The organism is Terrimonas ferruginea DSM 30193, from assembly GCF_000425585.1.
GTDB lineage: Bacteria > Bacteroidota > Bacteroidia > Chitinophagales > Chitinophagaceae > Terrimonas > Terrimonas ferruginea.
In genome coordinates, this window is record NZ_AUDS01000010.1 from 1 (window position 1) to 230,686 (window position 230,686).

The 230,686-nt window shown below is 49.1% G+C and carries 190 protein-coding genes (1 of these 190 cut by a window edge); 118 read left to right on the plus strand and 72 right to left on the minus strand.

The genetic code is table 11. The features are described from left to right. Positions 1 to 1,127 (minus strand): DUF6443 domain-containing protein (locus tag H608_RS21055; RefSeq protein ID WP_245565712.1); only part of this gene is annotated, 1,127 nt, incomplete at its 3' end. A 213-nt stretch (positions 1,128 to 1,340) separates the two neighbouring features. Continuing rightward, positions 1,341 to 3,506 (minus strand): S46 family peptidase, encoded by a 2,166-nt coding sequence (locus H608_RS0103060; RefSeq protein ID WP_028786383.1) that lies wholly within the window; start codon positions 3,504 to 3,506, stop codon positions 1,341 to 1,343. A gap of 106 nt (positions 3,507 to 3,612) precedes the next feature. Between H608_RS0103060 and H608_RS21060 the strand changes: the two genes are divergently transcribed. Continuing rightward, complete coding sequence (locus H608_RS21060) at positions 3,613 to 5,835, plus strand: FUSC family membrane protein (RefSeq protein WP_038006992.1); 2,223 nt, start codon at positions 3,613 to 3,615, stop codon at positions 5,833 to 5,835. Positions 5,836 to 5,990: 155 nt separating this feature from the next. Here the strand turns inward: H608_RS21060 and obgE are convergent, their stop codons facing one another. Then, entirely contained in the window at positions 5,991 to 6,992 is a 1,002-nt protein-coding gene (obgE, locus tag H608_RS0103070; RefSeq protein ID WP_028786384.1) for a GTPase ObgE, read from the minus strand. A 392-nt stretch (positions 6,993 to 7,384) separates the two neighbouring features. Between obgE and H608_RS23990 the strand changes: the two genes are divergently transcribed. Beyond that, a complete protein-coding gene (locus tag H608_RS23990; RefSeq protein ID WP_028786386.1) occupies positions 7,385 to 7,555 on the plus strand; it encodes a DUF1328 family protein in 171 nt (56 codons plus the stop codon). Positions 7,556 to 7,817: 262 nt separating this feature from the next. Here the strand turns inward: H608_RS23990 and H608_RS0103085 are convergent, their stop codons facing one another. The 4 genes from H608_RS0103085 to H608_RS0103100 all read right to left on the minus strand — a co-directional run bounded on the left by H608_RS0103085 (position 7,818) and on the right by H608_RS0103100 (position 10,354). Continuing rightward, the gene (locus tag H608_RS0103085) at positions 7,818 to 8,162 is read right to left on the minus strand and encodes a four-helix bundle copper-binding protein (protein WP_155990028.1); all 345 of its coding nucleotides are present in this window, start codon (positions 8,160 to 8,162) and stop codon (positions 7,818 to 7,820) included. Further along, on the minus strand, positions 8,143 to 8,496 hold the full coding sequence (locus H608_RS0103090) for a hypothetical protein (protein WP_028786388.1): 354 nt from the start codon (positions 8,494 to 8,496) through the stop codon (positions 8,143 to 8,145). Before H608_RS0103090 ends, H608_RS0103085 begins: the two co-directional genes overlap by 20 nt. 68 nt (positions 8,497 to 8,564) lie before the next feature. Further along, entirely contained in the window at positions 8,565 to 9,035 is a 471-nt protein-coding gene (locus tag H608_RS0103095) for a PA2169 family four-helix-bundle protein (RefSeq protein WP_342664837.1), read from the minus strand. A gap of 251 nt (positions 9,036 to 9,286) precedes the next feature. After that, complete coding sequence (locus tag H608_RS0103100; RefSeq protein ID WP_028786390.1) at positions 9,287 to 10,354, minus strand: DNA topoisomerase IB; 1,068 nt, start codon at positions 10,352 to 10,354, stop codon at positions 9,287 to 9,289. Between the two features lie 169 nt (positions 10,355 to 10,523). Between H608_RS0103100 and H608_RS0103105 the strand changes: the two genes are divergently transcribed. Together H608_RS0103105 and H608_RS0103110 are read left to right on the plus strand one after the other, a co-directional pair. Beyond that, positions 10,524 to 10,979, plus strand: coding sequence for a hypothetical protein (locus H608_RS0103105; RefSeq protein WP_028786391.1), 456 nt, complete (start codon positions 10,524 to 10,526; stop codon positions 10,977 to 10,979). Between the two features lie 13 nt (positions 10,980 to 10,992). Beyond that, positions 10,993 to 11,385 carry a hypothetical protein gene (locus H608_RS0103110; protein WP_028786392.1) on the plus strand — a complete coding sequence of 131 codons (393 nt, stop codon included), beginning with the start codon at positions 10,993 to 10,995 and terminating at the stop codon, positions 11,383 to 11,385. On the opposite strand, the gene H608_RS0103115 is transcribed toward H608_RS0103110, so the two are convergent. Next, on the minus strand, positions 11,386 to 12,588 hold the full coding sequence (locus H608_RS0103115; RefSeq protein ID WP_028786393.1) for an NAD(P)/FAD-dependent oxidoreductase: 1,203 nt from the start codon (positions 12,586 to 12,588) through the stop codon (positions 11,386 to 11,388). A gap of 122 nt (positions 12,589 to 12,710) precedes the next feature. On the opposite strand from H608_RS0103115, the gene H608_RS0103120 reads away from it, so the two are divergent. Both H608_RS0103120 and H608_RS0103125 read left to right on the plus strand, forming a co-directional pair. Then, positions 12,711 to 12,887 carry a hypothetical protein gene (locus H608_RS0103120; RefSeq protein ID WP_155990029.1) on the plus strand — a complete coding sequence of 59 codons (177 nt, stop codon included), beginning with the start codon at positions 12,711 to 12,713 and terminating at the stop codon, positions 12,885 to 12,887. Between the two features lie 71 nt (positions 12,888 to 12,958). Then, on the plus strand, positions 12,959 to 14,362 hold the full coding sequence (locus H608_RS0103125) for a sensor histidine kinase (protein WP_028786395.1): 1,404 nt from the start codon (positions 12,959 to 12,961) through the stop codon (positions 14,360 to 14,362). 32 nt (positions 14,363 to 14,394) lie between these two features. Here H608_RS0103125 and H608_RS0103130 read toward each other — a convergent pair whose 3' ends face one another. Further along, the gene (locus H608_RS0103130; protein ID WP_028786396.1) at positions 14,395 to 14,775 is read right to left on the minus strand and encodes a response regulator; all 381 of its coding nucleotides are present in this window, start codon (positions 14,773 to 14,775) and stop codon (positions 14,395 to 14,397) included. A 202-nt stretch (positions 14,776 to 14,977) separates the two neighbouring features. On the opposite strand from H608_RS0103130, the gene H608_RS0103135 reads away from it, so the two are divergent. Further along, on the plus strand, positions 14,978 to 16,426 hold the full coding sequence (locus tag H608_RS0103135) for a sigma-54-dependent transcriptional regulator (protein ID WP_028786397.1): 1,449 nt from the start codon (positions 14,978 to 14,980) through the stop codon (positions 16,424 to 16,426). A gap of 179 nt (positions 16,427 to 16,605) precedes the next feature. On the opposite strand, the gene H608_RS0103140 is transcribed toward H608_RS0103135, so the two are convergent. From H608_RS0103140 to H608_RS0103155, 4 genes are all read right to left on the minus strand, one after another. Beyond that, positions 16,606 to 17,850, minus strand: coding sequence for a T9SS type A sorting domain-containing protein (locus tag H608_RS0103140; RefSeq protein ID WP_028786398.1), 1,245 nt, complete (start codon positions 17,848 to 17,850; stop codon positions 16,606 to 16,608). 138 nt (positions 17,851 to 17,988) lie between these two features. Continuing rightward, positions 17,989 to 19,671, minus strand: coding sequence for a T9SS type A sorting domain-containing protein (locus tag H608_RS0103145; protein ID WP_028786399.1), 1,683 nt, complete (start codon positions 19,669 to 19,671; stop codon positions 17,989 to 17,991). A gap of 299 nt (positions 19,672 to 19,970) precedes the next feature. Beyond that, positions 19,971 to 22,079: a T9SS type A sorting domain-containing protein gene (locus tag H608_RS0103150; protein WP_028786400.1), complete on the minus strand. Its 2,109-nt coding sequence runs from the start codon at positions 22,077 to 22,079 to the stop codon at positions 19,971 to 19,973. Positions 22,080 to 22,318: 239 nt separating this feature from the next. Then, positions 22,319 to 22,936, minus strand: coding sequence for an acyltransferase (locus tag H608_RS0103155; protein WP_245565713.1), 618 nt, complete (start codon positions 22,934 to 22,936; stop codon positions 22,319 to 22,321). A gap of 152 nt (positions 22,937 to 23,088) precedes the next feature. On the opposite strand from H608_RS0103155, the gene H608_RS21065 reads away from it, so the two are divergent. Continuing rightward, positions 23,089 to 24,210: a glycerate kinase gene (locus tag H608_RS21065; RefSeq protein ID WP_051267982.1), complete on the plus strand. Its 1,122-nt coding sequence runs from the start codon at positions 23,089 to 23,091 to the stop codon at positions 24,208 to 24,210. On the opposite strand, the gene paaI is transcribed toward H608_RS21065, so the two are convergent. The 6 genes from paaI to paaA form a co-directional block, all read right to left on the minus strand. Beyond that, the gene (gene paaI / locus H608_RS0103165; protein ID WP_028786402.1) at positions 24,191 to 24,637 is read right to left on the minus strand and encodes a hydroxyphenylacetyl-CoA thioesterase PaaI; all 447 of its coding nucleotides are present in this window, start codon (positions 24,635 to 24,637) and stop codon (positions 24,191 to 24,193) included. The genes H608_RS21065 and paaI overlap by 20 nt on opposite strands. Positions 24,638 to 24,639: 2 nt before the next feature. Further along, complete coding sequence (locus tag H608_RS0103170) at positions 24,640 to 25,410, minus strand: enoyl-CoA hydratase-related protein (protein ID WP_038006997.1); 771 nt, start codon at positions 25,408 to 25,410, stop codon at positions 24,640 to 24,642. A gap of 154 nt (positions 25,411 to 25,564) precedes the next feature. Then, the gene (gene paaD / locus H608_RS0103175) at positions 25,565 to 26,056 is read right to left on the minus strand and encodes a 1,2-phenylacetyl-CoA epoxidase subunit PaaD (RefSeq protein ID WP_028786404.1); all 492 of its coding nucleotides are present in this window, start codon (positions 26,054 to 26,056) and stop codon (positions 25,565 to 25,567) included. A gap of 13 nt (positions 26,057 to 26,069) precedes the next feature. Continuing rightward, complete coding sequence (gene paaC, locus H608_RS0103180; RefSeq protein ID WP_028786405.1) at positions 26,070 to 26,807, minus strand: 1,2-phenylacetyl-CoA epoxidase subunit PaaC; 738 nt, start codon at positions 26,805 to 26,807, stop codon at positions 26,070 to 26,072. Positions 26,808 to 26,835: 28 nt separating this feature from the next. Next, positions 26,836 to 27,204: a 1,2-phenylacetyl-CoA epoxidase subunit PaaB gene (paaB, locus tag H608_RS0103185; protein WP_081658778.1), complete on the minus strand. Its 369-nt coding sequence runs from the start codon at positions 27,202 to 27,204 to the stop codon at positions 26,836 to 26,838. Between the two features lie 15 nt (positions 27,205 to 27,219). Next, complete coding sequence (gene paaA / locus H608_RS0103190) at positions 27,220 to 28,167, minus strand: 1,2-phenylacetyl-CoA epoxidase subunit PaaA (protein ID WP_028786407.1); 948 nt, start codon at positions 28,165 to 28,167, stop codon at positions 27,220 to 27,222. Between the two features lie 180 nt (positions 28,168 to 28,347). Between paaA and H608_RS0103195 the strand changes: the two genes are divergently transcribed. The 14 genes from H608_RS0103195 (at position 28,348) to bglX (H608_RS0103260) (ending at position 50,832) form a co-directional block, all read left to right on the plus strand. Next, the gene (locus H608_RS0103195) at positions 28,348 to 28,968 is read left to right on the plus strand and encodes an RNA polymerase sigma-70 factor (RefSeq protein WP_245565714.1); all 621 of its coding nucleotides are present in this window, start codon (positions 28,348 to 28,350) and stop codon (positions 28,966 to 28,968) included. A gap of 60 nt (positions 28,969 to 29,028) precedes the next feature. After that, the gene (locus H608_RS23370; RefSeq protein ID WP_028786409.1) at positions 29,029 to 30,123 is read left to right on the plus strand and encodes a FecR family protein; all 1,095 of its coding nucleotides are present in this window, start codon (positions 29,029 to 29,031) and stop codon (positions 30,121 to 30,123) included. A 161-nt stretch (positions 30,124 to 30,284) separates the two neighbouring features. Next, positions 30,285 to 33,542 (plus strand): TonB-dependent receptor, encoded by a 3,258-nt coding sequence (locus tag H608_RS0103205; RefSeq protein ID WP_028786410.1) that lies wholly within the window; start codon positions 30,285 to 30,287, stop codon positions 33,540 to 33,542. A gap of 20 nt (positions 33,543 to 33,562) precedes the next feature. After that, positions 33,563 to 35,086 carry a RagB/SusD family nutrient uptake outer membrane protein gene (locus H608_RS0103210; RefSeq protein ID WP_028786411.1) on the plus strand — a complete coding sequence of 508 codons (1,524 nt, stop codon included), beginning with the start codon at positions 33,563 to 33,565 and terminating at the stop codon, positions 35,084 to 35,086. 12 nt (positions 35,087 to 35,098) lie between these two features. After that, complete coding sequence (locus H608_RS0103215; RefSeq protein WP_038007001.1) at positions 35,099 to 35,998, plus strand: LamG-like jellyroll fold domain-containing protein; 900 nt, start codon at positions 35,099 to 35,101, stop codon at positions 35,996 to 35,998. Positions 35,999 to 36,066: 68 nt separating this feature from the next. Beyond that, complete coding sequence (locus H608_RS0103220; protein WP_028786413.1) at positions 36,067 to 37,737, plus strand: glucoamylase family protein; 1,671 nt, start codon at positions 36,067 to 36,069, stop codon at positions 37,735 to 37,737. A gap of 14 nt (positions 37,738 to 37,751) precedes the next feature. Next, complete coding sequence (locus H608_RS0103225; RefSeq protein WP_028786414.1) at positions 37,752 to 39,107, plus strand: glucoamylase family protein; 1,356 nt, start codon at positions 37,752 to 37,754, stop codon at positions 39,105 to 39,107. An 8-nt stretch (positions 39,108 to 39,115) separates the two neighbouring features. Next, entirely contained in the window at positions 39,116 to 41,260 is a 2,145-nt protein-coding gene (locus tag H608_RS0103230) for a glucoamylase family protein (protein WP_028786415.1), read from the plus strand. Positions 41,261 to 41,266: 6 nt separating this feature from the next. Continuing rightward, positions 41,267 to 43,033 (plus strand): family 43 glycosylhydrolase, encoded by a 1,767-nt coding sequence (locus H608_RS0103235; protein WP_081658779.1) that lies wholly within the window; start codon positions 41,267 to 41,269, stop codon positions 43,031 to 43,033. A 14-nt stretch (positions 43,034 to 43,047) separates the two neighbouring features. Beyond that, complete coding sequence (locus H608_RS0103240; protein ID WP_028786417.1) at positions 43,048 to 43,734, plus strand: GDSL-type esterase/lipase family protein; 687 nt, start codon at positions 43,048 to 43,050, stop codon at positions 43,732 to 43,734. Positions 43,735 to 43,768: 34 nt separating this feature from the next. After that, positions 43,769 to 46,045, plus strand: coding sequence for a beta-glucosidase BglX (gene bglX / locus H608_RS0103245; protein WP_028786418.1), 2,277 nt, complete (start codon positions 43,769 to 43,771; stop codon positions 46,043 to 46,045). Continuing rightward, on the plus strand, positions 46,045 to 46,830 hold the full coding sequence (locus tag H608_RS0103250; RefSeq protein ID WP_038007008.1) for a carboxylesterase family protein: 786 nt from the start codon (positions 46,045 to 46,047) through the stop codon (positions 46,828 to 46,830). Before bglX (H608_RS0103245) ends, H608_RS0103250 begins: the two co-directional genes overlap by 1 nt. 303 nt (positions 46,831 to 47,133) lie before the next feature. Beyond that, the gene (locus tag H608_RS0103255; RefSeq protein ID WP_028786420.1) at positions 47,134 to 48,603 is read left to right on the plus strand and encodes a glycoside hydrolase family 30 protein; all 1,470 of its coding nucleotides are present in this window, start codon (positions 47,134 to 47,136) and stop codon (positions 48,601 to 48,603) included. 9 nt (positions 48,604 to 48,612) lie between these two features. Next, positions 48,613 to 50,832, plus strand: coding sequence for a beta-glucosidase BglX (gene bglX, locus H608_RS0103260; RefSeq protein ID WP_028786421.1), 2,220 nt, complete (start codon positions 48,613 to 48,615; stop codon positions 50,830 to 50,832). Positions 50,833 to 51,055: 223 nt separating this feature from the next. On the opposite strand, the gene H608_RS0103265 is transcribed toward bglX (H608_RS0103260), so the two are convergent. The 11 genes from H608_RS0103265 to H608_RS23375 all read right to left on the minus strand — a co-directional run bounded on the left by H608_RS0103265 (position 51,056) and on the right by H608_RS23375 (position 60,547). Continuing rightward, positions 51,056 to 51,646, minus strand: coding sequence for a hypothetical protein (locus H608_RS0103265; protein ID WP_028786422.1), 591 nt, complete (start codon positions 51,644 to 51,646; stop codon positions 51,056 to 51,058). A 37-nt stretch (positions 51,647 to 51,683) separates the two neighbouring features. Next, the gene (locus H608_RS0103270; RefSeq protein ID WP_028786423.1) at positions 51,684 to 52,709 is read right to left on the minus strand and encodes a beta-ketoacyl synthase chain length factor; all 1,026 of its coding nucleotides are present in this window, start codon (positions 52,707 to 52,709) and stop codon (positions 51,684 to 51,686) included. A 76-nt stretch (positions 52,710 to 52,785) separates the two neighbouring features. Beyond that, positions 52,786 to 53,976 carry a beta-ketoacyl-[acyl-carrier-protein] synthase family protein gene (locus H608_RS0103275; RefSeq protein WP_028786424.1) on the minus strand — a complete coding sequence of 397 codons (1,191 nt, stop codon included), beginning with the start codon at positions 53,974 to 53,976 and terminating at the stop codon, positions 52,786 to 52,788. A gap of 8 nt (positions 53,977 to 53,984) precedes the next feature. Next, on the minus strand, positions 53,985 to 54,275 hold the full coding sequence (locus H608_RS0103280) for a phosphopantetheine-binding protein (RefSeq protein WP_342664838.1): 291 nt from the start codon (positions 54,273 to 54,275) through the stop codon (positions 53,985 to 53,987). Positions 54,276 to 54,283: 8 nt separating this feature from the next. Continuing rightward, positions 54,284 to 55,573 carry an ABC transporter permease gene (locus tag H608_RS0103285; RefSeq protein WP_028786426.1) on the minus strand — a complete coding sequence of 430 codons (1,290 nt, stop codon included), beginning with the start codon at positions 55,571 to 55,573 and terminating at the stop codon, positions 54,284 to 54,286. Positions 55,574 to 55,671: 98 nt separating this feature from the next. Then, positions 55,672 to 56,412: an ABC transporter ATP-binding protein gene (locus H608_RS0103290; protein ID WP_028786427.1), complete on the minus strand. Its 741-nt coding sequence runs from the start codon at positions 56,410 to 56,412 to the stop codon at positions 55,672 to 55,674. Positions 56,413 to 56,426: 14 nt separating this feature from the next. Continuing rightward, complete coding sequence (gene darH, locus H608_RS0103295; protein WP_028786428.1) at positions 56,427 to 57,446, minus strand: BtrH-related acyltransferase DarH; 1,020 nt, start codon at positions 57,444 to 57,446, stop codon at positions 56,427 to 56,429. 24 nt (positions 57,447 to 57,470) lie between these two features. Continuing rightward, positions 57,471 to 57,869 carry a flexirubin biosynthesis protein DarG gene (gene DarG, locus H608_RS0103300; RefSeq protein ID WP_028786429.1) on the minus strand — a complete coding sequence of 133 codons (399 nt, stop codon included), beginning with the start codon at positions 57,867 to 57,869 and terminating at the stop codon, positions 57,471 to 57,473. Positions 57,870 to 57,894: 25 nt separating this feature from the next. Further along, entirely contained in the window at positions 57,895 to 59,040 is a 1,146-nt protein-coding gene (gene darB, locus H608_RS0103305; protein WP_211227021.1) for a dialkylresorcinol biosynthesis protein DarB, read from the minus strand. Positions 59,041 to 59,044: 4 nt separating this feature from the next. Next, positions 59,045 to 59,950, minus strand: a complete 906-nt coding sequence (locus tag H608_RS0103310) for a hypothetical protein (protein ID WP_028786431.1) — start codon at positions 59,948 to 59,950, stop codon at positions 59,045 to 59,047. Between the two features lie 12 nt (positions 59,951 to 59,962). Beyond that, positions 59,963 to 60,547, minus strand: coding sequence for a hypothetical protein (locus H608_RS23375; protein ID WP_051267985.1), 585 nt, complete (start codon positions 60,545 to 60,547; stop codon positions 59,963 to 59,965). 87 nt (positions 60,548 to 60,634) lie between these two features. Between H608_RS23375 and H608_RS21080 the strand changes: the two genes are divergently transcribed. The 26 genes from H608_RS21080 (at position 60,635) to H608_RS0103445 (ending at position 86,999) form a co-directional block, all read left to right on the plus strand. Next, entirely contained in the window at positions 60,635 to 61,159 is a 525-nt protein-coding gene (locus H608_RS21080; RefSeq protein ID WP_038007013.1) for a hypothetical protein, read from the plus strand. 96 nt (positions 61,160 to 61,255) lie between these two features. Next, positions 61,256 to 62,470: a DUF2062 domain-containing protein gene (locus H608_RS21085; RefSeq protein ID WP_081658780.1), complete on the plus strand. Its 1,215-nt coding sequence runs from the start codon at positions 61,256 to 61,258 to the stop codon at positions 62,468 to 62,470. A gap of 8 nt (positions 62,471 to 62,478) precedes the next feature. Further along, entirely contained in the window at positions 62,479 to 66,336 is a 3,858-nt protein-coding gene (locus H608_RS0103330) for a trifunctional MMPL family transporter/lysophospholipid acyltransferase/class I SAM-dependent methyltransferase (protein ID WP_028786433.1), read from the plus strand. Beyond that, complete coding sequence (locus tag H608_RS0103335) at positions 66,323 to 67,825, plus strand: phytoene desaturase family protein (RefSeq protein ID WP_028786434.1); 1,503 nt, start codon at positions 66,323 to 66,325, stop codon at positions 67,823 to 67,825. Before H608_RS0103330 ends, H608_RS0103335 begins: the two co-directional genes overlap by 14 nt. Further along, entirely contained in the window at positions 67,818 to 69,497 is a 1,680-nt protein-coding gene (locus H608_RS0103340) for a C45 family autoproteolytic acyltransferase/hydrolase (protein WP_051267990.1), read from the plus strand. The genes H608_RS0103335 and H608_RS0103340 overlap by 8 nt, the downstream gene beginning before the upstream one ends. Then, entirely contained in the window at positions 69,494 to 69,871 is a 378-nt protein-coding gene (acpS, locus tag H608_RS0103345; RefSeq protein ID WP_028786436.1) for a holo-ACP synthase, read from the plus strand. The genes H608_RS0103340 and acpS overlap by 4 nt, the downstream gene beginning before the upstream one ends. A 152-nt stretch (positions 69,872 to 70,023) precedes the next feature. Continuing rightward, positions 70,024 to 71,307, plus strand: coding sequence for a flexirubin biosynthesis putative acyl-CoA ligase FlxY (gene flxY / locus H608_RS0103350; RefSeq protein WP_038007015.1), 1,284 nt, complete (start codon positions 70,024 to 70,026; stop codon positions 71,305 to 71,307). Between the two features lie 124 nt (positions 71,308 to 71,431). After that, complete coding sequence (gene flxA, locus H608_RS0103355) at positions 71,432 to 72,982, plus strand: flexirubin biosynthesis tyrosine ammonia-lyase FlxA (RefSeq protein ID WP_028786438.1); 1,551 nt, start codon at positions 71,432 to 71,434, stop codon at positions 72,980 to 72,982. A gap of 96 nt (positions 72,983 to 73,078) precedes the next feature. Further along, entirely contained in the window at positions 73,079 to 73,807 is a 729-nt protein-coding gene (gene flxB / locus H608_RS0103360; RefSeq protein ID WP_028786439.1) for a flexirubin biosynthesis SDR family reductase FlxB, read from the plus strand. Positions 73,808 to 73,888: 81 nt separating this feature from the next. Continuing rightward, the gene (locus H608_RS0103365) at positions 73,889 to 75,106 is read left to right on the plus strand and encodes a beta-ketoacyl-[acyl-carrier-protein] synthase family protein (RefSeq protein ID WP_028786440.1); all 1,218 of its coding nucleotides are present in this window, start codon (positions 73,889 to 73,891) and stop codon (positions 75,104 to 75,106) included. A gap of 12 nt (positions 75,107 to 75,118) precedes the next feature. Next, complete coding sequence (locus tag H608_RS0103370; protein ID WP_028786441.1) at positions 75,119 to 75,379, plus strand: phosphopantetheine-binding protein; 261 nt, start codon at positions 75,119 to 75,121, stop codon at positions 75,377 to 75,379. Beyond that, positions 75,379 to 76,260 carry a lysophospholipid acyltransferase family protein gene (locus H608_RS0103375; RefSeq protein ID WP_028786442.1) on the plus strand — a complete coding sequence of 294 codons (882 nt, stop codon included), beginning with the start codon at positions 75,379 to 75,381 and terminating at the stop codon, positions 76,258 to 76,260. The genes H608_RS0103370 and H608_RS0103375 overlap by 1 nt, the downstream gene beginning before the upstream one ends. A 105-nt stretch (positions 76,261 to 76,365) precedes the next feature. Further along, positions 76,366 to 76,779, plus strand: a complete 414-nt coding sequence (locus H608_RS0103380) for a hotdog family protein (protein ID WP_028786443.1) — start codon at positions 76,366 to 76,368, stop codon at positions 76,777 to 76,779. A 15-nt stretch (positions 76,780 to 76,794) separates the two neighbouring features. Further along, positions 76,795 to 77,439 (plus strand): hypothetical protein, encoded by a 645-nt coding sequence (locus tag H608_RS0103385; RefSeq protein WP_028786444.1) that lies wholly within the window; start codon positions 76,795 to 76,797, stop codon positions 77,437 to 77,439. Positions 77,440 to 77,444: 5 nt separating this feature from the next. Beyond that, positions 77,445 to 77,879, plus strand: a complete 435-nt coding sequence (locus tag H608_RS0103390; protein ID WP_028786445.1) for an acyl-CoA thioesterase — start codon at positions 77,445 to 77,447, stop codon at positions 77,877 to 77,879. A gap of 25 nt (positions 77,880 to 77,904) precedes the next feature. Next, positions 77,905 to 79,041, plus strand: coding sequence for a beta-ketoacyl-[acyl-carrier-protein] synthase family protein (locus tag H608_RS0103395; RefSeq protein ID WP_028786446.1), 1,137 nt, complete (start codon positions 77,905 to 77,907; stop codon positions 79,039 to 79,041). A 27-nt stretch (positions 79,042 to 79,068) separates the two neighbouring features. Then, a complete protein-coding gene (locus H608_RS0103400; RefSeq protein WP_028786447.1) occupies positions 79,069 to 80,145 on the plus strand; it encodes an SAM-dependent methyltransferase in 1,077 nt (358 codons plus the stop codon). A 113-nt stretch (positions 80,146 to 80,258) separates the two neighbouring features. Continuing rightward, positions 80,259 to 81,503 carry an NAD(P)/FAD-dependent oxidoreductase gene (locus H608_RS0103405; protein ID WP_028786448.1) on the plus strand — a complete coding sequence of 415 codons (1,245 nt, stop codon included), beginning with the start codon at positions 80,259 to 80,261 and terminating at the stop codon, positions 81,501 to 81,503. A 54-nt stretch (positions 81,504 to 81,557) separates the two neighbouring features. Next, complete coding sequence (locus H608_RS21090; RefSeq protein ID WP_051267992.1) at positions 81,558 to 82,163, plus strand: beta-ketoacyl-[acyl-carrier-protein] synthase family protein; 606 nt, start codon at positions 81,558 to 81,560, stop codon at positions 82,161 to 82,163. Next, entirely contained in the window at positions 82,138 to 82,410 is a 273-nt protein-coding gene (locus H608_RS0103415) for a phosphopantetheine-binding protein (protein ID WP_028786449.1), read from the plus strand. The genes H608_RS21090 and H608_RS0103415 overlap by 26 nt, the downstream gene beginning before the upstream one ends. Further along, positions 82,410 to 83,609: a beta-ketoacyl-[acyl-carrier-protein] synthase family protein gene (locus H608_RS0103420; protein ID WP_028786450.1), complete on the plus strand. Its 1,200-nt coding sequence runs from the start codon at positions 82,410 to 82,412 to the stop codon at positions 83,607 to 83,609. Before H608_RS0103415 ends, H608_RS0103420 begins: the two co-directional genes overlap by 1 nt. Positions 83,610 to 83,619: 10 nt before the next feature. Beyond that, the gene (locus H608_RS0103425) at positions 83,620 to 84,639 is read left to right on the plus strand and encodes a beta-ketoacyl synthase N-terminal-like domain-containing protein (RefSeq protein ID WP_028786451.1); all 1,020 of its coding nucleotides are present in this window, start codon (positions 83,620 to 83,622) and stop codon (positions 84,637 to 84,639) included. Continuing rightward, positions 84,633 to 85,409: a polysaccharide deacetylase family protein gene (locus H608_RS0103430; RefSeq protein WP_051267994.1), complete on the plus strand. Its 777-nt coding sequence runs from the start codon at positions 84,633 to 84,635 to the stop codon at positions 85,407 to 85,409. The genes H608_RS0103425 and H608_RS0103430 overlap by 7 nt, the downstream gene beginning before the upstream one ends. After that, on the plus strand, positions 85,402 to 86,037 hold the full coding sequence (gene lolA2, locus H608_RS0103435) for a flexirubin biosynthesis/transport protein LolA2 (RefSeq protein WP_028786453.1): 636 nt from the start codon (positions 85,402 to 85,404) through the stop codon (positions 86,035 to 86,037). Before H608_RS0103430 ends, lolA2 begins: the two co-directional genes overlap by 8 nt. Next, positions 86,015 to 86,644: a flexirubin biosynthesis protein LolB2 gene (gene lolB2 / locus H608_RS0103440; RefSeq protein ID WP_028786454.1), complete on the plus strand. Its 630-nt coding sequence runs from the start codon at positions 86,015 to 86,017 to the stop codon at positions 86,642 to 86,644. The genes lolA2 and lolB2 overlap by 23 nt, the downstream gene beginning before the upstream one ends. Beyond that, entirely contained in the window at positions 86,631 to 86,999 is a 369-nt protein-coding gene (locus tag H608_RS0103445; RefSeq protein WP_028786455.1) for an ApeI family dehydratase, read from the plus strand. The genes lolB2 and H608_RS0103445 overlap by 14 nt, the downstream gene beginning before the upstream one ends. Here the strand turns inward: H608_RS0103445 and H608_RS0103450 are convergent. Then, complete coding sequence (locus tag H608_RS0103450) at positions 86,996 to 87,994, minus strand: NAD-dependent epimerase/dehydratase family protein (RefSeq protein ID WP_028786456.1); 999 nt, start codon at positions 87,992 to 87,994, stop codon at positions 86,996 to 86,998. The two genes, H608_RS0103445 and H608_RS0103450, sit on opposite strands and share 4 nt — an antisense overlap. Positions 87,995 to 88,005: 11 nt before the next feature. After that, positions 88,006 to 88,608, minus strand: a complete 603-nt coding sequence (locus H608_RS0103455; RefSeq protein WP_028786457.1) for an HD domain-containing protein — start codon at positions 88,606 to 88,608, stop codon at positions 88,006 to 88,008. A 269-nt stretch (positions 88,609 to 88,877) separates the two neighbouring features. Between H608_RS0103455 and H608_RS0103460 the strand changes: the two genes are divergently transcribed. Then, on the plus strand, positions 88,878 to 89,792 hold the full coding sequence (locus H608_RS0103460) for a pirin family protein (protein ID WP_028786458.1): 915 nt from the start codon (positions 88,878 to 88,880) through the stop codon (positions 89,790 to 89,792). A gap of 29 nt (positions 89,793 to 89,821) precedes the next feature. After that, positions 89,822 to 90,847 (plus strand): LLM class flavin-dependent oxidoreductase, encoded by a 1,026-nt coding sequence (locus H608_RS0103465; protein ID WP_028786459.1) that lies wholly within the window; start codon positions 89,822 to 89,824, stop codon positions 90,845 to 90,847. A 36-nt stretch (positions 90,848 to 90,883) separates the two neighbouring features. Here the strand turns inward: H608_RS0103465 and paaE are convergent, their stop codons facing one another. After that, positions 90,884 to 91,954: a 1,2-phenylacetyl-CoA epoxidase subunit PaaE gene (gene paaE, locus H608_RS0103470; RefSeq protein WP_028786460.1), complete on the minus strand. Its 1,071-nt coding sequence runs from the start codon at positions 91,952 to 91,954 to the stop codon at positions 90,884 to 90,886. A 5-nt stretch (positions 91,955 to 91,959) separates the two neighbouring features. Then, positions 91,960 to 92,553 carry a TetR/AcrR family transcriptional regulator gene (locus H608_RS0103475; RefSeq protein WP_028786461.1) on the minus strand — a complete coding sequence of 198 codons (594 nt, stop codon included), beginning with the start codon at positions 92,551 to 92,553 and terminating at the stop codon, positions 91,960 to 91,962. A 167-nt stretch (positions 92,554 to 92,720) separates the two neighbouring features. On the opposite strand from H608_RS0103475, the gene H608_RS0103480 reads away from it, so the two are divergent. Continuing rightward, positions 92,721 to 93,644: a PfkB family carbohydrate kinase gene (locus tag H608_RS0103480; RefSeq protein WP_028786462.1), complete on the plus strand. Its 924-nt coding sequence runs from the start codon at positions 92,721 to 92,723 to the stop codon at positions 93,642 to 93,644. Between the two features lie 712 nt (positions 93,645 to 94,356). Here H608_RS0103480 and H608_RS0103485 read toward each other — a convergent pair. Further along, the gene (locus tag H608_RS0103485) at positions 94,357 to 96,060 is read right to left on the minus strand and encodes a lamin tail domain-containing protein (protein WP_028786463.1); all 1,704 of its coding nucleotides are present in this window, start codon (positions 96,058 to 96,060) and stop codon (positions 94,357 to 94,359) included. Positions 96,061 to 96,362: 302 nt separating this feature from the next. Between H608_RS0103485 and H608_RS0103495 the strand changes: the two genes are divergently transcribed. Further along, positions 96,363 to 97,352 (plus strand): aspartate-semialdehyde dehydrogenase, encoded by a 990-nt coding sequence (locus H608_RS0103495; protein WP_028786464.1) that lies wholly within the window; start codon positions 96,363 to 96,365, stop codon positions 97,350 to 97,352. A gap of 120 nt (positions 97,353 to 97,472) precedes the next feature. Here the strand turns inward: H608_RS0103495 and H608_RS0103500 are convergent, their stop codons facing one another. Both H608_RS0103500 and ligA read right to left on the minus strand, forming a co-directional pair. Next, a complete protein-coding gene (locus H608_RS0103500) occupies positions 97,473 to 98,138 on the minus strand; it encodes a DUF2461 domain-containing protein (protein WP_028786465.1) in 666 nt (221 codons plus the stop codon). A 132-nt stretch (positions 98,139 to 98,270) separates the two neighbouring features. Continuing rightward, complete coding sequence (gene ligA / locus H608_RS0103505) at positions 98,271 to 100,364, minus strand: NAD-dependent DNA ligase LigA (RefSeq protein ID WP_028786466.1); 2,094 nt, start codon at positions 100,362 to 100,364, stop codon at positions 98,271 to 98,273. 151 nt (positions 100,365 to 100,515) lie between these two features. Here ligA and H608_RS21095 point away from each other — a divergent pair, with 151 nt between their 5' ends. The 8 genes from H608_RS21095 to H608_RS0103545 all read left to right on the plus strand — a co-directional run bounded on the left by H608_RS21095 (position 100,516) and on the right by H608_RS0103545 (position 112,545). Then, positions 100,516 to 103,443, plus strand: coding sequence for an alpha-amylase family glycosyl hydrolase (locus tag H608_RS21095; protein ID WP_038007021.1), 2,928 nt, complete (start codon positions 100,516 to 100,518; stop codon positions 103,441 to 103,443). A 63-nt stretch (positions 103,444 to 103,506) separates the two neighbouring features. Next, a complete protein-coding gene (locus H608_RS0103515) occupies positions 103,507 to 104,238 on the plus strand; it encodes an NUDIX hydrolase (protein WP_051267997.1) in 732 nt (243 codons plus the stop codon). A 158-nt stretch (positions 104,239 to 104,396) separates the two neighbouring features. Continuing rightward, on the plus strand, positions 104,397 to 107,474 hold the full coding sequence (locus H608_RS0103520; RefSeq protein WP_028786468.1) for a SusC/RagA family TonB-linked outer membrane protein: 3,078 nt from the start codon (positions 104,397 to 104,399) through the stop codon (positions 107,472 to 107,474). Positions 107,475 to 107,493: 19 nt separating this feature from the next. After that, positions 107,494 to 108,891, plus strand: coding sequence for a RagB/SusD family nutrient uptake outer membrane protein (locus tag H608_RS0103525; RefSeq protein ID WP_028786469.1), 1,398 nt, complete (start codon positions 107,494 to 107,496; stop codon positions 108,889 to 108,891). Positions 108,892 to 108,911: 20 nt separating this feature from the next. Then, positions 108,912 to 109,421, plus strand: a complete 510-nt coding sequence (locus H608_RS0103530; RefSeq protein ID WP_028786470.1) for a DUF5004 domain-containing protein — start codon at positions 108,912 to 108,914, stop codon at positions 109,419 to 109,421. 12 nt (positions 109,422 to 109,433) lie between these two features. Then, on the plus strand, positions 109,434 to 110,240 hold the full coding sequence (locus H608_RS0103535; RefSeq protein ID WP_028786471.1) for a hypothetical protein: 807 nt from the start codon (positions 109,434 to 109,436) through the stop codon (positions 110,238 to 110,240). A 31-nt stretch (positions 110,241 to 110,271) separates the two neighbouring features. After that, positions 110,272 to 111,744 carry a SusE domain-containing protein gene (locus H608_RS23380; RefSeq protein ID WP_051268001.1) on the plus strand — a complete coding sequence of 491 codons (1,473 nt, stop codon included), beginning with the start codon at positions 110,272 to 110,274 and terminating at the stop codon, positions 111,742 to 111,744. A 93-nt stretch (positions 111,745 to 111,837) separates the two neighbouring features. Next, the gene (locus H608_RS0103545; RefSeq protein ID WP_028786472.1) at positions 111,838 to 112,545 is read left to right on the plus strand and encodes a hypothetical protein; all 708 of its coding nucleotides are present in this window, start codon (positions 111,838 to 111,840) and stop codon (positions 112,543 to 112,545) included. On the opposite strand, the gene H608_RS0103550 is transcribed toward H608_RS0103545, so the two are convergent. Next, positions 112,542 to 113,513 carry a M23 family metallopeptidase gene (locus H608_RS0103550; protein WP_028786473.1) on the minus strand — a complete coding sequence of 324 codons (972 nt, stop codon included), beginning with the start codon at positions 113,511 to 113,513 and terminating at the stop codon, positions 112,542 to 112,544. The two genes, H608_RS0103545 and H608_RS0103550, sit on opposite strands and share 4 nt — an antisense overlap. Before the next feature lie 151 nt (positions 113,514 to 113,664). Here H608_RS0103550 and alaS point away from each other — a divergent pair, with 151 nt between their 5' ends. Further along, a complete protein-coding gene (gene alaS, locus H608_RS0103555) occupies positions 113,665 to 116,310 on the plus strand; it encodes an alanine--tRNA ligase (protein ID WP_211227023.1) in 2,646 nt (881 codons plus the stop codon). On the opposite strand, the gene H608_RS24800 is transcribed toward alaS, so the two are convergent. Next, the gene (locus H608_RS24800; RefSeq protein WP_281169157.1) at positions 116,311 to 116,445 is read right to left on the minus strand and encodes a hypothetical protein; all 135 of its coding nucleotides are present in this window, start codon (positions 116,443 to 116,445) and stop codon (positions 116,311 to 116,313) included. Positions 116,446 to 116,548: 103 nt separating this feature from the next. Between H608_RS24800 and H608_RS21105 the strand changes: the two genes are divergently transcribed. The 9 genes from H608_RS21105 (at position 116,549) to recO (ending at position 129,827) form a co-directional block, all read left to right on the plus strand. After that, the gene (locus H608_RS21105; protein WP_038007024.1) at positions 116,549 to 117,064 is read left to right on the plus strand and encodes a GNAT family N-acetyltransferase; all 516 of its coding nucleotides are present in this window, start codon (positions 116,549 to 116,551) and stop codon (positions 117,062 to 117,064) included. 70 nt (positions 117,065 to 117,134) lie between these two features. Next, a complete protein-coding gene (locus H608_RS0103570; protein WP_028786475.1) occupies positions 117,135 to 118,127 on the plus strand; it encodes a PDZ domain-containing protein in 993 nt (330 codons plus the stop codon). A gap of 100 nt (positions 118,128 to 118,227) precedes the next feature. Then, positions 118,228 to 119,676 (plus strand): Asp-tRNA(Asn)/Glu-tRNA(Gln) amidotransferase subunit GatB, encoded by a 1,449-nt coding sequence (gene gatB, locus H608_RS0103575; protein ID WP_028786476.1) that lies wholly within the window; start codon positions 118,228 to 118,230, stop codon positions 119,674 to 119,676. 24 nt (positions 119,677 to 119,700) lie between these two features. Beyond that, positions 119,701 to 120,879 carry a TlpA disulfide reductase family protein gene (locus H608_RS0103580; RefSeq protein WP_051268002.1) on the plus strand — a complete coding sequence of 393 codons (1,179 nt, stop codon included), beginning with the start codon at positions 119,701 to 119,703 and terminating at the stop codon, positions 120,877 to 120,879. Between the two features lie 33 nt (positions 120,880 to 120,912). Beyond that, a complete protein-coding gene (locus H608_RS0103585; RefSeq protein WP_028786478.1) occupies positions 120,913 to 123,381 on the plus strand; it encodes an efflux RND transporter permease subunit in 2,469 nt (822 codons plus the stop codon). A 201-nt stretch (positions 123,382 to 123,582) separates the two neighbouring features. Next, on the plus strand, positions 123,583 to 126,639 hold the full coding sequence (locus H608_RS21110) for a SusC/RagA family TonB-linked outer membrane protein (protein WP_051268003.1): 3,057 nt from the start codon (positions 123,583 to 123,585) through the stop codon (positions 126,637 to 126,639). Between the two features lie 45 nt (positions 126,640 to 126,684). Continuing rightward, complete coding sequence (locus tag H608_RS0103595; protein WP_051268004.1) at positions 126,685 to 128,061, plus strand: RagB/SusD family nutrient uptake outer membrane protein; 1,377 nt, start codon at positions 126,685 to 126,687, stop codon at positions 128,059 to 128,061. A gap of 40 nt (positions 128,062 to 128,101) precedes the next feature. Then, entirely contained in the window at positions 128,102 to 128,968 is an 867-nt protein-coding gene (locus tag H608_RS0103600) for a hypothetical protein (RefSeq protein ID WP_028786480.1), read from the plus strand. Between the two features lie 85 nt (positions 128,969 to 129,053). Continuing rightward, positions 129,054 to 129,827 carry a DNA repair protein RecO gene (recO, locus tag H608_RS0103605; RefSeq protein ID WP_245565716.1) on the plus strand — a complete coding sequence of 258 codons (774 nt, stop codon included), beginning with the start codon at positions 129,054 to 129,056 and terminating at the stop codon, positions 129,825 to 129,827. Here the strand turns inward: recO and H608_RS0103610 are convergent, their stop codons facing one another. The 3 genes from H608_RS0103610 to H608_RS0103620 form a co-directional block, all read right to left on the minus strand. Next, positions 129,828 to 130,187 carry a c-type cytochrome gene (locus H608_RS0103610; RefSeq protein ID WP_028786482.1) on the minus strand — a complete coding sequence of 120 codons (360 nt, stop codon included), beginning with the start codon at positions 130,185 to 130,187 and terminating at the stop codon, positions 129,828 to 129,830. 268 nt (positions 130,188 to 130,455) lie between these two features. After that, positions 130,456 to 132,390, minus strand: a complete 1,935-nt coding sequence (locus H608_RS0103615; RefSeq protein WP_081658781.1) for a cytochrome-c peroxidase — start codon at positions 132,388 to 132,390, stop codon at positions 130,456 to 130,458. Positions 132,391 to 132,397: 7 nt separating this feature from the next. Further along, a complete protein-coding gene (locus H608_RS0103620) occupies positions 132,398 to 133,549 on the minus strand; it encodes an amidohydrolase family protein (RefSeq protein WP_028786484.1) in 1,152 nt (383 codons plus the stop codon). An 81-nt stretch (positions 133,550 to 133,630) separates the two neighbouring features. Here H608_RS0103620 and prfA point away from each other — a divergent pair, with 81 nt between their 5' ends. Together prfA and H608_RS23385 are read left to right on the plus strand one after the other, a co-directional pair. Next, positions 133,631 to 134,698, plus strand: coding sequence for a peptide chain release factor 1 (prfA, locus tag H608_RS0103625; RefSeq protein ID WP_028786485.1), 1,068 nt, complete (start codon positions 133,631 to 133,633; stop codon positions 134,696 to 134,698). 108 nt (positions 134,699 to 134,806) lie between these two features. Then, on the plus strand, positions 134,807 to 135,439 hold the full coding sequence (locus H608_RS23385) for a hypothetical protein (protein WP_028786486.1): 633 nt from the start codon (positions 134,807 to 134,809) through the stop codon (positions 135,437 to 135,439). A 547-nt stretch (positions 135,440 to 135,986) separates the two neighbouring features. On the opposite strand, the gene H608_RS21120 is transcribed toward H608_RS23385, so the two are convergent. Together H608_RS21120 and gcvH are read right to left on the minus strand one after the other, a co-directional pair. Further along, positions 135,987 to 136,364, minus strand: coding sequence for a VanZ family protein (locus H608_RS21120; protein ID WP_162142835.1), 378 nt, complete (start codon positions 136,362 to 136,364; stop codon positions 135,987 to 135,989). A gap of 98 nt (positions 136,365 to 136,462) precedes the next feature. Continuing rightward, on the minus strand, positions 136,463 to 136,840 hold the full coding sequence (gcvH, locus tag H608_RS0103640; protein WP_028786488.1) for a glycine cleavage system protein GcvH: 378 nt from the start codon (positions 136,838 to 136,840) through the stop codon (positions 136,463 to 136,465). 181 nt (positions 136,841 to 137,021) lie between these two features. Here gcvH and H608_RS0103650 point away from each other — a divergent pair, with 181 nt between their 5' ends. Then, the gene (locus H608_RS0103650) at positions 137,022 to 139,484 is read left to right on the plus strand and encodes an outer membrane beta-barrel family protein (RefSeq protein ID WP_028786489.1); all 2,463 of its coding nucleotides are present in this window, start codon (positions 137,022 to 137,024) and stop codon (positions 139,482 to 139,484) included. Between the two features lie 203 nt (positions 139,485 to 139,687). Here H608_RS0103650 and H608_RS0103655 read toward each other — a convergent pair whose 3' ends face one another. Together H608_RS0103655 and H608_RS0103660 are read right to left on the minus strand one after the other, a co-directional pair. Further along, positions 139,688 to 140,392, minus strand: a complete 705-nt coding sequence (locus tag H608_RS0103655) for a peptidylprolyl isomerase (RefSeq protein ID WP_028786490.1) — start codon at positions 140,390 to 140,392, stop codon at positions 139,688 to 139,690. 233 nt (positions 140,393 to 140,625) lie between these two features. Next, positions 140,626 to 140,970: a hypothetical protein gene (locus tag H608_RS0103660; protein ID WP_028786491.1), complete on the minus strand. Its 345-nt coding sequence runs from the start codon at positions 140,968 to 140,970 to the stop codon at positions 140,626 to 140,628. Between the two features lie 82 nt (positions 140,971 to 141,052). Here H608_RS0103660 and serS point away from each other — a divergent pair, with 82 nt between their 5' ends. The 5 genes from serS (at position 141,053) to H608_RS0103685 (ending at position 145,992) form a co-directional block, all read left to right on the plus strand. Then, complete coding sequence (serS, locus tag H608_RS0103665) at positions 141,053 to 142,324, plus strand: serine--tRNA ligase (protein ID WP_028786492.1); 1,272 nt, start codon at positions 141,053 to 141,055, stop codon at positions 142,322 to 142,324. A 150-nt stretch (positions 142,325 to 142,474) separates the two neighbouring features. Then, positions 142,475 to 142,819 (plus strand): hypothetical protein, encoded by a 345-nt coding sequence (locus H608_RS21125; RefSeq protein WP_155990032.1) that lies wholly within the window; start codon positions 142,475 to 142,477, stop codon positions 142,817 to 142,819. A 74-nt stretch (positions 142,820 to 142,893) separates the two neighbouring features. Continuing rightward, complete coding sequence (locus tag H608_RS0103675) at positions 142,894 to 143,205, plus strand: hypothetical protein (protein ID WP_028786494.1); 312 nt, start codon at positions 142,894 to 142,896, stop codon at positions 143,203 to 143,205. A 108-nt stretch (positions 143,206 to 143,313) separates the two neighbouring features. Beyond that, complete coding sequence (locus tag H608_RS0103680; RefSeq protein ID WP_028786495.1) at positions 143,314 to 144,765, plus strand: DUF1800 domain-containing protein; 1,452 nt, start codon at positions 143,314 to 143,316, stop codon at positions 144,763 to 144,765. Positions 144,766 to 144,792: 27 nt separating this feature from the next. After that, entirely contained in the window at positions 144,793 to 145,992 is a 1,200-nt protein-coding gene (locus H608_RS0103685; RefSeq protein WP_028786496.1) for a DUF1501 domain-containing protein, read from the plus strand. 468 nt (positions 145,993 to 146,460) lie between these two features. On the opposite strand, the gene H608_RS0103690 is transcribed toward H608_RS0103685, so the two are convergent. The 5 genes from H608_RS0103690 to H608_RS0103710 all read right to left on the minus strand — a co-directional run bounded on the left by H608_RS0103690 (position 146,461) and on the right by H608_RS0103710 (position 153,521). Beyond that, entirely contained in the window at positions 146,461 to 146,964 is a 504-nt protein-coding gene (locus tag H608_RS0103690) for a hypothetical protein (RefSeq protein ID WP_155990033.1), read from the minus strand. 21 nt (positions 146,965 to 146,985) lie between these two features. Next, a complete protein-coding gene (locus H608_RS0103695; protein ID WP_155990034.1) occupies positions 146,986 to 147,429 on the minus strand; it encodes a hypothetical protein in 444 nt (147 codons plus the stop codon). Positions 147,430 to 147,662: 233 nt separating this feature from the next. Continuing rightward, positions 147,663 to 149,711: an OPT family oligopeptide transporter gene (locus tag H608_RS0103700; RefSeq protein ID WP_028786499.1), complete on the minus strand. Its 2,049-nt coding sequence runs from the start codon at positions 149,709 to 149,711 to the stop codon at positions 147,663 to 147,665. Between the two features lie 155 nt (positions 149,712 to 149,866). Continuing rightward, the gene (locus H608_RS0103705) at positions 149,867 to 151,507 is read right to left on the minus strand and encodes a peptide MFS transporter (protein WP_028786500.1); all 1,641 of its coding nucleotides are present in this window, start codon (positions 151,505 to 151,507) and stop codon (positions 149,867 to 149,869) included. A gap of 106 nt (positions 151,508 to 151,613) precedes the next feature. Then, positions 151,614 to 153,521 (minus strand): peptide MFS transporter, encoded by a 1,908-nt coding sequence (locus H608_RS0103710; protein ID WP_028786501.1) that lies wholly within the window; start codon positions 153,519 to 153,521, stop codon positions 151,614 to 151,616. A gap of 148 nt (positions 153,522 to 153,669) precedes the next feature. Between H608_RS0103710 and purD the strand changes: the two genes are divergently transcribed. The 8 genes from purD to H608_RS0103750 all read left to right on the plus strand — a co-directional run bounded on the left by purD (position 153,670) and on the right by H608_RS0103750 (position 163,343). Then, entirely contained in the window at positions 153,670 to 154,980 is a 1,311-nt protein-coding gene (gene purD / locus H608_RS21130) for a phosphoribosylamine--glycine ligase (protein WP_051268007.1), read from the plus strand. 33 nt (positions 154,981 to 155,013) lie between these two features. Continuing rightward, positions 155,014 to 156,123, plus strand: coding sequence for a tryptophan 2,3-dioxygenase family protein (locus tag H608_RS0103720; RefSeq protein WP_038007031.1), 1,110 nt, complete (start codon positions 155,014 to 155,016; stop codon positions 156,121 to 156,123). 369 nt (positions 156,124 to 156,492) lie between these two features. After that, entirely contained in the window at positions 156,493 to 157,518 is a 1,026-nt protein-coding gene (locus tag H608_RS0103725; protein WP_028786503.1) for a rod shape-determining protein, read from the plus strand. Between the two features lie 87 nt (positions 157,519 to 157,605). After that, positions 157,606 to 158,481 carry a rod shape-determining protein MreC gene (gene mreC / locus H608_RS0103730; RefSeq protein ID WP_028786504.1) on the plus strand — a complete coding sequence of 292 codons (876 nt, stop codon included), beginning with the start codon at positions 157,606 to 157,608 and terminating at the stop codon, positions 158,479 to 158,481. After that, positions 158,478 to 159,014, plus strand: a complete 537-nt coding sequence (locus tag H608_RS0103735) for a hypothetical protein (RefSeq protein ID WP_028786505.1) — start codon at positions 158,478 to 158,480, stop codon at positions 159,012 to 159,014. The genes mreC and H608_RS0103735 overlap by 4 nt, the downstream gene beginning before the upstream one ends. A 127-nt stretch (positions 159,015 to 159,141) precedes the next feature. Continuing rightward, positions 159,142 to 161,247, plus strand: coding sequence for a penicillin-binding protein 2 (gene mrdA, locus H608_RS21135; protein ID WP_051268008.1), 2,106 nt, complete (start codon positions 159,142 to 159,144; stop codon positions 161,245 to 161,247). Then, positions 161,244 to 162,584 (plus strand): rod shape-determining protein RodA, encoded by a 1,341-nt coding sequence (gene rodA / locus H608_RS0103745; RefSeq protein ID WP_028786506.1) that lies wholly within the window; start codon positions 161,244 to 161,246, stop codon positions 162,582 to 162,584. The genes mrdA and rodA overlap by 4 nt, the downstream gene beginning before the upstream one ends. Before the next feature lie 18 nt (positions 162,585 to 162,602). Further along, a complete protein-coding gene (locus tag H608_RS0103750; RefSeq protein ID WP_028786507.1) occupies positions 162,603 to 163,343 on the plus strand; it encodes an MBL fold metallo-hydrolase in 741 nt (246 codons plus the stop codon). Positions 163,344 to 163,523: 180 nt separating this feature from the next. Here H608_RS0103750 and H608_RS21140 read toward each other — a convergent pair whose 3' ends face one another. From H608_RS21140 to H608_RS0103785, 7 genes are all read right to left on the minus strand, one after another. Beyond that, entirely contained in the window at positions 163,524 to 163,952 is a 429-nt protein-coding gene (locus tag H608_RS21140) for a hypothetical protein (RefSeq protein ID WP_155990035.1), read from the minus strand. A gap of 5 nt (positions 163,953 to 163,957) precedes the next feature. Continuing rightward, positions 163,958 to 164,674, minus strand: coding sequence for a hypothetical protein (locus H608_RS0103760; RefSeq protein WP_028786508.1), 717 nt, complete (start codon positions 164,672 to 164,674; stop codon positions 163,958 to 163,960). A gap of 37 nt (positions 164,675 to 164,711) precedes the next feature. Next, a complete protein-coding gene (locus H608_RS0103765) occupies positions 164,712 to 165,266 on the minus strand; it encodes an RNA polymerase sigma factor (RefSeq protein ID WP_028786509.1) in 555 nt (184 codons plus the stop codon). 233 nt (positions 165,267 to 165,499) lie between these two features. Continuing rightward, complete coding sequence (locus H608_RS0103770) at positions 165,500 to 166,459, minus strand: transketolase family protein (RefSeq protein WP_028786510.1); 960 nt, start codon at positions 166,457 to 166,459, stop codon at positions 165,500 to 165,502. 49 nt (positions 166,460 to 166,508) lie between these two features. Then, the gene (gene galE / locus H608_RS0103775; protein ID WP_028786511.1) at positions 166,509 to 167,564 is read right to left on the minus strand and encodes a UDP-glucose 4-epimerase GalE; all 1,056 of its coding nucleotides are present in this window, start codon (positions 167,562 to 167,564) and stop codon (positions 166,509 to 166,511) included. A gap of 63 nt (positions 167,565 to 167,627) precedes the next feature. Next, positions 167,628 to 168,824: an inorganic phosphate transporter gene (locus tag H608_RS0103780; RefSeq protein ID WP_028786512.1), complete on the minus strand. Its 1,197-nt coding sequence runs from the start codon at positions 168,822 to 168,824 to the stop codon at positions 167,628 to 167,630. Positions 168,825 to 168,873: 49 nt separating this feature from the next. Further along, a complete protein-coding gene (locus H608_RS0103785) occupies positions 168,874 to 169,521 on the minus strand; it encodes a DUF47 domain-containing protein (protein WP_028786513.1) in 648 nt (215 codons plus the stop codon). A 291-nt stretch (positions 169,522 to 169,812) separates the two neighbouring features. Between H608_RS0103785 and H608_RS0103790 the strand changes: the two genes are divergently transcribed. After that, the gene (locus H608_RS0103790) at positions 169,813 to 172,566 is read left to right on the plus strand and encodes an outer membrane beta-barrel protein (protein WP_028786514.1); all 2,754 of its coding nucleotides are present in this window, start codon (positions 169,813 to 169,815) and stop codon (positions 172,564 to 172,566) included. 49 nt (positions 172,567 to 172,615) lie between these two features. Beyond that, entirely contained in the window at positions 172,616 to 173,983 is a 1,368-nt protein-coding gene (locus tag H608_RS0103795) for a hypothetical protein (RefSeq protein ID WP_028786515.1), read from the plus strand. An 83-nt stretch (positions 173,984 to 174,066) separates the two neighbouring features. Here the strand turns inward: H608_RS0103795 and H608_RS0103800 are convergent, their stop codons facing one another. The 3 genes from H608_RS0103800 to H608_RS0103810 all read right to left on the minus strand — a co-directional run bounded on the left by H608_RS0103800 (position 174,067) and on the right by H608_RS0103810 (position 177,625). Then, positions 174,067 to 175,254 carry a hypothetical protein gene (locus H608_RS0103800; protein WP_028786516.1) on the minus strand — a complete coding sequence of 396 codons (1,188 nt, stop codon included), beginning with the start codon at positions 175,252 to 175,254 and terminating at the stop codon, positions 174,067 to 174,069. A gap of 387 nt (positions 175,255 to 175,641) precedes the next feature. Further along, positions 175,642 to 176,643, minus strand: coding sequence for a glycosyltransferase family protein (locus H608_RS0103805; protein WP_028786517.1), 1,002 nt, complete (start codon positions 176,641 to 176,643; stop codon positions 175,642 to 175,644). 130 nt (positions 176,644 to 176,773) lie between these two features. Next, positions 176,774 to 177,625, minus strand: coding sequence for a UDP-2,3-diacylglucosamine diphosphatase (locus tag H608_RS0103810; protein WP_028786518.1), 852 nt, complete (start codon positions 177,623 to 177,625; stop codon positions 176,774 to 176,776). A 154-nt stretch (positions 177,626 to 177,779) separates the two neighbouring features. Here H608_RS0103810 and H608_RS21145 point away from each other — a divergent pair, with 154 nt between their 5' ends. Next, positions 177,780 to 178,859 (plus strand): alkaline phosphatase family protein, encoded by a 1,080-nt coding sequence (locus tag H608_RS21145; RefSeq protein WP_051268010.1) that lies wholly within the window; start codon positions 177,780 to 177,782, stop codon positions 178,857 to 178,859. A 174-nt stretch (positions 178,860 to 179,033) separates the two neighbouring features. Here H608_RS21145 and H608_RS0103820 read toward each other — a convergent pair whose 3' ends face one another. Both H608_RS0103820 and H608_RS0103825 read right to left on the minus strand, forming a co-directional pair. After that, positions 179,034 to 180,083 (minus strand): sensor histidine kinase, encoded by a 1,050-nt coding sequence (locus tag H608_RS0103820; protein ID WP_028786519.1) that lies wholly within the window; start codon positions 180,081 to 180,083, stop codon positions 179,034 to 179,036. Between the two features lie 30 nt (positions 180,084 to 180,113). Then, positions 180,114 to 180,791, minus strand: coding sequence for a response regulator transcription factor (locus H608_RS0103825; RefSeq protein WP_028786520.1), 678 nt, complete (start codon positions 180,789 to 180,791; stop codon positions 180,114 to 180,116). Between the two features lie 249 nt (positions 180,792 to 181,040). On the opposite strand from H608_RS0103825, the gene H608_RS0103830 reads away from it, so the two are divergent. The 17 genes from H608_RS0103830 (at position 181,041) to H608_RS21165 (ending at position 203,315) form a co-directional block, all read left to right on the plus strand. Beyond that, complete coding sequence (locus H608_RS0103830) at positions 181,041 to 183,245, plus strand: hypothetical protein (protein ID WP_028786521.1); 2,205 nt, start codon at positions 181,041 to 181,043, stop codon at positions 183,243 to 183,245. A gap of 170 nt (positions 183,246 to 183,415) precedes the next feature. Then, entirely contained in the window at positions 183,416 to 185,203 is a 1,788-nt protein-coding gene (locus H608_RS21150) for an ABC transporter ATP-binding protein (protein ID WP_038007035.1), read from the plus strand. Between the two features lie 116 nt (positions 185,204 to 185,319). Next, positions 185,320 to 186,408, plus strand: coding sequence for a F0F1 ATP synthase subunit A (gene atpB, locus H608_RS0103840; RefSeq protein WP_028786522.1), 1,089 nt, complete (start codon positions 185,320 to 185,322; stop codon positions 186,406 to 186,408). 38 nt (positions 186,409 to 186,446) lie between these two features. Further along, entirely contained in the window at positions 186,447 to 186,695 is a 249-nt protein-coding gene (gene atpE / locus H608_RS0103845) for an ATP synthase F0 subunit C (protein ID WP_028786523.1), read from the plus strand. A gap of 103 nt (positions 186,696 to 186,798) precedes the next feature. Then, positions 186,799 to 187,293: a F0F1 ATP synthase subunit B gene (gene atpF, locus H608_RS0103850; RefSeq protein ID WP_028786524.1), complete on the plus strand. Its 495-nt coding sequence runs from the start codon at positions 186,799 to 186,801 to the stop codon at positions 187,291 to 187,293. A gap of 80 nt (positions 187,294 to 187,373) precedes the next feature. Continuing rightward, positions 187,374 to 187,937: an ATP synthase F1 subunit delta gene (gene atpH, locus H608_RS0103855; RefSeq protein WP_028786525.1), complete on the plus strand. Its 564-nt coding sequence runs from the start codon at positions 187,374 to 187,376 to the stop codon at positions 187,935 to 187,937. Between the two features lie 118 nt (positions 187,938 to 188,055). After that, the gene (locus H608_RS23390) at positions 188,056 to 191,094 is read left to right on the plus strand and encodes a M43 family zinc metalloprotease (RefSeq protein ID WP_162142836.1); all 3,039 of its coding nucleotides are present in this window, start codon (positions 188,056 to 188,058) and stop codon (positions 191,092 to 191,094) included. A 144-nt stretch (positions 191,095 to 191,238) separates the two neighbouring features. Continuing rightward, entirely contained in the window at positions 191,239 to 192,816 is a 1,578-nt protein-coding gene (gene atpA, locus H608_RS0103865; RefSeq protein ID WP_028786526.1) for a F0F1 ATP synthase subunit alpha, read from the plus strand. 254 nt (positions 192,817 to 193,070) lie between these two features. After that, positions 193,071 to 193,781, plus strand: coding sequence for a LytR/AlgR family response regulator transcription factor (locus H608_RS0103870; protein ID WP_028786527.1), 711 nt, complete (start codon positions 193,071 to 193,073; stop codon positions 193,779 to 193,781). A gap of 8 nt (positions 193,782 to 193,789) precedes the next feature. Further along, entirely contained in the window at positions 193,790 to 195,958 is a 2,169-nt protein-coding gene (locus H608_RS0103875) for an ATP-binding protein (RefSeq protein ID WP_028786528.1), read from the plus strand. Between the two features lie 2 nt (positions 195,959 to 195,960). Further along, entirely contained in the window at positions 195,961 to 196,374 is a 414-nt protein-coding gene (locus H608_RS0103880) for a hypothetical protein (RefSeq protein WP_038007039.1), read from the plus strand. A 54-nt stretch (positions 196,375 to 196,428) separates the two neighbouring features. Continuing rightward, the gene (locus H608_RS0103885; protein ID WP_028786530.1) at positions 196,429 to 197,331 is read left to right on the plus strand and encodes an OmpA family protein; all 903 of its coding nucleotides are present in this window, start codon (positions 196,429 to 196,431) and stop codon (positions 197,329 to 197,331) included. Between the two features lie 400 nt (positions 197,332 to 197,731). After that, positions 197,732 to 198,535 (plus strand): DUF937 domain-containing protein, encoded by an 804-nt coding sequence (locus H608_RS0103890; RefSeq protein WP_028786531.1) that lies wholly within the window; start codon positions 197,732 to 197,734, stop codon positions 198,533 to 198,535. Between the two features lie 320 nt (positions 198,536 to 198,855). Further along, on the plus strand, positions 198,856 to 201,105 hold the full coding sequence (locus H608_RS0103895) for a TonB-dependent receptor (protein WP_028786532.1): 2,250 nt from the start codon (positions 198,856 to 198,858) through the stop codon (positions 201,103 to 201,105). Positions 201,106 to 201,124: 19 nt separating this feature from the next. Next, entirely contained in the window at positions 201,125 to 201,766 is a 642-nt protein-coding gene (locus tag H608_RS0103900; RefSeq protein WP_028786533.1) for a hypothetical protein, read from the plus strand. Between the two features lie 429 nt (positions 201,767 to 202,195). Beyond that, the gene (locus H608_RS23395; RefSeq protein WP_155990036.1) at positions 202,196 to 202,669 is read left to right on the plus strand and encodes a cupin domain-containing protein; all 474 of its coding nucleotides are present in this window, start codon (positions 202,196 to 202,198) and stop codon (positions 202,667 to 202,669) included. A gap of 46 nt (positions 202,670 to 202,715) precedes the next feature. Continuing rightward, positions 202,716 to 203,315, plus strand: a complete 600-nt coding sequence (locus H608_RS21165; RefSeq protein ID WP_162142837.1) for a YceI family protein — start codon at positions 202,716 to 202,718, stop codon at positions 203,313 to 203,315. Positions 203,316 to 203,524: 209 nt separating this feature from the next. Here H608_RS21165 and H608_RS0103915 read toward each other — a convergent pair whose 3' ends face one another. Together H608_RS0103915 and pdxA are read right to left on the minus strand one after the other, a co-directional pair. Beyond that, a complete protein-coding gene (locus tag H608_RS0103915; protein WP_028786534.1) occupies positions 203,525 to 203,926 on the minus strand; it encodes a hypothetical protein in 402 nt (133 codons plus the stop codon). Positions 203,927 to 204,084: 158 nt separating this feature from the next. After that, positions 204,085 to 205,164 carry a 4-hydroxythreonine-4-phosphate dehydrogenase PdxA gene (pdxA, locus tag H608_RS0103920; RefSeq protein ID WP_028786535.1) on the minus strand — a complete coding sequence of 360 codons (1,080 nt, stop codon included), beginning with the start codon at positions 205,162 to 205,164 and terminating at the stop codon, positions 204,085 to 204,087. 259 nt (positions 205,165 to 205,423) lie between these two features. On the opposite strand from pdxA, the gene H608_RS0103925 reads away from it, so the two are divergent. From H608_RS0103925 to H608_RS0103950, 6 genes are all read left to right on the plus strand, one after another. Beyond that, positions 205,424 to 207,979, plus strand: a complete 2,556-nt coding sequence (locus H608_RS0103925) for a GEVED domain-containing protein (RefSeq protein WP_028786536.1) — start codon at positions 205,424 to 205,426, stop codon at positions 207,977 to 207,979. A 56-nt stretch (positions 207,980 to 208,035) separates the two neighbouring features. Continuing rightward, positions 208,036 to 210,795 (plus strand): M14 family metallopeptidase, encoded by a 2,760-nt coding sequence (locus H608_RS23400; RefSeq protein WP_081658782.1) that lies wholly within the window; start codon positions 208,036 to 208,038, stop codon positions 210,793 to 210,795. 78 nt (positions 210,796 to 210,873) lie between these two features. After that, a complete protein-coding gene (gene rsmA / locus H608_RS21175) occupies positions 210,874 to 211,668 on the plus strand; it encodes a 16S rRNA (adenine(1518)-N(6)/adenine(1519)-N(6))-dimethyltransferase RsmA (protein WP_051268015.1) in 795 nt (264 codons plus the stop codon). Further along, the gene (locus H608_RS0103940) at positions 211,665 to 212,612 is read left to right on the plus strand and encodes an NAD(P)-dependent oxidoreductase (protein WP_028786537.1); all 948 of its coding nucleotides are present in this window, start codon (positions 211,665 to 211,667) and stop codon (positions 212,610 to 212,612) included. The genes rsmA and H608_RS0103940 overlap by 4 nt, the downstream gene beginning before the upstream one ends. Before the next feature lie 240 nt (positions 212,613 to 212,852). Continuing rightward, complete coding sequence (gene greA / locus H608_RS0103945) at positions 212,853 to 213,326, plus strand: transcription elongation factor GreA (RefSeq protein ID WP_028786538.1); 474 nt, start codon at positions 212,853 to 212,855, stop codon at positions 213,324 to 213,326. A gap of 93 nt (positions 213,327 to 213,419) precedes the next feature. Further along, a complete protein-coding gene (locus tag H608_RS0103950) occupies positions 213,420 to 213,818 on the plus strand; it encodes an HIT family protein (protein ID WP_028786539.1) in 399 nt (132 codons plus the stop codon). Here the strand turns inward: H608_RS0103950 and ruvC are convergent. Then, complete coding sequence (ruvC, locus tag H608_RS0103955) at positions 213,813 to 214,388, minus strand: crossover junction endodeoxyribonuclease RuvC (RefSeq protein ID WP_245565717.1); 576 nt, start codon at positions 214,386 to 214,388, stop codon at positions 213,813 to 213,815. The two genes, H608_RS0103950 and ruvC, sit on opposite strands and share 6 nt — an antisense overlap. A gap of 136 nt (positions 214,389 to 214,524) precedes the next feature. Between ruvC and H608_RS0103960 the strand changes: the two genes are divergently transcribed. Then, the gene (locus H608_RS0103960) at positions 214,525 to 215,541 is read left to right on the plus strand and encodes a lysylphosphatidylglycerol synthase transmembrane domain-containing protein (RefSeq protein WP_051268017.1); all 1,017 of its coding nucleotides are present in this window, start codon (positions 214,525 to 214,527) and stop codon (positions 215,539 to 215,541) included. Beyond that, a complete protein-coding gene (locus H608_RS0103965) occupies positions 215,528 to 216,352 on the plus strand; it encodes a DUF3108 domain-containing protein (RefSeq protein WP_028786542.1) in 825 nt (274 codons plus the stop codon). Before H608_RS0103960 ends, H608_RS0103965 begins: the two co-directional genes overlap by 14 nt. Positions 216,353 to 216,477: 125 nt before the next feature. Here the strand turns inward: H608_RS0103965 and H608_RS0103970 are convergent, their stop codons facing one another. From H608_RS0103970 to H608_RS0103990, 5 genes are all read right to left on the minus strand, one after another. Beyond that, positions 216,478 to 217,338 (minus strand): MBL fold metallo-hydrolase, encoded by an 861-nt coding sequence (locus H608_RS0103970; protein ID WP_028786543.1) that lies wholly within the window; start codon positions 217,336 to 217,338, stop codon positions 216,478 to 216,480. Positions 217,339 to 217,348: 10 nt separating this feature from the next. Further along, positions 217,349 to 218,650 carry an MFS transporter gene (locus tag H608_RS0103975; RefSeq protein WP_028786544.1) on the minus strand — a complete coding sequence of 434 codons (1,302 nt, stop codon included), beginning with the start codon at positions 218,648 to 218,650 and terminating at the stop codon, positions 217,349 to 217,351. A gap of 35 nt (positions 218,651 to 218,685) precedes the next feature. Next, the gene (locus tag H608_RS0103980; RefSeq protein WP_028786545.1) at positions 218,686 to 219,510 is read right to left on the minus strand and encodes an undecaprenyl-diphosphate phosphatase; all 825 of its coding nucleotides are present in this window, start codon (positions 219,508 to 219,510) and stop codon (positions 218,686 to 218,688) included. A 108-nt stretch (positions 219,511 to 219,618) separates the two neighbouring features. Further along, complete coding sequence (locus tag H608_RS0103985; RefSeq protein ID WP_028786546.1) at positions 219,619 to 219,861, minus strand: DUF3098 domain-containing protein; 243 nt, start codon at positions 219,859 to 219,861, stop codon at positions 219,619 to 219,621. Positions 219,862 to 219,909: 48 nt separating this feature from the next. Next, entirely contained in the window at positions 219,910 to 220,782 is an 873-nt protein-coding gene (locus H608_RS0103990) for a cell division protein FtsX (RefSeq protein ID WP_028786547.1), read from the minus strand. A gap of 224 nt (positions 220,783 to 221,006) precedes the next feature. Here H608_RS0103990 and leuS point away from each other — a divergent pair, with 224 nt between their 5' ends. The 3 genes from leuS to H608_RS0104005 all read left to right on the plus strand — a co-directional run bounded on the left by leuS (position 221,007) and on the right by H608_RS0104005 (position 228,267). Next, the gene (gene leuS / locus H608_RS0103995; RefSeq protein ID WP_028786548.1) at positions 221,007 to 223,805 is read left to right on the plus strand and encodes a leucine--tRNA ligase; all 2,799 of its coding nucleotides are present in this window, start codon (positions 221,007 to 221,009) and stop codon (positions 223,803 to 223,805) included. 282 nt (positions 223,806 to 224,087) lie between these two features. After that, positions 224,088 to 227,234 (plus strand): S41 family peptidase, encoded by a 3,147-nt coding sequence (locus tag H608_RS0104000; RefSeq protein ID WP_028786549.1) that lies wholly within the window; start codon positions 224,088 to 224,090, stop codon positions 227,232 to 227,234. 190 nt (positions 227,235 to 227,424) lie between these two features. After that, the gene (locus H608_RS0104005) at positions 227,425 to 228,267 is read left to right on the plus strand and encodes an endonuclease/exonuclease/phosphatase family protein (protein WP_028786550.1); all 843 of its coding nucleotides are present in this window, start codon (positions 227,425 to 227,427) and stop codon (positions 228,265 to 228,267) included. Here H608_RS0104005 and H608_RS0104010 read toward each other — a convergent pair. Beyond that, the gene (locus tag H608_RS0104010; RefSeq protein WP_028786551.1) at positions 228,253 to 229,311 is read right to left on the minus strand and encodes a hypothetical protein; all 1,059 of its coding nucleotides are present in this window, start codon (positions 229,309 to 229,311) and stop codon (positions 228,253 to 228,255) included. The two genes, H608_RS0104005 and H608_RS0104010, sit on opposite strands and share 15 nt — an antisense overlap. 171 nt (positions 229,312 to 229,482) lie before the next feature. Here H608_RS0104010 and H608_RS0104015 point away from each other — a divergent pair, with 171 nt between their 5' ends. Continuing rightward, positions 229,483 to 230,686: the beginning of a choice-of-anchor J domain-containing protein gene (locus H608_RS0104015; RefSeq protein ID WP_162142838.1), read on the plus strand. Its footprint extends 3,470 nt past the window's final position; 1,204 of the gene's 4,674 nt are visible here — the first part of the coding sequence; the start codon lies at positions 229,483 to 229,485; its stop codon lies beyond the right edge, outside the window.

The window sequence follows — 230,686 nt, forward strand, 5'->3', positions numbered from 1 at the left end:
AAATAATCATACAGCGTCACCAGCCATTGGTTACTGCTTCTCAGGTTGCCGTCCTGCGTCATCACCAATCGATCCTTATTATCGTACACCATGTATACCGGTTTGGCGCCAGGTACCTGCTTGGCGATCATTCTGCCGCGCTCATCATACGCGTAGCGGAAAGCTTGTTCGTTTAAAATCGTTGTTGTTAACGACCAACTGCTACCAGCCAGTGTTTCCACACCAACCGGCTGGATCACACCAGTCAAACGATTATGCTTATCATAAATATAATAAGTACAGAGCCAGCCGGTATGCCCGCTGCCGGTGCCGTTGTCAGCCGTAGCGGTTAACTGCACTTTTTTGAGTGCCACCAGTCCATCTTTATCCTTGTATTCAATCACCTGTTTACCGTGTTCATCGGTCGTGATTGTTTTATAGAGTTCTCCTTCGGGATACGTACCCGGTGTGGTATAATCAGCAAAATCACCGCTCACTGCACCAAGGTTCCAGATACGTACTGCATCCGTAGTTGTATTATGCACATAAGCAGTTTGCACACCTCGCGACGCGCCCACCCAACTATTACCTGCGGACATACCCTTCAGTGGGCGACTCAGCGGTGAGGCTTCAAATTCTGTTTTACCGTAATAATAAGTCTCACCCTGCCCCGCGATCGGATTCAGCGCCGCGTTGCTGCTGCTATAAAAAGCATTTTGTTGTTCAAAGGGGTTACGCTTAAACAGACCATCGGTTACGCTTGCATTGCCATTGGTGGTACTAGCAGGAGCCGGTAGAAACTGGTATTGCTCGCGGCCGAGTTCATCGTACACCACCGTGCTGGTTAAGTCAGTGGCTGTTCCGCCCGTGATCAGGGATCCTTGTTTGATCACCGTCTGCACCGGCCTTCCCACGCCATCCATGTATTGCGTGGCCATGCGTACATCCGTTAATGGCCGTGCAATAAGGTTGTCGGGGTTGGTCTCCGGCCCTGTCGCATCCCAGGTGCGCACCCAGTTGATCTTCGAACCCGCCGGATAGACCGAAGGGGCCTGGGCAAAAGCAGACGATCCCATGAATAATAGTGTAAGGGAAATGTTTACTGCACGATACGGCAGTAAACGCAGCAACAGGTGACGCTTCGGCATACGATGGTGGTTGGTTGGGACTACATGATCAATGATGGGTTCGACCACTGATCATCTTTACTCTTCGATGCGAAAATCGGACTTCTTCATAACATAATCCAGGGAATTCAAAATTATAAGTGCATTAAAGAGTTAATGGCAAATAATTTTCATTTACACAATAAAAAGCGCCGGGACAATGCCCGGCGCCTGCAAAAAACAGCTTTGCTGAAATTATTTTACGAGCTTCAGCTCTTTAATGATATTGTCGGCACCGCCCAATTTATCAATGCACCACAGCACATAGCGGATGTCTACATTGATAGTACGGTTGAGGTCTTTATCGAAAGCCAGTTTGTGGCTGAGCGCTTCGTAGTTGCCGTCGAAAGCCAGGCCGATCAGCTCGCCATTGCCGTTGATTACCGGAGAGCCTGAGTTGCCACCGGTAATATCATTGGAAGTAATGAAGCCGATCACCAGGTCTTTGCGGACAGGATCGATGTACTGACCGAAGTCGCGGTTTTTGAGAAGTTCGATCTGACGCGCAGGAAGATCAAATTCATAATCACCGGCTACATATTTCTCCAATAAACCTTTGGAAGTGGTTACGAAGTCGTAAGAAACGGCATCGCGGGGTTTGTAAGGTTTAACGGCGCCATAGCTAACACGCATGGTGAAAGTGGCATCGGGGTACATCATTTTCGCTTTAGCCGGATCCATTTCCATGATACCTTTCAGATACAGGCGGCCGTATTCAGCATTTTTGGCATTGAACTGCTGGAACATCGGCGCGTATTTGGTAGCATAGTTGGTGTAGAAAGTGCTTGCATGGTAAAATGCGGGATCGCCTTGCAGTACGGTAGCGTCGGGCTTTGCAATGAAAGCATTCCACTTGGCATCGTCGAAGATGATCGTATTCTTGAAAATATTCTCCGCATATTTTTTCCAGGTAGCATCGTCGGCCAGATCGCCGTAGGCATTTTTGATGGTGCTGAAAAATCCTACAGGCTGCTGGTCTTTATCAACATCTTCATAGAACATGCGTGTGACAGCCGCAACGATTTTTTCATCGGAAGGTCTGTTTTCCTCTTTGATAAATTCTTTACGCGCTGCGTCTGCCGCGTCGAGTGCTTTGCGCAGGTCGGCTTCCTTGCTGCCGGTTTGCACCAGCAGTTTCTCTACCTGGATCAGCGAAGAGGCAAAAGCGATCAGTGGTGAACCGAAAACGCCTTCGTTGATGTAAACACGGTGCTTGGCATATTTGCGCCATGCATCGTAAGCATCGCTCCATTCGGCAAAAATACCCTGGTATTCAGGCTTGCCATCAGCCCATTTGATGAATTTTTCTTCTGCTTTCTTTTTCTGACCATAGATGTCATACTTCAGCAGTTGCTTGGTTTCGCCATCGAAAAATTTCCAGTAGTTGGCGATGCCTGCGTAAGAAGAAGCGAGCTGCAGTTTAACAGCCGGGTCTTTTTTCATTTCCTCAAACATGTATTTGAGGCGTACGTCGCGCAGTTTTACCAATGTCGGGTTATTGATATCGGTAGCGAGTTTGATACCGTAAGAGCTTTCATAACGGTTGGTGCCGCCGGGGTATCCCCAGATCATGGCGAAATCATTTTCCTTTACACCTTTCAGTGATACGGGCAGGTACCATTTTGGTTTCAGGGGTTTGTTGTCGGCCGCGAATTTAGCAGGCTGACCGCTTGCATCGGCGTATACACGGAAAACGGAGAAGTCGCCGGTGTGACGGGGCCATTCCCAGTTGTCGGAGTCGCCACCGAATTTACCTACGCTTTCAGGAGGTGTGCCTACAAGACGCACATCGCTGTAACGCTGGTATACGAATGCCAGGAACTGGTTGCCTTTGAAAAGCGGGCTCACGCGCGTTTCGATGCTTTTGGTGGGGTCGCTGAGGCGCTTGTTGATAGCGGCCAGTACGGCAGACTGCTTTTGCAGACGCTCGGCACCGCTGAGTCCCTTCAGTGAGTCGAGCACTTCCTTAGAAACATCGTCGATGCGGAGAAGGAATTGTACAGACAGGGCTGTTTTTAATTCTTCCGCCTTGCTGCGGGCATAGAAGCCATCGCGGAGATAGTTGTGATCAACGGTGCTGGCGGTAGCGATAGCATCGTAACCACAGTGGTGGTTGGTGAAGATCAGGCCTTCGGCACTTACGATCTCGCCGGTACAGCCGCCGCCGAAAATGATGATCGCATCTTTCAGCGAAGACTTGTTGATGCTGTATAACTGTTCATTGGTAAGCTTGAGTCCTTTTTTCACCATGTCATTGTAGACCTGCTGGCCCAGCAACATGGGAAGCCACATGCCTTCGTCGGCAGCAGCGCGGAAAAAAAGAACCAACGATAAGACAATCGTTATGCAAAATTTTTTCATCTGCGTATATTTAGTTAAGAATTGAAGGGGCAAACCTACTAAAAAAGAACTGATGCCGATACGGTAAAACCACCTCCAGGCAAATCGATTCGTACTTTTGTGACCAATGGATTATTTTAAGGAATACCGGAGTTTTGTCAGCAGCTACTATTTTGCGGAGGGACTTCGTATTACAGCTGGTGTTACGCTGCCGGCGGTGATCCTTAGCTATTTCAACCTGCTCGACGTGGGGTTGGTGGCGTCATTAGGCGCCATTTGCGTAAGCGCGTCCGACATTCCGGGTCCCATCCTTCACCGCCGCAACGGCATGCAGGCCTGCGTCATTCTCATCTTTTTTGTGGCCCTGCTGACGGGATTTGTGTCGGCGCAACCGGTGGCTTTGGCGGTTTTTATCGCTATTTCCTGCTTTATATTCAGCATGATCGGCGTATATGGAGGCCGCGTAAATGCCGTGGGACTGGCGGCCTTGCTGGTCATGGTCCTCAGTATTCACCAGGTGCATACCGGCTGGGACGTGGTGCGCAATGCGCTGTATGTTTCCGCCGGCGGGCTCTGGTATATGTTGCTCAGCCTCGCTTTGTACAGTTTCCGGCCATACCGGCTGGTGCAGCAGGCTTTGGGCGAAAGTATCATGGCCATTGCTGAATATCTCCGCACGCGTGCCCTGTTCTATAATAAGGATGTAAACTACGATAAGGTATACCGGCAGGTAATGGAAGAACAGGTGAGTGTGCAGCAAAAACAACTGCTGCTCCGCGATTTGCTGTTCAAAAGCCGGCATATTGTAAAAGAATCAACGGTAACCGGGCGTACGCTGCTGATGATCTTTACCGATACGGTGGATCTTTTTGAAAAAACAACGACCTCTTTTTATGCTTACGAAACGCTTCACCGCGAGTTCGACAACACGGATATTCTTCAGCATTACCAGGAAACGATCATGAAGATTGCGGACGAGCTGGACGAAATCGGGCTCTCCGTGCAGTGGGGACGCCAATCGCCGGAGCCGGTAAGTCTGCAAAAAAACATACAGGCATTGCAGGAATATTTCAATGAATTCAGGAATACCCACCGCACTCCCGGCAACCTGGAAGCATTGATCAGCTTGCGAAAGATCCTGCAGTCGCTGGAAGATATTTCCGTGCGACTCTATACGTTGCATCACTATACCGGCTACGACCGCAAACGCGCGGGAGAATATAAGCTGAGCGATGACTATGAGCAATTCGTAACACCTACCGACCTTGACTGGCGGTTGTTAAAAGACAACCTCACGCTTCGGTCCAATACGTTCCGTCATGCACTGCGGGTAAGCATCGCCACTACTGCAGGATATATCCTGTCGCACCTGCTGGCATTCGGACACAGTTACTGGATACTGCTTACCATCATCGTTATCTTGAAACCTGCCTACAGCCTGAGCCGCGAGCGCAACTACCAGCGTTTTCTCGGAACAGTATTGGGCGCGTTGATAGGATTATTAATCATCTGGACGGTCGAAGGCCGCACAGTGTTGTTTATATTGATGTTGGTCCTGATGACGGGTGCGTATAGCTTTATGCGTACGCGTTACCTGGTGAGTGTGGTGTTGATGACGCCTTATATTCTCATCATGTTTCACCTGCTCGATTCCGGAGAATTTACCCAAATCCTGCGCGACCGGCTGATCGATACAGGTATTGGTTCCGTGATTGCTTTCCTGGCCACCTTCCTGCTGGTGCCGGCCTGGGAAAAGGAGCAGATGAAAGGGTATATGACCGAAGCGCTGACCGAAAGCATTGCCTACTACCGGAATGTGTCTGCCGCTTTTACGGGAGTAACGGTGACCGAAACGGCCTATAAGCTCAGCCGCAAAAATGCCTTTGTGGCACTGGCGAACCTGTCCGGTGCTTTTTCGCGGATGCTGCTCGAGCCGCGGAGCAAACAAACCAACAGCCGCATTGTGCATCAGTTTGTGGTGATGAGTTATATGCTGAACTCGCACATTGCCACGCTTTCTTATTTTGCCAAACCCCTTGGCGCCAAATACCGCTCCGATGAATTTGTGCCGGTGGTGGAAGATACCATCGAAGAACTCGAAGCCATCCGGGCATTGGTCAACGGTCCTGCGGCCGACGTGCAGGACGACGATAATCCCGAAGCTGTATTGCAACAGCAAATGGCTGAGCTCATGGATAAGCGCCGTACGGAATTGCAGCAGGGCTTAATGGAAACCGAAACACGTGTGCGTTTGTCGGAGTTGAAACCCATCGTGGATCAGTTTCTTTTTATATCACGTATTGCAGGGGATATGAAGAAGGTGGTGCTGGAGAGCAATGCAAAAGAGTGAATCGTCAATGGTGAATCGTCAATAAACAATCCCGGCCATAGGCCGGGATTGTTTTCAATAAGTCAATAGTGAACTGGAATTTTTTCCGTTAAAAATGCAAAGAATCTTTAACCTATCACTTATTACTTAATACTTACTACTTATTACCGGCTGTTTTACTCCCTCGTTGTGTTCAGCTCCTTCCACAGGAGGTCTTTTAATTCTGTCAATCCTTTTTGGGCTACGGCTGAAATGAAGAGATGCGGGTATTCCTTTGGTAATTCGTTGCTGATGGCGTCCATCAATTCCTGGTCCAGCAGATCGCTCTTGCTGATGGCAATGATGAACTGCTTATGCATGAGATCTGAATTGTATTGTTCCAGCTCATTGACCAATATATCGAATTCGCGGCGGTGGTTATCGCTGTCGGCGGGAATAAGAAACAGCAATATAGGGTTGCGTTCGATATGGCGCAGGAAGCGGTGTCCCAATCCTTTTCCTTCGGCGGCTCCTTCAATGATGCCGGGTAAGTCGGCAATACAGAAACTTTTTCCGTCGCGGTACTCTACGATGCCGAGGTTGGGAGTGATGGTGGTAAATGCGTAATCCGCGATTTTGGGTTTGGCGGCAGTGATTACGGAGAGCAGGGTTGATTTGCCGGCGTTGGGGAAGCCAACGAGACCTACATCGGCCAATACTTTCAGTTCCAGCACTTTCCAGGCTTCTTCGCCGGGCAGTCCGGGTTGTGCATGTTCAGGTGCCTGGTTGGTGGGAGTGGCAAAATGGGAGTTACCGAGACCGCCCTTGCCACCGGGCATCCAGATCACTTCCTGGCCATCCTCCAGGATTTCTATCTCCTGTTTACCGGTTTCTTCGTCGCGGGCGACGGTGCCGAGGGGCACTTCGAGGATAATATCTTTTCCGAAGCGGCCGGTTTTATTGTTGCCGCTTCCGGACTCGCCGTTTTCGGCCAATACGTTTTTGAAATAGCGGAGGTGAAGGAGTGTCCAGAGGTTACGGTTGCCACGCAGGATGATATGTCCGCCGCGACCGCCGTCGCCACCGTCGGGGCCACCGAGGGCGGTGAATTTGTTACGCATAAAGTGACGGCTGCCGGCGCCACCGTGGCCGCTACGGCAAAAAATCCTGATCTGATCTACAAAGTTGCTCTTTTCCAAAATATATCAATTGTGCTGCAAATATACCGCACTCCGGAGAACCGGCTTGCGCTGGTGACAAAGTGAGGATTTTTAAATGGGGTAAAATGGAAAAAAAATCCACATCCGGACCCGAATTGCGGTCAAATACGGCGAAAAAGGGCGCGGCATGGAATTTTCAATAGAATAAATCTAATCACACGTAGTTATGAAAGCTGAGCAAACCATACAGGAAACAAGCCGCCCCCACCTTACCGTTGTAAAAGGTCCTTTAATGCAGCCCGAAGGGAAGCCGGAAGGATCACAACAGAGAGATCAGGGCAAAGTAGCTCCTAAAATGCTCATGCCGGAACAACCCAGCGGGTATATCCGGTGCAAGAAACACGATTGTTTATAACCTTAAATTATTTGTTATGTTACGCTGGACTGTCACCTTTCTGATCATTGCGATCATTGCTGCAGTATTTGGATTTGGCGGTATCGCTGCAGGTGCCGCGCAGATTGCCAAAATACTCTTCTTTATCTTCCTGGTTCTTTTTCTGTTGTCTCTCATTTTCGGCCGTTCGGCCAAAAGCGGGATTTAAAACTTTTTCTAAGGTCAGGAATGGTTAAGAAAAGACCGGACATCTCAGGGTGGCCGGTCTTCTTTTTTCAATACGTGAATGGTGAATGGTGAATAGTCAATGGTGAATAGTCAATGGTGAATGGTCAATAGTCAATGGTGGATAGTCAATGAATTTACTATACGCATAAAAAAATCCGCATCAGCGGATTATAAAGTCAAAATTCAAAAGTGCATCTATCAAAAAGCTATACTTTTTTGACTTTTGAATTTTTAATTTTGACTTAATTCAGCGAGAACCTTGTCAATTCGCGGAGGCTGTCCCCACACACTTCACATACATCAGCACAAAGCCCGAGATCTTCATCATCTGTATACTTACCGCACTCCTGTGCGCACTGACGGCAGTGGATCATACAATCCCATACCATATTGCCCATGTCTTCCATATCACACTCAGCCACCAGCTTTGAAACCAGTGCAAAGCAGGAGCGGGCACAGGCTGTGCATTCGCTGATCAGGTCGTAACGGGGGTGCTTGCTTGTTTCTTCTGCATGTACGCAGGTTTCACAAAGCAACCAGGTCTTCATACAAATCTTGATGAAGAGTTCAGTCTTTTGCTGCGTCATTGTGTACAGGTTTTTTGGTAACAGCTTCTACCTCCTTCATGAATTTATCTACGTTGGCGTCTGCATAGGGGCCATAGGCGTCAACAAGTGTTCCTTTACGGCCGTCGTTTGTTTCGATGGCGTAGAGGATGGAGTTATCGCTTGGATCGCTGGCACCTTCGAACCGGTAAAAGTTGGTGATGTTAACATCTGTGGGACCGTATGTTTTTTGATCGGTTGCAGATACGAGTCCTTCTTCAGAGGCGTTGAAGTTTTCTGTGAAACCATCCACTACCAGCTTGTTAACGCAGGAGGTGAGGGTTTTCATTTCCTCGGTGGTTGAATTTTTTTCCATAACAAGAAGATTTAAGCTGGTTGTTTTAAAAAGATCCGGGTATTTACGGATACCCGGACCGGTATTTTTTAGGCAGGCTGACTATCACGCATCGCTTTGATCTGATCGTGAGATTTTTTCAAACTGGTTTTCTGATCCATGATTACCTGGCGGAGTTCCGCTGGTAATTCTGCATCGCTGGCGAGTGCAGAATCATAAGCTTTTTGCGCGGCATCCTCGCCGAATTCGCAGGAGGCCAGGATTGCTTTACGGTCACTGCCGGAGAAAGTTGCTTTTACATCCATCCATGCGCGGTAAATTTTGCCGCTTACGGTGGTACCGTCTGCAGGTTCTGCACCGGCGCCCGCTACATGTTTGGTCAACTCGTTTACATACTTACGGCTTTCGGAAGCCATGGCGCTGAACAAAGCGCGCAGATCGGCATCTTTTGAATCGGTTTCTTTCTCAGCTCTTTCATATCCCTCAATTCTGTCGTTATTGATACGGATGAGATCATTGAGTGCTTCTGTTGTTTTTTCATTGATAAGCATAACATTCATTTTTTGTGGTTTAAAAATCACTCCCGTAAACACCGGGAGCAATAATTTCTACACCTGGACCTATTTACCGGAATATTCACGGCCCGGCATTCTGTTGAAAAGATATAGTGCAGTGTTTTTCAATGCACCATACTCTTAGTAAGAAAAAAACCATACCAAGAAACGGGATGGTTGAAAGGCGGGCGGTAATTTTTTTGAGCGAGAAGAATGAGCAGTCACTTAAAAGCTGACAGCCATACTAAAGCGAGGAACTAACAGCAGCATTGCAAAATCTGCAACAGCAATTTTTCCTGCCGGCCCAGCCCGGATGGTGCTTTTAATTTCCCCGATTCCAGGCAGCCTGAAAGTTTTCCCTCTTCGTACATCCGCACAAGCCCGGGGTGCACGTAATATTTTTTACAAACGCTCCGCGTATTGCCCAGTTTTTTACTCACTGTGTCAAAAACTTCCACCAATACTTTTTTTCTGCCCGTCACATGCTGGTCTTCAGGCTGGGAAAGCAGACAGGACAAGGCATGCAAGGAGCCGGCCCAGGTCCGGAAATCCTTGGCGCTGAAATCATTTCCGGTGGCTTCGCGGATGTATGCATTGATCATCCCTGAATCCACACTTCTGCGGCGGCCCTGCTCGTCATAATATTGAAATAATTCTTTTCCCGGAATATCACGGCATTGTTTCACCAGCCGGGCGAGGCGTGGATGACGCAGGGTTATTTCCTGCAACACGCCTTTTTTTCCTTTGAAACAAAAACGAATCGTGTCTTTTTTTACTTCCACGTGTTTGTCTTTGAGCGTGGTGAGTCCGTAGGAACCGTAACGTTTTTCGTAGTCGCTGTTACCGACACGTATATAAGTATGCTGCATCAGTTCAATCACGGTGGCCATCACGTGTGCGGCGCTAAGGGAGGGTTCGGCCATGTCGCGCCTGATGGCGCGGCGGAGTTTGGGGAGTGCTTTACCGAATTCGAGGAGGCGATGGAACTTGGTTTCATTTCTCAGGGCATTCCATCCTTCGTGATAGCGGTATTGTTTGCGTCCGTTGAGGTCGTTGCCGGTAGCCTGGATATGTCCGCGTGCGTGCGGGCAAATCCATACCTGCGACCAGGAGGGCGGAATGGCCAGCCGGCGGATCCGGTCGAGTTGCGCTTCGTTTGTAATATGTTTCCCACGATAGGTGTATCTGTAGCCTTTCCCTTTTTTCTGACGTACGATACCTTGCTGGTCAGCCGAAACATATAGTAAATGTGCCATGCGTGCGGCCTTGCGGTAATCGCGGTCGATCGCGCGGTGTTCGTGGTGTGTCAAAATCTTCTGCGCCATTTATTCCGTTTATGTGTATATATAAGAAAGGAGTGCCAGAAATTTCACGTGTATACACCGGCACGTTTGTGGAAAAACTTACGCAGTGAGGAAACGCAATGGCCTTCATTTTCCGTGTGATATTACTTGGTCCCACATTTGTTTTTATAAATACCATAAACCACCCCATATGACCGACGCTAATTTGCAGTTCATCCGCGAGAAAATCTATTCCGTTCGTACTGCCCTGATGTACAGCCTGAGCGAAGAACAGATCCGGTTGCCCAATAGTGTGGTGCAGGCGGAGAAAGTAGACGACAGTGGCGACCTGTGGTTCGAATGTCAACGACCATCGGTTTTTCCGGGACATTACAGCGAGGCTTTTCCGGCCAGACTGGTTTTTTACCGGAAAGGCAGCTCTTTTCATCTCGAAGTAAGCGGAAAGGCATACGTGGACAACCAGGAAGAAGATTATGGTCCGCTGCGTATAAGAATGCATATAACCAATGCATCCTATACGTTGTCGAGAAGCCACAACCGTAAATCAGGCATACAGGATTTGTTTCGCCGTATGGGACAATGGATCGGGAGGCAGCGTCAGCGCCGCGTAATTGTGGCAGGCCTGCAGCCAATTGAGCACTCTTAAAAAAAAGACCGTCATGAGCACAACCTTGAATTACATCAAAAGAAAAGTTACCAGCATACGTTTCGCCATCCTGCGTTGCCGTAATGAGCAAACCAATAAATCATGGCAGATCAAAGTGGATCCTGCAGGCAATGAAAACCTGGAATGCGTGTTGGACACGGATGTGGCACTGGAGGACGTGCTGGATCAGAACGTCAATATCGTTCAAAAGGACAAGGATAATTATCTCTATATCACAGGCCGTGTTGTACCCAAAGAGAGCGGCGACCGCCGTACGTTTTCTATTTCCATCCTTAAAGCCTGCTGGTTTATCCGCAAAAGCCGCGGACACGTATCCTGGCTACAGGAAAAATATGTGTATGAAAATTTTCTTTCCGAAGACATAGAAATGGAAATGGCTTCCTGATCAGCGGTCAAAGGAAAAAATAGCTTCGTCTTTATTTTTTACCCCGGTCAATTTATCACGGATCATATCGGCAGCAAGTACGCTGAACGTGATCCCGTTTCCCCCAAAGCCTAAGGCAAAAGAAGTGTGTGGCCGCTGGCGTACACTGCCGATATAAGGCAACCCATCCTTCGTACTTGCAAAGTTCCCCACCCATTTAAAATCTGTTTTGAGGTTGAGATCCGGAAACAGGGAAGCGAATGAAGCTTCCAATGCTTTCACTTTCGTATTGAGCGCCCGGTCGCGGCGTGCAGGATTGGTAAAAGGACTGTCTTTTCCTCCTACGATAATGCGGTTGTCGGTAGTAGTTCGCATATACAGGTAGGGCGTCGCCGTTTCCCATATCAGCGCATTGCGATGCCAGAAGTCAGCAGTACGGAAAGGTTCACTGGCCAAGGCAAATGTGGAATGTAGTTGCTGCACCGTAAACGGAAGATATTGTTCCGATTCATAGCCACATGCAATCACCAGGTGTCGGGCTTTGACGCGGAAATTTTCACTGGTTTTCAGTTCTACGCCACGTGTTTCGTGACGAATATGTGTGATGGCGGTATTGTCATACACACGGCCCCCCATGGTGATGAATTTTTTAAAAATGGCGTGGGTGATACGGTAGGCATCGGCTTCCGCACCTTCGCGCGATAAAAGCCCGGCAGGTTTATCAAAGCCGAACAACCGCTTAACATCGGAAGAATCGAGCCATTGGAGCTCAATGCCTGCTTGTTGCCGCAGGGAAAATTCTTTTTCCAGATCCTTTACATGCGATTGGAACGACGCATACTGAAGACTGGGGCGGTAACGAAACACGCCCGGCTCTTCCAATTGGCCGCATATTTCTTTAAGCCGGTGAATGGCATCGCGGCAAAGAAGGTAGCTGCGTGTGGCGTTTTTTTCTCCAACCATTCCACATAGTTTGTGCAATGGGGTATCGATTTCATACTGTAGCAAAGCCGTACTGGCGGCCGTACTTCCGGTAGCGGTATGTCTTCTGTCGAACACGACCGTTGTTAATCCTGCCTGCTGCAGTTGCCAGGCTACCAAAGCGCCGCTTATTCCGCCGCCCATAATAGCCACGTCTGCACGGATGTCTTTGTCCAAGGAGGGATAACTGCGGATAATACCATGACGCAGCAGCCAGTAAGGCGAAGGAGAGCGAAGATTCATATTGGTGGAACTTGATGAAAGATGCGGTCTAAGGTGTTCTAAAATAATGCCATCTGTACGTATATGCTAATAAGTGACGCATGGCATCATTTTTTCATAAACAAGAGCAAAGAATGATAACCATGAAAAAAGCACTCTATATATCCTCTTTATTGTTCCTGGCCGCCTGGGTGGCCTGCTGTTTTGTATTCAAATGGGGAATGCCGGGTTATATTTTCCTCCTGGTGTCGGCATTGCTGGCTGTGCAGGGGGTGTTGTTATGCCCAAAGACAGTGATCAACAAGGAATCCATTTCATAAAAATAAAGCTACCGGGGATGTGGGAGGTTGGTTATCTTTGAGCAACCACCACCGCAAACTCTAAAACCTACATGCCACTTTCAAGAATTAAAATCAGATGGGGCTACCTGATTGCATTTGTATTGATGCTGGTATCCTATTATTTGATCTTTTTCATCATTCAAAAATTGGCGGGCGAAACCGGTAAAATGAGTGAGTCGTTCGGCCTGGTCCGGAACCTCGATCTCATCAAATCGGAACTCATCGATGCTGAAACGGGCGTACGTGGGTATATGCTTACGAAAGAAGAACCCTTTCTCGAACCATGGAAGGCCAGTTCAAAACGCGTGATGCCGATCTATGATAGTCTGGAGCGTGTGGCGGAAAGATCGGGAAGAGACTACATCCCCCAACTTTTATTACTCAAAAACCTGCTCGACCGGCGGCTGCACTCGCTTGACCGGGCGCTGCAAAATTTCCGTGAAAACGGGCAGGTGCTTACGCCCCAGATTTTAGCTGCACGCGAGAGTAATAAAATCCAGACTGATAGTATCCGTTTACTGATCGCACAGATGCAGGGGCATGAAATTCATCTGATGTCGGAACAGGAGACAAAATTGAAAGGATTCTTTGGAAGTACCTGGCTGATCACTACCACTTCGCTGGCGATTGCCATTATCACGATCATTTCCTCCATACTCATTTATAACCGGGAAAGCAAAGCGCGTCTCAAGGCCGTAAGGGATTCGAGGGATTACAGTCTGCAGCTCGAACAACGGATCAATGAACTTAACCGTGTAAATAAAGAACTGGAGGAGTTGAAAAGCGTGGAGAAATTTACGGCAACCGGACGTATTGCGCGTACGATCGCGCATGAGGTGCGGAACCCGCTTACTAATATCTCGCTGGCCTCCGAGCAACTGAAAGAACTTACCGGAACCGAATCGGAAGCGATGCTGCTGCACGATATGATCAGCCGTAACGCCACGCGCATTAATCAACTGGTGTCAGACCTGCTCAACTCTACGCGTTTCGCACAACTGGAATACTCATCAGTACCCGTAACGGAAATACTGGAAGAAACGCTCGAGATGGCCGCCGACCGCATTGAGCTGAGCCAGGTGAGCGTGGAAAGGAATTTCGAAAGTAACTGTGATGTATGGGTAGACCGTGAAAAGATAAAACTGGCTTTTTTGAATATCATCCTGAATGCGCTGGAGGCAATGGAAAAGGGAAAAGGCGTACTTCAAATCTCTACCCGCGGGCAATATAACCGGTGCATGGTGGAGATCCGCGACAATGGGGTGGGGATGGATGAGGAAACACTGATGAAACTGTACGAGCCTTACTTTACCGGCAAACCCAAAGGCAATGGCCTCGGTCTCACCAATACGCAGAATATCATCCTTAACCACAAGGGGAGCATTCATGTCAGAAGTACCGTAGGTAATGGTACTACCTTCACAATCACACTTTTACAGGAGGCGCAAAGCTAAAAAACGGGGAAAAAAATCCTCAGAATGAGGAGTCAGGACAGGATCTTGTCCACGATTTGCAAAATAATTTCGCGGGTAAAAGGTTTACCGATAAAAAAATCGGCGCCATTGTGATAAGCTTTTTCACGATCGGCCGCCGTATCATGTGCGGTGACCATGATCACCCGTGAAGAGGGGTGCTGTTTTTTGATCTGCTGGATGTATTCGATTCCCATACCATCGGAAAGATGGTTGTCTAAAAAGATAACTGATGGAGAATCACGTTTCTGCAGGCGGTCGCGCGCCTCTGTAAGGCTGGTGACGTACTCTGCATCCACTTCACGGTGACGCAAAATACCTTTCAGCAGGTAACAGATGTCAACTTCATCATCAATGATCAGCGCCGTAGGTTTATGTCGGGTTGTCTCTCCCATTAGTATTGATCCATCTTCGGGGCTCACAGTATCATCTTCACACATAAAAAAATTATTACTCTTCCTATCTGTCAATTTTAACGCCAAATATAAATTTGCGTTTTAAAGTTTTATAACCGATTAACTCCGGCATGATTTGAGCATAATAGGCAACATACCCGGTAAAAAAACGTAACTTTCACTACTCAACAACATTAGTCCCATGAGCAAAAAAATCCTCATTATTGACGACGATATGGACCTGTGCCTGCTGCTCAGCCGCTTCCTTACTAAAAATGGTTTTGAGACCGAAATGTCTCATTCGGGCTCGAAGGGGATAGCCAAATTCCAGGAGGGCAGATTTGATGTGGTGATATGCGACTACCGCCTGGGTGACATGGAAGGTATTGATGTGCTCAAGGCCTTGCGCAAAGAAAACCCGGCCGTGAAAGTGCTGATGATTACGGGTTACTCCGATATCAAAACTGCGGTGGAAGTGATCAAGATCGGCGCTTTCGATTATATCGTGAAGCCCCTGATCCCCGACGAAGTATTGAGTGTATTGAGCAAAGCAATTCAACAACCCGCATCTTCCGTGCTGCCGGCAACCGATGCCGAAGCAGAAAAATCACGTGCTTCAGGTGGCCGCGCCAAACAACCGGTGTACGCCAACGACGAATTCATGATCGGAAATTCACCCGCTACCAAAGCGCTGTATGACCAGATCAATATTGTAGCCGCTACCAATTACAGCATCATCCTTTATGGAGAAAGCGGTACCGGTAAGGAAGTAATTGCTAAAACGATTCATAATCTCAGCAACCGCCGCAGTAAGCCCTTTGTGGCACTGGACTGCGGTACATTGTCGAAGGAGCTGGCAGGAAGCGAACTTTTCGGACACGTGAAAGGAGCTTTCACCGGCGCCCTGCAGGATAAAGAAGGTCATTTTCAGTTGGCCGATGGCGGTACTTTATTCCTCGATGAGGTGGCCAACCTCTCACTCGATGTACAGGCAACCCTGCTGCGTGTGATCCAGGAACGGAAGTACAAACGCGTGGGTGGTAACAAAGAAACCAATGTGGATGTACGCATCATCGTAGCTTCCAACGAAAACCTGCAGGATGCTTACCGCAAAGGCAAATTCCGCGAAGACCTTTATCACCGTTTCAACGAATTTTCCATTAATCTGCCACCATTGCGTGCGCGGAAAGAAGATATTTTGTCTTTTGCCAATTTCTTCCTGGAAAAAACCAACGACGAGTTGCAGAAGGAAGTGGCCGGTTTCGAAGAAAATGTATTACAGGCCTTCATGCAATATGGCTGGCCGGGCAACCTGCGTGAGTTCCGTAACGTGGTCCGCCGCGCAGTACTGCTGACCGAGCCGGGCAAACTCATCAAGATTGATACATTACCCTGGGAGATCACCAACGCCGGCGCACTGCCCGCGATGAGTACACCGCTCAACAGCGCCACCACTGCCAACGAAGTCAAACCCGCTGTGAAAGCGCAGCCAGGTAAGGAACTCGATCTGAAAGATGCGGCCGGCAGAGCGGAATATGAAACGATCATGGCCGTGCTTCAACAGGTAAACTTCAACAAGAAAAAAGCCGCGGAGATGCTCAACATCGACCGGAAGACTTTATACAATAAGATTAAGAATTTTCAAGACTAAGAAAAAACCCGGCTGAAGGCCGGGTTTTTTAATGTGTAAATGTGTAAATATGTAAATGTGGAAATGGCAATAAGTTATTGACCGACCGACAGTCATGATACTTATCAGTCGGAAACTTCAGGTATCACATCATTTACACATTTACACATGGCCCCTTCCGAAGGAAGGGCATATTCTTCCTATTGCACCAGCAGCTTATCCGTAAACACCGCTTTACGCTGGTTATCGGTCACCTTTACCAGGTACACACCTGAAGTAGTAACTGTGGGCATTTTTATAGCGGATACCTGTCCTTTGCTTGTTACGCTCACCTGCTGGCGGCTTACTTCCTTACCATAACCATCCAGGATTTGCACCATATAATTGCCAGGCTTCGCCTCGTTGAATTGTAAAGTAAACTGGCGTGTGGTAACCGGGTTGGGGAACACTTCCGCAAAGCCTTTGCCGGTACCGGTACTGGCGATCACGTCGGGTATGCCGATATCTTTTTTGCCCGATTTCAGCAGGTTGCTGTTGGCCAGATCGGAGGTGCGCCAGGGAACATCAGTTGTTTTTACCGGTGTAACGCCCAGCGTTTTTACATCCATCTCAAACATACCACTGTTATCGGTAGCGCTGGTCAGCAACACAGTGTTGCGTTCGGTGACGGCTGCACCATTCATGGAAAATCCGGCAGGCAATCCTGTTACGGCACCGAGATGGGTGGCTACACGCGTTTCCAGGTCTATTTTAAATACATTGTTACGGGCAGAAAACAGGTACAGGTGTCCATCGTCGTCGGCTACTATATCGCCACCGTAGCTGGTGCAGGAATTGAAGATGGAGACACCTTTGTTTTCCTGTGCGTCAGTGAGCGAACCCAGCGATGTAACCTGGATAGCTCCTTTTTTGCCTGCGGCGAAACGGAATACCTGTTTGCCGTCATTGGTAATGGCATAGCCGTTTCCGTCGTCACCGATCACCATGCGCGTGATGATATCGCTCTGGTCGGAAGCTTTTTGCCGGGCACCGGTGAGTGGCAGGTCTACAACGGACACCTGCATGGTGCCGAGGTCGATGTAGCGGAGCTGGTCCAGCAGCATGGGCGTATACCAGAGCCGGTTATTTTTTTTATCATAAGCCAGTGCTGCCACACCTGTACCGAAAGGAGCATTGGCCAGGCGGCCGTAAATGGCATCCTGTTGTGCAGCGAGTGCCTTCTTACCGGAAGCATCATAAAGCTGTGCATTCATGTCGGCACCATTCAGCAACACATCGCTGAAGGTGTTCGAGGAAAGATCGATGCGACGAAGCACGCTCCAGTTATAACCTTCTTTGGTCAGGTCTGTGATGGCATAGGCAAAACGATCGGCTTGTGCCTGGGCTGCAACACCCAACAAAAAACTACCGGCAAGAAAAGAAGAACGGAGTAGATTTTTTTTCATGAGCTGAATTTTGGTTTGGGAATTATTCGGGCTATTAAGTTACGACAATTCACGGGCGAACTTTTCTTTTTTCGCCGCAGGCAGTAAAAAAACCCGCCGTAGTGGCGGGTTTTTTTATATAAACAGTTGGTTCGATGCTTACTGGATTACGGTGAACTTCACAGCGCTGTTTTGGTCGGCTGTAGTCAGTTGCAATACGTAGTTACCTGGTTTCAGGCGATCGAGTTGGTTAACCGGAACACTGTTAGCACCAGTGTATACGCGAACTTTTTGTTGCAGTACCACTTTACCGGTCAGGTCAATTACGCGGATATCAGCTTCGCCGTTACGTTCGGCCTGGAAGCGGATGCTGCCACGACCGCTGGTAACAGGGCTTGGGTGCAGTACTACACCGGAGATATCCTGGTTGCCTTTGCGGATGGTTACCACTTGGGAATATTTGAAACGATCATCGTTGTCTACTGCTTTGAGACGGTAGTGGAATACGTTGCCGCTTACAGCAGACAGGTCGTCTGTATATTGGTAGCGTGTGCCACCTGCATTTACGGTTGCGATAGCCGTGAAATTCACACCGTCGGTGCTTCTTTCCACTTCGAAATGGCGGAGGTTTACTTCAGCAGCTGTTTCCCAGTTGAGTTGGGTAGCCTGGTTGTTGTAGGTGCCGGTGAAGCTCAGCAGGTCAACAGGCAGGGTTGTGTTCTGAGGGTAAACGTTGCTGCCGAGATCGGTATAACCGCTGAAAGCAGATACCAGTGCACATTGTACAGTGCCGGTGCCTGTGTTAACGGTAGACTGGTTGATATAATAGAGGCCAGATCCTGTAGAGATGTACAGGGAACCAAGCAGATCGAAAGCAACACCATTCACAGAGCCGTTGAATACGTTACCGTTGTTATCGCGGAGATCCCACTTCTTGGTGAGTACGGTATTGCTGCCGTTGGGCTGACCAACATAAATCTGGGTTACGCCACCGGATGCGCTGTTGGCCAGGGCATACATGGTGCCGTTGCCGGAGAAACAGATATCACCGTTGAAGAATGAACTTACCGTACCGCCAACCAGCGTAACGCTGTTGTCTACTACAGTAATGGAAGTGTTGTTGGTGCCGTTGGTCTGGAAGCTGGCGAGGTAAAGACGGGTGTCATCACCAGCGAGGATCCATCCTTTGCCGGTAGCGTCGATAGCGAGGCGTACGAAGCCAAGTGTGTTGTTGCTTGATCCGTTCAGGTCGGCAGAAGCGATTGCGCGGTTACCCGAACCATCAGGATTAGCTGCGTAGACCGTTACAAAACCGTTATTGCCATCGTAGGTGCTGGGCAGGTAGTAGTGGTGTCCACTTGGAGCAATACCGAGTGCGGCAGTAGTTACGCTGGGGGTAAAGATATTGCCCGGGCCAGAGTTCAGGGTGCCGTTGGTTACGCGCAGGGCGGCAACACGGTCGCCGTTTGAAGTGCTTGCCGACATATTACCGATTGTAACGGTAGTAGTAGCCGTGTTGGAACCACGTGTAAGACGGAAAGTGTAAGTACCGAGTGCGGCGGCAGAGAAAGTAGCAGTAACATCACCGGCAGCATTTCCTGATTGGGAGTAGCTGCCGAAGGTTACACCGGTAGCAGGCGTAACGGTCCATACATAATTACCGCTACCACTGTTGCCCCAGCCACCGGATTGGCGATCGAGATTAACAGATACGGTGTAAGGTGCCACAGGGCGTACCAGGTTGCTGACATTTGCTGATACGCTTTGGGCGTTTGCCTGACCGGCGATAGCCAAAACGGCCAGCAGGAACAGACTTTTGCCAAGAGAGTAGAAATTTTTCATGCTCGTAATAGGTTTTATACAGTAAACAATGCGCGAAATAGCTCGCTGTTTTCGGGTAACAAACTGACGGGGGGAGGGATTCAGCAGGATTGTTGGAGCGAGGTGTTAAAACGGTATAAGCTTGGACGAGCGGTTTTTGAGGAGGATCGGGGATTTATTGGGTTGGCGAAGATATCAATTCGAAAGGTGTACGCCTAATAAAGTGGAAAACTAATGACGGGTTTTTTCACCCTGTTATTTTAGAAAAAAAAGCCCCTCCGCGAAAGGCCTAGAGGGGCCAGGTTATAAAACCCTGAGCATTATTTTTTCAGGATCTTCTGAGTTATTTTTCCATCTTCTGTAATTATTTCCATCAGGTGCAGGCCTGCTTTCAGGTTATCGAGGTCTTTGATTACTACAATGTTATTGCCTGGTTGCACAGGTACATTGCGAAGTACTTCCTGCTGACCGGTTACGCTCAGGATTCTCACCGTTACCGTTGTTTCACGTGTGCTGCTCAGTTGCAGTTTGATGTCGTTGATGAACGGGTTGGGATATACCGTGTAGCTTTTCAGCGCAGCGCTGCCGCTTACACGTACTGCTACGATTTTGCTGAAAGTTGATTTGGCATCGATGTCGATAATACGCAGTTGGTAGTATACGATTGTTGCGTTGGCCGGCAGTGCATCACTGTACTGGTAGTTCTTCACTTCGTTGGTGGTGCCGGAGCCGTTTACAATACCCACTTTGCTGAAGTTAATACCATCTGTGCTGCGTTCGATCTCAAAACGGTCGTTTTTCAATTCGCCTGCAGTTGTCCATTTCAGGTCGGCGAGGTTGCCATTGCGCGTCACATCAAAGCTGGTAAGTTTAACCGCGAGGGTGATACCGGGAGGGCCCATTTCAGCGGTGCCATCGTCTACATACTGAACAACTCCTACAGAACCCTGGATACGAGCCGTGTTGGATACATAGTTGATCGCTGTTGCGTTGGATGGAGTGCGGCACTGGAAGGTCATCGAGTAACTATCGCCTGCATTCAGCGTACCACCTGCTGTTGCAGTAGCACCCGCACCGATGTTTACTTTAATGTGACGTTTAACGGTAGTACCATTTCCTGCATAAACGGCTATATCGTCGCCGGCAGCATCCGAAGCATTACCGGTGAATGCGCCTGCAGAGTTGGTCAGGATTTTCATCGTTCCGGGCTCATAAGTAAGGCCGAAAGGAATGGTATCTGTAATGAAACAGTTGTTGACCGGTGATCCGCCGCTGTTGGTACCTGACAAAGTGTAGGTCAGCAGCTCGTTCGGATTCAGCAGGTTGAAAGGAGCAATGCTGCTGGTAACCGTTTTATCCAATGTGATGGTCGGAGCCAGCGCACGCGAAGAGAAGGCAAAAATCGATGGGAAGTAAGAGTCGGCTTCGGTGAAGAATTCAAATTGTACCGTAGACGATCCTGAAGGAATATAAGCGCTCGCATCGATCTGGTCGATGTCAATAGACATCTGGTTTGCAAAGTAGGGATTGCGTGAATCAGATGGCCGGACCGCTCCTTTGTAGGAAATAGTGCCGTTGAAAGGGTTGTTGGCAGGATTCAGCGCGTCGCTGAACTTGGTGCCGTTGATCTTGATGTAGTCACCCGTCAGGTCGCCATCACCTTCCCATACCAGTGTGGCCATGCGGGCTTCAGAGCCTACGCCTGTTGGAATGCTCAGCCCCGAGAGGCTGATAGTAGAAGTAACGGGGTCTCCGCCGGAATATACTTGCTGATAACCATCGTATACGCGCACGCTTTTGTAAGGAAGCGTATTGTTGGTGTATACTACGAGAAGCGACCAGCCACCATAAGCGCCGCTGCCGGAGTAGTCGCCTGTACTTACAGGAAGATCTGCCGCCCAGTATTCTCCGTTAGGATCGCCGGTCAGTGCCAAAGGCGCCCACGCCTGGTATTGAACATAGCTTCCCCGGTCAACGATATCCACCTGAGTGGCGGTGATCGTATTGTAGCCACCGGTGCCTTTACGAAACTTGATCTGGCGGTTAGCCGCCGTAGTCATATTGTAGTCGGCGTCATTGGCACGACCACCCCAATATACACGCGCAAACAACACTGTACTGCCTGCAGGCAGTGTAAGTTTTGCCATCGAAGAGTTGCGGGTAGAAGACACGTTGTCAACGTCTACATTACGCATATTCACTCCGTTGCCAGTGGTATTGCTGTTCATGTCGGAATGAAAAGAAGTGCCGCTGTTGTTGTAGCGCGCCAGCACGGTGTTGCCGATCATTTCAAAATCACCCTGGATGGTGTTGGAATAAATGTTTTGGTAAGCTCTCTCCTGTGCGTTGGCTTGTTGGAAGCCAAACAGGGCAGCAGTTAGTAGAAGGGACTGCAACAGCCCTTTAAGGTTACGGGTAGAAGTTTTCATGCTCTCAGGTTTTATAACAAAAAATAGAAATAGCGAAACCGGATGGTTCAGGGGGACTTGGAGAGGCTATTTACAGGATGTGAATTCTGAGAGGTTTTGTAGAGGACTGGTACGTTAAATTGGTATAAAGTGTATACCGTGTATTCTTCGGAGAGGATTTGAATCTTGGAAGGCAAATGTATACACCCGGCGGCAGCTTCGCAAGTGTTTGGCAAATATTTTTTTAAAATAACGTCTAACTATTTCTTTTTCCAGCGCTTATAAATTTGTTCGGGCGGCATCGCGGATATCTTTTGCGGTTTGGGAAGCGGCGCACAAACCTGCAACGATTCAAAACAATCGGCCGGCAGCTGCTGATATAAGGCGGTGCCTTCTTTTTTCCAGCGGATCATTTCGTTGCTTACTTTTTTGATGATTTTTCCGGGGTTGCCGGCAATAAGGCTTCTCCGGGGAAATTGTTCTCCGGCTTTCAGCAAACTCAATGCACCCACGATGCATTCATCACCCAGCACCACATCATCCATGATCACCGCATTCATACCCACCAGGCATTGGCGGCCGACGGTAGCGCCGTGCACCACCGCGCCATGCCCGATATGTGCCCCTTTTTTCAGCAATACAGTAGTGCCGGGAAACATATGAATGGTGCAGTTCTCCTGTACATTGCAGCCATCTTCGATAATGATTGTCCCCCAGTCGCCGCGGATGGCCGCGCCGGGACCGATGTAACATTTTTTTCCAATGATCACATTTCCCGTAACCACCGCCTGCGGATGAACGAAAGAAGAAGGATGGACGACAGGGATTGCGCCTTTGAAGGAGTAGATCATGGTGTAAAGGTAAAAGGTGTAGGGCATAAGGTGTAAGGTAAAAGGCGTAAGGCTTAAGGTTCAGGATGTGAGGTTTTAAGTAGTAAGCAGGTAGGGTTCGCGCCATTTCACCTGACCCTTTTAATTATGCATAAGCCCTATACCTTACACCCCAAGCCTTCTGCCTTACCTTTGACGGTATGAAAGTCGTTCTCGCTCCGGATAAATTCAAAGGAAGTCTGACCAGTTTTGAAGTTTGTAAAGCATTGGAAGCGGCAGTGGTGCGCTTGTGGCCGGATGCGGAAGTACGGCAACTACCCATGGCCGATGGCGGCGACGGCTTTGCCGCCGTTTTAAAATATTATAAAGGAACATCATCCGTCAGTGTGAACTGCGTTGATGCATTAGGGAAAGCCATAACCGCGGGTTACGAATGGAGCGCGACGGAACAACTGGCCATTATAGAAATGGCAGTGGCCAGCGGCCTCGCCATGCTGGATGCCAAACAACTAAAACCGCTGGAAGCTTCTACCTACGGTACGGGACTTCTGCTGCGCGATGCCATCGGCCGCGGCGCAAAAAAAATCATTTTAGGACTTGGCGGAAGCGCCACTACCGATGGCGGTACCGGCATCCTGAAAGCGCTCGGCTTTACATTACTCGATGCAAACGATCAGGAACTGCCCCTGGGCGGAGGGAGCCTCGCGGCACTTAAAAAAATAATTGCCCCGGATACATTACCCGATATCCGCATCCAGATCGCCTGCGATGTAAACAACGTGCTTTACGGTCCACAGGGCGCAGCCTTTGTTTATGCTCCGCAAAAAGGAGCCGATGCTGCACAGGTGCAGCAACTGGACAATGGCCTGCGGCAATTGGCCGCTGTATTGGAAGAAACCACGGGCCGCCAATCCGCCAACGTACCGGGAACAGGTGCGGCCGGCGGCATTGCTATTTCCCTGTTATCTTATTTTGATGTGCAACTGATACCCGGCATCGAATTGATCAGCGAAGCAGCCGGATTGGAAAACGCGATGCAGCACGCCAACCTCGCCATTACCGGCGAAGGAAAAATCGATGCCCAAACGCTGCAAGGGAAAGTGATTGCAAAAATTGTTTCGCAGGCAGCGGCGGCGGGTGTGCCCGTGCTAGCCTGTTGCGGTGTGCTCGATGAAGAAGCATGGTCAGGCAACACACTCAGCAGCCTTGTGGGTATCATTACCCTGACAGATGCCGAAACGGACAGTGCTTACGCCATGAAACATGCCGCTGAATTATTGACCATACGAACAGAGGCCTGGTTCAATGCGCATCTTCGCTGATCAGCGATTTATTGGTGCGGAAACAAGTGCCTTTAAATAACGCAACCGTATGGCCATGCTGATTGGTAACCGTAATATGATAAAGACCTGTGGAACGGCCATTGTGCAGTTCAGTTGCTTCAGCAATCAGTTGGTCGCCCACGTGTACAGGTTTGGTGAAATTGATCGAGGTATCGAGCGCTACTGATAATACATTGCGGTTATTGCAGGCAAAGGCAAAAGCGCTGTCGGCGAGTGAAAAAGCTACGCCGCCATGTACGATGCCGAACCCATTGATCATTTCCTCGCGGACTTTCATGGTTATTTTGCTGTAACCTGTTTTTACCTCCAGCACTTCGATTCCCAGCCAGCGTGAGAAAAGATCGTCCCGCATCATTTTTTCTACAACGCGTTGCGCGAGTTCATCCGTATGTTTAACCGTATTCATGCTTATTTACCGATGAATTGAGGTTTGCGTTTTTCGATAAATGCGGCTACCCCTTCTTTAAAATCTTCCGTAGCAGCGGCCCACTGCTGCAATTTGTCTTCGTTCTGCAGTTGTTCATACATCGTATGGGTAAATCCCCATTGTAGTCCTTTTTTGGTATAAGCCAGACCGGTGGTCGGCATATTGGAAAGTGTTTCTGCTATTTGCCAGGATGCGGCCGCAAATTGCTCATCGGGGAATACCCGGTAAAGCATGCCCCAACGCTCGGCGGTTGTTGCATCTATTTTATCGCCCAGCATCATGATCGCCGAAGCCTTTTGCCACCCGATGAGACGCGGCAGGAAGAAGGTTCCGCCTGAATCGGGGATGAGGCCGATTTTGGAGAAGGCCTGGATGAACGAGGCCGATTCCGCCGCCACAGCAATATCACAGCAGAGCGCTATGTTGGCACCTGCGCCGGCAGCTACACCATTGATGGCGGACACAACCGGTTTTTTCAGTTCTCGAATTTTTATGACGATCGGGTTGTAATGTTCGCTCAGGATACGGTTCATGCCCGGCCCGTTCGGGTCGGTCACTTCCGCCAGGTCTTGTCCTGCACTAAAGGCTTTTCCATTGCCGGTAATGTAAACGCAACGGATACTGTCATCCTTGCACTGATCGAGATAGTCCTGCAGCAATAAAGCCATTTCCCGGTCAAAGCTGTTCAGTTTGTCGGGTCTGTTGAGCGTGATGCGCGCAATGTGGTTGATCTGTTCGAATAAAATGGACATGCTGATTTGGTAATTTGATGATTTGAAAATTTGAGAATGTTTCCGGACAGGCTGGAAAAACCTCAATTCATATGATATTTTAAAGACGATTGATGATTTAAAGAGTCTGATTGCTCCCGCACATTTCCAAATCTTCAAATTGTCTAATTATCCCTCAGTGACATTTAAAATAATCAAAAGGCTCCTTACAGTCCTGGCATTGGTACAATGCTTTGCAGGCGGTGCTGCCAAATTCGCTGAGCAGTTTGGTGTGCCATGATCCGCATTGCGGGCAAGGTACGGCATCGGCGGTGGCAAACAAACCCGGGGTGCAGGTGTGGCGCTGCGGCTGCGGCGGCGCAATGCCATAGGCTTTTAATTTTTCCTTACCCGTTTCCGTCATCCAGTCGGTGGTCCAGGCAGGCGATAATACCTGTGTAACGGCTATTTTCCCATATCCACGGCCTTCCAATTCGAGGCGGATGCCCGATGCGATCACATCCATGGCCGGGCAACCGGAATAAGTAGGCGTGATGATCACTTCCACATCCTCGCCATCGATCTGCACATCGCGCACGATGCCCAGGTCGGTAATGGACAATACCGGGATTTCAGGATCGGTGATGGCTGAAAGAAGGGACCATATCGTTTTTTTATCCGGGACCAATCTTGTTGTTTATTTACCAGGTAGCGTTGGGAAAGGTGCGCGGTAAATATTGCATCTCCTGCAATAATGTTTCAAGATATGCTGTATGTGCGCCGTTTTTACCATCACTGTTGCCATCAACAGCAGCCGGTAGGGTTAATTCCGCTTCGCGGAAAACTTCGGCTACCTGTGCATGCCATGGCTGTTGCAATGTTTTCGGATCGATGGCGGGGGCCGCCAGTTCAAATGCTGCGGGTACAAATAATTCCGCTGTCAGCGGCCACATGCTTTGCAGTGCGGTGTTTATCTTTTCGTGACTAAGTTGCGTGCCGTCTCCGAGACGTACCACCCATTCGGCCGACCATCGTTGATGGTACGTGACTTCTTTCAAAGCTTTAGCCGCGATAGCGGCCAGTTGTGTATCGCTGCTGTGCTGCAGTGAAGTATACAGCAGGTGTTGCCAGGAGCTGAACAGGAACTGGCGCATGATGGTGTAAGCCCAGTCGCCGCGCGGTTGTTCTGCCAGCAGCACGTTGCGGAAACCTGCGGCATCGCGGTGGTAAGCCAGTGTATCTTCCGTCGTGTCGCCGCCTTTGAGCGATGCGGTATACTGATAGAAATTGCGGGCCTGGCCAATGAGGTCAAGGGAAATATTGGTAATGGCGATATCCTGCTCCAGCACGGGGCCATGGCCGCACCATTCGCTGTTGCGGTGACCGAGGATCAGGGCGTTATCACCCAGGTAGCAGGTATAGTCGATAAGCTGTGACATGTGTGGATATTATACCATGCGGAAGTGGTCACATATGATTGACTTCGTCCGGCAGTTGATAAAATGTAGGATGACGATAGATCTTGTCGGCAGCAGGTTCATAAAGGCTGTCCGCTTCATCGGGGCTGCTGGCGTGAATATACCGGCTTTCGACCACCCAGATGCTTACTCCTTCGAGGCGGCGCGTGTATACGTCGCGGGCATTTTCGATGGCCATGCGCGCATCGGCCGCATGCAGGCTGCCCACATGTTTATGATCGAGTCCTTGTTTGCTCCGGATGAAAATTTCCCAGAGCGGCCAGTCAGTGGCAGCCGCTGTTGACGTCGGAGTGGAATCGCCTCCGGTGTTGTCGCCCGGAATATCTCCGTAAAAAAATCTGCGGGGGAATGTATTCATGTGTCAGTTCAAAGGTCAGGCAGCACTTGCCTGTTTTTTTGATTGTTGTTTTGCGGCATGGGCTGCTGCTGCTTCACGCACCCAGGTGCCTTCTTCCCAAGCCTGGCGGCGGGCTTCGAGTCGCTCTTTGTTGCAGGGACCATTGCCTTTTACCACTGCCCAGAATTCGTTCCAGTCTATTTCACCGAAATCATAGTGGCCGCTTTCTTCATTCCATTTAAGATCCGGGTCGGGTAGTGTCATGCCCAGCACTTTTACCTGCTCCACGCACATGTCTACAAATTGCTGGCGCAGTTCATCGTTTGTTTTGCGTTTGATCTTCCATTTCATGCTTTGGTCGCTGTTGGTGCTCTCCGTATCGCGGGGGCCAAACATCATCAGCGACGGCCACCACCAGCGGTTGATGGCGTCCTGGCACATAGCGCGCTGCTCTTCGGTACCGTTGCTCAGCGTAAGCAGGATGTCGAAACCCTGGCGCTGGTGAAAGCTTTCTTCCTTGCATATCCGCACCATGGCGCGGGCATATGGACCGTATGAGGTACGGCAAAGCATCACCTGGTTGAGAATGGCGGCGCCATCCACGAGCCAGCCGATGGCACCGATATCGGCCCATGTAACGGTTGGATAATTGAAAATGGAGGAATACTTGGCTTTGCCGGTGTGCAGATCATCGATCATCTGCTCGCGGGAAGTACCCAGCGTTTCTGCGGCGGAATACAGGTATAGTCCATGACCGGCCTCATCCTGCACTTTGGCAAGCAGGATGGCCTTGCGTTTCAAGGAAGGGGCCCGGGTAATCCACGCACCTTCCGGCAGCATACCCACAATTTCGCTGTGAGCATGCTGGCTGATCTGGCGGACCAGCGTTTTCCGGTAAGCATCGGGCATCCAGTTTAAGGGCTCGATCTTCACCTCCCTGTCTACCGTGTCCTGGAAAATTTTTTCCATGTCCTGAACTGGCATAAGCAAAATGTTGTTAAGCAAATTTACAAAACTAACGGGTGTAAGTGGTAAAGCGGGAAAAGTTTATCTTGCACCCGGGTTGAAGCCTTGACATAAACCGGCGCTGCCGGTTGATAAATCCTTGCTGCAACCTGTTGTTTTTTTATAACTTAGTGTATCGGACACACGTCCGAAAATCGATTGCCTGCGCAGAACACCCATATAACTCCCGGGCTTAACGCATTACAGAGCCGCATTGCTGCCGACGACGAAGCTGCCTTTACCCAGTTGTATCTGCATTTCGCCGGCCGCCTCAACCAGTTTGCTTTCTCGCTGGTCCGTTCTCACGAAATAGCCGAAGAGCTGGTGGAAGATGTTTTTGTTAAGCTCTGGGCCAACCGCCGCCAGGCCGCAGAAATCAGCAATCTTACCGTATACTTATATGTAGCGGTAAAAAATACCGCCCTCAACGCACTTTCCCGGAAAGCCCGCGAACTGGTGTCCGCGCCTTTCGATCACCTCAACATTGCCGTGGAAGGGTTTGCCGCCGATCCCTACGAGTTGATGATTACAGCGGAAATGATGCACAAAATGCAGGCGGCCATCGATGCATTGCCTCCGCGCTGCAAAATGATCTTCAAACTCATCCGCGAAGACGGCCTCCGTTACAAGGAAGTAGCGGAAATCCTGAATATAAGCGTCAACACCATCGACGCGCAAATGGCTATTGCCGTTAGAAAAATCTGCCAGTCGCTGCAAATCGACAAGCCGGATAGTGCCCACCGGACCGCCACACCGGAAAAAAAGTCAAAAAAAATTTAACAGTCCTTTAGTAGATCATCGGCAAATCGCTGTCCTTATCAGGATAACGACGCTTGCTGCATGGATTTACAAGACCGAAAATGGCAACTACTTGCCCGTTCACTTAACAAAGAAGCCTCTTCCTCCGAACAGGAAGAGCTTGCTATGTTGCTGAACGTAGATCCTTCCCTCCAGCAGCAATTTGAAATTCTTAACCGTTTATGGCGCGACCGATCAGCCGCGAACACCGATAACCAGGACGTGCGTCAGGCGGTGCAGAAAATTTTCCATCGTGCGGAAATGGCTGTCGGTCCTGCTGCGCCTGCTTCCTCCCGCCGCCGGCTCTTATTTTTCACCTCTGCCATCATCATTCTTTTAGCGGTCTCCGTAGTTGTTTTCTGGCCCGCTCCCGTAAAAACAGCCACTGCTTCCAAAACCTTGGAAAAAAATGCAGACCTGGAGTCGATGGTCGTGCGCAACGGCAGCCGCTCCCGGTTTTTGTTATCCGACGGAACCATCGTATGGCTCAACGGCGGTTCAAAGCTGGTTTGTGACAACGACTTTAATGGCGCCACACGCGAGGTACATCTTGATGGCGAAGCTTATTTCCAGGTAACCAAAAAAACGGATCAGCCTTTCATCGTGCATACGGGCGGAGTGGACATACAGGTTTTGGGAACCGTATTCAATGTGAAAGCCTATCCTGACGACCGCACTATTGAAACCACGCTTTTCCAGGGATCGGTGCGTGTAGTGCGCCCGGCAGGCCATGGCGATACCAGCATCCTGCTGCGCCCCAATGAGAAACTCATTTTGCAACGCAATAATAAAGGTACCGGCGAAAAACAACAGAACGACTTGACAAAAGGGCTGCCATATCCCCTGTATGAAATACAGACAATCGACACCACCAAAGCAGCGAATGACCGGTTTGAAACGGCCTGGGTATATAGCAGGTTGGAATTTCGCGGGGATAGTTTTGAAGAACTCGGCCGCAAGCTCGAGCGCTGGTACAATGTGCGGATCACTTTTACAGATTCCACGGTGAAACGACTCCGCTTCAACGGCACCTTCAAACAGGAATCGGTAGAACAGGCCTTCACGGCACTCAGCACCGCCAATCCCTTCATCTTTAAAATAAATAAAAATGAAATATTTATTGGTTCACCTGAATAACCTGGCACCGGTATAAAAAAAGTAACGGAGAATGTTGGCGCATTCCCCGTTAAGGCTAAACGTACAAAATGCATGCACGATTGTTTAACCCTAATTCTAAAATTATGAAATGTTTCTTAACGACCCGGAAATGGTCGTTACCACCAAAAGTTCTGCTTGTTATGAAATTAACAACTGCTTTTATGCTTGCACTGGCCTTGAATGTGTCTGCCCGTGGTTTCGGACAGGACAAGATCAGCCTGAGCGTAAAGAAAACGGAGATCAGTTCTATTCTCCGCACAATCGAAAAACAAACTTCTTACCGCTTCCTGTACAATGATATGCTGCAGGACATCCGGGACAAAGTAACTATCCGCGTGACGGATGCCGACCTCAATGATGTGCTGCAAACACTGCTGGAGCGCACGCGGTTGTCGTATCAGTTGATGGATAACAATCTTGTGGTGATCCGCGAAGATGCCGGTAAGAAAGCACCGGATGTGATCATCAGAGGTGTGGTGACCGGCGAAGGCAATATGCCCCTGCCCGGTGCATCCGTTCAGATCAAAGGAACTTCTATCGGTACTACTACCGGCAACGATGGTACATTCACCCTGAATGCGCCTGATGCCAACGTAACACTGGTTATTTCTTCGATCGGCTACGAACCACGTGAGATCGCTGCCGGCGGTAAAACCGAACTCAGCATCAACCTTACTCCAGCCAGCAATGAAATGGAGAAAGTAGTGGTGGTGGGTTACGGTTCACAACGCAAGCGCGACCTGACAGGTTCTATTTCTTCTGTTTCGGGTAACGATATCGCCAAGATGCCCGCCAACAACCCTGTTTCTTCTTTGCAAGGTAAAGTGGCCGGTCTCACCGTGGTGAACTCCGGAGCTGCAGGTGCTGCGCCAACAGTCCGCATCCGTGGTAACAACAGTACCAACAGCGGCGATCCGCTGTATGTGGTGGACGGTATCTTTCAAACCAATATCGACTACCTTAACCCGAGCGACATCGAAAGCATCGAGATCCTGAAAGATCCTTCCTCACTCGCCATCTTCGGTTTGCAGGCAGGCAATGGTGTAATCATCGTTACCACCAAACGCGCCAAGAAAGGACAAACCCGCGTGAATTTCCAGAGCCAGGTGGGTGTGCAGGTGGTACATAAAAAAGTGGATCTCGTGGATGCCAATGGATTTAAAAATCTCTATTCACAGCAATTGTCCAACACCGGTGCGGCACCGTTTGATTTTTCCAATTATACGGCTAACACAGATTGGCAGGATGTGGTGCTGCGCAACGCGATCATGAACAACAACAGCATCAGTATTTCCAACACGGGAGAAAAAACCAGCACTTACCTCAACGTGGGTTACAACACGCAGGAAGGTGTGCTCCGTAATGACAAATACCAGAAGCTGATGATCCGTTTGAATGAAGAGATCCGCGTAACCAACGGCATCCGTATTGGTGCAGACGTTACCGGTTTCTTTTTCAAGAAAAACAACCCGGGTGCCGACGTGCTGAATGCATTGTGGGCCGCTCCGATCGTTGGTGGTAAAGTAGACGATGGATTGTATTACAGCATGCCATCGTTCCAGCGCGCGCAGGTGTCTAACCCGCAGGCCAGACTCGACCGCTTCGACAGAACCGCGATCAACGATGGTTTCCGCGCTACCGGTAGCGTATTTGCAGAGATCAAATTCCTCAAAGCGTTTACCTGGAAATCTACTTTCTATACAGACCTTGGCTTTAACCAATCACGTTCTTACACGCCGTTGCCTTATACCTTTATCAACCTGGGTGAAGGGGCGATTCCTACCGACACCACGTTCGACGTTTCACAAAGAACAGGTGTAACGCAATCACAAGCGCAGTACCGCAACTTCCAGCAGGATCATACACTTACCTTCGACAAAGTGATCAACCAGGATCACCGCCTGAATGTAGTGGCTGGTTTCACTACATTGTTCCGCGGCGCAGTTGATATCAGCGGTAACCGTACCGATACCACGCTGAACATTCCTAATGATCCTGATTTCTGGTACCTCAATATTGCCAACCGTTCCAATCCCGGTAACTATGGCGGTGGTGGCAGCGAGCAGGCCTTTATGTCTTACTTCGGCCGTGTCAGCTATTCTTTCCGCGACAAGTACCTGCTGAATGCAACCTACCGTCGTGAGGGCAATTCCAACTATTCGCCAAGCGGCCGCTGGAATAATTTTGCGAGCATAGGTCTTGGTTGGGTAGTAACCGATGAAGATTTCTTCAAAGTGAAAAACATCGACTTCCTGAAACTCCGTGCAGCTTATGGTACGGTAGGTAATGGCCTGGGTATCTCTCCCAACGTATTCCGCCCCATCCTGAATAATGCCAATGCCGGCGTATTTGGTCCGAACGTTTATCCCGCTGTTGTGCCTGATTATGTTGCGGACCCAGACCTGAAAGCGGAGACAACACGCGGTATCGATGTGGGAATGGAACTGCGTACCTTGTCCAACAAACTGAGCCTGGATGTTAACTTCTATAACCGCAAAACGGTGGACATTCTTTCATTCATCACCCTTCCGTCAACCAGCCTTCGTTTTTTCACCAACCTTGGTACTATTACCAACCAGGGTATAGAAGTGTCGGCCAGCTATAACAACCGCATCGGCAAAGACCTCACTTACCGCATCGGAGGCAACCTAAGCTACAACGACAACAATGTGGAATCTATCGGTGACGGTATTACTTTCCAGTTGTTGGGTAATGGTGGTGTAAACCGTACGGCTACCGGTTATTCTATCGGTTATTTCTACGGTTACCGCCAGATCGGTATCTATCAGTCAACTGCTGAGCTGGACAAAGCTCCTCACTTCAGCAATTCACTGCCCGGCGATATTGCTTATGCCGATACCAATGGCGATGGTGTGCTGGATGACAAAGACCGTACATTCCTCGGAACACCGTTCCCCCGCTGGAACTTTGGTGGCAACATCAGCCTCGGATACAAAAACTTTGATTTCATGATTGAACTGCAGGGTGTAGGCGGCAACAAGATCTATACACAGCGCCGTACTGCCACCTTTGCAACACTGAACTATGAAACCAATCGGCTGGATGCATGGACAGGTGCTGGTACAACCAACATTGAACCGATCCTTGACAACACGCGCTCCAACAACTTCCTGTTCAGCAGCTACTACCTGGAGAAAGGTGATTACCTGCGTATCCGCACCCTGCAGCTTGGATATACATTCGGACAGAACGCATTCCGCAAGATCGGTGCGCAATCGCTGCGTTTGTTCATCAGCGGACAAAACATTGCCACATTCGCGTATGCTACCGGTTACTCTCCTGAAGTGCCGCTCAGCAGCCCGATTGCCGGCGGTGCAGACAACGGAGCTTATCCGGTTCCGGCCGTTTATACATTTGGTTTGAACCTGATCTTCTAATTAGTTAAACGATTCGAGATATGAAAAAGATAACAATAAAAAGCAGTGTGGGGCTGGTGCTGCTCTCGCTGTTGCTCGCCGGCATACTGCCTTCGTGCCGCAAAGATTTCCTCGACCGGAATCCGCAGGGTCAATATGATTCCGGTACCTATCCTTATCCTTCCGGCTCCGGTCCTTTTGACCAGTACATATTCGGAGCTTACGCTGCGTTGCGTAAAGGGGGTGTTGCCGCCTTCGCGTTTGTGGGCGAGACCAGCATCCGCAGTGACGACGCCGACAAAGGCAGTACCTCTGCGGACGGGCCTACACAGATAGAGATGGATAATTTTCCCGTAACACCGACCAACGGCCTGGTGAATGAATCATGGAAAGATTATTATGACGCTGTCGCCCGTTGCAACGATGTGTTGAAGCAGGTATCGGAAGATACACGTCCTTCTTCTGCACCATTTAAAGAGCAGGCACGTGCCGAAGCCCGCTTTATCCGTGGCTATTGCTACTTCATGATGGTGCGCTTGTGGGGTGGTGTACCAAAGATCGATACGGTCTATGCAACGCCTCCGAACCTGGCACGTGCTACTCCGGCAGAGATTTATACACTCATTGAAAGCGATCTGCAATTCGCTGCGGCCAACCTGCCACAACGCTGGGATAATAAATTCATCGGTCGTGTAACAAGCGGAGCCGCCTGGGGATTGCTGGCGAAAGTGTATCTCACACAACAGAAGTGGGGTCCTGCCATGGGCGCTGCACAAACAGTGATCACTTCCGGCGTTTATAACCTCAATACACCTTACCGCGATATCTTCAGTGAAATAGGGGAGAACTCTTCTGAATCATTGTTCGAGATCCAGGCTTATGCCGACGCCTCCAACCCCGATGGTACAGCTTTTGGTGTACAATATACCAATGTGCAGGGTGTTCGTGGTACCGGACAGTGGGATCTTGGCTGGGGCTTCAACGTTCCTTCCACTTACCTGGAAGCAGCTTTCGAAGCCGGTGATCCCCGCAAAGAGCGGACTATTCTCTATGCCGGCGAGACCACTTATTATAATGAAACATTGCCTGCCGCACTTCCTAACCCGCGCTACAACGAAAAGGTATATACCAATCCTGCTGTACGCGGTACGGTTAACAACCGTTTCGGCTGGTGGATGAACGTGCGGATGCTGCGTTATGCAGACGTCTTGCTCATGTATGCAGAAGCGGCCAACGAACTCGGCGGCGCTGCCAACACAACAGAAGCGTTGGCTAAACTCGAAATGGTGCGAGCAAGGGCACGCGCCGGCAACAATGCCATCCTGCCTCCCGTTACCACCACCGTTCAGGCTACATTGCGTACAGCAATCCGCCAGGAACGCCGTGTGGAACTGGCCATGGAGCATGACCGTTTCTTCGATCTCGTACGCTGGGGCATTGCCGCAAGCACTTTGCAGTCTTCCGGTCGTCCCAACTTTAACGCTGCCCGCGATCAGGTACTGCCTATCCCGCAGGAACAGATCGATATTTCAGGTGGCAGACTTATTCAAAACCCGAATTATTAAAAAAGCATAATCATGAAAAAGATAACTAGAACCTGGCCTGCGTGGGTGATGGCATTTCTGGGATGCGTGCTGGTAGCCACATCCTGTAAGAAAACCAATCAGAATGATCTGCCTGGTACATCTCCTAATGACTTCGGCGACAAGATCGACGGATACGATAGTTCCGAACAGATCTATACCAGCAACCTTGTTGCTTACTGGAGCTTCGACGATACCAAGGCAGAAAAGAAATCCGGTATCGCGCCCACGTCTTCAGTAAACGACTCTTATGTGACGGGTGGCGTACGCGGTAAAGCTCTCAATCTCGCCAACGGTTACCTCTACTACGGAACACAGATTCCCGCTTTCAATGCCGACCTCAAAAGCTGGACCGTCAGCGAATGGGTGCAGGTGTTGAACAACGGATCTACGCCTACCATGGTATTCCAGGTAACACGTCCCGGCAAACTGTTCGGCAATATCAACTCCATGATCGAAACGGGACAAAACCCCGCTACGGAGCTGAACAAAATGGTGATCAAAGCCATCTTTGCCGATCTCAACAACGGTACACAGGACAACCTGAATGCTCCATGGCTGGCTGGTTTCAAATCACCGAAGACAGGTCCCAACAAGTGGATACACATCGTAACCACTTATGACTATACGGCAAACAACCTGCAGATCTGGGCCGACGGTGAAATGATCGGTACGACCGATTACCAGAACCGTGGTACCAATTATTTCAAAAGCTGGCAGCCAAACGCCCTGATCATCGGCGGATGGTACAACAACATTCCCGGTATGGCAGCAACTGCCGATACCTGGACCGTTCCTATGAATGGTAAAGTAGACGAGATCCGCGTTTACAATACCATACTGGGCGCAGCACACATCAAAGCACTCTATAAACTGGGTGTAGCCGGTAAATAATTCCCAAGAATAGTTGGAAGAAGCCTGGACGAGCTTCCGGGCTTCTTCCATTTTTTTAAAAGGTACTCATGAACTTATTTTCCCGCACTTCTCAATGGTTCGTTTGTCTCGCAGTATTACTGCTGATGAATACCAATTGCAAAAAATCCGATGGTGGTAGTGAACCACAAAGTCTCACTCTTTCGTTTACGGTGAATGGCTCTTATAATGGCACGTTGTCTTATAACGGGCTCAACAACAATCCAACGATCCGGTTTACTTTTTCTTCACCGATCGACCAGGCGACTATTCCGGCAGGTATCACGTTGAAACAGGGAGGATCTTCCGTCAACTATACCCAGCAACTGGAAAACAACAACACAATACTGCAAATAAAACCGGCCGCTCCGCTGAGTGGCTTTTCATCATATAACCTTACCGTTACCGAACAATTGCGCAGCCGCAACGGCGGACGCCTGTTGAATCCGGTGACCATCAATCTCAGCACCGGCATCGATTCTTCCCGCAAGTTTCCACAGATCAGTGATGAGGAGTTAATGACCAAAGTGCAGCAGCAAACATTCAGATATTTCTGGGACTTCGCACATCCCACCAGCTTTCTCGCGCGCGAACGGAGCAACGGCAACAACAATGTTGTTACGTCAGGAGGTTCAGGTTTTGGTGTGATGGCGATCGTAACGGGCGTGGAAAGAGGATTTGTTACACGCACCGCCGCTGTAACACGGCTCCGCACCATGGTCGGTTTTCTGAAGAATACGGCCGTTAAAGTGAAAGGCGCTTTTTCACATTGGATCGATGGCACCACCGGCGCAATCGTTCCTTTCAGTGCAAATGATAATGGTGCCGACCTGGTGGAGACTTCCTTACTTATGCAGGGACTGCTTACCGCCAGGCAATATTTCAACGGAGCAGGCGCCGAAGAAACAGCGCTCCGCGCCGATATCAACGCCATCTGGAATGGCATCGACTGGGACTGGTTCAGAAGAGGAGGGCAAAATACCCTGTATTGGCATTACAGCGATAACCTGGGCTGGGCCATGAACCTCCCGATCCGCGGATGGAACGAATGCCTGATTACTTACGTGCTGGCCGCCTCTGCGCCCACCAATCCGATTCCCAAAATTGTATATGACAATGGATGGGCCGCTAACGGTGCTATCCGCAATGGCAACAATTATTATGGTTATAACCTGCCGCTCGGTCCTGACCGCGGCGGACCGCTTTTCCTTTCCCATTATTCCTTCCTGGGCATCAACCCGAATGGTTTGGTGGATGCATACGCCAATTATAATACGCAGGTAAGGAATCATGCACTCATCAATTATGAATATTGCAAACAGAATCCGCGTAACTACTATGGTTACAGCGATTCGGTTTGGGGACTGACAGCAAGCGATATTCCAAACGGCTATACGGCCAGCTCTCCAACGAATGATGTTGGCGTAATTGCACCTACGGCAGCATTGTCTTCTTTTCCTTATACACCACAGCAGTCATTGGCCGCGCTCCGGTTTTTCTATTATGTGCTCGGTGACCGGCTCTGGAAAGAGTACGGGTTTATCGATGCGTTTTCATTAAAAGATCAGTGGTTTGCCGGTTCACATCTTGCCATCGACCAGGGACCGATCATCATCATGATCGAGAACTATCGTACAGGCCTGCTTTGGAATTTATTTACGAGTTGTCCGGAAATAAAAACGGGTATGCGTAATCTTGGATTTACTGCACCCTATCTCTGATGAAATGTAGTGTTATGAAAAGATTGAATTTTTTTACCGGATGCGTTGCTATGTTGTTGCTTGCCGGTTGTGCCAACCGCCCGGTCGGCAGCAGTAATGCAGTGGCGGCATCGGATACGGCATTGTTCCGGCAGGTACAGCAACAGACATTTCAGTATTTCTGGGACGGTGCCGAACCAACAAGCGGATTGGCAAGAGAACGTATTCATATCGATAGCATTTATCCGCAAAAAGACCAATCCGTAATTACCAGCGGTGGTGGCGGTTTTGGCGTGATGGCCATTCTTGTGGGAATAGAAAGAGGATTCATCACAAGAGAACAGGGGTTGAAACGCATGGAAACAATTGTGAGCTTTCTCGAAAGAGCCGATCGCTTTCACGGAGCATGGCCCCACTGGTGGCACGGCAATACCGGAAAGGTAAAACCTTTCGGTCGTCGTGATAACGGTGGCGACCTGGTAGAAACTTCTTTCATGTTGCAGGGATTGCTCTGCGTTCGCCAATACTATCGCGATGGCAGTGATGCGGAAAAAAAGATTGCCGCACGTATCGACAAACTGTGGCGCGAAGTGGAATTTGATTGGTACCGCAACGGGCAGGAAGTATTGTACTGGCATTGGAGCCCGGAATATGGATGGCAGATGAATTTCCCCGTGAAAGGCTACAACGAGTGCCTGATCATGTATATCCTGGCGGCTTCTTCACCCACGCATGGTGTGCCGGCTTCCGTTTATCACCAGGGCTGGGCGCAAAACGGTGCCATCCGCAAACCCTGGAGCTACGGCGGATATGACATGGAACTTCTCTACCAGGGTGATGTACCGAACGGCGGCCCGCTGTTCTGGGCACATTATTCTTATCTCGGATTGGACCCGCGCGGATTGAAAGACCGCTACGCCAATTACGAAACCGAGACACGCAACCAGGCGTTGATCAATTATCAATGGTGCGTAAATAATCCGAAGCAGTACCAAGGTTACGCTTCCAACAATTGGGGATTGACTGCCAGTTATTCCGTAAGAGGTTATCATGCGCATGCCCCCGACAGCACCAATGATCTCGGTGTGATCAGTCCTACCGCAGCACTCGCCTCTTTTCCTTATACACCCGCACAATCAATGGCGGCGATGAAATATTGGTACAATGAACGGCGCAGCCAACTCTGGGGACCTTATGGTTTCTATGATGCGTTCAGTGATACGTATAAATGGTATCCGCAACATTACCTGGCCATCGACCAGGGACCGGTAGTAGTGATGATGGAGAACTATCGCTCCGGACTACTCTGGCGTTTGTTCATGAGTTGCCCGGAAATAAAGGAAGGATTGCGCAAGCTCGACTTCCAGAGCCCATGGTTATCACAAAAATGACGATGCATATGAAAAGAATCAGTCTGTTTGCCCTTGCCCTGCTGACAGCGACGATTGCGCGTAGTGCGGAACCTCCGCAGGACTACACCGTATTCGTCAATAGCCGCATGAACGGTTCGTATTTTTTCAGCCATGCCATTGCTTCCGGTGCTTCTTCCGTTGAACATACCGACGGCAGACTTCCCGTGAGCGAAACTATTTTTAATACACCCGGCAACGCATTGCGTATGACGTATACCAATGGCACCAATGGAAGCTGGGATGCCGCGGTTATCCGACCGCGCCTGCGTGGCATCGATCAATTCAACAAAGCAAATTATTTTTCCTGCTGGTTGTACAGCCCTGTTGCCATTACAACAGGGTTGCCCAGTGTAAGATTGATGTATCGCGACAGCACTTTTTCTCCGAAAGGTTCATTGTTGCCGGTAGCAGCAGGTAAATGGCAACGGTTTGTGCTGCCCGTGGGCGCACTTGGAGTAGAAGATCCTGCGCGCATCAGGGATGTGGTGGCTGTTGTATTCTCGCAGCAAGGTAAGGATGGAAAAAAACATACGTTGTATGTGGATGATATTCTCTTCTGCTCATCCATGAGCAATCTTCCACTGACGCTTAAGCCGGTGTTGCGTTCGGCAACAGGCTACGACCGGCATATAGATATCACCTGGGATAAACCCGCCGATCCCAATATCCGATACGTGAAAATATATCGCTCGGAAGATGGCCGTCAGTATACCCCTGTTGGCATACAGCAACCTGCTGTAAACCGCTATGCAGACTATGTAGGAAAAAACAACAATAAAATCTCTTACCAGGTTTCTTTCCTTGACAAGCAATACCGCGAATTAAAATCTGTAAGCACCGTGACCGCAAAGACACGCCGCATGAGCGACGAAGAATTGCTGACGATGGTGCAGGAAGCAGCCTTCCGCTATTATTGGGAAGGCGCTGAGGCCAACAGCGGACTGGCACGCGAGAATATTCCCGGCCGCGAAAACATGGTGGCCATGGGCGCCGCAGGGTTTGGTATGATGGCATTGGTAGCCGGCACCGAACGCGGATTCGTTACACGTCAGCAGGCGGTTGAACGGTTTACGCGCATCACGCAATTCCTCGAACGTTCAGAAAAATTTCATGGTGCTTTCGCACATTTCATGGATGGACCAACTGCTAAAGTGGAACCATTCTTCGGACAAAGAGATAACGGAGGCGACCTCGTGGAGACTGCTTTCCTGGTGCAGGGATTGCTGACCGCAAAGGCTTATTTCAATAAAGAAAATGCAGCGGAAGAGGCGATCCGTAATTCCATCACGCGTCTGTGGCAGGGTATCGAATGGAAGTGGTACAGGCGTTATGCAGAAAGTCCCTACCTGTACTGGCATTGGTCGCCGGACAAAGAATGGATCATCGATCACCGCCTGATCGGCTGGAACGAAACGATGGTTACCTATCTGTTAGCGATCGCATCGCCAACGCATGCTATTCCTGCCTCGATGTATTATAGCGGCTGGGCCAGCCAGGATACCATTGCACAGCAATACCGTGCAGCCTGGGGCGAAACAAAAGACGGCTCGATGTACACGAACGGCAAGACCTACCAGGGCATCAAACTCGATGTAGGGGTGTCGAGCGGCGGACCTTTGTTTTTTACACACTACTCTTACATGGGTTACGATCCGCACCAGATCACAGACCGTTATGTAAATTATTTTACCAATAACCAAAACATCGCGCGCATCAATTATAAATATTGCGTAGCCAACCCCAACCGGTTCAAAGGTTACAGCGATAGTAGTTGGGGATTGACGGCAAGTGATGGCCCGCGCCGTTATTCGGCGGATGAACCTGCCCAACACCAGGATAATGGAAAGATCACGCCAACAGGCGCCATCAGTTCTTTTCCCTACACGCCTGACGAGTCGATGAAAGCGCTGAAGAAATTTTATTACGATTATGGTCATTTTCTCTGGGGCGAATACGGCTTCCGGGATGCCTTCAACCTTTCGCAAAACTGGTGTTCTGATATTTTCATGGGGCTGAACCAGGCGCCGATGGTAGTGATGATCGAAAACTACAGAACAGGATTGATCTGGAAATTATTCATGAGCAACCCGGATATACGTAACGGAATAAAGAAATTGGAATCTGAAAAATAGGAAAATATGACCCTGAAGCGGACGATGATTTTTTGTGTGATGCTCATGCTGTGCAACGTTTCTTTTGCGCAGCAAAAAACATATTGCAATCCCATCAATGTTGACTATGGCTATACGCCGATACCCAACTTCAGCGAATGGGGACGTCACCGCGCTACGGCGGATCCGGTGATCGTGAATTATAAAGGCGATTACTTTTTATTCAGCACCAACCAATGGGGTTATTGGTGGAGCAGCGATATGCAAAAATGGAATTTTGTTCCCCGTAGGTTCCTGCGTCCCTGGAATAAAGTATATGACGAATTATGCGCGCCGGCGGTTGGCATTATCGGCGATACCATGATCGTGTTCGGCTCTACCTACAGCAGCAACTTCACGGTGTGGATGAGCACCAATCCAAAAAAAGATGAATGGAAACCACTTGTCGATTCTTTTGAGATCGGCGGCTGGGACCCGGATTTTTTTACCGACGATGATGGACGTCTTTACATGTACAACGGTAGCAGCAACCGTTATCCGCTTTATGGCATCGAGTTGAACCGCAAAACACTCCAGCCCATCGGCACAAGAAAAGAAATGTATTTCCTGGAACAATGGCGATACGGATGGCAACGCTTCGGTGAATACCTCGACAATACCTTCCTCGATCCATTCCTGGAAGGCGCGCACATGACCAAACACAACGGGAAATATTACCTGCAATACGGCGCACCGGGCACGGAATTCAGCGGCTATGCCGATGGTGTGGTAGTTGGTCCGGGGCCATTAGGGCCGTTTGTACCACAATCAGATCCGTTCAGCTACAAACCCGGCGGCTTTGCAAGAGGGGCAGGACATGGCGCTACGTTCAAAGACAATTACCAGAATTATTGGCACGTATCTACGATTGTTTTGGGTGTGAAAAATAATTTTGAAAGACGCATCGGAATATGGCCGGCAGGTTTTGATGCAGACGGTGTGATGTACTGCAACACGCGCTTCGGTGATTATCCGCACTACCTTCCTTCCACTACTATTCCGCAGGCGCCCTATGATCCGGCGAAACATGCCTCGTTCACCGGATGGATGTTGCTCAATTACAAAAAACCGGTGACGGTTTCCTCCACATTGGGAAGTTATGTCGCCAATCACGCGGTGGATGAGAATATCAAAACCTATTGGAGCGCAGCGACTGGTAACAAAGGCGAATGGATACAAACAGATCTTGGTGCATTATCGGAAGTGAGAGGCATACAAATCAATTATGCCGATCAGGATGTAGACAGCAGTTTTCTCGGCAAATCGGCCGGTGTGTATCATCAATATCGTTTATGGCATTCAACTGATGGAAAAAAATGGCAACTGCTGGTCGATAAAAGCCAGAACCAGACGGATGTACCGCATGAATATGTAGAATTAACAAAACCAGTACAAACCCGTTACATAAAACTGGAGAATATTCACATGCCTACCGGTAAATTTGCCATCAGCGGATTGCGGGTATTCGGATATGGCAAGGGTGCAAAACCGGAGCCGGTGAAACAACTCATTGTGCTCCGCACGGAAAAAGATAAACGCAGCGCCTGGATCAAATGGAGTCCGTCCGGCAATGCGTACGCCTATAATATTTATACAGGCGTTTCTCCCGGCAAGCTGTACAACTGCATCATGGTGCACGATGCAAACGAATACTATTACAAAGCCATGGATCGTGAGAAAACCTATTATTTCGCCATCGAAGCTATTAACGAAAACGGCGTATCAGAACGGTCGCCCGTGATGAAAGCCGAATGATTTAAAAACGGAGTATGAAAAAATTTTTGCTGACAGGATTTCTATTGCTGTTATTGTTTGCCAATGCAGGCGCACAGCAGCGACCTTTTTATGGTGAAGTGCAGAACATCATCAAAGGTGACAGTGCGCTGAAGATGACCAGACAGCAACAAATCCTGCTGATCGGCAGTTCCTCGTTTACACGGTGGAAAGACGTAAACAGTTATTTTCCCGGGTATGAAATCAACAACAACGGTTTTGGCGGATCCTCCATTCCGGATGTGATCTACTACCTGGATGATATTGTGCCGGTGAACAATACCCGGCAGGTCATTATCTATTGCGGAGAAAATGATCTCGCCGCATCAGATACCGTTACCGGCGAAATAGTAGCCGAGCGGTTCAGGCAGCTTTATTACCTGCTGCGAAAAAAAATGAAAGACGTACAGATCGTGTACATCTCGATGAAACCCAGCCCCAGCCGTGTGCTGCTGCAATCGAAAATGATCGTTGGCAATACACTTATCCGCAATTTTCTCCGCAACCGCAAAAATGCCGTGTATGTTGATGTTTACCGGGAAATGGTAGACGATGAAGGAAAAGTGTTTCCCGATCTTTTTGTAAATGATAATCTGCACATGAACGCAAAAGGCTACGAGATATGGAAACGGGTACTGCTGCCTGTGCTAAAAAAACCAGCGACCACAAACGCTACTCCCTGATCACATTTTTGAAACTATCTAAAATACCTGACGAATGCGGAAGTTATTATTGATCGCACTGACAGCCATCTCCACACAAGCCATCGCGCAAGTAACGAACGACGGCAAGATGAAAATCTTTGTGGATGCGCTGATGAAAAAAATGACACTCGACGAAAAGATCGGGCAATTGAACCTGCCGGGTGCCGGAGACATTACAACCGGGCAGGCATCCAACTCCAACATTGCGGGCCAGATCCGCGAAGGCAAAGTAGGCGGTCTTTTCAATATCAAGTCCGTGGAAAAAATCCGCGACGTACAACGCGTGGCGGTAGAACAGAGCAGGCTGAAGATCCCGCTGATCTTCGGCATGGATGTGATCCACGGATACCAGACGGTGTTCCCGATCCCGCTCGGACTTTCCTGTACCTGGGACATGCAGGCGATCGAACGCAGTGCCCGCATTGCCGCTATAGAAGCGAGTGCCGACGGCATCAACTGGACGTTCTCGCCGATGGTAGACATCTCCCGCGATCCGCGCTGGGGGCGCGTTTCAGAAGGAAATGGCGAAGATCCGTTTCTGGCATCCGCCATCGCCAAAGCCATGGTGCAGGGTTACCAGGGAAAAGATCTCGGAGCGGCTAACACCATCATGTCCTGCGTAAAACATTACGCCTTGTATGGTGCCGCCGAAGCCGGACGCGATTACAATACCACGGACATGAGCCGCATGCGCATGTACAACGATTACTTTCCGCCCTATAAAGCCGCCGTTGATGCCGGCGTGGGCAGTGTGATGGCTTCTTTCAACGAAGTGGACGGCATTCCCGCTACTGCCAACAAATGGCTGATGACCGACGTATTGCGCAAGCAATGGGGATTCAAAGGATTTGTGGTAACAGACTATACAGGCATCAACGAAATGGTAGATCACGGTCTCGGTAATTTGCAAACCGTTTCCTCGCTTGCCTTAAAAGCCGGTATCGATATGGACATGGTAGGGGAAGGGTTCCTGACCACATTGAAAAAATCATTGCAGGAAGGAAAGGTGACATTGGCACAGATCGATGCTGCCTGCCGCCGTATTCTCGAAGCGAAATACAAACTCGGCCTCTTTGCCGATCCTTATCGCTATTGCAACGAACAACGTTCAAAGACAGAAATATTCACCACCGCACCTCGTAACGAGGCGCGTAAGATCGCCGCCGAAAGTTTTGTGTTGCTGAAAAACCAGGCCAATACCTTACCGATCCGCAAGTCGGGTACCATTGCGTTGATCGGGCCACTTGCCGATGCTAAGGAAAACATGCCCGGTACCTGGAGTGTGGCGGCGGATTTTTCCAAAGCCATTCCTGTGTTGCAGGGATTGAAAGAAGTGGCGGGAGACAAAGCAAAAATTCTTTATGCCAAAGGTTCCAACCTGGTTGCTGATAGTACGTATGAAAAAAATGCAACGATGTTTGGCAAAACATTGCACCGCGATCAGCGATCCAATGAAGAAATGCTTCGCGAGGCGCTGGCCGTTGCCAATCAATCCGATGTGATCGTAGCGGCCCTGGGCGAATCTTCCGAGATGAGTGGGGAAAGCTCGAGCCGTACCGAACTCGGCATTCCCGATGTGCAGCAACAACTGCTGAAAGAATTATTGAAAACAGGCAAACCTGTCGTACTCGTGTTGTTCACGGGTCGTCCGTTGACATTGGAATGGGAAGAAAAAAATGTACCGGCCATCCTCAACGTATGGTTTGGCGGATCGGAAGCCGGTTATGCCGTTGCCGATGTATTATTTGGCGACGTCAATCCTTCGGGCAAACTGACCGCAACATTTCCCCGCAACGTAGGCCAGGTGCCGATCTATTATGCGCACAAGAATACCGGCCGCCCGCTGGCCGAAGGAAAATGGTTTGAAAAATTCCGCTCCAACTATCTCGATGTGCCTAACGATCCGCTGTATCCGTTTGGTTTTGGCCTGAGTTATTCGCAGTTTACTTACAGTGATATCAAACTGAGCGCTGCCTCTTTCAGACCCGGACAATCTATCACGGCGAGTGTAACGCTTACCAACAACAGCAAGGTTGCCGGCAAAGAAGTGGTTCAGTTGTATATCCGCGATCTCGTTGGTAGTGTAACGCGTCCGGTAAAAGAGTTGAAAGGATTTGAAAAAGTCGAGCTCAAAGCCGGGGAGAGCCGCACGGTATCCTTTACGATCAATGCGGAAACCCTGAAGTTTTATAACTACGACCTGAAGTACGTAGCCGAACCCGGCGATTTCAACGTTTTCATCGGTGGCAACAGCCGCGATGTAAAAGAAGCATCCTTTAAACTGCAGTAATGAAAAAACTACTCCTTCCGCTGTTATTGCTGATCAGTGTTGCGGCCACTGCGCAGCAGCGTGATCTCTCGGCTTATCAGCGATACCAATTCATACAAAACGGCGACACCTTGCCGTACCGGTTATTGTTGCCGGAAAATTATGATCCCAAACGAGCGTATCCGCTGGTGTTGTTTCTTCACGGGCGTGGCGAGAGTGGCAGGGATAATGAAAAGCAATTGGTGCATGGCGCCTCATTGTTTCTGCGCGACAGCATCCGCAAACGTTATCCGGCTATTGTCGTTTTCCCGCAATGCGCTGAAACCAGCTACTGGTCTAATGTACAGACGGTAGCCGACTCCACCGGGCAGCGTAAGTTTTATTTTGTTCCCGACGGCCCGCCCTCGCAGGCCATGCAGTTGCTTGTATCCCTGACTGGTCATTTGTTAAAGCAGTACAAGGTGAAAAGTGATCAGGTATATGTGATGGGGTTGAGTATGGGAGGCATGGGCACATTTGAACTGGTCCGCCGGTTGCCCAAAACTTTTGCTGCCGCCGCTCCGATCTGCGGTGGTGCCGATCCGTCTACGGCGTCTTTGCTGAAAAGTGTCAACTGGTGGGTGTTTCATGGGGCCAAGGACGATGTGGTGCTGCCGGAATATTCTGAAAAAATGGTGGAGGCTTTAAAGAAAACGGGCGCTAAAGTGCGCTTCACGTTGTATCCAGATGCTAATCACAACAGTTGGGATCCGGCCTTTGCGGAGCCGGGTTTGCTGGCGTGGCTTTTTTCAGTGAGAAAGAAGTAGTGAGTTATAAGTAGTAAGTATTAAGTAATAAGTTATAGGGTTTAGATAAAATCCGGAGGGGGAACCAGGAAGACAATTGCTGCTTACTTATAACTTACTACTTATTACTTATTACCTAATACGGCTGTTTTTACTTTTTACTTTTGAATTTTTACTTTAATTTCATCACTCACTGCTTTTCGTCGGGGAAATAACCCACTCCCCACTTGCTTAATCAGTTTAACAATTTGTCTGTTACAAGGACGCAATGCCGGTGCATTGTGCCTGGACTGTTATGCATTTTAAAAAATAAAAAGACAAACAATGACGAAAGCTGCCCTCATGATCGGTAGTGTTTTATTCCTGGCCTGCAACGCACCGCAAAAGCAGGAGAAGGCCGGACCTCAAACAGCCCCGGCCCCGTCTGTCGATGGCAAAAAAGTAATCGTGTATACCACGGCCGACAGTACCGACTATCGCCTCACCATTACCGACACGGTTGTGTTCAAAGAAATGAAACAACCGGTGGAAACACAGATCTGCGTATTCGTGGATCCAACCAGGCAATTCCAGCAATTCGAAGGCATCGGTGCTGCACTCACCGATGCTGCGGCGGAAACATTCGCCAAGCTGCCACCTGCCAAACAACAGGAATTCCTCAAAGCACATTTCGACAAACAACAAGGCATCGGTTATACCGTGGCGCGTACCAATATCAATAGCTGCGATTTCAGCAGCGATATGTATACCTATGTAGCCGACAACGACAAAGAATTGAAAACATTCGATGTGGCCCACGACAGACGGTTTAAAATTCCATTCATCAAACAGGCAATGGCTGCTGCCGGTGGCAGCCTGAAATTTTTCGCCAGTCCCTGGAGCCCGCCGGCCTGGATGAAAGACAACAACAACATGCTCAAAGGCGGCAAACTCAAACCCGAGTTTTACGAAAGCTGGGCTTCTTATTATACCCACTTTATCAAAGCCTACGAGAAAGAGGGAATTCCCGTCTGGGGCATCACGATACAAAACGAACCGATGGCCACACAGACCTGGGAAAGCTGTATCTATACGGCCGAAGAAGAAAGGGATTTTCTGAAAAACCACCTAGGCCCAACGATGCACAAAGCCGGTTATGCCGATAAAAAAATCATCGTGTGGGATCATAACCGCGATCTGATTTATCAGCGCGCACAAACCTATCTCAGCGATCCCGAAGCGGCGAAATACATCTGGGGCATCGGGTATCATTGGTACGAAGACTGGAGCGGGGGACAACCCATGTTCGACAACCTGCGCCGCGTTTATGAAGCGTTTCCCGACAAACACCTGTTCTTTACGGAAGGCTGCGCGGAAAGTTTTAATCCCACCCGCTACAAGGCTTGGGTGCTGGGCGAAGAATATGGCCGCAGCATGATCAACGATTTTAATAACGGCATGACAGGTTTCACCGACTGGAATATTCTATTGGATGAAACCGGCGGTCCCAATCACGTGGGTAATTTTTGTTTTGCACCCGTGCATGCCGATACGCGCACAGGCGAACTCATTTATACCAATGCTTACTATTATATCGGACATTTTTCCAAATTTATTAAGCCCGGCGCGCGTAGAGTGATTGCGGCCCCTTCCAGAAGTCAATTGTTGTCCACGGCATTTGTAAACGAAGATGGAAAGACCGTGGTAGTAGTAATGAACCAAAGCGACAAAAGCACGCCTTATTACCTTTGGATAAATGGCCGGGCCGCCGAAGTAACTGCATTACCACACTCCATTGCAACGCTTGTTTTTTAATTAATAAAAATGATTAACAGAATTATCATAGCAATATTGCTGTTGGTGACAACAACGGCAGCTGCACAAACGAAAATTGACCGGCGCGTTGATTCCGTTCTCCGGTTGATGACGCTTGAGGAAAAAGTAGGGCAACTCAATCAATATACCGCCGATGGCCTGGCTACCGGACCTGTATCCGGCGACGACCGCAAAGACGAACAACTGCGTCAGGGAAAAGTGGGGTCCATGCTGAACGTGAAAGGCGTAAAAGATACACGCGCCGTTCAGACGATCGCGCTACAATCGCGCCTGCGCATACCACTGCTGTTCGGGCAGGACGTGATACACGGTTATAAAACAACCTTCCCCATTCCGTTAGCCGAAGCGGCAAGCTGGGATTTGGCCGCTATCGAAAAAGCTGCACGCGTAGCCGCAGTGGAAGCAGCGGCAAGCGGCATCCACTGGACCTTTGCGCCCATGGTCGATATCGGCCGCGATCCACGTTGGGGCCGCGTGATGGAAGGTGCAGGAGAAGATACCTATCTCGGTTCACTGATCGCTGCCGCACGTGTAAAAGGTTTTCAGGGAAAAAGATTGGGAGATATCGATGCCGTGATGGCTTGTGTAAAGCACTTTGCCGCCTATGGTGCCGCCATTGGTGGCCGCGATTATAACAGCGTAGACATGAGCGACAGGATGTTGTGGGAAACCTATCTTCCTCCTTTTAAAGCCGCACTGGACGCGGGTGCCGCCACATTCATGAATTCCTTCAATGACCTGAATGGCATTCCCGCCACCGCCAACCGTTACCTGCAGCGTGATATTTTAAAAGGAAAATGGAAATTCTCCGGTTTCGTCGTCAGCGACTGGGGATCGATCGGTGAAATGATCGCACACGGCTATTCAGCTGATGGTGCTGCCGCAGCAAAATCGGCCATACTCGCAGGAAGCGATATGGACATGGAAAGCCGCGCGTACAGGGATCACCTGGTGACACTGGTTAAAAAAGGCGAAGTGCCTCTTTCAATAGTTGATGACGCGGTACGCCGGATACTCCGCAAGAAATTTGAAATGGGTCTGTTTGACGATCCATTCAAATTCTGTAACGAAGAACGCGAGCAGCAGGCATTGAACAACGCATCACATAAAGCGGCGGCGCGTGACATGGCGAAAAAAAGTATCGTATTGCTGAAAAATGAAAACTCGTTGCTGCCCTTATCGGATACGTTAAAAAGAATTGCCTTCATCGGGCCGCTGGTGAAGGAAGTCAAGCAGAATCTCGGCTTCTGGAGCATCGAGATGCCTGACGATTCAAGTTATATCGTTTCGCAGTGGCAGGGCCTGCGTGAACGACTGCCGGCCAATACGCAACTGACTTATGCAAAAGGTTGTGGCATTGCCGATACCTCACGCGGCGGATTTGAAGAGGCCCTGCGTGTGGCAAAAGCTTCGCAGCTTGTGATCATGAGCGTGGGTGAAAGCCGCGACATGAGTGGTGAAGCACATAGCCGCGCCAGCCTGCAACTGCCCGGCGTGCAGGAAGAGCTGATCAAAGCTATCCATGCTACCGGCGTACCGGTTGTCGTGGTCATCAACGCCGGCCGTCCCTTGATCTTTAACTGGACGGCGGACAACATGCCCGCCATTGTATACTCCTGGTGGCTCGGCAGCGAAGCCGGTAATGCGTTGGCGGATGTACTGACAGGCGATTATAATCCATCGGCAAAATTACCCATGACTTTCCCGCGCGCAGAAGGACAGATTCCTATTTACTACAATCATTTCAACACGGGACGTCCGGCTGCCAGTGACAGCGATCGTAATTACAAATCGGCTTATACCGATTTGTCTTTGTCTCCACGTTACGCATTTGGTTATGGACTTAGTTATACGACGTTTCGTTACGACAACCTGCAACTGGATAAAAAGAAAATGAAAGCCGGTGAGCAGATCAGTCTGCAATTGAAGGTGACCAACACCGGTAAATATGCCGGCGAAGAAGTGGTGCAACTCTATCTCCGCGACCGTTTCGGGTCGGTGGTGCGGCCGGTAAAGGAATTAAAAGATTTCAGAAAGATCAGTTTGCAGCCCGGCGAAACCAAGACTGTACAGTTCATCATCAATAAAGAAAAATTATCCTTCTACAACGACAAGCTTCAATGGATCGCGGAGCCAGGTGTGTTTGATGTGATGGTCGGTTCGGCTTCGGATGATATAAGGGTAAAGGAGGTGATTGAGTTGATGTGAAAAACGTGAATCGTCAATGGTCAATCGTCAATAAGACGGCGTCGCTTTTTCACGCAAAGCGGCGTAAGGGGCAAAGGCGCTAAGATTTCTGTATCCCATGGTTCGTGTATACACGAACCATGGATTTGTGATTAACAATTCAGTATTCACTCATTCACTGATTGACTTATTGACAAGAAAGGCGGACCATTGGTCCGCCTTTCTTTATAATTGAGGGAAAAAATTACTTGATGTATTTTCCGAGAGACTTACCAGCCTTGGCGTAAGACTCGGAGATGCGTTCGCCGGTATCCCAGTCATTGCCCATGAACGTGCGGCCGGGCGCATTGTCCAATGTGAGTTTGGCAATCACATTGCTTTTGTTTGCAGTTTCCACGATCAATACTTCTGCATCGATAGAGGCATTCTTACGGGTAACATACACGTTGAAGCCAGGCTCGGTGAAAGTGGTATGAAAGATCAATGTATACTTGGCTTTTTTGCTGTCGGTCATTTCCGCATGTTTGGTAAACAGCTCGATGAAATTAGGCTCGAAGCGGTTCTTGCGGTCGTCGATCCAGGCTTTTTCCCAACGGTCGCCACGGCCGGCTTCTTTAGCGTTGTACTCGGTTTTCTTTTTGTTGATGTAGTCAGCTTCTTTATCGAATTTTCCTACCGCCATGTTGTCATAGGTGAACTCGATATTGATGCTTGTTTCGTTTTTCAATACGTCGAGACTTCCTTCTTTGAGTTTGATTTTTTGAGCCAGGGCAGTCAGCGAAAGGCAGGCAGTAGTCATTACCAGCAGGGTGGCTCTGAGAAATTTAGGTTTCATTTGTTAAGGTTGTTTTTGATTAGGGGAACTAAAATAACTATTTTTTTGATAGTAAGATCAGGCTGTGTTGTTCGCCTTTGTAAGTATTATAAATCAATACCGGCCCCGCGGTATTTTCTTTACCTTTTTTATAGAAATGGTGAGGAAGAGCTTCTCCTTCAAACAGCCGGCAGGTAAGCCAGAGTGCGATGCCCGCGGCCGTGGGGTATTCGCCGCTCATATGTTTGAAGCGCCCAACGGCGCTTCCGGGAAGTAGTTTTTCGCAGGTTTCGTAGTAAGGGAGCAGGCGGTTGTCGCCATTCTCACCGGTGATGAGCAACGGAATATTTCCGTCGGTGTATTGTTGCAGGAATGCTTCGATATTCGTTCTGGCGTCGTCAGGATTCGTGCCATGCCAGGAACGGATGGCCCGCAAACGGGCAACGGCTTCTTCCGGCTGACCATTTACCACCAGCATCACGGCACCTTCCCCGGCAATACTACCCGGACTGTTTGCCTCGTATAGATCCTTGTTTTGTTGCGGATGTTTTTTGTACCAGCCGCCGAGCAAATCGATGTTGTAATTGTAGTCGGCAATTTCATCCACAGCACCTACAAGGTAATTGCGATGTGGATGTTCCATTGACAGCATTGCCGCATCCAGCAAAGCCTGCTCGAATGAAAGCCCGCGATGCACATGCGTGATGTTGTAACACTGGTTGCGTGTCATTAGTCCCAACTGACCGGCAATAGCGTTGGGCGTGCTTTGGACAAAGTTACCCGGCGTAAGCATGCCTTCATCGTAGTCGATGATCTGGTTGAGAAAACGGATACAGTCTTCCATTCCACCATTGGCGGTACCGATGATGATGCCATCGGGACGGAGATCTTTCAGCAGCGGCAATGCCGTACCTGTACCCATCCGCACGGCTTTACCCATTCTTCTCAACAATCCGGGAGGCACACCGTCGTATGACGGTTCGATGGCTTTCAGTTGATTGCCATCGGCGGGCAATAATGTATCCAGCCCGCCGGGAAGAGCGGTCTGCTGCGGGAAAATACAATTATGGTAATGGATGTACATGAATGAGGCTGACCGTACAAAAGTCACTAAATGTTTTTGTATGAAGTGTATTTCTACCGATTATTTAACAAAAGCATCAGACGGCGGAAAAGATGAGGGATGAACAGTTGCCTCCGAATCCAAAGGAGTTGGACATGATATGTGTTACCGGCAGGCTGCGGTAAGATGCGGATGGGATCAGGCCTGTGGAGACAATAGGTTCATTGAAACGAAGAGCCGGATAGCTCTCCTGGTATTGCAATTGCAGAATACTGAAAACGGCTTCCAATGCACCGGCGGCGCCCAGGGTATGGCCCGTGTAAGCTTTGGTGGATAAAAAAGGAGGAGGCGTACCGAAAAGCCGGATCATGGCGCGGCTTTCCGTTTCATCGTTGTTTTCCGTGGCCGTTCCATGAGCGTTGATGGCATCGATATCACCCGCGGTAAGCTGTGCGGCTTCCAATGCACGTTGCATACACAGGAATGGTCCTTCGCCTTCATCGGAAATGGAAGAGGGGTGATAAGAGTCATTGCTGTTGCCATAACCGGCGCAGTGCGCATATGTTTTTTTATCGTGGCAATCTTCTTCGCGTTCGAGAACGAGATAGGCACCGGCTTCGCCGAGATTAAGTCCTGTACGCCCGGCATCGAAGGGTGTACAGGGATTTGCCGAAAGAATATGCAACGCTTTGAATCCGTTGATGGTGAATTTGGCCAGGCTATCCGCTCCACCAACGATCACGCGGCGTGCAAACCCATGACGTAATAAACGTGCGCCGTAAAGAATAGCATTGGCAGAGGAAGAGCAGGCGGTATTGATGGTATTCTGAATACCACCAATGCGCAGGTGTTGTCCGAGAAATAAGGTAACCGATGCGTTATCGTAGGAGCTGAGAAACGGTGATCCCGCGAGGCCATCGTTGTTGGCATCATGATACAATTCATCGGTGAGGCACATGCCGCCAACCGTGCTGGCATTGATAAGGGCTGTATCGGAGGAGCGAAGTTGCTCCGGTGTAAGACCTGCATCCGTTATCGCTTCCCGTAAGGCCTGCAGGGCAATCAGGGACGTACGGGTAACGCCCGGGTCATCGATGCCGGATGATTGCTTCAGTTCATCTGTGGAGCGGGTTATTTCACCGCATGGCAAACTGCCCGCATAACGCGAAGGGAAATTGGACAGGGTACGTATACCACTTTGTCCGGAAATCAGCGCCTGGCGGTTAGCTGCCACATTATCCCCGATGGCACTGAATGCTCCTATGCCGGTAATGAGGATTCGGCTCACGGAATCTCTTATTTGGTGCGGTGCTGCTCGATATAGTCAACCATGGTATCAATATTCACCAGGATCTTGCGTCCTTCTTTAGGATCCTGGATATTGATGCCGTATTCGCGGCTGAGCAGCACGATCAGCTCGATTGAATCAATAGAATCAAGTCCCAGTCCTTCTCCGAACAATGGCTCATCGTCCTTTATATCTTCCGGTTTTACATTCGTCAGATTCAGGAATTTGATGATCTGCTCTTTTAATTGCTGCTTCAGTTGTTCTTTTTCCATTATTTCTGCTTTCTTTTTTTGCGGCAACGCGGTTTTTAAACCAGCCGTTTCCGTTTCAGTCCCCACCAAGCCACAACCTGGAATGCGAGGGTTATAACGAGCAAAGGTATAATATTCATTAAAATATCGCCCAGTTTACCGCCCTCAAGGAAAAGACCGTAATAGGCCTCCATGCACCAGTGCAGGGGCGACAGTTTCATGATATAGCGAAATCCTTCGGGCATGGCGAACGACGGGACCAATAATCCGCCAATGGCTGCCAGCAGCACTATCGACACGGCGCCAAAGCCATTGGCCTGCTCCTGCGTGTTGGCATATACGCCTACACAGATGGCAAAACTGGTGGCACACCATCCGCAAAGCAGCGTCACCAATACCAGCGCTGTAATATCACCGGGCAATATGAGTGCCGGTAAACCGATATGTGGAAATAAAAATATACCCAGCCCGAAAATCACGACGGCCTGCAACAGGGTAATGAGAATGTAAGTGATCTGTTTGGAGACCATGGCTACGCCGAAATGCGTGGGCAGCGTGCGCAGGCGAAGAAAGCTTCCGCTTCGCTTTTCCCGTACAATGCTACTTCCCAGCGATATGACGATAAAGAACATGGCAAATACCGTCCATGCAGGAATATTGTGTTGCGTGGCATTCGGATTGCCGCGGTTGCCATCGCGGGAAACGGCAACGGGAATGATCTCCGTTTGCTGCCCCACGATCTGGCTTTCCACCGAATCGGGAATATTTTCTTCGTTGATGGCTTTGTAAAGGCTTTTAACGATGTATTTGCTCTGTACTACCTGCAGTACGCTGCCAAGCGCACCTTCGATGCTGCGGCGAAAGGAAAGCTGCAGTGTAGGATGATAAAGCAGTTGCAAAGGCGCAAGACTATCGCCTTCACCGGAAGCTGTATTGTTTTCTCCGGAAATATCTTTGAGCGCCTTGCGTGCCACAGATTGCGCGCGGGCCATTACGTCCCGGCTGTAAGTAGGAGGAATGACCACCGCCACAAGGATCTCTTTTTTATACATCTGGTCGCGGACTTCCTGTTCGTTTTTGTAAGGGCCGCGTTCGGCGATAGTAAACATGCCCGCGTCTTCGATGGTCTTTACCAGTTCGCGCGATGCCGATGCCGAAGTATCGGCATCGCGGTTGTCGAGAATGATGGCCACTTTGTTGTTGTTGACCATTTCAAAGGTGCCGTTCTGCACCGAAGTGATCACAATGGTCAATACCACCGGCATCAGGAACATCAGCGTCAGTCCCACCTTGTCACGGGTGAGAATACGCAGATCTTTTATGATGGTCGACCAGAGACGGAACATAGTTAATTTGACAATTTGAAAATTTGATGATTTGAGAATGAAGATTGAAGACGGCCCCTAAAAGCATTTTCAAATTTTCAAATCATCAAATTATCACATTATGACCTGTACGCTCGTCCTGTCAACTCCAGAAACAAGCCTTCGAGTCCGTCTTGTTTGTGTTGATGAAGCAGGTTGGTGAGCGTATCGTTAATAATTATTTTTCCTTCATCAATCATGGCTACACGCGTACACAGGTCTTCGGCTTCATGCAACTGATGCGAAGTGTAGATGAGCGTGGTGCCATGCTGATTGAGTTGTTTGAGATAATGAATGATGGCGTGCCGTGTTTGCACATCCACACCAACGGTTGGTTCGTCGAGAAATAATACGCGCGGCTCATGCATCACGGCAATGGCCAGGTTGACCCGTCTTTTCATGCCGCCGGAAAATTTTCCTACCGCCTTTGTACGCACTTTTTCGAGCGACAGTACCGACAGCAATTCGTTGGTTTTCTCTTTGATTTCTTTTTTATTCAATCCTGCCCAGGCACCAAAGAATTGAAGATTTTCTTCCGTGCTGAGTTCGGGATAAAAGGAGAAATCCTGTGGCACTAAACCGAACAGGCTATTGATCTTCCTGTCGCGGCCGCGCAGTTCATAGCCCAGTAATTTAACCGAGCCGGTTTTATACGGCAGAAGCCCGGTCATGAGGCCCATGAGCGTGGTTTTGCCTGCGCCGTTTGGTCCAAACAGACCGAACCGTTCGCCCGCTTCGATCGTGAGATCAAGCTGGTCGAGTACGGGCTCCTGCGCCTGGTAGCGAAAGGAGAGTCCGGATATCTGTATGGCTGCGTCCATCTATTCGGCCCGGTCTATTTCAGCAGGGGAACTGTTTTTTTGAGACGTGTGAAAGCTTCTTTTTCGAGACCGGCAATTTCGATCAGCATGTCGCCCATTACATCGTAATCGGCCTGACTGCTGAGGCGTCCTTTATAGATGCCTGCTGCCTGCACGGCTGCATCGCGCCAGCGGTCACCGGCTTTGGTGAAAAGACCTGCTATCTCGGGTAATTCATCTACCGGATGATAAGCATGTGATTGCTGAAGAAATGCACCATAGATAAAACGGAATCCACCGCCGCCGGTACCAATTTCTTCCTGCATCCGCACCAGTTGCGCGAGGTAGCTTCTCGACTTTTCATCGCCGAGTTTGGATTTCCAGGTTTTGATTTTTTTACCGGTGTAACGGATACCGCTCACACCCGCAAAGAAACCCGGAATGTGCAGCATGTCGCGGATGTTGCGCTTGATACCGGATACAATGGCTTTTTTGATTTGTTCATCACTCACGGAACCGAACGCACCGGGATAATAGATCTGACCGCGCGGGGCTAATGGTCCTTTGGCAAAACGCACACGCTCAAGTTCATAACTGGTCAGTGTATGAAGGCTGTCCATTACCGGGTCGCTGATCTGGTAGGTATCGCCTTCCTTGCCGATGATGATGAGGTTGTGCGCGTTGAAATGAAAACGGTATTCTTTGGGGAAATAAGTAAGATAATATACGCCTACCTGGCACGCGGCGGGATGGCCGGCAGCCAGTCTCTCGTCGAGCGCACGGGCCGCACTTTCGCGCGAAGCGAATTTTTTTCTCACGACCGGAATGTCGAGCGACTGACAGGTACGCTTGAAAATGTTACCCGGCATGGTGCGGAAAGAGATCAACGGTGCGTTGTTCACTTTTACGATACCGAGATAAATATAGAAAAGCCCCGAACCGATACCAAAAGCCAGCGGCTCTGTGATTTGATTCATACCGTAATGCCGGAGCAGGCCAACGGTAACGCCATTTTCGCAATGGGCTGTCTGCGTGTGTTTGAAATCTAGTGTCATGAAGGTTTAGTGGTTGCGCCTTTCTTAAGCGAAAGGTTGCTTTAGTTGATTGACGGATACTTCAAACAGCTCCGCATATTTCTGCAGTTTGCGGTCGGACAGATTTTTAAATACACCGGGTTTGAGATGACGTTTTACCTGCCATTTCCAGAAGCCGGTATAGGAAGCCACGATCGTAAGATCCATTAATTTTGTTTCCATGAAAAAAAGCAGCGGACTGGCTTCGCCGTCTTCCACTTTCTTACGTGCATCGGCCACTCTTTTTTCGATGTCCTGCCAGGCCACGTCGAGTGCTTCGGCTTTTACGCTCCATCCGGTGCTGAGGCCGGTGGTGTAATTGCCCGATTCGTCCACGGCGTAGGTTACCTCCTTCGTCACATTGTTCAATGCGCTCGGGTCCTGTGGGATATCTTGTTTTTTCATAAAGAAAAAATTTAAAGGGCGCTTATCAGCAAACGGTAAGACCGCCGTACATGTAAGAGAAACGTGAGCTTTCCGGTACCAGCAGCAGGATACGGTCTCCTTTCTTCAGCTTGCCGCTCTGGAACAGTTCGTCTACCATAAGGTAAATGGAGGCGGCGCCTACATTGCCTACGTTCGGCAGGTTCACAAACCAGTTTTCGTAAGGAATAGGAATGCCTTGCTTTTCCATTTCATCGAAGATCTTGGTGCGGAAGAAATTGCTGGACATGTGTGGCAGGAAGTAGTTAACATCTTTTACGTCCCAGCCTCTTTTTTCCAGTGTCTCACGCATTTTGGTGATACCGAGTGGTACTACGTGTTCACCCAGCAGCTTCACATCCTGTTTGATGCTCATGATGGATTTGCCGATGAGGTCTTCGTTGGTAAAATCTTTATAGCTGATCAGGTTGCCATCCGCATCTTTATCGCTGCCCATGTACATGCAGGCTTCCATTTGCTGTGCATAGGAAAAGCCGTCGAGCCAGTCGATGCGGAGGTTCAGCCCGGTTTCGTTCTTTTTATCGCTGAGGAGGAAGGCGCCGGCGCCGTCGGAGAGCATCCAGCGGAGGAATTCTTTTTCAAAACCGATATAGGGATTTTCGGCGAGTGCTTCCAGTTTGGAGGCTTCCTCGTCGAACATCTCGGAGCGCATGGTGCGGGAGAGACGTTCTGATCCGGTGGCAACAGCGGTATGTGCTTCGCCGGTGCGAACAGACATATAGGCATATTTCAGCGCGTGCATACCTGCGCAGCAAACACCCGAAGGCGATACCACTTCGATGATGCCGGCCTCGGGCAGAGAGCCATGTACCTGCACACCGTGCGAGGGCATCAGCTGATCCGGGGAAGAAGTGCCGCAGGAGATCAGGTCAAGTTGCCTGATATCTTCCGGTTTATCGAACAATCCACGGATGGACTGAGCGACCATTTCAGCATTTGTATGCGTAGACTTTCCGCTGCGGTCGATGGCATAATAACGTTTGGTAATACCATTATTGCGCAGCACCAGTCTTTTTGATTTCGACGGTTTGTTGTTGATATAGCCCAGGTATTCCTCAATATCATCATTTGACACGGGTTCATTAGGAAGGAAATGAGACGTACGGGTAATGAAAACTTCGTTCAGCGACATGATCTTAATTTAAGGCGACTCCAGAATAATATTGTTTTTGTTCTTTGATACGGTTCAGTTTAAACCACCGGAAAAACAGTGTATCGATCAACAGCATCAGCGGTCCCATGATCAGCAGGGCGAACAGGAGATAATATTTAAAACCGGTAACCCAGGGACCTTTATTGGTTTTTTTGTTGATCAGGTTGGCCCAGATCGGGAAGAAACGGGCGCCCTTTCCTTCGAAAAACATCAGGTGATACTTGATCTGTATTGCTTTTTGTTCCACAAGGCGGGGCTGAAGACTTTCCCAATTATTACCAGCCAGATGCGCACTTACCGTTTCGCCAAATATAGCTGAATTGGCAATATCTTCATCGGTGACGCCGGGCTTGGGAAAGATGCCCCATTTTTTATCGCGGCGGCCGGAAAACATCCAGTGAATAATGGTAACCAGGCTCACATAATTGTTGTGTTTGTCTACGAGCGCGATATTTCCCACCAGGCGGGCGCCGGCTTTGGAAAGCAGGCCTTTTATTTTTTCCTGTGCATTGATCCACATATTGCGGCAGCCGCTGATAGTCACCACGGGCGTATTGCGTGCCACCGCCAGGAATGCGGGATGTTGTAAAAAGGAATTAGCGGGAATGCTCGGGGACAGGAACCACGGCTGGTAACCGATAATGATCAGGTCGTAGTTGCTTTCGCGAAGCGTGAACGGCTCCAGTTCTGCGGGCTTCAGCAGCACACAATCCGGCATGGCACCGAAAAAAGCAGGAGAAGTCCAGGGAAAAGGGAACTTTTTAGCGGGTTGTATCACCAGTTTTTCGACGGAAGCGCCTGCTTTTTCAAGTGGCGCCGTAAACCTGTCGATGATCTGACCCAGTTGCCCGGTCTGTGAGAAGTAAACCGCTAAAACTTTCTTATTCATGTTTAATTATAGTTACAGGTCTTCCGGGCGAAGCACCTTGGAATTCCTGGCGTACGAGGCCACGGCGGACTGTACGGCAGGAGGTAATTTTTTATGATGCTTGCGTATAAATTCTTTGTCTTCGTCAATATCCCCGCTATAGTTCACGATGCCGGGCGCATTTTCCTGGATCATGAGACGCAGAAAGCGGTACTCGGCGTTGTTTCCGTCTTTGGAAATAGCTTCTTCCAGTTTGGATTTGCCTTCTTTAAAAAGCTTTAATTTTCTGCCGGCGCCACCTACCACACCAGCCTTGCGCATCAGTAAAGCCCCTTCCAGCGCAGTTTTTTCAGCCGACGAACTTTTGCGGACCACCTCCAGTTGCTTATCGATGATACCGGCATCCTTAGCAGCCATGGCTGCATAAAATGGTTGCCTATCTTGCGCATAACCACTCAGTTGAGCAAAAAATGCCACAAAAAATACAAAGAGACTGATTGCGTATTTCTTTTTCATAAAAAAGCGTTCAAAGATAAAGAATTTAAGTTTGGGACCGTGGAGGTTTTCAGTAGAAGAAAACCATTGTTCAAACGTTGCAAACGGCTTGCCAGCAGTCATGGAACACTTTTTGCGATATTAGCTAATGGGCTAAAAATAAGAATGTTGTATTTTTGCCCCGATTTCTCAAATCAAAAAAAGCTAGAAATGAAAAAAACTATTTTGTTAGTAGCGCTAACTGCAATGTTTGGTCTGGCGGCCAATGCCCAGAGTACCTACAAGAGCGCCATCGGTGGCCGTTTTGGTACCACTTATTATGACGTAGGCTCTGTTTCCTATAAGTTTTTTGTGACCCAGCCAGGTGCTATTGAACTGAATTTCGGCGCAGGATCCCGTGGTTATTCTTATGTGTCGGACGATTTCCGCACGTTCTACCTGCATTTTTCAGGTGCTTACCAACACCACTTCAACATTCCCGTTGACGGTCTGCGTTGGTTCGTAGGTGGTGGTGCCGTGGTTTACAACGGTTTTGCCAACGATCGTTATAAAGAATACCGTGGTGTAGGCGTAGGTCTGTTCCCCACAGGTGGTATCGACTACAAATTCAGCAAGATTCCGCTGAACCTGACTGCCGATGTACGTCCGACCTTTCTCGTAACGGCTCCTGATTATTACAATTCTTTCGAAGCCAACGTAGGTATCGCTGTTCGTTATACCATTGGTCAGCGTTAATCCACGGATTAGCTATAAAATTGTTACCTCTCTGTTGCCCCGGCCCCAAAGCCGGGGCAATTCTTTCATACATTTGCGCCCAATAGGCTGTTTTGCATGCTTCCCAATCCCTCATATCAGCAGCACTTCGAGCGGCTGCGCATGTGTGTTATTATACCCACCTATAATAATGCTGCTACATTGGCCGGCGTGATCCGCGATGTGGCCGGCTATACCCATGCCATTATAGTGGTAAACGACGGCAGTACCGACCATACCGAAGACGTGTTGTCGGCATTCACCAGCCTTGAAATGGTGAGGTATACCCGCAACGCCGGCAAAGGCATCGCCCTCCGCCGCGGTTTCAAAAAAGCCCTCGAAAAAGGCTACGAATACGCCATCACCATCGACTCCGACGGACAACATTTTGCCAAAGACATCCCCCTGTTCATCGAAAAGCTGGACAAAGACGGCCCCGCATTGATCATGGGCGCCCGCAACATGAACCAGGAATCCGTGCCCGGTAAAAGCAGCTTCGGCAACAAATTTTCCAATTTCTGGTTCAAAGTGGAAACCGGTATCGACTGCCCCGACACGCAAACGGGCTTCCGGCTTTATCCCATCGGGCAATTGCGCAACATGCGCTTTTTTACCCGCAAATATGAATTTGAAATTGAAGTACTGGTACGGGCTGCGTGGAAAGGGATACCGGTGACCTCCGTTCCTATCAGTGTATATTATGCGCCACCGGAAACACGCGTATCACATTTTCGTCCATTCAAAGACTTTTCCCGTATCAGCGTATTGAATACCGTTTTGGTGCTGATTGCCTTCCTTTATATCAAACCGCGTAATTTTTTCCGGTCCATTTTTTCCAACCGCAACTGGCGGCGCAACCTGAAAGAACAGCTCTTCAGTGCAGATGCATCGGATCGTCTCAAAGCCACATCCGTTGGTTTTGGGGTATTCATGGGCATCGTGCCGATATGGGGTTTTCAATTGCTGGTGGCGATTGCGCTGGCAATCTTTTTCCGGTTGAACAAAGCATTGGTGATCATCGCCGCCAACATCAGCATTCCGCCGATGATCCCGCTGATCATTTATCTCAGTTTCAAAGCAGGCGCTTTCTGGATGCCCGGCAGCGCCGCCGATCTTTCTTTTTCCAAAGGCATCGACCTGGAAACGATCCGTATTAATCTCACCCAATATATCTGGGGCAGCATCACGCTGGCTGTCGTGGCCGGCCTTGGTTTCGGATTTATCACTTATGGTTTGCTGAAACTGGGACGCCGCCGCAAGAAAATCACCATCAACGAAACCGGAGTTTTGTAATATAAGCAATGGAAAAACTGTTCACCGGCATATTTGATTTTTTCAGCAGACGCAAGCCGTTGCTCTATGCAATCTTTCTGCTGACACTTGCCGTGTTCGGCTTCTTCGCATCGCGTGTGCGCTTCGAGGAAGATATTTCGGCCATCATTCCTCATGACAATAAAACCGAAAAACTCACCGAAGTTTTTCAGAACTCGAAGTTTGCCGATAAACTGGTGATGATGGTGTCGTTGCAGGACAGCACCAAAACGGAACCCGACAGCCTGGTAACGTATGCAGATACATTGATCGCAAGACTTCAGCAAAATGCGGCACCGCTGATCAAAGACATCCGCTACAAAGTAGAAGAAGAGTTTACACTGGAGTTATTCCGCATTATTCAATCCAATCTTCCGGTTTTCCTCGAGCAGCAGGATTACCTGCACATCGACAGCCTGCAGGATACTGCACGCATCCGGCAGACCCTTGAGAATGATATCCGTTTATTGAGTTCACCCAGCGGGTTTGCCGTGAAGCAGATCATCGCCAACGACCCAAGCGGGATTTCTTTTATCGCTTTGAAAAAATTGCAGCAACTGCAACTCGAAGGCAACTTTGAACTCTACGACGGCTACATCGTTACCCGCGATCACAAACACCTTCTCGCTTTTCTGACGCCCGCTTATCCCGCCGGCAATACGGGAAAGAACAGTGAGCTGCTCACACATATCGATAATATCCGCGACTCACTCTCTTCCGGAGCAGTGCGCATGCAATACTTCGGTGCCGCCGCGGTATCAGCTGGCAATGCCAGACAACTACGCACCGATACCCTGTTCACGCAGGGGCTGACGGTAATATTTCTCATACTGTTCATCGGATTCTATTTCCGCCGCAAACGCGCGCCGGTGCTGGTGTTGCTGCCGGTTGTATACGGCGCTGCTTTCTCACTCGCTTGTATTTATTTCCTCAAAGGGTCTATTTCAGTCATCGCGTTGGGGACAGGCTCCATCGTGTTGGGCATTGCCGTCAATTATTCTTTACACGTATTCAACCATCACCGGCACGTGCCAGATGTGCGGCAGGTGGTAAAAGACCTGGCATTTCCTTTGACTATCGGGGGCCTCACCACCATCGGCGGTTTCTTCTGCCTGGAATTTGTAAAGTCCGACATGCTGAAAGACCTTGGATTGTTTGCAGGGTTCAGTTTAATAGGCGCAGCACTTTGTTCACTGATCTTTTTGCCGCACTTCATCGGAAAGCAGAAAGCGAAAGTGAAGGAGCATCATCATTCATGGATCGATAAGCTGGCGCTGCTGCGGCCCGAACACAACAAATGGTTATTGGGCGGAGTAGCCGTATTGACGATTGTCTTCTTCTTTTTTTATAAAAAAGTGGGCTTTGAACCGGACATGACGAGCCTGAATTATCAATCGTCTGAACTCAAAGCCGCTGAAAAGGAATTGAACCGCATCAGTGGTAATGTGTTGCGTTCGGTATACCTGGTAGCCGAAGGGAAAGACCGGCAGGAGGCGTTGATGCATAATGAACAATTGCAGCCAACCCTTCAGCAACTGCAGCAGAAAGGATGGATCAGTGCTGCGTCGGGTGTATCGGTATTATTATTATCCGACTCACTGCAATTTGAACGCATCGCCTTCTGGAACAACTACTGGAGCAACGGTAAAAAGGAAAAACTGGTAGAAGAACTCCGCAGGCAGGGAGCGTCCGTCGGATTCAAGCCAACAGCATTCGATGCTTTCAGCAATCTGCTGAACAACGTCTACACGCCTTTGCCGAAAGAAGATGCCGATGTATTGCAGAAAAACCTGCTCGAAGATTATGTGTCGGAGAAAAAGGGCAACACATCGGTTGTAACCATTCTGAAAGTACCGCAGGAGCACAAGGCATCGGTGATCGATATATTGGATAAAAGAACGGAGGTGACTGTGCTCGATCGCCAATACCTCGCCAGCCGGTTAAGTGAAATAGTGAGTGAAGACTTCAATCGCATTGCGTTGCTGACTTCGGCACTCGTATTCATCGTGCTGCTGCTGACATTCGGACGTATCGAACTCGCATTGGTGGCGTTCATCCCGATGTTACTGAGCTGGGTATGGATACTCGGCATCATGGGCATGACGGGCATGACCTTCAATATTGTCAACATCATCGTGTCGGCGCTCATCTTTGGCCTGGGGGATGATTATAGTTTGTTTATTATGGATGGTTTGTTGCAGGAATACAAAACCGGCAAGAAAAACCTGTCTTCTTATAAATCCTCGATTCTTTTATCGGCCATTACCACTGTTGCAGGATTAGGTGTGCTGGCTTTTGCGCAGCATCCTGCCTTGCGTTCGGTGGCGTTTATCTCGGTTACGGGCATTCTCTGCGTGGTGCTGATGTCGCAGGTATTGATCCCGTTTTTATTTTCCTTATTGGTAAAAAGACGTGCGGCCCGCGGCAGGCTGCCCTGGACATTGTGGAGCTGGACGCGCTCGGTGTTTTCCTTCCTGTATTTTGCCCTCGTAAGTTTGTTGCTGACGGTTTTGGGTTGGTTTCTCGTCAAGCTCAATCCATTCAACAAAGAAAAAGGCAAAGCCATTTATCATTACCTGCTTACCAAACTTTCAGCATCGGTATTGTATGTAATGGCCAATTTTAAAAAACGGATCAACAATCCATTTAACGAAAGGTTTAAAAAGCCGGCCATCATCATCGCCAACCATCAATCCTTCCTCGACATATTGGCCATGAATATGCTCATGCCGAAGTCCATTCTCCTGACCAATCGCTGGGTCTGGAAATCGCCGGTGTTCGGTGCTGCCATACGCATGGCAGATTTTTATCCCGTGGCAGATGGCGCCGAGAACAGCGTGGAACTGATGGAGGATCGTGTGCGGAATGGTTACTCGATCATTGTTTTCCCTGAGGGGACGCGCACTTCCCAGGGACCAATGAAACGTTTTCACAAAGGCGCATTTTACCTGGCGGAAAAATTGAATCTCGATATCATTCCCGTAGTGCTGCACGGTACCGGTTATTGCATGAGCAAAGGAGATTATTTATTGAAAAATGGCATTGTAACTATCGAAATACTGCCGCGCATTACGCCGGATGATCCGCGGTTTGGCAGCGGTTATTCAGAACGAACCAAACGCATCAGCCGTTATTTCAAGGAAGAATATGCAAAGATCAGCCGCCGCCTGGAACAACCTGTTTTCTTCAAAGAAGAACTGATCCACAACTATCTCTATAAAGGTCCCGTGCTGGAATGGTATATGCGCGTCAAATTGCGACTGGAAAAATATTACCAGACTTTCCACGACCTGCTGCCGCTGGAAGGACGCATTCTCGATCTCGGTTGTGGCTATGGATTCCTGAGTTATATGTTGCATTTTGCCGGACCGCAACGGCGCATCACCGGGGTGGATTATGATGAAGAAAAAATTGCGACCGCCAATCATTGCCTCAGCAAAACAGAACGCATCAATTTCGAACATTGCGATATCCTGCATTATCCCTTCAGTGAATACGAAGGCATCGTGATCAGCGACGTGCTGCACTACCTGCCGGCAGCCGAACAATTGCAGGTAATCGAAAAATGCATCCGCAGCCTGCGTCCCGGAGGCGTGCTGCTGATCCGCGACGGCGATACGGAAAAAGGAAACAAACACCAGACCACACGACTGACAGAATTCATGTCCACACGTGTGTTCAATTTCAACAAAACGCGTGAACACCGGATGAGTTACCTATCGGGCTCCACCATTGAAGCCATTGCGAAGCGACATGACCTTACGCTGACGGAGATCGACAATACCAGGTTCACCTCGAACATAATTTTTGTACTGAAGAAGAAAGCAGAACCCGATGCAGACCTATGATGTGGTGATAACAGGAAGTGGCATGGGCGGTCTCGTGTGTGCCAATCTGCTGGCGGCGGAAGGGCTGAAGGTATGTGTGTTGGAAAAAAACAACCAGGCCGGCGGCAACCTGCAGACCTTTGTCCGCGATAAACTCATTTTCGATTCCGGTGTGCATTATATCGGCGGACTCGGCAAAGGACAAAACCTTTACCAGATTTTCCGCTATCTCGGCATCATGGATGAACTGCGTATCGAGCAAATGGATCCTGATGGCTTCGATAAAATACTGATCGGCAACGACCCCAAAGTGTATAACCAGGCACAGGGTTATGAATCATTCATCCGGAATCTTGCTAAAGAGTTTCCGGGGGAAGAAAACAATATCCAACGCTATTGCGATCACATCCGGTATATATGCGCACAATTTCCATTGTACAACCTGCAAATGGATGGAGGGAATAAGACATCCGTAATGAGTGAAGGTGCGGAGGAAACCATTGCTTCCTTTACGTCGAATCCGAAGCTCCGGGCCATACTCGCCGGCAACAACCTGCTGTACGCTGGCGAAGGTGGCCGTACACCGTTTTATGTACACGCGCTTATCCTCAACAGTTATATCGAAAGCTCCTGGAAATGTATCCGGGGTGGTTCACAAATTGCAAAACAGCTCATTAAACAATTACGTGCGCACGGCGGTGAATTGTTCCGGCATACCGAAGTAACCCGTTTTGTTTGCGACAACGATAAAGTGACGCATGTTGAGACAAACAACGGCAGTTTTGCGGCAAAACAATTCATTTCCAATATCAGTCCCGTGCATACACTCGCAATGACGGACAGTCCCTTGTTGAAGGAAGTGTATCGTCAGCGGATCAATCATTTACCCAATACCATTGCCTCGTTTTCCGTGCATCTCGTATTGCAGGAGCAGACAGTGCCGTATAGTTCCGGCAACTATTACTATCACCGGGAAGGCCGTGTATGGTCGATGAATGACTATACGCAGGAAGACTGGCCATTAGGATATGGCATGTTCTATACCCGTTCGGAACAATTTCCCGCGTATGCGGAATCGATCACGGTATTCACGGGCATGCATTACAGTGAAATGGAACCCTGGAAGGAAAGTTTTCATACGGTGGCCGGCGGTACCCCGCGCGGCGAAGCATACGAGTTATTCAAAAAACGCAAAGGAGAGCAACTGCTCGACCGGGTGGAAGAACGTTTTCCCGGTTTGCGTAAAGCCATAAAAGCCTGTTACACTACCACGCCACTCACGTACCGCGATTATATCGGTTCGGGAGACGGCACGATGTACGGCTTTGCCAAAGATTACAACGACCCGTTAAAAACCTTCATGAGCCCGCGCACAAAGCTGCCAAACCTGTACCTTACAGGTCAGAATCTGAACCTGCATGGCATACTGGGCACCGCGCTGAGCGGGATCATGACCAGCATTACCCTGTTGGGCGATGATAAAATAGTGGAGAAAATAAGAAATGCCTAAACCCAAAAGACCCTATCGTTTCTGGCGCAGACTGGCGCGCGTGCTGGCCGCTTTCATCGGCCTGATCGTGCTGTTGTTCCTGTACCTGGTGTGGGTATCGCAGGTCAATCCGCCGGACGTGCAGGATAAAAAAAGCCTTAGCTGGCAACGCCAGCAGCCCGACAGCGGTTTGTATACGATCGGCAATAGCTGGTTGCGTCACAGCTCATCCGGCCTTTATGAAATGTATGTGGAAGGTGCGCCGTTCGAGCGCGGCGTGGTAAACGGTAAACTGTCGAAAGAACTGGTACAAAGCCAGGAGGATTATTTTACCGCGCAGATCAATAAAATGATCCCCTCGCATTTCTACCGCCAGTTCCTGAAATATTTTATCGGCTTCTTCAACCGTAAACTGGTGAAGAATGTGATACCGGAATACAAAGAAGAAATTTATGGTGTATCGCAATCGGCGTCGGCCAACTATGGCTATATCGGTACGCCCTACCAACGCATCCTCAATTATCATTCGGCGCACGATATAGGCCATGCGTTGCAAAACCTGGCACTGGTAGGCTGTACGTCCTTCGGCACCTGGGGCAGCGCATCGGCCGACAGCACGATGATTATTGGTAGAAATTTTGATTTTTATGTCGGCGATGATTTTGCACGCAATAAAATTGTGGAGTTTGTCAACCCTTCAGCGGGCTTCAAATTCATGAGTGTGACCTGGGGCGGATTTGTAGGCGTGGTGTCAGGCATGAATGAAAAAGGATTGACGGTTACCATCAACGCTGCCAAGAGCGATCTGCCCACGGGGTCTGCCACACCGGTATCGCTGGTAGCACGCGAGATATTGCAATACGCCGGCAACATCCAACAGGCCGTGGAAGTGGCGCGCCGCCGTAAAATGTTTGTATCGGAATCCTTCCTGGTCGGCTCTGCTGCCGATAACAAAGCTGTGATCATCGAGAAAACGCCGGACTCACTCGAAGTATATGATCCGGGACGGAACAGTATTCTTTGCACGAACCATTTTCAAAGCCAAGGCCTCGGCGCCACCTCCATGAACCGGCAACAGGAACGGGAGAGCGCATCGGTATATCGTTATCACCGGTTGACAGAATTGCTGTCCGGTAATGGTCCGAATACTGTAGCCAAGACCGTATCCATTCTCCGCGACCAGAAAGGGATTGGTGGTGCCGACATCGGCACCGGCAATGAAAAAGCCGTGAATCAACTGATCGCGCATCACTCGATCGTGTTTGAGCCGCAGAAATTATTGGTATGGGTGTCCACTTCGCCGTGGCAACTCGGATCATACGTGGCCTACGATCTGAAGAAAGTATTCAGTCTCGCCGGCATGAAAAAAAACCAGGAGATCTCCGAAGCGATATTGACGATTCCGGCGGATAGTTTTATGCAGACAGCACAATTCAAAAACTTTGAACGCTTCCGTGTATTGAAACAACGGGTAATGGATGGGCAAACGGTGAACCCCGACAGCCTGGTGATCCTGAATCCTTCCTACTATCATGCGTATATTTTAGCGGGCGATTATCTGTACAAACAGAAAAATTATCAGCGGGCGTTGAATTACTACCAGCAGGCATTGACAAAAGAAATTGCGACTGTGCCCGAAAAGAAACACGCGGAGGACAGGATTGAAGCATGTAAAAAGCGGTTGGCAAAATGATCGAAGGCATCGGCATCGATATGATTGAAGTGGAGCGCGTGGGCTCGCGGATAGACAGGGAAAACGGATTCCGTGAACTGGTCTTTTCGCCAGGCGAGATTGCTTATTGCGAAAGCAAAACCCACAAACACCAGCATTACAGCGCGCGTTTTGCCGCCAAGGAAGCCTTTTTCAAAGCATTGGGCACCGGTTGGGCACAGGGCACTTCTTTTAATGAAATAGAAATATTACCCGGAGAAAAAGGTGAACCGCATTTGCATTTATCAGGTAATACGGCGGTCACATTGGCGCATCTGAAAGGATGTGTGATAAAAGTATCGTTGACGCATTTGAAGGATATTGCAGCGGCGGTGGTAATAATAAGTTATAAGTAATAAGTAGCTCTTTGCGCCTTTGCTCCTTACGCTACTTTGCGTGAAATTTGCACGCAAAGCCGCAAAGGGCATTCATTTATTCACTCCCGATACTTCGGGATGAAGATTTTGACTTTTGAATTTTGACTTTTGAATTTTGACTTTTGAATTTTATGGCAGCATACCCGACAGCTTCACAAATCCGCTCCACGCAGGAACAAAAACTGCAGGAGCTGCTGCAATATGTAGGACAGCATTCACCTTACTACAAACGTCTTTTCAAAGAAAAAGGAATTGATCCTTCTTCTATCCGCACACTCGAAGACCTGACCACCATTCCCCCGACACAAAAGGAACACCTGCAACAGCAGAACGAAGATTTTCTTTGTGTAGCTCCGGATAAAGTGATCGAATACACGGCTACTTCCGGCACGTTGGGCAGTCCGGTTACCATTGCACTCACCGAGCGCGATTTGCAACGGCTGGCCAGCAACGAACACGAATCATTCCGCTGCGCCGGCGGCAGCGCGGAAGATATTTACCAGTTGATGCTGACGCTGGATCGTCAGTTTATGGCAGGCATGGCTTATTATTCCGGTATCCGCAAACTCGGCGCAGGCATTATACGTGTCGGTCCCGGCGTACCTTCTTTGCAATGGGAAACCATTGCGAGGCTGAAACCTACCGCCATCGTTGCCGTTCCTTCTTTTATTGTAAAACTGATCCAATATGCCGGGGAACACGGCATAGATCCCAATGCGTCGTCGGTGCGAAAAGCCATTTGTATCGGCGAGAATATCCGCAACACGGATTTTTCACTGAATGTTTTAGGAAAACGGATAACAGACGACTGGAATCTCCATCTCTATTCCACCTATGCGTCTACAGAAATGCAAACGGCCTTTACCGAATGCAGTGAAGGGCAGGGCGGACACCTGCAACCCGAATTGGTGATCGCCGAATTGCTGGACGATGACGACAATCCGGTAGCCGACGGCACGCCCGGAGAAATCACCATTACCACGCTCGGCGTGGAGGGAATGCCGCTGATCCGCTACAAAACCGGCGATATGTGCATCGCTTTCCGCGGACCCTGTGCCTGCGGACGCCACAGCCTGCGCCTGTCGCCCGTGATCGGCCGCAAAAAACAAATGATCAAATTCAAAGGCACCACTTTGTTTGCACCGGCCCTCTTCGAAATCCTGCACAGCATGGACCTGATCCGCGAATACGTGGCCGAAGTATCGACCAACGAAATCGGCACTGACGAAGTGCTCTTATACCTCGTGCCGGTCAATGAGGCACCCGAAACCGATCACAAGATCAGGGCTTATTTACAGGCACGCCTGCGCGTAACACCCCAGGTGAAATACCTGCTGCCCGCTGAAATGCAGCAACTTCAGTTTCCCGACGGCGGCCGCAAACCGGTACGCTTTATCGATAAACGCGGCGCTTAACGCCTGTTCGTGCCACCCTGTAATTGCCGCCTGTAAAGGCTCGCGCGGGAACAAAATTTTTCAGTCCCCCGTTTATTTTGTTCTTTTGCGCCTTGCGTTCGACTTAAAAAAACAATGATGTCTCATGGTACAGGTAGGAGGTAAGCGGCTTTCCCTTGAAGATTTTTCCGCCATTATTTTCGACAAACAATCCATTGAAATAGATCCGGTGGCGGCTGATAAAGTACTGGCCAGTCATCGTTTTCTCCAGGATTTCTCCGGTCAGAAACTGATTTACGGTATCAATACGGGTTTTGGTCCCATGGCTCAATACAAGGTGAGCCAGGAAAATATTCTGCAATTGCAGTACAACCTCATCCGCAGCCACAGCAGCGGAGCGGGTGGTATCATGCCCGCGCAACTGGCCAAGGCCGTAATGGTGGCCCGCCTCAACAGCCTGCTGCAGGGATATTCGGGTGTGCATCCCGATCTCACCAACCTGCTGGCCGGCATGATCAACAACGATCTTATTCCCTGTATCTACGAACACGGTGGTGTGGGCGCCAGCGGTGACCTGGTGCAACTCGCACATCTCGGTCTTGCCCTCATCGGCGAAGGTGATGTTTGGTATGAAAATAAAATTCAGCCGGCCGCCGATGCCTTCCGTAAAGCAGGGTTGATACCGCTGAAAATTCATATCCGCGAAGGACTGGCTGTCCTCAACGGTACGTCCGCCATGACCGGCATCGGCATGCTGAACATCTTCCGCGCCAAGCGTCTGCTGCATTGGTCCGTGATGCTTTCTGCGCTTACCAACGAGTTGATGGAAGCTTACAACGATCACTTTTCCGCAGAACTGAATATCGTTAAACATCACCGCGGACAAAACCATATCGCGGCCATGTTCCGCTCGGTGGTAAAAGACAGCGGCATGATCCGCAGCCGTTCGGAACATCTGTATAACCCCGACAACATCAAACACGATGTGTTTGAAGATAAAGTGCAGGAATATTATTCACTCCGTTGCGTAACGCAGGTGCTGGGCCCCGTATTCGATACGCTGGTACATGCTGAGCAAACCGTAACCGACGAGCTGAACTCTGCCAACGACAACCCGATCGTGGATGTGGCGAACCAGAATATTTTCCACGGTGGTAACTTCCATGGCGATTATGTATCGCTTGAAATGGATAAAGTGAAAATTGCCATCACTAAACTTTCCATGCTCAGTGAGCGGCAGTTGAATTATCTCCTCAATAGCAAACTCAACCAGAAATTCCCTCCTTTTGTCAATCTCGGTGTGCTGGGTTTCAACTTCGGTATGCAGGGTGTGCAGTTCACGGCTACTTCCACAGTGGCGGAGAACCAGACGCTCTCTTTCCCGATGTATGTACACAGCATTCCCAACAACAACGACAACCAGGACATTGTAAGCATGGGTTGCAATGCCGCGCTGATGACCCGCAAAGTAGTGGAGAACAGCTATGAAGTGCTGGCTATCCAGGCCATGTCGCTGTTGCAGGCGGTCGATTACCTGAAATGTGAGCAGCGTCTGGCCACGGACACCCGCGCCGTGTACACGAAGCTGCGGGCACTGTTCCCCGTATTCGTGGAAGACCAGCCCCGCTACCAGGATATCAAAAACATAAAACATTACCTGGAAAATCACGAGCCGTTTACCGCAGCCGGTCTCTGATCCGTTTGCAACGGCACGGCACAGGATACCCTATTCGTGGTAACCTCACCTATCGTTTTAACTGTTACTTTTGACCCTCAAATAAACAAGCTGAATATGAAATGTGCTCTGGTTACCGGCGGCTCACGCGGTATTGGCCGCGCAGTCTGCATCAGGCTGGCACAACAGGGATATTACGTATTGATCAATTACAAAGGCAATGAAGAAGCGGCTTCCGCCACACTCGCAGCAGTGCAGGAGGCGGGCAGTGCCGGAGAAGTGCTGGGCTTTGACGTAGCCAATAAAGAGCAGGTGGAAACAGTGCTGGGAGGATGGATCGAACGCAACGAAGACAAAATACTGGAAGTACTGGTCAACAATGCTGGAATTAAAGACGATGTGCTGCTGATGTGGATGAAAGACGAGCAGTGGAACAATGTACTCAATACCAACCTCGGCGGATTTTTCTTTGTCACCAGGCTGGTGGTCAACAGCATGCTGCGCCGCCGCTACGGACGCATCATCAATGTGGTATCGCTTTCAGGGTTGAAAGGCATGCCCGGACAAACCAACTATTCAGCGGCCAAAGGAGGCATCATTGCCGCCACCAAAGCACTGGCACAGGAAGTAGGGAAGAGAAATATCACGGTAAATGCCGTGGCGCCGGGCTTTATCAAAACCGACATGACGGCTGAAATCGATGAAAATCAGTTTAAAGCCCTGATCCCGGCCAACCGTTTCGGTACACCGGAAGAAGTGGCGCATGCCGTCGGATTCCTGGCCACGCCTGAGGCATCCTATATCACGGGTCACGTACTCAGTGTTAATGGCGGGTTATATACCTGACCAGGAAAATGCGGGTATTCCCGGAATTACTTAATTTACACGCAGGACACCATAACCATTTCACAAACGCACAAACACGGCATGAACAGGGTAGTAATTACAGGACTGGGCATATATTCCTGTATAGGTAAGAATCTGGAAGAGGTAAAGGATTCTCTTTTCCAGGGCCGGTCCGGGATCATCTTCGATCCCGAGCGTAAGGCGTTTGGCTACAGGTCAGGGCTCACCGGCTGGGTGGAACGACCTTCCCTCAAAGGTGTACTCGACCGCCGCGCACGCATCATGCTTCCCGAACAGGGCGAATATGCTTATGTGGCCACGGTGGAAGCACTGCAGCAGGCAGGTCTCACGCCCGAGCTCATCGAACACTTACAACCAGGTATTCTTTATGGCAATGACAGTTCCGCCAAATCCGTCATAGAGTCCACCGATATTATCCGGGAAAAGAAAGACACCATGCTGGTGGGTTCTGCTTCCGTATTCCAGACGCTCAACTCCACGGTGACCATGAACCTGGCCACCATTTTCAAACTGAAAGGCATCAACCTGACCGTGAGTGCGGCCTGCGCCAGCGGATCCCACGCAATAGGTTTGGCCTACGTACTGATCAAAGCGGGCATGCAGGAATGCATCATCACCGGCGGCGCGCAGGAGATCAACTACCTATCGATGGGTACGTTCGATGCGCTGGGAGCCTTTTCGGTAAAAGAAGACGATCCGCAGCGGGCTTCGCGCCCGTTTGACCGCGACCGCGACGGACTGATCCCAAGCGGCGGAGCGGCCACCGTAATCCTGGAAAGCCTGGAATCGGCCCAGCGCCGCAATGCACCAATCATCGGCGAAATTGTCGGTTATGGCTTTTCTTCCAACGGCGAACATATTTCCAATCCAACCGTCAGCGGCCCCGCCAAATCACTGCGGATGGCATTGAACGATGCCGGACTCGACGCCTCGGCCATCGATTATATCAACGCCCACGCCACTTCCACGCCCGCCGGCGACGCCAGCGAGGCGCAGGCACTGCTGGAGGTATTTGGCCAAAGCAAGACGCCCGTGAGCTCCACCAAGGGCATGACCGGCCACGAATGCTGGATGGCCGGCGCCAGCGAAATCGTTTACTCCTGCCTGATGATGCAAAACGGTTTCATCGCCCCCAATATCAATTTCGAACACCCGGACGAACAAACAGCCGGACTGAATATCATTGCAACCACCCGTAATCAGCCGATCAATACCTTCCTTTCCAACTCGTTCGGGTTTGGAGGAACCAATTCTTCGCTGATTGTAAAAAAATGGTAATTTTGACTGCTTATGAAAAGTAATGAGGAAATTATCGGGACTATTAATGAGTTCCTGGTAGAGGAGTTTGAGACTGACGCTTCAAAAATTACTCCGGAAGCGAACCTGAAAGAAGTCGTTGACCTGGACAGCCTGGATTATATCGATCTGGTAGTGGTCATCGAAAACAATTTTTCTTTTAAGGTAAAACCGGAAGATTTTGCCGCCATCACCACCTTCCAGGATTTCTACGACTACATTATCTCCCGGGTTAATTCAAAAGTGTTAGCGTAATGCCGCAATGGCAAGGCAAGTCCAAAGGTACCCGTTTCGGGTACAGTATCTTCATAGGCATACTGCAACGATGGGGTGTAATGCCCGCTTATTTCCTGCTTCGCTTTGTTTCCGCATATTATTTTCTTTTTTCCTGGAAAACATCCCGCGCTACCTGGTATTATTTCCGGCAGCGGCTGCAATTCGGCTGGTGGAAATCACTGGGTCTTCTTTACCGCAATTATTATCTCTTCGGGCAGACCATCATCGACCGCATCGTATTGATGAGCGGTGTTAAAAACCGCTTCAGCTTTGACTTCGACGGCGAACAACATCTGCACGACATGGTGAAAAACGGTAAAGGCGGATTGCTGCTGAGCGCACATATCGGCAACTGGGAAATAGCCGGTTACCTGCTGAAACGTCTCAATACCCGCATCAACATCGTGATGTTTGACGGCGAACACCAGAAAGTAAAAGAATACCTCGAAGGTGTAACCGGCAGCCGCAACGCGCGCATCATCGTCATCCGCGAAGACCTCTCTCACATTTACCAGATAACAGAAGCACTGGGCAACAACGAACTCGTGTGCATGCACGCAGACCGTTTCATGGATGGGAACAAAACTTTGCTGCTTCAGTTGCTGAACGAAGAAGCCCATTTTCCCGCAGGGCCCTTTATACTGACCTCAAAACTCAAAGTGCCGGTTTCGTTTGTGTTTGCCATGAAAGACAGCGCACTGCATTATCATTTTTACGCAACCGAAGGCAAACGCTTTGAAAGCCCCGACAGGCAGGCATTACCCGCCATCATCGGTCAGGCTTTTGCCAGCGCGATGGAGGAAAAAGTACGTGCCTATCCCGCTCAGTGGTATAACTACTACGCATTCTGGAAAAAATGATAAATAACTGATAAAATACACCAGACAACTCCGTGCAACAGCGCGCCAAACGGCTGTTTTTCCTGCCGGACTTCGTATCTTTCCGCGCTTTCCAAAGAGGTCAGAATGTTACCCGAAACAGACATATTACCCCTGATTCCGCAACGGGCTCCGTTTGTGATGATCGACACATTGACCGCCTGTGATGAACAAGGCGCGTCCACCGAATTTACTGTACGACCCGGCAACCTGTTTGTGCAGGATAACCAGTTGCGCGAACCCGCACTGGTGGAAAACATTGCGCAGACCGCCGCCGCAAGGATGGGTTATATTTGCCGCACGGAAAACAAGCCTGTACCGGTAGGATTTATCGGCGCTGTGCAGAACCTTGTTGTGAAAGCATTGCCCGTAACCGGCGAAGTATTGCACACCACTATCCTGATCAAAAACCAGGTGTTCAATGCCACCGTAATTTCAGGAGAAATAAAAACCGGGGAAAAGACGCTGGCAACTTGTGAGATGAAGATATTTACGTCTTAAAAAATAAACTAAACCATGAAACCCCTTAACCTCTTTGCAGCGTTACTCGGAACCCTGCTGCTTTCAACCGGAGCCGGCGCTCAAACAATCAAAGATGTATTTGCCAACGAAGAGACGCCGCTTTTCTACTACGGTATCGACTTCACCAAATTCAGATTGATCGACGACGCCACGGCCAATGCCGAAGACATTGTTGACCGCCAGTTCGACGGGATCAACGACCTCATCGTCAACGAACCCAAAAAATATGATCTCGCCGGTGCCTTCCGCCGCAGCGCCATCAATCACGATCTGAGTTATGTGAGCAAAAAAAATGAGAAAGCCGATGTCAACGCGCTTAAATCAACGACCACGGATGACTTTGCACGTTTAACCGAAAAAGATATTGAAGCAACGGTAAAAGGAATGACCACCGGTAACCAGAAAGGTGTGGGACTTTTATTTGTAGCCGAAGCTGCGTCCAAATCGAAAAAAGCAATGGCGGTATGGGTAACTTTTTTTGATATCAAAACAAAAAAGGTATTGCACACAGAACGTATAGAAGGAAAGTTATCGATGGCCTTCACCTTCCGCAACCAGATGGGGACTGCCATCAAGAGCGTGATCGACCAGGTAGATAAGAAGAAGTACAAAGAATGGAAAGCTAAATACGCGGGATAAAAGGAATGCAATCATTAACAACCAGCACGGAAGTACTAATCCGATTCAATGAAGCCGATCCGTTGGGGATCGTATGGCACGGACATTATATCCGTTATTTTGAAGATGCCCGTGAAGCATTTGGCAAACAATACGGGTTGGGCTATCTCGATTGCTTCAAAGAAGGCGTGGTGATCCCGATCGTACACGCATCCTGTGATTATAAACGCTCACTTCGTTTCGGAGAAACCGTAACAGTGGAAGCTACTTATACACCCTGTGATGCGGCCAAGATCAATTTCACGTATCGCCTTTTCAACGGAAAAAAAGAACTGGTAGCTACCGGCACCACGGTGCAGGTTTTTCTCGACAAAGACACACAAACCCTGCTGCTCACCAATCCTCCTTTTTTCGAGGAGTGGAAGAAGCGACAGGGCTTCACCTTAAAGGACAATGCCTGAAGGCTGAAATAAACGTGCGCAACGTATGAAGCAGAAGACGGATGTTTTTATCATAGCCGACAGCATTTATGCTCCTTTGGAAAAAAATGCGGCCGCTAATTTTCAGGCGCTCTGCGCAGGAGAAAGTGGCGTACGCAGGCACGACGACGCACAGCGATCTCCCGTGCCTTTCTTCGCTTCACTTTTCAACAACTACGCAGACATCATTCTTCCGGGATTTACACCTTTTGAAAGCCTGCTGCTGCATACGGCAAAAGAGGTGATAGCACAGGCAAACATACCGGTGCAGGATCCGCGCACAGGTTTTATCGTGTCTACTACCAAAGGCAATATCAGTTTGCTGGAAGAAGGCGTTTCAGCAGACGATCCACGCTTGTCGCTGGCACACAGCGCGGGCGTGGTGGCGCGCGAATTGGGTTTTACATCCACGCCGGTGGTGGTATCACACGCCTGTATTTCCGGGCTGGTGGCCATGATCACGGCCAAACGCCAGATCGAAGCGGGCCTGTATGACCAGGTAGTAGTGACAGGTGCCGACCTGATCACCCGGTTTATTTTATCCGGATTTCAATCATTCCAGGCCGTAGCCGACGAGCCCTGCAAACCGTTTGATGCAAACAGAAAAGGCATCAACCTGGGAGAGGGCGCCGCCGCCGTAGTGCTCTCGCGTTTCCGCCCGGAGGGGACAGCCATCCGGCTGGCAGGCGGTGCCGTGAGCAATGATGCCAATCATATTTCCGGTCCTTCGCGGACGGGAGAAGAATTGTACCTGGCCATCCGCCGCGCCATGGAAGAAGCAGGCGTGGAAGCGGCAGACATCGACATGATCTCGGCCCACGGAACGGCCACACGTTACAACGACGACATGGAAAGCAAAGCCATCAAACTGGCCGGACTGCAGGAAGTGCCGGTCAACAGCCTGAAAGCTTATTATGGGCATACGCTGGGTGCCGCGGGACTGATCGAAACAGTGGTGTCGGTTCACTCCATGAAAAACGGTCAAATGATCCCTACGCGCGGATTTGAGCAGCCCGGCACCTCTGAAAATATCCATGTTTGCAGTACCTTGCAGCCCGGTATATTTGACACCTGCCTGAAAACGGCTTCGGGCTTCGGAGGATGCAATGCCGCTATTATCCTTGAAACTGATAAGCTACTCTGATTCAAACTGAACAACAGCTATAAAACAATGAATTTTTACAAAAAAGACAACCGGTCTGCTATCGAGGCCAAACACATGGCACAGGTGATCGCTTTTGGTCCCGTTATTTTCCAGGTGGCCAAAGTGGCGCGTGATAAAGGAATCCTGAAAGTGATCGAAGACAGCCGCTCTGCGGGTGTAACCTTACAGGAAGTGGTGGAAAAGACCGGTGTGGCCGAATACGGCGTACGCATCATCCTCGAATCTTCACTCGGCATCGGCCTCGTGCTGGTAGACGATAACGGTCGTTATACACTTACCAGAACAGGTTATTTTATCCTGCATGATCCACTCACGATCGTGAACATGGACTTCGTGCATGATGTATGTTATAAAGGACTTTTCCATCTCGACAAAAGCATCGAGACCGGCAAGCCGGAAGGATTAAAAGAACTGGGCAACTGGCCTACCGTTTATGAAGGTCTTTCGCAACTGCCCCCGCATATCCAGAAAAGCTGGTTCGCTTTCGACCACTTTTTCTCTGACATAGCCTTTCCCGAAGTAATTCAACACGTATACAAAGACGGTGTGAAGAACCTGCTTGAGATCGGCGGCAATACGGGTAAATGGGCAATAGCTTCGGCACGCTTTGCCGATGATATTCATGTCACCATCATGGATCTCCCCGGTCAATCGGATATGGCGGAAAAGAAACTCGAAGAGCTCGGCCTTTCTGATCGCGTATCCTTTTTCCCAACAAATGTGCTCGATGAATCGCAGCCCTTCCCCAAAGGATTTGATGCGGTATGGATGAGCCAGTTCCTGGATTGTTTTTCTGAAGAGGAAATCGTTTCCATCATGAAGCGTTGCGGCGAAGCCATTCATGACGACGGCTATATTTTTATCCTGGAAGCGTTCTGGGATACACAGCGTTTTGAAACGGCAGCCTTCTGTCTGCAACAAACCTCCGTGTATTTCACAGCTATTGCTAATGGCAACAGCCAGATGTATGATTCACGCGTGTTCACCCGCTGCATAGAGAAAGCAGGATTTGAAATTGCCGAGCAGGTGGATGGTATTGGTTTGAGCCATACGTTGCTTAAGTGCCGGAAGAAGAAGGCGTAAGGCGGAATGTGCAAATGTGTAGATGTGAAAATGTGCAAATAAAACAGCCATTCACGATTGACGATTCACCATTCACTATTCACCATTGACCATTGACAATTCACAACTTTGTTATGAAAATAGAAAAGACAGATGTGCTGGTGATTGGCGCAGGCCCCGCGGGATCTGTAGCCGCTTCTATCGTATACCAGGCCGGATACAAAGTCCGCATTGTGGAGAAAATGAAATTTCCCCGCTTTGTGATCGGCGAAAGCCTGCTGCCGCGTTGCATGGAAGCGCTGGAAGAAGCAAAGTTCCTCGACGCCGTAAAAGCAAGAGGTTACCAGGAAAAATTCGGCGCCAAATTCGTGAAGGACGGAAAAATCTGTGATTACCAATTTGCCAACCAGTTTACCAACGGATGGAATTGGACATGGCAGGTGCCGCGCGCAGATTTTGATTCCACACTCGCACGCACGGTGGAAGAAATGGGCGTTCCCGTGGATTATGAAACCGCCGTTACGGCCATCGAATTCCGCGAAGACGGAAGTTCGCTTACAACTGTAGAAGATATCAACGGAGAAAAAAGACAGATCGAAGCACGCTTCATCATCGACGGCAGCGGCTATGGTCGCGTGATCCCGAAGTTGTTCAATATGGAACGTCCTTCCAACCTGCCGCCGCGTAAAGCGCTGTTCGCGCACATGCAGGACAACAAAAGATCTACGGCCGACGAACCCAACCGCATTACCATCATCGTTCATGAAAAAGGAATCTGGATCTGGGTAATACCATTCTCCAATGGCGTTACATCGGTTGGTTATGTCGGTGACCCGTCTTTCTTCGATCAGTTCCCCGGCACACAGGAAGAACAATTCCGCGCATTGATCGCCTCACAACCTTATATCGCAGAGCGTTTCAATGATGCCGAACTGGTATTTGAACCGCGCGTACTGCAATCCTGGTCTGCCACAACCGACCGCTTCTTCGGCGAAGGCTTTGTGCTTACCGGTAACGTAACTGAATTCCTCGATCCCGTATTTTCCAGCGGCGTTACACTCGCCACCGTTTCCAGCCAACTGGCCGGTAAGCTTGTTGTGCGCAAACTGAAAGGAGAAACGATCGACTGGCATAAGGAATACATGGACATCATGATGCAGGGCGTAAACACTTTCCGCTCTTACGTGATGGCCTGGTACGAAGGCACACTCGATACCATTTTCTTTGCCGACAACCAGGATCCGATGGTGAACAAACAAATCTGCTCCGTTCTGGCCGGTTATGTATGGGATACCGACAATCCTTATGTAAAAAATCATGATACCGCTTTGAAAAAACTGGCGCGTACCATTGAACTAAGAGATATTATCAATTCATAAAAGAGCAGAAGAAAGGTGAGCGCTCCGGAAATTTATATAACAGCCGACTGTGTAGTGCGTGATAACAAAGTTATCAGTAACGGCAGCCTGCTGTATGCGCAGGAAGGCGCGGCGGTGACGGAATTTCTCGAAGGGTTTTACCGCCACCTCGCCATCGACTACCCGAAGTTCTTTAAAATGGACCGGCTCAGTAAGCTGGGATTGCTGGCGGCGGAAGTGCTGACAAAAAACGGACGGCAACGTGCATATGCGCCGGAGAATACCGGCATCGTATTGACCAATGCACAGGCGAGCCTCGATGCGGATATCCGTTATTATGCGTCGGTGAGTAACTTGCCCAGCCCCGCGCTTTTTGTTTACACGTTGCCCAATATCGTTATCGGCGAGATCAGTATACGCCATGGCTTTAAAGGGGAAAATGCATTTTTTGTGTCGGAACAGTTCGATCCTGCCATGCTCGGATTTTATGCAGGCGAATTATTCCGCACTACACCCACACAAGCCTGCATGGCAGGATGGGTAGATGTGATCGGAGAAAAATATGAAGCCGTGATGGTGTTGCTGGAAAAAGAAGCAGCGCCCGGTGCGAAACCATTCACAACTGAACAATTAACTAAATTATACGCTACAGATCATGGAGCAATTAATGCAAACGCTTAAGGAGCAGATCATCCGACAGCTTAACCTGAATGACAAGAAACCGGAAGACATCGGCAACGATGATCCGCTGTTTGTGGAAGGTCTCGGCCTCGACTCGATCGATGCACTCGAGCTGATCGTACTGCTGCAACAGGAGTACAAAATCAAATTGGCCAATGCTGAAGAAGGACAAACCGTGTTCCGCTCTATCCGCACCATGGCACAATACATCACCGACCGCCAGGCACAGGACGCGGCTGCCAGCTAATGAGCGCTCCCGTTTACATAGCCGGTACTGGTGTGATCACGGCCATAGGCAATGATACCGCCGCCAATCTCGACGCCTTGCGTTCGGGAAGCGCCGGCATGGGCCCCATCCGCTGGCTGGAAACACGCCACCAGGGACAGTTGCCTGTTGCGGAAGTGAAGAGCAGCAATGAAATGTTAGCGGAGAAAGCCGGCCTGCCTGCTCACTTCAGCCGTACATCCTTATTGTCTACTATTGCGGCAAAGGAGGCGTTGCAAAACGCGGGTATCCCCGATTTAGGGAAATGGCGTACCGGATTTCTATCGGCCAACACCGTAGGCGGTATGGATAAAACCGAGAATTTTTATCCGGCCTTTCTTCAAAATCCGGCCGCAGGCCGTTTAAGAGAGGTAGTGCATCATGAGTGTGGTGCTGCCACGGAAATCACCGCCGATGAACTGGGCATTCAACATTATGTGACCACCATCAGCACGGCCTGCTCATCATCCGCCAACAGTATTTTTTTCGCTGCGCGCATGATCCGCCAGGGATTGCTCGATGTAGCGGTGGCCGGCGGTGTGGATGCATTGACGCGGTTTACATTAAACGGGTTCAATACCCTGATGATCCTCGACAGCCAATTCTGCCAGCCGTTTGATGAAAACAGGCGAGGCCTCAACCTCGGAGAAGGTGCGGGTTATGTAGTACTTGTTTCAGAAAAAGTGGCGGCCACGCTGGCAAATAAACCCGAAGTGCAATTATCAGGTTGGTGCAATGCCAACGATGCCTATCACCAGACTGCCTCATCGCCCGATGGCACGGGATCCTATCTCGCCATGCAGGGTGCCTTGAAAAAAAGCGGACTGAAACCCGGCGATATCGATTACATCAACTTGCATGGAACCGGTACGCAAAACAATGATGTGGCAGAAGGAACAGCCATCAGCAAATTATTTGCGGAGGCTTATCCGCCGATGAGTTCAACCAAAAGTTTTACAGGGCACACCTTAGGCGCGAGCGGTGGCATTGAAGCGGTATTCTCTGTCTTGTCCATACAACAGGGATTGATTTATCCCAATCTTCGCTGGGAAACGCAAATGAAGGAACTGCCTTTTGCCCCCGTAACTACGTTGCAGGAAAAAAAGGTGGAGCATGTGTTATCGAACTCATTTGGTTTTGGCGGCAACTGTTCGTCATTGATTTTTTCAAGAATAAATTAAAAGAAACAACGTGTATATCCGGTCTGCTGCTGCTGTATCTCCCCAGGCTTCCTTCGAAGCGTTGTTCACTGGTGCCGCCGGTTACCAGGGAGAGCAGTTGTCGTGCATCGAACCCGATTATACATCCTATATCGATCCGAAACTCATACGCCGAATGAGCCGCATCATCAAGATGGGAACGGCGGCGGCAGTGGAAAGCCTGAAAGCTGCGGGTCTTGAACAACCTGAGGCAATCATCACCGGCACAGCCTACGGCTGCCTGGCCGATACGGATGCCTTTCTTTCGCGGTTGGTAGAATTCAAGGAAGAACTGCTTTCACCAACAGCCTTTATACAATCTACACACAATACGGTGGCGGGCCAGATAGCATTACTGCTGAAATGCCATCGGCATAACAATACATTTGTTCACAAAGGATTTTCATTCGAGAGTGCGCTGCTGGAAGCACGCACGATGATGGGGGAAAATGAAATAACTACGGCGCTTGTCGGCGGCGTTGACGAAATCATTCCCGCCAGTCATGCGCTGCTGCGCCGTTTCGGATTGTACCGTGCTAACGGCGACAGTCTTCGTTTGGTGAATGAACCGGCGAAAGGGACGATGGCGGGTGAAGGAGCTGCCTTCTTTGTAGTCGACACACAGCAATCCGCTAATAGCCTTGCACGGCTCGATGCCTTGCAAACCTGGTACAAACCTTCAACACCGAATAGGGTAGCTGACGGAATAAATGCATTGCTTGCAGAGCAGGGAATCGAATGGAAAGATATCGATCTGATTGTAGCGGGTCGAAACGGCGATACGGGCGATGATGCGCTTTATGATTTATTTAAAAAAGACATTCCCGAAACTTCTTTCAAGCAATATTGCGGTGAATATCCTACCGCTACGGCATTTGGTTTGTGGCTGGCCAGTCATATACTGCACGAGCAACGCGTGCCTGGCGTTGAAGGATTGAAACCACGAAGGATATTATTGTACAACCATTATCAACAAACGCATCACGCGGCTTACCTGTTGTCGGCATGCTGACATTCCGCAATACCAATATATTTTTTGCCATCCTGGCGTTTGTATTAATCGGTCTGCAGGTTGGAAATGTCCGGATTCCCTTCTATTACTACCTGATTTTATTGTTCGTCTACAGCCTGGTGCTTTTTTACGGAAGCTATTATGTATTGTCACAATTTTATTTTCCGGTAATTGGCAAAAGTGATACGCGGGAAAATGAAATAGCCATCAGCTTCGACGATGGTCCGTTGCCACAATACACAAATGACGTGTTGGCTGTGCTTGAAAAAACCAATACGCCTGCCACCTTTTTCTGCATCGGCCACCGTGTGGCGAAACACCCCGAGTTGCTGCAAAAAATTCATGCCGCAGGACATCTGATCGGCAATCACAGTTACTCGCATAGTCCGGTATTTGATCTGTACGGAGCAAAAAAAATGACGGATGATCTGCAACAAATGAATGCCGGAGTTCGTCAGCAACTGGGCATTACCCTGAAACTGTTCCGGCCGCCCTATGGTGTTACCAATCCGAATCTTGGAAGAGCCGTGAAAGCAGGCGGGTTTACCGCTGTCGGATGGAGCATCCGTTCGATGGACACGGTAACGAAAGATCCAGACCGCCTCCTGAAGAAAGTGTTAAAGTCATTGCATCCCGGAGCGGTGGTATTGTTCCATGATACCTGTGCTTCAACTGCTTCGATGCTGGAAGAATTTATAAACGAGGCACGCCGCAAGGGTTATCGTATCGTGCCGCTCGATAAAATGCTAAATTTGAAGGCTTATGCGTAAATATGGATTCATCATCGGTTTGTTGTTGCTGGCTGTTGTGGCCCATGCACAATATCCCGGCTTCAGGCTGGTGGCCGATGCAAGCGCCTTTAAAAAGGAATTTGCGTCCGTGTCTGCACGGACCAACACGATCAAAAGTGATTTTGTGCAGGAAAAAAACCTGAGCATGTTGTCGGAGAAGATCGTATCAAAAGGCAAGTTCTGGTTCAAAAAAGAGAATGCCGTGCGGATGGAATATACCACACCGTTTCAATACCTGATGGTGATCAACGGCAGCAAAGTTTATATCAAAGACAACCAGAAGGAAAGCCGCATGAGCAGCCGCTCCAACAAGTTGTTTCAGTCGATGAACAAGCTGTTGATGGATTGTGCGAGAGGAACCGTGTTTGACAATGCCGATTTCACGGTGCGGCTTTTTGAAGGAGCAGACCAGTACCTCGCAGAGCTGACACCCGTTTCGAAAGAAATGAAAGGCTTTTTCAAAAAAATCAACCTGGTGATGAAAAAGAAAACCTACCTGGTAAGCAAAGTGGAAATGTACGAACCTTCAGGCGACAACACCACCATCACTTACAGCAACCAGGAGTTGAATACCAATCTTCCCGATGCGCTATTTGCTGTTAATTAGCCTGGTGCTGGGGCTTGGTGCCTGCAGCAACTCCTATAAACATCTGGCTGCCTCGAAGCCGGACACAGACTGTATTGCGCAATTCAAACCTGCCATAGCAACCGTTGTATACAAAACACAGGTGGATGTAACGGGTCATCACCTGAGTGGGTTGCTGATCATCAAACGGATGGAAGACAGCACTACGCGCCTGGTATTTGCCAATGAAGCCGGATTTACTTTTTTCGATTTTGGCTTTACGCCTGACGGCGAAATGACGGTATACAAAATCATCGATAAGATGAATAAGAAAGCGGTGATCAAAACGCTGCGCAAAGACTTCCGGTTGATTTTGCTATTGCATGGAACATCGGTAGCTTCCTCGCAACGGGCTGCGGAAAATGAAGTATACCATATACGCCGGGAGGGCAAGGACCATTATTACTATGTTACCGATCCGGCCTGCGGAAAGCTGCTACGCATGGAAAGAGGCAATACGCGGAAGAAAGTACTGGAAGCCACAACCGGCGGTTACGAACACGGTATTCCTGATACCATCGGCATTCATCATACAAATTTTAGTTTTGACATCGGACTTAAACGTATCAGGGACTATGCTCAGCAATGATTTCTTTTTTCTTTCGGCAGTGCAGCCGGCCGAAGCTGCGGTAACGGCAGAAGTTCGTTTCAATGCGGACCATGCCATATTCCAGGGGCATTTTCCGGGTCAGCCGGTAGTGCCGGGTGTGTGCATGTTGCAATTGATCAAAGAAATAACAGAGCAGCAAACGGGCAAAGCGTTATTCATGCAGGAAGCACCGCTTTGTAAATTTTTATCCGTTATCGACCCATTGAAAACACCGAAGGTAACTGCGCAGTTGCAGTATACAAATGACGGGGCTCGTTACCAGGTAAATGCCACGCTCAGCGAAGGCGAGACAACCTTTCTGAAACTCAAAGCTGTTTTCGTCCCCGAAAACTAAACATTGTCGTCGGTAACAGGGAATGGTCCCTCTGCAAAAGTTTCGGTGTGATAGCCTTTACTACCCGTTTGCAATGCAAGGCTGCTTCTGAAATCTATATTCTTCTTCAGGCATTCCAGTATATAAGCGAAGTCATATCGAGGATTCCAATCCAGTTCCCGGCGTGCTTTTTCATTTACATAAACCCGGTCGATGCGCGGCAGCATTTTCCATCCTTTTGCCGCATAAAGCTCCTTCATTTCCGGATACAATTTTTCTACAATAGCAATGGCATCTGTATGCAATTGTGCCAGGTGTTTTTGTTCAAAAGGCGAGGTGGCGCTGATAATATATTTGCCAAAACCGATAGCGGCAATTTTTTTAATGACGCAAAGATGAGCGTTGGCAGCATCTTCGATGTCTACGCGGCGATACAGGTATTCGTTGGCTTTACTGTTGAGGTCATCATACTGGTCACGTACAGATTTCCGGTCATCTTCTTCCGGAAAGAACCTTGATGTTTTCAGCACGATGCAGGGCAGTTTGTGGTTCCTGGAAAAAAGCTGGCAGAGGTCTTCCGCGGCATTCTTGGTGACGCCGTAAATATTTTTTGGAATGGCAATGGTGTTTTCTGTGATCCAGGCGGCGGGTTCTCCGGCAGCCGGCGTCAGCATGTCGCCAAACGTGCTGGTAGTACTGGTGTAAACAAAACCTTTTACGTTGTGTGCCACCGCTGCTTCCAGCAGGTTCAGCGTACCCGTGATATTGGTATGGATAAAATCGTGATAGGCATGTGTGACCACGTGAGGTTTGTGCAAGGTAGCTACGTGCAGCACGTAGTCAATGCCGCCGCTGAATAATTTATTGACGAACGAGCGGTCTGTGATGGATCCGACGTGCGTGGTGAAAGCAGAACCGGTCAGGTCTGCTCCGGTGTAATCGATCTGCTTGTCTTTCAATATCCGGCAGATGGCTTCGCCGAGATGTCCGCTGCTGCCTGTAACGAGTATTTTCATTTCAACCAGAATTAATGTTGCGCCTGTTTCCGGAGAATGCCTTTTTCCACACTCTCCTCGATCATTTGTGAAGCGTACCGCCACAAAGAAGCGGAGCCTTTTTCAATCTGTTTTTTCTTTTCTACCACCTTGTGGTAGTCGATACCGAATTCGGCCCAGGTGCCGCCATTATTGGAAACGTTTTGCAGAAGGGGTTCCAGGCGGTCCATGGCTTTGGCAAATCTGGCTTCGCTGGTTATCCCTGCTTCAAATTCTTCCCAAAGTGCTATCAGTTCTGTGGCTTGTGCCGCGGGCAACAGGCCGAAAATTCTTTCGGCTGCTTTCCGTTCCTCGGTTGAGTTGCTGTGGTTTTTTGTCTGGTCGTAAATGAATGTATCGCCTGCGTCTATTTCCACGATATCATGGATCAGTACCATTTTTATTACTTTGAGGATGTCGACCGGTTCGTCGCTATGTTCGGCCAGCACGATGGCCATCAGCGCCAGGTGCCAACTGTGTTCCGCATCGTTTTCATTCCTGTCGCTGCCAAACAGCCTGGTTTTCCGCTGGATATATTTCACTTTATCGATTTCTCTGATGAAATCAATTTGTTTTAAAAGCTTTTCTGAAAACATATCAGCGGATTTATTTTACAGGGGATAAAGTGTAAAGTTCTGAAAAGGCGGTAAGAGAAAAAAAGACATTTGTCTTAAGGGAAATATATTAAGGATCAATCCATCAATTTTAGGGTCCAGGCGGCAAATCTTATCATAGGTCATCGTCCGGAATAAACGGTTTTCGCAATTTTGAGACCAGTAAGAAAACCAATATCTGCCGGAGAGCAATGGATAGTGGCTCAGGATAAAGAAGGTATATTGTATTCTTAAAGAATAAAATATTGATTATGCTTGATATCGTCATAGAAGCCAGGCAGGCGGAAATTTCCCAGGGGTTTACTGTTAAGCGAATCCTTCCCTATCAGCTTCGCAGAATGGTGGGGCCGTTTATTTTCATGGATCACGGAGGGCCTTTACATATGCCTGCAGAAGCGGTGAAAAGTCTCGATGTGTTGCCGCATCCGCATATTGGTTTGTCCACGGTTAGTTATTTGTTTAGCGGAAACGTGACCCATAGAGACAGTCTTGGAGTGGAACAGGTGATAAAACCCGGTGAGGTAAACTGGATGACCGCCGGAAAAGGTATTGCGCATAGTGAACGTTTTGAAGATCCGGCGATGCTGGCCGGTGGAGAACTGGAAATGATACAAACCTGGGTAGCACTTCCTGAAAAGTTTGAAGAAAATGATCCCTCCTTTGAGAACTATAAGCCTGAACAGTTGCCCGTTTTTACGGATACAGGTGTCTGGATGCGCCTGATTGCAGGAGAAGCGTATGGCTTGAAAAGCCATGTCAAAACACATTCTCCGTTGTTTTATGTGCATGTCGTACTCGATCAGGGTATCCGTTTCAGTCTGCCAAAAGGCCATAGCGAGAGAGGCGCTTATATTGTGAAAGGCAGCGTGGAAGTAGGCGGCATCACTTATACTGCGGGAAAACTGATGGTATTTACCAAAGGAGTTGATCCGGTAATTATTGCCAAAGAACCAACCACGCTGATGATGCTCGGTGGTGAACATTTGGGAGACCGCTATATCTGGTGGAATTTCGTATCGAGTAGAAAAGACAGGATCGAACAAGCAAAAGAAGACTGGAAACAAGGGCGTATAATCTTACCTCCAATGGATAATGAAGAATATGTACCTCTTCCCGAAGGGAAAAGCAAACCTGCAGGCGGACCTCCTCCGAATGCGCTTTCCTGATCGGCTATAATAAATTCAATTAATAAAAAATGGAAATAGGAATTGACAGTTTCGCATCTGCCATGTATGGCAGCAAAACCTTAAGTGGTGTTGATGCAATGGAACAGTTGCTCGAAAGAATTGTTCATGCCGATGAGGCAGGGCTTGCTGTTTATGGCATTGGTGAGCATCATAAGAAAGAGTTTCTGGATTCGGCACCGGCCGTGATTCTTGCGGCGGCGGCAGCCAAAACAAAAAACATACGCCTTACCAGCGCTGTTACCGTATTGAGTACGTCAGATCCCGTACGTGTTTACCAAAGCTTTGCAACGCTGGATCTTATATCCAAAGGCCGCGCGGAACTTGTTGTAGGAAGAGGGTCAGCGATAGAAGCTTATCCCTTGTTTGGTTTTGACCTGGATAATTACGACGCACTCTTCAAAGAAAAGCTGGAACTTTTTTTAAAAATCCGGGAACAGGAGTTTGTTACCTGGTCAGGGAAATTCAGGCCGGCATTGCATAATCAGCCTGTTTATCCCCGGTCAGTGCAGGAAAAAATTCCCGTGTGGATCGGCGTAGGCGGAACACCTGAATCGTTTGTGCGGGCCGGATCTCTGGGGCTTCCTTTGATGGTAGCGATTATTGGTGGTGAAACGGCGCGTTTCCGCCCATTAGTAGATCTGTATAGAGAAGCGGGGCATCGCGCTGGTTTTGCACCGGAACAGTTAAAAGTCGGTCTGCATTCGCCGGGCTATGTAGCTGAAACTACAGAAAAAGCTATTGCGGAATATTATCCGGGTTATGCTGAACTGTGGACCAGGCTCGGCAAGGAAAGGGGGTGGCCGCCTGTCACCAGGGCCGGCTTCGATGCGTTGATCGGACCTAAAGGTGCGTTAATGGTAGGCAGTGCCGAACAGGTGGCAGAAAAGTTGTTAAAACATAGCGAGGCATTGGGAGGTGTTGACCGGTTTACGTTTCAGATGGACAATGCCGGGCTAACCCATCAACAGCTTTTAAGCTCCATAGCAATAATCGGTAAGCAATTAATTCCTCTGGTCAATGAGAAGCTTGGGTAACTTTATTGGAAGCCCTGTCACAAACATATTTTCACATTAATCAAAATCCACTACCAGCTTATCCGTCGTCGGATGACTCTGACAGGTGAGGATGTATCCCTGTTCGATCTCTTCCGGTTCCAGGCCCCAATGTACGTCCATGCTTACGGCACCTTCTACCACACGGGCTTTGCAGGTACAGCATACGCCGCCCTTGCAGGCATAGGGCAGATCGGCACCTTGAGCCAATGCGGCATCCAATACAGAAACATCACCGGTTAACGGCATGTTGAAATGGATGGTGCGTCCATCCACCTGTACAGCTACTTCGCTCACAGCTTGTGTGTCCATCACCTGTGTGGTGCTGACCTGTTTTATCTGCTGGCCGGGCGTGGTGAATAACTCGAAATGAATATGGCGTGATGCAACGCCTTGTTGTTCCAGGAAATCCCTTACGGTGAAGATCATTTCTTCCGGTCCGCATACAAAATACTCATCGATGCGGGTGTAAGGGATCAGCCGGGAGAGTTCGATTAGTTTGTTGTTGTCGATGCGACCGGTGCTCACGGGTGTTTCGGTTTTTTCGCGGCTGAGGATATTGATCAGCGTAAACCGGTCCATGTATTTGTTCTTGATCGCTTCCAGTTCCTCGAAAAAAATGATGGAAGAACGCGTGCGGTTACCATACACCAATGTGAAACGGCTGGATGGTTCCGTGGCGAGTGTGGTTTTGATCAATGATAACACGGGAGTGATGCCACTGCCCGCGGCAAAAGCAACATAATGTTTGCGATTGGCCGGATCGAGAGGCGTATTGAAACGTCCCACCGGCTGCATTACTTCCAGGATATCGCCGGCTTTTAACCGGGAATGTGCAAAGGAAGAAAACACGCCGCCGTCAACACGTTTGATGGCCACGCGCCATTCGTTGTCGAGTGGCGAACTGCAAAGCGAATAAGTGCGTCGCACTTCCTGGCCTTCGATGACGGAGCGTACGGTAAGGCTCTGACCTTGTGTATACTTAAAAAGGGATTGCAGATCATCGGGGATCTCAAAACGCACGGATACGCAATCGGTCGTTTCGTTGCGTACTTCTTTAATGACAAGCGGGTGAAAATGGCGCGACATAATAATTACTCCTGTTTACGCAGCCCGTCGATCATGATGGTGATCATGTTGTCTTCCAACTCCTGGGCGGTGATCTTTGTTTTACTGCGGTGCCAGCTCTCGATACCGCTGACGGCGTGCAGCATGATAAGAATAGAGGTAGCTGCATCGATTGAGCGGATCTCTTTTTTCTCGATACCCTGCTGAATGATGAGCGTGAATTTTTTACGGTAATTGCGGCGCTGGCTCTGGAAGTTGGACAGATAAGGTTCTTCCAGGTGTTTCCATTCGCGGTCGCTTACATATACTGATTCGTAGTTTTCAATCATTTGGTTGATGTGAAAGCGAAGCAGTGTTTCCACTTTCTGAATGGACGTCAGGTTACTTGCTTCGATCTCATCGAGGTGTGCGTTGAAGCGGTTGGCCACTTCAAAACAGATGGCTTCCAGGATCTCATTCTTGGAACGAATATGGTTGTACAGACTGGCGGCCTCGATACCTACAGATTCGGCGAGGTCACGCATGGAGGTGGCCGGGAAGCCTTTTTCCCGGAACATTGCCGCTGCCTTTACAAGGATCAGCTCTTTTTTAGATGCCTTACGGCGTTGAGTTTTAGCCATATCCAAAGATAAGCCTGAAATGTATTAATTCATGGGCTAATACTGCCCTTCATGTCGATTTTTCCAGTACGTTTGCACGCCTTTTTGTAGTCAACAGCCTCCGGGAGGTCTTCCTTGCCGGCAAAAACTCATAAACAGGCGTTTTTTCTAACAAACATAAGTACAACATGTCGCTGATCACTGTAGGCACTATGGCCTTTGACGCAATTGAAACTCCTTTTGGCAAAACAAACCAGATCGTGGGAGGTTCCGCTACGTACGTAGCCTATGCTGCCAGTAATTTTGTAAAGTCTGTAAAGCAGGTATCCATCGTCGGGTATGATTTTCCCAAAGAGGAAATGGAAGAGTTGAAAAGCCGCGGCGTAGACCTGGAAGGCGTAGAAGTAATTGCCGATAAAAAATCGTTCTTCTGGAGCGGCCGCTACCATGAAGACATGAATACACGTGATACACTGGTGACCGATCTGAACGTGCTGGCCGATTTCAATCCGCAGATTCCCGACAGCTACCAGGGCGCCGAGTTCCTCATGCTGGGCAACCTTGTTCCTGCCGTGCAGTTGAGCGTGATCAAGCAACTGACCACCCGCCCCAAGCTGATCGTGATGGATACCATGAACTTCTGGATGGAAGTGGCCATGCCCGACCTCGAGGAAGTTCTCAAGCATGTAGACCTGCTGATGGTTAATGACGCGGAAGCCCGCCAGCTCAGTGGCCAGTTCTCTCTCGTAAAAGCGGCCAAGAGCATCATGGCAATGGGACCGAAATACCTGATCATCAAAAAAGGCGAGCACGGTGCTTTACTTTTCCATGGCGAGAATGTTTTCTTCGCCCCGGCGCTCCCGCTCGAAGAAGTATTTGATCCCACCGGTGCCGGCGACACTTTTGCAGGAGGCTTTATCGGTCACCTGGCGAAGACCGGCGATATCTCTTTTGAAAACATGAAGCGCGCAATCATCGTAGGCTCTGCTATGGCCAGCTTTTGCGTAGAGAAATTCGGTGCTACACGGTTGAAGGAAATCACGCAAGCCGACATCGATGGACGTATCCAGCAGTTCAAAGAGCTGGTGAGTTTCGAGATCGAATTGGTTTGAGAGAAGGCGGAAGGTGTAAGGTGTAAGGCATAAGGTGTAGGGTTTACGGGTTGAAGGGTAAGGTAATAGGTTATAAGTGTTAGGCCTTAAGAGCTGACTATTCATTCCGGTTTATATTTTTCTGAAGGGGCAGTGGAAACTGCTCCTTTTTTTATGAACGCGGTTGACGTGCGGGTGTTGTAAAGGTGATTGACGATTCACGATTGATCGTCGATCCGAAATGGTTCGTGAAAGAAGGCGGAAGGTGTAAGGCATACGGTGTAGGGTAATAGGTTATTCATTCCGACTTATATTTTATAAAGGGGCAGTGAAGACTGCTCCTTTTTTTATGCACGCGGTTGGGGCGCTGGCGTTGTAAAGGTGATTGACGATTCACGATTGACGCGCCCCTTCGGGCGCCTTCGGGACTTCAGGTGAAACAGCCGGCCATTCACCTATTTCACTCATTGACCCATTGACCATTCACTATTGACGATTGACGATTCACCATTGACGAGTCACGATTGATCGTCGATCCGAAGTGGTTCGTGAGAACACGAAACAGGGAAGCATAGGAAAGTCCATTGACGATTCACGATTAACGCGCCCGTTCGGGCACCTTCGGGACTTCAGGTGACATAGCCGGCCATTCGCCTGTTCGCTCATTGACCCATTGACCATTCACTATTCACGATTGACGATTCACCATTGACGATTCACGATTGACGCGCCCTCACTTCAATCTTCTCGCCAACACCACGGCCTTCTTGCTATGCTGCCTCCGGCCTTCCAGATCAAACCATTCCACATATACGATATACTGACCTACGGGTAAAGGCTGCATCCGCTGATCCAGTCCATCCCATTTCCAACAGCCTTGTATTCCCATCGTCTCATTCCTTACCAGGTGCCGCACTTTAATTCCCGTACCATCGAACAGGTACACATTTGCAACCGAACCGGGTTCCGGTAATTGATAACAGATTTGCAACAGATCCTGCCATCCATCCTGATCTGGTGAGAATATTTCCGTGTCGAGCGTGATTTGCGCGTCGCCGGCTGTCATACTCAAACGCTGTTGCGAATTGACATAACCCGGTGTGCCATAACCCGCTGTTGATGCCGCCGAATGCCAGTTGTTTTGCTCACCCGCTGGTCTGTCCGGCGACAACCGCTCTAACGCCACACCTTTGTATTCGCTCAGCAAGGCGAAGTGCCATTTTTCCTCATAATTCAATTCTTCCAATATCAGTCCCTGCTCATCGAGCAACAACACCGTGCCTTTGTCATTGGGATAGGAGGGGAGCGACGATAGCTGTTGTATCGCACTTTTATTTCGTACCACATAGTGACGTTCCATTGCTTCCACATCTGTGGTAAATACATGGTAATCTCCCGGAAAGAATGGCCGGTTGACCGCCGACAGCCTGATCATATTCGCTGTTTGTCCGCTGCTGTTGCGGTTAGCCAGGTACAGCGCCGACATATCAATAATATGATCGCTGTTGTTATATAGCTCTACATAATCCTGCCCGCCAGACCGCGGATTGAAAAGTATCTCATTCAATACAACGTCTCCTTTTTGTATGGCTGTGGCGTTTCCCGTGCGGGTGCTTTGTTCCGTAAGCAGGTTGCCCGCGCAGTCAGGAATATTACGAACACGCAGGTTATATGTTTTTCCCTCTTCCATTGATCCTGTAATAAAAAGAACCGCCTGGTCAAACAAGGGCGGCGTTATTTCCGCCCGCGTTATGGTGTATCCTTCTATGTGGTAGTTGTCCGTCGAACCTGCGTGAAAACTATCAACCGGTTCATTGAACCGCACATGTATTTGGTTGCTGCCAAAGGCTATCGACCATAACACCTGCGGTGGTAATTCATCCAGGGTTATGCCTTGCACCGCATTGCGCTGCCCGGGCGTACCGCCAATAGACGCGGTGCTCGCTGTCCAGTTGCCCGGGCCCTGGCAAGGCTTATCCGGATCAATAATCTCCAGGGTCCATCCTCCTTCTTTCTTCAAAGAAGAGCCATACCACGCCACATCATATCTTACCGAATGTAGGGTAATGCCTGCCGCATTCTTTATCACGATCAGGTCTCCGTCGTTGTCAAGCGAAGGAAAGGATGTAACGCCGAGTGCATTACCATATACACGCAAAGCCGACGCCGCAGCGGACGATCCTATCAATACGTAAGCGCCTGCTGCCAGTTGATAGGCCGGAAGCGCATTGCTTGTGCCGGCGGCATCACTTATCCTCATGCCGGCGAGTTCAATGCTGTGATCGCTTCTGTTATAAAGTTCTATCCATTCATAAGATGGCAGCCCTACCGATGGAGCAGGATCGGCCATAATCTCGGATATGACCAGGTCGTATCGCTGGGCTGTGCAGGAAAATACGAACGTTAGCAGTAAAAGAATAAAACACAAGCGTCTCATAACAATGTCTCTTTGCTACACCTGCAAAATAGTATAGTGAGGAGCCGAAGCAATGAGAAAAGAACTGAATAATTTGGTGTAAATAATGCCAACGCTTATTTTTACATCCATGATTATTATGAAACATACAAAACGCACGAAGAAGCTTTCATAGGAAGGTTTGCAGCGTTCTGTATGTCATCAGCATAAAAAATGTAGCAGGCCTTCCAAGTGGAAGGCCTCTTTTTTTGCCGCATGATGATCGTTCTTTAAAACTATTTTTAAACAAAACACTTCTTGCAGAAAGAAGCGAGGACACAACCATGAAAGTCGCAGTCGTCGGCGCCACCGGTCTGGTAGGCACCAAAATGTTACAGGTATTGGCAGAAAGAAATTTCCCGGTATCCGAACTCTTACCGGTAGCTTCAGAAAAATCAGTGGGTAAGGAAATCACCTTCCGTGATAAAACGTATAAGGTGGTAAGCATGACGGATGCCATTGCCGCGAAGCCTGATGTGGCTTTGTTCTCAGCTGGTGGCAGTACTTCGCTGGAATGGGCTCCCCGTTTTGCAGAAGCAGGTATCACGGTGATTGATAACTCGTCTGCCTGGCGCATGGATCCGGCCCGTCCGCTGATCGTGCCCGAGATCAATGCTGATATTCTTACAGCGGATGACAAGATCATCGCCAATCCCAATTGTTCTACGATCCAGATGGTCGTTGCGCTAAATCCGCTGCACAAACGCTATGGTATTAAGCGCGTGGTCGTGTCTACTTACCAGAGTGTGACCGGCACTGGCGTGAAAGCAGTTACACAGCTCGAAAACGAACGCAAAGGTGTATCCGGAGAAATGGCTTACAAGTATCCCATCGACCTCAACGTGATTCCGCAGATCGATGTATTCCTCGACAATGGCTATACCAAAGAGGAAATGAAGATGGTGCTTGAGACAAAAAAGATCATGCGTGATGATAATATCCGCGTTACGTCCACTACCGTGCGTATTCCGGTTATGGGCGGCCACAGTGAAAGTGTGAACGTGGAATTTGCGCAGGACTTCGATCTTGCGGAACTGCGATCATTACTCGAAGCTGCGCCCGGCGTAGTGGTAACAGATGACATTGCCAATCAGTTGTACCCGATGCCCAAAGATGCGCATGAAAAAGATGAAGTATTTGTGGGCCGTCTCCGCCGCGATGAGACGCAGGAAAATACCCTCAACATGTGGATCGTTTCCGACAACCTGCGGAAAGGTGCTGCTACAAATGCGGTGCAGATCGCGGAGTACCTGACGGAAAAAGGTTTGCTTTAAGGCAAACCTTTTAATTAGCCAATTTGATGATTTGACAATTTGAAAGTGGCGATAGCAAAAAGCTTTCCTGATCGGGAAAGCTTTTTTATTGTCTAATTATCAAATTTTCAAATTAGCCGATCAGCTCTGCATCGCCTCATTCAGAAAAGTATTCAACGGCTGAATGGCTTCAAAGGCCGCGACGACCTTTTTGGCCAGATCCGGAGAAGAAAGATCTTCATCGGGTATATCGACCATGGCAACAAAACTTTTCAGTTTCAGGTATTCTGCCGCAGGGTTGTCGGCTTCGTATCCTTTGGGTACTCGACTCAGCGCGTCTTCCCTGGAAAGCTCACCAAAGAGCGATTGAAATTTCTTCGATTCCACTATTTTTTTAAAGGCAGGCAGATTATAATCGATCTCCTGGCGGATTTTAGCGAGCTCGGCTGGCTGCGGCTGCCACACGCCTCCGCCGGCGAAGGATTTTTTGCCTGGCTCCATGTGAAAGTAATAACCCGCCAGCGTCGACTTCTTGCCTCCCTGGTTGATACTGGCGGCAAAATTCTTTTTGTAAGGCGTTTTGTCTTTGGCAAAGCGGATGTCGCGGTTGATGCGGAACATACAGTTCTTACCGATCTGATCGCTGATCAACGGATCTTTTTTGCTGTGCTTGCGGATGATCTCATCAATCAAAGCTGCGAAGTCCTGCCGCGATGCTTCGTATATCGAACGGTTTTTGTCAAACCACGGCTTGTTGTTATTTTTCTGAAGATCCCTGAGGAACTTAATGGTTTCTTTCTGAAGCATATTTTTTTTAATTCAAAAGTCAAAAGTGTGAATAAGTCAATAGGTGAATAGTGAATAGTGAATAGTGAATAGTGAATAGTGAATACTCTCTATACTTAATACTTATTACTTAATACGGCTGTTTAGACCACCTCACTCTTCCAGCAGTTTCAAAAACTCCGCCTCCGAAATTATTTTCACCGTATTGATCTTCTTCGCTTTTTCCAATTTACTGCCTGCATCTTCACCCACCACCAGGTAATTCAACTTGGCACTCACACCGCTGAGCAGCTTGCCACCCTTGGCTTCCGCCATGGCTTCGGCATCGCTTCTTTTTAAGGTCGGTAACGTACCGGTGAATAAAAATGTCAACCCTTCCAGATTGCCCGAGGACACGAAATCCTTTTTATTATTACGCAGACTGAGCCCCAATTGTTCAAGCTGCTCCAGCATCGCAATGTTTTGCGGATTGCTGAAAAAATGTTGCACGCTTCCCGCAACTTTAGGGCCAATGTCTTCCAGTGATTGCAATTGTTCGAGGGTGAATTCTTTGAGATCCAGCAAATGCGTCACCGTATTGGCCAATGTTTTTGCTGTCGTTTCCCCGACAAAACGGATGCCCAGGCCAAAGACCAGCCTGTGCAGTGGTTGCTGCCGCGAATGATCGATTGCCGCTTTGAGGTTATCAATGGATTTTTTCCCAAATCCTTCCCAGGTGCCGATGGTTTCAAAGTCGAGCTGATAAATGCCGGGAATATCTTTCAACAATCCCGCCTCGTAAAATTTGCGCACGTTGGCATCACCAAACCCGCGGATGTCCATGGCATCTTTACTCGCAAAGTGAATCATACGCTCCACCACCTGCGCGGGACATTCAATGTTGATACAACGCCATACGGCTTCACCTTCTTCTTTGAATAAACGGCTGCTGCAGACCGGACAGGTACCGGGAAATACAACAGGTTTCTCACTGCCGGTTCTTAACTCCGCCATTGATTTTACAATATAAGGAATCACATCGCCGGCTCTTTCCACCAATACGGTATCGCCAATCATCAGGTCCTTTTCTTTTATGATGTCTTCGTTGAAAAGAGAAATGGATGATACGGTTACACCGCCGATCGGTACCGGTTGTATTTTGGCTACCGGGGTAATAGAACCCGTACGGCCAACCTGGAATTCCACATTTTGTAAAATACTGGTGGCCTGCCTCGCCTTGAACTTGTAAGCGATCGCCCAACGCGGATGGTGGGTGGTCATGCCCATCTTGTCCTGCAGTTCAGTGGAGTTTACCTTGATCACCATGCCATCGATCTCATAAGGGAGGTCATCTCTTGTTTGTTCAAACGAAAGACAATAATCGATCACACCCTGGATGCCTTTGAAAACCTGCTTTTCTTTCTGCGGGCTTCTGAAGCCGAGGTCCCACAACATTTTAAGTGAGCCGGCATGCGTGTCCAAAGCGTCCGGCGATTGCGCACCGGGCAAAAGGTTTACATAACTGATATGATAAACGAATGCTTCGAGTTTGCGGCGGCTTACTTCTGCGGAATCTTTGATGCGCAAGGTACCGGCAGCGGCATTGCGCGGATTAGCCAGGGGGGCCTGTCCCTGCTCAATCAGTTTTTCATTGAATTGACGAAAGTTTTCTTTGTTGATCAATACTTCCCCACGAATTTCCACCTGCTCAATGCCATATTTGGAAAAACCGGCAGATAACGGTAATGAACGAATCTGTTTCACATTGGTGGTGATCTCGTCGCCTTCCACGCCGTCACCGCGGGTGGCACCGCGCACCAGCATATCGTTTTCATAGATCAATGAAATGCTGCCGCCATCAAATTTGGGTTCAACGCAATATTCAATTTCGCTCAGGCCCGACAGTTCACGCGCTTTGCGGTCGAAGTCGAGCAGGTCGTCGCTGTTGTAGGAGTTGTCGAGCGAAAGCATCGGCACCAGGTGCGTGGCGGAGGGAAAGTCTCTGGTAAGCCCTTTGGCCACGCGTTGTGTGGGCGAATCTGCTGTCCGCAGTTCAGGATGAGCGGCTTCGATGCGCTCCAATGCTTTAAAAAGCTGATCATATTCGAAGTCCGCAATCAGCGGATCGTTGAGAATATAATAACGGTATTCATGAAAGCGCAATACGTTGCGCAGGTCTTCCAATTGTTTGGTACCGATGGCATCAGGTGCTTTCAGAAGCGAAGCCGTTTCCTGTTGCAGATGCCTGGTTTCATTTGCATTATACATGGCCGGATATGTTTCGGGGTAAAGGTAATATATGAACGTGAAGCACCGCCGGTGAAACCCGACGAAGCGGGTTAGAAAAAATTAATGTGTAGAAAGTACATATTTATTATCTTCACTTTTCAAACGATGCCATCCCTAATCTGCTTGTCAAATGAAGAAAGCTGCTTTTACCCTTCTGCTCATGCTGCCGGCGCTTTTTGCCGCGGCCCAGTTACTGGAAACAACTCCGTTTTTTCCTAAGGACAATGATAACCTTGTCATCACGCTGGATGCCTCTATGGGCAACCGTGAGCTGGTCGGTTATAATTCCGATGATGTGTATGTGCATATCGGGCTGATTACGTCAGCGAGTGCCGATCAGAATGATTGGAAGTATGTGCCGTTTGGCTGGGCCACCACGCCCGCTGCCGCAAAAGCGGTTTCGCTGGGCAACAACCGTTTCCAGTACACCATCAACAACGTGCGGCAGTTTTTCAATGTACCGGTTGGTGAAACCATTCAACGGATCGCTATTTTATTCCGCAGCGGCGATGGCAACCGCGTGCAGCGCAATGCGGACCAGTCCAACATGTATCTCAGGATTTATGGTACGGAACTCGCAGCACGTTTCACTGTTCCTTTTTTTCAACCGAAATATGTACCCGTTCCCGAAACCATCAACAAGTTTGCAGGCGATAATTTCCCCGTAACCGGCGTAGCCAGCGCATCCTCAGCGATGAAGCTGTACCTCAATGGCGCCGTTATTCAATCCGCTGCCAACGCCACAACGATTGCTGCAAATCCCGTACTGGTAGCCGGTAATACGGAAGTGGTAGTAGAGGCGGACAACGGAACGACGGTAAAAAAAGATACGGTCCGCTTTTTTGTGGGCGGTGGCGTTACCACCGCACCGCTTCCGGCAGGTGTGAAAGACGGCATCAACTACGCGGCGAACAATACAGAAGTTACTTTGGTTTTATTCGCACCCGGCAAAACAAGAATTTGCGTGACCGGGGAGTTTCCGGGTGGAGCGTGGACCGAGAACGCGGCTTTTCAAATGAATAAGACGCCCGATGGGCAGTATTGGTGGAAAACGATCACCGGCCTGACGCCGGGCACTGAATACGCTTTTCAATACCTGATCGACGGCACACTCCGAGTGGGTGATCCGTATTCCGAAAAAGTGTTGGACAAAGACAACGACCCTTTTATCTCTGCAGCTACTTATCCCGGATTGCGCGCTTATCCCGCCGGGCAGTCGGGCATTGTGAGCATTGTGCAGACAGCCGCGCCGGTCTATAATTGGAGAACGGCAGGTTATGCACGTCCCGACAAACGCAACCTGGTGGTATATGAATTGCTGGTGCGCGATTTTCTTTCTGCCCGCAACTGGAATACGCTGCGCGATACATTGAATTACCTGCAGCGCATGGGCATCAACGCCATCGAACTGATGCCGGTAAATGAATTTGACGGCAACCTGAGCTGGGGTTATAATCCCGCGTATTTCCTGGCGCCGGATAAATATTACGGAACAAAAAATGCGTTCAAGGAATTTATCGATACCTGCCATGGCCGCGGCATTGCCGTAATCATGGACATCGCGCTCAATCATGCCACCGGTGCCTGTCCGCTCGCCGCTATGTGGTGGAATGGCAGCAACAATGAGACGGCGGCCGACAACCCTTATTTTAATGTAGTGGCCAGACATCCGTTCAATGTGTTTCATGATTTCAACCACGAAGCGGCACCAACGAAATATTTCTTTAAGCGGGTAGTGGAGCATTGGTTGACGGAATATAAAATTGACGGTTTCCGCTTTGACCTATCCAAAGGATTTACGCAATTCAACTCTGGGTCCAACGTGGAGTTGTGGGGGAAATATGATGCAAGCCGTGTGGCCATCTGGAAAGCTTATTACGATACCCTGCAACGCAAATCTCCCGGCAGTTATGCCATTCTCGAACATTTTGCCGAAAATCCCGAAGAGCAGGAACTGGCTGATTACGGCATGCTGTTCTGGGGCAATCACAATAAGAATTTCTCGCAGGCGGCGATGGGTTACAGTACACCCGACCCCGAAGGCAATACCTGGAACTTCGAAGGAGGTATTCACACCGTGCGTAACTGGACCAAACCGCACCTGATGACGTACATGGAAAGCCATGACGAAGAAAGAATGATGTACCGCGCCGTAACATTTGGCAACAGCGCCGGTAGTTATAATACCAAAGACACCACCACCGCGTTGAAGCGCATGGAACTGAGTGCGGCATTTTTCTACAGCATTCCCGGTCCTAAAATGATCTGGCAGTTTGGTGAAACGGGATACGATTATTCGATCACTTCCTGTCATCCGGGCAATACCATTCCGCAACCTTATCCGAGTGATAACTGCCGCACGAGCGAGAAACCAATTCGCTGGGATTACCGTCAGCAAGCACGTCGTACACAACTGTACAATGTGTATGCGAAACTCGGCCAACTGCGGGGCAACTGGCGGTTCCGCGACGTATTTACCGCCAATGAAACAACGATCGAGCGCGACCTGGCCGGTGCGTTCAAATGGATACGGCTGCGTTCGGCCAGTGATACATCCGATATTATGGTGATCGGCAACTTTGATGTAGTGGCCCAAACGGCTGCCGTTACTTTCCCACGTGCAGGCGAATGGCGCGATTACCTGACCGACGCGCGCTTTACGGCAACAGGCAATGCACAGACTATTACTTTACAACCTGGCGAATATCATTTATACATCAACCGCGATCCGAACGGTCCTGCGGCCAACACGCCCGTTCCTCCCGATCCCGAACCGGAAGAAGAAGATCCGGGTACCGAACTGAAAGCGCAGGTATATCCGAATCCCGGCCGCTCTGATGTAAGCGTGCGACTGCACTTGCCCGAAGCCGGTGCTGTAAGAATAGAGATCATCGGCGCTACAGGGCAACGCATCGGTACTGCCTTCTCGGGCACACTCAACCGCGGCGTTCACCAGGTGGCGATCAGCGAACAGACCAGCCGCCTGCCTGCAGGACTTTTCTTTGTACGTGTAACCACGGCCATGGGCAATAAAACCTTAAAATTGCGTGTGCCGTAAAAACGCAGCAGCTATACTAAGCTGTAAGTTTATATTTTTGAACTCTTCATTCAATCATCGGTTATGCCCAAAAACTCATCGCTTAAGACGGCGGAACTTGAAAAAATAAGTCACCTCGACTATTTCAATATAGCCATCTCGGTGGACTGTGTGATCTTCGGATATGATAACAAAGAGCTGAAAGTGCTGCTGATCAAGTCGGATCTGGAGGAGTTTGAAGGATTGTATTCACTGCTCGGCGACCTGGTGCGTCCCGATGAAGACCTGGATTCGGCATCCTACCGTGTATTACGCGAGCGCACAGGGCTGGACGATGTATTCCTGGAGCAGGTGCATACGTTCGGCAGCATTAACCGTCACCCTTCAGGGCGTGTAATCACTACCGCATATTATGCCCTGGTGGATATCAAACACCACAAGCTCAAGCTGAATCACAACGATCTGCACTGGCATTCGGTGAATGATATCCGTAAGCTGGCATTCGATCACAAAAGCATCCTGGAAACCTGTCTCAACCGTTTGCGCGAGCAGATCATGGAACATCCGGTGGTGTTCAACCTGTTATCGGAGAAATTTTCGCTGCGGGAATTGCAGGAACTGTACCAAGCCATCCTGGATACGGACCTGGACCGCCGCAACTTCCGCAAAAAGATCGCGATCAAAGACTGGCTGCTGGATCTCAATGAAATGGAAGACGATGTGCCGCACCGCCCGGGTAAACTCTACAAACTGAAGCCGGAATTCCGCAAAAAGAACCAGCGCCGCAAAGCGGGCAGTTCCGTACTGGCCGGTTAATCCTTTTTTCTGAAAGCCCCGGCTGGCGCCGGAATACGCCCGATTTTAACCGAAAATAAATTTTTGACATATTGTTTTTTGTTCTAACATTGTGTCTTAAATACACATTGTGTATTTTTTTCTCCTGAAACGAATTGCTTAACTATTAACGATTGCTTATGTCGTGCAGAAAATTGCTCCGAGCGGCTGTATTTCTCATAGCCATGCTTGTGTCCCTCGTTTCTTACGCCCAGCAAAGAATTATTACCGGAAAAGTAACCGACTCCAAAGACGGTAGCCCTGTTGCAGGTGCCACGGTAACGGCGAAAGGCACAAGAAATGCTACCCAGACCGGTTCGGACGGATCTTATCAATTAACGGTAGATGCAAGTGTGACCACACTTGTGCTGAGTTTCTCAGGCTATGAAACACAAGAAATAAATGTGAGCGGCAGAACCAGCGCCGATGTTGGTTTGACCGTTAACAACGCTTCCCTGGGAGAAGTGATTGTAGTTGGTTACGGTGTTCAACGCAAGAAAGACGTAACCGGTGCCATCTCCCGTGTAAGTGGCGAAAAACTGAATTCCATTCCCGTACCCAGCTTTGAAGCTGCCCTCCAGGGTAAGGCTCCCGGTGTACAGGTAATCCAGGGTAATGGCCTGGCAGGTTCCGGTTCCGTGATCCGTGTACGCGGTGTTGGTTCCATTTCTGCAAGTGGCGACCCGTTGTATGTGATCGACGGTATTCCCATTGTATCGGATCCTTTCCTCCGTGGCAACAGCGGTGCCATGAACCAGAACCCGCTATCTTCCCTGAACCCTTCCGATATCGAATCAGTGGAAATTCTGAAAGATGCCGGTGCTACCGGTATTTACGGAAGCCGTGGTGCCAACGGTGTAATCCTCATCACCACCAAACGTGGTAAGTCCGGCAAACCTTCTTTTACTTATTCCAACAGGCTCGGCTTTTCGCAGGCTGCTATCCGTCCGCATTTTGTAAATGGTCCGGAGTGGTTGCAACTGCGCCAGGAGGCCTGGGTCAACAGCGGTCATACCGGACAGGCGCCACTCCCCGGCAATCTTACCTGGGCACAGGCGCAGGCGAATAATACCGACTGGTGGGACCTGCTGACCCAGACCGGTTTCATCAACGAACACAACCTTTCTTTCAATGCCGGTACGGCAAAACTGAAAACCTTTGCCAACCTTTCTTACAGCCAGAACGAAGGTTATATCAAAGCAAACTCTTACGACCGGCTCAGTGCGCGTCTCAACATGGACTATCGTCCGGTAAAAACGCTGAAAATATCCCTGACATCCGGTTTCAACCGTGGTATAAATAAACGTGTACCTGCTGCGTGGGATGGTGGTATCGGTGATGCCATGTCTTCCGCACTGCCCATCTTCAACGTTTACAAACCCGATGGTACTTACGAAGTAAATACAAGCAACCCGATCCGCCGCCTGAATGAAACGCGCCGCCGTGAGGTGGACAACCGTTTCCTGGCCGGATTATCAGCAGAGCTGGAGTTGTTCCGCAACTTCTTTATCAAAGCCAACGGTTCTGTTGAATACCGCCGTTCCTTCGACGACCAATACGAAACCAATCTGTGGACACAGAAACCACAGGACTCCGGTTATGCCAAGCGTTATCCTTATTGGGGTACCAACTGGAATACCCAGTTTACGGCCAACTATCTTATCGACATGAAGAACGGCCACAAGGTGAACATTCTTGCAGGTCAGGAAAACCAATCTGTTTCACTGCGTGAGTATACGGGTGAAATAGGTCAGTGGGCTGCCAAGCCTTACTGGACAGACGTAAACTCTGTGCAGGCTTACCGCAATCTCCGCGACCGTTTGCTCAACAACAACCAGATCCGCGAGCGCGAGAAAGACGCTTATACCTTTACCAGCTTCTTTGCACGCGTCAATTATAACATCAAAGACAAATACATCTTCCAGGTATCTGCACGTATGGATGGTTCATCCAAATTCGGTGCGAATAACAAATATGGTTTCTTCCCTTCAGGATCGGCTGCGTGGAATGTAAGCGAGGAAGATTTTATGAAAGATGTGACCTGGGTCGATTACCTGAAACTGCGCGCCAGCTATGGTATTGTTGGTAATGCCAACATTCCTTCCGGTGTATATTATGATAACTTCCAGGTGGGGGGTAATAACTACAACGGCAGCACCACTGTTTATCTCAACAACCTGGGCAACCCCGATCTGCAATGGGAAAACATGCGCAACTTCGATGCGGGACTTGAATTCGGCCTCTTCAAAGGACGCATCACCGGTGAGTTGGCTTACTATCGCAAAATATCTACAGATATCCTCCTGTCTCCCGGTATTTCTCCTTCTGCTACCGGCCTGGGTGATATCTGGCGCAACCTTTCCGATACGCGCATTCTCAACGAAGGCCTCGAACTCAGTGCCAACATCAAACTCGTTGACAACGATAAAGTGAAATGGACGGTAGGTGGCAACATCGCCCGCAACTACAACGAAGTACTCGACTACGAACTCGGACCTGATGCCGTGAGTGGTGGTACTAATGATACACGTATCGTAAGAGGACTTCCGCTTGGTGTAAACTACCTGGTTCGTTATTATGGTACTGATCCCGCGGATGGCATGCCCATCTGGCTGGACAATACCGGCAAGCAAACAAAAACCTACTCATTGAATCACCGTGTATTTGCCGGTTCCGTACTGCCTGACTATATCGGAGGATTCAACAGCTCTGTTTCTTATAAAAACTTTGAACTGAGCGCGCTCTTCACGTTTGTGATCGGTGGTAATATTTATGAGAACTCGGCAAAGTACCAGTTCCTCGGTACTTCCAAGAAAAACTGGAACTTCCGCAAGGACATGCTGGACCGTTGGGTAAACCCCGGCGATCAGAGCCAGTATCCCAAACTGGTATATGACGCTACCGATTATCCCGGCGTACCGAGTGAAGACCAGTTCAATTCTACCATGTTCCTCCGCGATGCCGATTATATGCGTCTGCGTGAACTGAGCCTGTCGTACCGGTTCAGACCCGCTTCGCTGAAAAAAGTGGGTATTCAGAGTCTGCGTTTGTTCGCAACAGGAAGTAACCTGCTGACGTTTACCAAGTATCCCGGCGGAGATCCGGAAATCACCCGTGACTTCGAGAATCCGCAGGATCGCAACCTGAGTCCTAACATTACTTACCTCACGGCGCCGACACAGCGGACCATCGTATTCGGACTGAACGTTACTTTCTAAATAAAAACTATTGCAACATATGAAACGGATATACTGGCAATCAATCACCTTAATCCTGGCAGTGGCACTGTTCACTACCGGATGCAAAAAATTCCTCGAGCGTCCGCCGGAAGGTCAGATGACGGAGGAAGAGGCTTTGAAAGATGAAAACGGCGTGCTGGATTTCCTGAACGGCGAATATACTTTGCTGGGCGACGGTGATTTTATGGGAGGACGCCTGCAATCGCTTACCGACATGCTGGCCGACGAACTCGACGGCAGCCGCTTCACCGGCGATTTTTCAGAAATCTACAAACGTCAGAACTCGATCTTCGGGGATGTAAGAAATAATTTTTATAAAAAAGGATACCGCATCATCAACGTAGCGAATGGTGTTTTGCGCAAGCTTTCACTGGTAAGCGCAGGAAACGCCGACAATGTAAAAGGTCAGGCTTTGTTCTTCCGCGGTGTGGCGCATTTCGAACTCGTGCGTTTGTTTGCACAACCCTGGGGTTATACATCCGACAATTCACACTACGGTATTCCGCTCCGGAATGAAATTGTGATCGGTTCCGTGCAGCGTGCAACTGTGAAGCAGGTATATGACCAGGTGATTGCCGATCTGAAAGATGCGGAAACACTTTTACCCGAAACCTTTACCGGCAACTACAAAGCAACACGTTGGGCAGCAAAAGCCTACCTGGCAAAAGTTTATTTCCAGATGAATGATTTTGCCAATGCTTACAAATATGCCGCAGAGATTGCAGCCAACAGCATGTTCGTGCCGGATGCCAGCCACAGCTCCCGCTTTTCACCCGGCCTGAGCCGCGAAGGCATCCTGGTTATTGCCAATGAAGCTACCCGCTTTCAACCCGGTAGCGAACTGCGCGGCAACTACCGTTCAGATCTCAACATACCGGTGCTGAATTTCACCAGCCAGTTTTATTCGTTTGTTAATGCCGATCCGCTGGATGTGAGAAAAAGCTGGTACAGCAACACGCTGCAATCGGGTTATTATGTGACCACGAAATACAACAAGGATTTCTTTGATCTGCCGATCGTACACCTGACGGAGATAAAACTGATCCTGGCGGAAAGCGGGGCGGAGATTGCTTCGTCCAATGCGGCGGCGTTAACCAATGCCATCACGAATCTGAACCAATTGATGACCCGTGCTTACGGAGGCACAACGCGCAACCTGGCCACCAATGCCACGGCAGCGCTTGTGATTTCCACCGCACGCCGCGAGCGCGAACTGGAACTTGTGGCCGAGGGAAGCCGTTATCATGAGATCAAACGCATCGGCGCCCGCAACGGAACAAATGTCGACCGCAGAGGGTCGGTATGGAATTGCAATGGATTTATTCTTCAGTTTCCGAAAGGAGAACAGGACGCCTTTGCCCCTTTCATCATGAACCCCGAAGGCGGTTGTTTCTAACACTATTAAACTAAATCTGTATGAAAAAGAATTCACGGAGATTACTCATACTGCTGGCAGCGATTGTAACGCTGAACGCCTGCCGCCCCGATAAATTTGAAGATACCGGTGCCGTGCGCAACGTGAAGACCTCCTTGGGCGGTACCTGGAAACTCAGCAAGGTGACGCAGAAAGATGAAGATGCGGCGCAGAAGGGATTCCCTTACAGCATACTTGATCTGACCACGCTGTTTCCTTACACGGATTACTCGATCACACTCAACGTGACCAACAGCGGCCAAACGACCACTTTCACTACCACTCCCGGTAATTCACCAACCGTGATCGCCGTGGCCAATGGAGACTGGAACGCCGGTCCTTCACAATACCCGACTTATCTTGCCTTCAAGCAAGGTTCCGCCACCGATACATTAACGCTGGGTAGTTATCCTGCCGGCGGCCGCAATGTATTGCAGTTGAAAAAAGAAAGGAGGGATGCGTCTACAGGTAAACTGCTCGTATCGTACACCTATGAATTCACCAAACAATAAAACGAACGCTGTATGAATAAACTAATTATCCTGCTTGCATTCAGCTGTTTGACAATCGGCGCATTGCACGCACAGAACCCGACCTTCAGTCCTTCCACGTATACCGCAGAGGACCAGGTAACACTTACGGTGGATGTAACCGGTACGCCGATGGCGGGTGAGGCCGAAGCCTATATCTGGATATTTTCCAACACATCCATTGATCGCAGCAATGCGGCATTGAGTGCGCAGTACCCTGCTGCAGACGGATCGACCAATACCAATTGGACCAACTCACCGCCTGAAGCCAAAATGACGGCTGCCGGCACCAACAAATGGTCTTTCACTTTTATCGGTACGCAGATTTTTGGTCAAAGCCCTGCACAGTTGAAAGATTTTGGGTTCCTGGTAAAAACGAAGACGGGCACTAAACAAACGTCGGATTACAAACCCAACTTTTTCGACCCGCTGGTATTTACTCCCACCATGTTGCGCGTGTTCCCGGCCAAGGTGAGCACATCGGATATTGTTACGATCAATTTCGACCGTTCATTGGGTGGCACTGTAAACGAACAACGCATGACGCCTGTATCGGCCACGGTTACTGCTTACGATGAAACGAATGCACAGATCGGAACGGCTGTTACGTTGCAGGTGCGTGTATTTGCTACCAACACTTGGGCTGCCACGTTTATTCCCACACGTCACTTTACTCCGGGAGCAGGTCATCAATTGACTAAATTCCGTTACAAGTTCAACGGAACGGTACTCGATATTTCCGGCGCTACGGTGAATGTGAGTTCTGCCGAACAGGAAGTAACGTTTACAAGAATGAATTAAACTTATCCGTCATAATCTAAATACGATTGCAATGAAAAAGATCCTGTTTCTGGCGGCTATTGTAACACTGGTGATAGCCAGTTGCAAAAAAGCCGACTTTAATGATAACACGGTGACGGGGGAGGGACTCGTTGATTTTGCGCTGCAGGCTCCCGTGTCTGGAACGCAGGCCCGCCTGAATGCGGCCACTCCTTCTGTTGTCATCAATTTCAGTTGGAATGCTGCCAAACCCGGCACCACCACTGCTCCGAAATACAAGGTGGTGATGTCGCAGCGCGCCACGATTGATTTTACCAATCCGCTGGTGCAATTCGACGCAGGCAATGGCGGCACGGCCACTTCGCTTGCGCTCACGTATCAGCAACTCGATGCTGCGCTGAAGGCAAAAGGAATCGCCGACGGTGCCATCGCTGAATTGGCCTGGGCGGTGATCGCCGACAACGGCGACAAACAACTGCTGTCGCAGAATACTTTCTTCATCACGGTTACCCGTTTCAAAGATGGCGCAACGCCTTTCTTCCTGCTGGGACCTGTCTCTGCCGCCTCCAACGTAGATATCAGCCCCGCATCTACCAGTGATAATATCAAATTCAACTGGACGCGGTCCAAGCCTGCAACCGGCGGCCCCGCGGTTACTTACCGCATTCTTTTTGCGGAGCGTAAAACAGATGCAGAAGGCAACGAGATAGCAGTAGATTGGAATACGCAAACACTTTTCCGCCTCACCGCCGACAATGGTGGTCTGGACAGCACCGGCACTTACACGCATAAGCGTTTCAATGATTCACTGGCAGCACACGGCTTCGGTGATCCCGGAACGGATGCTAAACTGAAATGGACCGTGGAAGCCACTTCGGGCACCTGGAAACAACTGTCCGACTATCAGAATACCCTGTTCATCAGCCGCCTGATTAAATATGTATATCCGCAGGCCCTGAATGTGGCGGGCAACCACCAGGGTTGGTCACCGGAAACGGCTCCGCAACTGGTAGCGTTGACCCCTGTGGGCGGACCTTACAGCGAATACACCGGCTTTATCGATTTCAGCAACGACCCGGCCGAATTCAAAATTGTAAAAGGAGACAACTGGGGAGCAGGTGATTACGGCGGCTCAACAGGCATATTGACCAACGGCGGCAGCAACCTCAGCGTGCCGACCACCGGCGTTTACCTGGTAAAAGCCAATACTACGGCCATGACCTGGAGTGCCGATAAGATCAATTCATTTGGTTTGATCGGCGACGCCACCGGCAGTTGGAGTACAGACCAGGACATGACCTACAACGGCACAACTAAGAAGTACAGTATCACACTCAACCTTTCTCCCGGAAATATCAAGTTCCGCGCAAATGATGCCTGGGATATCAATCTCGGCGGAGGCGCTACAGCGGGCTCCCTGGCCTTCGGTGGCAGCGATATCCCGGTTGGCACTGCCGGCAACTATACCATTACACTCGACGTTTCAAAAGCAGGTAACTGGCGCTACTCAGTGGTCAGGAACTGATTTTTGGCGAGATAGATAGACAAACAACAGCAGCCGCGCTTTTTTGAAGCCGGCTGCTTTTTTTTTATCACCTTCGCAGAAAATAAGACTGACATGACGGACGAATTGAAAAAAGGACGGGTAGTTTCTGTGAATGCAGCCAAGGGACTGCTGACGATCGAATATGTTTCTAATGGAAAGAAAACAGTGGTGGGAAGAACAGGAGATACTTTGCATTCAAAGTTGCAGACTTTTCGTCCGGGTGATGAAGTGAGCTTCCGTACGCGTCTTACAGACAGAGGTGATAAGCTGGCGGCTTATGATCTCAAATTTTTATACAATAATGCGCTGCACCTGATGATTCAGAAGGCGCGTATCGAAAACCGCTTCTCCGGTTACCTCAAAGAAGTGGAAGGGAAATTTTTTGTAAAGGAAATAGGCAACTACCTCTTCTTCCCGTTGCAATTGTCACGCTGGGAGAAAGTGCCTTCGGAAAAAGTGGTGAACGAAGCCGTTGCCTTCAAATTGATCAATCTCGATAATCCCGCACGTCTTTCTGCGGAACTCTTTTCGCATGCTTATATCGCCTCCTATTACGAAGCCCAGAAGCTGGTGGCCTCAGGCCAGGCTGTGGAGGCCGTGGTTGAGCGCATTACACCCCATGCCGTATATGTGCAATTGTTTGATGGCAACATCACGGCAAAACTCGGAGGCGAAGGGCTGAGCGAACTTAATCCCGGCGATAAAGTGCAGGCAAAAATCACATATCTCTCCCCGGATAAAATATCGGTTGAAAAAATCAACGAAGTAAAAAAGGATTAATCAAAACTCTGGTTACTGGCGGCTGCCTGTTTCAGCAGACGGTCGAACTGTTCGGGCGAAAGGTCGTTGTAGAAGAAGTAAACCGGATCGATCTTGTTGCCGTTCTTGTGCACTTCATAATGGCAGTGAGGTCCGGTGCTTTTGCCTGTGCTGCCTACCCAGCCGATTACTTCACCACGCTTCACCTGCTGGCCTACCCGCGCTTTTACCCTTACCATGTGACCATATAAGGTTTCATAACCGTAACCATGATTGATGATCACGTGGTTGCCATAACCGTTGCCGGCGTTGCCGGCAAGCGATACGGTGCCATTGGCGGTAGCATAGATAGGAGTGCCCTGCGGGGCCGCAAAATCGAGGCCCGCATGCATCTTCGGCGTTTTATATACCGGATCGATACGATAACCAAAACCGGAGGCAATGCGCGAAAGATCCTGGTTGCTCACCGGCTGAATGGCCGGCGTATGCGCGAGGAGTTGTTCTTTGTTACGGATCAGTTCGTCAATTTCTTTATAAGAACCCTGCTGCGCCTTGATACGGCTTCTGAGCGTATTGATGGTCTGATTGATGGACGCATAAAGCTGGTTGTTGTTCATGCTGGTAACGGTGCGCATTTCCTGTTCCATTTCCAGCTCCTTGGCGCGGGCGCTGTCGGGAATGGGGTTGGCTTCGAAGATGGCCCGGTAAACATTGTTGTCTCTTTTCTCCAGTTCTTTCAATTGTTTCTCCAATTCCTGCAATTGATCGTCCAGGTCGCGGTAGTTGTCGCGCAGGCCGGCATTCTGCATGCGCAGCAATTTTTCGTTGGGAGAACCTACAAATTGAAAGGCGAAATAGGAGATGAGGGCAGCAGTAACCAGGGCGGCAGCAATGAATCCGAATATGCGCAGGAGCTTGACCCGCAACGGTGACTCCAGTTTTTCGTAGCGAAGGGTATTGGTATTGTAATAATATTTGATCTTCTTCATGACTAATCAGTAGCCTTTCGCATTCCGGAACCGCCGGACGCAGGATTACACAGCGAAACAATTACCTTTGCCCACTCCGTGAGCGGCCGGAGAAGCAAACAAATATAGGCCGTTCGCGAGCAAAAATCAACCCAAATTATTTGGCAAATTTATGATGACCAGCACCGCCATAAGACAGACATTCCTGGATTTCTTCCGGAGCAAAGGCCATGAGATCGTGCCTTCTGCCCCCATTGTTGTGAAAAATGACCCGACCCTCATGTTCACCAATGCAGGCATGAACCAGTTCAAAGATTATTTCCTCGGCAACCGCAAACCCGCCAGCGCCCGGGTGGCGGATACACAAAAATGTCTCCGTGTCAGCGGCAAACATAACGACCTGGAAGAGGTGGGCGTGGATACCTATCACCATACCATGTTCGAAATGCTGGGCAACTGGAGCTTTGGCAATCCGGACGCACCGGAAGAGGGCTATTTTAAAAAAGAAGCCATCGCCTGGAGCTGGGAACTGCTCACCGAAGTATATAAACTCGATAAGGAACGCCTTTATGTAACCATTTTTGAAGGCGATAGCGAACAAGGACTGGAACGCGACAACGAGTCCTTTAACGAGTGGAAAAAATACATTGCGGAGGAACGCATTTTACTGGGAAATAAAAAAGACAATTTCTGGGAAATGGGTGATACCGGCCCTTGCGGTCCCTGTACTGAAATACACGTCGACTGCCGCACGGATGCCGAGCGCGCAGCCACTCCCGGTAAAGACCTCGTGAACGCCGACCATCCGCAGGTGATTGAAATATGGAACAACGTATTCATTCAATTCAACCGCTTAAAAGATAAAAGCCTCGAGCTGTTGCCTGCCCGTCACGTAGATACCGGCATGGGCTTCGAGCGGCTTGTGCGTGTGTTGCAAGGCAAAACATCCAACTACGATACAGACGTATTCACCGGCACCATTGCCGAAGTAGAAAAGATCACCGGTCGCAAATATGATTTCAGCGACAGCCATGAGGCGGTTGCCTTCCGCGTACTGGCCGATCATATCCGCGCCATCAGCTTTACCATTGCCGACGGACAATTGCCTTCGAATACGGCTGCCGGTTATGTAATCCGCCGTATTCTGCGCCGTGCGGTACGGTATTATTATTCTTATCTCGATCATAAAACGCCGTTGCTGTTTCACCTGGTGCCGGTGATCGCTGCGCAATTTGCCGGCGTGTTCACAGAGCTCGATCAACAAAAAGAATTTGTAGGACGCGTGATCCGCGAAGAAGAAGAAGCTTTCCTGCGCACGCTGGAAAAGGGGTTGAAAAAAATCGACGACGTGATGGCGGCAAGCAAAACCGGCGTCATCGACGGCGAGAGCGCCTTTGAACTGCTCGACACTTACGGATTTCCGATCGACCTTACCAGGTTGATCGCCTCTGAAAATAAACTCACGGTTGACGAACCCGCCTATGAAGCGGCGCTGCAACGCCAGAAAGACCGCTCACGTGCGGCCACCGCCATCGATACTGAAGACTGGATAGAAATCAATAAGGCCGACAAAACAAGTTTCGTCGGCTATACTGATCTCCAAACTGAAACACAGGTAGTGAAATACCGGAAAGTAAAGGCCAAAGGCAAAGAACAATATCAACTGGTATTGGAAACAACGCCGTTTTATGCAGAAAGCGGCGGCCAGGCCGGCGACACCGGTGTACTGCGTTTCGGCGAACAGACAGTGCCGGTTGTCAACACCAAAAAAGAGAATGATCTCTTTATTCATTTTACCGACATACTACCGGAAGATATCACGGCACCTGTAAAAGCCGAAGTAAATGCAGCAAAACGTCTTGTGATTACTTATAATCACACGGCCACCCACCTGCTGCATGCTGCGCTTCGCCAGGTATTGGGTACGCATGTGGCACAGAAAGGATCATTGGTATCGGCCGATACCCTGCGTTTCGACTTCTCGCATTTTTCCAAAATGACGGAGGAAGAGATCCGTCAGGTTGAAGACATCGTGAATGAAAAAATCCGTCAGAATATTCCTGTTGTGATCCGTGAAATGCCGAAAGAAGAGGCGATGCAATCAGGCGCCACAGCGTTGTTCGGAGAAAAATATGGCGATATGGTGCGTGTGGTAACCATCGATCCTTCTTACTCGGTAGAACTTTGCGGAGGCACGCACGTTGCCAGCACCGGCATGATCGGTTTATTTACCATCGTGGCAGAATCGGCCGTGGCCGCAGGTGTACGCCGTATCGAAGCATTGACCGGAGCAGAAGCCTTTCAATCACTGCGTGAAAAAGCCACCCAATTCAAACAGATCGGTGAATTGCTGAAATCACGCGAGCCGCTGAAGAACGTGGAGAAACTGATGGAAGACAAATCTGCGTTAGAAAAAAAGATTGAAAGCTTCGAAGCTAAACAGGTAACACAATTACGCCAGGAACTATTACACAAAGTGGAAAAGGTTGGCGGCATCGATTTTATCGGAGCACAGGTAGAAGTAGGCAATGCAGATAATCTGAAAAAATTATCGCTTGAACTCAAACCGCTGCTTGCTGCGGATCACCTGATCGTGCTGGCCGCTGTTATCGGTGGTAAACCATCGGTGTCACTGGCTGTATCGGAAAGCCTGAATGAAACACGCGGCTGGGATGCCGTGAAAATCATCAAAGAAAAAGTAGCCGGCCTCATCAAAGGTGGCGGCGGTGGACAGAAAACGCTGGCGTCAGCGGGAGGTCAGGATGCAGGTCAGTTGCCGCAGGTAATGCAGGCCGTAAAGGAGCTGGCAGCCGGTTAATTAAATACTGGAGAATTTTTCCTGCTCTTCTTCCACACGCAGGCGCGCCTGGCGCGACTCACGCATTTTTTGACGGGCAAAAAATATAGAGGTGCCGAAAAGTGCAACAGATATGATGAATATGAATAATTCCATAAGAGTTAGTGCTTAAGTATAATGGTCTGGCAAAAGTCTGTAATAAAAATTAATTTTTAGTTCATTCCGGCATGGAAATGCACTAAGGATTTACACTACCCAAATGATCGTAAAAACACATAATCTTTACCTGCGCCGGTTTACTGCCGATGAAGCGTTGCTGATCCTCGATCTGAATGCCGATTCAGCCGTTACGCAGTACACCCACGATCCGATCCGCGATATTGTACATGCAGAAGAAATATTACACCAGGTAATAATACCGCAGTACGAGAGAGGACTCGGTCGTTGGGCTGTTTTTCTGGCAGAAACCAATGCCTTTATGGGATGGTGCGGGCTGAAATACCGCCCGGAACTGGATGAAGTAGACCTCGGCTACCGTTATCATAAAGCGTTCTGGGGCAAGGGATATGCAACCGAAGCTGCCAGGGCCAGCCTGGAGTATGGCTTCAACGAGGCAAAGCTGCAGCGCATCGTCGGAAGAGCCGAACATGCCAATATCGGCTCGCTCAAAGTACTGGAGAAATCCGGTATGCAATATATAGGGGATGAAACAGTCGATGGATGCGACGTGCGCACCTACGAGGCACTGGCTGTTAATTTTATTAAAGAACTTTAACATTTCCGAAGTCTTTCGTATTTCAGAAATGTGTTTATATTTGATCTACGAAAAAAAACGTAGATAAATCATGATACAACGAATCAAAACATCCATCAAGCCGCTGCTGGCACTTGGTCTTACTGCTTTCCTTTTGCCTGGCGCGCTCCATGCCCAATCCGATTCCAATAGCCGTAATGAGCGCATTGTCATTCTCCGCCCTGCCGACAGCAAAGAGAAGCTGACCATAGAGGTTGACGGCGACAAAGTAACCGTTAACGGCAAAGAAGTGGACAAAGGCGATACACCCAAAGGCGTATCGGTATCCCGCACCCGCGTGAACAACCGTACCGTAACAGGTGGTGGAATGACCATTACAAGCGATGGCAACGAGCTGGCCGACGTAATCGTTACCGGTTATGGCAACAAAGCCATGCTGGGCGTTACCACACAATCAGATACCAAAGGAGCCAAAATAATTTCCGTCATCAAAGGGGCCGGTGCCGAAAAAGCAGGCATCAAAGTAGGAGACATCGTTACACGCATTGACAACGCCAAAGTTGAAAAAGCAGACGATATTACCAAGGCCATTAAAGACAGAAAAACAGGGGACAAAGTAGCCGTTACTTTTCTCCGCGACGGGAAAGAGCAGAAAGTAACAGCCGAACTTACCAAATGGAGAGGGGTGGCTTACAGCTATAACTTCGATGACATGGCCCGTACATTTGACATCGATTTCGACAATATTCCTCAACCACCAAACCCTCCGGGCGCAACGGTACGTGGTTACTCGTTGTTCAACAGTGCACCCAAGATCGGTCTGTCTGTACAGGATACCGACGATGGTAAAGGCGTAAAAGTGCTGTCTGTGGAAGATGAATCGGCTGCTTCAAAAGCCGGCCTCAAAGAAGGCGACATCATCCTGCAGGTGGGCGATCGCGAGATTACCGGCACTTCAGATATTACTAGCCAGATCCGCGATTCACGCACCAAAGCGAGCGTACCCGTGAAAATAAGCCGTAGCGGTAAAACGCAGACAATCGACCTCCGCATGCCCCGCAAGATCAGAACGGCAGAGCTCTGATCCGGATTAAAAGATATTTCCCTTAACAAAGCCCCCGCAGAATTGCGGGGGCTTTATTTTCCGATTTCTGTGCTCAAACAGCTAATTTTGCTGCACTTTTATGATGAGCCATCCCGAATACGAAATCGTGGTAGGACTGGAAGTGCATGCCCAGTTGCTGACTAATAGTAAATTGTTTTGCGGTGACAGCATCGCATTCGGAGCAGCTCCCAATACCAACGTAAGTCCGGTTACACTTGCCCATCCGGGTACTTTACCGGTAATGAACCACCGGGCTATCGAGCTGGCCGTACGCATCGGCCTCGCCTGCAACTGCACCATCGAGCAGCACAATTATTTCGCCCGCAAGAATTATTTCTATCCCGATCTTCCCAAAGGCTACCAGATCTCGCAGCACACAACGCCCATCTGCGGCGGCGGTGAAGTGCGGATCAGTGTTTCGGGTGAAGAAAAAACCATACGCCTCAACAGGATTCATCTCGAAGAAGATGCCGGCAAAAGCATCCACGATGCCAATCCCGACTTTACCGCCGTGGACCTCAACAGGGCCGGCACGCCGTTGGTAGAGATCGTGAGCGAACCGGATATCCGCAGCAGCGATGAAGCTTTTGCCTACCTCACCGTGCTGCGCCAATGGGTGCGTTACCTCGAAGTATGCGACGGCAACATGGAAGAAGGCAGTCTCCGCTGCGATGCCAATATTTCCGTTCGCAAAAAAGGTGACACACGCCTCGGCACAAAAGTAGAGGTGAAAAACCTGAACTCCATCCGCAACGTTAAAAGAGCTATCGACGCAGAAGCGGTCCGCCTTACAGCGATGTTGGAAAACGGTGAAACCATCATCCAGCAAACGCGTGGCTTCGATGTCAACAGCGGCACCACCTACGCTATCCGTGATAAAGAAGATGCAGACGACTACCGTTATTTTGCGGACCCCGATCTCACACCGTTCGTGCTCGAAACAGCCGAGATCGACCGCATCCGCGAAGCACTGCCCGCGCTGCCCGAAGCCCGCATCCTGCATTATACGCAGGCATTGGGACTAACCGAATATGACGCAGGCGTGCTCACGGAAGAAAGAAATTTTGCAGAATATTTTGAATCGGTCACACAGCATACTACGTACTATAAATCAGCAGCCAACTGGATGCTGGGCCCGGTGAAATCCTGGCTCAACGAACCGGGGCGTCAACTCGCAAACTTCCCGCTTGCACCGGCTAAACTGGCTGCATTGCTGGAATGCGTGGAAAAAGGGCAACTCAGTTTTTCAATAGCCTCTTCCCGGTTGTTTGAAAAGCTGCTGGATCAGCCTGATGCGGAACCATTGGAATTGGCCCGCTCGTTGAACCTGTTGCAGGACTCCGACGCGTCTTCGCTCGAACCGGTGATCGATGCTGTGCTGGCGAAATTTCCGGACAAGGTCGAAGCTTACCGCAAAGGGAAAAAAGGATTACTCGCCTTGTTTGTCGGGGAAGTAATGAAACAGTCAAGAGGAAAGGCCGACCCCCGTGTAACCAATGAACTGCTGCTGGAAAAGCTTAAATCCTGACGGACTCAGTTAAAGCGTAAAAACATGATGAAACAATTATTGATAGGATTAGGGATCGTTATCACCCTTCTTTCCTGTGGCGCGAAAGATACCGGTACGGCCAAAACATCCGTACACGGACGTATTTCCGGCAGCAAGGCTAAAATGGTATACCTCGAAGAAGTGCCCCTGGGTTCCATGAATCCGCAGGTGGTGGATTCGGCGAAGCTGGACAAAGACGGCAGCTTTACCTTGCATTCGCAGGCGGCTGAAGCAACGCTGCTCAATCTACGCCTCGATCAATTTTCCTTCCCCATACTTTCTCTTGTAAACGATACCAGCGAGGTGGATGTTACCGTGCGCATGAACGATCAGCAGCCTGATTTTGCCAGCGACTACGATGTAAAAGGTTCACCGGCCAGTCAGCGGATGAAAGATTATATCGTAAAGGTGACGGGTTACCTGCAGGATATTTACCGCGATGCAGTGACCTTCGACAGCCTCCGCAAACAACCCGGTACCGATAGCTTGCAGGCAGTGGCTACCGGCAGAAAAAGACAAACAGCCACTAAACTCCGTGAATATGCTTTTGCTACAGTGCAGGAAGCCAACAATCCGGCCTTGTCTGTTTTTGCCTTGACCTATTATCTTTCTGCGGCGGGCAACCAGGCTTATGAACTGGAGCCGGTTTCCGACGAAGAGCTGGATAAGGTAATCGCCGACCTGGTGAAACGTTATCCCGCTCACAAAGCATTGGCTGCTTTGAAAAAATCAATGGACGATGCCAATGCACAAAAACCGGCATCGCTGGTAGGCCGGCCCGCTCCTGAGTTTACCCTGCCGGATGTGAACGGTAAACAGGTAAGCCTGAACTCCTTCCGTGGTAAATATTTGCTGGTTGATTTCTGGGCCAGTTGGTGCGGTCCCTGCCGCCGTGAGAACCCGAATGTGGTAAAAGCGTTCCAGCAATTCAAAGACAAGAACTTTACGATTCTGGGCGTGTCGCTTGATGAAACGAAAGAGGCCTGGATGAAAGCCATTGTGCAGGATCAGCTCAAATGGACCCAGGTAAGCGATCTCAAACACTGGGAAAGCAGTGTAGTTGGTCTTTATGGCATTCAGGGCATTCCCTATAATGTATTGCTCGATCCGGACGGCAAGGTCATTGCTGAAAACCTTACCGGCAGCAGCCTTGAGCGAAAGCTTTCGGAAGTGCTGAAATAACATCCTTTACTGATATATCTAAATTGAACGTTCATGTGGCGTAAACTTGGTCAGTTTATACTGAAATTCCGTTTCCCCCTTTTAACCATTCTTTTACTGTCTACAGCCTTGATGGCTTATTGGGCCAGTAAAGTGGGTATGAGTTATGAATTTACCAGGGCCATTCCTACCAATCACCCGGCTAACATTACATACCAGGAGTTCAAAAAGAAATATGGTGAAGATGGCAACCTGCTGGTGATCGGTATTCAAACGGATAAGTTATTCACAGAAAAGATGTTCAACAGCTATGCGGAACTCAACCGCTCGCTGAAAAAAATAAAAGGGGTGGAAGATATCGTCAGCGTTCCCGGTGCGGTGAACCTGGTGAAAGACTCTGCTACGGAACGGCTCCGCGCAGTGCCATTGTTCCCCGATACACCACTGAACCAGGCGCAGCTCGACAGTGCCGCCAATGTATTTTACAGCCTGCCGTTTTACAAAGGACTTCTATACAATGCCGACACGAAAGCTTACCTGATGGGTGTGCGCCTCAACAAGGGGCTGATGAGTACTCCCAAACGTAATGAGGTAACGGCCGCTATTGAAGCAGAAGCACTCGCATTCGGACAGGCACATCAACTGGATATAAAGTTCAGTGGTCTTCCCTTTATCCGTACACAGATGTCGACACGTATTGCCAATGAAATGAAATGGTTCCTGTTCGCTTCGGTCATATTGTCGGCGATTATCCTGCTGGTGTTTTTCCGTTCGATAAGTGCCATGGTATTGTCCCTGGGTGTGGTGATCATTGGTGTGTTGTGGAGTTTAGGTACCATGCATTTGCTGGGCTATAGCATTACCTTGTTAACTGCATTAATCCCACCGCTGATCGTGGTAATCGGTATACCCAACTGTATTTACTTCCTGAATAAATACCATACGAGCTGGCAATACCTGAAAGGTGATGCCAGCATAACAAACGATAAGGAACGCAAACAAAAGGCGCTGGTAAACATGGTGAGCCGCATGGGTATCGTGACGTTGTTCTGTAACCTGGCGGCGGCGATCGGATTTGCGGTATTTGCCTTAACGAAGAGTGAGATTTTGCAAGAATTTGGTGTGGTTTCGGGTATCAATATCATGCTGCTGTTTTTCATTTCCCTGGTATTGATTCCTGCTGCGCTCAGTGTGCTGCCGGCACCCAAGAGCCGTCATACCCGTTATCTCGACAATGCGCGCTTGAAGCGCTGGCTTGACAGGCTGGAGCGTTGGTCGCTCGGCCATAGAAAACTTATCTACGGCATAACGGCATTGTTGCTGATTGCTTCTATTGCCGGTATATTCAGGTTGAAGAGTGTGGGATATATGGTGGATGATATTCCGAAGACCGATAAGATCTATACTGACCTGAAATTTTTTGAAACTAACTTCAAAGGCATCATGCCATTGGAAATCCTGGTAGATACCAGGAAGAAATTGGGGGTAACAAGAAGCCTCAATAACCTGATGAAGATCGATTCGCTGGCAGGTTATCTCGCGGCAAAAAAAGAAATAGCACGCCCGCTCAACCTGGGTGAAGGATTGAAATTTGCACGGCAGGCTTTCTTCGATGGCGACAGTGCCAACTACATGATGCCAAATGAATACTTATTGCCGGCATTATCGCGTTACCTGAGTGCCAAAGGAGGCGAGGGCGACTCTGCATCGGCGGGTAGCGGCAACAACTTTACACGGTTGGTAGAAAGTTTCATGGACAGCAGCCGGCAGGAGGCGCGCATCAGCGTGAATATGGCCGATGTTGGCAGCACCAGGCTTCCGGAAATACTGGAAGATGTGCGATTGGAGGCAGAACGGCTGTTCAATGCCGACAGCCTGGCTTACCAGCCTTATGCAGACAGCATCCGCCGCACGCAACCGGCCGCCAAATGGCCGGAACTGATTGATTCCAGCCGCCTTCAGCGTAAAGCGAATATCAAGCTTACCGGGGCCAGTATCACGTTCCTGGAAGGCAGCCGTTTTATTATCAATGGTCTGAAGGAAAGTATTTTTTATGCTTTTATCCTGATCGCGCTTTGCATGCTTTACCTGTTCCGTTCGTTCAGGATACTGGTGTGCTCGCTGATCCCGAACCTGATACCGCTGGTGATCACAGCGGGCGTGATGGGCTGGGCCGGTGTACCGCTGAAACCCTCTACAGTACTGGTTTTCAGCGTAGCATTGGGTATAGCTATCGATATTACCATCCGCTTCCTGGTCAATTATAAACAGGAGTTACCGCACCAGGACAATGATCGTAAACGTACGGTGATACAAACCATCCACAGTACGGGTATCAGCATCATCTACACATCGCTGGTACTGATTGCGGGATTTGTGATCTTTTGTTTCAGTGGATTCGGGGGTACGCAGGCGCTTGGCTGGCTTACTTCCCTTACGCTGGTGACGGCTACTTTTACCAACCTTGTGCTGCTTCCGGCGCTGCTGATCAGCCTTAACCGGGATAAAAAACAAAAAAAATAAAAAAGCAGGCAGCAAAATGGGGCATGGCCTTGTCCTAACTATATTTTTGCCGAACCATGCTTTTTTGCGCTTAAGGAGTGAATTATTTGTTTTCGATTTTGGAATTTGTTAAGGAGTTTTCTTAGTTTTGACGATTCTTACTTCTTGAGCAAAGAAAGTTAAGGCCACATTTTCTTTATTTTTTTTAAAAACTAATCGCAAATGAGAAAACTGTTACTCACACTAACAGCCATGCTCTTCTTTTCGGGCATGCTGTTAGCGCAAAAAGTCATCACCGGTAAGGTGGTCGACGACAAGGGCAGTCCTGTTCCAAACGCCTCCGTTACGGTAAAAGGCGCAGCCAGTACAGGTACTGTTACCGGAATCGACGGCGGGTACTCTCTCACTGTTCCTGCTACCGCCAAAGAGCTTGAAATTTCAGCTGTTGGCTTTGCTCCCCTTACTGTTACGCTGGATGACAAGAGTTTTTACTCCACTACTTTGAGCAGTCGCGCTCAGGACATCGACGAAGTGGTTGTAACTGGTTACACCTCTACGAAGAGATCCAAGTATGCGGGTGCTTCAACTGTGGTGAACAAGGACAAAATCAACTTCATCCCCAACGCATCTTTCGACCAGATCCTGCAAGGTAGAGCTCCTGGTTTGCTGGTAACAGCAGGTTCCGGTCAGCCCGGTGCTGCTGCCCGTGTGCAATTGCGTGGTCAGGCTTCTATCTCTGGTGGCAGCGGTCCGCTGTATATCCTGGATGGTATGCCAATCGAAGCTGCCGTGTTCCAGTCTCTCAACCCTAACGACTTCGAAGACGTTCAGGTTCTCCGTGACGCCGTAGCTACCGCTCAGTACGGTAACCGTGGTGGTAACGGTGTTATCATCATTACTTCCAAGAGAGGCAAGGCTGGCAAACCTCAGTTGACTTACACTGGTCAGGTGGGTATCACTGAGCCAGGTAAGCAGCAGTTCAACATGATGAACACTGCCCAGCTCCTCGAATTCCAGGAAGTATTGGGAAGAATGGGTGTTGCTAACCTCCCAGGCTGGCAGTATTCCAGAAACAACCCTGCTTACGCTGCATCTACTCCTACGCAACAAGCGGCTACCGATCGCTTCCGCGACAGCTTGCTGGCTATCAATACAGACTGGCGTGATGTGTTCCTGCGCAATGGTAAGTTCACCAGCCATGACGTTAACCTGACTGGCGGTAGTGCTACAAGCAACTACTTCCTCGGTCTCGGTTACTATGATGAAGATGGTATTGGTCTGCGTTCTGATCTGAAGCGTTATACGCTGCGTGCGAACATGAACATTAAAACTGATAAACTGACTGCTCAGTTCAACAACTCCGTAGGTTACACACGTCGTAACTTCATCGAGTCTGAAGCTTCAGTTACCCTGGCTAACCCGTTTGCTGCTGCTTACCTGGGTCTGCCTTATCAAAAACTTTTCAATGACAACGGTACCGTATCTGTTGGTTCAGGCCGCGTAGGTCCTAACGCTTACGACCGTGTTTTCACTACTACCTCTTTCAACGACCAGATCAAGGCTAACACTGCTTACTCTCTCGAGTATGCTGTTACCAAGAATGTGTACGTTGGTGGTTTTGGTGGTATCGACTATCGCGTTACTATCGCCGAGCGTTCTGTTTTCCCCAACACCTGGGCTGCTAACAGCTCTGGCTTCCCTGTTGGTCCGGACGTTGGTCAAACTACAGGTCGTGGTTCTTATAACAACGGTCTGACTAACTTCTTCCAACTCGTTACACGTGCTTATGCCGGTTACAGAAATCGCTTCAACAAGCATGATCTGGATGTTAAAGTTTTGGCCGAGTACACTCGTGAGAAACAAAAAGCATTCAGCTACACTGGTTACGGTATCAACCCCAAATTGCTCGAAACTCCTGCTGGCATCACCGCTGGTAGCGTTGACAACAAGCTGATCCCTGCTGTGGGTGGTTCTAAAACAGGACGTACCCTTTCCGGTATCCTGGGTACCATCAATTACACGTACAACGACCGTTATACCCTGAACGCTTCTATCCGTCGTGACGCCTCTTCACAGCTGTCCGAAGATCAGCGCTGGGTTAACTTCTACGGTGCAGGTGTAGCCTGGAACATCCTGAAAGAAGACTTCACTACCAACTGGAACAAAGTAAGTGATCTGCGTCTGCGCTTCTCTTACGGTTCTAACGCAAACGCTGACGGATTCTACTTTGGTAACTTCGGTTATCTGCCTCTGTTCGGCGCCGGTTCTTATGCAGGTAGCAACCCTACACTGGCTCCATCTAACGCTGGTAACCTGAACGTAACCTGGGAAAAGCTGATCACTGCCAACCTCGGTCTTGATTACGGCTTCTTCCGCAACCGCGTTTACGGTACTTTGGATGTTTACCATCGCAAAACAATTGATAACATCATTCCTCAGACAATCTCTGCAACTGGTGGTTTCGGCGACGGAGCAAGCATTCCTGTTAACGCGGGTATTGTTGTAAACAAAGGTGTGGAATTGGCTATCAATGCTGATATCATCAAAACAAACGACCTGTTGTTCACTGTAGGTGGTAACATCGCTTACAACAAGAACGAAGTAACTGATCTCGGTCAGGTAGCTCAGTTCGAACAAGGTACAGAGCTCGTTAAAGTGGGTCTGCCACTGGGTTCTCACTACATGGTTAGATGGGGTGGTGTTGACGCCGCTACCGGTCGTCCTCTCTACTACACTAAAGATGGTGTGCTGACTAACGTTTACAGCGCTTCTAACAGCGTATCTGACTTCGGTACTTACAATGCTCCATGGATCGGTGGTTTCAACGCCGGTGTTCAATACAAAGGAATCAGCCTGAACGCATTCTTCACCTTCCAGAAAGGCTTCAGCCGTTTCAACAACCAGGATTATTTCCAGCTTAACCACGCTTTCGCTCTGCAGGGTTACAACCTGAGAACCGAAATGGAAACAATGTGGAAAAATCCAGGTGATGTTACTGATATCCAGAGCCCACTGTACGCTCGTGAGTTCGTATCCAAAGACATCCAGGATGCATCTTACCTGCGTTTCAGAAACCTGAGCCTGGCATACCAATTGCCTTCTTCTATTATCGGCAAGCTGAAGTATTTCGCTGGTATCCGTATCTACGCTCAAGCTCAGAACCTGTATACCTGGACCAAGTGGACTGGTTTCGATCCTGAAGACAGCAACAACATCGCTCAGTACGAATATCCTCTTCCAAGAACTTACACCATTGGCCTCCAGGTCAACTTTAAGTAAGTGTTGAAAAGGATAAGATTATTCGACTTTTAAAACTGAATTAAAATGATTATCAAGCAAGCAAAATACATACTGGGTGTTGCCGCCGTTTGCGGATTCCTGTCCTGCACAAAGGACCTGGATCTGAAACCAACGGATTCGATCGACGCCAGTAAAGCTTTCACGTCTGTAAAGGACCTTACCGATGGTCTCTATGGCGTGTACTCCTCTGTCAGCAATGCTAACCGTATCAGAATCGGTTCGATCCTGGCGGACGAAACAAAACTGTCTGACGAAAACCGTGGTCAGGATCAGACTACTTTCAGATGGCAGTATACTTCCAACAACGCTCCTGCGGGCCTTGGACAGTATTATCAAACCATCGACCGTATTCACCGTATTATTGCTGCTGCTCCCGGTATCCCGGCTGCAAACGCTACTGAAGAGGCGACTAAAACACGTATCAGTGCAGAACTGCTCGGTCTTCGTGGTATCGCTTACTACGAGCTGCTGATCCTGTTCTCTCCTCAGGGCTATGCTCCCGATGCGCTGGCAGTTCCCCTGGTGCTGTCTTCTGACCTGCTGCAAAAACCAGCTCGCGCTAAAGTGAGCGAAATCGTTGCACAGATCGAGACTGACCTCGCTGCAGCACGTGCTTCTGCTTCTATCCCTGACGCTCCAACAGATCCGCTGCGTCTCAGCAAGAGTGCAATTGCCGCTTACCAGGCTCGTGTAGCCCTCTACAAAAGAGCATGGCCTGCTGCGATCACTTTCGCTTCTGATGCTATCAGCCTGTCTGGCAAAACCCTGAACAAAGCCACATTGGCTGGTTTCTTCAGCGATGCCAACGAGTCTGAAACCATCTTCAAGTACAGAAACAACGCCGGCCCTTCACTGATCTGGCGCGATACCAACGGTGACGTATTCTTTGAACCAGCCGACAAACTGAAACAACAGTTTGACCGTGTGAACGACGTGCGTTTTGCAATCTTCTTCGGTGCTGCCGGTAATGATACTTCTATCGTGATCAAGTATCCCGGTTCTTCCAGAGGTCCTCAGGTTAACGACCTGAAACTGGTTCGCCTGGCTGAAATGTACCTGCTGCGTGCTGAAGCTTATGCAGAGAACAATCAGTTGACACAGGCTGCTGCCGATGTTAACGCACTGCTTGCTCAGCGTGTTAACGGTCACACAGACCTGACCTACGGTACCAAAGACCTCGCTGTTGCAGGTGTTGTAAACGAACGCTACAAGGAGCTCTGCTTCGAAGGCTTCCGTTTCTTCGACCTGAAAAGAAAAGGCCTGGCTATCACTCGTAACCTGAGCGATTCACGTAATGCTAACTGGCAGACTATGCCGGCTAACGATACACGTTTCGCATTGCCGATTCCTCAGACTGAGATTTTCGCCAACCCTAACATGGTGCAAAACACGGGCTATTAATCTAGCATAACCCTATTCCTAGCATCGTAAAGAAAAAATTATGAAAAAAAATACGTCTTTCAGACTTCTGGTTGCCGCCCTCGGTGTGGCAACAATGATGGTGAGCTGTAAGAAGCAAGAAACAACCATCCCACCTGCACAGGTGCATTTTACAGGTGCTGCGTCGCAGTCCTATGCAGTTCGTGCAGCGGGTGTTGCTCCTTACAAAATCCAGGTTGGTACTACCGACGTGGTTAACACCGATCGTACTGTTGGTATCAAAGTGACCTCGCGCACCGCAGTAGCTGGTACGCAGTATACAGTGTCTGCCAACACTGTTACCATTCCTGCCGGTCAGGCTCTTGGTGAGTTCTCTATTCAGGGCATTTTTGCAGGATATCCTGTAGGCCGTTTGGATACGCTGGTGATCACGCTCACCGAGCCTTCCATCGCTCCCGCCAAATTCATGGATACCATTCGTCTGGCTATCGGTGATATTTGTGTGGAAGGTGTGGGTTTCACCCTGTCTTCCGTTATTGGCAACTATGCCAACACTACTGAAACTTACGGTACCAGCCCTTATGGCCCTTACAACACCAGCATCAGTTCAGCTACTTCTACAGGCGCCACAACTGCCCGTATCGTAGTAAACAACATCTGGGATTCCGGTTGGGGTCCAATCAGCTTCGACCTGAACTGGGGCGTAACTCCGCTCACGGCTACTGTAGTAACACAGAGCGTGATCACCGGATCTAACGCTGGTGACCTGAACTCAGCTTACGCTGGTCAAACCATGCAGGTTCGTCCGTTCTCAGGAAGCCCTGGCACTTTCTCAACTTGTAACAACACGTTTACATTGAGAATGCAACTGGGTGTAACCAACGTAGGTTACTTCGGTTCTCTCTACACTGTTAACATGGCCCGTTAATAACGGCACCATTTCACAGATAATCTTAAGGGGATGCATCGAAAGATGCGTCCCCTTAGTATTTTTGGGGTCGCATGTTTCTTCCGTGCGGATTTTCAACGTGGCAGATAAGGTACATAAAACAAAAGGCATCGTGTTGCGCGCAACGCGTTACGGCGAAACCAGCCTGGTGATTGCTATTCTTACCGAACTGTTTGGCGTACAATCTTACCTGGTCAACGGCGTGCGACAGGCCTCCGCCAAAGGCAGCAACAAAGCCAGCTACTTTCAGCCGGGCGCCATCCTCGAACTGGTGGTGTACCACAACGAACTCAAACAACTTCAACGCATCAAAGAGTACAGGTGGTCGCATATCTACCAACAGATCTTTACCGACGTGCCCACGCACTCCATTGTATTGTTCATGGTTGAATTGCTTACTAAATGCCTGAAGCAACCCGAAGAGAATACCGACCTTTTTAATTTCGCCGAAGATGCCTTACTGCACCTCGATTCGTGCAACGAACAGGCTAAAGCCAATTACCCGCTTTTCTTTGCCCTGCATTTACCCGTCTTCTTCGGTATACCCCCACGTAATGCCACGCCGGGTCTGTTGGAGTCTGCCAGTATTTATTTTGATTTAAGAGAAGGTTCCTTTGCGCTCGAAATGCCTTCGCATACTTTTTTCCTGGAAGGGGAGGATGCACGCGCCGTTGCCGAATTGCTCAATGCACGACACCCCGACGAGTTATCACATATACAATTGCGGCCTTCGATAAGACATCGCCTGCTGCTGGCCATGGCAGATTATTATCCTTTGCATATTCAGGATTTTGGCACTTTGCGTACGCTGCCCGTGCTGCGCGAGATCATGCGCTGATCATTTTTTTACTTTGCGTACACGCAGGAAGGTAACGATGTAATCAATCTGCTCGGGACTCATCTTTTTAGCCACCGCATGATTACGCGGATCGATGCCAATAAGGGCTGTAGTATGGTAATTGTCGATCTGGATGCCGGTGAAATTGGGAATGCTGTCTTTCCCTTTGGTAAAAATTCCGTGGCAGTTGGAGCAATGAATGCGGTACAAAACCTTCCCTTTTTCCGCGCGCTCGATCAATGCCGTGCGTGTCTGCTGTCCCACGTGATCCGGAATATCATATTCCACTGCCTTCTGTGCCGTGCAGTAACAGAGTGTGAGGGCGGTGAGAAGGAGTGATAGGATGAGCAGCTTTTTCAATGAGTAGTAAGTAATAAGTTTTAAGTAATAAGTAAAACAGCCGATATAGTTCTTGCGACTTTGCTCTTTATGTCACGCAAAGACGCAAAGTTAATAAGACGCAAAGATCATTTATTATTCAAGCAGCGCGCCCTTCGAGAGGCCGAACTATCGGCCTCAGGGAGCGCCTTCGAGAGGCCGAACTATCGGCCTCAGGGAGCACGAATCACTATGCATTCCCCATTCACGATTCACCATTGACGATTCACGATTCACCATTCACGCTGCGTCAATACTCCCCGCCAATTTTCCTGTCATTATACCTTTTAACTTTCGATGCGGGCAACTTAACCGGGGCTTTGTCAACTACCACTGCTTCATTTAAGGACCCCAGAAAAGCAAGCAGTGCTTTTTTTTCCGTAACCGTTAATTTAAACGGCGCTTTATCCAGCGTTTGGTTCGGCACATCCAGCCCGCGGCCGGCACCACCTCCATCTTCATAAAACTGTATTACTTGCTCCAGCGTACGGAATATACCATTGTGCATATAAGGCGCCGTATGCTGTATGTTGCGCAACGATCCGGTACGGAAGGCGTGAAGCGTTTCAGGCGCCGGACAAGCCAGGTATCTCCCGGAGTCAGGACTTAATTGGCGAAAAGCAGTATCTGCCGGCACACCCAGTACTTCAAATTCTGACGCAAGATAGGGCGGTTTTAATCCATTGAAATGCGGCACAAAATGGCAGGTGCCGCATTTTGCTTTACTCATAAAAAGGCTAAAGCCCGCTTTTACATCGGCATCGATGGATGTGCCTTTGTTAAACGCATTGTCAAAAGGTGCATAATACTGGCTGAAGCCCGCATAGTAATAGGTAATGGCAGAAATGATATGATCGATGTTTACTTTCTTTTCTTCCGGCGTATAACGCAACAACCGTTTGAATATCGTTTCATATTCTTTACAACTCATCACTCTTTCTACCAGCGAATCGGCAATGCCATTCATTTCATCCGGATGACCCATTACCGCTTTGCCCTGCAATTGCAGCGACATATGACTGCCGTCTGCCATCAACAGATGATTGTACACACTGTTGATCAAGGTTGGGGCATTCCGCGTCATGCTGCCCTGGTGGTTGAATAAAAAAGGCGTGGCCCGCGTGGTATCGGCGAAATACATATCCGGACGATGGCAGGAAGCACAACTGCGCGACAGATTGCCGGAGAGGAGCGGATCGTAAAAAAGCAACCGCCCCGCTTCTTTGATATCAGATAAAACTTTCGGATCATCTACAAAAGCATATACTCCTTTAATCTGATGGCTGGTGAACAGTGCTTTGTCGAATATCGAATGCACGGTGTCGCTTAAGGCATAGTCATAATAATGCCGGGAAGAAATTCCATAAGCCCGGATCATTTCCTGGTTGAAGCCAAACAACGGATTTACATAATCCCTGATGAACGTGAAATGATCAAACAGGCTGTACGCATCCGGTTGGCTGTTCACAAACCGTATCATTTCATCATACCTCTGGTGATATGGTACGCTGAGGGATCGATCAGGAAAGGCCTGGTCAAATGTTTTATAAATATCCGCCGTAGCCTGCAACATAAAACGCAGTTCTGGAATCACACGATTCGTATCTGGTGTTTCAAAGCCTGTGGTATAAATGGCGGCAAGGTTCAGCAGGTATAAACGATTGGCCAGGAAGAAATGATCTGGTTTGTTCAACGCCTGCGCGAGTGAATCGGACCGATAGGCCGCAACGCCGATAAGGGAGTTTTCCACCAGGCTGATCAACGTATCGGCAGCAAATTTTTCTTCTTCATTGTTCAGGTAAATTTCTGCCAGTGATAGTCCCGCCCCGGTGAGGCGATATGGCTGCTCGTATTTTTCAAAGACTTCGTTTTCCCATTCGACAGGCAGCGGACCGTTGAGTTTTTTATAGGTTTCGGGTAAAAGGTAACGGGTCCAGAAGTCCGAGGCTTTCAGGCTTAAACGGCACTCGTGAATTTTATTGATCAGTTGGTCGCGGCCTGCAGCAGTGTTGACATCGGTATGGCGGATCAGTTGCAGCAACGATTGCTCGGATTTTTCCAGCGCAGTAATGTGTTTGTTGTAGTTGTCGGTATAGGCCTTGCCATTGCTGGCCGGGTGGCGGAAGGCGAAGGCGGTCACGATGACCACGAGAATAAGTATGGTAGCCGTCAATTTCATGTGCATGCCGGACTCAGTGTAGTGGCTTTACCCGGCTCAGGGTTTCGCCGAGGCTGATGATGCCCGGTTTCTTACCCTTTTCAAAGCTACCCAAAATAGCGTCTGCCTGCAAGGCTTTTGCGCCGTTTAATGTGGCCCAGCTAAGGATATTTTCCAAGGGCAGTTCAGGAAAGTGCCGGCGGATATGCCGAATCTCTTCCAGTATGCTCAATTGATGGTTGGAGGCGAGACTGTCTGTACCGATCACCAGCGACAATCCGCTTTGAGCCAGCATCGGAATATCAGGCAGCGTTTGTGAGATATAAAGATTGGCGCCGGGGCAGAGACAAAAGTAAACGGGTGCGGCACGGCCTTCAAGACAGGCCAGGTCTTCGCGGCTGGTACAAACGTTGTGCACCAGCAGCAAAGGTTGCGTTGGCGCAAAACGATCGATATAGCAGGGAAGGCTGTTCCTGCCCGATGGCTCAAAGAAGTTTGTGTTGAGTCCCATCTTTTCATAAAAACCAACCAACTCTCCGGATTTGCGGACAAACCATTCATTTTCGCCCGGGCATTCCTGGTTGTGGATCGATTGGATACTGTAAGGAGCAAAATCACGGATCAATGCCCAGAGTTCGGGTGTGACCGAATAAGGCGCGTGCGGAACAATGGAGACTTGTTTTTCGGGAAAAAAAGAAAGGAACTGCTCGTATACCTGCCTGGCCGCATCGAAGCGGGCAGCCGCCCCTGCGGGATTGAAACCGATGGCTTCCACGAACTGATGATAATAAACCGGGCTCCGCTGTTTTTGTTTCAGGGTACTGGCCGTGTTGCAGATATCGCCAACGGCCACGATGCCGGCTTCGTACATGGACCGGTCAGCCTGGGCAATCGCCTCTTCGATTACTTCGGGAGGAAGGCTGCGCAGGTTCACCACCTGGTAGAGAAAATCTGGCAGGCCCGTATGTGGCTGAATGGCGTTCTTCAGATGGCTGAGTTCGAGGTGACAATGGGCATTGACAAAACCGGGGCAAATAAGCCCGGCAATTTGCTCCACCCCGTCACCTGCTTCGGTCACGGGAACGATATCCTCAATGGTGCCGTCAGCATTGGCTATCAGCACCTGTTGTGTGGAAATACGGTAGCCGTCGAACAACTGATCTGGCAGGAACTTTCTAAAACCCATGCATGCAAAATAGTTAACTTTGCCGCCCGTAAGCCACGTTTTGGAGAAAAACGGGTATGCAGGCAAAAAATACCAACCGTCATGTTAGATAAATTGGAGGCCATCAAAGCAAGGTTTGATCAGCTCGGTGTAGCGCTGACCAACCCGGAGATTGTGGCGAACAATAAAAAATACGCCGAGACCAGCAAAGAATACCGCAGCCTGGAAAAGATTGTCACGGCTTACGACAACTACCGCAAGCTGCTGGAGGATATCAGCTTTTACCGCGAAGCACTAGATGGTGATGATGCCGAAATGCGCGAGCTGGCCAAGGAGGAAATGCCGGCGTTGGAAGAAAAGAAAACCATAGAAGAAGAAGCGATCCGCCAACTGCTGATCCCTAAGGATCCGCAGGACGAAAAGAATGCGATCGTTGAGATCCGTGCCGGCACCGGCGGCGACGAAGCCAGCCTGTTTGCCGGCGACCTTTTACGGATGTACATCCGCTATTGCGAGCGCAGAGGTTATAAGACGGCTGTACTGAGTGAAAGCGAAGGCACCGCGGGCGGATTCAAGGAAGTGCAATTGGAAGTGACCGGCGACGATGTATACGGCACCCTGAAATTTGAAAGTGGCGTACACCGTGTGCAACGTGTGCCGGCCACCGAAACACAGGGACGCGTACATACTTCCGCCGCCACCGTGGCAGTAATGCCCGAAGCAGAAGAAGTTGACTTCGAACTCAATCCTGCCGATGTGAAAATGGAAACTGCACGAAGCGGCGGTGCGGGCGGACAAAACGTAAACAAAGTAGAAACCAAGGTAATGCTGACGCATATACCTACCGGTACCGTGGTAGTTTGCCAGACCGAACGTTCACAGCTCGGCAACCGCGAAAAAGCGATGCAGATGCTGCGTACCAAATTATACGAAGAGCAGGTGCGCAAGCAGGAAGACGAGATCGCCCGCCACCGTAAGAGTCTTGTAAGTACCGGTGACCGGAGTGCCAAAATCCGCACCTATAACTATCCCCAGGGACGGGTGACCGACCACCGCATCAACTTCACCTCCTATAACCTGGATGCCGTAATGAACGGTGATATCCAGGACTTCATTGCCGCGCTTCAGTTTGCCGAAAATTCGGAGAAACTGACGAAGCAGGGAGAATGATAAGCGGTTTGCAACCGTCCTGTTTTTTGGTTACATTTATAACAGCCCTCTCAGCCATCCGCCGCAGGCGGACAGGTACCACTTTATTCATTCTACAAAAAGATCATTATGCTTGATCAGATTGCGCAATTAGTAAAACAGTATGGCGAAGGGGCTGTTGTCGCCAATACCGATGTTCCCAACGACCAGAATAACGCTGTAATGGCCGAAGCAACCAAAACTGTCACCAGCGGCCTGCAAAATGTAATGGCCGGTGGCGGCTTGCAGAACATTCTTGATATGTTCAAAGGAAACAGCCAGGATGGACAGGGTGGCGGTGGTATAGCCGGGTTGCTGAAAAATCCCATGGTCACGATGATGATCGGGCATTTTATCAGCAAGCTGACCACAAAATTCAACATGAGTCCCGCACAGGCCAGCAATGTGGCCAATCAGCTTATTCCCAATGTGGTGAACGACATGGTTACGAAGACGGCAAGTACGGAAAGTGCTGATTCGGCTTTTAACATCGATGACCTTGTTGGTTCATTGACAGGAGGTAAGAACTTTAATCTGCAGGGAATGCTGGAGCAATTTACCGGTGGCGGCAATAGCAGCAGTGGCGGTCAGGGTGGCGGATTTGACCTGCAGGATATTATCAGCCAGGTAACGCAGGGTGCGCAGGAAAAGAAAAGCGAAAAAGCTACCGAGGGTGGCGGCGGAGGTATTGCCGATATGATCCAGAGCTTTTTTGGCAAATAAAAATATGACTATTAAGAGAATACGATTAGATAGCTAAATGCCTTCACAGATTTTTAACGAAGCGGGTGTAAACCATTTTAAAATTGGCCCGTTTTATGTATTAATAGAAAGAGAAGGCAAATAACAAAGTTCTTTACTTAGTGCAATTGGTTGTTGAACGTCGTTTTACCAAGTGGTTTACATTTATGGTAAATGACGAACGAAGGTTTTAACGATAAATAGAAAAGTGATTTTACTAAATCGTTCCTTTTAAACTTTCGTTAACAGCATAAGTCGCACTAATGGCAGTAAATTTGCGTTATAGATTTAAGTTTAGTTTTTATCTACATAAAAGCAGTCAATTTTCTCATAAGCAGTTAGTTTTGGTTGCGACCCCTGTTTCCACAGGGGTCTATTTTTTTGTACCTACGCCAATGGGTCAATAAGTGAATAGGTGAATGGTCAATAGGTGAATGGTCAATCGTGAATAGTGAATAGTGAATTGTCAATTGTGAATAAAACAGCCTTCGGGCCTTACACCTTATGCCTTAAACCTTCTTACTACTTATTACCTATTTAGGCATCGGAGTACCACTGCGAGCCCCACCGCCGCACCTGCTCCATCCGCTACCATATCCCACACATCGAATGAACGGTAAGGTATCCAGTAGTGTTGTACAAATTCCATCAACACGCCGTAGGCAAAACATAGTAATGCAATTAATATAAATGTCTTTTTAGTGGAATGGCCCAATGCCATGGTCATCTTACCTATAAGGAAGGTCATGATTGCAAACATGCCGATATGCACCCACTTGTCGAAAAGAGGAATATGGTCGAGCCAGCTGCTTTCCGGAAAAGCCGATCCGGGCATACATAGCAGTATCGTGCAGATCATCAGCCAGCCGGCGGAAGCTGCTATCCATAAAATGCGATGTTTCGCCATAGTGTTTGACAGGTTGAGTTTGTGGCATTTTGTCCCCTGCATAAAAAAAGGTTGACCCGCATGCGGAACCAACCTTTCAAGATTTTTTTGACCGTATTTTATCCGGTAACCGCTTCGTAGCCTGCTGCATCCAGGAGCGCATCCACATCTGCAGGATTATCCACCTTCATTTTGATCATCCAACCTTTACCGTATGGGTCGGTATTGACCAGTTCCGGGGCATTTGCGAGCTCGGGATTGAGTTCGGTAATGGTGCCGCTCACCGGCAGGAACAGATCGGAAACAGTCTTCACCGCTTCTACTGTACCAAATACTTCATTCGCCGGCAGCGATTTTCCGATGGTCTCAACTTCTACAAACACAATGTCGCCCAACTCTTTCTGAGCAAAATCGGTGATGCCGATGGTAGCGATGTCGCCATCCAGTTGGATCCATTCGTGGTCTTTTGTGTACCGGAGATTATCAGGATAACTCATAATGAATGATTTGTACCGCAAATATGAGCAAAACGCTACTACTACGAACAAGCACCACTTATTTTTTTCGCATTTTACCGGAAAAAAAATGCCGTTCATGGCAGTTTTTACACCACTTGTCGGCAATGACTTTACAGTGCTGTGACACAAAAATATCTTTGCGTCTTATAAAAATATGTTTATGAGAAAAGTATGGATGCTGTCCCTGATCGTCTTGCTAGCTGTGGCCGCCAACGCCCAGCAGATCAGTGGTACAGTGAAGGATCAATCAGGTAAGGGAGTAGATAAGACCACCGTCTCTTTGCTGCGCGCAAAGGATTCTTCCGTGGCTAAATTATCAGTTACAGACAACGAAGGCCGTTATAGCTTCATGCAAACAGAAGCAGGCAGCTACCTCGTAAGTGTTTCGCACGTAGGGTTTATGCCTTATATCAGCCAGCCTTTCGCTTTTGACGGCACCAAAGATGTAGCAGTGCCCGCCGTGGGCCTGGTGAAAAACGAAGGCACCCTCGGCGGTGTAACCGTTGTGTCCAAAAAGCCGGTAGTAGAGGTGAAAGCCGATAAGACCATCCTCAATGTGGAAGGTACTATCAACGCTGTAGGCAACGACGCACTCGAATTGCTGCGCAAAGCACCCGGTGTAATGGTGGATAAAGACGATAACCTTACCATGGCCGGTAAAAACGGCGTGCAGGTATTCATCGATGGAAAACCCAGCCCGCTGCAGGGAGCAGACCTGGCCAACTTCCTGAAAAGCCTTCAGTCTTCACAGGTAGAATCGATCGAACTCATCACCAATCCTTCAGCGAAGTATGAAGCGGCTGGTAATGCCGGTATCATCAACATCCGCCTGAAGAAAAATAAAACCTTTGGTACCAACGGATCGGTGAACGCCGGTTACAATATCGGCACATTTGCCAAATACAATGCAGGTTTGGCATTGAACCACCGCAACAGCAAAGTGAACATCTTTGGTAACTACAACTTCAATCATGGCCTGAACACCAGTTCCATGAAAATGTACCGCGAGCAGGCCGATTCAATTTTTAATCAGAGCAACCGCGTAAAAGCATTGAATGAAGGGCACAACTTCAAAGCCGGCCTGGATTATTTCCTGAACGCAAAAAGTACCGTAGGTGCCATCGTAAACGGAAATATCGGCAGCACCGATTTCAGAAGCAGCGGACCTACATTCATTTCTTACCTGCCTACCAAAGAGCTGGATCGCCTGATGCGTGCGGAAAGCCATAACGATATGAAGCGCACTAACCTGAACTTCAACCTCAACTACCGTTATGCCATGACCGGTGGCAGCGAACTGAACGTTGATGCCGACTATGGTATCTTCAACCTGCGCAGCAACCAGTTTCAGCCCAACTATTATTTCGATGAAACCGGTACCACTGAATTGTACCGCAACGTATACCGCATGATCGCGCCCACAAACATCGATCTCTATTCGGTGAAAGTGGACTATGAAAAGAATTTCCTGAAAGGACGTTTGGGTCTCGGTGGTAAAGTCGGTTTTGTGAATACCGATAACGATTTCCGTCGTTACGATGTATTCGGCAACACCGAAGTCCTGAACAATGACCTCAGCAACCGTTTTGAATACAAAGAGAATATCAACGCAGTTTATGCCAACTACAACCGCGGATTCAAAGGGTTCATGGTGCAGTTAGGTCTGCGTGTGGAGAATACCGATTCCAAAGGGTATTCTACGGGTAAACAATGGAATGCCAACGAAGGCGTATACAAAGATTATGACTCAACCATTCACCGCAACTACACCGATCTGTTCCCAAGCGCAGCGATCACGTTCAACAAAAACCCGATGAGCCAGTTCGGCTTTACGTACAGCCGTCGTATCGACCGTCCGGCTTACCAGGATCTGAACCCGTTCGAGTTCCGTTTGAACGACTATGCTTACATGAAAGGTAACACGCAACTGCGCCCGCAATACACCAACAGCGTAGGTTTCACACATACCTATAAGTATCGCCTGACGACAGCGCTGAACTACAGTCACGTGAAGGACATCTTCACACAGTTGCCTGACACCATCGATAATTCAAAGGCTTTCATGACCAAGAAGAACCTTGCATCGCAGGATATCGTGAGCCTCAACGTAAGCTATCCGTTCCAGTACAAATGGTACAGCTTCTTTGCCAACGTGAACGCTTATTACTCTATGTACAAAGCTGACTTCGGTGGCGGCGACCGTAAAGTAAACCAGGACGTATTTGCAATGACCTATTATATGCAGAACAGCTTCAACCTCGGCAAGAGCTGGACAGCGGAACTTTCCGGATTCTATTCATCGCCCAGCATCTGGCAGGGGGTGTTCCGGAGTAAAGCGATGTACGGCATCGACGGAGGATTGCAGAAAGGATTGTTTAAAGGGAAAGGCAACCTGAAACTTTCTGTCAGCGATATTTTCCGCACGATGCGCTGGGCGGGTGAAAGCCGGTTCACGGGTACCTATGGTAACGCGAGTGGCCGCTGGGAAAGCCGTCAGTTCAAGATCAACTTCAGCTACCGCTTCGGTAACATGCAGGTGAAAGCTGCACGCCAGCGGAAGACAGGTATCGACGACGAAAGTAAAAGAGCAAGTGGCGGTGGATCAACAACACCGGGACAATAATAAAAAAGCGGCCTTCGGGCCGCTTTTTTAATGTGGTAATGTACCCGCCTGCGGCGGGGCCATGTGAAAATGTGTAAATGGAATGCTGACAGGATTGGCTCAGAGCTTCGCTTTTCGCCTGTTTTCATCGCAGGCTCCACCACGGCTGTTTCATTTTCACATTTCCACATCTGCCGCAAAGCGGCAGCACATTTACACATTACTTATCTCTTCCTCTTCACCAACCGCGCCTTCACAATCCGGATGTCATGCAACGGCCTGTCGCGGTCGGCGGCTTTGCTGGTAGGAGTGGCGGCTATGCGATCGAGGACATCTTCGCCGCGGATGAGCTGGCCGAATACGGTGTATTGCTGATCCAGATGCGGAGTGCCGCCAATGGTTTTATAAACCTCGCGCTGATCCGCAGGAATCACGATGTTGCGGCGGCGCTCGAGCGTATCCATCGCTCCGTCCGTAAATTTTTTACCCTGCACAATATAAAACTGGCTGCCGCTGCTGGCTTTGGACGGATTCACCTGGTCGCCTTCCCGCGCTGCGGCTATTACACCTTTACGGTGAAATAAAGCCGGCCTGAATTCGGCGGGAATGGTATAACCCGGACTGCCATTGCCCAAAGGCTGACCCGCAGGTGCACCTTTGCTATCGGGATCGCCGGTCTGGATCATGAACTGGCTGATCACGCGGTGAAACAATACACCATCGTAATAACCACTTTTAACCAGCTTCAGGAAATTGTCGCGATGCAGCGGCGTGGCATCCGAAAGGCGGATGACCATGGTGCCGGAATCGGTCACCAGTTCCACATCACGTTTGTAATCTTTTTTGCGAAGCTTTACTTCGGCAGGAGATTGTGCCTGGCCCGATGCCAATGCCAGGACCAACAGCAGCAGAAAACAGATTTTTTGCATACCGCAATGGAGGGATTAGGTTATAAGTTTTAGGTAATAGGTTATGGGTATAAGGCCCGACACTTCGGGCTAAGGTTTAAGCTATTCAGGCTTTCCGATACTGCTGGTTCGTGAAGACACGAACCAGGGCTGAAGACCACTTATTTTATTGACGATTCACGATTGACGATTCACGATTGCCGGTTGACGGCTGTTCATTCACCATTGACTATTCACTATTCACCGTTCACCCATCAAAACCCGTGGGTTTCGAAATACAACAACACATGATCGCGGAGGAAATTTTCCTGGTCGATCGGGCTCATCACCGGCATATCTTTTAGCTGACGGAAATGTGGCCATCCTTCATCATCGGTGCCCTCACGTTCGTAATAACCACTTTGCGACAGCAGGCTGCAGACCGCTACGTGCATGAGGTCCTGCTTCTGTTCTTTGGAGAACTTCCGGTTTACGTCGCCCAGCTCCTGGATGCCGATGAGGAACAGGATCGTTTCCATGTCCGGCTTTTTCCCAAACCGCTCTACCAATTTCGCTTCCAGCGTCCACCAGCGTGTCTGGAGATCATCGTTTGCTATCATGGGGCAAAGATACGTCACCGCTCACGGATAAAAACGGGTCAGGATTCAGGCAGACGGCTATCTTTGCAGCCAAATTAGACGTATGTTGTTATTACAGACCTTAAGGCAGGATCCGGCCGGTGTAAAAGCAAAACTGGCGCGGAAGTATTTCGCAGAAACTGACCTGGTTGACACCATCATTTCGCTGGATGACGACCGGAAAAAACTGCAACTCGAGTTCGATACCACTCAATCCAAGGTCAACAGCACATCGAAAGAAATCGGAGGCCTCATGGCCAAAGGCGAAAAAGAAACCGCCGAAAAAAAGAAAGCCGAAGTGGCCGAACTCAAGGCCAGCCTGCAACCCATCACGGAAAAACTCGCCCTTGTTGAAAAACAATTGCAGGATGAACTCGTGAAGTTGCCCAACCTGCCTGCCGATATCGTACCCGACGGGAAAACACCGGCTGACAATGTCGTGGTTCGCGAAGGCGGAGAGAAGCCCACCTTACCCGAAGGATCCGTACCGCATTGGGACCTCACCAGCCGCTATGACCTGATCGATTTTGAATTGGGTAATAAAATAACCGGCAGCGGGTTTCCTGTTTATAAAAATAAAGGAGCGCGTTTGCAACGGGCGCTCGTGCAATATTTCCTGGACTTCAACACCGCCGCCGGTTATACCGAAATTCAACCGCCGCTGCTGGTGAATGAAGACTCGGCTTACGGTACAGGTCAACTGCCCGATAAAGAAGGCCAGATGTACCACATTGGCCTCGATAATTTTTACCTGATACCCACGTCGGAAGTACCGGTAACCAACCTGTACCGCAATGAAATTGTGAAGGACAGTGACCTGCCGATCAAAATGACTGCCTTTTCCCAATGCTTCCGCCGCGAAGCGGGCAGCTATGGTAAAGATGTACGTGGCCTCAACCGCCTGCACCAGTTCGATAAAGTTGAGATCGTGCAACTCGTGCATCCGGAGAAAAGTTATGACGTGCAGGAAGAGATGGTAGCGCACATCGAAAAGCTGCTTCAATCACTGGAGTTGCCCTACCGCATTCTGCGCCTCTGTGGCGGTGATATGAGCTTTGCCTCTGCACTTACCTACGACTTTGAAGTATACAGTGCGGCGCAGGAACGCTGGCTGGAAGTAAGTTCCGTTTCCAATTTCGAAGCTTACCAGGCCAACCGCATGAAGGCGCGTTACCGCGATGCCGGCGGCAAACCACAACTCGTGCATACGCTTAATGGCAGCTCACTTGCACTGCCACGCATAATGGCCTGCCTGCTAGAAAACAAACAAACCGCCGAAGGCATCGAATTGCCCAAAGCGATTCATCAATATTTTGGAGATTCGAAGATTTCGTGAATGGTGAATGGTGAATGGTCAATCGTGAATCGTCAATCGTCAATCGTCAATGAAACAACCTTGACAATAACCCTACACCTTAGGCCGAAGCTTCGGGCCTTATACCTACCGCTTAAAACTTATAACTTAATACTTACAACTCTCTCCACCATGAGACGTTTAATAATACCCGCCGCCATTTTACTGCTCGCAGGCCCGATGGCCTGTTCGCCACGAACAACACCAACCGTGACCACCGTACCGGAAGCCCCGGTACCGGAAAAAACGGAAACAATAAAGGAAACTGCGGCCGACAGGGAAATGGCTGCCACACTGGAAGCGGGCAAAGTAGTCTACAATGGAAAATGCACCCGGTGTCACGCCCCCAAACCTGTAGACAACTGGAACACAGAGGAATGGAAACCTATTCTCAAATCCATGATCAGAAAAAGCAAACTGGATTCCGTCGAAAGCGCCCAGGTAACGGCTTACGTCAATGCCAATTGCAAGAAATAAAGGCTGGCACAAAATTGGATTTGTCATAGTTAAGTAAAAAAAGACTACTTTAACTATCTCAAAACCTATTGGATATGAAAAAAGCCATCGTTTCAGCAATGTTACTCGCCGTCGTAATGGTGGCGTGTACGCCCAAAGCCTCGCCTTCAGTTACAGAAGCAACCATTCCTACAGAATCAGCCGTAAGTAAATCAAGCGCGACGATTTCCGCAGGACAAACCATTTTCACAACAAAATGTACCCGTTGTCACGGCCAGAAACCCGTTGAGAAATGGACTTACGAAGAATTGCGTCCTGTACTCGCTTCTATGGTTAAAAAGGCGAAACTCGACAAAACCGAGACTGAACAGGTATCGGCTTATGTTTACTCCAGAGCTAAAAAATAATTCTCATATTATCTTTTTTCGCAAAGCCGGCATCATGCCGGCTTTTATTTTTTTTAACAATGGTTAAACCTTGCAGACACCCTTCTGTCTTACTTCAAATTCCTTTGTATGGCGGTCAGTAACCAGGTAAAAAATCAACATCTTCTATGGCGCGCAGGCTTCGGCCCCGCAGTAGAACAGATGCCAGACCTTTCGAAGTATACGCCCAAACAATATTACACGGCCTTGCTCAAGGCTTCCGAAAGCCGCAAGGTTCAGCATTTCAACGTGGCAGATCCTTCCCTCGAGGATATGTACATGGAAGGATTTGGCCGGCGTACACTGACGCCTGAAGAACGCCGGCAGGTGCAGCAAAAACAACGGCAGGGAATCCGCGATCTCAATCTGTACTGGCTCAAGGAAATGGTCGTAAGTGCCGCACAACTCCGCGAAAAAATGGCTTTCTTCTGGCACGGGCATTTTGCCTGCCGCAGCCTCAATGTTTTTCACCAGCAGAATATGCTGACAACGATCCGCGAAAATTCACTCGGCAATTTCGGCACATTGCTCCGCGAAGTGTCGAAGTCGCCCGCCATGCTGCTGTTTCTCAACAACCAGCAGAATAAAAAAGATCATCCCAACGAAAACTTCGCCCGTGAGGTAATGGAGCTGTTCACGCTCGGAAGAGGACATTACACTGAGAACGATATCAAAGAAGCAGCACGTGCCTTCACGGGCTGGACAGCGGGTCCGGGCGGCCAATTTATTTTCCGTAAAAATCAACACGACAACGATCGCAAAACCGTACTCGGCAAAACCGGCAATTTCGATGGCGACGATGTGCTCGATATTTTATTGGCGCAACCACAGACCGCCACCTACATCTGCACAAAACTGTATCGCTTCCTCGTGAATGAAGAAGTAGACGAAGCCCGGGTGAAATGGCTGTCCGAACGTTTTTATAAAAACAAATACGATATCAAAGGATTGCTGGAAGATGTTTTTACCAGCGAGTGGTTTTATGACGATAAAAATATCGGCGCAAAAATCAAGTCGCCGGTAGAACTGATGGTCGGAATCCAACGGATGATTCCGATGAAGATCGAAAATGAACAGGCACTTTTGTTATTGCAACGCATATTAGGTCAAACACTTTTTTATCCGCCCAATGTAGCCGGATGGCCTGGCGGCCGTACCTGGATCGATAGTTCCACCCTGATGATGCGTATGCGTATACCGCAACTATTAAATGACCGCGACGAATTGAACGTAACGCCCAAAGACGATGATGATCAGATGATGGGCATGCGCGATAAAGAGGCGGCCATTGCCAAAAAGCCAAATCTCGGCAAAGGCATCAAACCCATACTGGCACAGATGGAATGGGAGCAAACCTTCAAACAACTGGAGCCTGTAGCAAGGGAAGCGTTGATACCGGCACTACGTGATCGTTTGTTGCAGGTAAAACCACAGATCAGCGATGCTTTGATCACGGGTTATGCCGACGGATCCAACCGCAATAATTTTATCAAGACAGCCACTATACAGATTATGAGCACGCCGGAATATCAGCTGTGCTGAGCAATCATTAACCTAAAAAAAGAAATCATGCTTTTTAAACGGAAAGAATTTATACAGCTCGGCTCACTGGCTACGGCCTCCATGTTGTTGCCGAAATTTCTGAAGGCATTCGAAAACCCACTGGCCGTTCCCCCGGGAAACAAAGTGGTAGTGGTATTGCAACTGAGCGGTGGCAATGATGGTTTGAATACAGTGATACCGGTACGCAACGATCTTTATTATAAGGCAAGACCGTCCCTTGGTATCCAGCGAAGCCAGGCCTTGTCACTCACGGATGAAGCCGGCTTGAATCCTGCACTTACCACCTTCAAAGAATTATACGACGAAGGAAGTTTATCCATTATTAATAACGTGGGTTATCCCAATCCCGACCGCTCACATTTCCGCAGTATGGACATCTGGCATTCCGCCAGCCAGAGCGATCAGTACTGGCACCACGGATGGCTGGGCCGCTACCTCGACGCGCAGTGCAGTGGCTGCGACAAACCTACGCAGGCCATCGAAATAGATGATGTATTGAGTTTGGCGTTGAAGGGAAAAGATATGAACGGTATTGCCGTAAAAGATCCGCGCCGCTTATATGGAACGGCCAATGAAAAGTTCTTCAAGGACGTGATGAAACAACATCAATCCGGTGGAGAAGAAAAGCCGGTGGATTACCTGTACAAAACAATGGCGGAAACGCTTTCTTCGGCCGATTATATTTTCAAGCAAAGCCGTTTGCACCCTACGTCCGCATCGTATCCGGGCACGGAGCTGGGCAATAGTTTTAAAACAATCGCCTCGCTCATCTTCTCGGATATCAATACAAAAGTTTACTACGTATCGTTGGGAAGCTTCGATACCCACGTAGGGCAGGACGACCGGCAGAGAAGATTGTTTACCGAAATGAATGATGCGGTGAAAGCTTTTGTGAACGACCTGAAGGCCAACGGACGGTTCAATGATGTGTTGTTGTTTACCTTCTCTGAATTTGGCCGCCGCGTAGCGCAGAATGCGAGCAACGGTACCGACCACGGCACGGCCAACAACATGTTCCTGGTGAGTGGGGGGCTCCGTAAAAAAGGATTGGTCAACGCCATGCCCGACCTCGCCGATCTCCAGGATGGCGACCTGAAACACAAAGTGGATTTTAAAAGTGTGTATGCAACAATTCTCAATAAGTGGTTGAGTACCGACGATGCCGCTATTCTGGGAGCGAAGTACGAGCAGATGGACTTTGTGTGAGGTTTAACAGCCGGTTGTACGGCCATTTTTGGTGTTAACACCAACAATGATAAAAAGGATAGCATGGTTGCAGCCTGCTGACAAAAGGCAAATTATATAGCTGTCCGTTGACGCGCAAAGATATCAGACTTGAGTTCGCACAGTTATTCTTTCGACATCACGCCACCGTTGGTCTCCAGACCAACGGACCTGCTCATCCCTGAGTTATGTACGAAGTTGACCTTACCTATCAAAGAAACCTGCCTTTTGCTTGTTGGTCGGAGACCAACAAGGGCGCCAACTCATACCTCAAGCCGCCTTTACGTTTAAAATGAAAAGCGACTCTTGGGCATAAACGTTCCGAACAGTTGTGGTGAGGACACCAACAATGACTGGTTATAAAAAACGGCTATCTGAAAGAATGAGTATGGAAAATAGCCGGACCCGCAACGGGGTCCGGCTATTTTTATTTATTCAAAGGATAGAAGATCATGGTTGCAGCCTGCCGACAGAAGGCAAATTATATAGCTGTCCGTTAACGCGGAAAGATATCAGACTTGAGTTCGAACAGTTATTCTTTTGCATGGAAGGTTTGCAATATTCCATTTCTTCCTGTTTGTCCGTCATCTGATCAATTTGCCAACGCGCGCCGGCGGCAGGTATTTCCACTACATAATCATAATGTGATTGCAGGAAAGGCTCACCACTGGTTAGTGATATGGATAATTCCTGGCGGTCGTGGCCAGGATCAACCATCGAAAGCTGGTCGGGTCTGAATGCAACGGAATCTATCAGTGCGGCTCTTGAAAATTGCTGATTTTTCTGATATTTTTTCCTGATGAGCAGGGTCACTTCTTCTTTTTCTATATCTGACACGGAAATGCTGTATTGCGTGAATGGACCGCAGGAGATCATTTTGCAACAGTCTATACAGGAGCCGCTTGTTATGGTAATTAAGAACAGGAGGAAGGCGGATGGTAAAAGCTTTTTCATTGATGATAATTAATTGTTTGTTTACTGAAATCCATAAGCCATAGCGATGTTGAGGCGCCCGGGGTCGGAAAATGTTTCTGTTTTTTCCACAGATCCGTTTACCAGGATTTCCAGTTTCAGAGCGAAGGCAGGCGTTGCTGAGCCTGAGTTGTTGTGAAAAGCTGCAATCCTGATTACTTCACCAAGGGTTACGCTCTTGCGGACGGTCTGGCTAAAGGGTAATGTGACATTGGTGAGATTGGTAATGCCACCTGTCTCGTTGTTGTAACTGGCATCGTTGATTACAGTTACATTTCCTGTGGTGCAGGTGATCTTGTAGGTAATATCGACCGTACGGGGGTAACTGTTACCGGAGCCGCCACCGTCTTTCTTGCAAGATGAAAATACCAGTACAGCTAAAATGATCAGCAGGCTGCCAACATAACCGGAAGCCATGCGGTTGGGACGAAATAAAGTCTTTGTCATTGGGTGTTTTTTGTTTGTTCAATTAACCAGACATCCAATTTGATACCCTCGTCTGCTGCAGCGGGTGTTGTCTGTAGGTTGAAATCTGCATTCTGTCCGGGTTGCCGGATGGCAAAAACCGCAGTAAGCTGTCGTTGGTATGCTTACAAGTGTTGCTGGTTTGTAAATAATAGATTCCTGCTGACAAAAAAAGCCGCCTGTCAGGGCGGCTTTTGTAAGAAAAAATAAGTGAATTAATTTTTCGCTCTGCTGCTTGCCAGCTTAAACAGGATAAAGCCCATAAGTGCGAAGAATGCGACGCCGAGTATTTTATAACCATCTTCTCCCAGTGCGCTGGTAAGTCCGGCCGAAGCGCTCCATCCTTCGAGGGTTGAACGGACAGTTCCGTTGGAGAAAAGGAATGCAACGAGGACACCGGCCAGGGCGCCGCCCGCCACAAGTCCTGTTGCAAAAAGGCTCCCCTTGCCCAGCTCTTCTTCTTCGGCGGTAAGATGTATTTGTTTCTTCTTATTTCTCCAATCCACCAAACCGCGGATTGCACCGCCAACAAAGATGGGGAGCGTGGTAGACAACGGCAGGTAAATACCGATGGCGAAACTTAAGGCCTTGATGCCGCAGAGTTCGATTACAATAGCAATAAAGACACCCACGAGTACAAATTGCCAATCGAGGTTACGGGAAAGAATGCCTTTGATGAGCGTGGCCATCAGTGTGCCCTGCGGTGCGGGTAATTCAGGGGTCCCGATCGCATGTGCGATGCCTTTGGCCGCCATTTCAGCGGTAGGCTGGTCAAGTACTTTAATAGTAGCGCCAATGGCAATGGAGGACACGATGGCTCCAATGAATAAAGCGATCTGTTGATATTTTGGTGTAGCGCCTACGAGGTAACCGGTCTTAAGATCCTGTGAAGTAGCGCCCGCATTGGCCGCAGCGATACAGATCATGCCGCCCACCACCAGTGCCATGGGTTCGTAAATATGTCCCGTCCAGCCGACGGCAAGAAAGATGAGGCAGGTGCCCATGATGGTGGCGATGGTCATACCGCTGATGGGGCTGTTGGATGAGCCGATCAATCCTACGATACGTGAAGCCACCGTTACGAAGAAAGCACCAAATATGATTACCAGCAGACCCAGTAGTAATTTACTGCCGACAGATGTCCCGGGAATAAGTGTGCTGGGTAATAAGGCGATGACCAGTAATAAGCCAATGCTGCCGATCGCTACTATTTTAATGGACAGATCGCGCTCTGTGCGCGCCACTTCCTTCTTCTCTGCGGTCCCGTCCTTTTTAATAGAACCAATACTTCCTTTAAAAGAAGAAATAATGGTAGGAATGGTTTTGATCAGCGTGATAAAACCACCGGCTGCTACAGCGCCCGCACCGATCTGGCGGACGTAAGCGCGATAAATGGCATCGGACCAGTCATCGAACTGGCCGGTGATGGGATTCCATCCGCTTGAACCTCCTGCCTGGTTGATGTCTGCAAGATACCCGAGCTTGGCTAATTGCGCAGCTACCACATGACCGTCGACCAAAGAAGCGAGTAAGGGAATGAGACAGAGCCAGCTCAATACACCGCCGGCTACCAGCACACCACCGATCTTTGGACCAATGATATAACCAACCCCCATGTATTCAGGTGTGATCTCTCCACTCACCCGGGCCGAGGGGAAAAACTTGTTGGTTTGCCTGGTGACGTAATGTGGTACTTCATCGATCACATGAAGAATCTTTTGGAGAATGGCATATACAAAAGCGAAGCCCAATCCCATGAAGGCGGTCTTGGCAAAGTCGCCACCGCGTTCACCGGCTTTCAATACTGAAGCACAGGCTGTGCCTTCGGGATAAGGCAGGGTGGCGTGTTCTTTTACGATCAGCGAACGCCGCAGCGGGATCATCATCAAGGTACCGAGGAAACCACCGCAGATAGCAAGGATCAATATCGTGAAGTAATTAAAATAACTGCTGCTGTCGGCACTGCTGAGAAACAGAAAACCCGGCAGGGTGAATACCACACCCGCCGCAATACTCTCACCCGCAGAACCCGTGGTCTGGATGATGTTATTTTCCAGGATGGTGGTCTTCAGGAATTTTCTTCCCAGCGTGATAGCGATCACGGCAATAGGAATGGAGGCCGATACGGTAAGACCCGCTTTAAGCGCGAGGTATACGGTGGCCGCTCCGAAGATGATACCGAAAATGGCACCGGTGATGACCGACTTCAGCGTAAACTCGGCCATTTTTGTTTCCGGCGCTACGAATGGTTTGAACTGATCCATATTAATTCAAAATTAAAAAGTCAAAAGTTGGTCAATCGTGAAACGTCAATCGTGAATAGCTGTTTTATTTACACATTTTCACATTCCGCCAGGGGCGGACACATTTACACATTCCTAAATTTTGGTACTAACTTGAAACACGTGAATCATCTGTTCTAATTAACGCCCTTCTCTCTCATCACCCTGTTAAGCCAGCGCAACAGCACAAACAAGAACACCGCCGCAGCAAACAGTAATGCGAAGTTTAACCAGAAATAATCAGCTTTGTTATCGTAGGTATCCCACTGGCTGGCGAGAATACCGCTTAATTTATTGCCGATAGAAGTGGAAAGGAACCAGCCACCCATCATCAACGAGGTGATGCGTACCGGACTTAGTTTTGATACCAGTGATAGTCCCATCGGGCTGAGGAACAGTTCACCGATGGTTACCACTCCGTAGGTACCCATCAGCCACAGCATACTTACTTTGTGTTCGCCGTTGTTGCCTGCATACACGGCGCCGATCATTACCAATACACTTAATGCGGAGATTAACAAGCCCAGGGCAATCTTAGTGGGAGTGGAAGGCTCTTTACCACGCCGGCGGAGCCAGGTGAACAGGGCCACCACCAATGGCGTGAGCACAATTACCCAGAAGGGGTTGATCGACTGGCTGAGACTCGGCACCCATGTTTTAACGGCCTCACCCTCCTGCACCGGGTCTTTCTGAAAGTTCATGTTCTTGAAGTAAGGCGGATAGTCAACGCCGGTCACTTCTTTGCCGTCTTGTTTTATTTTACGGAACTGGTTATCCAATAGTGTCACGGAATCTTTTTTGTAAAACACCACATCCGTCTGGCGCAGGGCTGACAGTACATCGCCGCCCGTGCCCGATACGTGACGTTCGGTATAACGGCTGGCCCAGGTGTTGAGTGCTGATCCGTTTTGTTTGAAGATGGCCCAGAAGAGAATAACCACGGCAAAGATGGCCAGCATGGCACTCATCGCGGGTTTTTCTTCTTTACTGCTGCGCATTAATAAGGCCGCATAGAAAAATATAACAGGGATACAGGCAAAGATGAAGGCGTCGGTACTATTGCTGTCGAAGATATAACCGTCGCCTTTGATAAACCAACCGATCACGCCAAAGATGAGTGAGGGCAGGATAACCAACGCCATGATCTTCCACAGCGACATATCGCCGGGCTGCATGGGTTTGCGTACATCGTATTCTTTATAATGACGCGTACCGCCCACAAATGTGAGCACGCCAATGAACATACCTATACCTGCGGCAATGAATGCTGCTCCCCAGCCAATTGTGGTATAAAGCGCTGCACCAAAGAAGTTGCACACGAAGGCGCCGATGTTGATGCCCATGTAGAAGATGTTGTATCCTTCATCTTTCCGTTCTTTATAAGCCGGTGTGGAGTAAACGTTGCCCAGCAGCGTGGAGATATTGGGTTTGAAAAAACCATTGCCGACGATTACCAATGTCATCGACACATACAACATGGTAATGTCGTGTATGGCCATGAGACAATAACCGACGCCCATCAGCAAACCGCCGAGAATAATGGATCTGCGGTATCCGAGATAACGGTCGGCAATAAGACCGCCGAGGAAGGGGGTGAAAAACACGAGCGCGATAAATGTTCCGTAAAGACTGGATGCATCCTTTTCATCCATATTAAAACCTTCAGCTTTGTCTTTGAGGTAGAAAGTGAAGATGCCGATCATCAGGTAGTAGCCAAATCGTTCCCACATTTCAGAGAAGAAAAGGAATGGCAGTGCTTTGGGATGTTTCTTCCACATGCGTTCAAATGCTTTAAGGCCGGAAGATAGGAAAACTTATGCGAGTAGTATAGAAATGAAAAAGCCCCCGCTGAGGCGGGGGCTTTGATTATCTTTTATACAAACGTCATTTCACACCGTGCATCATCTGGCGCAATTTGCCGGAAATGGCAAACAGGATAATTGATGCAACGCCAGCCATCACCACAAAGATCATGAAGAAGTCGTAAAGCGACCTGATCGTGAAGCCCATAAATGATTTCGGTGCAGGGTAGAGGTTCCATACCTCCAGGGTGCTTACGGTTTTACCTTGTTTAAGTAAGCCAAATTGTTTGTTATCGTCCAACATGAAGCCAAAGAATTTTGCTTCCGTTTCGCCTCTTTTCTCCATTTTCATCAGCTCTACTTTTTTTAATGGCTCCGGGTAAGTACGTCTCACTTTGAACGAGTCTGTTGCTACTGCGTAGCTGCCGCCCTCAACCGCATTGAGTGCAGTAATGCTATCGGCATCTCCCACTTTTACCGAAGTAAATGTCCATTTATTCATTGCGGCGGGTGCGTTGCGATCGGAAACTGGAATGCTATTCCAGTCGATTGCATTTTCGCCTATTCTGATATTTTCATTGGCAACGGGATACGATGCCACACGGGATTGTTCTTCGGGATAGTATTCACTCAGTATACCGGCAAATTTGTTAGCGGTTGCATTTGCCAGGAACCATACACCCATCAACAGTGAAGCAAAACGTGCAGGCGAAAGCTTGTTTACCATCGACAGACCGATGGGAGAAAGGCAGAGCTCGCCCCAGGTATGCAGCAGATAAAGCACGGTCAGTAACATGATACTAACTTTAGCACCAGGCTCAACACCTTTTACACCAAAGGCGATCCATACATAACCAAGTGCCAGCAGGAAGAGTCCCCATGCCTGTTTGCGCGGGGCAGACGGTTCTTTGCCTGCCTTATTCAACTTCACCCACAGATAAGAAAAGATAGGAGCAAAGATTACAATGAATACTGCATTGAAGCTGTTAAACCAGCTAGCCGGCATATTAAAGCCTAATACATTTCGATTTGTCTGTTCATCAGCGAAAAACGTCAGTGAGGCACCTGCCTGTTCAAAAGCACTCCAGAAGAAGATCACAAAGAAGCACGCAATATATATTACCAGAATGCGTGAACGTTCCACTTTGCTCAGCGACTTATCGAGGATGATCGACGTAGGGATAGCTATTGCCAGGGCAAAGATCAGCGAGCCGAAAAAGTCGAAACCTAAAACATAGTTGAATAAAAGATACAGGCCCGCACCGCCTCCGAGGAGGATGCCGTATTGTGTGCCGGTGAACTTGGCCGACACACCGCTTTCTCCTTCCTTCAGTCTTGCCTTATTGGGCAGTACACCAATTGATTCGCCCGTGGGCGATACGAGGTATTTGTTTTTAAATATCTCAAACGCAACAGTACCAATGAGCATACCGATACCGGCAGCAAGGAAACCCCATTTGAAGTCGATGTTTTCACCCAGGTAGCCGCAGATCAGTGGAGAGAAAAAGGCTCCGAGGTTGATGCCCATATAAAAAATAGTGTAAGCTCCGTCTATCCTGCGGTCATTCTCCGGATACAACTGGCCTACCATGGTAGAAATGTTTGGCTTGAAGAAACCATTACCAAAGATCAGGAATGCAAGGCCGACATACAGTAACATCTTAGCTGTATCAATATTGTCTAGTGCTCCGCTGAAGAACAGCATAAACTGGCCAATGGCCATCAGGATACCACCTATAAAAATTGATTTTCTGTTTCCCCAATAACGGTCGGCTACATAGCCGCCAATGATCGGCGTAAGATATACCAGACCGGTAAAACTTCCGTAGATGCCGCCCGAAGCAAATGCTTTGTCGAAAAGAAGCTGCTTGGTCAGAAAAAGAATGAGAATGGCTCGCATTCCGTAGTAGCTGAAACGTTCCCACATTTCAGTAAAGAAGAGAAGGTATAAGCCTTTCGGATGCCCCTTGGGAGGAGTTACTTCACTCATACAGATCGTTTAAAATTGTTTGGTTCGTTATTAATGAAGCAACCAAAATACAGAAAATTGATCAACCCCAAATAATTAATGTTTGTTTTGATAAAGCTTCCGATATTCGCAGGGCTTAGTCCCAATAATCCTTTTATTTCTTTATTTCATGCAGATTTTATTACTCGGCTCTGGCGGCAGGGAACATGCCCTCGCCTGGAAATTGGCTCAAAGTCCTGCCTGTACCCGCCTGTTCATTGCTCCCGGCAATCCTGGCACGGCGCTGTGCGGCACCAATGTGCCGGTAGTCGCCAACGATAACGCCGCAGTAGCCGCTTTCTGCCGCGAAAACAAGATCGGAATGGTGGTGGTAGGTCCCGAAGAACCGCTGGTAAACGGCCTCTATGATTATTTCCAATCGCATAACGACCTGAAAGAGACGCTCTTCATCGGCCCTTCACAGGAAGGAGCCCGTCTCGAAGGCAGCAAGGCTTTCGCCAAAGCCTTCATGCAACGCCATAATATTCCTACAGCAGCCTACCGCGAGTTCACCGAAGACAATTACCGCGAAGGTGTTGAATACCTCCAGCAACATGCACTGCCGGTTGTGCTCAAGGCAGACGGCCTCGCCGCCGGTAAAGGAGTGCTCATCTGCCACACCCATGTGGAAGCAATCGCCGAATTCGAACTTATGATCCAGGAGTCGAAATTCGGAGAAGCTAGCAAGCGCGTAGTGGTGGAAGAATTCCTGAACGGGGTGGAACTCAGCATGTTTGTTCTCACAGACGGCCACGACTACGTGATCCTTCCCGAAGCAAAAGATTACAAACGCATAGGCGAAGGCGATACAGGCCTCAATACCGGCGGTATGGGCGCCGTAAGCCCCGTTCCCTTTGCCACGCCGGGTTTCCTGCAAAAAGTAGAAGAACGCATTGTCAAACCAACCATTGCCGGACTGGCACAGGAGCAGATTCCCTATACGGGGTTTGTGTTTGTTGGGCTGATCAGCGTGGAAGGCGAACCCTATGTAATTGAATATAACTGCCGCATGGGCGACCCCGAAACCGAAGTGGTGATGCCGCGGTTGAAAAACGACCTGGTGGAATTGTTGTCTGCCGCCGCAAACGGTAAACTTTCCACCGTAAAAGTGGATGCCGACCCGCGTGCTGCCGCTACCGTGGTAGCCGTGAGCCAGGGCTATCCCGGTCCCTATGAAAAAGGACATGAAATCCTGGGCATCGGCGAAAGCTATGGCAAACAATCCATCGTTTTCCACGCCGGCACCCGTGAGGAAGACGGAAAAATCCTCACACACGGCGGCCGTGTGTTTTGCGTTACTTCTTTCGGCGAGGATATTGCCGAAGCCGTCAATACCTCTCTGGACGTACTGGAATATGTACGCTTCGGAGAAATGTATTACCGCACGGATATTGGTTACGAATTCCGGCCCGCTTACAATACACCGCAAGACGACGACTGACCTGTTTTTTGATTTACCTTATTCCTGATAAAAATGGCTGTTCATTACCACGATTATCTTCAGTTGGACAAAGTCCTGAATGCGCAGGTCACCGAAAGCGGCAAGCAACAGATCGACGCGCACGACGAAATGCTGTTCATCGTTATCCACCAGGCTTATGAGCTGTGGTTTCACCAATTGCATTACGAACTGGATTCCGTGATTTCCATCATGAAACAGCCCTCCCTCAACGATAATTCTCCCGAATTGCAAACGGTGGTGCACCGCGTCAATCGCATGGTGACCATTCTCCGTGTGCTGGTTCACCAGATCGATATCATGGAAACCATGACGCCCATGGATTTCCTCGACTTCCGTGATTTGCTGCGTCCTGCCTCGGGTTTCCAGAGCTGGCAGTTCAAAGAGCTGGAAGCCAAGCTGGGCCTGAAATTCGACCAGCGTCACGGCAAAGAATATTATACCGCGCAGTTGCGCCAGGAGCATGTAGACCGCATCCGGAAAGCGGAGCAGGATCAATCGCTGCTGCAACTGGTCAACAACTGGCTGGAACGCGTACCGTTCTTCGAAGGAGGAAAAGCGCCGGCCGATTGGGCATTCTGGGACGAATACCGCAATATTTACCAGTCCAGCCTTGCGGATGTGGAGCAGGTCAACCTGGAGATGTTCGATCATTTATTCTTCGGAAAACCGCTGTCAGCGGCACCTGCAGCGGAAAATACCACGGTTGTTTCCTCCGGCGGAGGTTGCCCGATGGGACATGGAACGGCTTCTTCAACTACCACAATCTCCGGCGACAACCAGCTTTCGGTAGCAGGCGCCCGCTCGGCCCTGTTTATTATGTTGTACAGAGGTTATCCGCTGCTGCAACTGCCGTTTCAACTGATCAATGGTTTGCTGGAAATTGACGAACAGTTAAGCTCCTGGCGTTACCGCCACATGAATATGGTGCACCGCATCATCGGAACGCGTATCGGCACGGGTGGAAGCACCGGTAAAGACTACCTGCGTGCGGCTGCCGACAAACACTATATCTTCCGGGAATTTGCCCAACTCAACAGTTTTCTCATAGAGCGCCATCGCCTGCCATCTCTTCCGGCAGCAGTAGAAAAACAACTGGGATTTGTAACGGGTTCATCTCTCTGATGCATACGCAAAAAAGGAACCCTGAAAAGAGGAGTTCCTTTCTGAAGACGATAGACGAACATTTATATTGAGAGGAGTACAGATTACTGTTAAATTCTCTTGCGATTACTATGCCAGAAAAGCAAGCATATGCCCTCGTTTACCGTTAAAAAGCGTTAACAAAAAATCATTGTCAGAAATGATATGCGGCGATGAAATATTGCCGCCGGATGAAGCGTTTGATGTGCTGGTGACAAACCTTGCACACAACTGCCGGTAACGGCGGAACAAAAACCAGGACCACCTTCAAATAATTCAGAGCTGACAAGGGTTTTCGCTTTTTTGTTCGGATTATTTCCTCCAACTTTGCACACTAATCCAATAATAAAAATGGGACTTTTTAACTGGTTTACACAAGAGATTGCAATGGACCTGGGTACAGCCAATACCCTCATCATACATAATGACGAAGTTGCGGTTAACGAGCCGAGTATTGTAGCGTTGAACCGTAACAATCCCAAGGAAGTGCTTGCGGTGGGAAAGAAGGCGTTGATGATGCACGAAAAGACGCACGAGAGCATTCGCACGGTACGTCCGTTGAAAGACGGTGTAATTGCCGACTTTAATGCCGCGGAATTAATGATCCGTGAGCTGATCAAATTGGTTTATCCCAAGAAGCCGCTGTTTCCTCCCAGCTGGCGGATGATGATATGCATTCCTTCTTCCATCACGGAAGTGGAAAAACGTGCGGTGCGCGACAGTGCCGACCAGGCAGGTGCGAAAGAAGTATACCTGATTCACGAACCGATGGCAGCGGCCCTTGGTATCGGCATCGATGTGGAAGAGCCGGTGGGCAACATGATCATCGACATTGGTGGCGGTACTACCGGTATCACCGTAATCGCGCTCGCAGGTATTGTGTGCGACCAGAGCATCCGTATCGCCGGTGACGAATTCACCGCCGACATAATGGAAGCGCTCCGCCGCTACCATAGCCTGCTGATCGGTGAGCGTACAGCGGAGCAGATCAAGATACAGGTAGGTGCAGCCATGAAAGACCTGGACAATCCGCCCGACGATATTCCCGTTAACGGTCGTGACCTGGTAACCGGTATTCCCAAGCAGATCATGGTGAGCTACCAGGAGATCGCCGAAGCACTCGACAAGAGCATCTTCAAAATAGAAGAAGCCATTCTGAAAGCGCTCGAACAAACTCCTCCCGAACTGGCCGGCGATATCTATCGCCGCGGTCTTTATCTCACCGGGGGTGGTGCATTGCTGAGAGGTCTGGACAAACGGTTGAGCCAAAAGATCAAACTGCCTGTACACGTGGCTGACGATCCGCTGAAAAGCGTGGTTCGCGGCACAGGTATTGCTTTGAAAAATTATGATCGGTATCCATTTGTGATGCGATAGAAGAGGTTGGGACAGGAGGTCCGGAAAAAGTTAAGTTTCGCTTTTCCCCGGTCTTTTACCTGTCGCCGCCGGCCTTTGTCCTAATTTATGCGTAACATCTTTCTGTTCATTCGCCGCTACAGTGTGTTCCTGGGATTCCTGATCCTGCAGGGCATCTGTATATGGTTTTTATTTACCTACAACAGATCCCATCGCGCCAAAGGAATGGGCGTGGCCAATGAAGTAACGGGCTGGTTCAATACCCGCTACAACACCGTTCGCTACTTTTTCCGGATGAAAGAGGAAAATACGCAGGTGCACAAGATGAACGACTCCCTCCTGAATTTGCTGTCCGACAACTTTATCGCCCGCGATACCGGTCAACCCGTTATGCGTGATACGGTAAAACTCGACACCCTCGGACATTACCGGCGGTTTGCGTGGAGAGATGCACAGGCCGTATACAGCACGATCAACTCCGATAAAAATTATATCCAGATCAACCGCGGCTCCGCTCATGGTATCCGCGACGATATGGGGGTTTTCAGTTCCAATGGAGGACTGGTAGGAAAAGTGATTGCCACCAGCGCTAATTATAGTCAGGTGATGAGCCTCCTGCATGTGCAGAGCAAAGTCAACGTATTGCTCAAAAAGACCGGCAGTGGCGGAACGATTTCCTGGGATGGCAATGATCCTGCATTTTTAACCATGAGCGGTATTCCCAAAAGTGATTCTGTACTGAAAGGCGATACAATCGTAACCGGTAAGTTCTCCCTGAGTTTCCCGCCGGGCAAACTGGTAGGTACTGTAGATGCCGTGATCAAAAACAGCGCTACCAATTTCTATACATTAAGAATCCGGCCTTTCGCCAACTTCTCTACGCTGCAACAGGTATTTGTATCCGAGAACATCGACTTCGATGAGCAGCACAAGCTGGACGAAGAAGCCAAACGTAAAGTGGATTTCAAAAAAACGACACCTTGAGCGACCTGGTACGCAATATCATCCGTTTTGTGTTCTTCCTGCTCGTACAGGTATACGTGTTGAACGTGGTGCCGCACCTGCATCAACTGGTGGTGCCTTATTTGTATTTCCTGTTTTTGTTATGGCTGCCTTTCACCGTCTCCCGCGGCGGGCTGCTGGTACTGGGTTTCCTGATGGGTATTTCGGTTGACTATTTTACCATGACGCCGGGGCTGCATGCAGCCGCTTGTGTATTGGTTGCATTTGTACGCCCGTTCATCATCAATATTCTTGCACCAAAAGACGCCTCCGAGTTTACTTACCGCGAACCCTCACCCAAGGCAATGGGCTGGACGCCTTACATGGTGTATGTGCTCGTGCTTACGATTCTGCATAACGCTTATCTCACCTTGCTGCAGTGGCTTTCATTCGGATCACTGTGGTTGTTCCTCCTGAAAATCGTTACCACTACGGCTATCAGTTTATTGCTGATCATTACCACTGAATTGCTGTTTCCGCGCAAGCTGAAATTCCGCACCAATACATCATCCTGAAAATTTTCTTAAAAAGAAAATTTAGTCCCGTAAACATTTGGAAAGCGCGCGGAGTAGTTCGTACTTTGTAAAGGCTAATAATCCCCATTTCTTTTTATTCCATTCAACATCGGCGCCGTATTGACCTATGTCTGTGTTTAATCAATCCCGTAGCCGGGTGATCCGGCTGATCTTCCTGCTGGTCTTTCTGATCATTGTCGGGCAACTGGTCAACCTGCAGATCCTGTCGGGGAAATATGGTCCCATGGCCATGGACAATGCCGTCTATCCCAAGATTGTTTATCCCGAGCGGGGTATCATCTACGATCGCAAAGGCCGCGCCGTGCTCAACAACGCCATCATGTACGACCTGATGGTGACACCGGCTGAAGTAAAGAACATTGACACCATGGCTTTTTGCCGTATGATGGAAATCGATACCGCTGACTTTCGCAAACGTGTGAATGACGCACGGTTTAAAAATACCGGTGTAAGACCCTCCATCTTTCAATCGCTGCTCACACCACAAATGCAGGCGCGCTTTGAAGAAGACAGTTGGCGTTATCCCGGCTTTGCCATGGTGGAACGTCCGGTGCGCGTGTATCCCTTCAATGTGGCGGCACACATTCTCGGTTACATCAATGAAGTGGATGAGAAAGATATCAAACGCTCCAACAACTTCTACCGCCTTGGTGATTACATCGGTAAGAACGGACTGGAAGCTACGTATGAAAGAGTGCTGATGGGACAACGAGGCGTACAGTACATGATCAAGGACAACCGCAACCGCCTGGTGGGAAGTTATGAGAAAGGTGCTTTTGATACGGCGGCCATTGCCGGCCGGAGCCTGCGCACTTCCCTGGACGTGGAACTGCAGCAGCTCGCCGAACAACTGCTCACCGATAAAGTGGGAGCCGTGGTAGCCATCGATCCCAAGACCGGTGGTATTCTCTGCATGGCATCCGGACCAACCTACGACCCCAACCAATTGACGGGACCGGAGAAAGTGTCCAACTACGGCAAACTGGCGCTCGACGTAGCAGGCCCGCTGCTCAACCGTGCGATCCAGGGACGATACGAACCGGGTTCCACCTTCAAGCCGCTTGGCGGCCTCATTGCGCTGGACGAAGGCGTTATCACGCCATCCTGGGGTTATCCCTGTCCCGGCCGTTACTATGGCTGCGGAAGCGGCAAACCGGCCTGCACACACTCCGGTGGCGGACACGCCGCCAACCTGCGTTTAGCCATTGCCAACTCCTGCAACTCTTACTTCACGCACGTATACCGCCTGGCTGTTGACAACCCGCGCTATGGCAACGTGAAGAACGGTTATATGAAATGGCGCGAATACATGAACGCGTTCGGACTGGGAGTAAAACTCGGCGTGGACCTGCCTTCAGAAAACAGCGGCTTTGTGCCCGATACGGCTGTTTACAATAAAGAATACCGCGGGGCCTGGAATTCCTGTACCAACCTTACGTTAGGCATTGGCCAGGATAAAATGGGCGCCACACCGCTGCAACTGGCGAATGCCATGTGCATCATTGCCAACCGCGGATTTTACTATACGCCACACCTGGTGGAAAAAATTGATGAGGAAACGGAAGCAGATTCCGTTTTTGTAAAAAAATACCGCCAGCGGCACGACGTACTCACACACGTGAGCGATACCACCTACCAGGCGATCATCAATGGTATGCATGATGTGGTAACGATGGGTACGGCCCGCATTGCGCGTATTGATGGTATTGACGTGTGTGCAAAAACGGGTACGGCGGAAAACTATACTGTGCTTGACGGCAGACGGATCAAACTTGAGAACAACTCGGTATTCGTTTGTTTTGCACCGAAAGAAAATCCGAAAATAGCCATAGCCGTAATTGTGCAGAACGCCGGTTATGGTGGTACCTGGGCCGGTCCGATATCCCGTATCCTGATGGAGAAATACCTGATCGATACCCTGAATGCAAGAAGCAAGGCCGATCTTGAACGCATTTCCAAAACCAATAAAATGCCTTCGTACCTGAAGCGGCTGCAATTCAAAACAGACTCTATCCGGGCACAGGACTGGCTGCGTATAACCAAAGACAGTACGCGGTTGAAAAAATTCCTTCGAGGTCCGCAGGCGCCGAAGCCACAGAATCAGGACAAGGATAAAGAAAAACGCACTACTGTTACCCAGCACATTGCGCTGCTGGCACCCGACCGTAAATCACTCCGTCAACCCTTTGAAAAACCATCACCTGCCGCATGAGTCAGCGTAACCCTACCATATCGAAGGGCATGGACTGGAGCCTGTTCGGCATCTATATCCTGCTGGTGGCCGTAGGGCTGGCCGCTATCTTCAGCGTTACCTATAAAGAAGGAACGCCGGTAGTACAAAGCTTTTTATCCTTCGGAACGGATTACAGCAAACAATTTTATTTCTTTCTCGTATCGCTGGTGTTGGGATTGTTTATCCTGCTGACGGACAGTAAATTTTTTACGGCAACGGCCAACCTCTTTTATGCCGGTGGTATCCTGGCTTTGTTGCTGGTGTTTCCGTTGCACTCCAATATCAAAGGAACGGAGTCGATCATCAAGCTGGGTGCCTTCAACTTTCAACCGGCGGAATTTTGTAAAATATGCGTGGCACTGGCGCTCGCGAAATACTTATCAAGACCGGAGACGGACTTCCGGCAGACGAGGTCGCAATTGATTGCGGCGGCCATTACGCTGGTACCGGCAGTACTGGCGATCCTGCAAAAAGAAACAGGTCTGGCGCTGGTCTTCTTTGCTTTCTTTCTTGTGATGTTTAGAGAAGGATTGCCCTCCATCATCCTGGTGATCGGGTTTACGGGTGCAGCGCTGGTGATCGCAACACTGTTGCTGGAAAGATCCTTGCTGGCGATGATCCTGATCGGGATCACGTTGTTTATCGCCCTACTGTTGCGCAGACAAATCCGGCGAGATAAAATATTGTTATTGAGATTACTGCTTATCGGCGGTCTCTGTATCGGCATCCAGTATTTTGCTGTACCGTTCTTTTTTAAAAATGTGTTGGGCGCGCACCAGGTGGAGCGTATTTACAGTACACTTGGTAAAGACATCCCCGAAGAATACCAGAAGCGGGAAGTGGTGATCGATAAAAAGAGTGGCAAACAGGAGAACCTTGCCGATTACAACGTAAAACAATCCAAAATCGCCATTGGCAGCGGCGGGGTATTTGGAAAAGGATTGCTGAAAGGAACGCAGACGCGTTACGGGTTTGTTCCCGAGCAGCGTACGGACTTCATCTTTGATACCATCGGGGAAGGCTTCGGCTTTACGGGATGTGTGGTATTGTTAGCCTTATATCTCTTATTATTATTCCGGATAGTAACCATCGCCGAGCGTCAACGAAGTGTGTTCAGTCGTTGTTATGCTTATGGCGTAGCCTCGGTTTTATTTTTTCACGTGGCCATCAACGTATCGATGACCATTGGCCTGGCGCCGGTAATCGGTATTCCTTTGCCGCTGATCAGTTATGGCGGTGCGTCACTGCTTACCTTCAGCCTGATGCTGTTTATCCTGATGCGGCTCGATGCCGATCGTCAGATGGTGTTGCGCTAGGCTTTTAATTTAACAGACATGAAAATTATTCCTTTATCGGAAGGTTCCTTCACGATTGACGGCAGCAAGAAGTTCGTTCCCTTTGAAGAGAACACCGACGACCTGCAAAGCCGCCCGGTTGGCAGTCTGCTGGTAGAAGTACAGCCTTTTGTTGTTGTTACTTCCAAAGATGTGTTGTTGCTCGACACGGGTCTTGGATTCAAAGACCGCGCGACCGGTGAAATGCAATTGCACAAAAACCTGAAAGCAGCCGGCGTGGATCCTGCCAGTATCACCAAGGTGTTGATGAGCCATTTACATAAAGATCATGCGGGCGGCGTGGCTGATGCAACAGATCCCCGCAAGCTGAGTTTTCCGCAGGCAACTTATTATGTACGGGAAGATGAATTGAAATTCGCCTTTGAAAAAGGAACACCGTCTTATCTGCCGGACGAGCTGGAGTTATTGCGTCAATCATCGCAGGTGGTATTGCTCGACCAGGAGGAAGGAACGATCGATGGATATATACACTATCAATTAACGGGCGCGCATTCGCCTTATCACCAGGTGTTGCGTATGGAAGATGGGGCTGAAGTAATTTTCTTCGGTGCAGATGATGCACCCCAGTTGCAGCAAATGAAACACCGCTTTGTAGCGAAGTATGATTATGATGGAAAGAAAGCGATGGAGTTGAGACGCAAATGGTGGGAAGAAGGAGCAGCAGCGGGCTGGACGTTTTTATTTTATCACGATGTACGTACGCCGGTGTACGCCGGATAATTTGAAAATTTGATGATTTGAAGATTAGATAATTGCTGTCTCAGAGATCGCCACTTTTCAAATCTTCAAATTGCCTAATCAAAAAAAAGGCCCGCCCTGAAAAGGGCCGGCCGTTGCTAACCTATGAAAAACACCAAGGTCAAAGATAACTGAAAAATTATTTTATCCCAGCTTCATTTTTCATCTTTTCAACGGCCTGAGCGATCCGCTTCTTCCTCCGCCACGTTCGCGTCGTTCCCGGAGGTAGTTACGGATCTGCTGACGAAAACTTTGCTCTTCAACAAATACCCTGTTGGCGCGCTTCTCGCCTATAATGGGTTTAAATTCATCACGATAACGGAGTCTTACTTCTGCTTTTTTTTGCTGACGCACCAACGGATCCGTGTTTTTCACGTGTGCATCGCGCAATTCCGTAAGGTATTTTTCTAGTAACGGCTCGAATTTTTTCGCTTCATCATCCGTCAACTGCAAACGTTGCCGGATAAACATTTTCATGCCGCGCCGCAGTTTGATATCATCTGCAGGACGATCATCGTCTCCGTCCTGTTGCGCAAAGGACGGCAGCACCAGACCGGTCAGTAAAACAGCTATCAGTAGTAATCGCTTCATGTTTATCAGTTCAGCAGACTTTCGTCTTCACTTCCATCGCTTGTTACGTCCAGGAATGCATCGAGTTCACTATCCGGGATTTCCCTGAATAAAGAATTTAATTCATCACTTTTGGCGGTCACATTGGTGATGTCTTTATTGCTGATGCCGGGTGATGTTACCTGCACAAAATTTTCCAATGCTTCCACGGAAGTACCCTCAAACGTCCGGCGCACTTCTTTAGAAGCCAGCACGGATGAATTATTACCGGGTTGTTGCTGTTGCCAGATCATCAGTCCCGACAAAGCTATTACACCGGTAACGATTGCAGCGGCAGCATAGCGGAACCATTTCCTTGCATTCAAAGGTATTACCCTTGCCGTTACCCGGCTTTGGATACGCGCGGGCAGTTGCGCGAAATAATCTTCCGGTACGCTGTAAGGTATTTGTGTGCCGGCGCCCGTAAGAAAGCCTGTATCGGGTTCCTGTTCCTCTGTTGGAGTAAAATATCCTTCCGGTACTTTGAAGGGGGATACGCGTGGGAGGCTGCCGAGCAGGGGTGATAACGCGGCTATTTCTTCGTTAGCCGTCGTTGTTTCTTCTGTGCGTATGCGGGAAAGTATCACATCGGGAAGATCGTTGAAATAACCTTCAGGCACCCGGTAAGGAGCAGCCGTAAGGGCAGGTTGAAGACTGCTTCCACAATCCGCCAGTTCCTGTAATATGGTATCCCGCTGTGTCATTTTCTTCTTTATTAGGACGGCATTGCCGTGCTAAAGTTTAATGATTTTTAATGTAGTCTTCTATTTTTTTCACTGCGTGATGGTAGCTTGCTTTCAATGCTCCTTCACTGGTTTCCAGTATTTTACTCATTTGTTCGTAGGGCATTTCATCGTAATACCGCAGGTTAAACACGATCCGCTGCTTTTCAGGTAGCTGCTGCATAGCGAGTTGCAGTTTCCATTCCAATTTATTGGCATCGAAGTGTTCGTCGGCACGGATACGGTTTTCCAGCCCGTTTTCGAGGCTGTCGATACTCACCGATGAGCGCTTCTTCTGCTGTTCGAGATAGGTAAGACTTTCGTTGGTAGCGATACGGTAGAGCCAGGTATATAACTGGCTGTCTTCCCGGAAGTTTTCGAGGCCTTTCCACATGCGGATAAAAACATTCTGCAGCACATCGTCTGCATCGTCGTGTCCCACTACCATGCGGCGGATATGCCAGTAAAGTTTTTCCTGGTATTTTTTGACAATAGCAGCAAAAGCCCGCTCCTTTGTAGCCGGTTCCCGGAATTGGGTTAATAAAACGCTATCGGTCTGCGGGGTTAGCTCCATGTAGTACTGCTGGTTAGAAGGGCGAAAGCTTACAAAGTTTAAAATTCAAAAGGCAAAATTCAAAAAAGTGAATGGTGAATGGTGAATCGTGAATGGTATAACTGGCCTGAAGCAGTTATCGTTGGTTTCCCGGCTAACAAGGGCTGTTTACACTTCGACAGGCTCAGTGCAACGCTTATAACTTAAAACTTATTACTTAAAACTAAAAAGCGACCATCGGTCGCTTTTTAGTTTTATTTCTTCCGGCTGAGAACTTTTTCCGCCGCGGCTACGATGTCGGGAACATCGAGGCCATATTTCTTTAACAGATCTTTCGGAACGCCGCTTTCTCCGAAGGTATCTTTAGTGCCTACATATTCGATGGGAACAGGAATGTGACGAGCCGCTACCTGTGCAATGGCATCACCCAGGCCACCGATAATATTGTGTTCTTCGGCAGTTACTGCGCAACGTGTTTTGCTGAGTGATTTGATCACTGCTTCTTCGTCGAGCGGTTTGATGGTGTGCATATTGATTACTTCAACGCTGATGCCTTTTTCTTCGAGTTGCAAACCTGCCTGGATTGCATTCCATACCAGGTGGCCGCAGGCGAAGATGGTAACGTCTGTTCCTTCGGAAAGCTGTTGTGCTTTACCGATTACAAAATCTTCTTCTTTCGTGAAGATGGGCCATACCGGGCGACCGAAGCGCAGGTATACCGGACCTTCATATTCAGCTATGGCTTGTGTGGCTGCTTTTGTCTGTGCGTAGTCGCAGGGAACGATCACGGTCATGCCGGGCAGCATTTTCATCAGACCGATATCTTCCAGTATCTGGTGTGTGGCGCCGTCTTCGCCGAGTGTGAGGCCGGCGTGGGATGCGCAGATTTTTACATTTTTTCCGCTATAAGCAACAGACTGACGGATCTGATCGTACACGCGACCCGTAGAGAAGTTGGCAAAGGTAGTGGTGTAAGGAATTTTACCGCCGATGGTGAGTCCCGCACCGATGCCGATCATGTTGGCTTCGGCTATACCGCATTGTATAAAACGCTCAGGAAATTCTTTGATGAACTGGTTCAGCTTCAGTGAGCCTGCCAGGTCGGCGGTAAGCGCCACCACATTGGGGTTCTTACGGGCTGCTTCAACAATGCCATCACCAAAACCACTACGGGTATCTTTGTTACCGGTAGACTGGATATCTTTTAATGCCATAGCTAAAAATTAGATGGCAAATGTAAGTGAATTAGTGCTAATTACCGGGTTAGTTGAGCTCTTTCGGCTGGCTGCCGAAGATGGCATCGTCGGCCAGCAGGCGCTGCTCCCATTCCCATGCAGTGCTCAGCATATCTTCCAGCGTGTATTCCGGATTCCAGCCCAGTTCATTCCGCGCAAGGTCGTTGTTGGCATAAATGGCCACCACATCGCCGGAACGGCGCGGGCCAATCATATAATTGAGTTTTACGCCGCTTACTTTTTCAAATGTGTGGATGGCCTCCAGCACACTCACACCATTGCCCGTACCCAGGTTGAATACATCGCACAGACGTTTGTTCTTTCCCTGTTCCAGGTATTGCAACGCCAGTGTGTGTGCATGCCCGATATCCGAAACATGGATGTAGTCACGGATGCACGAGCCATCGCGTGTCGGGTAGTCTGATCCGTGTACGGTCATGGACGGCAGTTTGCCGATCGCTGTTTGCGTAATGGCCGGCACCAGGTTTTGCGGGCGACCGATCGGCAATTCCCCGATTTTAGCCGAAGGGTGTGCGCCTACCGGATTGAAGTAACGCAGCAGGATGCAACGCGTGCCGCTGCTTTTGGCAAATTCATTGATGATCTGTTCGCCCATCTGCTTGGTATAGCCATACGGCGATTCGGCGGGCTTGGGGATCGTTAGCTCCGTTACCGGAATATCATCGGGTGTGCCATACACGGTACAGGAAGAGGAGAATACAAAATGCGGAACATGAAATTCCTGTACACATTTCAGCAGGTTGATCAGCGACGTAATGTTGTTTTCAAAATACATCAAAGGCTTTTCTACCGATTCACCCACCGCTTTGTAGGCGGCAAAATGAATAATGCCTGCGATGTCGGGATTCTCCTGGAAAATAGCAAACGTATCGTCGAAGTTGCAAAGGTCTACTTTGTAGTTTTTGACGGTCTTACCGGTGATCTGTTCCACACCATTAAGAATACCGGGATTGGAGCGGGAGTTGTTGTCTGCCGAGATTACCGTATAGCCGTTCTGGATCAGGTCCACCAATGTATGTGAACCGATATAACCACAGCCTCCTGTTACAAGAATTTTTGCCATAAATAAAGTTACCGCAAAAGTAACGGAGAAAACGGATAACCGGAATCCTTCAGCTTTATTCGTTTAAAACAGATGTACTACGTAATACACGCAGGCGGCAATAAGCGCGCTGATAGGAATAGTAAGTACCCATGCCCAGAGGAGGTTGATGGTAACGCCCCAGCGTACGGCCGAGAGGCGTTTGGTCGCGCCCACACCCATGATGGCTCCTGTAATGGTATGCGTGGTACTTACCGGTATTTTCAGCGATTCCGTGATGAAGAGGGTCAGGGCACCGGCTGTTTCAGCGGCCACCCCTTCAAACGGTGTTACTTTGGTAATGCGCGTACCCATGGTCTTTACAATCTTCCAGCCGCCGCTCATGGTGCCCACGGCAATGGCCGCATAACAGGCGAGCGGTACCCATACGGGCATTTCGCTGAAACTGCTGATTTGTCCGCCGGCGATCAGGGCTGCGGTAATGATGCCCATTACTTTCTGCGCATCGTTACCACCGTGGCCCACACTGAAAATGGCGGAAGAAACGAGCTGCAGTCTTTTAAACCAGATATTGGCTTTGTGTGCATTCAGGTTGCTGAGGAAAAGCGAGAAAGAAGCCATGATCAGCAGGATAGAGGCCAGCAGTATCCATTTAAAATTCTGCGAATGGAATATAACTTTCAGTACATAAGAATCGTAATGACTTTTCAATTGGGCAGGGTCACGTTCCAGCACCAACGCCAGGAAGATGAATACCGCGATGATGACGCCCATCGAAAACAGCTTTGGTCCCCACCCTTTGCGGAAAGAATACATGAACCAGAGTGAAATGATAAAGGCCATGAGCATACCGATCAACGGTGCGAGGAAGATGAACAGGGCGATCTGGATAACGGGCCCTGAGTTGATCGATTGAAAACTGCCGGTATGTACCAGCGCCGCACCGATGAGGCCACCGATGAGCGTATGCGAGGAAGAAGAGGGAATACCTCTCCACCAGGTAAATAAATTCCAGATAATGGCCGCTACCAGTCCCGAAAAGATCACTTCAAGGGTGACAAAATCTTTTTTCACGGTTTTGGCAATGGTATCTGCCACACCATGGTCTTTGAAGATAAAGAAGGCAACGAAGTTGAAGAGCGCAGCCCAGAGTACGGCCTGAAAGGGGGTGAGTACTTTGGTGGATACTACCGTGGCAATGGAGTTGGCTGCATCATGAAAACCATTGATGTAGTCGAATACAAGGGCCAGTACAATAATCGCAATCAGGAAAGAAGCCATAAATTAGTTTATACGTGAGCAAACGGCTGGTTCTGTAGGGAAAACCGGATCAGGCGTATTTGATAATAATACTTTCAATGACATTGCTGGCGTCTTCGCACTTGTCTGTCACGATTTCCATTACCTGGTATATTTCACGTTTTTTGATCACTTCTTTGGCGTCGGGTTCGGTAGCGAAGAGGCGCTCGATGCTCATGTCGAAAATATCGTCGGCCTGGTTTTCGATGCTGTTGATCTTTACCAGGGCTTCCGTGATGTTGCGCATATTTTTCATGTTGCGCAGCTCGCGAACCGCGATGCGGATCTGCTGTGCGCCCTGCTCGATCAGTTCGGCCATTTTCTGCATGCCCATGTCGTTGGGGTTCACGCGGTAGAAGTTGATCTTTTTCGCAGAAGCATATATATAGTCGGCGATATCGTCGAGGGAGGTGGCGAGGTAGTGAATGTCTTCGCGGTCGAAGGGCGTGATGAAGTTGCGGCCAAGCTCGGTAAATACACTGTGTGTGAGTTCGTCGTTGGCATGCTCGAGGTCTTCGATCACTTTGATGAGGGCGGCTCTTTTGTCAAAATCAGTTTCCGCTACGACTTCTTTCATCACTACGCCCATTTTGGCCACGTTGTCAGCCACTTGTTCAAACAGTTCGAAGAAGATGCGGTTCTTCGGCATAAAGATCTTGAGGAAAGAATTGAGGCCCATTTTATTAGTTTTTAATATCGGGTGCGAAAATACTGGCTTCCTTAGCGGGGCTGGGGATATAAAGGTAGAATTAATAATTCCTTAATACAGATTGAGGAAAACTTTTTGCCGTTTCAGGCAGATGAAGCGCTGTGAATCAAGCGCTCCCGTTTAAACCGGCCCGAAAACGACCGACCCGCGTGCCATTAGCCGCAGCAGGTAACATTGCCGTAACATTCAGCTCACAATTGCTTAACGTGGCCGTAACAGTGTGGTAACCTGCAACCGCAACCTTTGCCGGAAATTACTGCTATGTACTCCAGGCTGCATTTAACGCTTCTCTTCTCGCTGTTGAGCTTTGTTCTTCACGCGCAGGAGAAGCTAACCGGTAAGATCGTCAACAACCGCAATGAGCCGGTAAGCGGCGTTTCAGTAAGGATCTCCGGCACTCAGAATGGCACTACTTCCAACGTGGAAGGCCGTTACAGCCTCACCCTTACTCCCGGCACCAAATACGAACTCGAATTTTCCGCTGTTAATTATATAGGTAAAAAAGTTTCCGATGTGGTGATCGGCGCCGGACTCGACAATACCCTGGATATCGTGCTGGAATTTGCTCCAAGCGATCTGGCCGGCGTAACGGTCCGCACCACTTCACGCCGCATGGAGAGTACCAACACCCTGCTCAATTTCCAGAAAAACAACACGGCCGTATCAAGCGGTATCGCCGCCGACTTCATCCGCCGTACGCCGGACAAGAACACCGGTGAGGTACTGCGCCGGGTGAGCGGCACTTCCATCCAGGACAATAAGTTTGTGGTGATCCGCGGGTTGAGTGACCGTTACAATTCAGCTTTTATTAACGGCGCACAACTGCCCAGCTCCGAGCCTGATAAAAAAGCCTTCTCTTTCGACGTTATCCCTTCCCAACTGATCGATAATATTATTATCAATAAAACCGCTACACCCGACCTTACAGGTGAGTTTGCCGGTGGCCTGGTACAGGTTATTACCAAAGACATTCCCACCAGCAGCCAGCTGGCATTCGGTGTGAGCCTCGGTTACAACACCCAGTCTACTTTTAAAGATTTTCTGAGCAATGAGCGCGGCCCTAACGACTGGCTCGGTTTCAGCGACCGCAAACTGCCATCTGCTTATCCCAAAAAATACGGTGCCTACAACTACCTGTCTACCGAGGACAAAGTGGCTGTATCAAAATCATTCCGCGACGACGTTTACCGCCAGGCACAAAGCACCGCTGGTCCTATACAGCAGTACAACCTGACATGGTCCAATGTTGTGCGCACAAAGAACAACGCACAATGGGGTTCCGTGATCGGCATCACTTACCGCAATGCCAAACAACTTTACAATGCCAACAAAGAACTGAACGAATATTTCGATTACACCGACGCACAGAATAAATACACCGTTAACTGGGGTGCTGTTGCCAACATCGCCTGGACCAAAGGCCGTCACAAAGTAGCCTTCAAAAACCTGTACAACCAGTTGCTCGACGATAACTACTATGTGCGCAGCGGCCTCAACTTCGACGGTCTGCAGGAAGTAGCGTTGCGTTCCTCGGTATTGAATCAGCGCACCTTGTACTCTTCCCAGTTGGAAGGTACCCATCAGTTGTTCAAAGACATCCGTTTTCAATGGAACCTGAACTATTCTTATAACCACAAACAAACACCTGATCTGCGTGTACAAACGTATTCACGCACGATCGGTTCCAGCGGACCGCTCACACTGAACCTGCGTGGTAACAACACCAACCGTTTCTTCAGCGATCTGAGCGATAATGCTTTTGGTTACAATGCTTCCCTGGCTATTCCTTTCACGCTGGGTGCGCATAAGCAAACGGTGAAAGTAGGTGGTTCCGCGACTGTACGCCTCCGCGATTTCCGCGGCATCATCCTGGGGCTGAAAGAGCCGGACGATCAGTCGATCACCACGCAGCCTTTCGATCAGGCTTTCCTGCACCAGAACTTCCGTCCTGATGGTTTCTACTACACCACCGACCTGCAGAACCCTTCCGATAAATATTATGGCGTGTCTGCCCTGAGTGCCGGTTATGTAATGTTCGACAACAAACTGAATGATGCGATCCGTATCGTGTGGGGTACCCGTTTTGAAAACTTCGAACAGTTCCTGAAATCTAACACGCTTACATCTGATAAAGCATCGATCCTGAATACAAATAAGTTTGATGTGCTGCCTTCAGCCAACCTGACCTGGAGCGTGAACAGTAAAACAAACTTCCGTGTAGCCGGTTCACGCACGGTAGCACGTCCTGAATTCCGCGAAGTAGCATCGTTTGCCTTCTTCGATTTCGAACAACTGGCTTCTATCTCCGGTACGCCGGGCCTGAAGCGAAGCAGCATCCTGAATGCCGACGTACGTTATGAATATTATCCCCGTTCAGGAGAATTGTTATCACTCGGTGCCTTCTATAAAAACTTTGCCGATCCGATTGAACTTACGCTCAACGAATCGAGCACGGGCAGCCGCCGTCAATACGAATACCGCAACGCCGAGAAGGCTAACCTGATTGGTGTGGAAGCTGAATTCCGCAAGAGCCTTTCTTTCCTTGGTGGCGCAAAATGGCTGGAGAACCTCTACTTCAATGGTAACGTATCGGTGATCTTCTCCAAAGTGCAGGTAGGTAATACCAATGCAGCCGGTGATAAACTCGAATCAACCAATCGCCCGCTGCAAGGCCAGAGCCCTTACCTGATCAATGCGGGCTTCCAATATGATGGTGAAAACGGTACCAACGTTTCGCTGCTCTATAACCGTATCGGTAAACGCCTGGCACTGGTAGGCAACGCTACTTTCCCAAGCATCTATGAGCGTCCGCGCGACCTGGTCGACTTCCAGATCTCTCAGAAAGTATTCAAACGTAAAGGTGAAGTAAGACTGACCGTAAGCGATATCCTGAACCAGCGCTATGTTTCTTACCAGGAAGCGTTCAACGGCAAAGGCACACTGCCTTTCATCGACTACCGTATGGGAACCACCATTTCACTTGGATTCAATTACAATCTCGACCTGAAAAAATAATTATCAATACACAATCCTCTCGTCTAAAACATACAAACCTGACAATTATATGAAAAAAGTCCTGTCTGCACTTGTCGTATCGTCACTGCTCTTCACGGCATGTGTGAAAGTCGAAATCGACGATTCTACAACCAACAACGGTAACGGCGGCTCTGGTTGTTCCGATGGCACCAAACAAGAGCAAATCATCTGCAGCAAGATCATCACCGGTCAGATCTCTGAAGATGTGGTACTGCCCAAAGGCAAGTACACCCTGAAAGGTTATGTATACGTAACCAATCGCGCTTCGCTGACGATCGCTGCCGGTTCTGTAATTGTCGGTGATACTATTTCCAAAGGTGCGCTGATCATCGAGCGTAACTCGCGCCTGATCGCTGATGGTACGCAGACGGAACCTATCGTATTCACTTCCGGCCGCAAGCCCGGTTCAAGAATCCCTGGTGACTGGGGTGGCATCATCCTGCTGGGTAATGCGCCTACCAACCACCCGACCACTCCGACTATCGAAGGTGGGGTGAACGCCCAATACGGCGGCAGCATTGCTGCTGACAACAGCGGCATCCTGCGATATGTACGTATCGAATTTGCGGGTATCGCTTCTGATCCGGGTTCCGAGATCAACGGTCTTACCTGCGGTGGTGTAGGTAGCGGCACGATCCTCGAAAATATCCAGGTGTCTTTCGGTAACGATGATGCTTACGAGTTCTTCGGTGGTACAGTAAACGCTAAAAACATTGTAGCGCTGGCGACTGCGGATGACGATTTCGACTTCGACAACGGTTATGTAGGCCGTATCCAGTTTGCGGTATCTATGCGCAAGCCTGACTTCGTGGATCCGGGTGATGCTGGTAACGGTATCGAGTGCGACAACAACGCCGGCGGCACAACTGCTACTCCGCGTACACGTCCTCAATTGAGCAACTTCACCATCATTGGTCCCAACAGCGCTACTGCTGCTGCCAACCACAACTACTCCAACCGCTGGAGAAGAGCTACACAGTTCGTACTGCGCAACTCTATCCTGATGGGTCACCCCGATGCAGGTTTCTCTATGGAAAGCGATGAAACAGTGACCGACTACTATGTAAATAATATCTCCGAGTTTAAGAACAACCTGGTGCATGCTGAAACAAACCCTTATCGTTCCAACAGCACCGTTGCTACTGCTGCTCAGATCAAAACGAAAGCGGAAGCCGACGGTTGTATCACTTACACCAATATCAACGATATTCAGTTGGAAGCTCCTTTCTATTCCACCAACCCCAACTTCCTGCCTAAAACCGGTTCACCTGCCCTTGCCGGTGCAAGCTTTACCGGCATGACAGGTTTCACTTCTACAACCTACCGCGGTGCCTTTGGTACAACCAACTGGGCTGCGGGCTGGACAAACTGGGATCCTCAGAACGCAGCTTATTAATCTGTTTGACGTTTAAGATAGGAAAGCCGGTCCGCTAAAGCGAGACCGGCTTTTTTGTATCAACGGGTTAGTAAGAGCCGGGGTCAGGGCCGGTAAGCGTATGCAATTTCGTAAGGCTGTTTGCGGAGCTGCGGCAACCAGTCACCGAGTGCAAGATCATCCTGCTGCGGTGTTGGTTCACACATGGAATATTTTTCACCCTTGTATTCGATCGTCTTTCCAACGGGTTTGTCAAACTTCACGGCAATAGTCACGTGGTGAGGAAAGCTCAGGACCAGCATCGGCAGGTTATAAATTTCTTTTACCAGGTAAAAGAAAAGCGCCGCGCGGTCGTCGCAATCACTCTTATCATTGAGCAATGTCTGCTCCGGTGTCAATCTTTTTTCTGCACCGAACTGATCGGTGTCGGGTTCAAACAAAAAAGCATAACGCGTAAACCGCATCAGGTAATCGACGCCGTCGCGTACACGCATGTGTTGCACATTTTTGCGAAGCAAAGGAATGAGGCTGCTGTACGTTTCGCGGCTTAAAGGAATATTGAAATAGGCTGCGTAATCAACTACGGGATAATTGGCAAAAATGTTTTTCACCTGTTGATTAATCTTCACTTTGAAATGATAATCCTGCTGGTAATAGCGGAAGCTGAGTTCTTTTTCCTGGTAATCCGCGTCGTTGAAACCCGGCAGGCGGGTAATGCGGTAAGAAAAACCATTTACGGCTTCCGGTATTTTTAGCTCAACAGGTGTAAAGAATTCGGTTGTGGGATCGATGCCTTTGTAATCGTGAAAGTTGAGGCATACATACTGGCGCCCATTGACGATACGGCTGGGAATATTGTAAATGTGTTCGTCGCTCTGCACATAAAACAGCATGCGCGACCCGGAGGTGGCCAGTATGGCATCGTAACCACATTTGCTGAGCAGGTACCATTTGTATAAGGTGTAACGCAGGTAGTCGTCTTCTTTTGGGCTGATGGCCTGTGCCGTGCGTCTGATGAGTTGATAGAACAACCAGTCGTCGGCCTGGTGCGTGTTTTTGTAATCTTTCAGCATCTCGATCATGGAAGCATAAGGTGCCGGATCGAGTTGCTGGTAAAATGTAGTGATGTTGCCGGAGGAAAGTGTACCGGTGAATTCGCTTCGCGAAGTTTTGTTGAATGCAAACTCAACGGGATCGCCGTAAAAATCAAAATGTACTTTTTCCTGCTGACCGTATAGGGGACCGGAAAGGCACAGGATTAACCAGGGAAGTATGAGGCGTTGTAAGTTCACAGGCAATACAATACTTACAAGGTACAAAAATTAACAATAAGGTAATATTAAATCTTGAGATGGGAGGTTTAAGGTATAAAAGGTTTAAGGTGTAGGGTGTAGGGTGTAGGATAAGGTGGCCGGTAGTAAGTAGTAAGTAGTAAGTTATAAGTAATGAGTCATAGAGATCATTGACGATTCACCATTGACCATTGACGATTCACGATTGACCATTCACTCCCGATACTTCGGGATCACAATTCACAATAAGGTAATCATGGGCTAACGTTGTCCTAACAATCATATAGGACATTTACCTCAGCTCTTTTCTACATTGTGTTCCAATTGCAGTACAAGCAATTTCTCATGCAGTTGCCATCCCGGAAGGACAGTGCCGGGGTGGTTTTTTTATGCCTGTACGGGAACGGGCGCCGCAGCAAAAAGATGTGCCAATGCCTGCGGAATGCTTTGGCTATAGTCTTTCTTAATGATGGGAGCATTTTGCAGCCAGTTATATACGGTTGCCTGAAAGTTATTATCGACCTGCTGCAGACAATGCACACCCATTTTTTCCAACGCGGCTGCATTACATTGCTGCTCGTATTGACTGCGGATGGGAACAGACAAAATCTTCTTACCGAGATGCAATGCCTCTGCCGGCGTTTCAAATCCGCCACCGGTGATCAATCCATGACAACCAATCATACTGGTTGAAAAAGCTTCACGGCTTACGGGAAGCAAACGCATGTTATTTACTTTCTTTTCTTTCGATATCTGTCCGCAAAAGATTTCAAAACGGCGGTCGCTGAATTGCTCAAACAAACGGATCAATTGCGGTTCGCAATAGGAGGGGAGGTATACGGTGATATAACCGAGATCTTCGGGTTGCGCTTCCAATATATCGCGACGAACAACGGGCGTGAAAATAAAATCTTCATAGGATTCAAAATGCAACCCGATATAGCGGCTTGCCTTTGCATAGTTCTTCAGGATCCATTCACCTGTGCGGTTGCGTGCGGAAGGACGCGGCGTATTGGCAGAAATGAAACTCGCCTGGTGCCCGAACTGCACCGATGGTACACCGCGGTTTGCACAGGCAGCAGCGGTGATATAATCAAAATCGTTGATCACCAGGTCGTATTCGTTTACCGGCAATTCACGGATTTCTCGGCGGATGCGCAAAGGCTTGATGCCTTTCATGATCTGCCAGTAGTCGAGTCCGCCGTTGCAGTTGTAATACAGGCTCATTCCTTTGCTGCGGTATTTCACAGGTACATCAAGCGACAGCGTACTGTTGCCACCGCTGAGAAAAAAATCTACCGTTCCGTATTCACGGAGATAAGGGTATAGTTCCATGGCGCGGCTGATGTGTCCGTTACCTGTTGCCTGTACTGCGTAAAAGATTTTCATATAGTGAATGGTGAATGGTGAATCGTCAATCGTGAATCATTCCTGGTTCGTGTCTTCACGAACCAGCCTCCACGGGCTGTTTCATTTTCACATCTACACATCCCGCCTCCGGCGGGATGTGTATACATTTTCACACCGCTCTTGAAGACTGCGCGAGTGAATGGAGATAAATCGCTATTTCGCTCGTGATTACTTCGGGACGATCGGGCGCAGGATGCGGACGTTCATATTTCATGATAGCCGGATCGTGTTGATACAATTGCCATTCATTATCACAATACTCCAGCGCCGTCATGTGTTCTACCCAATCGCCGGCATTGAGGTAGGTAACCGAACCTTTACCGGTGTGGATTTCGCGATGTTGCGGTTCATGAATATGTCCGCAAATCACGCAATCATATTTCTTTTCAATAGCCAGTTCAGCCACCATCTGTTCAAATTGATCCACCTTCACAATGCGTTTGTGAAACTGGTGCATGAGTTTTTTGGAAAGCGATACTTTCTCATAACCAAAAGAACGCATCAGCTTATTCATCATCTTGTTAAAGCCGAGCAGAATGGCGTAACCATTGCTGCCGAGTTTGGCCCAGAACCTTGCCTGGCTGCTGGTGGTGTGATCGAATACATCGCCATGAAAGATCCAGGTCATCTTGCCATTGATCTCGATAACGATCTTATCGGTCAGTTGAAAATTACCCACGTGCAGATCGGAATAACGGCGTAATGTTTCATCGTGATTGCCGGTGATATAGATCACGCGTGTGCCGCGGGTAAGCAGGAGCAGAATTTCCTGCACGATGGCAATATGATGCGGAGGAAAATAATGTTTACTGAATTGCCAGCCGTCGATAATATCTCCATTGAGTACAAGCAGCCTCGGCTCTATACTCCGGAGATAACTGAGGCACTCGCGTGCCCGGCAGGCATAGGTGCCGAGATGAATGTCCGACAGCACCACCACATCCACAGGACGTCTTTGCATAAGAACGGTTTCATAAAGTTTCCATTTTCATATAAACCCTGTATTACGGCAATGTTAAGGATGTGTGATTTACCGCAGGAAGGCATAACATAAAGGTCATGCGGTGTTAACAGGCTGTTCATATCCCGTGAATTACTTTGCAAAACATTCCGGTATGAAAACCTGGTTTGCTACCTTACTACTCTTTGCCACACTTCCTGTATTTTCCGGCGAGCCTGCTCCTCCCGCAGCATTTCAGCCCTTAGCCCCGGCCCACAATCTTGTGATCGTCACGATCGATGGATTCCGCTGGCAGGAATTGTTTACCGGCGCCGATCCGGCTTTACTTTCCAATGCATCCGTTACGCCCGACACTTCACTGATGAAGATGATGTATGACGCACCCGATGAAGCAATGCGCCGCCGTAAATTGTTACCGTTCTTCTGGAACGTGATTGCTGAAAGAGGACAGTTGTACGGCAATCGTCATTATGGCAACAAACTGAATGTCTCCAATCTCTACCATCTTTCTTATCCCGGCTACGCGGAGATGTTTACCGGACAGACCGACTGGCGGATCCGTTCCAACAAAAAGAAACTGAACCCCAACGTAAACGTGCTTGAATATTTACATGCAAAAGAAGCATTCCGCGATAAAGTGGTGGCGTTTACTTCCTGGGATGTATTTCCCTATATACTTAACAAAAAGCGCAGCGGATTGCCGGTCAATAGTGGTTATGATGAACAGGATGAAGAAGCAACGGGCGAACTGGCGGCATCGATCAATCATGTGCAATCGCAAACAGTGTGTCACGAAGGGGCTACACGGCATGATCAGTTAACTTTTATGGCAGCGCGTGCCTACCTGGAGCGTCATCGTCCCCGTGTGTTGTTCATAGGTTTAGGGGAAAGTGATGAATATGCGCATACCGGGCGTTATGACCTGTACCTGCAACAGGCCGCCAAAGCGGATCAGATGCTGGCGGATCTCTGGTACTGGTTGCAGACAACGCCGGGTTACAGGAATAATACAACCCTGCTTATTACCACGGATCATGGCCGTGGCAATCGGACCGCTACCTGGTCGAAGCACGACCTGGTTACGCGCGGCTCTTCTCAAACATGGCTCGCGATGATCGGCCCGGGCATACCGGCCACCGGTGAAGTAAAACAGGAGCAACAGTTTTATCAGCGGCAATTGGCCGGATTAATAGCGGGGTTGGTGGGGGAGCAATTTGCCTTCGGCAAATTGTAATGTGAAAATGTGCCCGCCTCCGGCGGGACCATGTGTAAATGACGAAAGGGTAATAAGTGAATAAGTCAATCAATCAATCAATCAATCAATCAATCAATCAATGGATATTTCATTTACACATTTCCACATCTGCCGCGAAGCGGCGGCACATTTACACATCCGGCCAAAGGTCGGTCAGTCCTTCCTTGTATCCAGTGTAAACCCAATCGTAGTGCCTACATCTTCCCGGCTGCGGACGTGAATGGTTTGACCGTGGGCTTCAATGATGTGTTTGCAGATCGCGAGGCCGAGACCGCTTCCCGTTACGTCGAGGCTGCGGCCTACATCGGTCCGGTAGAAACGCTCGAAAATGCGGCCTAAATGTTTTTCAGGAATACCGATGCCGTCGTCGCTTATTTCGATGAGGATATGTTTTTCATCGGTGTTATACATACTGGCCGTAATAGTGCCGTTGATCTTGCCGTATTTGATGGAGTTCTCGGTAAGATTGAGCAATACCTGGCGGATCTTTTCTTTGTCGGCAAATACCGTGAGCGGCGATTCACATCCTTTCTTGATCACACAACGGATCTTTTTCGGCACCGCCATGATGGAAATACTTTCAAACGTTTCGCGCACGAGATCCTGGATCACAAAATTCTGTTTGAAAAGATTGAGTTCTCCGCGTTCCAGGCGGGAGATTTCGTCGAGGTCATTTAACAGGTTGGTCAATCGCTCTACGTTCGTAGCCGTTTTTTCCAGGAAGCGGCGGTTTACTTCACCATTTTCCAAAGCGCCGCCCAGCAAGGTGTCTACATATCCCTGTATCGCAAATACAGGCGTTTTAAATTCGTGCGAAAGGTTTTGCAGAAATTCTTTCCGGAATTGTTCATTGGCCCGGAGCAATTCCACTTCCTGCTTGTTCTGACGTGCCCATTCTTCCACGTCCTCACGCACCTCGTCAATGCTTTTACGGGGTAAGATGTATTTGTAATAGGTCTCTTCGCGTTTGGTGGCTTTTGTCTGGTAAATGAATTTGTAGATCAGTTTGATTTTGCGGTAGATGAACCGTTCCAGTACAAAGGAAATAAGCACATACCCACCGCTTGCGAGCAGGAAGAAGGATAACAACACCGGTTGCCAGCGGCGTTCAATAATAAAAACCAGTAAGGTAATTGGTATGGCCAGGGCAAGGGCCGTAAAAAAAGCAAGCTGACGCGGGGTCAGGTTTTTGGTAGAGAACATACCTGCAATTTACTGTAAAAGCGTGCAGGTCTATACTTCAAACTTGTAGCCTACACCTTTAACCGTGGTGATACAATCGATACCCAGTTTCTGGCGGATTTTGCGGATGTGAACATCAATGGTGCGGTCGCCTACGATCACTTCATTTCCCCAGATTGCATTGAGTATTTCATTGCGGAGAAATACACGGCCGGGTTTCAGTGCCAGCAGGTACAACAGTTCGAATTCTTTTTTGGCCAGTACCAGGTCGTTTCCGTCCACCTGCACCACGAATTTCTCGGGATCGATTACGATATTTTCGATGCGCAGTACGCGGCCATCGGGTTTCTGAATGCGGCGGAAAAGAGCATTCACCCGGCTCAGAAACACTTTGGGACTAACAGGCTTGCTTACATAATCATCGGCACCGGTTTCCAGTCCTTTTACCTGTGTGGTTTCGTCATTCAGGGCGGTGAGGAACATGATGAGAGTGTCTTTGAAAGCCGGCTGGGCGCGGAGGATCTGGCAGACTTCAACGCCGGTCTTGCGGGGCATCATTACGTCGAGCACTACCAGGTCGGGTTGGGTGCGTTTGGCTTTTTCAATCGCTTCATCACCATCTTTTGCCGTAATTACCTCGTATCCTTCACTCGAGAGATTATACTTCAGGATTTCCAGGATATCCGGCTCATCATCTGCGATCAAAACTTTTCGGCTCTTGGCTTCCATGCAGTAAAATTTGCGCAAACCTACCCCCATTTTTCAGCATGGGGAAATATGCGCTGGTCGTTCATATAGAGTTAATGTAAACTTAATACGCTGGCCTGTGTTTTGCAATAGACCCTCTTGCCTGCGCATGCCGGACAGCGTTTTTCGCAAATAGCCGTCCAATGCAACGCGCTGAGCCTTAATTTTGTCTTTACCAGACTGCATCCGACCAGCACATTAACCGGGACTGCAGCGTTCTAATACTGTGATATGCCAAACTTTGCGAAGCACTATATACTTATCCTTTGCCTGCTGACTGCCGCTACTGCCGGATATGCGCAGCCGCCCGAAGATTCGATCAAAATTCCCATTTTTCGCCAGGGATTTCACGACCGTGTTGACCGCCAGCAAGATCAGATAGACCAGCTCGACAGCAAAAAAGACCGCTTTTTTGCCGCCTCGAAGGACGAAGAACGCGACTTCCTGATCAGCAGGGCCCTGTTCCAAACACTCGATAAATTACAACTCGACATCGAAAAGGATACCCGCATTACCGGCGACCAGGAAAAGAAACGGGCGCTCGTTTCCATCGAAATATTCCTCAAAAACTATCTTTCCAACTACCGCAAGCAGAATTTTAACATTTTCTACACCCCGATGATGGTGGAGAAATTCCGCTTCGGTCTCAACATGGTGATCGATAACCGTCCAATCGATTCGCTCATCCAGGCCATTCCTTACGACGTGGGCACCAGCGTTTATCACGCACTCAGCGATTACGGACCTTCGCAGAATGCAGCCAATATTCTTACGTTGAAATATTGCCGGCTGCACCCCGAACTCACGTTTTTTACCTTAAATAAAAATCCCAACGTTCCTTTTGCCGACAGCCTCATCCGGGCAATGGGAAAGAAATACCCCGAGCAACTTTACACTTACTCGCAGGCTAATAACGCACTGGGCAACAAGATCCGCGGCATACAGGACGATGATTTTGTAAAATCAGTGGTGAAGATGTCGCGCAGCAAAAGCGGGCAACAATATTTTCCTTTCCTCGATAATATCGTAAAAGGCAAGCTCAGCATTGAAGATGTGGAAGCCGTGATGGATGATTCAGTGCAATACTTCCGCCTGCTCGTCAAAACGCAGATGGAATACGTGGAACGCGCCATCAATAAAGACACCGCGCTCGGTTTCCGCGAACTCACCGCCAAACTCGAAAAGAAAGCGAAAGACGTTTTCGTTACCACCATCAATGGTCTGCATAACGAAAACGATGCAGTGCGTTTCCGCTGCCTGCAACCGCTGACTGCAGAAGAATTGTATTACCTCGCCGTAATGACCAACGGCCTCATTTATACGTCGAGTTATACCAACGGTGTGTATCCGATGATGATGAAAAAAGCGAATAACCGCGGTGATTCCCTGCTGATGCGTTTGCATTTCGATCATTACCGGCGTTTCATCAGCCAGGCGGCGGCCTATAATAAACTGGGGCATTTTCTCTCCACCTTCCCCGATCAGGATGATGCGCACAAATTGATGCAGGCTTTCGTCAACAATCTCGAAAACTCCGATGGACTGGAAGACGGTGTGGACGTGGCGGACTCCTATGCAAGCATTACCGAAACGCTGAAGCCGCTCGCCGATGAAATGCTGGTGAATGTGCGCGCAAATTACCAACGTAACCTTGCTTCCAATAACAAACGCGGCATAGCGATCTATAATATTTTATACAAACTGTTCCTGTCTGCCGACTCCACCAATAAAGTGGATCTCACCAAAGAACTCGGCATTCCACCGGTTTATACGGTGCCGTTCTCTTCCCTGACCAATGACAAAGGCGAAGTGATCGTGCAGGTATATTTCTACGGAGACAAAGACGGCCAGAACATTTTCACCGGATTCCAAAATATGTTCGGAGCTCCCAACTGGACCATCGACCGAAGCAACAGTCAGTGGATCGTCATCCGTTCCGTAAAAGGCAAACCCGTTGTCATTTACGCTAACCGTGCGTTGCCCGAAGAAACGGGAGAAGACGATAAAGCACAACAGGCATTGGGAGAATACCTGGAAAAAAATAACCTGCGTCCAACCGTTACCATTCACCGTGGACATAGTTATTATGCAGAAACGACCATCGCCTACATGGCTCCTTCTTCTAGAATCGTATTCATGGGATCGTGCGGAGGTTTCAACCTGATCAATGCCATTCTGAAAAAAACACCGGATGCGCACATCATTGCATCTAAACAAATCGGCAAAACGGCCATCAATAAACCTTTCTTCTCCATCATTACGGAGCAATTGCGTAATGGCCGCGATATCGACTGGATCGCCTTCTGGCGCAGCTTTAAATCTGCCGCCAAAGTGGAGGGTTTTGAAGATTATATTCCCCCGTATAAAAACCTGGGCGCTATTTTCATCAAAGCGTATAAGCTTTCGATCGGTAACGAGGAGACGGGAGAGCAGTGAGTCAATGAGTGAATAGTGAATAGTGAATGGTGAATCGTCCATGGCGGATATGGCTGTTTACCTGATACTTAAAACTTATTACTTAAAACTTCCTGCTTATCACCCTATCCCTTACACCTTAGGCCTTCTACCTTTTTTTGAATTAACTTCGCCCCGTTTAATCACACAACTTGTCTGCCACGAATAAGAAATTTCTCGACCTGACGCATTTGCGGAGGGTATTCAGCTATGCCGCACCCTATAAAGGAAGGTTTTACTTTTCTATCGTGCTGGCTATTCTGCTTGCGGTCATCACACCCGTGCGCCCCTTCCTGATCCAGTATACGGTGGATCAATACATCGCGCATTCGATGGTAAAATGGCTGGTGATCATGACCATTATCCAGATCGGGTTGTTGCTGGTGGAAACGGCCATGCGTTTTTTCTTCTCGTTTATGACTTCGTGGCTGGGGCAAGCCGTGGTCCGCGACCTGCGGGTTGCCGTTTACAAACATATTCTGCGGCTCAATCTCCGTCAGTTTGATAAAACACCGATCGGTACACTTACAACGCGTACGATCAACGACATCGAATCCATCAATGATATTTTCGCCGACGGGCTGGTGCCCATTATCGCCGACCTTTTATCGATCATCTGTGTACTGGCATATATGTTTGCAGTGGACTGGCAATTGACATTTGTGGCCCTGATTCCGTTTCCGATCATACTTATCGCTACCTACTATTTCAGGCGTAGCATCAACAAATCATTTCTCAGCGTGCGCAATGCCGTGGCCTCCCTGAATGCTTTTGTGCAGGAACACCTGACGGGCATGCAGGTAGTGCAGTCGTTTGCCATCCAGGACAAAGAATTCCGCAAATTCGACAGTATCAACCGCGAGCACCGCAATGCGAACATCAAAGCCATTTTTGCCTACTCCGTATTTTTTCCCCTGATCGAAATTATCCTGGCGCTTTCGATAAGTCTTATCGTATGGTGGTCTGCAGGGGAGGCATTGAATTTGGGAAAAGGGCAGCAGGGGGTGATCATGTCATTCATTCTTTGCCTGAACCTGTTGTTTCGCCCGCTGCGGATGATCGCGGATAAATTCAACGTATTGCAGATGGGGATCATTGCCAGCGAACGCGTGTTCAAAGTGCTGGACAATGATGATGTGACGAAAGACAAACCCGATGCTTATGACGGCGGCGGAAAACCGCTGAATGGCCAGATTAATTTTGAAAATGTAACATTCGCCTATACCGACGAAAACTATGTGTTGAAAAATGTATCGTTTGAAGTGAAGGCGGGCGAAACGGTGGCCATCGTGGGTCATACCGGCAGCGGAAAAACCACGATCATCAGCCTGCTCAACCGGCTTTACCAGGTAAAAGAAGGCGTGATCCGGATCGACGGAAGGGACATTAATGATTACAGTACGGACTATCTCCGGAAAAATATCGGGGTGGTACTGCAGGATGTGTTTCTTTTTTCCGGCTCGGTGATGGACAATATTACCTTGCGCAACCCTGAGATCTCCAAAGAAAAAGTAATTGAAGCGGCCAGGCTCATCGATATGCATGATTTCATCATGCGGTTGCCGGGTGGATACGATTACAATGTAATGGAGCGTGGCGCTACGTTGTCGCTGGGCCAGCGTCAGTTGTTATCGTTTATCCGGGCCATGCTTTATCAGCCTTCGGTGCTGATCATGGATGAAGCCACTTCGTCGGTAGACACGGAAAGCGAGCACCTGATCCAGCATGCGATCGATACGCTGGTGAAGGGAAGGACCGCGATTGTGATTGCGCACCGCTTGTCGACCATCCGCAAGGCCGACCGGATCATCGTGCTGGACCGTGGCGAGGTGAAAGAAACAGGCAGTCATGCCGAGTTGCTGGCGAAGGGTGGTTTCTATGCCGGCCTGCATGCCATGCAATTTGCCAGCGAAACGGCCGAACCGGAAACAAACGGTTGATAACCAGGCAACGGAGCGGGTAATCCGGCCACGCCACAAAAAAATGGCAAATTCCATCCGGCCGATTCCCTTTTTTAGTGCTGCGGCCTTATCTTTGCCGCAAATTTCAGGGTGGTATGATGAAAAAACGCCTCAAATCCTTTTCTACAGCGGTTTTCAGCCTGTTTCTCCTTACAATTTCGCTTTCGGTGAAGGCCGGCGGCGGTGAGGGACACGGTGAAAAATTTGATCCGGGTGCAGCCATGCTGGACCACATTGCCGATGCGCATGAATTTCACTTTTTTACAGTAGGAGAAGGGCATGATGCGTTTCATGCTACGCTGCCGCTGCCGGTGATTCTTTATTCACCTGAGCGCGGTCTGGACATTTTCATGTCTTCAAAGTTTCATCACGGCGAAGCCATTCATAACGGATACAAGCTCGTAGGTCATGACATCGTTCCTGTTAATGATGCGGGCGAAGCCGATGCAAGTGTTTCCGTATATGATTTTTCACTCACCAAGAACGTAGTACAGATGTTCCTGGCGCTGGCGGTGCTGGTCTGGATCATGTCTTCCATGGCTAAAAAGTACAAATCCGGTCAGGGTGTAACTTCTGCTCCCCGTGGTCTGCAGAATGCTATCGAGCCCGTGATCATGTTTGTGCGCGACGATGTGGCCAAGCCGAACCTGGGTCCTAAATACCAGAAGTTCCTGCCTTACCTGCTCACTTTGTTCTTCTTCATTCTTATCAATAACATATTTGGTCTGTTGCCTGGCGCTGCCAACGTAACAGGTAATATTGCCTTTACAGCGGTATTGGGTATTATTTCACTGGTGGTGATCCTGGCGAGTTCCAACTCACATTTCTGGGGTCACATTTTCTGGTTCCCTGGTGTACCGGTGCCCGTGAAAATCCTGATGCTGCCGGTAGAATTGCTGGGTGTGTTCACCAAGCCTTTCGCCCTGATTGTCCGTCTTTTTGCGAACATGACGGCAGGTCACATCATCATCCTGAGCTTTGTGAGCCTGATCTTCATCTTTGCTGAAATGACCAAAGTGGCGGGTGTGGCCTTTACGCCGGTATCCATTGCCTTTGCGGTGTTCATTTACATCATCGAAGTGCTGGTAGCGTTTATCCAGGCCTTTATCTTCACCAACCTGACAGCGGTGTTTATCAGCCAGGCCATCGGTGATCATCACTACGAAGAAGACGTACATCATTAATAACGAGTCTCTATTTTTAATTATATAAAACCACAGTCATGGATTTATTGAATGTTTTGCTGGATGTAAGCGTTAGCCACTTTGGTGGTGCAATCGGCGCTGGTCTGGCTGCGATCGGAGCTGGTATCGGTATCGGTCAGATTGGTAAAGGTGCAACCGAAGCCATCGCCCGTCAGCCCGAAGCTGCTAACGACATCCGTGGTGCTATGATCCTTACCGCTGCCTTCGTAGAAGGTGTGGCGCTGTTCGCTGTAATCGCTGGTCTGCTGGCGGTACTGAAAGCTTAAGGATAGCTACCCAACTAAGTGCTGTACCTGAAGCACAGGGCGGAGGGTACAGTTCTACTTTTGGCTTTTTGACTTTTGACTTTTGAATTTTTAATTTAATACAATGAGTTTATTAACTCCTCATCTTGGTTTCTTTGTCTGGACCCTCGTGGCCTTTGTGATCGTGTTGCTGCTGTTGAAGAAATTCGCCTGGAAGCCCATCATCAAATCGCTGAATGAACGCGAGTCCAATATTGCCAACTCAATCGCTACAGCGGAAAGAGTAAAGCAGGAAATGGCGCAAATGCAGAGTGAGAACGAAGCCCTGCTGGCCCGTGCACGTGAAGAAAGAGGACAGTTGCTGAAAGAAGCACGCGATACCAAAGACAAGATCATCAACGAAGCGAAAGAGCAGGCGAAAGTGGAAGCGAACAAGATCATCGCAGAAGCGCAGGTTGCCATCAACTCACAGAAAATGGCTGCCCTGACCGATGTGAAAAACCAGGTAGGTAAACTGGTGATCGAAGTAAGCGAGAAAGTGCTGCGCCAGGAACTGGCTTCAAAAGAAGCACAGGAAGCGCATATCAAGAGCCTGGTTGATGAAGTAAGAATGAACTGATACTTCATTACCTATCCCGAAACTTCGGGACCAAATTTTCAATCCCGGACCTCCGGGATCAAATCATCAAAATCAGATAAATGCCAAACCCACGTTTAGCATCCCGGTACGCCAAATCACTGATCGATCTCGCGATCGAGAGAGGACAACTGGAAGAGGTATATACCGACCTGCAGTGGTTGCAGGCCGCCATCAAAGGCAGCCGCGAGCTGGTAACCCTGCTGCGCAGCCCGATCGTGAAATCCGACACCAAGAAGAAGATCATGGAAGCCGTTACAACCGGCAACATATCTCCACTGACAGCCGCTTTCAACAACCTGCTGATTGCCAAAGGGCGTGAATCAAATCTTCCCGAGATTGTGAACGCCGGTATCAAGCTGTACAAAGACCACAAACATATCCAGACCGTAACGCTGAAGACGGCCGTTCCCGTGAGCGATTCCGTAAAAGAAGCAATCGTAGCCAAGGTAAAAGAAGCCGGCGATTTTCCTTCCATCGAACTGGAAACCGTGGTTGATCCAGGCCTCATCGGCGGATTTGTATTGCAGGCAGGTGATAAACTGGTGGACGCCAGCATCGCCTATGACCTGAAGGCAATTGCCAAGCAATTTGATAACAACGATTTTATTTATAAAATTCGCTGATCTCCTTTCTCCCGATTAGTATCCCTGTCCCTCCGGACGGGGATTTTTTTTATAAGAGGAAACACCTGTTATGGTTTTTACCGTAAATTGTACAGCTAAACTCAACTCTACTCTGCTTATGAAAAAGCTTTACACCATTCTTACGGGTGTTATGCTGAGCTATGCCGTTAGTGCGCAGAGCTTTCAGCCTATACCTTTTACCAATCAACAAACCGAAGTAAAAAAATGTGCTACCGTCGAGGTGCTGGAGAATATGCGCAGGACCAATCCGATGACGGTTAGTGATCAGCAGTTTGAAAGCTGGCTGCAGCAAAAGATCCGCGAACGCAGCCTTGAAGGCGCGCGCGTGCAGGCGATTGTAACGATACCTGTAGTGTTCCACATCATTCATACCGGCCAGACAGTAGGTACCGGGGCCAACATCAGTGCCGCAGCAATTCAGCAACAATTGATACAGTTGAACAAGGATTTTGGCAATCAGAACAATAGCCCTTACGCCGTAGCGGCGGATATGGAAATCCGGTTTGCCCTGGCAACAACCGATCCTTCGGGCAACATCCTTGCAGAACCGGGTATCGACCGTATTAACGGGTCGTCAGCAGGTTTTGGTGCAGGCCCTTATACTGTTGGCTATGCCAACCCTGCCAACAACGCGTTGACGAATACGATCAAGCCGACAACTATCTGGGATGCAAACCGCTATCTGAATATCTGGGTGCTTAATATGGAGTCCAGCATCCTGGGTATTGCAACATTTCCCGGAATGTCGGGCCTATCCGGCCTGAACGACAGCGAAACAGCGTCTACAGCAGGAGTAGCCGTTATTCCATCCTCTGTTGGTAGTGAATTTGTTCCGACCGGCGGATGCGCTGCGCAATTTGGCAAAGGTCGCACACTTACTCATGAGCTTGGTCACTTCTTTGGCCTCCGCCATATCTGGGGCGATGCTACCTGCGGCACAGACTACTGCGGGGATACTCCCACACATCAGGGACAAAATGCCGGCGTACCTACGCACCCCAAACCCAACAGTTGCGGTACGGCGGATGAAATGTTTGAGAACTTCATGGACTACACCGACGACGTAATCCTCAATACATTTACAGCCGATCAGAAAACAAGAATGCAAACGGTGCTGCTCAACAGCCCGCGCCGCGGAAGCCTTACCACCTCCACTGTTCCTGCAATCGATGCTCCTGTTTCCAACAGAATACAATTTAATCCCTGCCTTACAGCCGTAACTATTCCTGAAACAGGTCTTACAGGCACTTATCCGCGCTACCGCGATACTACTTTCGCAATCCTGGTGGAAAACAAAGCGACAGGTGTCGCCACGGTGAACATCACGCCGGGCGGAACGGCCGTAAGCGGTTATCACTACCAGCTACTGACACCATCGGTAACGTTTGCCGCAGGCGATGTAAGAAAACTGGTGACGGTCCGCATTTTCGACAATGCCGAAATCGATGGCAGCCGTACAATTACCCTGAGCTATGGCATTACAGGTACCGGTGTACAGGCCGGCACCTCCGCTCAAACACAGACAATCACCATCACGGATGATGACAACGTAACGCCCAGCCAGAATCCGATCACGCTGTTAAGCCAGGATTTTGAGGGATCATTAACAGGCTGGAATATACTTGCTTCCGGCGGCATGCCTAACAACTGGATAGTATCTAACACCGGTTCTGCGGGTGGTACGGGTAACTGTGCTTATATCACCAACAGTACAACAGCGCCATATGCCAACAGCTATACAAAAACGGTTGCAGGCATTTCCTTGCTGAGAACACCTTTGATCAATGCATCCGGCTATAGCGGTTTGCAATTGTCATTCAAATACCGCGTGAGAGGCGAAGTAGTTGGCTCTACGGCCTATGACTATGGGCTGGCCACTTACCTGCCTGCGGCTACACCTACTACCTATACCAGAATTGTGGGCTCTCCGATATATGCAGGTACCACTTCTGCCGTAACAGGTACAGCAACGCTTGCGCTGGCTGACGCAACATTTGCCAATGCTTCTTTCCACCTGGGCTTTTTGTGGAATAATGACGACGGCGGCGGCAACGACCCGGCCCTGAACATCGATGACGTCTTGCTGACCGCTTCTGCTACTACCATTGAAACGGCTGTTGGCAGCAGTTATGGATCAGATGTACGGTCCGGCACCAGCAACCTGTTCCGCAGCACAGCCGGCAGAGTGATCGCTTCCCTCAATAATCTCAACAGCAGTATCAACAACGTTACGGCATCTGTAACGCAATCAGGAACAGCCCTCGTAACGCTGGCCACCACGGTCGGTTCTTACCAGCGCAGCAGCAAAGTGATTACGCTTGTACCTGCTTCTGCCAATACCAGCGCTACCTACCAGGCTACACTGTATTTCACTACAGCGGAACTGGCCGATTGGGGTGCGAACGTTCCCAACCTGAAACTCATGAAAGTGAAAGACGGGGTAAACCTTGGTGCGGTGATTCAGGGAAGCGATGCGCAGCTCGTTACACCCACGGTGAATGACCTGCGTTCCACAAGAGGATATGTATCCTTCACAGCCAACTTTACCGGTGGATTCTCACAATTCATACTGGTATCTGCCAACACAGTACTGCCTGTCAACCTGATCAGCTTTGAAGCGCGCGCACGCCGTTCGGACATTCAACTGACATGGGCAACTTCGCAGGAAACCAACAACCGTGGTTTTGCAGTAGAGCGCAGTGCAGACGGCAACAATTTCGAACGCATTGGCTGGGTAGATGGTAATGGTACTACTGCCGCCAGATCTGATTATCAATATACTGATACAGAGGTTCAGGCCGGAGTACTTTACTACTACCGTTTGCGCCAGACCGACCTGGACAACCGCGAGAAACTGTCGGAGATCCGCACAGCCCGTATCGAGCAAACCAACCTGCTGGTGAGCCTGCGTCCCAACCCGGCCAGCGGCAAGGTATACCTGACCGTAAGCGGCAGCAGTGCCAAGGCTGATGTGCGTTTGGTGAACAGCCTGGGGCAGGTAGTACGTCAATGGACTGGCCTCGCCACCTCCGGAAACCGTACAGAGCTGGATATCAGTGGCTTGTCTTCAGGACTCTATCATATCGAAATACGTACCGGCGAGGAAGAGCATCGCGAGAAGCTGCTGATCCGCTGAATAGGATAAGATTTGTGACTGAATCGCAAAAGACCCCGATATTTCGGGGTCTTTTTTTGTTTCTCCGTCGCCGTTACCCTACTTTTGCAGCCGAAAATCAGGAGAGTTTCTCTCCCGTTCAAAAAGCAAAAAACCTATAGAGATATGGCAGACATTAAGCCAGATGAAATAAGTGCGATACTGCGTCAGCAGTTGAGCAATTTTAACGCCAGTGCCGACCTCGAAGAAGTAGGCACCGTGTTGCAGGTGGGTGATGGTATCGCCCGCGTATACGGTCTCAGCAATGTACGTTATGGTGAACTGGTAGAATTTGACAATGGTGTTCGTGCTATTGCCCTGAACCTTGAAGAAGACAACGTGGGTGTGGTATTGATGGGTGAGAGCGGAGAAATCAAGGAAGGGGCTAATGTACGCCGCACTGGTCAGATCGCTTCTATCAAAGTAGGTGAAGGCATGGTTGGCCGCGTGGTGAACACACTTGGTCATCCGATCGATGGTAAAGGCCCCATCTCCGGCGAACTGTATGAAATGCCCCTCGAGCGTAAAGCTCCCGGTGTAATCTTCCGTGAGCCTGTAAAAGAGCCGTTGCAGACCGGTCTCAAAGCGATTGACGCGATGATTCCTATCGGCCGCGGACAGCGTGAGCTGATCATTGGTGACCGTCAGACTGGTAAAACAGCGATCGCCATTGACACCATCATCAATCAGAAAGAATTTTTCAAAGCAGGTCAGCCTGTATACTGTATCTACGTAGCCATCGGTCAGAAAGCTTCTACCGTTGCAGGTGTGATGAAAACCCTGCAGGACAATGGCGCGATGGAGTACACTACCATCGTAGCGGCTTCTGCGAGCGACCCTGCTCCCCTGCAGTTCTACGCTCCATTCGCCGGTGCGGCCATCGGTGAGTTCTTCCGTGATACCGGCCGTCCTGCACTGATCATTTATGATGACCTTTCAAAGCAAGCGGTGGCTTACCGTGAGGTATCCCTGCTGCTGCGTCGTCCTCCAGGACGTGAGGCTTATCCCGGTGACGTATTCTACCTGCACAGCCGTTTGCTGGAACGCGCCGCGAAAGTGATCAACAACGACGAGATCGTTAAAAACATGAACGATCTGCCGGAGTCTATCAAACACCTCGTAAAAGGTGGTGGCTCACTGACCGCTCTGCCGATCATTGAAACACAAGCCGGTGACGTATCTGCCTACATTCCTACCAACGTGATCTCCATCACCGACGGACAGATCTTCCTGGAGTCTAACCTGTTCCTCTCCGGCATCCGCCCGGCGATCAACGTAGGTATCTCCGTAAGCCGTGTAGGTGGTAACGCCCAGATCAAGTCGATGAAGAAAGTAGCCGGCACACTGAAACTGGACCAGGCGCTCTACCGCGAGATGGAAGCATTCTCCAAATTCGGTGGTGACCTCGATGCCGCTACCAAAAACGTAATCGACAAAGGCGCCCGTAACGTGGAAGTACTGAAGCAACCTCAATTCTCTCCATTCCCGGTAGAGAAACAAGTTGCCATCATCTACCTCGGTACCAACGGTCTGATGCGTGACGTAGCTGTAAGCAAAGTGAAGGAGTTCGAAGAACACTTCCTGATGGAAATGGAAAACAAACTGCCCGATGTACTGGCGCAGTTCAAGAAAGGTAATCTGCCCGACGACGGCATTAAGAAAATGGTTGACCTGGCGAATTCCATCATTCCCCAATACAAATAAGCCAAGCTCTTATAGTGAAAGCCCCGCCAAGCAGCGGGGCTTTTTTTGTGAATAAGGCAATAAGTGAGTAGGTGAATAGTGAATGGTGAATGGTGAATCGTGAATCGTCAATAAGGCTGTTACCTAATACCTATAACTTACTACTTAATAATTCCGCCTTCCGCCTTACCCCTTCCGCCTTACCCCTTCCGCCTTACCCCTTCCGCCTTACCCCTTACTCCTTCTGCCTTATACCTTATATTTGTCACCACGCTATGAAAGAAGACCTGCCTCCACAATGCCTCATCGTAGACGACAACCGCGTTGCACGTCTCATGCTCCGCCAGTTCCTGGAAAAGATCGCGGTGGTGCAGATCGCCGGTGAGTGCGAAGACGCTATTTCCGCGCGTAAAGTGTTGCAGGAAAAACCGGTCGACATACTTTTCCTCGACATCGAGATGCCGGGAATGAGCGGTCTCGAATTACTCAAAGTTTTACCTGAAAAGCCTCTCACCATTCTTACCACGGCCAAGCAGGGTTATGCAGTGGAAGCTTTTGAACTGAACGTGGTGGATTACCTCGTAAAACCTTTTTCTTTTTCCCGGTTGATATTGGCTGTAGAACGCGCAGTGGAATTGTTGCGCGGCAAAGACACCCAACTCAGCCAGATATCTCCCGATTTTCTTTTTATCAAAGAAAGAAAAGTAATCCGCAAGCTCGACCTCAACGACATTTTATGGATGGAAGCGAAAGGTGACTACGCCCGCGTGCACGTGCCCGGCAAAAGTTATATCATTCATTCAAGCCTGCGCCTGCTGGAAGAACGTTTGCCAAGCCCGCGTTTCATTCGCGTACACCGCAGCTATATCATTGCCCTTGATAAGATCGATTATATCGAAGACATGGTCGTGCATATTCACGATGTGGCTATTCCTGTGTCCGAATCATACCGCGATCAACTATTACAAAACCTTCATCTGCTGTAATACTGTTCATGAAAATATTCAGGCATCGTTACATCCCGATCGTTTTGCTGGCTTTAGTGCTGATGCTGCTTATTTTCATTACGCAGATGTTTACCAACCAGGCTACGCTTGCATTGAAACAGGGAAACCTGCAGGCCGTTGAAACATTCAAGATCAACAACCGCATGCAGGAACTGGTAAATATCGCCTTCGACCTGCAAGCCAAATTCAGGCTGTCTGCCCCCGCTAACGAGGAACGTAAGAGCAATCTCAGCGATTCGCTGACCTTACTTGAATACAATAGCAACGCGCTCATGAAAGCCGCTGCCAATAAGGATACCCGCGGCTTCCTTGAAAAACTCAACACCTATATTGTACGGCAGGTAAACCTTTCTTTCCAGATACTCGAATCGGGTAGTGTGCAGTCCGTACGTCAGCCATTGGTGGACTCGCTCCGGCGCATGCAACTCGGCGATAGTATCTATACTAATTGCCTTGAAGTACAGAAACTGCTTGAAAAAGATTTGCAGGACACCCTGATCCGCAACACCGCACAGGCCAATAAACTTTCGTTATACAACCGGGTGCTGGCCGTTGCCGCCATTCTGGCGATATTGGTAATGACTACTATCATCGTGCGCAGACATGCAAGGCAATTGCAACTGATCAGCGATCTGAAAGAGGCTGAGAAAGCCGCGCAACGGTCAACGGAGGCGAAGGATCAGTTTTTGGCAAATATGAGTCATGAACTGCGGACGCCGCTCAACGCATTGGTCGGCTTTGGACAGTTGCTTTCGCAAACGGAACTCAACGACAAACAACAGCAATATGTCAGCATTATTACCTCTTCGAGCTACAACCTGCTGAATATTGTGAACGATGTGCTCGATCTTTCCAAAATTGAAGCGGGTAAAATGCGGATTGACCGGAAAGTGTTTGACCTGCGGGATATACTCGAAGACATCCACCTGATGTTCTCCGCCGGGCTTACGGAGAAAGACCTGCAATACACATTGGATATCGACCCAAAGATTCCGCGCTATCTTAAAAGTGATCCCGAGCGTCTCAAGCAGATTCTTATCAACCTGATAGGTAACGCGATCAAATTTACCAGCCAGGGTGCGGTTTATCTTGGCGTGTCCATCGTATGGGATAATGCGGAAAGCAATAAGGTCAAGATCGCATTCAGCGTGCGCGATACAGGTGCAGGTATTCCGGCAGACAAAATCGAATCCATCTTCCAGCGTTTTGAACAACTGGAGCATGCTACTACGCGGCAGCACGGCGGCACGGGGCTTGGTCTTACCATCGTCAAGAACCTCGTGAGCATGCTTGGTGGTAATATTTCCGTACACAGTGATCTGGGCAGAGGCTCGGTATTCACTTTTACCACGCTGTTTGAAAAAGTATCGGATGAAGAAACCGCAGAAAATGACGGTCCTGCCTCAACAACCTATATAGATTTATCGCCTTTCAGCATATTGGCAGTAGAAGATAACCGTACCAATCAATTGCTGCTGGATCACCTGATGCGGAAGTACCATGCTTCTGTTGAGTTTGCCGCTAACGGGGAAGAAGCACTTATTGCTTTATCGAAAAATAAGTACGACCTTATCTTGATGGATATCCAGATGCCGGTGATGGACGGGTATGTGGCAGCGGATCAGATACGCCGCGAGCGGAAATTGGCGATACCGATGATTGCCATGACGGCTTATGTGTCAAAAGAAGAACAGGCGAAATGTATGGAAGCAGGTTTCAATGCTTACATCGGCAAACCGATAGAGGAGAACAAACTCGTGGAAGCAGTGCTTTCGCTTTTGCCTGAAGCCGGCAGGCCACCATTGCAGGAAGAGGCAGACGGCACTTATGATTATTTATTACAATTGATAGCCGGTGATCGTGATATGGCCCTGGAGATAATATCGGAAATGCAACAGCAGTGGAAAAAAGACAGGTCTGGCCTGGAAGCCGCCTTGAAAAAAGGGGATGGCGAAGCGGTGAGGTCATTGCTTCACGGCATGCGATCTACTTTTTCACCTTTGGGGCCGCGCCATCCGGTATTTGTCCAAATAAGTGACATAGAAAAACTACTTTTGCAGAAAGGAAAGAACACGCAGAAAACAACCGCGTTCATCGGTGAACTGGATAAACTCATTCACGAACTGGGTGACCGGATGAATGCTAAAAACAGTTGAGTATGGAGAATATTTTCCATAAACTGGGGGGACTGGGGGGAGTGCTGGCAAAAAAAGCTGACAAAAGCTCTTTGCTTTCACTGGTGATACTGTGGAGTGGTGGTGCATTGATCTTCATCATCATGGCTTCTTTCTGGACACCCGTGGACGAACAAGGCTCTAAAACTTCCATCCGTGCCGATGGTGAAGTATTCCTTGATCAACTGCTGCTGGCTTCCACCGACCTGAACCTGCCTGATAAGACTTCGCTGATCAATACCCTTCGAAAAGACATCGGAGAAATGGAGAACGTTGCTACACCCGGTTCCGCCGATGACCGTAAAAAATTATACAACAGACTTTTTGAACAAAGGGTCCGGAAGGCATCCACGCCGGCCCCGGCCAATGATGGCTGGCGAGTGGGAGCAATACCATGACAATCGGTTGGCCCGGAATAACCCGTCAATCATTCCTAAACCGAATCCACCAGTATGAGAATAATTTTTGTTCTTTTTTCCGCAATCCTGCTTTTCAGTTCCTGCGGTACCCAACGTAAGATCGAAAGTGCCCGCAAAACAGTCAACACCTTCCAGGATATTCGTCAACGCGAATTGCAGGGCCTGGATAGCCTTAATTCCATCGTGGTCTCCAAATCAAATGTGCGGGGTATCGATGGCAATACGCGTACAAGTCTTAACTCATCGTTGGGGAAACTCCGCGCGGCTATCGACTCTGCCAGCCGCAATGCAACGGTGATTTCTGAGGCGACGCAGAATAAACGCGATTTTAAAAAACGTTATAATGATGAGATACGTCCGCGTGTCATCGAGCTCGATACGTTCAACAGCCGTTACGGGCGCCGCGTGCATGTGTACGCGATGTTGAATGATGTGGTGAACATTTCCAATTACAATCTCTTTAACCTGGCCGCTTTCTTTGATCCGGGCGTATATCGTATACCTGCCAACAGTTATGAAAAAGTAAAAGCCCTGTTTGGTCCCGTGATCGATACGCTGGCCAGTTTTTCCAATAAATACAAAGACGTATCGCATACCGCGTCGATCGTATTGCAGGGGTTTGCCGATGCAACGATGGTAGCCGATTCATCTGATTTGTATACCACACTATCGCAGATGTTGCGCATGGAAAATCCGGGCCGGCAGGATCTCAACCGTCAGCTTTCGCAATTGCGCGCAAATGAATTATTACGCCAACTGAAATTCCTGATCATGCAGAAGGCGCCGAATTTTTCCAATTTCAATCGTTTGCGTATTACCTACCTGGCTGTTGGTCAGGGTGAGGAGTATCCGCTGCCTTATATTACCGATTATCGCGATGACGATGAACGCCGCCGTATTGTGTTGTGCTATTGGTCGGTGTTGCCCGAGTTTTGAGAAGGCATAAGGAGTAAGGTTTAAGGTGTAAGGCTTAAGGTGAAACAGCCGTATTAAGTAGTAAGTATTAAGTAATAAGTATAGAACAGCATTGACCATTCACGATTCACCATTCACCATTCACTATTGACTATTCACCATTGACCATTCACTCCCTGAGGACTCACCTCAAAAACAACCGCATTCATCGAAAAACTACACTCACTCATCGAATTTTTTTAAACCCGTTTCAAAAACTGCATTTCTTTGAACTGGTTTAGAGGGCTTTAAGACAGGGCTGAGCAACCTTTCCAGGTTATTCAGCCCGTCTTATTTTAAAAATCAGGTATTAAGTTATCAGTAATGAGTTTTAAGTAAAAAGCCATTCACGATTGATGTACTGCCCTCTCCGCCTTAGTATATGAGTCGACCTGCTTCATCCACTACCAATAACACCGGCAATGAACTGCTGATACAGGAACTTCAACAGAAGCTGGAGCAGTACATCACCCCGGACTTCGGTGATCAAACATCCGCCATTGCGGGTGAAGAGCCGGCAGGTATAAAAGATGCGGCAATGCTGATCATCCGGATCATTCTTATGCGCTTCACTACTTTGCCGGTCATGAGCATGGATGCAGAAGGTCTTTACCAGGCTGCTAAAGAATTCGCGGGCATGAACCTCAGGCAGCCGCCGGCTTCCTATATCGATAACGGTTATGTGCTGATGAAAGGCAGTGGCATACTGGCCGATCTGTTTGGCGACCACTATGGCAGCACTGTTAATGCCGTGTCCATAACGGCCCGGGTTAAAAGTTCTACCGTACACACCGTGATGTGCCTGCTCGCTTCGTTCAGTTTTCATGAATTGGGACTGATAGCAGGCCAACGGCAGCTTAGCCAGCAATTGTTGCTGGCCCAATTGCGACTCGGGTTCCCGGTGGCAATGAAAGGGTTGCCCGAAAAACTATTTCCGTTCCTGGACTGGTTCAGGCCGGCAGCTTTGCCGGTTGTGGAAGAAACCGCCATACAAAATACCATAATCCGTACTCCAAATCAGACGTCCTCTCAACGATGGATAATGACCATCAGTTTATTGTTGCTGGCCATGATGCTGGTGATACTCTTTATCCGTTCGCGCAAAACTTCTGCCACGCCACCGGTCTCAGGCAGTGCGAAAGATGCCGTACAGGTAGTGGGTATACGCTACGAAGAGATTGAGTAAACGTTGTGGTCTGTTTCCGGAAAAGAGAGGGTCGTTGCTAACACCCCGGGGCCGTTGTTATCAGCGGCCCCTTTTTCGTCAATGGTGAATAAGTGAATGGTCAATGGTGAATCGTGAATGGTCAATGGTGAATCGTCAATGGTGAATAAGTGAATGGTCAATGGTGAATCGTCAGGTAAAGCACCGGGCTGTTTAACTTATAACTTAATACTTACTACTTAATACGGCTGTTTCACCTTAGCCCGAAGTGTCGGGCCTTATGCCTTTTACCTATAACTTATAACCGAATACTTATTATTTTCGTGTTCTATTCACTGTATATGTCAGCTAAACCATTATTCCTGCTTTTCATCCTGATGATGGGTGTCTCCTCTTTGTATGCCCAAACACGTATCTCCGGCAAAGTCACCGATAAAAAAGGCCGCCCGCTCTACAGCGCCAGCATAACCCTGAAAGACAGCTACGACGGTGCCACCAGCGATTCTGCCGGCAACTACGGCTTTACTACCACCGAAACCGGAACTTTTGTACTCGTGATCAGTGCCTCCGGTTATCAGCAAACGGAAATTTCTGTTACCCTCGATCAACCCGAACTGAAAATAGATGTTCAGATAAAAGAACAGATCACCGAACTCAGAGCGGTAGTAATCTCGGCCGGAACTTTTGAAGCCAGTGATAAAGGACGCACCACCGTCCTGAATTCTATTGATATTGCCACAACGGCCAGCGGTATGGGAGATATTACCGGTGCGTTGAAAACATTGCCGGGTGCCCAACAGGTAGGAGAGACCGAAGGTCTTTTCGTCCGCGGTGGCACGGCGTCCGAAACCCGCACCTTCATCGACGGCACGCCCGTTAATAATTTCTTTTACAGCAGCGTGCCCAATATTTCACAACGCGGACGTTTCTCACCTTTTCTTTTTAAAGGAACGGTATTCAGCACGGGCGGTTATTCCGCCCTTTACGGCCAGGCACTCTCCGCTGCTTTGATCCTCGAGTCGGTTGATATACCCGACGAAAGCGAAGGACGCGTGAATGTTTCCGTGATCGGACTCGGCGCAGGGCTTCAGCACGTGGCGAAAAATAAAAAATCGTCCTGGGGTGTCAATTATGATTACACCAACCTGTGGCCGGCGTTCCGGGTAATCAAACAAAAACAGGATTTCTATGATGTGCCTGTTTATCATACGGCCGATGCTAACTTCCGCATAAAGACATCCACTACCGGTATCCTGAAATACTATGGTTATTTCAGTCATAATAAAACCGGCTTTCGTACCAATAGCATCGATACATTAGGCTATAAAGATGCTTTTGGTCTCAAGAACCTCAACACTTACCACAATCTTTCCTGGAAAGAAAAGATCGGACGCAAATGGCGCTTGCAGGCAGGCACTTCTTTTTCCGTAAACAACGACGATATCGACAGCCATCTGCAAGACGGATCTAATAAGGATATTATACTGACCGGGCTGGAGTTCAAACAATTCGGGGTGGAAAGCCGGGGACGTTTTTACAACCTCAAAGCAGTACTCGAGCGCCGTTTGCGCAACCTGAGCATGCTGCGGTTTGGGGCAGAATACAATTACAGCAATGAACGCTCGGTATACACTGCTTACAACGGGCTGCGTTTCGATCAGCGTGTGGAAGAACATATCAAAGCCGCATTTGCAGAAACAGATATTTATCTGACCAACGAATTGGCGGCCAAACTCGGCACGCGCTTCGAACATTCATCATTACTGGGAAAAGTGAATATCGCGCCGCGCGCTTCACTGGCTTACAGGCTGGGACCAGAGAGCCAGGCATCCCTGGCTTATGGTATTTTCTACCAGAATCCTGAACGCCGTTACCTGCCTTCTCCGTACGACCTTAATTTCTCCAGGGCGGCACATTACATTGCGCAATACCAGAAAGTGTCAAGACTCACCACTTTGCGCCTGGAAGCTTTTTATAAAAAATATCATAATCTTATCAAGACAGAACCTTTCAATAACACGACGGTCGCCGCTAATAATGATGGCTACGGTCAGGCTCATGGCGTGGAATTATTCTGGCGCGACAAAAAGACCATCAAAAATCTCGATTACTGGATTTCTTATTCTTACCTGAATACAAAACGCGACTTCCTGAATTATCCGGGCGCGCTGACACCCAACTTTGCCGCAACCCATACGGCCTCACTGGTATTGAAAAAGTTTGTGCTCGACTGGAAGACCGGCTTCAATCTTTCTTACACCTATGCAACCCCGCGGAAGTATTACCACATCTTTGATGACGGAAGCGGCAGCAAGATCATCGATCAGGGAGAAACACCGGATTATCACAACGTAGGGTTCAGTATGAACTACCTGCCCAAGCTGGGCACAAAAAAGAAAGGACAGTTTACTGTGCTGGTACTGTCGGTGAATAATATTTTTGGCTTGAAACAGATCTATGGCTATAACTATTCCTACAACAATATCCGTCGCCAGGCCATTATTCCGCCTTCGCGCACGTTTGTGTTTATCGGGGCCTTTATTAGTTTTGGTGTGGATCGTACAGATGATATCATTAATAATAATCTTTAAAACACGTTAAATGCTACTTATGAAAAAGGTATTCTTTTTCTCCCTGCTGCTACTCACCGGTATCGCTGCAAATGCGCAGTCGGAAAAATATGTGAAGTCAATGGAAAAGCTGATACAGGCAATGGATACTACCTGGAACACCGATAAACTTGTTGAGTTGTCCAACAGCTTTGAACGCATTGCCGATGCAGAAAAAACGCAATGGCTGCCTTATTACTATGCGGCGCTTGCCAGAGTGAATGCCGGTTATGCATTAGGTAAAAACAATGCCGCCGAGCAAACGGACCCTTATGCAAACAAAGCGGAGGAGCTGATCAATAAAGCCGATGCACTGGAAGCCAACAACTCAGAAATATATGTGGTAAAAAAACTGATCAACACGCTGAAACTGATCGGTGATGTAATGGGACGTTATATGACAGCCGGTGCGGCATCTGCGGAAGCATTGGCAAAAGCAAAATCATTGAACCCCGAAAATCCGCGTGTATACCTGCAGGAAGGCATCGATAAAATGAATACACCCCCACAATTTGGCGGCAGCGTGGAAGAGGGAAAAAAGATATTGGAAAAATCGCTGGAGAAATTCAAAGCCTTCAAGCCGGCAAGCAGCATTCATCCGCAGTGGGGTGAAAGCGTAGCACAACGATTCCTCAGCCGCTAACCCTTCGAGAGACCGAAGTATCGGCCTCAGGGAGCGCTTTTCCATCTCCCTGGTTCGTGTATACACGAACCGGCAACCAGCGAAGTGTAACGGATGCATTGATAAATTCAACATACACTTTTTTACTTTTGAATTTTGACTTTCCAGAAGCCCCTTTCAGAGGGGCTTTTGCACGTCTCAGCCAACTTTACTTACTAAAATAATTTCACTGAGTTATTTTCGCATCACGAAGCCGGGCATCATTATAGTACGCAACCGGTTATCTACTTCAACGCTTAACTCCACTCAACAGAATCCCCCGCATTAGTCCCCTTCATAAGAAGGTAAGTTATTCGTTTGCCCCAGCGGAATATTTGCGAAGGCAGATAATCTCAATTGTCTTTTTCAGCAACTGCTGAAGAGGAGCGGGTATGTTTTTATCAATAACAATTGTATACAACAATGGACAATGACGTATTAAATGTGGCTGACTACCGTAGTTACCAGGGAGGATATTTCAGGGTACTGGTAAACAGCAGTGAGACCGGCGGAGCTTTCTCATTATTGGAAATGACATTGCCGAAGGGCGTAGAGCCTCCGCCACATATTCATGCCAATGAGGACGAAACTTTTTTTCTGCTTGAAGGCCAGATTAAGTTTTTCATTGGCGGCAAAGAGACTACGGCTTCTGCCGGCGAGGCGGTATTTGCACCCAGAACCATCAAACATCATTTTGCCATTCAGACGGATGCTGCAAAATTCCTGAGTCTTATTACGCCCGGCGGACTGCAGGATTATTTTATCGAATTCAGCGAACCCGCACGCAACCTGGAGCTGACACCTCCTGCCGGACCGCCGCCTGCGGACATCATTGAAATAATGACAGAAAGAATCAGCAGCCGGTATGGCGTACAATTTATCTGACGGACTATTTTATAACCTGCGAAAAACAACCATTAAAAAAAGAAAAATGAAACGTATTACAGGGATGGCCCTTTTGTTGCTGACAATGATGGCCTGCAACAAAAAAGACGACAAAGACACTTCGTATAAATTAGACGCCACTACATCCAAAGCCTATTGGAAAGGCTCGGCTCCGGATCACCACCACACCGGTTCGCTGCAGGTTAAAGGAGATTTTACCATGGACGAAAACGGGATGATCAATGGAGGTTCTTTTACTATGCCCATTAGCTCCATTGAAAACTTTGACCTGCAGGATCCGGAAAAGCAAATGCTGCTCGACCACCTGCAAAGCATTACGTTCTTCAACATGTTGGTGCATCCCGAGGCGTCGTATGAGATCACGCACGTGGAAGCCTATACAGGAGAGGAGGGCATCGCCAATGCGAATTACAAACTAACGGGCATGTTCACCCTGCTGGGCAACACACGCGCACTGTCTTTCCCCATCCGCATCAGCAGAACCAACGATCAGTTACTGGCGCAGGCAGTTTTCAGTTTTAACCGGCTCGATTGGGGAATGGGTGCATTCAACGACCCGACACAGGGGTTGTACATTTTGCCCGATATTAATATTATACTGGACATAGCAGCCAGGAAGAAATAGGTAAACAGGTCCTGAAGAGGTCTTGATTTGAGGTTTGCGGTACGGCGGGTTAGCAGGGCCCGCCGGTGCAGGCCGGATTGACCCCGGATACACTGCACGGCCGCAGACACGTAAAAGCCCCTTAGACAAGGGGCCTTTTACTTCCTTTAAGTGTATGTAAGTGTATGAGTGATCAGTGAGAGTCGGTTGACTCTGTACTACATTAAGATCTAACTTGGACGGCTTATTGTCAACACATTCGAGTAGCTGACAGTTTCGTCTTTGCGAATAAGCTTTAAACGGTAAAATACTTTATCGTTATTGGCTTTTTCAAAAAACGAATAATGATCCGTTGTGGGGTTCTCACTGCACCAGACAATAGCAGCCAGCGTAAACTGACGGTTGTCGGTACTCTTTTCCACTTCAATGCGATCTGCTTTTGCATTCTCTGTAATCGACCAGCTAAGCTGGCTTTTCGCTGACTGACGCGCTGCCGTAAACGACTGGATAGCGGGTTGATCAGTGGTAGTGATACACACAGATGCTGAATGTTGATTGACCGGGGCCTCTGCCGGTTGCAGGGCGGCAAGTACTGCCACGCCTAACGTAAGGAGGAAATTGCTGAACATCATTTCTTAGGGTTTTGAATGGATCAATTCCCACAGAAATATTGGATATCCTGCCGGGCAGGGACGGGTCTTTCGTAAAAACAAAGGAACTGGGACAAAACTAATTACTATGCCCGGATTTTGCAAACCTTGTGCATAAATTATTTCCCTAATATACCCATTTAAATAGCCTCGTCTTCCAATCGTTCAAACACTTCAGGATTAACCTTTTTCATCGGATTTTTCCGGTTTTCCATGTATTGCCCGCGGCGACGGATAATGTCGATGCATTCGAAAATAGCGGTCAGGAACGAAGAAATGTCAGCTTTGCCCTTTCCGGCGATGTCAAACGCGGTTCCATGATCCGGAGATGTACGCACCACCGGCAGACCTGCCGTGTAGTTGACACCTTCGCCGGATGCCAGCGCTTTGAAGGGAATAAGGCCCTGGTCGTGGTACATCGCCAGTACGGCATCGAATTTTTCAAAATGGCGGCGGGCGAAAAATGCGTCTGCGCTGTAGGGACCTACCGCCAGGATGTTTTTATTCTTAGCCTCGCGGATGGCGGGGCGGATGATCGTTTCTTCTTCATTACCTATCAGGCCTTCGTCTCCGGCGTGCGGATTAAGACCAAGTACGGCAATTCTGGGCGTGTCGATACCGAAATCACGCTGGAGGCTCTGGTTGAGCAGCTGCAATTTGCTCAGGATGGCTTCTTTGGTAATATGACGGGCAATTTCCCCAACGGGAATATGCTCGGTAACCAGGGCTACCCGGAAATTACCGGCGCAAAGCATCATCACTACATCAGGTACTTCAAACATCGCACGCAGGTAAGGCGTGTGACCTGTGTAGCTGAACTCGGGTGACTGGATGTTCTTTTTATGAATAGGTGCGGTCACCAAACCGTCGATCTGCTGCTGTTTCAGCGCGGCTACCGCCGTTTGCAGGGAGAGCGCCGCATATTTTCCCGCTTCATCGGTCAGTTGCCCGGGAGTCACGGCAATTTCTTCCTCCCAGCAATTAAACAGGTTGACCTGCTTGGGATTCAACTTCGTAAAATCCTTGATATTCTGATAGTTAATGTTCGAATCAGCTACGGTCTTCTTATAGAAATTCACCACTTTACTGGACGCAAAAACCACCGGCGTGCAGAGATCCATCATGCGGCTATCTGAAAATGCACGTATAATCAGCTCTAAACCAATGCCATTGATGTCACCACAGGAGATGCCGATTACAGGTTTATCTTGATGTGTCATATGCAGTACGATTGAATTGTAAAAATAAGGCATTTCTTCTCCGGCCCCTGTTTTTATACTTTAGGGGTATACCCTATACACAAACAAGGGATTTTTCCTATCGCTAAGTAAGAACTTTTACGTTTTTTAAGCAGAAAGTCTTAATTCGGCTTTCTTTCCAAAGTATTTATCCCAAAATTCGCAGCCAGAAGTAACTGATCCGATATTCAACCATTCCGCTCGACCAGGCGGATCGAAAACCGGTCCTATCCATTTTCTTATGAGAAAAATTGCCAATTGCCGCCGCATGCTCATGACTGTAGTCCTGGGCATCCTCCCTGCCGCTTTGATAGCGCAGTGCACCAACCACACCCTCGACTGGGACTACCGGGAGTTTTTCGCCCGGGACAACGGTACGATTCGTACTTATGTGAGCCTGGCGCAGTCGCAGACCCAGTATTATGCGTTCGGAGCCAACCGACTCACCATTACCCATAACTATTCAACCAATGCCAACGTTGCGGGGGTTAATACCGATCATACCGGCGAAGCCGGTTCCAACGGATCGGGCGCAGATGTGGAGTTTACAGGTGATGGCACCATCACGCTGACCTTCGCCTCTGCAGTCAGCAGTCTGCGTTTTTCTTTGTACGATATCGACCTGAACCAGCGCGTAAATGTGTCGGCACTCAATGGTGCGGCCAATACCAACGTAAATCTTACAGGCGGCGCCAATATCACCATTTCCAATAATAATACCGCCAACGCGCGGGCAACCGGGGCGAACTCCACGTCTGGTAACAGTTCCACCGCTGGTAATGTCAATGTCAGCATCAACGGTCCCGTAACCCGGGTTACGTTGCAGATCACCAATACTGCCACTAACCGTAATGAAGGCGGGGAATTCTGGATCTCCGACATCACCGCCTGCAGCAGCGGCAGTTTTCCCAATAACTATTATTCAGTAAGCCGCCCTTTTACCGGCATGCCATCCTATATTCTCACCAGCCTCGACGGCAGCTTTTATTATGTGGATCCTGCAACCGGAAGAGCAAAACTGTTGTTCACCGATGCTGGCCACAATCGCATGAACTCCATAGCGTACGATCCATACAGACGCCAGGTTTATTATACATATAGCCTCACCGGCTCAGGGAATTCTGTAAACAGTAACCAGAAAACACTCCGCCGCTACGACTACAATACCAATACTTACGGTCCGCTGGTAAACAATATTACCACCACACTGAATATTCCCACCTTCGAACAAGGCATAGAGTCTGCTGCCGCCGCTTTTTATGACGGCAATCTTTATCTCGGTGTGGAAGGTGGTTCACAATACACCAAGTCGATGATCTACCGTATTGATCTCGACGGATCAGGCACTCCCACCACTTTCAGTCAGGTATATGCACAGACATCGGAAACCTCCGGCGGTACACGTCTGCACGACTGGAGCGATTTTGTGATCAACGACGGCAACCTTTACGACTTTGATGGCGGGGCGGTTTCCAGCCTTGCCAATATGGATTTTTACCGGCAGAACCTGTTGACAGGCGTAGTGGATAACTATACGCCCGCAGCAGGGGTGGTGCCGCGCCAGGCAGCTGTAGACTGGTCGGGCCAACTCTATAATGTAGGTTCACCGAATGCCAGTGCATCCGGCACCATCTCTACTTATAACGGTACCGATAACGTGGGCTCTGCACAGAACATTACCTATAATGGCGTAGCCATTACGGGCAGTTGGGGCGATGCAGGCGAAGCCTTCCGTCCTTTCTGTGATTTTGGTGATGCGCCTATTTCTTATGAAGGTGCTGATCCTACCTGGGGGCTGGCAGTACACGAGCCACTGGCCAATCTCAGTATCGGCAACACGCTGGATGTGGAATGGCTGAAAAAAGGCGCCAGCACCACAGAAGACACAGACGACGGTATTCCCTTCCTTCCCCTGTTTGCACCGGGCAACCCGCATTACTTCTTCCAGGCGCAGGTATTCAATAACACAGGCTCACCTGCAACATTAATTGCATGGCTTGATTATAACGCCAATGGTGTATTCGATCCTTCGGAAGGCAGAACATATACCATACCTTCTTCTGCCTCTGTGCAAACGCTTTGGGTATCCTGGCTATATATGACCGGTATATCTCCCACACTGGTGAGCGGAACCAACACCTATCTGCGCATGCGTATCGCTCCGGCTTCGGCAGGCATGACTACCAATAACCCTACCGGTTATTTCGATGGTGGAGAAGTGGAAGATTATCGTGTAAGAGTAGACAACTATCCGCTTGCCGTCAACCTGTTTTCTTTCGATGCTAAAGTGGTGAATAAAACAGCGGTGCACCTGAACTGGGAAGTGAGCGGCGAAGACCGTCAGTCGACAGGTTACCAGGTATTGCGCAGCCGCGATGGCCAGAACTGGGAAAACATCGGACTGGTAGCTGCCCGGCAGACAAGTGGCAAACAGTATTACGAGTTGCTCGATAAACATCCTTACCAGGGCGTATCCTATTATCGTTTGCTGATCGGCCGCGACAAATACAGCGATATCCGCACTATTACAATCGGTGCTGATCAATCATTCACTTTATCACCCAACCCTGCACGCGACCAGGTAGTGATATCCGTAAAAGGACAAACCCGCGAACAGGCAGATGTCAACATACTGAGTATCGACGGCAAGGTGATATATACAGCCAAACATACGCTTAGTTCAGGCATGAACACCATCACTATTCCGTTGAGTAAATCGTGGTCCGCAGGCACCTACCTGATACAGGTGGCAGATGCATCTGGCACACGCCAGCAGAAATTGGTTATACGCCGGTAATAAATAATAAAAGCCCGTTTCATTTTCCAATCGTTCCTGAAAAATCCAATTGTACAATGAAGTCCTTGAGAACCATTCTTAGTTTGTTTTTTCTTTTGCCGGTGTTGGCGCAGGCGCAACATCAGGTTTACAGCAGTGTGAAAATTGATCCTCCCGCTACATTGGCCGAACGCAACGAGTTGCTCGGGTTGCTGGAGATCGACCACTTTTACTATGATAGTGATGGCTCGATCGTATCGGAGATCAGTGCCGATGCATTGGCTCGTTTGCGCAGAAGCGGCCGCTCACACAAAGTACTGGTGCCCGATGTGGCGCGTCATGTGAATGAACTCAACCGTATTTACGAAGAAAAGAAAGCCCGCGGTGAAGACCCGGATGCGCAAGCCCGTCTTGGCTTTGAGCAAACCGGCAAAGATCTTTACAGCCTTATTCCTTCTCCATCAGGGTTTGAAGTAAAAAATACGTTTGGCGGTTATTACAGCTTCGCTGAAATGAATGCCGCCATGAATCAACTGGTGACGCTTTATCCCAACATCGCGCAAAAAACTTCTATCGGTAAATCTGTTGAGAACCGCGATATATGGTGTATTAAAATTTCCGACAACGTGGCCACTGATGAGGACGAACCTGAAGTGCTTTTCATGGGCTTGCAACATGCGCGCGAAGCAATCGGCGGCAGCAGCATGATCTTCTTCATGTATTATCTCTGTGAATTTTATGATACTGATCCGCGCGTGCGCGAACTGGTTAACAATCGCGAGATATATATCGTTCCCTGCGTAAATCCCGACGGATGGGAGTACAATCGCGCCGGAGGAGTAGGCTCTGGCTGGCGCAAGAACCGAAAACTGAATAGCGGCGGATCTTATGGAGTTGATCTCAACCGCAATTATGGTGTTGACTGGAGTAACTGTGCAGGTGCATCAACCAGTTGCGGTTCTTCCGCGCAAACGGCCGACACTTATTTTGGTACCGCAGCTTTTTCAGAACCCGAAACAAAAGCGATTCGTGATTTTACTTACAGCCGCCGTTTTGTTGCCATGATCGATCAGCATGCCTATGGTCCTTATTATTCGTTGCCTTTCGGTCGCCCCAGTTTACATACTATGAGCGCGCCCGATACCAAGTTTTATACATTTGTACCTGCCGCTATGGGCTTGTACAACGGCATGCGCGCAGGTAACAGCCCGGAATCTGTAGGCTATGAAGTGGCAGGCGGTGTAAAAGACTGGATGCTGATGGGCGATATCGGTACTGGCACCAAAGGCAAAATATATGGCATGACCGGCGAAGGCGGAGCCGGAGGTGGTGTGTCGGGAAATAATTTCTGGGCACCGAAAGACCAGATCGATTATCTCTGCAAAGGCATGGCTTTTCAGAATCTTCAACTGCTGTATGCTGCCGGTTCTTATGTAAACCTGCAGGATACTGGCCCTATGAATCTTACCAGCAGAACACCCACTTTTACTTATAATATGACCCGCACAGGTCTTGCCAATAAACCTGTAACCGTATCAGTTGTTCCAATAGAGAATGTTGCTTCCGTTGGCGCACCCGTTACTACTTCCCTGGCGAATTATTTCGATACATATAACGGTAGCATAGCAGTTACCCTGCCTTCCACATTACCTACCGGGCAGCGTATCCGTTTTGCCTGGAAGATCGAAACAGATGGCATCACGCTGTACGACACCGTCGTGAAATTTTACAACGCGCAGGAATTATTCACGGATAATATGGATGGCACATTTGGTACCAACTGGACAGGTACCAATGGATGGGGCTTTACGGCGGCCGGGGCCGGCTATGGCGGCGGCTCAAGCAAAGCGATGTCCGAATCTCCTTCGGGCAATTATACCTCCGGCAGCACAAGGGTGGCTACCTACCGGAATACCTTTAATCTTTCGGGTTCCACTGCCGCATACCTCAACTTCTGGGTACGTCACCGTTCCGAGAATTTCCGCGATTACCTGCAGGTGCAGGTTTCGACCGATGGTAGTACCTGGACTCCTCTTGTGGGATCTACCACCGTGCAGGAGCCCACAACTTTCGACGGCAGCAAGATCGATGGCAAGCCTTCATTAACCGGTATCCGCGAAGACTGGACGCGTGAGACATTCGACCTGAAAGATTTCCTCACGGCTACCAGCCTGCGACTGCGTTTTTATTTTGCTTCAGATGCCAATGTCACCAACGGTTTCGATTACCAGACCGACGATGGCTTTTACATCGATAACCTCAGCTTTTTCAGAACTACTTCAACGCTGATCGCCCTGCCGGTACACTTTACTGATTTTACCGCGGTGCTCACACCGGCACGTACCACCGATCTGCGCTGGACGGCAGTGACCGACGCACAGCACAGTCATTTCGAAGTAGAGCGCTCGGGCAATGGCTGGCAGTTTGAAACACTCGGAAGAGTAGAAGGCCAGCAACCTTTCGCCTTTACCGATCTTCAACCCCTCGAAGGATTGAACCACTACCGCATCCGCCAGGTAGACAGAGATGGCAGCATCACCTACAGCAAAACATTAACGGTATTGAATGACTACAGCACAGGCCTGCGCATTCAGACCTATCCCAACCCTGCTACCGAACAGATCACTTTACGCTTCACCGGCAACCGTCCCGAAAAACTGCAATTGCAGGTAACGGACCTTTCCGGCCGCGTGGTGATATCGCGACAGGTGGTATCAGGTAATAACGGAAATGAAATACAACTCGACCTTCACGCATTGCCGGCTCAGACTTATATGTTGCGTGCGGTCAACGCCAACGGAGAAATCCGCGCGCGTCAGAAGTTTGTGAAACAATAATCCGAACTGTTCGTTTTTCAGTCCCCCGGTTCGTCGCTCTTGCAGGGACGGACCTTTTTTTATGCCTACCTTTGGGGCATGTATACGCTTAAGAAATCATTGGGACAACACTTCCTGCGGGATGAAAACATCTGCCGTAAAATCGTGGATGCATTACAGGAACATCCGTTTTCCCGTTTGCTGGAAGTCGGACCAGGCGGCGGTGCATTGACCAAATACCTGATCGAACTGCCGGACGTTGATTTTAAAGCTGTAGAACTCGATGAAGAGAAAGTTACTTACCTGATGCAAACCTATCCGGTATTGAAAGACCGCATCGTGCACAGAAGTTTTCTCGATATCGCTCCGCCTTTTAACGAAGAATTTACCGTGGTGGGTAATTTTCCCTATAATATTTCCACACAGATATTATTTAAAATTCTCCAGTGGCAGGAGTTGGTGCCGGTAACGATCGGCATGTTTCAGAAAGAAGTGGCTCAACGGGTGGCCGCACCGGAAGGAAGTAAGGTATACGGCGTAATCAGTGTGTTGGTGCAGGCTTTTTATGAGGTGGAGTATTTGTTTGATGTGAGCCAGCAGAGTTTTACGCCACCACCTAAAGTAATGAGTGGTGTTATCCGGTTGAAACGTACACCGGGCAAGTACCAATTCACCAGCAAAGGCGATCTCTTTCACCTGGTAAAAACGGCTTTCAATCAACGGCGCAAAACACTGCGCAATGCGGTTAAAGGCCTCTTTGAACCAGACGTGCTGGCCGACGATTTCTTCAACAAGCGGGCCGAACAATTGTCGGTTGCCGACTTTGCCGCACTCACTTATAAAATGAAAAAGGGGCAGCCACGCCCTGTCACACCTGAAAACGATCTGACGTGAAACAGCTTGCAATCATTACAGGAAAAGCACATCCGCTTTTAAAAGAAGAATTGGAAAAAGATGGATACGAAGTTGAATATCGCCCCGATATTCAATACGATGAACTGAACACCAGGATAGGTGAAATAACAGGTCTCGTGATTACCACGCGTATACGTGTAGACCAGGCGCTGCTCGAAAAAGCGCATCAGCTTAAATGGATCGGAAGACTCGGCAGCGGTATGGAACTCGTAGACGTACCCTTTGCAGAAAGCAAAGGCATACGTTGCATCAGCAGTCCGGAAGGTAATCGCAATGCGGTTGCCGAGCAGGCACTGGGTATGTTGCTGAACCTGATGAACAACCTTTCTTTGTCGCAGCAGCAGGTAAAACAAGGGCAATGGCTGCGCGATGAAAACCGTGGATGGGAATTGTCTGGACGAACGGTAGGGCTGATTGGTTATGGCAATACCGCCAGGGCATTTGCCAGGTTGCTGGCACCATTCAAGGTAACCATTCTGGCTTATGATAAATACAAATTCGGTTTTGCGGAAGGTCATGTACATGAAGCCTCGGAAGAGCAGATTGCGCGTTATGCAGACGTAATAAGTTTTCATGTGCCCCTTACATCAGAGACCCGTCACATGGCCAATGAATCCTTCTTTGCAAGTCTGCAGCAACGCCCGTGGATACTCAATACATCGAGAGGAAAAGTGATTGATACGGACGGACTCGTACAGGCATTGAAGCGCGAACAGATACGCGGCGTGGCACTGGATGTATTGGAAAATGAAAAGCTCGATACCTACCAGGAAGAAGAGCGCAAACGCCTCGACTGGTTACTTACACAATCCAATGTATTCATCACACCGCACATAGCAGGTTATTCGCATGAGGCCTATCAACGCATGTCGGAAGTGGTTGTAAAAAAACTGCGGAACCCTGATGCGGCTTTCGATTTTTGATCGGGCTTTAAGAGTTGATGTAATTTAATGCCCGGCCATATGATAGCATTTCCGGTATTTGTTTTTAGCATTCTGCCCAATTGAAGCTGGTTCCGCCCTGTATGATCCAGGACTGACCGGGCAACAGCCGTTTTGGTTATATCGAATACTTTAGTACCTTTACCCATATTCAATAGTGCAACGCTTCAGCTACCAGGCTGAGGCGTTGTTATTTTTTTGTTTTTATAAAACGGAGTTTTTATGAGTGCTATTCAGTATGTAACGAAAGAAACCCTGGAAGCCATGAAGGAGGAACTGCATCACATGCGTGCAGTAGAACGTCCAGCCGCCAGCCGGGCTATTGCTGAAGCCCGGGAAAAGGGAGACCTGAAGGAGAACGCAGAATACGATGCGGCCAAAGAGGCTCAGGGCCTCCTGGAAGCGAAGATCGCATCCATGGAGGGCGCCCTTGCCAATGCACGTGTGATCGATGAGTCAACAATCGACACCAGCAAAGTATCCATCCTCACAAAAGTGACGATGACGAACCTGTCAACAAAAAAGAAAGTAACCTATCAGATAGTAAGCGAAAAAGAAGCTGACCTTAAAGCCGGAAAAATCTCCATCACTTCACCTATCGGTAAAGGAGTGTTAGGAAAACAAAAAGGAGAGACTGCAGAAGTACAGGCTCCCGCCGGTGTTATCAAATTCAAGATCGAAGACATCACCATCTGATGATTGCCCGCTACAACTTTTTACAAGAGACCGGGTCACCACCCGGTCTCTTGTTTTTTGAGCGTATCTTAGGCCATATCAAATCATGCAGCGATGACCATTTTTTCCAAAATCATCAACGGAACCATTCCTTCGTATAAAATTGCGGAAGACGAACGCTTCGTGGCTTTCCTCGACGCATTCCCCCTCCGCCGCGGGCATGTGCTGGTAGTGCCACGCCAGGAGACCGACCGCCTCTTCGACCTGCCGGAGGAGCTGCTCCGCGAACTGCTCGTATTTGCGCAGCCCATTGCCAAAGCTATTGAACAGGAGTTTGATTGTAACCGCTGCGGTATAGAGGTAATGGGGCTTGAAGTGCCACATGCGCATATGCACCTTATTCCGATCAATGAAGCCAACGATCTGAATTTTACCCAACCTAAATTGAAACTGGAAGAAGCGGAAATGAAAGCTATTCAGCAGCGGCTGGTTGCCCGCCTGCAGGCATCATAAAACGCGTCCGGGATTTTTTTTGATAAATGCTTCCCAGTCCGCTGACGATACTTTGGCGGCTTTTGTTTTTTTCGTTGCAGCCGGTATCACCGAGCGAAGTTCGTAATGGTGGCAGACTGCTACAGCCAAAGCATCGGTGGCATCGAAATAACGGGGCGCTTCGGTCAGCGACAGCAACTGCTGCAGCATTTTCCACACCTGTTGTTTATCGGCATTGCCATTGCCGGTAACGGCCTGTTTGATGCGGCGGGGAGAATATTCGGTAACGGGAAGTCCTGCGCGCATGGCCGCCGCAATCGCCACGCCCTGCGCACGCCCGAGTTTCAGCATACTTTGTACGTTCTTACCGAAGAACGGCGCTTCAATGGCAAATTCATGCGGCCGGAATTCACGGATAAGCGATTCCACTTTTTCATGAATCATGCTCAGCCTTTCGTAATTATCCTTGCGGCCGGAAAGCTTAAGTGCCTCCATTTCCAGCAAAACGATGCCCGACGTCCTGACCTCGATCAGACTGTAGCCCATCAGCAAAGTGCCCGGGTCTATTCCTAATATAATCTTAGCGTTCAAATTCAAAATTCAAAACTCAAAACGTCGATTCAAAATTAGTCATTCGAAACCCAAAAAAAGGTTTTTTCACGGCTGAACATAATACCCGTACAAGGGCAGTGCTTTTGAGGTTTTAATTTTTACTTTTGACTTGTTCATGATGCAGATTAAAAAAGAACACAAACGCAAGATCAGTTTATTCGTCCGGTTTGGATTGGGGCCGCTATTGTTTGCCTGGCTTTCCTGGTCTATTTACAACCAGGTGATGCGGCAGCCGGGACTGGAAACATCCTGGCAGCACATCCGTGAATCTTTTGCCAGCACGAAAGTGTGGCTGATGATAGGGGTATTGTTGCTCATGATTGTCAATTGGGGACTGGAAGCGGTGAAATGGAAATTGTCGGTGCAGCAGATCCAGCAGGTAAGCCTGGGAAAAGCTTTCAGGGCGGTGCTTTCCGGTGTATCTTTTTCCGTAAGTACACCCAACAGGGTGGGCGAATACCTCGGACGTGTGTTGTACATGGACGACGGCAACCGGTTAAAGGCCATTTCGCTGACCATCATGGGAAGCATCAGTCAACTCATGATCACGCTGGTGGCGGGGCTGATCAGTTTGTTCTTTTTACGTGATACACTGTCAGAACATCAGTTACTGACTTCGTTCTGGCTGCGCATGATCGGATATGGAGTAGGAGTGGGGTTATTGATTTTAACGTTCTTTTATTTCCGGCTTCCATGGCTTATCCGCTGGATAGACCGGCTGCCCGCGATGCGACGATTCGTATGGCTGATCGAGGCGCTGGAGCATTTTAATGCAACTTTACTTTGGCGATTGCTGTCTTTATCGGCAACCCGGTTTATGGTTTTTATCCTGCAGTATTACCTGCTGTTCCGGTTGTTTAATGTGGAGATTTCCTGGCCGCAGGCACTGGCAACGATCAGTGTGATGTTTTTGGTAATGGCCGTTGTTCCCACGATTGCGCTCTTTACGGATCTGGGCCTCAAAGGAGAAGTGAGCCTGAAACTGGTGGGACTGTTCAGCACCAACCAGCTCGGGATAGGACTGACAACGCTCAGCATCTGGCTTATAAATCTGGTAATTCCGGCTTTGGCCGGGAGTTTGTTAATTTTAAGTATAAAACGGATATTCAATAACAGACATGAAAGGACTTAAACTTTTTGCGGTACCGCTGGTTGCATTGCTGGCCTTTACGCCCCGTACGGAGCCGGTATCCGGCAAACTGAAAGGGCCGCAGGTGGATTGCACCATTCCCAACACTGCATTCAAAGCCGGCGAGCGTGTATCGTTCACGGTGTATTACAACGTGGCCGGTATTTATGTCAATGCAGGCATTGCCACATTTACCAATACACTCGAAACCCTCAACGGCAAACCGGTTTTCCATATCGTAGGCGATGGCAAGACCAACGATTCCTATGACTGGATCTTCAAGGTGCGCGATAAATACGAAACATATATCGACACCGTTACCATGCAGGCATTGAAATTTATCCGCAACGTAAATGAAGGCGGGTATAAGAAATTCCAGACCGTCACCTTCAACAAAGCGGCCAATACCGCGGTGACCAACGACGGTGTATTCAAAGTGCCACCCTGCGTACAGGATGTGGTGAGTTCCGTATTCTATGCGCGTAATATCGACTTCTCGCGTTTGCGTCCCAACGATAAGATCGCTTTTTCGATGTTCCTCGACAACGAAGTGTACAACATGTATATCCGTTACCTGGGAAAAGAAACGATCAAGACCAAGTATGGTAAATTCCGCGCGATCAAGTTCAAGCCGCTGCTGATCCAGGGCACTATTTTCGAAGGCGGGGAAAAAATGACGGTATGGGTGTCTGATGACGCCAACCACATCCCGGTGCGCATCGAAAGCCCGATTGTAGTAGGTAAAGTAAAGATTGATATGATGAGCTTCGAAAACCTGCGTCATCCGCTGACGTCGCTGGTGAAGAAAAACTGACCGAATGTGTAGATGTGGAAATGTGCCCCGGCTGCGCCGTGGGCCATGTGTAAATGATTTCGGCACAGTATTCATTTTCACATTTACATATTCCGCCGAAGGCGGCACATTTACACATTTGAGCTCTAAAGCTCATTCAACTTAAACAATTCCCCCACCCGCACACCTTTCTCCGTGTCTTGCAGAGTGCAGCATTCATACACGGGATCATGTTCGAAGAACAGGATGTAGTTATTGTCGGCGGCTTCGCGGAGAAATGATTTTTTTTCCTGTAAGGTCAATAACGGCCGCGTATCATAAGCCATCACATACGGAATAGGAATGTGCGCCTGCGAGGGCAACAGGTCCGCCATGTACACGATCGTGCGGTCTTTGTAACGCAATTGTGGCAGCATCATCGCTTCGGTATGCCCGCTCACAAAACGGATGGAAAAATTGTCTGCAAATGGCAATGTCGGCAGTTTCTCATCAGTAGCTGCCGGCGTTTTGAGCAATTGCAGACGGCCGCTTTCCTGCAGCGGCAGAATATTCTCTTTCAGAAAAGAAGCTTTCTCGCGGTCATTTGGCTGCACGGCCCAATCCCAGTGTTCTTCGTTGCTCCAATAGGTTGCATTGGGAAATGCCGGTGCAAATCCTTCGCCCTGGCGGACCAACGCGCCACCACAATGATCGAAATGTAAATGCGTGAGAAAAACATCGGTGATGTCTTCGCGACTAAAACCATGCGCCGCCAATGATTTGTCCAGCGTGTCGTCGCCATGCAGGTAATAGTGTCCGAAAAATTTTGCATCCTGCTTATCGCCCATACCCGTGTCTACCAATATCAAACGGTCACCATCTTCGATCAGCAGGCAACGCAAGGCCCAACTGCACATATTGTTTTCGTCGGCGGGGTTTAGTTTGTTCCACATCGATTTTGGCACTACGCCAAACATTGCACCACCGTCCAGCTTGAAATGGCCGGCATTCACACTATAAATTTTCATAGCAGATCGTTTATGCGGTCTTCCGCTGCCTGGCAAGGGCCAGGTACAACCACAACAGCCCTATGGCAAAAAAGACCACGAGTGAAAGAATCGAATTTTGCATACTGCCGGTTTGTTCTTCGATAAAACCGAAACTGAATATGCCGATCACAATGGCCAGTTTCTCGGTGAAATCATAATACGCAAAGAACGAAGCAGTATCTTTTGTTTCAGGCATCAGCTTGGCATAGGTAGAGCGGCTGAGGGCCTGAATGCCACCCATTACCAATCCAACGGCAATAGCCAGTCCATAAAACGGGTACTCGGCATTGATGCCCATCTCCGGCAATGAAGCAGTATAATAAGCGGCCACGCAGATCACTATCCAGAATAATACAACACCCATCAATACTTTGATGTTGCCCAGTTTTGCGGAAAGACGCGACATACCCCACGCACCCGCGATGGCTACCAACTGAATAAGCACGACGGTAATAATAAGTTTGGTATCGGGGAGTTTTAAGACTTTACTGCCAAACAGGGTAGCGGCCAGCATCACCGTTTGCACACCCATGCTGTAAAAGAAGAAGGCACGGAGAAAACGTTTGAGTACCGGCATCTTTGTTACCTCACGGTACACTTTACCCATTTCTGTAAATCCGTCTTTGAATACATTCCCTTTTTGTGGTTTGCGTATCTCTACGGCGGGCAGTCGTCTGAAAGTGATCTGCGCAAAACCAAACCACCAGATACCAACTAATAAGAAGGTAATGCGGATTGCCTCTCCCTGTTGCTCGGGCATCAACGTAACGAGTACAAAACCGACGGCCTGCATCAATACACTGCCGATATAGCCATAGGAAAAACCTCTGGCACTGATCCGGTCGCGGTCGGCGGGGGCGGCTATTTCGGGGAGATACGCGTTGTAGAATACGAGACTACCCGCGTAGCCCATACAGGCAAACATAAAGGCCAGGATGCCGAGCCATAATCTTCCATCTTCGAAAAAGAATAAGAGGCTGCATCCCAGGGCACCCATGTAACAGAAAAACCGCATGAAGTTTTTCTTATTGCCACGTGTATCGGCAATGGAGGTAAGAATAGGATAGAGCAGGGCTACCAGTCCATAACCCAGGGCGAGTGTATAGTCGTACAGCGAAGAGTTGACAAAAGTCCGTCCCAGGAATTCCACCCGGTGTCCTTCTCCGGCACCACCTGTTACTGCCAGGAAGTAAATAGGGAAAAAGGTGGTGGTGATCACCAGGTTGTACACCGAATTGGCCCAATCGTACATGGCCCATCCGTTCACAACTTTTTTGGAGGCGGTTTGCATAACTGCAGTGGTTGAGGGTTAAAGGTGGTTCTTGTTTAATGTTCGATCACGCCGGTCAGGAACAGGATCAAAAGAATAGCACCGGCAATGATCCGGTACCAGCCAAACACTTTAAATCCGTAAATCTTCAGGTAGTTGATGAAAAAACGAATCGCTAAAATGGCTACTACAAACGCTACGATATTGCCTACGCCAAACGCGACCATGTTTTCTTTCGATTCCATGATGATCTCATATCCTTTACGCGGCAGTTCAGGCGTTCCCCATTTTTTTATAAAAAGAGAATAAGCAGTGGCGGCAAACATGGTAGGCACAGCCAGGAAAAATGAAAATTCAGCCGCGAGGTTACGCGTCATCTTCTGCTGCATACCACCGATGATGGAAGCCGCGCTGCGGCTTACGCCGGGTATCATGGCAATTGTTTGCCAGATGCCGGTGATGAAGGCTTTGGAATAGGTAATCTGATCATCCGACTCGATCGTGGGTCTGTTGAATGCACGGTCGATGAACAACAACACAATACCTCCGAGCAGTAAGGTAATGGCCACGGTCAGCGGACTTTCCAGCAACGCATCGATCTGGTCGGAAAATAAATAACCGAGCAGCAAAGCCGGAATGACACCAATGAAGAGTTTTACATAAAACTGCCAGCGGCGGAAGTCGAAGAATTTTCTCCAGTACAATACTACCACTGCGAGAATGGCACCCAATTGTATCGCTACTTCAAATAATTTGGTGAACTCTTCTTTGTGAATGCCCAGGAATGTGCTGGCGATGATCATGTGTCCGGTGGAGGATACCGGTAAAAACTCTGTCAGTCCTTCCACAATGGCCACAATGATGGCTTCAATGATCGTCATGAATGGAGAATATTTATAAGAATGATAAAGAAACGAAATGATTGCCAATAAAAAAGAGGTTGCGTCTTTATTTTGACACAACCTCTTCTCTGCGGCTGATAACAGCCTTTATGCTTTTTTGGGAGATTTGAATATCGCGAAGACTTCGATCACCAATCCTGCCAGGATCACCAGCGGCGCAATAGTGATACGCGTGGCACTGTATACTTCTTTCGGGTTAAACACATTGGGGTCTTTGCTGGCACCACCACTCATCAGGAACATGCCGATTGCAATGACCACAATACCGATCAGCATCCAGATATAGTTGTCGCGTGTAAACAGGGCGTCGGTTGTCGTTTTTTCTGCCATAATGGAGATTTTGGATGCGCAATATATTAATAAATCCGGGATTCGGGATCAATACAGGTCGTCGAGTTTCATGCGGAGGTACTTCAGTACGCTGCGGTAAGTACTCAACAGGCTGATCAGCACGCCGATCAGGATCAGGCCACCAAACAAAATAGCCAGTTGGGTATTATCGCGGAGCGAATACAGGCCGGTGATTACTTTTTCCGCGCCGAGGATCATCAGGTACACGAACACGGAGGCAATGATCCCCCCGATAGCGCCGTTGATAATGGCCCGTATATTCATCGGACGTGCAATGAATCCGCGGGTGGCGCCCACCATCTGCATCGTCTTGATCAGGAAGCGGTTGCTGAACATCGCCAGGCGGATCGTGTTGTCAATCAGCACGATGGCTACCAGCGACAGCAATATGGCCACGGCCAGGATGACCATGGAGATGTTACGGATATTTTTGGTCATTACGTCGATCAGTGATTCGGGATAGTTCACATCGCTTACATAGGTCTGCTGTTCGAGGTCCTTTTTGATCATTTCCAGCGAATCCTTCTCCACATAGTCCGTTTTGATGCCCACGTATATGGCGTCCGGCAGCGGATTCTCCGTCATAAACTTGTCCCAGCTTTCGTTGCCGTCGGCCAGGTAGATTTTTTTAGCTTCTTCCTTGTCCACGAACTGCGAAGCCCGGGTATAAGGGCGGCTGTTGATATAATTCACCAGCGCCACGCTGTCCTTCGGATTGAGATCACCCCGCAGGAAAGCTTTCACCTCTATACTTTCTTTGAAATAATCACCGAGTTTGTTGGCATTGATCACGAGCCATCCAATAATGCCCAGCAACACCAATACCAGGGTTACCCCCAGGATCGACATGAAATAGGAAGGTTTGCTGCGCTTGATCGAAGCTTTGTTGGTACGAGCCATGAATCACAAATTTTTTCGAAAACGAATGGGTTAGTCCTTGTCTTTGCCCGCGATGGAAGGCATGCAGGCAAATTTAGCAGATTCAGCCCTACAATCAGTATTTTTGCTGCCCATTTTAAACGGTAAGCCGCGGCGTATATTGCCACCGGCAACGCCTCAGATGTTAAAAAGACGCTAATGCTGTCCGCAGGCAGCGGGCTTTATTAAAACAACGGCAAAAAATTATGGAGTACAATTTCCGGGATATTGAAAAGAAATGGCAGCAAACGTGGAAGGATACCAACGCCTATCGTGTGTCCAACAAGCGTGACAAACCGAAGTACTATGTGCTCGATATGTTCCCTTATCCCAGCGGAGCCGGCCTGCACGTAGGTCATCCGCTTGGTTATATTGCCTCCGATATTTTCGCGCGCTATAAACGCCTCAAAGGCTTCAACGTGCTGCACCCGATGGGCTACGATGCATTTGGTCTGCCTGCGGAACAATATGCCATCGACCATGGCATTCATCCCGCCGTGTCCACACATGCCAACATCATCAACTTCCGCACACAGTTGGACAATATTGGCTTTTGCTTCGATTGGGAACGCGAAGTACGGACCTCAGATCCCGGTTATTACAAATGGACACAATGGATATTCCTCCAATTGTTTAAAAGCTTTCTCAACCGTCAGACCGGCAAGGCTACGCCCATCACCGAACTGGTGGCGACTTTTGAAAAAGAAGGAAACAAAAATCATCCATTCCCCAATGATAAATTCCGTGTGGAAGCCGGCAGCGAGTCACTCGCCACTTTCACCGCGGATCAATGGAATAGCTTTAATGAGTTCACCCGCGAATCCATTTTGATGGAATACCGCCTGGCCTATTGCGGCTACGGTGAAGTAAATTGGTGCGAGGCGCTCGGAACCGTATTGGCCAACGACGAAGTGATCAATGGCGTAAGCGAACGAGGTGGTTACCCCGTTGTACGCAAGAAACTGCGTCAATGGTATCTGCGCATAACCGAGTATGCCGATCGTTTGCTCGACGGACTGCAGCAGGTCGATTTCAGCGATGCGATGAAAGAAATGCAGACCAACTGGATCGGCAAGTCTTCCGGTGCAGAGATCGATTTTGCGATCAAAGGCCACGACCGCAAACTGCGCGTGTACACTACGCGTCCCGATACCATTTTTGGTGTAGACTTTATGGTGATCGCTCCGGAACTTGACTGGATCGGCGAAGTGCGTTCGGACGAGCAGGCCGCCGAAGTGGACGACTATATCGCCTACGTGAAAAGCCGCAGTGAACGCGAGCGCATGGCGGAGAAAAAGATCTCCGGCGTGTTCACCGGCGCTTATGCCATCAATCCTTTTGACGGAAGAGAGATTCCTGTCTGGATATCTGAATATGTACTCGCAGGTTATGGCACCGGCGCCATCATGGCCGTGCCTTGCGGCGATGAACGCGACTTCCGGTTTGCCAAACATTTCAATATTCCCATTACCAATATCATCGGTTCGCATTTCAACGGAGAAGACGCCAACCCTACCAAAGATGCAATACTGGAAAATTCCGGTTTTCTCAATGGGCTGAACATGCGTGAAGCCATGGAGGTGGCCATCAAAGCCATCGAAGAAAAAGGAATTGGTACGCGGAAAGTAAATTATAAAATGCGCGATGCGGCCTTCAGCCGTCAGCGTTACTGGGGTGAGCCGTTTCCCATCCGTTGGGAAAATGGGATTGCTTATCCGCTGGATGAATCCCAATTGCCTTTGCAATTGCCGGAAGTGGAAAGCTACAAACCCGGACCCGAAGGTGAAGGGCCGTTGGCCAATATTCCGGAGTGGACGGCACAGCACCTGGAAACGAATACCATGCCCGGTTATGCCGGATCGTCCTGGTATTTTCTCCGCTACATGGATCCGCACAATGAAAAGGAATTCTGCAACCGCGAAGTGTCCGATTATTGGGGGCAGGTAGACTTATACATCGGTGGTACCGAGCATGCCGTAGGGCATTTGCTGTACAGCCGCATGTGGACCAAAGTGCTGTATGACCTGGGTTATATCGGTCATGAAGAGCCGTATAAAAAGCTGGTGAACCAGGGCATGATCCAGGGCAGCAGCCGGTTTGTATACCGGTTGACCGGCACCAATCAATTTGTGTCGAAAGGCTTGCTGGACAGTGAGGGCAAATATGGATTGCAATCAACCGACGCGATCCGGGTGGATGTGAACTTTGTCGATGGCGTTGAATTGGATATGTCCGCTTTTAAAACGTGGCGGAATAATGAATATGCCAATGCAGAATTTATTCTCGAAGATGGTAAATATATCTGCGGCATGGAAGTGGAAAAAATGTCCAAGTCCAAGTTCAATACCGTCAACCCCGACGATCTCGTACACAGATATGGAGCGGATACCTTCCGGATGTATGAAATGTTCCTCGGTCCGGTGGAGATGAGCAAACCCTGGGATACCAAAGGCATTGAAGGTGTGCACCGTTTTCTCAAAAAACTCTGGCGTTTGTTCTTCGACGAAATCAAAGGCGCAATCTGGACCAATGAGAAGGCTACCGATGCCGAATTGAAAGTGTTACACAACACGATCCGCCGCATCGACGCCGATACGGAACGATTCAGTTTCAACACCGGTGTTAGTGGGTTCATGATTGCGGTAAACGAATTAAGCGATCTCAAGTGTAACAAAAAAGAAATACTGGAAAAATTGCTGGTGTTGATGACGCCTTATGCACCGCATATCGCTGAAGAGCTGTGGAAACAATTAGGCAATACCGGCAGCATTCTCGATGCATCTTATCCGGTATTCGAAGAAAAGTATGTGGTTGAATCTGCCAAAGAGTACCCGATTTCTGTGAACGGCAAAGTGCGCACTACCATGTCTATTTCCCTCGATGCCGATCAGGCGCAGGTGGAGGAAATTGTGTTGGGCAATGATGTTGTACAGAAATGGCTGGAAGGCAAGGGACCCAAGAAGATCATTTATGTGAAGAATAAGATGATCAATGTGGTGGTGTAGGGAGTGATAAGTATTAAGTAATAAGTTTTAAGTAAACAGCCCGGGAAGGTGTAAGCCCGAAGGTTCGGGCTTAGGGTGTAAGGTATGCAGTGAGAGGTTTCTACTCCCTGGTTCGTGTATACACGAACCAGGGCATTCACGATTGGCCATTGATGATTCACCATTCACCATTGACGATTCACCATTCACCATTCACCATTCACGAACTTGCACATTTTGTATAAACGGCAACCCTTCTTCCGCATTTAACCGTACCTTAAACCCGCCAAAAAAATACAGCTCATGCAGAAGTTTTTCCTCGCGCTGTTGCTTAGCTGCAGCAGTTCCTGTTTATTCGCACAGGCCAATGATGCCTACTTTCTCTCCAATCCAAGTTTGTCGCCTGATGGCAAAACCGTCGTATTCAGTTTTGAAGGCGATCTCTGGAAAGCCGATGTGAAAGAGGGCAGAGCATCGCGCCTCACGGCCATGCAGGGCTATGAAACCAGCCCGCGCATTTCACCGGATGGTAAATGGATCGCATTTACGGGACGCCAGTACGGAAACGCAGACATTTATATTATGCCGCTCGCCGGAGGTGATGTGCAGCAACTGACATGGCATAGCAGCAACGATGATGTCAGCAGTTGGAGCTGGGATTCCAAATACATTTATTTTAACAGCGGCCGCGACGGACAGATTTCAGGCTACAAACTTGCCCGCGAAGGCGGTACTCCGCAACGCGTGCTCGGCAGCTTCTTCTTCCAGTTCGATCACGCTTTGGTAGAACATCCATCCAGCGGTGAAATATTTTTCAACGATACATGGGAAAGCTCCAACCAGGTTCAGCGCAAGCGTTACAAAGGACCGTTTAATCCTGATATTCAATCGTATAATCCTACGACCAAACAATTCAAAAAATACACAGAGTGGGAAGGAAAAGACTTCGGTGCAACGATCGACCGTACCGGACGCGTGTATTTTATTTCCGATGAAGCCAACGGAGAGTATAATCTTTATACCATGGATAATGGAAAAAAGAAAGCACTCACCCGTTTTTCTTCTTCCATTAAATCACCACAGGTAAATGCGGATGGCGGATTAGTGGTTTTTGAAAGAGATTACCAGCTTTGGTTGTACGATGTGAAGGCCGGCACGGAGAAAAAATTATCTGTTTCTATTGTGCGCAATAATGTTCTGCCAAAAGAGAAAGATTTCGATGTACGTGGCAATATCAATGGTTTTGATGTATCCCCCGATGGCAAAAAACTATGCTTTATTTCAAGAGGTGAATTATTCGTAAGCGACGCCGAAGGAAAGTTCATCCGCCAGGTTGTCCGCGGTTCTGCCGAGCGCGTACGCGAAGCAAAATGGCTCAGCGATAATAAAACCATCCTGTTCAGCCAGACAGCAGACGGCTATACCAACTGGTTTACGATTGCGGCCGACGGCTCCGTGGCCTTGAAACAAATAACCCGCGACGCACGCAATAACCGTCTCATTAGTTTCAATAAAAAAAGAGATCAGGCAGTTTACCTCAGCGGCCGCGACGAACTGCGCCTGCTCGATCTGAAAACATTGGTCAGCAAAACAGTATTGAAAGATGAGTTCTGGGGATTTCAAAACAGCCAGCCTGGTTTTTCTCCCAATGGTGAATACATCGTATTCACGGCCTACCGCAATTTTGAGCAGGACCTCTTTGTACATCATATCAAACAAAATAAAACCACCAACCTGACCGGTACCGGCATCACGGAAATGAATCCGATCTGGTCGCCTGATGGCAAATACATTTATTTCACTTCACAACGCCTGAAACCAGCCTATCCGTTTGGCATGCAGCAGGCACGTGTTTATCGCATAGCATTGGAGAAACTCGACGATCCATTCCGCATGGACAAATTCGATGAGCTGTTCAAAGAAGAAAAGAAAGATACGCTTGCAAAAAAAGATTCGACCAAAAAAGCGCCACCGGTACCGGTCGACGAATCGCTGACCATCGATACGGATCTGCTGATCGAGCGGATGGAACAGATCAGTCCTTCCCTTGGTATGCAGGTATTGATGGCTGTTTATCAGAAAGGGGAGAAGACAACCGTACTTTATGCAAGCAATCATGGAGAAGGTAAAATGGCTTTATGGAAAACGGTGATAGAACCGTTTGAATCCAACAAAACGGAAAAAATTGCCGGCACCGACGGCAACTTCCCCTCCGATGTTGTAATCAATGGCGATAAACTCTTTCTGTTGCAAAGCGGCACCATTAATAAGCTGAGCCTGGAGCCTGCAAAGGTTGATCCGGTCAGCATTTCATCTACTTTCCGCCGCAACCTGCAGGCAGAATTCTCGCAAATGGTGGACGAGGCCTGGGCCCAGATGGAAGAAAATTATTATGACGATAAATTCCATGGCATTAATTGGAAAAAAGTAAAACAATATTATGCGCAGTTTGTGCCGTACCTGAACAACCGCTCCGATCTGCGTGTACTGCTCAATGATATGTTGGGTGAACTTAATTCTTCGCACCAGGGATTTGGCACTTTTGGTACAGACGAGATGGTGCCGTTCAGCAACAGCACGATGGAAACGGGAATCGTATTTGATAACAATGATCCCTATAAAGTAAGTTATGTCCTGAAGCGGTCTGCTGCCGACAAAAAAGGCGTCGATATCAAAGCCGGCGACATCCTTACGGAGGTAAACGACGAAAAAGTATCGGCTACCCGCGACCGCAGCTATTACTTTACACGTCCGTCCGCGGATAAGGAAATCAAACTGACCTTCACCCGCGCGGGCAAACCCTATTCCGTGCGTCTGCATCCGCAATCAAGTTTGTATGCTAATTACTATGATGAATGGATCGATCGTAATCAGCAGCGTGTGGATGAACGTGGCAAAGGCCGCATTGCTTATGGGTGCATGAAAAACATGGGTCAGGGTGAACTCGAGCAGTTCATCGCCGACATGACCCGCGAGCTGCCCAACCGCGATGCGCTGATCCTCGACCTGCGTTATAACACGGGTGGTAACGTGCACGATGAAGTATTACAATTCCTTTCACGTAAAACATACCTGCAATGGGGCTACCGCGAAGGTATTCGCACCGGACAGCCAAACTTTGCACCGGCCGACAAACCGATCGTGTTACTGATCAATGAACAATCATTGAGCGATGCGGAAGTCACTTCACAGGGATTCAAAGCGTTGAAGCTTGGTCAGATCGTTGGTAACGGCACTTATCGCTGGATCATCTTTACCAGTGGTGTCGGCCTGGTAGACGGATCGGCCGTGCGCATGCCGGGCTGGGGCTGTTATAGCCTCGAAGGAAAAGACCTGGAAATGACAGGCGTGGAACCGGATATCAAAGTGCTCAATAGTTTCTCGGATAAGGTCAACGGCCGCGATCCGCAGCTCGACCGGGCGATCGAGGAGATATTGAAGAAGCTGTAAGTAGTAAGTAATAAGTAGTAAGTAATAAGGTATGAGGCGTAAGGAAAACAGCGGCCCTATATTTCGGGCATAGGTTTTAGGTAATAAGTAGTAGGTAAAACAAAGACGGCTGTTTATTCACGATTCACGATTGACGATTCACGATTGACCATTCACCTTTTTGAATTTTGACTTTTTACTTTTGAATTATATGAAACAATACTTCCTGCTTACGCTGTCCCTCCTGTCGCTCGCAGCTACTGCGCAGGACATGAACGTAATGAGTTTTAATATCCGGTTGAATATAAAATCGGATAGCCTCAATGCCTGGCCTTACCGCAAAGACAATGTTGCTTCCCAGATCCTGTACCACCAGGTGCATCTGCTCGGCGTGCAGGAAGCTTTGCATGAGCAGATGGAAGATCTGAAAGCACGGCTTCCACGTTATCGTTCGGCCGGCGGCGGGCGCGATGATGGAAAAACAAAGGGTGAATACTCGGCCATATTTTATGACACAGTCCGGTTGCAGGCGCAGCAGTGGGGGCAATTCTGGTTGTCGGAAACACCGGATAACCCCGGCGCAAAAGGATGGGACGCTGCCTATCCGAGAATGGTGACCTGGGTCCGCTTCCGCGACAGGCTGACGAAAAAAGCTTTCGTCGCGTTCAATACCCATTTTGATCACATGGGGCAGGTAGCCCGCAGGGAAAGCGCCAAAATGATTTTGCAGAAAGCAAAGGAGATCGCAGGCAATCTTCCCTTCCTCTTTACCGGTGATTTTAATGCCGCACCTTCCGACGAACCAATAAAGATCATCACAGATCAGCACAACCCTTTACATCTCACCGACGCGAAAGGCAAAGCTGCTTTTCATTATGGTCCTTCGGGTACCTTCAACGGCTTCCGTTCCGCAGAAGTAAATGACGATCCCATCGATCATATTTTTCTGAAAGGCAACTGGACTGTCAGCAGTTATGCAGTGTTGTCAGAAACGTGGAGAGGCCGCTTTGCCTCCGATCATTTTGCCGTGCTCGTTGTGTTAAGGTTGCGGTGAGGCAGTTGCCGGGGATGCTTTTTCTTTATAAAGGCGGATGGATGCACTGCTGCCTTCCGTACTTTCCAGCCTTGCTTCGTATCTGCGGCCTCCGTTCTCCGCTACCATGTAGGCCGTATTGGGAGGGATGGTCCCCAGATTTTCAGCCACCATCACCAATTCGTTGCTCTCTTCGAGATCGGCTATGGCAAATCTTATGGTGTAAGGCGTTCCCAGCAAACCGATGTGTTCAAAGACCAGTTTTCCGTTCAGAAATAAGGAAATGGAATCGCCGTCGATCTGCGCATTATCGTAAAATCTTAATTCAATTGAATCTCCGGTGAGCGGGATTTCCTTTGCCACTACCTTCTTACGCACCTGGAATTTATCGCCAATTGTCACAGGAGCGGGAGGTTTGGCCACCGCTATTACGGGCGCAGGCACCGGTTTAGGTTGGGGAGCGGGTTTTTCCTTTGCGGGAGCTTTGGCAACCGGTGGGGCGGGTTGTTTCTTAACCACAGGCGGCGCGGGTTCGGGAGCCTTTACCGGTTGTTGAAAAGCGATCAATCCCACACTGTCGATCAGGTAGGGGTCATTACCTCCAACCAGGTAATTATCGAGGATGAAATCCCATTCGTCGTTGAAAACGGCGCGGTCTGTCTTACTCAGGTCCACGGGGCCTTTGTCGGGTTTTTCTTCTGTACCGGCTTTGCCATTGAGCAGCATTTTGCCGCCGCCGGGGCAATTGAAGTCGGCATGTGAGATAAGCGCTTGTTTGCCGGGCGTGCCGAGCACTCCGTTTTTTTCCTCGATCAACTGATCATCCCACCAAACCACTTCGCTGTTGCGCTGGTCGAAAAAGCCTTTGATGCTGTAGCGGCGGTAATTGCGTGCGGATTCATAATAATAGGAAGTACCGGTGAGGCTGTCGCCGTTCTGGATAATTTTCAATTCAACTTTCTGCCGGTTTATGCGGCCTTTCCACACACCGGTGATCATTTGGGCTTTTGCGTTAGCGAAAAAAACGAGGAAGAAAATGAGGGAAAAAAGGCTTTTCGGATGCATGGGAATTTAACGTCTGGAAGTCAAAACTATTATCCGGAGGCATTAAATAAGGAACAAGGACGGGAAAAAAAGAAAAAAGGTGTTAAAAATTGCGGGGATCAAAAAAATAAATACCTTCCAACATTAAACTCCGCAAGGAGCTGCTTAACCAATTACTACAATCTTCTGCTTATGAGAAAGATCTACTTATTGTTCTTTTCATTACTTTCTTTATTGGCGGTTACGCAAAATGCCTCTGCGCAGCTTGTGGTGACTATCCCTGCGGCCAATACCAATACCGGTAGCGCGAGGTTTCCGCTCGGTAACTGGTGGGGCTTTGAGCGTAGCGCCTCTATTTACACTCCCGCCCAGATAGGTCTGCCGGGTACCATCACCAGAATTGCCTATTATGTCAATTCGGTGTCGTCTCCCGCCGCTGTTGTTTCACCCAGAATTTACATGAAACACCGCAGTAACCTGTTCTCAACCGGCACTACTTACGCTTCTGAAACAACCGGTGCCACACTGGTTTACGGTCCTACTAACATTCCTGCGGCAAATTTTGTAGCTGGTCAATGGGTGGTGATCGATCTGGCCACTCCGTTTAACTACAACGGTACAGACAACCTTGAGGTGATCACGGAAGTGAACGCCGGCGGCGGCGGCAACGAAGGCCAGTTTGCCAAGCAATTCCGCTATTCTACCGCTGCTAATTCTTTCCAGGGATGGACCGCTGATAACACAGCTCCTGCCGGAAACGGCACGGTGAGTGGGAACCGCCCTAATATTCAATTTACGCTTACGGTTCCCCCTTGCGTACCGGGCTCATTGGCTGGCGGTACGATCTCGGCACCTGCAGCAGTTTGTCCGGGTACCAACAACCTCACTGTTACCGCAAGTGGCGGTAGTGTTGGTTCGGGACTTACCTATCAGTGGCAGTCTGCCCCTGCAGCTGGTGGCCCCTGGACCGACATTCCTTCTGCTAACACAGGAGGCAGCGTAACCGTTACGCAAACAGTAACTACGTTCTATCGCCGTAAAATGACATGTTCCGGTACTGACGCTTACAGTAATGAAATTTCTGTAGGTATGAACGGCCCTACACAATGTTATTGTGTGCCTGCTTTCTCCAATGGTACTGAACCAATCACGCTGGTAAACATTGCCGGCATCAACAATACTTCTCCGGCTGCGACCAGCTCTCCGGCTTATGAGAATTTCACGGCCCTGCCTCCGGCTGCGCTGTTCAAAGGACAGGCACATCCGATCACGATCAAAGGCAACACCGATGGTAGCTTCACTACTTATATCGCCGCTTACTTCGACTGGAACCAGGATGGCGATTTCGATGATGCAGATGAGGCTTATTACCTCGGCACGATTGCTAACTCTACCG

Bases quoted from the DNA above. Each gene is read 5' to 3' on its own strand.
- H608_RS0103060 (WP_028786383.1), bottom strand. From the start codon at position 3,506: ATGAAAAAATTTTGCATAACGATTGTCTTATCGTTGGTTCTTTTTTTC.
- H608_RS21060 (WP_038006992.1), top strand. From the start codon at position 3,613: ATGGATTATTTTAAGGAATACCGGAGTTTTGTCAGCAGCTACTATTTT.
- H608_RS23990 (WP_028786386.1), top strand. From the start codon at position 7,385: ATGTTACGCTGGACTGTCACCTTTCTGATCATTGCGATCATTGCTGCA.
- H608_RS0103085 (WP_155990028.1), bottom strand. From the start codon at position 8,162: ATGACGCAGCAAAAGACTGAACTCTTCATCAAGATTTGTATGAAGACC.
- H608_RS0103090 (WP_028786388.1), bottom strand. From the start codon at position 8,496: ATGGAAAAAAATTCAACCACCGAGGAAATGAAAACCCTCACCTCCTGC.
- H608_RS0103095 (WP_342664837.1), bottom strand. From the start codon at position 9,035: ATGAATGTTATGCTTATCAATGAAAAAACAACAGAAGCACTCAATGAT.
- H608_RS0103100 (WP_028786390.1), bottom strand. From the start codon at position 10,354: ATGGCGCAGAAGATTTTGACACACCACGAACACCGCGCGATCGACCGC.
- H608_RS0103105 (WP_028786391.1), top strand. From the start codon at position 10,524: ATGACCGACGCTAATTTGCAGTTCATCCGCGAGAAAATCTATTCCGTT.
- H608_RS0103110 (WP_028786392.1), top strand. From the start codon at position 10,993: ATGAGCACAACCTTGAATTACATCAAAAGAAAAGTTACCAGCATACGT.
- H608_RS0103115 (WP_028786393.1), bottom strand. From the start codon at position 12,588: ATGAATCTTCGCTCTCCTTCGCCTTACTGGCTGCTGCGTCATGGTATT.
- H608_RS0103120 (WP_155990029.1), top strand. From the start codon at position 12,711: ATGAAAAAAGCACTCTATATATCCTCTTTATTGTTCCTGGCCGCCTGG.
- H608_RS0103125 (WP_028786395.1), top strand. From the start codon at position 12,959: ATGCCACTTTCAAGAATTAAAATCAGATGGGGCTACCTGATTGCATTT.
- H608_RS0103130 (WP_028786396.1), bottom strand. From the start codon at position 14,775: ATGGGAGAGACAACCCGACATAAACCTACGGCGCTGATCATTGATGAT.
- H608_RS0103135 (WP_028786397.1), top strand. From the start codon at position 14,978: ATGAGCAAAAAAATCCTCATTATTGACGACGATATGGACCTGTGCCTG.
- H608_RS0103140 (WP_028786398.1), bottom strand. From the start codon at position 17,850: ATGAAAAAAAATCTACTCCGTTCTTCTTTTCTTGCCGGTAGTTTTTTG.
- H608_RS0103145 (WP_028786399.1), bottom strand. From the start codon at position 19,671: ATGAAAAATTTCTACTCTCTTGGCAAAAGTCTGTTCCTGCTGGCCGTT.
- H608_RS0103150 (WP_028786400.1), bottom strand. From the start codon at position 22,079: ATGAAAACTTCTACCCGTAACCTTAAAGGGCTGTTGCAGTCCCTTCTA.
- H608_RS0103155 (WP_245565713.1), bottom strand. From the start codon at position 22,936: ATGCCCTACACCTTTTACCTTTACACCATGATCTACTCCTTCAAAGGC.
- H608_RS21065 (WP_051267982.1), top strand. From the start codon at position 23,089: ATGAAAGTCGTTCTCGCTCCGGATAAATTCAAAGGAAGTCTGACCAGT.
- paaI (WP_028786402.1), bottom strand. From the start codon at position 24,637: ATGAATACGGTTAAACATACGGATGAACTCGCGCAACGCGTTGTAGAA.
- H608_RS0103170 (WP_038006997.1), bottom strand. From the start codon at position 25,410: ATGTCCATTTTATTCGAACAGATCAACCACATTGCGCGCATCACGCTC.
- paaC (WP_028786405.1), bottom strand. From the start codon at position 26,807: ATGTCACAGCTTATCGACTATACCTGCTACCTGGGTGATAACGCCCTG.
- paaB (WP_081658778.1), bottom strand. From the start codon at position 27,204: ATGAATACATTCCCCCGCAGATTTTTTTACGGAGATATTCCGGGCGAC.
- paaA (WP_028786407.1), bottom strand. From the start codon at position 28,167: ATGCCAGTTCAGGACATGGAAAAAATTTTCCAGGACACGGTAGACAGG.
- H608_RS23370 (WP_028786409.1), top strand. From the start codon at position 29,029: ATGGATTTACAAGACCGAAAATGGCAACTACTTGCCCGTTCACTTAAC.
- H608_RS0103205 (WP_028786410.1), top strand. From the start codon at position 30,285: ATGAAATTAACAACTGCTTTTATGCTTGCACTGGCCTTGAATGTGTCT.
- H608_RS0103210 (WP_028786411.1), top strand. From the start codon at position 33,563: ATGAAAAAGATAACAATAAAAAGCAGTGTGGGGCTGGTGCTGCTCTCG.
- H608_RS0103215 (WP_038007001.1), top strand. From the start codon at position 35,099: ATGAAAAAGATAACTAGAACCTGGCCTGCGTGGGTGATGGCATTTCTG.
- H608_RS0103220 (WP_028786413.1), top strand. From the start codon at position 36,067: ATGAACTTATTTTCCCGCACTTCTCAATGGTTCGTTTGTCTCGCAGTA.
- H608_RS0103225 (WP_028786414.1), top strand. From the start codon at position 37,752: ATGAAAAGATTGAATTTTTTTACCGGATGCGTTGCTATGTTGTTGCTT.
- H608_RS0103230 (WP_028786415.1), top strand. From the start codon at position 39,116: ATGAAAAGAATCAGTCTGTTTGCCCTTGCCCTGCTGACAGCGACGATT.
- H608_RS0103235 (WP_081658779.1), top strand. From the start codon at position 41,267: ATGACCCTGAAGCGGACGATGATTTTTTGTGTGATGCTCATGCTGTGC.
- H608_RS0103240 (WP_028786417.1), top strand. From the start codon at position 43,048: ATGAAAAAATTTTTGCTGACAGGATTTCTATTGCTGTTATTGTTTGCC.
- bglX (WP_028786418.1), top strand. From the start codon at position 43,769: ATGCGGAAGTTATTATTGATCGCACTGACAGCCATCTCCACACAAGCC.
- H608_RS0103250 (WP_038007008.1), top strand. From the start codon at position 46,045: ATGAAAAAACTACTCCTTCCGCTGTTATTGCTGATCAGTGTTGCGGCC.
- H608_RS0103255 (WP_028786420.1), top strand. From the start codon at position 47,134: ATGACGAAAGCTGCCCTCATGATCGGTAGTGTTTTATTCCTGGCCTGC.
- bglX (WP_028786421.1), top strand. From the start codon at position 48,613: ATGATTAACAGAATTATCATAGCAATATTGCTGTTGGTGACAACAACG.
- H608_RS0103265 (WP_028786422.1), bottom strand. From the start codon at position 51,646: ATGAAACCTAAATTTCTCAGAGCCACCCTGCTGGTAATGACTACTGCC.
- H608_RS0103270 (WP_028786423.1), bottom strand. From the start codon at position 52,709: ATGTACATCCATTACCATAATTGTATTTTCCCGCAGCAGACCGCTCTT.
- H608_RS0103285 (WP_028786426.1), bottom strand. From the start codon at position 55,573: ATGTTCCGTCTCTGGTCGACCATCATAAAAGATCTGCGTATTCTCACC.
- H608_RS0103290 (WP_028786427.1), bottom strand. From the start codon at position 56,412: ATGGACGCAGCCATACAGATATCCGGACTCTCCTTTCGCTACCAGGCG.
- darH (WP_028786428.1), bottom strand. From the start codon at position 57,446: ATGACACTAGATTTCAAACACACGCAGACAGCCCATTGCGAAAATGGC.
- DarG (WP_028786429.1), bottom strand. From the start codon at position 57,869: ATGAAAAAACAAGATATCCCACAGGACCCGAGCGCATTGAACAATGTG.
- darB (WP_211227021.1), bottom strand. From the start codon at position 59,040: ATGTCGCTGAACGAAGTTTTCATTACCCGTACGTCTCATTTCCTTCCT.
- H608_RS0103310 (WP_028786431.1), bottom strand. From the start codon at position 59,950: ATGAATAAGAAAGTTTTAGCGGTTTACTTCTCACAGACCGGGCAACTG.
- H608_RS23375 (WP_051267985.1), bottom strand. From the start codon at position 60,547: ATGACTGCTGGCAAGCCGTTTGCAACGTTTGAACAATGGTTTTCTTCT.
- H608_RS21080 (WP_038007013.1), top strand. From the start codon at position 60,635: ATGAAAAAAACTATTTTGTTAGTAGCGCTAACTGCAATGTTTGGTCTG.
- H608_RS21085 (WP_081658780.1), top strand. From the start codon at position 61,256: ATGCTTCCCAATCCCTCATATCAGCAGCACTTCGAGCGGCTGCGCATG.
- H608_RS0103330 (WP_028786433.1), top strand. From the start codon at position 62,479: ATGGAAAAACTGTTCACCGGCATATTTGATTTTTTCAGCAGACGCAAG.
- H608_RS0103335 (WP_028786434.1), top strand. From the start codon at position 66,323: ATGCAGACCTATGATGTGGTGATAACAGGAAGTGGCATGGGCGGTCTC.
- H608_RS0103340 (WP_051267990.1), top strand. From the start codon at position 67,818: ATGCCTAAACCCAAAAGACCCTATCGTTTCTGGCGCAGACTGGCGCGC.
- acpS (WP_028786436.1), top strand. From the start codon at position 69,494: ATGATCGAAGGCATCGGCATCGATATGATTGAAGTGGAGCGCGTGGGC.
- flxY (WP_038007015.1), top strand. From the start codon at position 70,024: ATGGCAGCATACCCGACAGCTTCACAAATCCGCTCCACGCAGGAACAA.
- flxA (WP_028786438.1), top strand. From the start codon at position 71,432: ATGGTACAGGTAGGAGGTAAGCGGCTTTCCCTTGAAGATTTTTCCGCC.
- flxB (WP_028786439.1), top strand. From the start codon at position 73,079: ATGAAATGTGCTCTGGTTACCGGCGGCTCACGCGGTATTGGCCGCGCA.
- H608_RS0103365 (WP_028786440.1), top strand. From the start codon at position 73,889: ATGAACAGGGTAGTAATTACAGGACTGGGCATATATTCCTGTATAGGT.
- H608_RS0103370 (WP_028786441.1), top strand. From the start codon at position 75,119: ATGAAAAGTAATGAGGAAATTATCGGGACTATTAATGAGTTCCTGGTA.
- H608_RS0103375 (WP_028786442.1), top strand. From the start codon at position 75,379: ATGCCGCAATGGCAAGGCAAGTCCAAAGGTACCCGTTTCGGGTACAGT.
- H608_RS0103380 (WP_028786443.1), top strand. From the start codon at position 76,366: ATGTTACCCGAAACAGACATATTACCCCTGATTCCGCAACGGGCTCCG.
- H608_RS0103385 (WP_028786444.1), top strand. From the start codon at position 76,795: ATGAAACCCCTTAACCTCTTTGCAGCGTTACTCGGAACCCTGCTGCTT.
- H608_RS0103390 (WP_028786445.1), top strand. From the start codon at position 77,445: ATGCAATCATTAACAACCAGCACGGAAGTACTAATCCGATTCAATGAA.
- H608_RS0103395 (WP_028786446.1), top strand. From the start codon at position 77,905: ATGAAGCAGAAGACGGATGTTTTTATCATAGCCGACAGCATTTATGCT.
- H608_RS0103400 (WP_028786447.1), top strand. From the start codon at position 79,069: ATGAATTTTTACAAAAAAGACAACCGGTCTGCTATCGAGGCCAAACAC.
- H608_RS0103405 (WP_028786448.1), top strand. From the start codon at position 80,259: ATGAAAATAGAAAAGACAGATGTGCTGGTGATTGGCGCAGGCCCCGCG.
- H608_RS0103415 (WP_028786449.1), top strand. From the start codon at position 82,138: ATGGAGCAATTAATGCAAACGCTTAAGGAGCAGATCATCCGACAGCTT.
- H608_RS0103420 (WP_028786450.1), top strand. From the start codon at position 82,410: ATGAGCGCTCCCGTTTACATAGCCGGTACTGGTGTGATCACGGCCATA.
- H608_RS0103430 (WP_051267994.1), top strand. From the start codon at position 84,633: ATGCTGACATTCCGCAATACCAATATATTTTTTGCCATCCTGGCGTTT.
- lolA2 (WP_028786453.1), top strand. From the start codon at position 85,402: ATGCGTAAATATGGATTCATCATCGGTTTGTTGTTGCTGGCTGTTGTG.
- lolB2 (WP_028786454.1), top strand. From the start codon at position 86,015: ATGCGCTATTTGCTGTTAATTAGCCTGGTGCTGGGGCTTGGTGCCTGC.
- H608_RS0103445 (WP_028786455.1), top strand. From the start codon at position 86,631: ATGCTCAGCAATGATTTCTTTTTTCTTTCGGCAGTGCAGCCGGCCGAA.
- H608_RS0103450 (WP_028786456.1), bottom strand. From the start codon at position 87,994: ATGAAAATACTCGTTACAGGCAGCAGCGGACATCTCGGCGAAGCCATC.
- H608_RS0103455 (WP_028786457.1), bottom strand. From the start codon at position 88,608: ATGTTTTCAGAAAAGCTTTTAAAACAAATTGATTTCATCAGAGAAATC.
- H608_RS0103460 (WP_028786458.1), top strand. From the start codon at position 88,878: ATGCTTGATATCGTCATAGAAGCCAGGCAGGCGGAAATTTCCCAGGGG.
- H608_RS0103465 (WP_028786459.1), top strand. From the start codon at position 89,822: ATGGAAATAGGAATTGACAGTTTCGCATCTGCCATGTATGGCAGCAAA.
- paaE (WP_028786460.1), bottom strand. From the start codon at position 91,954: ATGTCGCGCCATTTTCACCCGCTTGTCATTAAAGAAGTACGCAACGAA.
- H608_RS0103475 (WP_028786461.1), bottom strand. From the start codon at position 92,553: ATGGCTAAAACTCAACGCCGTAAGGCATCTAAAAAAGAGCTGATCCTT.
- H608_RS0103480 (WP_028786462.1), top strand. From the start codon at position 92,721: ATGTCGCTGATCACTGTAGGCACTATGGCCTTTGACGCAATTGAAACT.
- H608_RS0103485 (WP_028786463.1), bottom strand. From the start codon at position 96,060: ATGAGACGCTTGTGTTTTATTCTTTTACTGCTAACGTTCGTATTTTCC.
- H608_RS0103495 (WP_028786464.1), top strand. From the start codon at position 96,363: ATGAAAGTCGCAGTCGTCGGCGCCACCGGTCTGGTAGGCACCAAAATG.
- H608_RS0103500 (WP_028786465.1), bottom strand. From the start codon at position 98,138: ATGCTTCAGAAAGAAACCATTAAGTTCCTCAGGGATCTTCAGAAAAAT.
- ligA (WP_028786466.1), bottom strand. From the start codon at position 100,364: ATGTATAATGCAAATGAAACCAGGCATCTGCAACAGGAAACGGCTTCG.
- H608_RS21095 (WP_038007021.1), top strand. From the start codon at position 100,516: ATGAAGAAAGCTGCTTTTACCCTTCTGCTCATGCTGCCGGCGCTTTTT.
- H608_RS0103515 (WP_051267997.1), top strand. From the start codon at position 103,507: ATGCCCAAAAACTCATCGCTTAAGACGGCGGAACTTGAAAAAATAAGT.
- H608_RS0103520 (WP_028786468.1), top strand. From the start codon at position 104,397: ATGTCGTGCAGAAAATTGCTCCGAGCGGCTGTATTTCTCATAGCCATG.
- H608_RS0103525 (WP_028786469.1), top strand. From the start codon at position 107,494: ATGAAACGGATATACTGGCAATCAATCACCTTAATCCTGGCAGTGGCA.
- H608_RS0103530 (WP_028786470.1), top strand. From the start codon at position 108,912: ATGAAAAAGAATTCACGGAGATTACTCATACTGCTGGCAGCGATTGTA.
- H608_RS0103535 (WP_028786471.1), top strand. From the start codon at position 109,434: ATGAATAAACTAATTATCCTGCTTGCATTCAGCTGTTTGACAATCGGC.
- H608_RS23380 (WP_051268001.1), top strand. From the start codon at position 110,272: ATGAAAAAGATCCTGTTTCTGGCGGCTATTGTAACACTGGTGATAGCC.
- H608_RS0103545 (WP_028786472.1), top strand. From the start codon at position 111,838: ATGACGGACGAATTGAAAAAAGGACGGGTAGTTTCTGTGAATGCAGCC.
- H608_RS0103550 (WP_028786473.1), bottom strand. From the start codon at position 113,513: ATGAAGAAGATCAAATATTATTACAATACCAATACCCTTCGCTACGAA.
- alaS (WP_211227023.1), top strand. From the start codon at position 113,665: ATGATGACCAGCACCGCCATAAGACAGACATTCCTGGATTTCTTCCGG.
- H608_RS24800 (WP_281169157.1), bottom strand. From the start codon at position 116,445: ATGGAATTATTCATATTCATCATATCTGTTGCACTTTTCGGCACCTCT.
- H608_RS21105 (WP_038007024.1), top strand. From the start codon at position 116,549: ATGATCGTAAAAACACATAATCTTTACCTGCGCCGGTTTACTGCCGAT.
- H608_RS0103570 (WP_028786475.1), top strand. From the start codon at position 117,135: ATGATACAACGAATCAAAACATCCATCAAGCCGCTGCTGGCACTTGGT.
- gatB (WP_028786476.1), top strand. From the start codon at position 118,228: ATGATGAGCCATCCCGAATACGAAATCGTGGTAGGACTGGAAGTGCAT.
- H608_RS0103580 (WP_051268002.1), top strand. From the start codon at position 119,701: ATGATGAAACAATTATTGATAGGATTAGGGATCGTTATCACCCTTCTT.
- H608_RS0103585 (WP_028786478.1), top strand. From the start codon at position 120,913: ATGTGGCGTAAACTTGGTCAGTTTATACTGAAATTCCGTTTCCCCCTT.
- H608_RS21110 (WP_051268003.1), top strand. From the start codon at position 123,583: ATGAGAAAACTGTTACTCACACTAACAGCCATGCTCTTCTTTTCGGGC.
- H608_RS0103595 (WP_051268004.1), top strand. From the start codon at position 126,685: ATGATTATCAAGCAAGCAAAATACATACTGGGTGTTGCCGCCGTTTGC.
- H608_RS0103600 (WP_028786480.1), top strand. From the start codon at position 128,102: ATGAAAAAAAATACGTCTTTCAGACTTCTGGTTGCCGCCCTCGGTGTG.
- H608_RS0103615 (WP_081658781.1), bottom strand. From the start codon at position 132,390: ATGCACATGAAATTGACGGCTACCATACTTATTCTCGTGGTCATCGTG.
- H608_RS0103620 (WP_028786484.1), bottom strand. From the start codon at position 133,549: ATGGGTTTTAGAAAGTTCCTGCCAGATCAGTTGTTCGACGGCTACCGT.
- prfA (WP_028786485.1), top strand. From the start codon at position 133,631: ATGTTAGATAAATTGGAGGCCATCAAAGCAAGGTTTGATCAGCTCGGT.
- H608_RS23385 (WP_028786486.1), top strand. From the start codon at position 134,807: ATGCTTGATCAGATTGCGCAATTAGTAAAACAGTATGGCGAAGGGGCT.
- H608_RS21120 (WP_162142835.1), bottom strand. From the start codon at position 136,364: ATGGCGAAACATCGCATTTTATGGATAGCAGCTTCCGCCGGCTGGCTG.
- gcvH (WP_028786488.1), bottom strand. From the start codon at position 136,840: ATGAGTTATCCTGATAATCTCCGGTACACAAAAGACCACGAATGGATC.
- H608_RS0103650 (WP_028786489.1), top strand. From the start codon at position 137,022: ATGAGAAAAGTATGGATGCTGTCCCTGATCGTCTTGCTAGCTGTGGCC.
- H608_RS0103655 (WP_028786490.1), bottom strand. From the start codon at position 140,392: ATGCAAAAAATCTGTTTTCTGCTGCTGTTGGTCCTGGCATTGGCATCG.
- H608_RS0103660 (WP_028786491.1), bottom strand. From the start codon at position 140,970: ATGATAGCAAACGATGATCTCCAGACACGCTGGTGGACGCTGGAAGCG.
- serS (WP_028786492.1), top strand. From the start codon at position 141,053: ATGTTGTTATTACAGACCTTAAGGCAGGATCCGGCCGGTGTAAAAGCA.
- H608_RS21125 (WP_155990032.1), top strand. From the start codon at position 142,475: ATGAGACGTTTAATAATACCCGCCGCCATTTTACTGCTCGCAGGCCCG.
- H608_RS0103675 (WP_028786494.1), top strand. From the start codon at position 142,894: ATGAAAAAAGCCATCGTTTCAGCAATGTTACTCGCCGTCGTAATGGTG.
- H608_RS0103680 (WP_028786495.1), top strand. From the start codon at position 143,314: ATGGCGGTCAGTAACCAGGTAAAAAATCAACATCTTCTATGGCGCGCA.
- H608_RS0103685 (WP_028786496.1), top strand. From the start codon at position 144,793: ATGCTTTTTAAACGGAAAGAATTTATACAGCTCGGCTCACTGGCTACG.
- H608_RS0103690 (WP_155990033.1), bottom strand. From the start codon at position 146,964: ATGAAAAAGCTTTTACCATCCGCCTTCCTCCTGTTCTTAATTACCATA.
- H608_RS0103695 (WP_155990034.1), bottom strand. From the start codon at position 147,429: ATGACAAAGACTTTATTTCGTCCCAACCGCATGGCTTCCGGTTATGTT.
- H608_RS0103700 (WP_028786499.1), bottom strand. From the start codon at position 149,711: ATGGATCAGTTCAAACCATTCGTAGCGCCGGAAACAAAAATGGCCGAG.
- H608_RS0103705 (WP_028786500.1), bottom strand. From the start codon at position 151,507: ATGTGGAAGAAACATCCCAAAGCACTGCCATTCCTTTTCTTCTCTGAA.
- H608_RS0103710 (WP_028786501.1), bottom strand. From the start codon at position 153,521: ATGAGTGAAGTAACTCCTCCCAAGGGGCATCCGAAAGGCTTATACCTT.
- purD (WP_051268007.1), top strand. From the start codon at position 153,670: ATGCAGATTTTATTACTCGGCTCTGGCGGCAGGGAACATGCCCTCGCC.
- H608_RS0103720 (WP_038007031.1), top strand. From the start codon at position 155,014: ATGGCTGTTCATTACCACGATTATCTTCAGTTGGACAAAGTCCTGAAT.
- H608_RS0103725 (WP_028786503.1), top strand. From the start codon at position 156,493: ATGGGACTTTTTAACTGGTTTACACAAGAGATTGCAATGGACCTGGGT.
- mreC (WP_028786504.1), top strand. From the start codon at position 157,606: ATGCGTAACATCTTTCTGTTCATTCGCCGCTACAGTGTGTTCCTGGGA.
- mrdA (WP_051268008.1), top strand. From the start codon at position 159,142: ATGTCTGTGTTTAATCAATCCCGTAGCCGGGTGATCCGGCTGATCTTC.
- rodA (WP_028786506.1), top strand. From the start codon at position 161,244: ATGAGTCAGCGTAACCCTACCATATCGAAGGGCATGGACTGGAGCCTG.
- H608_RS0103750 (WP_028786507.1), top strand. From the start codon at position 162,603: ATGAAAATTATTCCTTTATCGGAAGGTTCCTTCACGATTGACGGCAGC.
- H608_RS21140 (WP_155990035.1), bottom strand. From the start codon at position 163,952: ATGAAGCGATTACTACTGATAGCTGTTTTACTGACCGGTCTGGTGCTG.
- H608_RS0103760 (WP_028786508.1), bottom strand. From the start codon at position 164,674: ATGACACAGCGGGATACCATATTACAGGAACTGGCGGATTGTGGAAGC.
- H608_RS0103765 (WP_028786509.1), bottom strand. From the start codon at position 165,266: ATGGAGCTAACCCCGCAGACCGATAGCGTTTTATTAACCCAATTCCGG.
- H608_RS0103770 (WP_028786510.1), bottom strand. From the start codon at position 166,459: ATGGCATTAAAAGATATCCAGTCTACCGGTAACAAAGATACCCGTAGT.
- galE (WP_028786511.1), bottom strand. From the start codon at position 167,564: ATGGCAAAAATTCTTGTAACAGGAGGCTGTGGTTATATCGGTTCACAT.
- H608_RS0103780 (WP_028786512.1), bottom strand. From the start codon at position 168,824: ATGGCTTCTTTCCTGATTGCGATTATTGTACTGGCCCTTGTATTCGAC.
- H608_RS0103785 (WP_028786513.1), bottom strand. From the start codon at position 169,521: ATGGGCCTCAATTCTTTCCTCAAGATCTTTATGCCGAAGAACCGCATC.
- H608_RS0103790 (WP_028786514.1), top strand. From the start codon at position 169,813: ATGTACTCCAGGCTGCATTTAACGCTTCTCTTCTCGCTGTTGAGCTTT.
- H608_RS0103795 (WP_028786515.1), top strand. From the start codon at position 172,616: ATGAAAAAAGTCCTGTCTGCACTTGTCGTATCGTCACTGCTCTTCACG.
- H608_RS0103805 (WP_028786517.1), bottom strand. From the start codon at position 176,643: ATGAAAATCTTTTACGCAGTACAGGCAACAGGTAACGGACACATCAGC.
- H608_RS0103810 (WP_028786518.1), bottom strand. From the start codon at position 177,625: ATGCAAAGACGTCCTGTGGATGTGGTGGTGCTGTCGGACATTCATCTC.
- H608_RS21145 (WP_051268010.1), top strand. From the start codon at position 177,780: ATGAAAACCTGGTTTGCTACCTTACTACTCTTTGCCACACTTCCTGTA.
- H608_RS0103820 (WP_028786519.1), bottom strand. From the start codon at position 180,083: ATGTTCTCTACCAAAAACCTGACCCCGCGTCAGCTTGCTTTTTTTACG.
- H608_RS0103825 (WP_028786520.1), bottom strand. From the start codon at position 180,791: ATGGAAGCCAAGAGCCGAAAAGTTTTGATCGCAGATGATGAGCCGGAT.
- H608_RS0103830 (WP_028786521.1), top strand. From the start codon at position 181,041: ATGCCAAACTTTGCGAAGCACTATATACTTATCCTTTGCCTGCTGACT.
- atpB (WP_028786522.1), top strand. From the start codon at position 185,320: ATGATGAAAAAACGCCTCAAATCCTTTTCTACAGCGGTTTTCAGCCTG.
- atpE (WP_028786523.1), top strand. From the start codon at position 186,447: ATGGATTTATTGAATGTTTTGCTGGATGTAAGCGTTAGCCACTTTGGT.
- atpF (WP_028786524.1), top strand. From the start codon at position 186,799: ATGAGTTTATTAACTCCTCATCTTGGTTTCTTTGTCTGGACCCTCGTG.
- atpH (WP_028786525.1), top strand. From the start codon at position 187,374: ATGCCAAACCCACGTTTAGCATCCCGGTACGCCAAATCACTGATCGAT.
- H608_RS23390 (WP_162142836.1), top strand. From the start codon at position 188,056: ATGAAAAAGCTTTACACCATTCTTACGGGTGTTATGCTGAGCTATGCC.
- atpA (WP_028786526.1), top strand. From the start codon at position 191,239: ATGGCAGACATTAAGCCAGATGAAATAAGTGCGATACTGCGTCAGCAG.
- H608_RS0103870 (WP_028786527.1), top strand. From the start codon at position 193,071: ATGAAAGAAGACCTGCCTCCACAATGCCTCATCGTAGACGACAACCGC.
- H608_RS0103875 (WP_028786528.1), top strand. From the start codon at position 193,790: ATGAAAATATTCAGGCATCGTTACATCCCGATCGTTTTGCTGGCTTTA.
- H608_RS0103880 (WP_038007039.1), top strand. From the start codon at position 195,961: ATGGAGAATATTTTCCATAAACTGGGGGGACTGGGGGGAGTGCTGGCA.
- H608_RS0103885 (WP_028786530.1), top strand. From the start codon at position 196,429: ATGAGAATAATTTTTGTTCTTTTTTCCGCAATCCTGCTTTTCAGTTCC.
- H608_RS0103890 (WP_028786531.1), top strand. From the start codon at position 197,732: ATGAGTCGACCTGCTTCATCCACTACCAATAACACCGGCAATGAACTG.
- H608_RS0103895 (WP_028786532.1), top strand. From the start codon at position 198,856: ATGTCAGCTAAACCATTATTCCTGCTTTTCATCCTGATGATGGGTGTC.
- H608_RS0103900 (WP_028786533.1), top strand. From the start codon at position 201,125: ATGAAAAAGGTATTCTTTTTCTCCCTGCTGCTACTCACCGGTATCGCT.
- H608_RS21165 (WP_162142837.1), top strand. From the start codon at position 202,716: ATGAAACGTATTACAGGGATGGCCCTTTTGTTGCTGACAATGATGGCC.
- H608_RS0103915 (WP_028786534.1), bottom strand. From the start codon at position 203,926: ATGATGTTCAGCAATTTCCTCCTTACGTTAGGCGTGGCAGTACTTGCC.
- pdxA (WP_028786535.1), bottom strand. From the start codon at position 205,164: ATGACACATCAAGATAAACCTGTAATCGGCATCTCCTGTGGTGACATC.
- H608_RS0103925 (WP_028786536.1), top strand. From the start codon at position 205,424: ATGAGAAAAATTGCCAATTGCCGCCGCATGCTCATGACTGTAGTCCTG.
- H608_RS23400 (WP_081658782.1), top strand. From the start codon at position 208,036: ATGAAGTCCTTGAGAACCATTCTTAGTTTGTTTTTTCTTTTGCCGGTG.
- rsmA (WP_051268015.1), top strand. From the start codon at position 210,874: ATGTATACGCTTAAGAAATCATTGGGACAACACTTCCTGCGGGATGAA.
- greA (WP_028786538.1), top strand. From the start codon at position 212,853: ATGAGTGCTATTCAGTATGTAACGAAAGAAACCCTGGAAGCCATGAAG.
- H608_RS0103950 (WP_028786539.1), top strand. From the start codon at position 213,420: ATGACCATTTTTTCCAAAATCATCAACGGAACCATTCCTTCGTATAAA.
- H608_RS0103960 (WP_051268017.1), top strand. From the start codon at position 214,525: ATGATGCAGATTAAAAAAGAACACAAACGCAAGATCAGTTTATTCGTC.
- H608_RS0103965 (WP_028786542.1), top strand. From the start codon at position 215,528: ATGAAAGGACTTAAACTTTTTGCGGTACCGCTGGTTGCATTGCTGGCC.
- H608_RS0103970 (WP_028786543.1), bottom strand. From the start codon at position 217,338: ATGAAAATTTATAGTGTGAATGCCGGCCATTTCAAGCTGGACGGTGGT.
- H608_RS0103975 (WP_028786544.1), bottom strand. From the start codon at position 218,650: ATGCAAACCGCCTCCAAAAAAGTTGTGAACGGATGGGCCATGTACGAT.
- H608_RS0103980 (WP_028786545.1), bottom strand. From the start codon at position 219,510: ATGACGATCATTGAAGCCATCATTGTGGCCATTGTGGAAGGACTGACA.
- H608_RS0103985 (WP_028786546.1), bottom strand. From the start codon at position 219,861: ATGGCAGAAAAAACGACAACCGACGCCCTGTTTACACGCGACAACTAT.
- H608_RS0103990 (WP_028786547.1), bottom strand. From the start codon at position 220,782: ATGGCTCGTACCAACAAAGCTTCGATCAAGCGCAGCAAACCTTCCTAT.
- leuS (WP_028786548.1), top strand. From the start codon at position 221,007: ATGGAGTACAATTTCCGGGATATTGAAAAGAAATGGCAGCAAACGTGG.
- H608_RS0104000 (WP_028786549.1), top strand. From the start codon at position 224,088: ATGCAGAAGTTTTTCCTCGCGCTGTTGCTTAGCTGCAGCAGTTCCTGT.
- H608_RS0104005 (WP_028786550.1), top strand. From the start codon at position 227,425: ATGAAACAATACTTCCTGCTTACGCTGTCCCTCCTGTCGCTCGCAGCT.
- H608_RS0104010 (WP_028786551.1), bottom strand. From the start codon at position 229,311: ATGCATCCGAAAAGCCTTTTTTCCCTCATTTTCTTCCTCGTTTTTTTC.